Annotated in this window: 224 protein-coding genes, 1 tRNA gene and 2 pseudogenes (2 of these 227 only partly in view); 145 read left to right on the forward strand and 82 right to left on the reverse strand. The window is 68.0% G+C overall.

Features of this window, described 5'->3' with window-relative positions; all coding sequences use genetic code 11:
* From ACN0TP_RS01660 to ACN0TP_RS01695, 8 genes are all read left to right on the forward strand, one after another.
* A protein-coding gene (locus tag ACN0TP_RS01660; RefSeq protein ID WP_417215768.1) for a hypothetical protein crosses the window boundary here: on the forward strand, positions 1 to 150 show its end. 1,119 nt of this gene lie to the left of the window's left edge; only the last 150 of its 1,269 coding nucleotides appear in the window; its start codon lies off the left edge, out of view; its stop codon occupies positions 148 to 150.
* A gap of 271 nt (positions 151 to 421) precedes the next feature.
* Complete coding sequence (locus ACN0TP_RS01665) at positions 422 to 2,221, forward strand: alpha/beta hydrolase (protein ID WP_417215771.1); 1,800 nt, start codon at positions 422 to 424, stop codon at positions 2,219 to 2,221.
* 222 nt (positions 2,222 to 2,443) lie between these two features.
* A complete protein-coding gene (locus tag ACN0TP_RS01670; protein ID WP_417215773.1) occupies positions 2,444 to 2,785 on the forward strand; it encodes an ArsR/SmtB family transcription factor in 342 nt (113 codons plus the stop codon).
* A gap of 4 nt (positions 2,786 to 2,789) precedes the next feature.
* Complete coding sequence (locus ACN0TP_RS01675) at positions 2,790 to 3,287, forward strand: SRPBCC family protein (protein WP_417215776.1); 498 nt, start codon at positions 2,790 to 2,792, stop codon at positions 3,285 to 3,287.
* Positions 3,288 to 3,415: 128 nt separating this feature from the next.
* Positions 3,416 to 4,885, forward strand: a complete 1,470-nt coding sequence (locus tag ACN0TP_RS01680; protein WP_417215779.1) for an amidase — start codon at positions 3,416 to 3,418, stop codon at positions 4,883 to 4,885.
* A 48-nt stretch (positions 4,886 to 4,933) separates the two neighbouring features.
* A complete protein-coding gene (locus tag ACN0TP_RS01685) occupies positions 4,934 to 5,479 on the forward strand; it encodes an RNA polymerase sigma factor (protein WP_417215782.1) in 546 nt (181 codons plus the stop codon).
* Entirely contained in the window at positions 5,476 to 6,102 is a 627-nt protein-coding gene (locus ACN0TP_RS01690; RefSeq protein WP_417215785.1) for a methylated-DNA--[protein]-cysteine S-methyltransferase, read from the forward strand. The genes ACN0TP_RS01685 and ACN0TP_RS01690 overlap by 4 nt, the downstream gene beginning before the upstream one ends.
* A gap of 32 nt (positions 6,103 to 6,134) precedes the next feature.
* Positions 6,135 to 6,812: an alpha-ketoglutarate-dependent dioxygenase AlkB family protein gene (locus ACN0TP_RS01695; protein WP_417215788.1), complete on the forward strand. Its 678-nt coding sequence runs from the start codon at positions 6,135 to 6,137 to the stop codon at positions 6,810 to 6,812.
* A gap of 22 nt (positions 6,813 to 6,834) precedes the next feature.
* Here ACN0TP_RS01695 and ACN0TP_RS01700 read toward each other — a convergent pair whose 3' ends face one another.
* The 4 genes from ACN0TP_RS01700 to ACN0TP_RS01715 form a co-directional block, all read right to left on the reverse strand.
* Positions 6,835 to 8,214, reverse strand: coding sequence for a dihydrolipoyl dehydrogenase family protein (locus tag ACN0TP_RS01700; RefSeq protein WP_417215791.1), 1,380 nt, complete (start codon positions 8,212 to 8,214; stop codon positions 6,835 to 6,837).
* A complete protein-coding gene (locus ACN0TP_RS01705; RefSeq protein WP_417215793.1) occupies positions 8,193 to 8,666 on the reverse strand; it encodes a type II toxin-antitoxin system VapC family toxin in 474 nt (157 codons plus the stop codon). Before ACN0TP_RS01705 ends, ACN0TP_RS01700 begins: the two co-directional genes overlap by 22 nt.
* Entirely contained in the window at positions 8,666 to 8,920 is a 255-nt protein-coding gene (locus ACN0TP_RS01710) for a hypothetical protein (RefSeq protein WP_417215796.1), read from the reverse strand. Before ACN0TP_RS01710 ends, ACN0TP_RS01705 begins: the two co-directional genes overlap by 1 nt.
* Before the next feature lie 89 nt (positions 8,921 to 9,009).
* Positions 9,010 to 9,603 carry a helix-turn-helix domain-containing protein gene (locus ACN0TP_RS01715; protein ID WP_417215799.1) on the reverse strand — a complete coding sequence of 198 codons (594 nt, stop codon included), beginning with the start codon at positions 9,601 to 9,603 and terminating at the stop codon, positions 9,010 to 9,012.
* Positions 9,604 to 9,712: 109 nt separating this feature from the next.
* On the opposite strand from ACN0TP_RS01715, the gene ACN0TP_RS01720 reads away from it, so the two are divergent.
* Both ACN0TP_RS01720 and ACN0TP_RS01725 read left to right on the forward strand, forming a co-directional pair.
* On the forward strand, positions 9,713 to 10,912 hold the full coding sequence (locus tag ACN0TP_RS01720; protein ID WP_417215802.1) for an MFS transporter: 1,200 nt from the start codon (positions 9,713 to 9,715) through the stop codon (positions 10,910 to 10,912).
* 42 nt (positions 10,913 to 10,954) lie between these two features.
* Entirely contained in the window at positions 10,955 to 11,317 is a 363-nt protein-coding gene (locus ACN0TP_RS01725) for a VOC family protein (RefSeq protein ID WP_417215805.1), read from the forward strand.
* A 13-nt stretch (positions 11,318 to 11,330) separates the two neighbouring features.
* On the opposite strand, the gene ACN0TP_RS01730 is transcribed toward ACN0TP_RS01725, so the two are convergent.
* The 6 genes from ACN0TP_RS01730 to ACN0TP_RS01755 form a co-directional block, all read right to left on the reverse strand.
* Positions 11,331 to 11,567 carry a hypothetical protein gene (locus ACN0TP_RS01730; protein WP_417215808.1) on the reverse strand — a complete coding sequence of 79 codons (237 nt, stop codon included), beginning with the start codon at positions 11,565 to 11,567 and terminating at the stop codon, positions 11,331 to 11,333.
* Entirely contained in the window at positions 11,564 to 11,869 is a 306-nt protein-coding gene (locus tag ACN0TP_RS01735; RefSeq protein ID WP_417215810.1) for a hypothetical protein, read from the reverse strand. The genes ACN0TP_RS01730 and ACN0TP_RS01735 overlap by 4 nt, the downstream gene beginning before the upstream one ends.
* A 136-nt stretch (positions 11,870 to 12,005) precedes the next feature.
* A complete protein-coding gene (locus ACN0TP_RS01740; RefSeq protein WP_417215812.1) occupies positions 12,006 to 12,746 on the reverse strand; it encodes an ANTAR domain-containing protein in 741 nt (246 codons plus the stop codon).
* A 78-nt stretch (positions 12,747 to 12,824) separates the two neighbouring features.
* Positions 12,825 to 13,316, reverse strand: coding sequence for a GNAT family N-acetyltransferase (locus ACN0TP_RS01745; RefSeq protein WP_417215815.1), 492 nt, complete (start codon positions 13,314 to 13,316; stop codon positions 12,825 to 12,827).
* A 260-nt stretch (positions 13,317 to 13,576) separates the two neighbouring features.
* A complete protein-coding gene (locus tag ACN0TP_RS01750; protein ID WP_417215818.1) occupies positions 13,577 to 15,007 on the reverse strand; it encodes a phytoene desaturase family protein in 1,431 nt (476 codons plus the stop codon).
* A 247-nt stretch (positions 15,008 to 15,254) separates the two neighbouring features.
* Positions 15,255 to 15,512: a hypothetical protein gene (locus tag ACN0TP_RS01755; protein ID WP_417215821.1), complete on the reverse strand. Its 258-nt coding sequence runs from the start codon at positions 15,510 to 15,512 to the stop codon at positions 15,255 to 15,257.
* A gap of 525 nt (positions 15,513 to 16,037) precedes the next feature.
* Between ACN0TP_RS01755 and ACN0TP_RS01760 the strand changes: the two genes are divergently transcribed.
* Positions 16,038 to 18,137, forward strand: a complete 2,100-nt coding sequence (locus ACN0TP_RS01760) for a catalase (RefSeq protein ID WP_417215823.1) — start codon at positions 16,038 to 16,040, stop codon at positions 18,135 to 18,137.
* Between the two features lie 104 nt (positions 18,138 to 18,241).
* On the opposite strand, the gene ACN0TP_RS01765 is transcribed toward ACN0TP_RS01760, so the two are convergent.
* From ACN0TP_RS01765 to ACN0TP_RS01780, 4 genes are all read right to left on the reverse strand, one after another.
* Positions 18,242 to 19,030, reverse strand: coding sequence for a glycosyltransferase (locus tag ACN0TP_RS01765; RefSeq protein WP_417215825.1), 789 nt, complete (start codon positions 19,028 to 19,030; stop codon positions 18,242 to 18,244).
* Entirely contained in the window at positions 19,023 to 20,426 is a 1,404-nt protein-coding gene (locus ACN0TP_RS01770) for a PIG-L family deacetylase (RefSeq protein ID WP_417215827.1), read from the reverse strand. Before ACN0TP_RS01770 ends, ACN0TP_RS01765 begins: the two co-directional genes overlap by 8 nt.
* Positions 20,420 to 21,475, reverse strand: coding sequence for an acyl-CoA dehydrogenase (locus ACN0TP_RS01775; protein WP_417215830.1), 1,056 nt, complete (start codon positions 21,473 to 21,475; stop codon positions 20,420 to 20,422). The genes ACN0TP_RS01770 and ACN0TP_RS01775 overlap by 7 nt, the downstream gene beginning before the upstream one ends.
* A gap of 66 nt (positions 21,476 to 21,541) precedes the next feature.
* Positions 21,542 to 22,516, reverse strand: a complete 975-nt coding sequence (locus ACN0TP_RS01780; RefSeq protein ID WP_417215833.1) for a Ku protein — start codon at positions 22,514 to 22,516, stop codon at positions 21,542 to 21,544.
* A gap of 117 nt (positions 22,517 to 22,633) precedes the next feature.
* On the opposite strand from ACN0TP_RS01780, the gene ACN0TP_RS01785 reads away from it, so the two are divergent.
* Complete coding sequence (locus ACN0TP_RS01785) at positions 22,634 to 25,051, forward strand: ATP-dependent DNA ligase (RefSeq protein WP_417215836.1); 2,418 nt, start codon at positions 22,634 to 22,636, stop codon at positions 25,049 to 25,051.
* Between the two features lie 90 nt (positions 25,052 to 25,141).
* Positions 25,142 to 26,065, forward strand: a complete 924-nt coding sequence (locus ACN0TP_RS01790; protein ID WP_417215838.1) for an SDR family oxidoreductase — start codon at positions 25,142 to 25,144, stop codon at positions 26,063 to 26,065.
* A 48-nt stretch (positions 26,066 to 26,113) separates the two neighbouring features.
* Here the strand turns inward: ACN0TP_RS01790 and ACN0TP_RS01795 are convergent, their stop codons facing one another.
* Positions 26,114 to 28,534 carry a phosphoketolase gene (locus ACN0TP_RS01795; RefSeq protein WP_417215840.1) on the reverse strand — a complete coding sequence of 807 codons (2,421 nt, stop codon included), beginning with the start codon at positions 28,532 to 28,534 and terminating at the stop codon, positions 26,114 to 26,116.
* A 113-nt stretch (positions 28,535 to 28,647) separates the two neighbouring features.
* Here ACN0TP_RS01795 and ACN0TP_RS01800 point away from each other — a divergent pair, with 113 nt between their 5' ends.
* The 15 genes from ACN0TP_RS01800 to ACN0TP_RS01870 all read left to right on the forward strand — a co-directional run bounded on the left by ACN0TP_RS01800 (position 28,648) and on the right by ACN0TP_RS01870 (position 42,802).
* The gene (locus ACN0TP_RS01800; RefSeq protein WP_417215842.1) at positions 28,648 to 31,179 is read left to right on the forward strand and encodes a hypothetical protein; all 2,532 of its coding nucleotides are present in this window, start codon (positions 28,648 to 28,650) and stop codon (positions 31,177 to 31,179) included.
* 358 nt (positions 31,180 to 31,537) lie between these two features.
* Positions 31,538 to 32,236 carry a fasciclin domain-containing protein gene (locus tag ACN0TP_RS01805; RefSeq protein ID WP_417215845.1) on the forward strand — a complete coding sequence of 233 codons (699 nt, stop codon included), beginning with the start codon at positions 31,538 to 31,540 and terminating at the stop codon, positions 32,234 to 32,236.
* Between the two features lie 163 nt (positions 32,237 to 32,399).
* A complete protein-coding gene (gene sigK, locus ACN0TP_RS01810) occupies positions 32,400 to 32,981 on the forward strand; it encodes an ECF RNA polymerase sigma factor SigK (protein WP_417215846.1) in 582 nt (193 codons plus the stop codon).
* On the forward strand, positions 32,981 to 33,790 hold the full coding sequence (locus tag ACN0TP_RS01815) for an anti-sigma factor domain-containing protein (protein ID WP_417215849.1): 810 nt from the start codon (positions 32,981 to 32,983) through the stop codon (positions 33,788 to 33,790). Before sigK ends, ACN0TP_RS01815 begins: the two co-directional genes overlap by 1 nt.
* A 142-nt stretch (positions 33,791 to 33,932) precedes the next feature.
* On the forward strand, positions 33,933 to 34,370 hold the full coding sequence (locus ACN0TP_RS01820; RefSeq protein ID WP_417215852.1) for a DUF4383 domain-containing protein: 438 nt from the start codon (positions 33,933 to 33,935) through the stop codon (positions 34,368 to 34,370).
* A 123-nt stretch (positions 34,371 to 34,493) separates the two neighbouring features.
* On the forward strand, positions 34,494 to 36,125 hold the full coding sequence (locus ACN0TP_RS01825) for a molybdopterin-dependent oxidoreductase (RefSeq protein WP_417215855.1): 1,632 nt from the start codon (positions 34,494 to 34,496) through the stop codon (positions 36,123 to 36,125).
* A gap of 95 nt (positions 36,126 to 36,220) precedes the next feature.
* On the forward strand, positions 36,221 to 36,475 hold the full coding sequence (locus tag ACN0TP_RS01830; protein WP_417215857.1) for a Rho termination factor: 255 nt from the start codon (positions 36,221 to 36,223) through the stop codon (positions 36,473 to 36,475).
* A 29-nt stretch (positions 36,476 to 36,504) separates the two neighbouring features.
* Positions 36,505 to 36,774 (forward strand): hypothetical protein, encoded by a 270-nt coding sequence (locus ACN0TP_RS01835; RefSeq protein WP_417215860.1) that lies wholly within the window; start codon positions 36,505 to 36,507, stop codon positions 36,772 to 36,774.
* Positions 36,752 to 37,036 carry a hypothetical protein gene (locus ACN0TP_RS01840; RefSeq protein WP_417215863.1) on the forward strand — a complete coding sequence of 95 codons (285 nt, stop codon included), beginning with the start codon at positions 36,752 to 36,754 and terminating at the stop codon, positions 37,034 to 37,036. The genes ACN0TP_RS01835 and ACN0TP_RS01840 overlap by 23 nt, the downstream gene beginning before the upstream one ends.
* A gap of 200 nt (positions 37,037 to 37,236) precedes the next feature.
* A complete protein-coding gene (locus ACN0TP_RS01845; protein WP_417215866.1) occupies positions 37,237 to 38,550 on the forward strand; it encodes an extracellular solute-binding protein in 1,314 nt (437 codons plus the stop codon).
* Positions 38,551 to 38,596: 46 nt separating this feature from the next.
* Positions 38,597 to 39,553 carry a carbohydrate ABC transporter permease gene (locus ACN0TP_RS01850; protein ID WP_417215869.1) on the forward strand — a complete coding sequence of 319 codons (957 nt, stop codon included), beginning with the start codon at positions 38,597 to 38,599 and terminating at the stop codon, positions 39,551 to 39,553.
* A complete protein-coding gene (locus ACN0TP_RS01855; RefSeq protein ID WP_417215872.1) occupies positions 39,553 to 40,395 on the forward strand; it encodes a carbohydrate ABC transporter permease in 843 nt (280 codons plus the stop codon). Before ACN0TP_RS01850 ends, ACN0TP_RS01855 begins: the two co-directional genes overlap by 1 nt.
* 31 nt (positions 40,396 to 40,426) lie before the next feature.
* The gene (locus tag ACN0TP_RS01860) at positions 40,427 to 41,695 is read left to right on the forward strand and encodes an ABC transporter ATP-binding protein (protein ID WP_417215875.1); all 1,269 of its coding nucleotides are present in this window, start codon (positions 40,427 to 40,429) and stop codon (positions 41,693 to 41,695) included.
* A 111-nt stretch (positions 41,696 to 41,806) separates the two neighbouring features.
* Complete coding sequence (locus ACN0TP_RS01865) at positions 41,807 to 42,100, forward strand: hypothetical protein (protein WP_417215878.1); 294 nt, start codon at positions 41,807 to 41,809, stop codon at positions 42,098 to 42,100.
* A gap of 78 nt (positions 42,101 to 42,178) precedes the next feature.
* Positions 42,179 to 42,802 (forward strand): CE1759 family FMN reductase, encoded by a 624-nt coding sequence (locus ACN0TP_RS01870; protein WP_417215881.1) that lies wholly within the window; start codon positions 42,179 to 42,181, stop codon positions 42,800 to 42,802.
* Positions 42,803 to 42,945: 143 nt separating this feature from the next.
* Here ACN0TP_RS01870 and ACN0TP_RS01875 read toward each other — a convergent pair whose 3' ends face one another.
* Positions 42,946 to 43,143 carry a CsbD family protein gene (locus ACN0TP_RS01875; RefSeq protein ID WP_417215883.1) on the reverse strand — a complete coding sequence of 66 codons (198 nt, stop codon included), beginning with the start codon at positions 43,141 to 43,143 and terminating at the stop codon, positions 42,946 to 42,948.
* A 335-nt stretch (positions 43,144 to 43,478) separates the two neighbouring features.
* Here ACN0TP_RS01875 and hpaH point away from each other — a divergent pair, with 335 nt between their 5' ends.
* Together hpaH and ACN0TP_RS01885 are read left to right on the forward strand one after the other, a co-directional pair.
* Entirely contained in the window at positions 43,479 to 44,264 is a 786-nt protein-coding gene (gene hpaH / locus ACN0TP_RS01880; protein ID WP_417215884.1) for a 2-oxo-hept-4-ene-1,7-dioate hydratase, read from the forward strand.
* The gene (locus tag ACN0TP_RS01885; protein WP_417215886.1) at positions 44,249 to 45,070 is read left to right on the forward strand and encodes an aldolase/citrate lyase family protein; all 822 of its coding nucleotides are present in this window, start codon (positions 44,249 to 44,251) and stop codon (positions 45,068 to 45,070) included. Before hpaH ends, ACN0TP_RS01885 begins: the two co-directional genes overlap by 16 nt.
* Positions 45,071 to 45,093: 23 nt before the next feature.
* Here ACN0TP_RS01885 and ACN0TP_RS01890 read toward each other — a convergent pair whose 3' ends face one another.
* The 4 genes from ACN0TP_RS01890 to ACN0TP_RS01905 all read right to left on the reverse strand — a co-directional run bounded on the left by ACN0TP_RS01890 (position 45,094) and on the right by ACN0TP_RS01905 (position 49,977).
* Positions 45,094 to 45,876 (reverse strand): IclR family transcriptional regulator domain-containing protein, encoded by a 783-nt coding sequence (locus ACN0TP_RS01890; RefSeq protein ID WP_417215888.1) that lies wholly within the window; start codon positions 45,874 to 45,876, stop codon positions 45,094 to 45,096.
* A 30-nt stretch (positions 45,877 to 45,906) separates the two neighbouring features.
* Entirely contained in the window at positions 45,907 to 47,763 is a 1,857-nt protein-coding gene (locus ACN0TP_RS01895; protein WP_417215891.1) for a bifunctional sugar phosphate isomerase/epimerase/4-hydroxyphenylpyruvate dioxygenase family protein, read from the reverse strand.
* A gap of 3 nt (positions 47,764 to 47,766) precedes the next feature.
* Complete coding sequence (locus ACN0TP_RS01900) at positions 47,767 to 48,639, reverse strand: shikimate dehydrogenase (protein ID WP_417215894.1); 873 nt, start codon at positions 48,637 to 48,639, stop codon at positions 47,767 to 47,769.
* 147 nt (positions 48,640 to 48,786) lie between these two features.
* A complete protein-coding gene (locus ACN0TP_RS01905; RefSeq protein ID WP_417215897.1) occupies positions 48,787 to 49,977 on the reverse strand; it encodes a glycosyltransferase family 4 protein in 1,191 nt (396 codons plus the stop codon).
* 280 nt (positions 49,978 to 50,257) lie between these two features.
* Here ACN0TP_RS01905 and ACN0TP_RS01910 point away from each other — a divergent pair, with 280 nt between their 5' ends.
* Positions 50,258 to 51,505 carry a DUF6350 family protein gene (locus tag ACN0TP_RS01910; protein WP_417216486.1) on the forward strand — a complete coding sequence of 416 codons (1,248 nt, stop codon included), beginning with the start codon at positions 50,258 to 50,260 and terminating at the stop codon, positions 51,503 to 51,505.
* 11 nt (positions 51,506 to 51,516) lie between these two features.
* Here ACN0TP_RS01910 and ACN0TP_RS01915 read toward each other — a convergent pair whose 3' ends face one another.
* A complete protein-coding gene (locus tag ACN0TP_RS01915; protein WP_417215899.1) occupies positions 51,517 to 52,071 on the reverse strand; it encodes a DinB family protein in 555 nt (184 codons plus the stop codon).
* The gene (locus ACN0TP_RS01920) at positions 52,068 to 52,472 is read right to left on the reverse strand and encodes a hypothetical protein (protein ID WP_417215902.1); all 405 of its coding nucleotides are present in this window, start codon (positions 52,470 to 52,472) and stop codon (positions 52,068 to 52,070) included. The genes ACN0TP_RS01915 and ACN0TP_RS01920 overlap by 4 nt, the downstream gene beginning before the upstream one ends.
* A 44-nt stretch (positions 52,473 to 52,516) precedes the next feature.
* On the opposite strand from ACN0TP_RS01920, the gene purN reads away from it, so the two are divergent.
* The 5 genes and pseudogenes from purN to ACN0TP_RS01945 all read left to right on the forward strand — a co-directional run bounded on the left by purN (position 52,517) and on the right by ACN0TP_RS01945 (position 57,552).
* A complete protein-coding gene (gene purN / locus ACN0TP_RS01925) occupies positions 52,517 to 53,095 on the forward strand; it encodes a phosphoribosylglycinamide formyltransferase (RefSeq protein WP_417215904.1) in 579 nt (192 codons plus the stop codon).
* A 9-nt stretch (positions 53,096 to 53,104) separates the two neighbouring features.
* Positions 53,105 to 53,752, forward strand: a complete 648-nt coding sequence (locus ACN0TP_RS01930; RefSeq protein ID WP_417215905.1) for an IclR family transcriptional regulator — start codon at positions 53,105 to 53,107, stop codon at positions 53,750 to 53,752.
* Positions 53,753 to 53,959: 207 nt separating this feature from the next.
* Complete coding sequence (locus tag ACN0TP_RS01935) at positions 53,960 to 55,237, forward strand: CaiB/BaiF CoA transferase family protein (RefSeq protein ID WP_417215907.1); 1,278 nt, start codon at positions 53,960 to 53,962, stop codon at positions 55,235 to 55,237.
* Positions 55,227 to 56,126, forward strand: a complete 900-nt coding sequence (locus tag ACN0TP_RS01940; RefSeq protein ID WP_417215910.1) for a hydroxymethylglutaryl-CoA lyase — start codon at positions 55,227 to 55,229, stop codon at positions 56,124 to 56,126. Before ACN0TP_RS01935 ends, ACN0TP_RS01940 begins: the two co-directional genes overlap by 11 nt.
* Positions 56,127 to 56,283: 157 nt before the next feature.
* Positions 56,284 to 57,552 (forward strand): annotated as a pseudogene (locus ACN0TP_RS01945) (2-hydroxycarboxylate transporter family protein).
* A gap of 78 nt (positions 57,553 to 57,630) precedes the next feature.
* Here ACN0TP_RS01945 and ACN0TP_RS01950 read toward each other — a convergent pair.
* The 3 genes from ACN0TP_RS01950 to ACN0TP_RS01960 all read right to left on the reverse strand — a co-directional run bounded on the left by ACN0TP_RS01950 (position 57,631) and on the right by ACN0TP_RS01960 (position 60,590).
* Positions 57,631 to 57,849 (reverse strand): hypothetical protein, encoded by a 219-nt coding sequence (locus ACN0TP_RS01950; protein WP_417215913.1) that lies wholly within the window; start codon positions 57,847 to 57,849, stop codon positions 57,631 to 57,633.
* Between the two features lie 14 nt (positions 57,850 to 57,863).
* Complete coding sequence (locus ACN0TP_RS01955; RefSeq protein WP_417215915.1) at positions 57,864 to 59,147, reverse strand: S8 family serine peptidase; 1,284 nt, start codon at positions 59,145 to 59,147, stop codon at positions 57,864 to 57,866.
* 93 nt (positions 59,148 to 59,240) lie between these two features.
* Positions 59,241 to 60,590: an MFS transporter gene (locus ACN0TP_RS01960; protein WP_417215917.1), complete on the reverse strand. Its 1,350-nt coding sequence runs from the start codon at positions 60,588 to 60,590 to the stop codon at positions 59,241 to 59,243.
* A 202-nt stretch (positions 60,591 to 60,792) separates the two neighbouring features.
* Between ACN0TP_RS01960 and ACN0TP_RS01965 the strand changes: the two genes are divergently transcribed.
* From ACN0TP_RS01965 to ACN0TP_RS01980, 4 genes are all read left to right on the forward strand, one after another.
* A complete protein-coding gene (locus ACN0TP_RS01965) occupies positions 60,793 to 62,064 on the forward strand; it encodes an Nramp family divalent metal transporter (protein WP_417215918.1) in 1,272 nt (423 codons plus the stop codon).
* Positions 62,065 to 62,268: 204 nt separating this feature from the next.
* Positions 62,269 to 62,937, forward strand: coding sequence for a hypothetical protein (locus tag ACN0TP_RS01970; RefSeq protein WP_417215919.1), 669 nt, complete (start codon positions 62,269 to 62,271; stop codon positions 62,935 to 62,937).
* A gap of 62 nt (positions 62,938 to 62,999) precedes the next feature.
* Complete coding sequence (gene purH, locus ACN0TP_RS01975) at positions 63,000 to 64,664, forward strand: bifunctional phosphoribosylaminoimidazolecarboxamide formyltransferase/IMP cyclohydrolase (protein WP_417215921.1); 1,665 nt, start codon at positions 63,000 to 63,002, stop codon at positions 64,662 to 64,664.
* Positions 64,665 to 64,832: 168 nt separating this feature from the next.
* Positions 64,833 to 65,096, forward strand: coding sequence for a hypothetical protein (locus ACN0TP_RS01980; protein WP_417215924.1), 264 nt, complete (start codon positions 64,833 to 64,835; stop codon positions 65,094 to 65,096).
* A 14-nt stretch (positions 65,097 to 65,110) separates the two neighbouring features.
* Here the strand turns inward: ACN0TP_RS01980 and ACN0TP_RS01985 are convergent, their stop codons facing one another.
* Positions 65,111 to 66,046, reverse strand: coding sequence for an N-acetylglucosamine kinase (locus ACN0TP_RS01985; protein WP_417215926.1), 936 nt, complete (start codon positions 66,044 to 66,046; stop codon positions 65,111 to 65,113).
* Between the two features lie 223 nt (positions 66,047 to 66,269).
* On the opposite strand from ACN0TP_RS01985, the gene ACN0TP_RS01990 reads away from it, so the two are divergent.
* The 4 genes from ACN0TP_RS01990 (at position 66,270) to ACN0TP_RS02005 (ending at position 70,322) form a co-directional block, all read left to right on the forward strand.
* On the forward strand, positions 66,270 to 66,845 hold the full coding sequence (locus ACN0TP_RS01990) for a DUF6318 family protein (RefSeq protein ID WP_417215929.1): 576 nt from the start codon (positions 66,270 to 66,272) through the stop codon (positions 66,843 to 66,845).
* A gap of 175 nt (positions 66,846 to 67,020) precedes the next feature.
* Entirely contained in the window at positions 67,021 to 69,246 is a 2,226-nt protein-coding gene (locus tag ACN0TP_RS01995) for an NADP-dependent isocitrate dehydrogenase (RefSeq protein WP_417215932.1), read from the forward strand.
* A gap of 142 nt (positions 69,247 to 69,388) precedes the next feature.
* On the forward strand, positions 69,389 to 69,736 hold the full coding sequence (locus ACN0TP_RS02000; RefSeq protein WP_417215934.1) for a VOC family protein: 348 nt from the start codon (positions 69,389 to 69,391) through the stop codon (positions 69,734 to 69,736).
* 10 nt (positions 69,737 to 69,746) lie between these two features.
* Complete coding sequence (locus ACN0TP_RS02005) at positions 69,747 to 70,322, forward strand: GNAT family N-acetyltransferase (RefSeq protein WP_417215936.1); 576 nt, start codon at positions 69,747 to 69,749, stop codon at positions 70,320 to 70,322.
* A 27-nt stretch (positions 70,323 to 70,349) separates the two neighbouring features.
* On the opposite strand, the gene ACN0TP_RS02010 is transcribed toward ACN0TP_RS02005, so the two are convergent.
* The 4 genes from ACN0TP_RS02010 to ACN0TP_RS02025 are packed head-to-tail and all read right to left on the reverse strand — an operon-like array spanning position 70,350 to position 75,567.
* Positions 70,350 to 71,987, reverse strand: a complete 1,638-nt coding sequence (locus tag ACN0TP_RS02010) for a dipeptide ABC transporter ATP-binding protein (RefSeq protein WP_417215939.1) — start codon at positions 71,985 to 71,987, stop codon at positions 70,350 to 70,352.
* A complete protein-coding gene (locus ACN0TP_RS02015) occupies positions 71,984 to 72,856 on the reverse strand; it encodes an ABC transporter permease (protein WP_417215941.1) in 873 nt (290 codons plus the stop codon). The genes ACN0TP_RS02010 and ACN0TP_RS02015 overlap by 4 nt, the downstream gene beginning before the upstream one ends.
* Before the next feature lie 5 nt (positions 72,857 to 72,861).
* Positions 72,862 to 73,881 (reverse strand): ABC transporter permease, encoded by a 1,020-nt coding sequence (locus ACN0TP_RS02020; protein WP_417215943.1) that lies wholly within the window; start codon positions 73,879 to 73,881, stop codon positions 72,862 to 72,864.
* A 15-nt stretch (positions 73,882 to 73,896) separates the two neighbouring features.
* Complete coding sequence (locus tag ACN0TP_RS02025; RefSeq protein ID WP_417215946.1) at positions 73,897 to 75,567, reverse strand: ABC transporter substrate-binding protein; 1,671 nt, start codon at positions 75,565 to 75,567, stop codon at positions 73,897 to 73,899.
* Positions 75,568 to 75,765: 198 nt separating this feature from the next.
* On the opposite strand from ACN0TP_RS02025, the gene ACN0TP_RS02030 reads away from it, so the two are divergent.
* Positions 75,766 to 76,785 (forward strand): bile acid:sodium symporter family protein, encoded by a 1,020-nt coding sequence (locus ACN0TP_RS02030; protein ID WP_417215949.1) that lies wholly within the window; start codon positions 75,766 to 75,768, stop codon positions 76,783 to 76,785.
* A gap of 99 nt (positions 76,786 to 76,884) precedes the next feature.
* On the opposite strand, the gene ACN0TP_RS02035 is transcribed toward ACN0TP_RS02030, so the two are convergent.
* From ACN0TP_RS02035 to ACN0TP_RS02075, 9 genes are all read right to left on the reverse strand, one after another.
* On the reverse strand, positions 76,885 to 77,988 hold the full coding sequence (locus ACN0TP_RS02035; protein ID WP_417215951.1) for a substrate-binding domain-containing protein: 1,104 nt from the start codon (positions 77,986 to 77,988) through the stop codon (positions 76,885 to 76,887).
* Positions 77,989 to 78,031: 43 nt separating this feature from the next.
* Complete coding sequence (mmsB, locus tag ACN0TP_RS02040) at positions 78,032 to 79,300, reverse strand: multiple monosaccharide ABC transporter permease (RefSeq protein ID WP_417215954.1); 1,269 nt, start codon at positions 79,298 to 79,300, stop codon at positions 78,032 to 78,034.
* Positions 79,301 to 79,349: 49 nt separating this feature from the next.
* Positions 79,350 to 80,909 (reverse strand): multiple monosaccharide ABC transporter ATP-binding protein, encoded by a 1,560-nt coding sequence (mmsA, locus tag ACN0TP_RS02045; protein WP_417215957.1) that lies wholly within the window; start codon positions 80,907 to 80,909, stop codon positions 79,350 to 79,352.
* Between the two features lie 70 nt (positions 80,910 to 80,979).
* Positions 80,980 to 82,170 (reverse strand): ROK family transcriptional regulator, encoded by a 1,191-nt coding sequence (locus tag ACN0TP_RS02050; RefSeq protein WP_417215959.1) that lies wholly within the window; start codon positions 82,168 to 82,170, stop codon positions 80,980 to 80,982.
* 113 nt (positions 82,171 to 82,283) lie between these two features.
* Complete coding sequence (locus ACN0TP_RS02055) at positions 82,284 to 83,753, reverse strand: glutamate--cysteine ligase (RefSeq protein ID WP_417215962.1); 1,470 nt, start codon at positions 83,751 to 83,753, stop codon at positions 82,284 to 82,286.
* 80 nt (positions 83,754 to 83,833) lie between these two features.
* Complete coding sequence (locus tag ACN0TP_RS02060; RefSeq protein WP_417215964.1) at positions 83,834 to 84,907, reverse strand: Gfo/Idh/MocA family protein; 1,074 nt, start codon at positions 84,905 to 84,907, stop codon at positions 83,834 to 83,836.
* 51 nt (positions 84,908 to 84,958) lie between these two features.
* On the reverse strand, positions 84,959 to 85,480 hold the full coding sequence (locus tag ACN0TP_RS02065; RefSeq protein WP_417215967.1) for a gamma carbonic anhydrase family protein: 522 nt from the start codon (positions 85,478 to 85,480) through the stop codon (positions 84,959 to 84,961).
* A 34-nt stretch (positions 85,481 to 85,514) separates the two neighbouring features.
* A complete protein-coding gene (purU, locus tag ACN0TP_RS02070; protein ID WP_417215969.1) occupies positions 85,515 to 86,363 on the reverse strand; it encodes a formyltetrahydrofolate deformylase in 849 nt (282 codons plus the stop codon).
* Between the two features lie 5 nt (positions 86,364 to 86,368).
* Positions 86,369 to 87,439: an FAD-dependent oxidoreductase gene (locus tag ACN0TP_RS02075; protein ID WP_417215971.1), complete on the reverse strand. Its 1,071-nt coding sequence runs from the start codon at positions 87,437 to 87,439 to the stop codon at positions 86,369 to 86,371.
* Positions 87,440 to 87,754: 315 nt separating this feature from the next.
* Here ACN0TP_RS02075 and glyA point away from each other — a divergent pair, with 315 nt between their 5' ends.
* From glyA to ACN0TP_RS02160, 17 genes are all read left to right on the forward strand, one after another.
* Complete coding sequence (gene glyA / locus ACN0TP_RS02080; protein ID WP_417215973.1) at positions 87,755 to 89,044, forward strand: serine hydroxymethyltransferase; 1,290 nt, start codon at positions 87,755 to 87,757, stop codon at positions 89,042 to 89,044.
* 2 nt (positions 89,045 to 89,046) lie between these two features.
* Complete coding sequence (locus tag ACN0TP_RS02085; RefSeq protein ID WP_417215976.1) at positions 89,047 to 89,931, forward strand: bifunctional methylenetetrahydrofolate dehydrogenase/methenyltetrahydrofolate cyclohydrolase; 885 nt, start codon at positions 89,047 to 89,049, stop codon at positions 89,929 to 89,931.
* A 189-nt stretch (positions 89,932 to 90,120) separates the two neighbouring features.
* The gene (locus tag ACN0TP_RS02090; RefSeq protein ID WP_417215979.1) at positions 90,121 to 91,263 is read left to right on the forward strand and encodes a sensor histidine kinase; all 1,143 of its coding nucleotides are present in this window, start codon (positions 90,121 to 90,123) and stop codon (positions 91,261 to 91,263) included.
* The gene (locus ACN0TP_RS02095; RefSeq protein WP_417215982.1) at positions 91,260 to 91,946 is read left to right on the forward strand and encodes a response regulator transcription factor; all 687 of its coding nucleotides are present in this window, start codon (positions 91,260 to 91,262) and stop codon (positions 91,944 to 91,946) included. The genes ACN0TP_RS02090 and ACN0TP_RS02095 overlap by 4 nt, the downstream gene beginning before the upstream one ends.
* Positions 91,947 to 92,112: 166 nt before the next feature.
* Positions 92,113 to 92,388, forward strand: coding sequence for an SHOCT domain-containing protein (locus tag ACN0TP_RS02100; RefSeq protein ID WP_417215985.1), 276 nt, complete (start codon positions 92,113 to 92,115; stop codon positions 92,386 to 92,388).
* An 86-nt stretch (positions 92,389 to 92,474) separates the two neighbouring features.
* Complete coding sequence (locus ACN0TP_RS02105) at positions 92,475 to 93,626, forward strand: hypothetical protein (RefSeq protein ID WP_417215987.1); 1,152 nt, start codon at positions 92,475 to 92,477, stop codon at positions 93,624 to 93,626.
* Between the two features lie 220 nt (positions 93,627 to 93,846).
* Entirely contained in the window at positions 93,847 to 94,962 is a 1,116-nt protein-coding gene (locus ACN0TP_RS02110; RefSeq protein WP_417215989.1) for a fatty acid desaturase family protein, read from the forward strand.
* Between the two features lie 49 nt (positions 94,963 to 95,011).
* A complete protein-coding gene (locus ACN0TP_RS02115; RefSeq protein WP_417215992.1) occupies positions 95,012 to 95,953 on the forward strand; it encodes an ABC transporter ATP-binding protein in 942 nt (313 codons plus the stop codon).
* Between the two features lie 85 nt (positions 95,954 to 96,038).
* Positions 96,039 to 96,884, forward strand: coding sequence for an ABC transporter permease (locus tag ACN0TP_RS02120; RefSeq protein WP_417216487.1), 846 nt, complete (start codon positions 96,039 to 96,041; stop codon positions 96,882 to 96,884).
* A gap of 1 nt (position 96,885) precedes the next feature.
* Positions 96,886 to 97,716 (forward strand): ABC transporter permease, encoded by an 831-nt coding sequence (locus ACN0TP_RS02125; RefSeq protein ID WP_417215995.1) that lies wholly within the window; start codon positions 96,886 to 96,888, stop codon positions 97,714 to 97,716.
* A gap of 60 nt (positions 97,717 to 97,776) precedes the next feature.
* Positions 97,777 to 98,136, forward strand: a complete 360-nt coding sequence (locus ACN0TP_RS02130) for a VOC family protein (RefSeq protein WP_417215998.1) — start codon at positions 97,777 to 97,779, stop codon at positions 98,134 to 98,136.
* Complete coding sequence (locus ACN0TP_RS02135) at positions 98,133 to 99,176, forward strand: NAD-dependent epimerase/dehydratase family protein (RefSeq protein WP_417216001.1); 1,044 nt, start codon at positions 98,133 to 98,135, stop codon at positions 99,174 to 99,176. Before ACN0TP_RS02130 ends, ACN0TP_RS02135 begins: the two co-directional genes overlap by 4 nt.
* 114 nt (positions 99,177 to 99,290) lie before the next feature.
* Positions 99,291 to 99,812 carry a hypothetical protein gene (locus ACN0TP_RS02140; RefSeq protein ID WP_417216004.1) on the forward strand — a complete coding sequence of 174 codons (522 nt, stop codon included), beginning with the start codon at positions 99,291 to 99,293 and terminating at the stop codon, positions 99,810 to 99,812.
* Positions 99,813 to 99,827: 15 nt separating this feature from the next.
* Positions 99,828 to 100,673: an exodeoxyribonuclease III gene (locus tag ACN0TP_RS02145; RefSeq protein ID WP_417216490.1), complete on the forward strand. Its 846-nt coding sequence runs from the start codon at positions 99,828 to 99,830 to the stop codon at positions 100,671 to 100,673.
* A gap of 12 nt (positions 100,674 to 100,685) precedes the next feature.
* Positions 100,686 to 101,759, forward strand: coding sequence for a tryptophan--tRNA ligase (gene trpS / locus ACN0TP_RS02150; RefSeq protein ID WP_417216007.1), 1,074 nt, complete (start codon positions 100,686 to 100,688; stop codon positions 101,757 to 101,759).
* Between the two features lie 3 nt (positions 101,760 to 101,762).
* Entirely contained in the window at positions 101,763 to 102,344 is a 582-nt protein-coding gene (locus ACN0TP_RS02155) for a 2'-5' RNA ligase family protein (protein ID WP_417216009.1), read from the forward strand.
* Positions 102,316 to 103,506, forward strand: a complete 1,191-nt coding sequence (locus ACN0TP_RS02160; protein WP_417216011.1) for a YihY/virulence factor BrkB family protein — start codon at positions 102,316 to 102,318, stop codon at positions 103,504 to 103,506. The genes ACN0TP_RS02155 and ACN0TP_RS02160 overlap by 29 nt, the downstream gene beginning before the upstream one ends.
* Positions 103,507 to 103,639: 133 nt before the next feature.
* On the opposite strand, the gene ACN0TP_RS02165 is transcribed toward ACN0TP_RS02160, so the two are convergent.
* The 4 genes from ACN0TP_RS02165 to sdhC are packed head-to-tail and all read right to left on the reverse strand — an operon-like array spanning position 103,640 to position 107,109.
* The gene (locus ACN0TP_RS02165; RefSeq protein WP_417216014.1) at positions 103,640 to 104,422 is read right to left on the reverse strand and encodes a succinate dehydrogenase iron-sulfur subunit; all 783 of its coding nucleotides are present in this window, start codon (positions 104,420 to 104,422) and stop codon (positions 103,640 to 103,642) included.
* Positions 104,422 to 106,209, reverse strand: coding sequence for a succinate dehydrogenase flavoprotein subunit (gene sdhA, locus ACN0TP_RS02170; protein WP_417216017.1), 1,788 nt, complete (start codon positions 106,207 to 106,209; stop codon positions 104,422 to 104,424). The genes ACN0TP_RS02165 and sdhA overlap by 1 nt, the downstream gene beginning before the upstream one ends.
* Positions 106,210 to 106,260: 51 nt before the next feature.
* The gene (locus tag ACN0TP_RS02175) at positions 106,261 to 106,710 is read right to left on the reverse strand and encodes a succinate dehydrogenase hydrophobic membrane anchor subunit (RefSeq protein WP_417216020.1); all 450 of its coding nucleotides are present in this window, start codon (positions 106,708 to 106,710) and stop codon (positions 106,261 to 106,263) included.
* Between the two features lie 3 nt (positions 106,711 to 106,713).
* Entirely contained in the window at positions 106,714 to 107,109 is a 396-nt protein-coding gene (gene sdhC, locus ACN0TP_RS02180; RefSeq protein WP_417216023.1) for a succinate dehydrogenase, cytochrome b556 subunit, read from the reverse strand.
* 249 nt (positions 107,110 to 107,358) lie between these two features.
* Between sdhC and ACN0TP_RS02185 the strand changes: the two genes are divergently transcribed.
* The 9 genes from ACN0TP_RS02185 (at position 107,359) to ACN0TP_RS02225 (ending at position 118,110) form a co-directional block, all read left to right on the forward strand.
* Complete coding sequence (locus tag ACN0TP_RS02185; protein WP_417216025.1) at positions 107,359 to 108,471, forward strand: mannose-1-phosphate guanylyltransferase; 1,113 nt, start codon at positions 107,359 to 107,361, stop codon at positions 108,469 to 108,471.
* A 79-nt stretch (positions 108,472 to 108,550) separates the two neighbouring features.
* Positions 108,551 to 109,759: an amidohydrolase gene (locus ACN0TP_RS02190; protein WP_417216028.1), complete on the forward strand. Its 1,209-nt coding sequence runs from the start codon at positions 108,551 to 108,553 to the stop codon at positions 109,757 to 109,759.
* 206 nt (positions 109,760 to 109,965) lie between these two features.
* Positions 109,966 to 111,078, forward strand: a complete 1,113-nt coding sequence (locus ACN0TP_RS02195) for a BMP family lipoprotein (protein ID WP_417216031.1) — start codon at positions 109,966 to 109,968, stop codon at positions 111,076 to 111,078.
* Between the two features lie 216 nt (positions 111,079 to 111,294).
* Entirely contained in the window at positions 111,295 to 112,890 is a 1,596-nt protein-coding gene (locus ACN0TP_RS02200) for an ABC transporter ATP-binding protein (protein WP_417216033.1), read from the forward strand.
* Positions 112,883 to 114,217 (forward strand): ABC transporter permease, encoded by a 1,335-nt coding sequence (locus tag ACN0TP_RS02205; RefSeq protein WP_417216036.1) that lies wholly within the window; start codon positions 112,883 to 112,885, stop codon positions 114,215 to 114,217. The genes ACN0TP_RS02200 and ACN0TP_RS02205 overlap by 8 nt, the downstream gene beginning before the upstream one ends.
* The gene (locus ACN0TP_RS02210; RefSeq protein WP_417216039.1) at positions 114,214 to 115,503 is read left to right on the forward strand and encodes an ABC transporter permease; all 1,290 of its coding nucleotides are present in this window, start codon (positions 114,214 to 114,216) and stop codon (positions 115,501 to 115,503) included. Before ACN0TP_RS02205 ends, ACN0TP_RS02210 begins: the two co-directional genes overlap by 4 nt.
* A 5-nt stretch (positions 115,504 to 115,508) precedes the next feature.
* Positions 115,509 to 115,928, forward strand: a complete 420-nt coding sequence (locus tag ACN0TP_RS02215) for a cytidine deaminase (RefSeq protein WP_417216042.1) — start codon at positions 115,509 to 115,511, stop codon at positions 115,926 to 115,928.
* 40 nt (positions 115,929 to 115,968) lie between these two features.
* The gene (locus ACN0TP_RS02220; RefSeq protein WP_417216045.1) at positions 115,969 to 117,279 is read left to right on the forward strand and encodes a thymidine phosphorylase; all 1,311 of its coding nucleotides are present in this window, start codon (positions 115,969 to 115,971) and stop codon (positions 117,277 to 117,279) included.
* 174 nt (positions 117,280 to 117,453) lie between these two features.
* Complete coding sequence (locus ACN0TP_RS02225; protein WP_417216048.1) at positions 117,454 to 118,110, forward strand: DedA family protein; 657 nt, start codon at positions 117,454 to 117,456, stop codon at positions 118,108 to 118,110.
* A gap of 51 nt (positions 118,111 to 118,161) precedes the next feature.
* On the opposite strand, the gene ACN0TP_RS02230 is transcribed toward ACN0TP_RS02225, so the two are convergent.
* The gene (locus tag ACN0TP_RS02230) at positions 118,162 to 118,665 is read right to left on the reverse strand and encodes a hypothetical protein (protein WP_417216051.1); all 504 of its coding nucleotides are present in this window, start codon (positions 118,663 to 118,665) and stop codon (positions 118,162 to 118,164) included.
* A 264-nt stretch (positions 118,666 to 118,929) separates the two neighbouring features.
* Here ACN0TP_RS02230 and ACN0TP_RS02235 point away from each other — a divergent pair, with 264 nt between their 5' ends.
* The 9 genes from ACN0TP_RS02235 (at position 118,930) to ACN0TP_RS02275 (ending at position 128,093) form a co-directional block, all read left to right on the forward strand.
* Positions 118,930 to 120,117: an adenosine deaminase gene (locus ACN0TP_RS02235; protein WP_417216054.1), complete on the forward strand. Its 1,188-nt coding sequence runs from the start codon at positions 118,930 to 118,932 to the stop codon at positions 120,115 to 120,117.
* Between the two features lie 7 nt (positions 120,118 to 120,124).
* On the forward strand, positions 120,125 to 120,874 hold the full coding sequence (locus ACN0TP_RS02240; protein ID WP_417216057.1) for a MazG nucleotide pyrophosphohydrolase domain-containing protein: 750 nt from the start codon (positions 120,125 to 120,127) through the stop codon (positions 120,872 to 120,874).
* A 76-nt stretch (positions 120,875 to 120,950) separates the two neighbouring features.
* Positions 120,951 to 122,231, forward strand: coding sequence for a phosphopyruvate hydratase (eno, locus tag ACN0TP_RS02245; protein WP_417216060.1), 1,281 nt, complete (start codon positions 120,951 to 120,953; stop codon positions 122,229 to 122,231).
* Between the two features lie 128 nt (positions 122,232 to 122,359).
* Positions 122,360 to 123,208, forward strand: a complete 849-nt coding sequence (locus ACN0TP_RS02250) for an FtsB family cell division protein (RefSeq protein ID WP_417216061.1) — start codon at positions 122,360 to 122,362, stop codon at positions 123,206 to 123,208.
* Between the two features lie 24 nt (positions 123,209 to 123,232).
* On the forward strand, positions 123,233 to 123,976 hold the full coding sequence (locus ACN0TP_RS02255; protein WP_417216064.1) for a DUF501 domain-containing protein: 744 nt from the start codon (positions 123,233 to 123,235) through the stop codon (positions 123,974 to 123,976).
* Complete coding sequence (locus tag ACN0TP_RS02260; RefSeq protein WP_417216065.1) at positions 123,973 to 124,926, forward strand: exopolyphosphatase; 954 nt, start codon at positions 123,973 to 123,975, stop codon at positions 124,924 to 124,926. Before ACN0TP_RS02255 ends, ACN0TP_RS02260 begins: the two co-directional genes overlap by 4 nt.
* 115 nt (positions 124,927 to 125,041) lie before the next feature.
* On the forward strand, positions 125,042 to 126,463 hold the full coding sequence (locus tag ACN0TP_RS02265; RefSeq protein ID WP_417216493.1) for a S8 family serine peptidase: 1,422 nt from the start codon (positions 125,042 to 125,044) through the stop codon (positions 126,461 to 126,463).
* A gap of 43 nt (positions 126,464 to 126,506) precedes the next feature.
* Positions 126,507 to 127,925: an NAD(P)/FAD-dependent oxidoreductase gene (locus ACN0TP_RS02270; protein ID WP_417216068.1), complete on the forward strand. Its 1,419-nt coding sequence runs from the start codon at positions 126,507 to 126,509 to the stop codon at positions 127,923 to 127,925.
* Positions 127,926 to 128,019: 94 nt separating this feature from the next.
* Positions 128,020 to 128,093: transfer RNA gene (locus tag ACN0TP_RS02275), tRNA-Leu, on the forward strand.
* Between the two features lie 28 nt (positions 128,094 to 128,121).
* On the opposite strand, the gene sigJ is transcribed toward ACN0TP_RS02275, so the two are convergent.
* Complete coding sequence (gene sigJ / locus ACN0TP_RS02280) at positions 128,122 to 129,024, reverse strand: RNA polymerase sigma factor SigJ (RefSeq protein WP_417216069.1); 903 nt, start codon at positions 129,022 to 129,024, stop codon at positions 128,122 to 128,124.
* 159 nt (positions 129,025 to 129,183) lie between these two features.
* On the opposite strand from sigJ, the gene ACN0TP_RS02285 reads away from it, so the two are divergent.
* Both ACN0TP_RS02285 and ACN0TP_RS02290 read left to right on the forward strand, forming a co-directional pair.
* The gene (locus tag ACN0TP_RS02285) at positions 129,184 to 129,930 is read left to right on the forward strand and encodes an SDR family oxidoreductase (RefSeq protein WP_417216072.1); all 747 of its coding nucleotides are present in this window, start codon (positions 129,184 to 129,186) and stop codon (positions 129,928 to 129,930) included.
* 70 nt (positions 129,931 to 130,000) lie between these two features.
* Entirely contained in the window at positions 130,001 to 130,825 is an 825-nt protein-coding gene (locus ACN0TP_RS02290) for an NAD-dependent epimerase/dehydratase family protein (protein WP_417216076.1), read from the forward strand.
* 44 nt (positions 130,826 to 130,869) lie between these two features.
* Here the strand turns inward: ACN0TP_RS02290 and ACN0TP_RS02295 are convergent, their stop codons facing one another.
* A complete protein-coding gene (locus ACN0TP_RS02295; RefSeq protein WP_417216077.1) occupies positions 130,870 to 131,268 on the reverse strand; it encodes a cupin domain-containing protein in 399 nt (132 codons plus the stop codon).
* A 287-nt stretch (positions 131,269 to 131,555) separates the two neighbouring features.
* Between ACN0TP_RS02295 and ACN0TP_RS02300 the strand changes: the two genes are divergently transcribed.
* Complete coding sequence (locus ACN0TP_RS02300) at positions 131,556 to 131,993, forward strand: hypothetical protein (RefSeq protein ID WP_417216080.1); 438 nt, start codon at positions 131,556 to 131,558, stop codon at positions 131,991 to 131,993.
* 53 nt (positions 131,994 to 132,046) lie between these two features.
* Here the strand turns inward: ACN0TP_RS02300 and ACN0TP_RS02305 are convergent, their stop codons facing one another.
* Positions 132,047 to 133,660 (reverse strand): amino acid permease, encoded by a 1,614-nt coding sequence (locus ACN0TP_RS02305; RefSeq protein WP_417216081.1) that lies wholly within the window; start codon positions 133,658 to 133,660, stop codon positions 132,047 to 132,049.
* A 146-nt stretch (positions 133,661 to 133,806) separates the two neighbouring features.
* On the opposite strand from ACN0TP_RS02305, the gene ACN0TP_RS02310 reads away from it, so the two are divergent.
* From ACN0TP_RS02310 to ACN0TP_RS02320, 3 genes are read left to right on the forward strand one after another with little or no spacing between them, the layout of a single operon-like run.
* Complete coding sequence (locus ACN0TP_RS02310) at positions 133,807 to 134,970, forward strand: GuaB3 family IMP dehydrogenase-related protein (RefSeq protein WP_417216084.1); 1,164 nt, start codon at positions 133,807 to 133,809, stop codon at positions 134,968 to 134,970.
* A 1-nt stretch (position 134,971) separates the two neighbouring features.
* Positions 134,972 to 136,741, forward strand: coding sequence for a glycerol-3-phosphate dehydrogenase/oxidase (locus ACN0TP_RS02315; protein ID WP_417216086.1), 1,770 nt, complete (start codon positions 134,972 to 134,974; stop codon positions 136,739 to 136,741).
* Positions 136,710 to 137,210 carry a PTS sugar transporter subunit IIA gene (locus tag ACN0TP_RS02320; protein ID WP_417216089.1) on the forward strand — a complete coding sequence of 167 codons (501 nt, stop codon included), beginning with the start codon at positions 136,710 to 136,712 and terminating at the stop codon, positions 137,208 to 137,210. The genes ACN0TP_RS02315 and ACN0TP_RS02320 overlap by 32 nt, the downstream gene beginning before the upstream one ends.
* A gap of 32 nt (positions 137,211 to 137,242) precedes the next feature.
* On the opposite strand, the gene ACN0TP_RS02325 is transcribed toward ACN0TP_RS02320, so the two are convergent.
* The 3 genes from ACN0TP_RS02325 to ACN0TP_RS02335 are packed head-to-tail and all read right to left on the reverse strand — an operon-like array spanning position 137,243 to position 139,336.
* Entirely contained in the window at positions 137,243 to 137,863 is a 621-nt protein-coding gene (locus tag ACN0TP_RS02325) for a hypothetical protein (protein ID WP_417216092.1), read from the reverse strand.
* The gene (locus ACN0TP_RS02330) at positions 137,847 to 138,200 is read right to left on the reverse strand and encodes a hypothetical protein (protein ID WP_417216095.1); all 354 of its coding nucleotides are present in this window, start codon (positions 138,198 to 138,200) and stop codon (positions 137,847 to 137,849) included. The genes ACN0TP_RS02325 and ACN0TP_RS02330 overlap by 17 nt, the downstream gene beginning before the upstream one ends.
* The gene (locus ACN0TP_RS02335; protein ID WP_417216098.1) at positions 138,197 to 139,336 is read right to left on the reverse strand and encodes a serine hydrolase domain-containing protein; all 1,140 of its coding nucleotides are present in this window, start codon (positions 139,334 to 139,336) and stop codon (positions 138,197 to 138,199) included. The genes ACN0TP_RS02330 and ACN0TP_RS02335 overlap by 4 nt, the downstream gene beginning before the upstream one ends.
* Before the next feature lie 110 nt (positions 139,337 to 139,446).
* On the opposite strand from ACN0TP_RS02335, the gene ACN0TP_RS02340 reads away from it, so the two are divergent.
* From ACN0TP_RS02340 to ACN0TP_RS02355, 4 genes are all read left to right on the forward strand, one after another.
* Complete coding sequence (locus ACN0TP_RS02340) at positions 139,447 to 140,256, forward strand: SURF1 family protein (protein WP_417216100.1); 810 nt, start codon at positions 139,447 to 139,449, stop codon at positions 140,254 to 140,256.
* Entirely contained in the window at positions 140,253 to 140,657 is a 405-nt protein-coding gene (locus ACN0TP_RS02345; RefSeq protein WP_417216102.1) for a DUF3817 domain-containing protein, read from the forward strand. The genes ACN0TP_RS02340 and ACN0TP_RS02345 overlap by 4 nt, the downstream gene beginning before the upstream one ends.
* A gap of 61 nt (positions 140,658 to 140,718) precedes the next feature.
* A complete protein-coding gene (guaA, locus tag ACN0TP_RS02350; protein ID WP_417216104.1) occupies positions 140,719 to 142,305 on the forward strand; it encodes a glutamine-hydrolyzing GMP synthase in 1,587 nt (528 codons plus the stop codon).
* A 220-nt stretch (positions 142,306 to 142,525) separates the two neighbouring features.
* Positions 142,526 to 146,410, forward strand: coding sequence for a DNA helicase (locus ACN0TP_RS02355; protein WP_417216107.1), 3,885 nt, complete (start codon positions 142,526 to 142,528; stop codon positions 146,408 to 146,410).
* Between the two features lie 5 nt (positions 146,411 to 146,415).
* Here the strand turns inward: ACN0TP_RS02355 and cpaB are convergent, their stop codons facing one another.
* From cpaB to ACN0TP_RS02370, 3 genes are all read right to left on the reverse strand, one after another.
* The gene (gene cpaB, locus ACN0TP_RS02360; protein ID WP_417216108.1) at positions 146,416 to 147,099 is read right to left on the reverse strand and encodes a Flp pilus assembly protein CpaB; all 684 of its coding nucleotides are present in this window, start codon (positions 147,097 to 147,099) and stop codon (positions 146,416 to 146,418) included.
* A 102-nt stretch (positions 147,100 to 147,201) separates the two neighbouring features.
* Positions 147,202 to 147,516 carry an FmdB family zinc ribbon protein gene (locus tag ACN0TP_RS02365; RefSeq protein WP_417216110.1) on the reverse strand — a complete coding sequence of 105 codons (315 nt, stop codon included), beginning with the start codon at positions 147,514 to 147,516 and terminating at the stop codon, positions 147,202 to 147,204.
* Between the two features lie 92 nt (positions 147,517 to 147,608).
* Positions 147,609 to 148,211 (reverse strand): 5-formyltetrahydrofolate cyclo-ligase, encoded by a 603-nt coding sequence (locus ACN0TP_RS02370; protein ID WP_417216495.1) that lies wholly within the window; start codon positions 148,209 to 148,211, stop codon positions 147,609 to 147,611.
* Between the two features lie 66 nt (positions 148,212 to 148,277).
* Here ACN0TP_RS02370 and ACN0TP_RS02375 point away from each other — a divergent pair, with 66 nt between their 5' ends.
* The 3 genes from ACN0TP_RS02375 to ACN0TP_RS02385 all read left to right on the forward strand — a co-directional run bounded on the left by ACN0TP_RS02375 (position 148,278) and on the right by ACN0TP_RS02385 (position 151,195).
* A complete protein-coding gene (locus ACN0TP_RS02375; RefSeq protein ID WP_417216113.1) occupies positions 148,278 to 148,904 on the forward strand; it encodes a GNAT family N-acetyltransferase in 627 nt (208 codons plus the stop codon).
* Between the two features lie 95 nt (positions 148,905 to 148,999).
* The gene (locus tag ACN0TP_RS02380) at positions 149,000 to 149,923 is read left to right on the forward strand and encodes a hypothetical protein (RefSeq protein WP_417216116.1); all 924 of its coding nucleotides are present in this window, start codon (positions 149,000 to 149,002) and stop codon (positions 149,921 to 149,923) included.
* Positions 149,924 to 149,959: 36 nt separating this feature from the next.
* Positions 149,960 to 151,195: a phosphotransferase family protein gene (locus tag ACN0TP_RS02385; protein WP_417216118.1), complete on the forward strand. Its 1,236-nt coding sequence runs from the start codon at positions 149,960 to 149,962 to the stop codon at positions 151,193 to 151,195.
* On the opposite strand, the gene ACN0TP_RS02390 is transcribed toward ACN0TP_RS02385, so the two are convergent.
* Both ACN0TP_RS02390 and ACN0TP_RS02395 read right to left on the reverse strand, forming a co-directional pair.
* Positions 151,192 to 153,030: a hypothetical protein gene (locus ACN0TP_RS02390; RefSeq protein WP_417216120.1), complete on the reverse strand. Its 1,839-nt coding sequence runs from the start codon at positions 153,028 to 153,030 to the stop codon at positions 151,192 to 151,194. The two genes, ACN0TP_RS02385 and ACN0TP_RS02390, sit on opposite strands and share 4 nt — an antisense overlap.
* Before the next feature lie 61 nt (positions 153,031 to 153,091).
* Positions 153,092 to 153,571, reverse strand: a complete 480-nt coding sequence (locus ACN0TP_RS02395; protein ID WP_417216122.1) for an Lrp/AsnC family transcriptional regulator — start codon at positions 153,569 to 153,571, stop codon at positions 153,092 to 153,094.
* Positions 153,572 to 153,737: 166 nt separating this feature from the next.
* Between ACN0TP_RS02395 and ACN0TP_RS02400 the strand changes: the two genes are divergently transcribed.
* Positions 153,738 to 154,985 carry an MFS transporter gene (locus ACN0TP_RS02400; RefSeq protein ID WP_417216125.1) on the forward strand — a complete coding sequence of 416 codons (1,248 nt, stop codon included), beginning with the start codon at positions 153,738 to 153,740 and terminating at the stop codon, positions 154,983 to 154,985.
* A 21-nt stretch (positions 154,986 to 155,006) separates the two neighbouring features.
* Here ACN0TP_RS02400 and ACN0TP_RS02405 read toward each other — a convergent pair whose 3' ends face one another.
* Positions 155,007 to 155,492, reverse strand: coding sequence for an Lrp/AsnC family transcriptional regulator (locus ACN0TP_RS02405; protein ID WP_417216127.1), 486 nt, complete (start codon positions 155,490 to 155,492; stop codon positions 155,007 to 155,009).
* A gap of 68 nt (positions 155,493 to 155,560) precedes the next feature.
* On the opposite strand from ACN0TP_RS02405, the gene ACN0TP_RS02410 reads away from it, so the two are divergent.
* The 7 genes from ACN0TP_RS02410 to ACN0TP_RS02440 all read left to right on the forward strand — a co-directional run bounded on the left by ACN0TP_RS02410 (position 155,561) and on the right by ACN0TP_RS02440 (position 161,639).
* Entirely contained in the window at positions 155,561 to 156,046 is a 486-nt protein-coding gene (locus tag ACN0TP_RS02410) for an NUDIX hydrolase (protein WP_417216129.1), read from the forward strand.
* Positions 156,043 to 157,020, forward strand: coding sequence for an ABC transporter ATP-binding protein (locus ACN0TP_RS02415; RefSeq protein WP_417216132.1), 978 nt, complete (start codon positions 156,043 to 156,045; stop codon positions 157,018 to 157,020). Before ACN0TP_RS02410 ends, ACN0TP_RS02415 begins: the two co-directional genes overlap by 4 nt.
* Positions 157,007 to 157,690, forward strand: a complete 684-nt coding sequence (locus tag ACN0TP_RS02420; RefSeq protein WP_417216134.1) for an ABC transporter permease — start codon at positions 157,007 to 157,009, stop codon at positions 157,688 to 157,690. The genes ACN0TP_RS02415 and ACN0TP_RS02420 overlap by 14 nt, the downstream gene beginning before the upstream one ends.
* Positions 157,687 to 158,406: an ABC transporter permease gene (locus ACN0TP_RS02425; RefSeq protein ID WP_417216137.1), complete on the forward strand. Its 720-nt coding sequence runs from the start codon at positions 157,687 to 157,689 to the stop codon at positions 158,404 to 158,406. The genes ACN0TP_RS02420 and ACN0TP_RS02425 overlap by 4 nt, the downstream gene beginning before the upstream one ends.
* The gene (locus tag ACN0TP_RS02430) at positions 158,403 to 159,365 is read left to right on the forward strand and encodes an ABC transporter substrate-binding protein (protein WP_417216140.1); all 963 of its coding nucleotides are present in this window, start codon (positions 158,403 to 158,405) and stop codon (positions 159,363 to 159,365) included. Before ACN0TP_RS02425 ends, ACN0TP_RS02430 begins: the two co-directional genes overlap by 4 nt.
* An 83-nt stretch (positions 159,366 to 159,448) precedes the next feature.
* Complete coding sequence (locus ACN0TP_RS02435) at positions 159,449 to 160,663, forward strand: pyridoxal phosphate-dependent aminotransferase (RefSeq protein ID WP_417216142.1); 1,215 nt, start codon at positions 159,449 to 159,451, stop codon at positions 160,661 to 160,663.
* Positions 160,664 to 160,742: 79 nt separating this feature from the next.
* Entirely contained in the window at positions 160,743 to 161,639 is an 897-nt protein-coding gene (locus ACN0TP_RS02440) for a PPK2 family polyphosphate kinase (RefSeq protein ID WP_417216144.1), read from the forward strand.
* Positions 161,640 to 161,651: 12 nt separating this feature from the next.
* Here the strand turns inward: ACN0TP_RS02440 and ACN0TP_RS02445 are convergent, their stop codons facing one another.
* The 3 genes from ACN0TP_RS02445 to xseA form a co-directional block, all read right to left on the reverse strand.
* On the reverse strand, positions 161,652 to 162,296 hold the full coding sequence (locus tag ACN0TP_RS02445; RefSeq protein WP_417216147.1) for a dihydrofolate reductase family protein: 645 nt from the start codon (positions 162,294 to 162,296) through the stop codon (positions 161,652 to 161,654).
* A 66-nt stretch (positions 162,297 to 162,362) separates the two neighbouring features.
* A complete protein-coding gene (locus ACN0TP_RS02450; RefSeq protein WP_417216150.1) occupies positions 162,363 to 162,614 on the reverse strand; it encodes an exodeoxyribonuclease VII small subunit in 252 nt (83 codons plus the stop codon).
* The gene (gene xseA / locus ACN0TP_RS02455; RefSeq protein WP_417216498.1) at positions 162,611 to 163,861 is read right to left on the reverse strand and encodes an exodeoxyribonuclease VII large subunit; all 1,251 of its coding nucleotides are present in this window, start codon (positions 163,859 to 163,861) and stop codon (positions 162,611 to 162,613) included. The genes ACN0TP_RS02450 and xseA overlap by 4 nt, the downstream gene beginning before the upstream one ends.
* A gap of 200 nt (positions 163,862 to 164,061) precedes the next feature.
* Here xseA and ACN0TP_RS02460 point away from each other — a divergent pair, with 200 nt between their 5' ends.
* Together ACN0TP_RS02460 and ACN0TP_RS02465 are read left to right on the forward strand one after the other, a co-directional pair.
* Entirely contained in the window at positions 164,062 to 164,994 is a 933-nt protein-coding gene (locus ACN0TP_RS02460; protein ID WP_417216153.1) for a hypothetical protein, read from the forward strand.
* A gap of 10 nt (positions 164,995 to 165,004) precedes the next feature.
* Positions 165,005 to 166,093, forward strand: coding sequence for a 4-hydroxy-3-methylbut-2-enyl diphosphate reductase (locus tag ACN0TP_RS02465; RefSeq protein WP_417216156.1), 1,089 nt, complete (start codon positions 165,005 to 165,007; stop codon positions 166,091 to 166,093).
* Here the strand turns inward: ACN0TP_RS02465 and ACN0TP_RS02470 are convergent.
* Positions 166,090 to 167,343 (reverse strand): DNA recombination protein RmuC, encoded by a 1,254-nt coding sequence (locus ACN0TP_RS02470; RefSeq protein ID WP_417216158.1) that lies wholly within the window; start codon positions 167,341 to 167,343, stop codon positions 166,090 to 166,092. The genes ACN0TP_RS02465 and ACN0TP_RS02470 overlap by 4 nt on opposite strands.
* A gap of 54 nt (positions 167,344 to 167,397) precedes the next feature.
* On the opposite strand from ACN0TP_RS02470, the gene ychF reads away from it, so the two are divergent.
* Together ychF and ACN0TP_RS02480 are read left to right on the forward strand one after the other, a co-directional pair.
* Positions 167,398 to 168,483 carry a redox-regulated ATPase YchF gene (ychF, locus tag ACN0TP_RS02475; protein WP_417216161.1) on the forward strand — a complete coding sequence of 362 codons (1,086 nt, stop codon included), beginning with the start codon at positions 167,398 to 167,400 and terminating at the stop codon, positions 168,481 to 168,483.
* A gap of 688 nt (positions 168,484 to 169,171) precedes the next feature.
* Positions 169,172 to 169,666: a hypothetical protein gene (locus ACN0TP_RS02480; protein WP_417216164.1), complete on the forward strand. Its 495-nt coding sequence runs from the start codon at positions 169,172 to 169,174 to the stop codon at positions 169,664 to 169,666.
* Between the two features lie 300 nt (positions 169,667 to 169,966).
* Here ACN0TP_RS02480 and ACN0TP_RS02485 read toward each other — a convergent pair whose 3' ends face one another.
* A complete protein-coding gene (locus ACN0TP_RS02485; protein ID WP_417216167.1) occupies positions 169,967 to 170,308 on the reverse strand; it encodes a hypothetical protein in 342 nt (113 codons plus the stop codon).
* Positions 170,309 to 170,491: 183 nt separating this feature from the next.
* On the opposite strand from ACN0TP_RS02485, the gene ACN0TP_RS02490 reads away from it, so the two are divergent.
* From ACN0TP_RS02490 to ACN0TP_RS02505, 4 genes are all read left to right on the forward strand, one after another.
* The gene (locus ACN0TP_RS02490) at positions 170,492 to 171,052 is read left to right on the forward strand and encodes a hypothetical protein (protein WP_417216170.1); all 561 of its coding nucleotides are present in this window, start codon (positions 170,492 to 170,494) and stop codon (positions 171,050 to 171,052) included.
* A gap of 757 nt (positions 171,053 to 171,809) precedes the next feature.
* Positions 171,810 to 172,193: a hypothetical protein gene (locus ACN0TP_RS02495; protein ID WP_417216172.1), complete on the forward strand. Its 384-nt coding sequence runs from the start codon at positions 171,810 to 171,812 to the stop codon at positions 172,191 to 172,193.
* 231 nt (positions 172,194 to 172,424) lie between these two features.
* On the forward strand, positions 172,425 to 174,602 hold the full coding sequence (locus ACN0TP_RS02500) for a hypothetical protein (protein ID WP_417216175.1): 2,178 nt from the start codon (positions 172,425 to 172,427) through the stop codon (positions 174,600 to 174,602).
* Positions 174,603 to 174,809: 207 nt separating this feature from the next.
* The gene (locus ACN0TP_RS02505; RefSeq protein WP_417216177.1) at positions 174,810 to 175,412 is read left to right on the forward strand and encodes a hypothetical protein; all 603 of its coding nucleotides are present in this window, start codon (positions 174,810 to 174,812) and stop codon (positions 175,410 to 175,412) included.
* A 227-nt stretch (positions 175,413 to 175,639) separates the two neighbouring features.
* Here ACN0TP_RS02505 and ACN0TP_RS02510 read toward each other — a convergent pair whose 3' ends face one another.
* Entirely contained in the window at positions 175,640 to 176,443 is an 804-nt protein-coding gene (locus ACN0TP_RS02510; protein WP_417216179.1) for a hypothetical protein, read from the reverse strand.
* A gap of 1,358 nt (positions 176,444 to 177,801) precedes the next feature.
* On the opposite strand from ACN0TP_RS02510, the gene ACN0TP_RS02515 reads away from it, so the two are divergent.
* The 6 genes from ACN0TP_RS02515 (at position 177,802) to ACN0TP_RS02540 (ending at position 180,124) form a co-directional block, all read left to right on the forward strand.
* On the forward strand, positions 177,802 to 178,008 hold the full coding sequence (locus ACN0TP_RS02515) for a DUF4177 domain-containing protein (RefSeq protein ID WP_343900400.1): 207 nt from the start codon (positions 177,802 to 177,804) through the stop codon (positions 178,006 to 178,008).
* 151 nt (positions 178,009 to 178,159) lie between these two features.
* Complete coding sequence (locus ACN0TP_RS02520) at positions 178,160 to 178,603, forward strand: helix-turn-helix domain-containing protein (protein WP_343900401.1); 444 nt, start codon at positions 178,160 to 178,162, stop codon at positions 178,601 to 178,603.
* On the forward strand, positions 178,600 to 178,941 hold the full coding sequence (locus ACN0TP_RS02525; RefSeq protein WP_417216181.1) for a DUF86 domain-containing protein: 342 nt from the start codon (positions 178,600 to 178,602) through the stop codon (positions 178,939 to 178,941). The genes ACN0TP_RS02520 and ACN0TP_RS02525 overlap by 4 nt, the downstream gene beginning before the upstream one ends.
* 94 nt (positions 178,942 to 179,035) lie before the next feature.
* Positions 179,036 to 179,317, forward strand: a complete 282-nt coding sequence (locus ACN0TP_RS02530) for a type II toxin-antitoxin system RelE/ParE family toxin (protein WP_417216184.1) — start codon at positions 179,036 to 179,038, stop codon at positions 179,315 to 179,317.
* Positions 179,304 to 179,606, forward strand: coding sequence for a HigA family addiction module antitoxin (locus ACN0TP_RS02535; RefSeq protein WP_417216187.1), 303 nt, complete (start codon positions 179,304 to 179,306; stop codon positions 179,604 to 179,606). Before ACN0TP_RS02530 ends, ACN0TP_RS02535 begins: the two co-directional genes overlap by 14 nt.
* Positions 179,603 to 180,124, forward strand: a complete 522-nt coding sequence (locus tag ACN0TP_RS02540; protein ID WP_417216189.1) for an AAA family ATPase — start codon at positions 179,603 to 179,605, stop codon at positions 180,122 to 180,124. The genes ACN0TP_RS02535 and ACN0TP_RS02540 overlap by 4 nt, the downstream gene beginning before the upstream one ends.
* Positions 180,125 to 180,244: 120 nt before the next feature.
* Here the strand turns inward: ACN0TP_RS02540 and ACN0TP_RS02545 are convergent, their stop codons facing one another.
* Positions 180,245 to 181,096, reverse strand: a complete 852-nt coding sequence (locus ACN0TP_RS02545) for a class I SAM-dependent methyltransferase (RefSeq protein ID WP_417216191.1) — start codon at positions 181,094 to 181,096, stop codon at positions 180,245 to 180,247.
* Positions 181,097 to 181,169: 73 nt separating this feature from the next.
* On the opposite strand from ACN0TP_RS02545, the gene ACN0TP_RS02550 reads away from it, so the two are divergent.
* The 3 genes and pseudogenes from ACN0TP_RS02550 (at position 181,170) to ACN0TP_RS02560 (ending at position 182,288) form a co-directional block, all read left to right on the forward strand.
* Positions 181,170 to 181,430: a type II toxin-antitoxin system Phd/YefM family antitoxin gene (locus ACN0TP_RS02550; RefSeq protein ID WP_417216194.1), complete on the forward strand. Its 261-nt coding sequence runs from the start codon at positions 181,170 to 181,172 to the stop codon at positions 181,428 to 181,430.
* A pseudogene (locus ACN0TP_RS02555) lies at positions 181,431 to 181,685 on the forward strand (Txe/YoeB family addiction module toxin).
* A gap of 87 nt (positions 181,686 to 181,772) precedes the next feature.
* Positions 181,773 to 182,288: a peptide-methionine (S)-S-oxide reductase gene (locus tag ACN0TP_RS02560; RefSeq protein ID WP_417216196.1), complete on the forward strand. Its 516-nt coding sequence runs from the start codon at positions 181,773 to 181,775 to the stop codon at positions 182,286 to 182,288.
* A gap of 169 nt (positions 182,289 to 182,457) precedes the next feature.
* Here the strand turns inward: ACN0TP_RS02560 and ACN0TP_RS02565 are convergent, their stop codons facing one another.
* Genes ACN0TP_RS02565 through ACN0TP_RS02575 form a run of 3 tightly spaced genes read right to left on the reverse strand, consistent with a single transcriptional unit; the run spans position 182,458 to position 184,496 of the window.
* Entirely contained in the window at positions 182,458 to 183,225 is a 768-nt protein-coding gene (locus tag ACN0TP_RS02565; RefSeq protein WP_417216198.1) for an SCO1664 family protein, read from the reverse strand.
* Positions 183,225 to 183,779 carry a DUF3090 domain-containing protein gene (locus ACN0TP_RS02570; protein ID WP_417216201.1) on the reverse strand — a complete coding sequence of 185 codons (555 nt, stop codon included), beginning with the start codon at positions 183,777 to 183,779 and terminating at the stop codon, positions 183,225 to 183,227. The genes ACN0TP_RS02565 and ACN0TP_RS02570 overlap by 1 nt, the downstream gene beginning before the upstream one ends.
* Positions 183,780 to 183,788: 9 nt before the next feature.
* The gene (locus ACN0TP_RS02575; protein WP_417216203.1) at positions 183,789 to 184,496 is read right to left on the reverse strand and encodes an MSMEG_4193 family putative phosphomutase; all 708 of its coding nucleotides are present in this window, start codon (positions 184,494 to 184,496) and stop codon (positions 183,789 to 183,791) included.
* Positions 184,497 to 184,589: 93 nt separating this feature from the next.
* Between ACN0TP_RS02575 and ACN0TP_RS02580 the strand changes: the two genes are divergently transcribed.
* A complete protein-coding gene (locus tag ACN0TP_RS02580) occupies positions 184,590 to 185,243 on the forward strand; it encodes a hypothetical protein (protein WP_417216206.1) in 654 nt (217 codons plus the stop codon).
* Positions 185,244 to 185,292: 49 nt separating this feature from the next.
* Here the strand turns inward: ACN0TP_RS02580 and ACN0TP_RS02585 are convergent, their stop codons facing one another.
* Positions 185,293 to 185,892: a DUF998 domain-containing protein gene (locus ACN0TP_RS02585; RefSeq protein WP_417216208.1), complete on the reverse strand. Its 600-nt coding sequence runs from the start codon at positions 185,890 to 185,892 to the stop codon at positions 185,293 to 185,295.
* Positions 185,889 to 186,323 (reverse strand): MarR family winged helix-turn-helix transcriptional regulator, encoded by a 435-nt coding sequence (locus ACN0TP_RS02590; protein ID WP_417216209.1) that lies wholly within the window; start codon positions 186,321 to 186,323, stop codon positions 185,889 to 185,891. The genes ACN0TP_RS02585 and ACN0TP_RS02590 overlap by 4 nt, the downstream gene beginning before the upstream one ends.
* Positions 186,324 to 186,452: 129 nt before the next feature.
* Here ACN0TP_RS02590 and ACN0TP_RS02595 point away from each other — a divergent pair, with 129 nt between their 5' ends.
* Complete coding sequence (locus ACN0TP_RS02595; RefSeq protein WP_417216211.1) at positions 186,453 to 187,046, forward strand: N-acetyltransferase; 594 nt, start codon at positions 186,453 to 186,455, stop codon at positions 187,044 to 187,046.
* Here ACN0TP_RS02595 and ACN0TP_RS02600 read toward each other — a convergent pair.
* On the reverse strand, positions 187,037 to 187,624 hold the full coding sequence (locus ACN0TP_RS02600; protein WP_417216214.1) for a 1-acyl-sn-glycerol-3-phosphate acyltransferase: 588 nt from the start codon (positions 187,622 to 187,624) through the stop codon (positions 187,037 to 187,039). The two genes, ACN0TP_RS02595 and ACN0TP_RS02600, sit on opposite strands and share 10 nt — an antisense overlap.
* Before the next feature lie 100 nt (positions 187,625 to 187,724).
* Between ACN0TP_RS02600 and ACN0TP_RS02605 the strand changes: the two genes are divergently transcribed.
* The 9 genes from ACN0TP_RS02605 to ACN0TP_RS02645 all read left to right on the forward strand — a co-directional run bounded on the left by ACN0TP_RS02605 (position 187,725) and on the right by ACN0TP_RS02645 (position 196,823).
* A complete protein-coding gene (locus ACN0TP_RS02605; RefSeq protein ID WP_417216215.1) occupies positions 187,725 to 188,132 on the forward strand; it encodes a hypothetical protein in 408 nt (135 codons plus the stop codon).
* A complete protein-coding gene (locus ACN0TP_RS02610) occupies positions 188,129 to 189,019 on the forward strand; it encodes an arylamine N-acetyltransferase family protein (protein WP_417216216.1) in 891 nt (296 codons plus the stop codon). The genes ACN0TP_RS02605 and ACN0TP_RS02610 overlap by 4 nt, the downstream gene beginning before the upstream one ends.
* The gene (locus tag ACN0TP_RS02615) at positions 189,016 to 189,597 is read left to right on the forward strand and encodes a thymidine kinase (protein ID WP_417216219.1); all 582 of its coding nucleotides are present in this window, start codon (positions 189,016 to 189,018) and stop codon (positions 189,595 to 189,597) included. Before ACN0TP_RS02610 ends, ACN0TP_RS02615 begins: the two co-directional genes overlap by 4 nt.
* A 37-nt stretch (positions 189,598 to 189,634) precedes the next feature.
* Positions 189,635 to 190,549: an NADP-dependent oxidoreductase gene (locus tag ACN0TP_RS02620; RefSeq protein WP_417216221.1), complete on the forward strand. Its 915-nt coding sequence runs from the start codon at positions 189,635 to 189,637 to the stop codon at positions 190,547 to 190,549.
* 24 nt (positions 190,550 to 190,573) lie between these two features.
* Positions 190,574 to 190,942 carry an iron chaperone gene (locus tag ACN0TP_RS02625; RefSeq protein ID WP_417216223.1) on the forward strand — a complete coding sequence of 123 codons (369 nt, stop codon included), beginning with the start codon at positions 190,574 to 190,576 and terminating at the stop codon, positions 190,940 to 190,942.
* 27 nt (positions 190,943 to 190,969) lie between these two features.
* On the forward strand, positions 190,970 to 191,710 hold the full coding sequence (locus ACN0TP_RS02630; RefSeq protein ID WP_417216225.1) for a class I SAM-dependent methyltransferase: 741 nt from the start codon (positions 190,970 to 190,972) through the stop codon (positions 191,708 to 191,710).
* 388 nt (positions 191,711 to 192,098) lie between these two features.
* Positions 192,099 to 193,886, forward strand: coding sequence for an ABC transporter family substrate-binding protein (locus ACN0TP_RS02635; RefSeq protein ID WP_417216228.1), 1,788 nt, complete (start codon positions 192,099 to 192,101; stop codon positions 193,884 to 193,886).
* 262 nt (positions 193,887 to 194,148) lie between these two features.
* Positions 194,149 to 195,693: an ABC transporter permease gene (locus tag ACN0TP_RS02640; protein WP_417216230.1), complete on the forward strand. Its 1,545-nt coding sequence runs from the start codon at positions 194,149 to 194,151 to the stop codon at positions 195,691 to 195,693.
* Complete coding sequence (locus tag ACN0TP_RS02645) at positions 195,690 to 196,823, forward strand: ABC transporter permease (RefSeq protein WP_417216233.1); 1,134 nt, start codon at positions 195,690 to 195,692, stop codon at positions 196,821 to 196,823. Before ACN0TP_RS02640 ends, ACN0TP_RS02645 begins: the two co-directional genes overlap by 4 nt.
* 34 nt (positions 196,824 to 196,857) lie before the next feature.
* On the opposite strand, the gene ACN0TP_RS02650 is transcribed toward ACN0TP_RS02645, so the two are convergent.
* On the reverse strand, positions 196,858 to 197,493 hold the full coding sequence (locus ACN0TP_RS02650) for a PH domain-containing protein (protein ID WP_417216236.1): 636 nt from the start codon (positions 197,491 to 197,493) through the stop codon (positions 196,858 to 196,860).
* Positions 197,494 to 197,596: 103 nt separating this feature from the next.
* Here ACN0TP_RS02650 and ACN0TP_RS02655 point away from each other — a divergent pair, with 103 nt between their 5' ends.
* From ACN0TP_RS02655 to ACN0TP_RS02665, 3 genes are all read left to right on the forward strand, one after another.
* Positions 197,597 to 199,429 (forward strand): ABC transporter ATP-binding protein, encoded by a 1,833-nt coding sequence (locus tag ACN0TP_RS02655; RefSeq protein ID WP_417216239.1) that lies wholly within the window; start codon positions 197,597 to 197,599, stop codon positions 199,427 to 199,429.
* A gap of 312 nt (positions 199,430 to 199,741) precedes the next feature.
* Entirely contained in the window at positions 199,742 to 201,664 is a 1,923-nt protein-coding gene (typA, locus tag ACN0TP_RS02660; RefSeq protein WP_417216242.1) for a translational GTPase TypA, read from the forward strand.
* Positions 201,651 to 202,082 (forward strand): hypothetical protein, encoded by a 432-nt coding sequence (locus tag ACN0TP_RS02665; protein WP_417216245.1) that lies wholly within the window; start codon positions 201,651 to 201,653, stop codon positions 202,080 to 202,082. The genes typA and ACN0TP_RS02665 overlap by 14 nt, the downstream gene beginning before the upstream one ends.
* Positions 202,083 to 202,140: 58 nt before the next feature.
* On the opposite strand, the gene ACN0TP_RS02670 is transcribed toward ACN0TP_RS02665, so the two are convergent.
* On the reverse strand, positions 202,141 to 202,635 hold the full coding sequence (locus ACN0TP_RS02670; RefSeq protein WP_417216247.1) for an ArsR/SmtB family transcription factor: 495 nt from the start codon (positions 202,633 to 202,635) through the stop codon (positions 202,141 to 202,143).
* A 128-nt stretch (positions 202,636 to 202,763) separates the two neighbouring features.
* Here ACN0TP_RS02670 and ACN0TP_RS02675 point away from each other — a divergent pair, with 128 nt between their 5' ends.
* Positions 202,764 to 204,053: an MFS transporter gene (locus ACN0TP_RS02675; protein WP_417216250.1), complete on the forward strand. Its 1,290-nt coding sequence runs from the start codon at positions 202,764 to 202,766 to the stop codon at positions 204,051 to 204,053.
* Here ACN0TP_RS02675 and ACN0TP_RS02680 read toward each other — a convergent pair.
* Complete coding sequence (locus ACN0TP_RS02680) at positions 204,050 to 204,319, reverse strand: hypothetical protein (protein ID WP_417216253.1); 270 nt, start codon at positions 204,317 to 204,319, stop codon at positions 204,050 to 204,052. The two genes, ACN0TP_RS02675 and ACN0TP_RS02680, sit on opposite strands and share 4 nt — an antisense overlap.
* 131 nt (positions 204,320 to 204,450) lie before the next feature.
* On the opposite strand from ACN0TP_RS02680, the gene fdxA reads away from it, so the two are divergent.
* The 4 genes from fdxA (at position 204,451) to ACN0TP_RS02700 (ending at position 208,031) form a co-directional block, all read left to right on the forward strand.
* Positions 204,451 to 204,774, forward strand: coding sequence for a ferredoxin (fdxA, locus tag ACN0TP_RS02685; RefSeq protein WP_417216256.1), 324 nt, complete (start codon positions 204,451 to 204,453; stop codon positions 204,772 to 204,774).
* Positions 204,775 to 204,789: 15 nt separating this feature from the next.
* Positions 204,790 to 205,926, forward strand: a complete 1,137-nt coding sequence (gene dapC, locus ACN0TP_RS02690) for a succinyldiaminopimelate transaminase (protein ID WP_417216258.1) — start codon at positions 204,790 to 204,792, stop codon at positions 205,924 to 205,926.
* A gap of 80 nt (positions 205,927 to 206,006) precedes the next feature.
* Positions 206,007 to 207,290, forward strand: coding sequence for a citrate synthase (locus ACN0TP_RS02695; protein ID WP_417216260.1), 1,284 nt, complete (start codon positions 206,007 to 206,009; stop codon positions 207,288 to 207,290).
* Positions 207,291 to 207,425: 135 nt separating this feature from the next.
* Positions 207,426 to 208,031, forward strand: coding sequence for a hypothetical protein (locus ACN0TP_RS02700; RefSeq protein ID WP_417216263.1), 606 nt, complete (start codon positions 207,426 to 207,428; stop codon positions 208,029 to 208,031).
* An 18-nt stretch (positions 208,032 to 208,049) separates the two neighbouring features.
* Here the strand turns inward: ACN0TP_RS02700 and ACN0TP_RS02705 are convergent, their stop codons facing one another.
* Positions 208,050 to 208,865 (reverse strand): hypothetical protein, encoded by an 816-nt coding sequence (locus tag ACN0TP_RS02705; protein ID WP_417216501.1) that lies wholly within the window; start codon positions 208,863 to 208,865, stop codon positions 208,050 to 208,052.
* Between the two features lie 97 nt (positions 208,866 to 208,962).
* Complete coding sequence (gene dapD, locus ACN0TP_RS02710) at positions 208,963 to 209,934, reverse strand: 2,3,4,5-tetrahydropyridine-2,6-dicarboxylate N-succinyltransferase (RefSeq protein WP_417216265.1); 972 nt, start codon at positions 209,932 to 209,934, stop codon at positions 208,963 to 208,965.
* Positions 209,935 to 209,976: 42 nt separating this feature from the next.
* Between dapD and dapE the strand changes: the two genes are divergently transcribed.
* Positions 209,977 to 211,095, forward strand: coding sequence for a succinyl-diaminopimelate desuccinylase (dapE, locus tag ACN0TP_RS02715; protein ID WP_417216267.1), 1,119 nt, complete (start codon positions 209,977 to 209,979; stop codon positions 211,093 to 211,095).
* 123 nt (positions 211,096 to 211,218) lie between these two features.
* Here the strand turns inward: dapE and ACN0TP_RS02720 are convergent, their stop codons facing one another.
* The 4 genes from ACN0TP_RS02720 to ACN0TP_RS02735 form a co-directional block, all read right to left on the reverse strand.
* Positions 211,219 to 212,127, reverse strand: coding sequence for an amino acid ABC transporter permease (locus ACN0TP_RS02720; RefSeq protein ID WP_417216270.1), 909 nt, complete (start codon positions 212,125 to 212,127; stop codon positions 211,219 to 211,221).
* Positions 212,124 to 212,801, reverse strand: coding sequence for an amino acid ABC transporter permease (locus tag ACN0TP_RS02725; RefSeq protein ID WP_417216272.1), 678 nt, complete (start codon positions 212,799 to 212,801; stop codon positions 212,124 to 212,126). The genes ACN0TP_RS02720 and ACN0TP_RS02725 overlap by 4 nt, the downstream gene beginning before the upstream one ends.
* Positions 212,802 to 212,933: 132 nt before the next feature.
* Positions 212,934 to 213,755: a glutamate ABC transporter substrate-binding protein gene (locus ACN0TP_RS02730; RefSeq protein WP_417216275.1), complete on the reverse strand. Its 822-nt coding sequence runs from the start codon at positions 213,753 to 213,755 to the stop codon at positions 212,934 to 212,936.
* Between the two features lie 54 nt (positions 213,756 to 213,809).
* Positions 213,810 to 214,589 (reverse strand): amino acid ABC transporter ATP-binding protein, encoded by a 780-nt coding sequence (locus ACN0TP_RS02735; RefSeq protein ID WP_417216277.1) that lies wholly within the window; start codon positions 214,587 to 214,589, stop codon positions 213,810 to 213,812.
* 120 nt (positions 214,590 to 214,709) lie between these two features.
* Here ACN0TP_RS02735 and ACN0TP_RS02740 point away from each other — a divergent pair, with 120 nt between their 5' ends.
* From ACN0TP_RS02740 to ACN0TP_RS02750, 3 genes are all read left to right on the forward strand, one after another.
* Positions 214,710 to 215,495: a TIGR00730 family Rossman fold protein gene (locus ACN0TP_RS02740; protein WP_417216280.1), complete on the forward strand. Its 786-nt coding sequence runs from the start codon at positions 214,710 to 214,712 to the stop codon at positions 215,493 to 215,495.
* A gap of 2 nt (positions 215,496 to 215,497) precedes the next feature.
* Entirely contained in the window at positions 215,498 to 215,842 is a 345-nt protein-coding gene (locus ACN0TP_RS02745) for a DivIVA domain-containing protein (protein WP_417216282.1), read from the forward strand.
* Between the two features lie 105 nt (positions 215,843 to 215,947).
* On the forward strand, positions 215,948 to 216,115 hold the full coding sequence (locus ACN0TP_RS02750; protein WP_372697985.1) for a DUF3117 domain-containing protein: 168 nt from the start codon (positions 215,948 to 215,950) through the stop codon (positions 216,113 to 216,115).
* Positions 216,116 to 216,206: 91 nt separating this feature from the next.
* Here the strand turns inward: ACN0TP_RS02750 and ACN0TP_RS02755 are convergent, their stop codons facing one another.
* Positions 216,207 to 216,842, reverse strand: coding sequence for an O-methyltransferase (locus ACN0TP_RS02755; protein ID WP_417216284.1), 636 nt, complete (start codon positions 216,840 to 216,842; stop codon positions 216,207 to 216,209).
* Positions 216,843 to 217,010: 168 nt separating this feature from the next.
* Between ACN0TP_RS02755 and sigE the strand changes: the two genes are divergently transcribed.
* From sigE to ACN0TP_RS02770, 3 genes are all read left to right on the forward strand, one after another.
* The gene (gene sigE, locus ACN0TP_RS02760) at positions 217,011 to 217,628 is read left to right on the forward strand and encodes an RNA polymerase sigma factor SigE (protein ID WP_417216504.1); all 618 of its coding nucleotides are present in this window, start codon (positions 217,011 to 217,013) and stop codon (positions 217,626 to 217,628) included.
* Entirely contained in the window at positions 217,628 to 218,581 is a 954-nt protein-coding gene (locus ACN0TP_RS02765; protein ID WP_417216287.1) for a zf-HC2 domain-containing protein, read from the forward strand. Before sigE ends, ACN0TP_RS02765 begins: the two co-directional genes overlap by 1 nt.
* Before the next feature lie 92 nt (positions 218,582 to 218,673).
* Positions 218,674 to 219,066: a sec-independent translocase gene (locus tag ACN0TP_RS02770; protein ID WP_417216289.1), complete on the forward strand. Its 393-nt coding sequence runs from the start codon at positions 218,674 to 218,676 to the stop codon at positions 219,064 to 219,066.
* Between the two features lie 30 nt (positions 219,067 to 219,096).
* Here the strand turns inward: ACN0TP_RS02770 and ACN0TP_RS02775 are convergent, their stop codons facing one another.
* From ACN0TP_RS02775 to ACN0TP_RS02785, 3 genes are read right to left on the reverse strand one after another with little or no spacing between them, the layout of a single operon-like run.
* Positions 219,097 to 220,230, reverse strand: a complete 1,134-nt coding sequence (locus ACN0TP_RS02775) for an Mrp/NBP35 family ATP-binding protein (protein ID WP_417216292.1) — start codon at positions 220,228 to 220,230, stop codon at positions 219,097 to 219,099.
* 1 nt (position 220,231) lies between these two features.
* Positions 220,232 to 220,861 (reverse strand): DUF1003 domain-containing protein, encoded by a 630-nt coding sequence (locus tag ACN0TP_RS02780; RefSeq protein ID WP_417216295.1) that lies wholly within the window; start codon positions 220,859 to 220,861, stop codon positions 220,232 to 220,234.
* Positions 220,854 to 222,143 carry a magnesium transporter MgtE N-terminal domain-containing protein gene (locus ACN0TP_RS02785; RefSeq protein ID WP_417216298.1) on the reverse strand — a complete coding sequence of 430 codons (1,290 nt, stop codon included), beginning with the start codon at positions 222,141 to 222,143 and terminating at the stop codon, positions 220,854 to 220,856. Before ACN0TP_RS02785 ends, ACN0TP_RS02780 begins: the two co-directional genes overlap by 8 nt.
* Before the next feature lie 127 nt (positions 222,144 to 222,270).
* On the opposite strand from ACN0TP_RS02785, the gene ACN0TP_RS02790 reads away from it, so the two are divergent.
* On the forward strand, positions 222,271 to 222,278 hold the beginning of the coding sequence (locus ACN0TP_RS02790; protein ID WP_417216301.1) for a general stress protein. It continues 817 nt past the right edge of the window; the window shows 8 of its 825 coding nt (coding positions 1–8); its start codon is at positions 222,271 to 222,273; the stop codon falls past the right edge of the window.

Genomic DNA, 222,278 nt, shown 5'->3' on the forward strand with positions numbered 1-222,278 from the left:
TGTCCGGCCGGGTTCCCGATCAAGGGCAACGCCAGCTCGATGATCTACCACGTCCCCGGCGGCGCGTTCTACTCCCGCACCACACCTGAGGAGTGCTTCTCCAGTACTGCTGCGGCCCGATCCCACGGCTATCGCGCCTCCAGGCGATAGCCCCGCTGATAACAGGCCGGCCCGCGCGATGAAGTATCGCCGGGCCGGCCTGTTGCGGTGGTGCGACCGGCATCCAGGAGTAGTTGAACCTTCATCACAAATTTTGTCGATGGATTTTCCGTTTTCCCTTGCGATTCGTCACACTTCGTCCATACCCTGAACCAATGGACATCTCACGCACCCGTCAGAGGACCAGGCCAACCCACCCCAACACCCCGGGAAGTGCCCAGTGAGGGCCGGCCGCTGGACAGGCCCAGCAGCAGTCCTGGGGGTGGCCAGCCTGTTGATCGCCCCGGCCACGGCGGGAGCGGCAACTCCCACGACCCCCGTCCAGGCCCCGGCTGTCACGCTGCCGCAAGCCCCGTCGATGCACACCGAAGCCCGGAAGGTCGACGCGGTCCCGACCCCGAAGGCCGATTGGTTCGATTGTGATGAGTGGGCCGACGGTGCCGACTGTGCCATGGTCCCGCTTCCGCTGGACTACGACGAACCGAAGGGCCAGAAGACCGAGGTCGCCGTTCTGCGGTTGAGGGCCACCGATACGTCGAAGAAGAAGCTGGGAACCCTCTTCGTGAACCCCGGTGGACCCGGGGGCTCCGGCGTCCAGATGGCAGCAGCTGCCGAGCAGTTCGTCAGCCCGGCGGTCCGCCAGCGATTCGACATCGTCGGAATGGACCCCCGGGGAACCAACTTCAGCGACGGCGTCGCCTGTTGGAAGAACAACGGCGCCATGCAAAAGGACCTCGCCGGTTTCGCCGTCGCCTTCCCGTATACGAAGACCGAGACCAAGGCTTACGTCAAGTCATCGGAGGCCTTCGGCAAGGCCTGCGGGACCACAGGCAAACCCATGTCGGGCTCCATGTCCACCGCCGAGGTCGCCCGTGACATGGACATGCTGCGGCGTGTGGTGGGGGACAAGCAGCTCACCTACCTGGGCTTCTCCTACGGAACCTACCTGGGTAACGTCTACGCCAACATGTTCCCGGATCGGGTGCGTGCCGTCGTCATCGATGGCGTGCTGGATCCGCAGGGGTGGGCCGGGACGAAGTACAACAAGGCCCGCCCGCAGACCCAACGCATCAAGTCGGGTCAGGGAGCCGCCAAGGCGCTGCAGGAAATCCTCAAGCGATGCAAGGCGGCAGGGGAGAAGTACTGCCAGTTCGCCGCCGATGGCGACCCGGTGAAGAACTACCAGAAAATGATCGCGTCCCTGAAGAAGAAGCCGCTGGTGATCAAGGGGGAGGAAACCGGCGGCGAGCCCGTCGAGGTCAGCTACGCGACGCTGATCGGAACGCTCCTGAGCTCCATGTATTCTCCCGACGCCGGCACGTCGGTGGACTCGATCCTTTCCGAGGTCTCGGCGCTCCTGGCCCAGCCCGGTGCCCAGGGCAGCAAGCTGGCCCAGCGCCAGGCCGAGGCCCGCTCGGACATCGCGGCACGCATCAGTGCCGAGCAGCAGGCGCAGCAGTCCGCGGCGAACGAGAAAAAGCGGCTGGGCGCTGCCACCGGCTGGGGATTCCCCTACGACAATTCGGCCGAGGCTTTCCAATCCGTCCTGTGCACCGACGGGACGAACCCGTCCCGGGCGAAGAACTGGAGCCACTATGCCGACTACGCGCAGATCCTGGCTCCGGACTTCGGCCCGCTCTGGACCTGGGGTTCGGCTCCGTGCGCCAGCTCGACCTGGACGTCACAGGATGAGGATTCCTACCGCGGAACCTTCGATCACACCACCGCCCACCCGGTGTTGGTCGTCGGCAGCTACTGGGATCCGGCCACCAATTACGACGGCGCCGTGAAGGCTGCCTCGCTGTTGCCCAAGAGCCGGTTGCTCTCCAGCACCAACTGGGGCCACACCGCCTATGGCACCTCGAAATGCGCGACCGGTGCGATTGACGCCTACCTGCTCAGCGGCAAACTGCCCGCCAAGGGCACTGTCTGCGAGGGGGACGTGCAGCCGTTCACGACTCCGCTGGATGAACAGGGGGCGCAGAGCAAACTGCGCAAGGCGCAGGAAAGCCACCTGCCGCCCGTGGTCCCGCCGGTTCCCGGCGCGGTTCCGCGTCGCTGATCCAACCATCATGCAGCCCCCGGTTCCTTCCGTCGCGCGGGAGGGCCGGGGGCTGCGCCGTGTGCTGGGGCAGCGTGCCGCCGCCGGTGTGGGCGACCGGCTGCGCCTGCTCGGGGAGCTGGACGTGCTTCGGGGCACCCGTTTGCGGGGAGTCAGGGTGTGGGTGGAAAGGGATCGGTGAACTCTTGCACAACGCCGTCGCACCAACTAATGTACAACCAAATGGTTGCTTATGAAGTGAGTGACGCCGAGATCGACCGCATCTTCCAGGCCCTGGCGGATGCGACCCGGCGCGACATCATCCGGCAGGTCATGCTGGCCGAACAGTCGGTCACGTCCCTGGCCGGGAACTACCAGATGAGCTTCGCGGCGGTGCAAAAGCACATTGCGGTGCTCGAGCGGGCGTCGCTCGTGGGCAAGGAACGGCGCGGAAGGGAACAGATCGTGCACGGCAACCCGGAGGCGCTGCAACGGGCGGCAGGCCTGCTGGACGCCTACGGGGACATCTGGCGCCAACGCGCCGACCGCATCGGGGACATCCTCTCCGAACCGAGACAGGACTAGCACCATGACAGTCATCAGCCACACCGCAGACACCGAGAACCTGACCCTGACCTTCGTCGCCGAGTTCGACGCCGACGTGCAGCGCGTCTGGCAGATCTGGGAGGACCCGCGCCAACTCGAGCGCTGGTGGGGACCGCCCACCTACCCGGCGACGTTCGTCACGCACGAACTCGTGCCCGGCGGGGAGTCCCGCTACTACATGACCGGCCCCGACGGCGACAAATCCCGCGGGTGGTGGAAGACGGTGGAGACCAGCAAACCGGCCAGCTTCACCTTTGAGGACGGCTTCTCCGGCGACGACGGCGAACCCAGCGGTTGGCTGGGCAGCTCCTTTTGCACCGTGGAGCTCGAGGACCTCGGCGGGAGGACCCGCATGACGACGGTGACGACGTTCTCCAGCCTGGAACAGCTCCAGGAGATGCTCAAGATGGGCATGGAGGAGGGCATGGCACTGGCCATGGGACAGATCGACGCGATCCTCGCCGGGGACCCCGTCGGCTGACGCGGCTGCTGCACCGGGAGATGGCCGATCATCCGTCACACTTCCGGGGGCGCCGCCACCCCGGGCAGACTGGGATCCACGAGTCGCCGGGACGTCCCGGTGGCGGCGCGACGGCGAGGGAGCACCACATGAACGAGATCCAGCAGATGACCGTCACCGAGCTGGTGGGGGCGATTCGTCGTCGGGATCTCTCCTGCCGCGAGGCCGCCGAATCCCACTTGGCGCGGATCGACGCGATTAACTCGGTGATCAACGCCGTCGTGACGGTGGATGCCGACGGCGCTTTGGCCGCCGCCGACGCCGCCGACCGGATGACGGCCTCGGGGGCCGATCTGCCATTGCTCCACGGGTTGCCGATGACGCACAAGGACACGCATGACGTCGCCGGCATGCGCGGTACCCAGGGATCGCCGATCTTCGCCGACCACATACCAGTCGCCGATGCGCCGATCGTCGCCCGGCTGAAGGCTGCCGGAGTGGTCACCACGGGCAAGACGAACGTGCCGGAGTTCGCCGCCGGTTCCCACACCTTTAATCCCGTCTTCGGAACCACCACCAACCCGTATGACCCCACCCGCAGCGCCGGCGGCTCCTCGGGCGGGGTGGCGGCCGCCATCGCAGCGGGGATCCAACCGCTCGGCGACGGTTCGGACATGGGAGGATCGCTGCGGATCCCTGCCTCCTTCTGCAACGTCGTTGGCTTCCGCCCCTCCTACGGCGTGCTCCCGATGCCGGCGGCCACGAACGATTGGGCGTGGCTGGGCCGCACCGGCCCCATGGCCCGCGAGGTCGCCGACATCGCCTTGTTCATGCAGGCGGTGGCCGGGCCATCCGAGCGCGTGCTGCCGTCCGCCCCGCTGCGCGGCACCGATTTTTCCGGGATCCTCAACGACCGCGAGCCCGGTGATCTTCGCGGGGTACGCATCGGTTTCAGCCCCGACTTCGGGCTCGGCGTCCCGGTCGAGGCCGAGGTGCTTCAGGTCCTGCGTGAGCAGCTGCACCACTTCGAGGATGCCGGGGCGATGGTCGAGGAGGCCACCATCGACTTCACCGACGCGGACCTGGTCTTCCAGCGCACCCGGGCCACCGCCTTTGCGGCCAACCTCGGGCAACTGGTGCGCGATCACCGCGCGCTGATCAAACCCGAGGTCATCTGGAACGTCGAGCTCGGACAGTCGCTGACCGCCACCGAACTCATCGAAGCGACCGCGGCCCGCACCCGGCTGGCGGCAGCGGTTCGCGCGTTCTACTCCCGGTTCGACCTCTTCCTGGCCCCGGGAGCGCAGGTCCTGCCCTTCGATGCGACCCAGCGCTACCCCGGCGCAATCAACGGTGTCGAGTCGAGAACGTACCTGGACTGGATGCGCTCGGCCTGCCTGCTGTCGGCCACCGGATTGCCCGTGGTGGCGCTGCCGGCCGGCTTCACCGCCTCCGGACTGCCCGTCGGATTCCAACTGGCAGCGAACCACTACCGAGATGTCGAGCTGCTGCGCCATGCCCACGCCTTCGAGGCCCGCAGCCGGGTGGCCGACCGCCGCCCCGACCTGGTGCCCGGAAGCGGCCAGGCGACCCGGCCCATCGTCACGCTTGACGCCTAAACTGGCAGGCGATCTCACGATTTGCCCCTGCCACGCGTCTACAGGTTGATGAACACCACCCCAGCATTCGAAACCGTCGTGGAACGCCACGGCACCACGGTGCTGCGCGTCTGCCGCGCGGTGCTCGGCGCCGGAGCCGACGCCGACGACGCCTGGTCCGAGACATTCCTGGCAGCACTGCAAGCCTGGCCCGGACTCGACCCGGAGGCCAACCTGCAGGCCTGGCTGGTCACCATTGCCCACCGCAAGGCCATCGACGTCACGCGCGCCCGCGCCCGCCGCCCCGTCCCCGCGGGCCAGGCCGGCGACCCCGGGTGGCCACCGGGCACGACGGCGGAACGCACTCCGGGGATCACCCCACCACACGGGATCCCGGGGGAGGGCGAACCCGAACTCTGGGCCGCCGTCGGGCAGCTGCCCGAACGCCAACGCCTGGCCATCGCCTACCACTACCTCGGAGGACTCGCCCACACCGAGACCGCCCGGCTCATCGGCGGCACCCCCGCCGCCGTCCGCCGGGCTGCAGCCGACGGACTGAGGACCCTGCGCCGGGCCTACGGGGCCGACACCACCTGGGAAGGAAGAACCCCATGAACACCGCCACACCGGAGCCCACCACCGCAGCGCGCGCCGACAACGCACCGACCGGCGAGGAGGCGCGCCACCTCGATGACCTGCGCACGGCCCTGGCCGGCCGGGCCGAGGCCGCCGACCTGCTTGAGGTCTCCTACCGCACCGTGGACACCCCCGTGGGCCAGCTGCTGGTCGCCGCCACCGCAGCGGGCCTGGTCCGCGTCGCCTTCGCCCGCGAGGATTTCGACTCGGTCCTGGCCACCCTTGCAACCCACATCGGACCGCGGATCCTGCGCGGCGGCCACCGGCTGGACGAACCCGCCCGCCAACTCGACGAGTACTTCGCCCACCGGCGCACCGCGTTCGACCTGGTCCTGGACCACCGACTGTCCTCCGGCTTCCGGCAGGTGGTCCAGGCGTACCTGCCGAGCATCGGCTACGGACACACGGCAACCTACAAGGAGGTCGCCGGGCACGTCGGCAACCCGAAGGCCGTACGGGCCGTGGGCACCGCCTGCGCCACCAACCCGCTCCCCGTCGTCGTGCCCTGTCACCGGGTGCTGCGCTCCGACGGCGGATTGGGCGGCTACATCGGCGGGCTCCAGGCCAAGACAGCGCTGCTGCACCTCGAGCAGGCGGCCTGAGGACGGGGACCGCAGGAGGGAAGGGGAACCGCATGAACGAGGAGGCATTGTTCGGCAACGAACTGCTGCACCGCCCGCGCCGTGAACTGGCACCCGGGGCCACCTGGGTTCCCGGCTGGCTGGAAGCGCACCAGCAGCGCTGGCTGGTGGACCGGTTCCACGAATGGGCCAGCGGCCCGGTGCCGCTGCGCTCGGCCAGGGTCGGCGGGCACCGGATGAGCGTGAAGACCGTCTGCCTGGGCTGGCATTGGCGCCCCTACGCCTACACCCGCGACGCCGTGGACGTGAACGGCAACCGGGTGCTGGAGGTGCCCGACTGGATGGTGCGCCTGGGCCGCATGGCAGTCTCCGAGGCCACCGGGGATCCGGCAGCGGGAGCGGCCTACACCCCGGACACCGCCCTGGTGAACTACTACGACGACGCGGCCCACATGGGCATGCACCAGGACCGCGACGAACGCTCCCGCGCCCCGGTCGTCTCGCTGTCCATCGGGGACACCTGCAGGTTCCGCTTCGGGAACACGGAGCACCGCAACCGACCCTACGAGGACATCGAGTTGGCCTCCGGTGACCTGTTCGTCTTCGGCGGGGCGGCCCGGCTGGCCTACCACGGGGTCACCCAGGTGCTGCCCGGCACCGCCCCGGCCGGGTGCGGGCTCGGCTCGGGGCGCATCAACATCACGTTGCGGGAGACCGGGCTGTCCGGCTAGGCAGGGGCACCGGAGGGCAGGCTCAGGCGTCGAACCGGTCCAGCGCCGCGAGGTAGGCCTCGTGGAAGGTGGGGAACTGGGCGACCTGATCGCGCAGAACCTCCAGGCGGATGCCGGCCCGGATGGCCAGGGCCGCGTGGTGGATCCATTCTCCGGCCTCTGGGCCGATGGCCCACGCGCCGAGCAGCACCTTCCGGTCGGTGTCGGCCAGCAGGCCCAGGTGGCCCGCCGGCTCGCGTTCGAAGGTCCAGGGTTTGGCCAGTGCCGCCGCGAGGTCGAGCTCCACGGATTCCACCGCCAGGCCCTGGGTTCTCGCCTGGGCCTCGGTCAACCCCACACAGGCGATGTCCGGGACGCCGAAAACCACCCGGGGGATCCCGTCATAGTGCGCCGTCCGCACGGTGCCGAGGATCGCATCGGCGGCGATCCGCCCCTGGTACTTGGCCACATGGGTGAAGGGCATGATCCCGTTGACGTCCCCGACGGCCCACACATTCGCTGCAGCACGGCACTGGCCGTCCACCCGGATCGCCCCCCGGGCGTCGGGCTCGATGCCGAGCGTCTCCAATCCGAGGTCGCCGGTGCGCGGGGCGCGCCCGGTGGCGAAGACGACGACGTCGGAGCGCACCTCGGCCGTGCCCGTGCCCTCCAGCTCCAGCACGCTGTCATCGCCGTCGCGCCGCGCCCGGTCGGGGGAGGCCCCGAGCAGGACGGTGGCACCCGCGGCCTCCAGCCGTTCGCGGGCCAGTTCCCCGACGCGCGGTTCCTCGCGGGAGAGCAGCGCCGTCCCGCGGTGCACCAGCGTGGTCTTCACGCCGAAGCCTGCCAAAAACGTGGCGGTCTCCACCCCCACGGCGCTGCCGCCGACCACGGTGGCCCGGCGTGGCAGCTCACTCACCGTGTAGGTCTCGCGATTGGTCCACACCGTGATGTCCTCCAGCCCGGGCACCTTCGGGAGCACCGGCGTCGTCCCCGTGGCGATGACCAAGTGTTCTGCGGTGATCGAGTCGTCGCCGACCCGGACCCGGATCCGCCCTTCGGTGCCGCGCCCGTCCCGGCCGGTGATGCGCCCGGCACCCTGGAGGACGACTGCCCCGCGCCCGCGGTAGCCATGGACCTGGGCGGCGTCGTCGAGATGGCGGATCATCGTGTCCCGGTAGGTGGCGGCATCGGTCCAGTCCAGCGTCGTGCCGGTGACGCCTGCCGCCGCGCGGGCCTCGGCGGCCAGCTGGACGGGGCGCAGCAGCGTCTTGGACGGGATGCAGGCCCAGTAGCCGCATTCGCCGCCGATCAGCTCCCGCTCGATCACCGCCACCCGTCGTCCGGCATCGAGCAGCCGGCTCGCCGCGACTTCCCCGCCGGGGCCCATGCCCAGCACGATCACATCCACCTCGGTGTCCATGCCCCCACGATGCCACGGGGGACGACGGCGGAACAGGGGTGCTGCTTCTGGGCGGCGTGAACCTGGCGCACGTCGATGCGCACGTGGTGTCCGCTGGAGCGGCTGGGGCGGGCATCCCGGGTGAGCAGTGGGCAATCAAGTGCTTCGGCCAACGCCAGATAGGCCGCGTCGTACGCCGAGACGTTCTCCCGAAGCTGGAAGGACCGCCGCCGTAGCCCGTCGGACGACGGCCACCGGCGCAGGGGAAGGTCGTCCAGATCCGTGAGCAGATCCTGCGCCCGAGTTGCCGAGATGCGCCCACCCCGGGTGAGCCCACGGAGCGCCGAGACCACTTCGACGTCGATCAGTGTTGGCGCATGGAGTTCCTCAGTGGCCAGGAGGGTGCGCAGGGCCCCGGAACCGGGCACGGCGAGCAGCGCGTCGATCGCCGCCGAGCTGTCCACCACGATCATCAGCCTCTGCGTTGGGCCAGCTGTTCGTCCCGTTCCCTGCGGGCTTCCGCGAGTGAGTCGAGCGTTGACTGTGGGCCGTGCTCGGATCTGCGCGCCGCGCGTTGGAGCACCTCGCCGACTGTGGGACGGGCAACCTCGTTTGATATGAGATTCAGCAGGTAGGTGTTCAGGGATTCTCCCTGTTCGGCGGCACGCGCCTTCAACGCCCGGCGTTCGTCATCCGGGACATTGCTGATCTGCAAGGGCGAACCCATATATGCATTTTGCCTCCATATGGATACAAAGTGCATCCCCTGCGGAACAACCCCACCCGGGGCACGACGACGGAACAGGGGTGGCGGCGTTAGTGTCCGGGGGGCTCCAGGCCCGCGGCCGCCGGATAGTGGACCACCACTGAGAAGACGGCTGCCGAGCGGCCCTCGTTGGAGTAGCTGTGCTCGACGTCGCCGGCATGGGAGGCCGAGTCGCCGGCGGCCAGCACCACGGTGTTCTCCTGGACCCCGAGCGTCACCTTGCCCGAATGCACCGAGAGCAGTTCGCGGGTTCCCGGCGGATGGGGTGCGCTGTGGTGGACCTCCCCGGCGGACATCCGCCATTCCCAGAGCTCGGCCACATTGCTGCCGCCCAGGCTCCCGGCCAGGTGGGCCGTGCCGCCGTCGTCCCCCTCCCAGAGCAGCGGGCCCTCACCGGCGCGGCGGACCTGCAGCGCCTCGGTGTCCCCGGCGCCGACCAGCGAGGCGAAGGCGATCCCGAGGGCATCGGAGATGCTCGAGAGCACTGCAATGGAGGGGTTGGCCTGGCCCTGTTCGATGGCGACCAGCGTGCGCCGGCTGACACCCGAGCGGGTGGCGACCTCGTCGAGGGACCACTGGCGGGAGGTGCGGCGGGCGCGGATGCGCTGGCCGATCAGTGCCGCGATGTCCTGGTGTCCGGTCACGAGGGGTTCCTTCCGTTCGTCGAGGGCCATCCTACCCGGGGAACGGCGCCCGCCCCATGGTGATGCACTGCATAGTGCAGTATTGTGCACTATTCGTTACGATGGATCCATGACTTCCTACCGTGATCTCTTCCGTGCCCCCGGCGTGCTGCGCGTCGTGGTCTCGCAACTGGTCGCGCGCTTCCCCGCGGGGATGCTGTCGCTGGCCGCGTTGATCCACGTCGAGCGCGTCCACGACTCCTATACGGCTGCCGGCCTGGTGCTGGCTGCACTGGCCATCGGCCAGGCCATCGCCGGTCCACTGAGCAGCCGCATCTTCGGACGGTTCGGCATGCACCGCGTCCTGCTGGCCACCCTGGTGGTCTCCGGCGTCTCCATCCTCGCCCTGGCCCTGCCCGGGCTCTCGGTGGGTGCCTACGCGGCGATCGCCCTGGTCTGCGGACTGAGCACCCCGCCGGTGCAGCAGGCGGCCCGCTCGATCTACCCCTCCCTGGTCAACCCCGGGGCCCGCGGTGCCCTGTTCTCCTTCGACGCCTCCCTGCAGGAGGTCATCTGGATCCTGGGTCCGGTGCTGACCACGTTCGTCTCGCTGTCGATCAACTCCTCGCTGGGCATCGTCATGGCCGCAGTCTTCCTCATCGGCGGCGGCGTCTGGTTCATCACCACCGAGCAGATCTCCCGCGCCGTGGCGCTGCCGCCGACCGGCCGCTTCGGCTCGGTGCTGGTCTCGCCGGCACTGCGGCTGGCCGCGGTCATCGGTTTCCTCATCTGCGCCACGATCTCCATGGTCGAGGCCTCCATCGTCGCCACGTTCGGCCACGGGGGAGCCCAGGCCGGCATCATCCTGGGGATCTTCTGCGTCGGCTCCCTGGCCGCGGGCCTGTACCTGGGCCGCAAGCGGATCGGCCGCTGGAGCACAGCGCGGCGGATGTCCATCGTGTGCGTCGGCCTGGCGCTGGCCACCCTCGGCACCGGGTTCTGGTGGCTGACCGCCACCATCTTCCTCGCAGGACTCGGAGTCGCCCCGGTGATCGCCGCGCTGACCCAGATGACCTCCTCCGGGGTCCCCGCTGCCGACGTCGCCGAGGCCTTCGGCTGGACGACGACGGCGCAACTGATCGGGGTGGCCATGGGCTCCGCCGTGGCCGGCGCGCTCATCGACGGCCCGGGCACCCAGGCCGCAATGGCCGGGGCGACCGCCGTTGCAGTCATCACCTGCGTGGTCGCCCTGGCAGCCCGCCGCGGGCAGCCCGGGGCACCAACCACCGAGGAAGAGCTCGTCGCCGCCGGATACACCAAGGCCGCTTGAAGCGACCTTCCCTGAAGCCGGCGCGGGCGGTAGCGTGCGGTCATGGCCATCGCACGCTACCCCAGCTTCATCATCGACTGCCCTGACGCCGAGGCGCTCGCCTCCTTCTACTCCGGGCTGCTCGGCTGGCGCATCAGCCAGGAGGACGGCGGTTGGATCGACATCCGTCCCGACGACGGATCGAACTGCATCTCCTTCCAGCAGGTCACCGATTACCGCGCACCCGAATGGCCGGGACAGGGCGTGCCGCAACAGATGCACCTCGACGCGATCGTGGAGGACCTCGAGGAGGGCGAACGCGACGTGCTGCGCCTGGGCGGGACCGTGGCCGACACCCAGCCGGGGACGACGTTCCGCGTGTTCCTGGATCCCGCGGGCCACCCGTTCTGCCTCTGCCTGAACTGATCCCCGCGACCGCTCAATCGGTCGGTGACGGTTCCGGGGGACCGGCATCCCGGGACGGGGGAGGCCCGCCGTCGTCCTGGCCCGCGTCCACGGGGCGGCCGTCCCGCTCGCCCTCCAGATGCCGTTTGAGCTTTTCCTCGGCATCCTGGCGTCGGCGCAGGATGTTGCGGAATTCGTCGACTTCGTGCTCGGTTTCCCCGGTATGACGGGTACTGGCGCGCTGCAAAGGGGTCTTTCGTCGTGCGCTCATGGGGTGTGCATCGACGGCCTTGCGGGGGCCGAATCCTCACGAAGCGGGTCGGTCTCGGGTTCCGGCGGCACCTCGATCGGATCGATGGCCGGTTCCGGCCACGGTTCGGCGGGCGGTTCCGGTGAGGTCGGTGGATCCGTCGTCGGCACGGTGCTCGGACTCGGCTGCGGCTCGGTGGGCGGGGCCGTGGGCGGCTGCGTCGGATCGGCGGGCCGGCCCGGGCTCGGTTGTCCCGGTGGATCGATGCCCGGACCGGCGGGAATCGAGGAATCGTGGCCCGAGCGGGCCCTGTCGATGTTCATCGTCTACCTCCATTGGAGGGGCCTGTTGGGGCCGTGCGTGGTTCATCCCACGCTGCGGATGGGCCGACAATGCGGCAAGGCTCCCCTGCTTGGCAGTCAACACCGGCAGGCACCGCAGGTCAATGATGCGGGCGGGTCAACCGTCGAAGTGCGTCCCGACGTCGCCCGGTGCGACGTTCTCGACGATCCGCATGGCGACGTCGCGAAGTTTCATGTTGCGGGTGCTGGACGCCCGCTGGAGGATCGAGAACGCCTCCTCCTGGTTGCAGCGGTTCTGCCCCATGATGATTCCAACGGCTACGTCGATGACCGTCCGGGAGGCCAGGGCTGCCTTGAGGTCCTTCGTCGTGTCGAGCAACTGCGCGATCCGGACGGCCAGGCGGATGCTGGCACTGGCCTGCGCCGCATAGGCGAGCGCCAGGTCCTGCATGTCCTCGTCGAAGGCGGCCGCGCCCTCGGCATAGAGGTTCAAGGCCCCGAGCGCTTCGCCCAAGAGGTCAAAGGGTGCTGCCATGATGGACTCGACGCCGGTGCCGCGGATCTCCGCGATGTACTCGGGCCATCTTTTCTCCCGGGACAGATGGGGCGCATGGAACACCTCGCCGTTCCTGGCGGCGCTCAGGCAGGGGCCCTCGTCGTACTTGTACTGCAGCTCATCCATGAGGGCCGCCTCGGGGCCGCTGCTGGCGGCCATGTCGCCACGACGGTCCCGCAAGAGCGTCACCCCGCAATGAATGCGCGGACCTTGGCGGGACAGCGAATCCGACGCGTGGATGGCCAACTGCGTCAGGAACTCCTGGACCTGGGCGCTATCGAGGATGTGCCGTTGCAGCTCTTCGGCAACGTTCTGCGGGTCGAGCCGTTGGCTGTTCATCATGGTTTCCTCTCCAGAGAGGTGACGCGCCCCGAAGCCGGGTGCACGATGATCCCCTTCTGCAGTTCCACCCCGTCGGGCTCAGGCCAGCCCGGTGGGATGGGCAGCCAGATCGGTGGGGTGTTCATCGGGGTGAGGGGGCGTCGACACGTAGTCGGCGACGTCGGGTGACTCCAAGGTCGTCTCATGTACCCGGGACCTGCGTGAGCCCGTCATGCGGACGAAATCCAAGGTGGACTTGGTCTCCACACCCGCATGGTGGGCGAATGGTGCCGGAATCCGGTCCTGCCATTCCGCGGGAACAAGGGGCGCAAACTCGGTGTGCTCGGCGATGTAGGTCCGTAGGGCCGGGCAAAACGGCAAGACGGCGAGTCGACTGGCGTGGGCATCCATCATCACGTGCCGCATGAGGATGTCCACGAGGACTGCGGACTTGAAACAGCGCTTCATGGAGGTGTAGCGCAGCCATATTTCCTGGCCTGACATGCTGTATTGCACGAAGCCGGCCAGCTCCCCGGCCTTGAAGATCTGGTACTGGAGCTGCTCGCGGTTGTTCTCGACAACGATCGGCATGGGCTAGGGGGCCTGCGTCCGGAATGCTGCGGCAGGGGAAGGCGAAAATTGGGAAAACAGGGAACTCACGGCTGCTCCGATCAAGGATCCAGTGGCCCGCTGCTGAACCACTAGTCAGCCTACTACAGGCGCTCGGATTCCGGGGGCATGCCGGGGATCCATACGGGAGCACAAGACCCGCGGGATTGCAGGTCGCCGCGGCTCCGGAGGCTGCCGGCCCGACGTCGCCGCCGGGCGGCGTGGTTGCGGCGTCCCGCAGCCTACCGTCGGCCCCGGCCCCAGTCCCTGAAAACCGCGCGGGCCGCATTCCAGCCGGCCATCCCATGCACGCCGCCGCCGGGCGGGGTGGACGAGGAGCAGATGTACAGTCCGGCGTGGCTGGTGTTGTAGGGCCTAAGCGTGGGGGCCGGCCGCAGGAACTGTTGGGTTCCACGCAGCGACCCGCCTCCGATGTCGCCACCGACCAGGTTGGGATTCCAGGCCTCCAGGGCATCCGGCGGGGTTTCCACCCGTGCGATGATGCGGTCCCGGAACCCGGGGGCGAAGCGCTCGAACTGCGCGTCGATAAGCGGGCCGACGTCGGCGCGGGAACCGTTGGGGACGTGGGCGTAGCTCCAGAGGAGCTGCCGCCCCCCGGAAACCCGGGTGGGGTCGGCCATGGACTGCTGGGCGGCCAGGACAAAGGGACGGTCCGGGACCTGGCCGCGGTTGGTCAGGTGTTCGGCGTGCACGAGTTCCTCGAAGCTGCCCACCACGTGCACCGTGCCCGCATGTGCCGTCCGCTCGTCCGTCCAGGGGACGGGCCCGTCCAGGAGGTAGTCGACCTTGTGGGCGCCGGTACCGTACTTCCAGCGGCGCAGCCAGCCGCGGTAACGGGTCGAGAGCTGGGTGCCGGCCAGGTCCAGGACCTGGCGGGGCGTCAGGTCCAGCAGCACCGCGTCGGCTGCCGGGAGCTCGCGGAGGTCGGTGACGGGTGACCCCGTGTGGATTCGAACTCCGTGGAAGCGGAGCACCGCAAGCAGCGCCGTGACGATTTGTCCCGTACCGCCTCGGGCGACGGGCCATCCAGACGAATGTCCCAGGCCGCCGAAGACGACACCGAAGGCAGCGCTGAAGGGGTGGGTCAACGGCAGCATCGAATGCGCTGCCGACCCCCCGAAGAGGGCCCGGGCTTCGGGCGTCTTGAACACGCTGCGGGCCAGGGTGGTGGCCGGCCACGCGGCGCGGAGCCCGAAGGAGGCCATGGGCAGAAGGTGTGGGGGAAGGCGCAGCAAGGGCCCGGTGATGTTCTCCAACATGTCCATCGGATGCTCCGTGACCGGCGCATGCACGCGCAGCCACCAGGCGGCGTCGGGACCGAATTGCGCGGCGGTACTCGCCGCGTCGCGGTGGAGGATGGCCGACTCCTGCCCGGAGAGCGGATGCGCCATGGGGTAGCGGGGATGGACCCATTCCAGGCCGTGGCTTTCCAGATCCAGCGAGCGGAAGGCCGGACTGCCCACGGCGAAGGGATGCGCTGCGGCTCCCAGGTCGGAGACGAGCCCACTGCCCAGCAGCTCGCCGGAGCGTGCCCCTCCGCCGGGTTCGCCGGCCTGCTCGTAGACCGTGACCTCCACGCCGCGGCTGGCCAGCGCGGCGGCCGCCGTGAGCCCATTGGGGCCGGAACCGACGACGATGGCGGTGCGGTTCATCTCGTTGCCTTCCCTGGGCCCACGCGGTGGGGCATCGATGCTCTCGTGGAGTCCTGTGCGACCCGAAAAAATTCCCACACGGCCACTCTTGTCCTCGGCGGGCCGAGCGGGATGTCCGGTTCCACCTGTCTCATCCCCGGGTTTTCCTGATGCAGGAGGTTCACGGGAATGAGCCTACCGCCCCCCCGGGCCGGCCTGCAGGTGGTGGTCGCGGCACCTGGGGGTGTGGCGTGCCGCCGGCTGCATCCTATTCGCGATCGGATGTCCACGCGGCGGGGAGCTGTAGCGTGAAGTGCCCGTAATAGCGGTCACATTTGCTGCACCAGTAGCTGACGTCCCAGCCGCGTCGTTCACTGCGGTCCGGCGCCTGGTGGCCTTTGACGCTTTCGGGGACGAGGAATTCATCGGTTCCGCAGTGGCCACACTGGCACTGGAGGGATTCCTGCGCCGTGACCGGATCTTCGCTTGCTGCTGCGGCCGACAGGTGATGATGGCCAATGCCCACGGTTGCTCCTGGCAGTCTTCGTTGGCGGGCTGTGCCCGCTTCACCGCTGACGGTGTACCCCCGCTGCTTGAAGGCCGTGTTCGTTTTCCTACGCGATCTGGGCTCGTCGGCGTCCAGACGTATTCATGGTTGGCCGCCCCCGACGCGGATGTCAAGGACATGCGTCGGGCAACCAGGCCCTCGAGGCCGCTCCAGGTGGCGCCGCCAGGCAACGGCAGGTAGGGGCACCCGGAGTCTGGCATGAGGGGTCCCGGTCAGATGCACGTGCTCCAGCAGGGTTGTTGGGCCGTTTTGCCCTCCCACTGGATCGCCACGTCAGCACGCCAGGGAAGCGGCCGACCTGACAATGACAATGGCAGCTGCGTTGGGCTTGCTGCGCCGTCGATCCCGCCGGGCATCGACCCGAATCCTTGACGGCCGCGGGCGTGACGGGCCTACCGTGGCCATAACGGGCATCCGGCCATCCGACGGGATGGCGCATGAGCGGTGTTCGGCGAAAGTGCCCTTTCGATCGGAGGAAACAGCATGACCAACCCCAGCCCCGAACCCCACACCCACGCCAACCCCAACACGGAGCCGGATCATCCGCAGGGGGAGACCCTGACGACGAGCCAAGGCGCTCCCTTGCGCGATACGGACCACTCCCTGAAAGCCGGCCCCCGCGGGCCGGTGTTGTTGCAGGACCACCACCTCCGGGAGAAAATCACCCACTTCGACCACGAACGGATCCCCGAACGTGTCGTCCATGCCCGCGGCGCCGGGGCACATGGCCGGTTTGTCAGCTACGGCACCGGAGCCCATCTCACCCAGGCATCCTTCCTTGCCGAAGGCGTGGAGACGCCGGTCTTCGTTCGCTTTTCCACCGTCGCCGGGTCACGCGGATCGGCCGACACCGTGCGTGACACCCGCGGCTTTGCCACGAAGTTCTACACGCAAGACGGCGTCTACGATCTGGTCGGCAACAACATCCCGGTCTTTTTCATCCAAGATGCCATCAAATTCCCCGACGTCGTGCACTCCGTGAAGCCCCATCCGGACCTGGAGATCCCCCAAGCCCAATCCGCACATGACACCTTCTGGGACTTCGTTTCCCTGCACACGGAAGCGCAGAACCACACCATGTGGTTCATGGCCGACCGCGGCATCCCCCGGTCATTGCGGATGATGGAGGGCTTTGGTGTCCATACGTTCAAACTGATCGCCGCAGATGGCACGACGTCGCTGGTGAAGTTCCATTGGAAACCCAAGTTGGGCGTGCACTCGCTCGTGTGGGAAGAAGCGCTGCTCACCAATGGCAACGACCCGGATTTCCACCGTCGCGATCTGGCGACGGCGATCGACGGCGGGGCCTTCCCCGAGTGGGAACTCGGCGTCCAGGTGTTCCCGGACAACGAAGAGCAGATGTTCGAGGGCATCGACTTGCTGGACCCCACGAAATTCGTACCCGAGGAACTTGCACCGGTGCAGATGCTGGGCAAGATGACACTGGACCGCAACCCGTCGAACTACTTCGCGGAAACCGAACAGGTCGCCTTCCACCCGGGCCACCTGGTTCCGGGCATCGATGTCACCAACGACCCGTTGTTGCAGGGCCGTCTCTTTTCCTACATCGACACCCAGATCACCCGGCTCGGTGGACCGAACTTCTCGCAACTGCCCATCAACCTGCCGCATGCCGAAGTCAATGACATGCTGCGCGATGGCATGCACCAGACCTATATCCACGAGGGCGTTGCCCCGTACCACCCGAACTCCCTTGACGGCGGGTGCCCGTTCATGGCGGGGGAGGGCGATTCGAAAAGAATGCCTTTCATCGACGTACCGGAACACATTGCAGCGTCGGTGAAGGAACGCCGCAATCCCGCCACCTTCGAGGACCACTACAGCCAGGCACGGTTGTTCTACCGGAGCCTCTCGGCGCAGGAACAGCTGCACGTGCAGCAGGCCTACTCCTTCGAACTCGGGAAGTGCACCAGCGAGGGGGTGCGGTCCCGCCAAGTGCAGGCGCTGGCGAACATCGATGCCGACCTGTGCGCAGAGGTGGCCACCTCACTGGGCCTGCCCTCGCCCGTGGCGGACACCGAGGTCGAGGACCGGGACCTGAGTCCTGCGGTTTCACAGGTCGGCAAGACCTGGCCCGTCGATGGCCGCGTGGTCGGCATCGTGGCCGACCACGCCACGGACGCCGGGGTCATCGAGGCGCTGTTGGCGGCCACGCACGCAGCAGGAATGACACCGCTGCTCATCGCCCCCACCGGTGGGCGGCTCGCCGACGGATCGCCGGTCGACCGGACCTTCCTGACCGGCCGTTCCATGGAATACGATGCGCTGATCCTCGCTGCAGCACCAGCGGCTGGACCGGACGCGAAGCCGGACCTGGACGCTAAGGCCGGAGCCGTGGTTCCACCGCAGGGCGGTGACCTCGACCCACGGCTGGTGCTCCTGCTGCAGGAGGTCTTCCGGCAGGCCAAAGCCATCGTCCTGGCCGGCCCGGGGGCGGATGTCATGTCCGGTTCCGGACTTCCCACGGACTCCCCGGGGGTGCGGGAGGAATCCCCGGACGATGCGGTGCCAGCGATCGCGGAACTGCTGGCATCGCACAGGGTCTGGGAACGGTTTGCCTAGCCAGGAGCCCACCCTGCCTGACGCCTGAAACCCACGCTGAAGGCGCCTCTGCCCGCAACGGGGCGGGGGCGCCCGGTTGGTTCCGGTCGATAACCCGGCTGCCGTTAGGGAGCGTGGTCGCCGGCGTCCTCGAATGATGTCGATGCCGGCACCCTTGCCTCCGGAGCACCGTCGTCGACGGCAAGACCGGCCAGGAAATCGGCGAAACCGTGGCCGACTCGTCCGTGGAGCCTGCCCGACGTGATGACGTGGAGCTGGGCACTGGACCGTACATTCGCGCCATGGGCGCGAAGGGCATGGACCAAGCGCACGTCCTCGTCGCCGGGCACCTGCGGGAATCCACCGACCTCGCAGTAGGTCGAAGCGCGTACGCCCAGATTGGCGCCGTGGATGTGCGGGTGGCCGTCCTGACGGACATACAACGACTGCCAGGCCAGAAAGCGTTGCCGTCCGAGGTCGCCGGCATCGGGCTCGACAGTGCCGACCAGGGCGTCGGCACCGGCGTCTGCGGCGTCGGCGAAAACCTGGAGCCAGTCGGGCGGGACCCGGGTGTCCGCATCCGTGTTGGCGATCCAGTGCCGGCGCAGGGACATCGCTGGAAGGGCCGCCAGTGCGGTGCGCACCCCCAGATCGCGGGCGGCACCCACTGCGCGGACCGCAGTGTGGATGACCCGGACCCGGGGATCCACCCCGGCCAAGGCCTCGGCGATGCGCGCGGAGCTGTCGGTGCAGGCATCGAGGACGACGACCAGCCGCGCCTTTCGCCGCCCGTCGGTTTCCACGTGGTCCATGGCTGCGCGGAGATGGTCCAGGGCTGCGCCGAGCAGTTCCTCTTCATCGCGTACCGGAACGATCACGGTGATCTGTCCGATCCGTGGCACGGTTCTAGCCACCGCTACCTCCCGGGGCGCGGAGGACTTCGAGCAGGAAATCTTCTTCGCGGTGCTCGACCATCCGCTTCCACCCGAGGGATCGGGCGATGTCGTGTACTTGACTGCCGTCGAGCTCCCAGCCATCGATGGGGTGCAACCAGTGGCACAAGAGCAGATCTCCCCCCGGGCACAGCGTTCTGGACACCACGTCGAGCAGCGTCCTGCACTCGTCCCGGCTGAGGAAGTAACCGATTTCAGAGAGGACCACCAGGTCGACGGTGCCCGGGTCCTGCTGTGGCCATCCGGCGGGAAGATCGGCGCGGAGCAGTCCGACGTTCTCGGCCAGCCGGACGCGGTCGCTGGCCGCGTCAATTGCCACTTGGCTGGCATCGATCCCGAGGACGTGCGAGCAGCGTTCTGCCAAAGCGGAGGTGAGCACCCCGATCGAACAGCCCGCCTCGATGGCGAAGTCATAACGTGGCCGGGGCAGGGACGCCAGGGTCACGGCCCGCTTGCGGTGTTCGTAGGCACTTCCGAGGTAGTCCCACGGATCGGGCCGGCGGCGGTACAGGTCATCGAAGATCCGCGCCGCCGACGTGGAATCCCGCGGCGCCGGCGCGGTCCAGCGGAAGGTCTCGGTGGGGCGCAGGAAATGTCGTTGGAATGCACCGCTGAGGAGCACTTCGTCCCCGGGAGCAGAGGAGAGTGGCAGGATTTGCGAGCGGTGTGCTCCCAGCGCCGCCCGCTTGGCCTCGCGGGCCGATGCATCCAGCCGCAGTGTTTGCCACTCCCGCCATTCGGTGCGTTCCGGTGTTCCCCAGTGCCAGTACCAGATCGGAAACTCCAGCAATCCCAGCTGCTTCCGGGTTGCAAGCCGTGCCGCGGCGGAGCCGACGGCGTCGTGGTCCGCATGCGCGTCGAGGCGGTAGGGGGCGGCGATCACGGTCCGGCCGGTGGACGGCCGGGCCGACGGTCCGTCGGCGGGCCCGTCCACGACGGCGGCGAGTGCCTCGTCGAGGGCACCGGCGTTCGCGGCCAGGTCCCCATCGGGTAGGCCGAGGTGGCACCAGCTCAGCCGTCGGGGATCCGGGGCCCCCTCCCGCAGCCTGCCCAGCGCCGTATCTAGTTCGCCGCGACGCAACGCGGCCAGCTGGGTGGGCGTGTACGTGGGGGAGCGCGGATGCGAGGCCTCTCCGGCGCTGCAGATCACGACCTCCACGGTGGCCCCGCTGTGGAGCGCGCTGTGGATGAGTCCGGCTGCGCCCAGGGACTCGTCGTCGGGATGCGCGGCCAGCACGATGAGGCGTTCCCCGTCACCGGGGACGACTCCCGCTGCCAGCCCCGGTAGCTGCCCGATTCCGGCGTCGGCCCATGTGCTTTCCGGGGTGCCGGCGTCGTCATGGCTGAAGGTCACCATGGGCGGACTCCAGTGCCCTGCCCGGCTGTCGAATCCTCGAGCAGGAGGCGGCCCAAGGAGGCATCATCGCGGGCTGCGTGGTGTTGGCGCACGTAGACGGTCAGGTCGGCAACGCGGCGTGCATGGTCCGCATCGAAGGTCAGCGGTCCCGGGCCCAGGGACTGGCCGGTGAGGGAGAGCATGCGCCCGCACAGGCTGGCGATGTGGCCACGAACGCGGTGGGCAACACCCCACCCGACACGGCCGGCGTCCACCTGGTGGGCTGCATCGGCCAGCAAAGCGGCCCCCGAGGCCAGAAGCCGATCGGCCTCGCCCAGCCAGGCCAGGGCCAATTGGTCCGGCTCACGGCGCGTGGCCGACTGGATCAGGGTGCGGTACAGCCCGACGGCCCCGCCGAACCAGCAGGCGGCGACGGCCAGCCCGCCCCAGGCGAACCCGTCGCGTCGCAGGTACCAATCGGTGCCGCCCACTGGCCGGGCGGCAACGTCGTCGAGCCGGATCGGCCCGCTGGGGACGTTGGCCAGGCCGTGGCTGGCCCACGTCGAGGGCGCCGGCACGACGCCGGATTGGCGCAGATCAACGGTGAAGGCGCGGCGTCCGCCGGGTACGGCTGCCGTGATGAGCGCATGGTCCAGGCTTCCGGCGAGGGAGCACCAGGGCTTGTCGCCGCGTAATCGCCAGGTGCCGTCGTCGTCCTCGGCGCCGGCCTCCAGTTTCAGGCCGGGGCCCTCGGCGGCGAAGACACCCCACGTGGTGCCGGGAACCCAGGCGATGCCGGCTTGGTCGAGGATGGCGGCAGCGTCCAGATGGGGTTCCAGGGTGCGCGCTGCCGTCAGGTCCAGGGCGGCGACAGAGGCCAGCAGCTCCCACAGCGACAAGGTTGCACCGGTGCCGGGAACGGGCGGTGGCCCGGGGGTGTTCCGCAGTGCCGCGAGCATTGGCGAGGGGTCTCCCGCGCAGCGTGCCGCGGCGTGCAGCCAGGCCGCGGTGGCCCCGCCAGCGGCCGGTATCGGGGCCGCGGTGCTCAAGAGCACGGTGGGTGTTTCCATAGTTGCCTCCCTGGGCTCGTCGATCACGGGGTGCGGCTTTCGATCGGGCCTCGTCGGCGGCAAGACCTAGGCACCTTTTTTCGACGCGTCCTTCTTGCCGGTCGACTGCGCCTTCTTGTCCTTCGCCGCGCTGGCGGGCGCTGCCTTCTTTCCAGCGGGTTTCTTCCCGCTGGATTTCTTGCCGCTGGATTTCTTGCCGCCGGATTTCGTCTCGGACTTCGATGTGTTGCCGGCGCCGCCGGATCGTTTCTTCTCGACGCTGCGCTTCAGCGCCTCCATCAGGTCGATGACGTCCCCGGACCCGGACCCCGCATCGTCGCGGGCGGCCTCCTGGTCCCCGAAGGTGGCGTCCGTGTCCAGCGAGTCGCCCTGCTTGATCTTCTCGTCGATGAGGGTGCGCAGCTCGAGCTGGTACTCGTCCTCGAAGTCCCCGGGGGTGAAGTCGTTGCTGAACTGCTCCACCAAGGCCGCTGACATCTTCAGTTCCTTGTCGCTGATCTTCGTGGCCGACTGGGTGGCCGGGAAGTCGACTTCCCGCACCTCATCGGCCCAGAGCATCGACTGCAACACCAGGACCTTGCCCCGCACACGCAGCAGCCCGAGGCGCGTCTTCTGGCGTAATGCGAACCTCACGATCGCGATCCGTTCGGTGTCCTCCAAGGTCTGGCGCAAGAGCTTGTAGGCCTTCGGCGACTTCGAATCCGGCTCGAGGTAGTAGCTGCGTTCGAGCATCAGTGGATCGATCTGGTCGTGCGGGACGAACTGGACGACTTCGATCTCGCGGCTCTTCTCCGCGGGCAGCGCCTCCATGTCCTCGTCCGTGAGCACCACGGTGCGATCGCCGTCTTCATGGGCCTTGTCGATGTGCTCGTAGTCGATCTTCTTCCCACACACCTCGCACCGGCGCTGGTAGCGGATCCGCCCGCCATCAGCGTCGTGCACCTGATGCAGGTCGACGTCGTGGTCCTCGATGGCACCGTAGGCCTTGACCGGCACGTTGACCAGGCCGAAGGCGACAGCGCCCGTCCAGATTGCCCTCATGTGCCCAGTGAAACATCGGTTCCACCGTGGCGCCAGCATTCGCGGCGCGTCTCGGGCGCCCGCCATCGCCAAGACCGGCATTTCGCGGCACAGTGGAACGTGACGGAAGGAAAGGCCTTGTCACCACGGACGAATGAGCAAACGGTCGGGATTTCCGGTCGTCAGTTGAAGATCAGCAATCTCGACAAGGTGCTCTATCCGGAGACCGGCACTACCAAAGCCGACGTCCTGCGCTACCTGGCCGAGGTGGCGCCCGTGCTCATCCCGCAGGCGATCTGGCGTCCGGTGACCCGCAAACGCTGGGTCAATGGTGTCGGCACGCAGGAAAAACCCGGCCAGGTCTTCTTCCGCAAGGACCTGGAGGATTCGGCTCCGGACTGGATTCCGCGCAGGGAACTGGAGCACCGTGACCACGCCAACACCTACCCGTTGGCCAACGAGCCGGCCGTGCTGGCCTGGTTCGGGCAGTTGGCCGCGTTGGAACTGCACGTCCCGCAATGGCGGTTCACCCCCGAGGGCACTGCGGCCAACCCCGACCGGCTGGTGTTGGATCTGGACCCGGGGGAGGGAGCCGGCCTGCCGGAATGCGCCGAGACCGCGTTGCTGTGCCGTGCACTGCTCAAGGGGATGGGCATGGACAGCGTGCCCGTGACCTCGGGATCCAAGGGCATCCACCTGTATGCGCCCCTCGATGGCAGCTACACCTCCGACCAGGTTTCGGAGGTGGCCCACGAACTGGCCCGCTCGCTGGAGGCGGACCACCCGGATCTGGTGGTCTCGGACATGAAGAAGTCCCGGCGATCGGGCAAGGTGTTGGTCGACTGGAGCCAGAACAGCGCGGCCAAGACCACCATCTGCCCCTACTCGCTGCGCGGGAGGTCCCGCCCCTTGGTCGCCGCCCCGCGCACCTGGAAGGAAATCGAGGACCCGAAGCTGCGCCAGCTCGATTACACGGAGGTGCTCGAACGCGTCGCGGACGGTATCGACCCCCTGGCCGACCAAGGCTGGTCCGGCGCCACCGCCGAGGACCGGCTCGGGAAATTCCGCTCCATGCGCGATGCGTCCCAGACGCCCGAACCCGTGCCCGCCGAGCCGGCACGGCGGCGGGACGGCGCACCAACCTTCGTCATCCAGGAACACCGCGCCTCGAGCCTGCACTGGGACTTCCGGCTGGAGCACTCCGGGGTGCTCGTTTCCTGGGCCGTGCCCAAGGGCCCACCACTGGACACCGGGCAGAACCGGCTGGCTGTCATGACGGAGGACCACCCGCTGGACTACGGATCGTTCGAGGGGACCATCCCCAAGGGGCAATACGGGGCCGGGAAGGTCACGCTCTGGGACCACGGAACGTGTGAACTCGAGAAATGGCGGGAGTCCAAGGAGGTCATCGCCGTGCTGCACGGGCGCCCCGACGGCGGCCTCGGCGGGGTCCCGCGCCGCTACGCGCTGGTCAACGCCCCGGGCATGGGCGCGGAGAAGAACTGGCTCATCCACCTGATGGAGGACCAACCCGCCCCGGACGGCCCTCCGGACGGCCCCCTGGCGGACGCCCCCGACGCCGCCGGGCTTCCGGCCCCGATGCTCGCCACGAAGGGTTCGCCCGCAGACCTGGCGGAGGACGAGCAATGGGCCTTTGAGATGAAATGGGACGGCGTACGGGCCCTCGCCGCCGTCGCCGACGGTGCCGTGACGCTTCATAGCCGCAACGGCAAGGACATGACGGCCAGCTACCCCGAACTGCAGGAACTGGCAGGCCTGGTCGGCGACGGTGCGCTGCTCGACGGTGAGATCGTGGCCCTGGACTCCTCCGGCCGGCCCGATTTCTCTCGCCTCCAGCAGCGGATGAGTCCCGGCAAGAAGCGCGACGTCGAGGCGCTGGCCGGCAAGATCCCGGTGCATTTCATGGCCTTCGACGCGCTCCGTCTCCCGGGTGCAGCCACCGGGGACGGCATCCGGCACCTGATGCGTTCGCCGTACTCCGAACGCCGCACCGCCCTGTTCGACGCGGTCACCGAGGGCGAACACATCCACCTCCCCATCGCCCACACCGGCACCCTGCAGGACGCCATCGACACCAGCAGCGAACTGCGCCTGGAAGGACTCGTCGCCAAGCGGACCGATGGCCGCTACCTACCCGGCAAACGCAGCCACGGGTGGATCAAGATCAAGCACGAGAAACACCAAGAGGTGGTCGTCATCGGTTGGCGGGCCGGGGCCGGATCGCGCAGCGGCAGCATCGGCTCGCTGCTGGTGGCAGTGAACGACGGCGGTGCCCTGCACTATGTTGGGCGGGTGGGCACCGGCTTCTCCGCAGCGGAGCTGGAGGCGGCACGCACCCGGTTGGGGCGCATCACCCGCAAGACGCCGCCGGCCGACGACGTGCCGGCAGCTGATCGACGGGATGCCACCTGGGTCTCGCCGCAGCTGGTGGGCGAAGTCAGGTTCAGCGAGCTCACCGGTGAGGGCCGGTTGCGCCACCCCGTCTGGCGCGGTTGGCGGCCCGACAAGACCCCCGGGCAGGTCCGCTGGGAGTGAGGTGGGGCTGCACGAATCGTTGCCCGGCCCCACCGTGTCGCCTAGCGTGGTCGCAGGAAGCACCATCGAGGAACATCGGAGGCCACCGGCATGGAACAGCGCCCATCAAACCCGCAAGATGCCCAGGCCCAGCTGCGGCTGGACAACCCGGTGACGCGGTACCCGAAGATCTCGCCGCCGAAACAGGACCAGCCCGAACCCGGACTCGACGCCCAGCTGGAGCCGAAGGCCGACCACGGTGAGGATACCTACGTGGGCACGGGCCGGCTCACGGGGCGCAAGGCGCTGGTGACCGGTGGCGATTCGGGCATCGGAGCGGCAGTGGCCATCGCCTTCGCCCGCGAAGGTGCCGACGTCGCCATCGCCTATCTTCCGGCCGAGGAGGAGGACGCCCGGCACGTCATCTCCGTCATCGAGGCCGAGGGGCGTGTCGGCGTGGGCCTGGCGGGGGACCTGCTCGAGGCGGACTACCGCAACACGCTGGTGGACCGGGCGGCCGAGGGGCTGGGCGGCCTGGACATCCTGGTGAACAACGCCGGCAAGCAGATCGCCGTCGAGCAGCTCGAGGACCTCGACGACGAACAGGTGGCGCAGACCTTCCAGGTCAACATCCAGGCGATGTTCTCGCTGTGCCGTGCGGCGCTCAAACACCTCCCCGATGGGGCCAGCATCATCAACACCACCTCCGTGCAGGCGTACGAGCCCTCACCCCAGCTGCTGGACTACGCCTCCACCAAGGCGGCCATCAACGCGTTCACCAAGGGCCTGGCCACGCAGCTGGCGCCGCGCGGGATCCGTGTGAATGCCGTGGCTCCGGGGCCGATCTGGACGCCGTTGCAGGTCTCGGACGGCCAGCCCAAGGAGGCGCTGCCGGAGTTCGGCCACAACGTCCCGCTGGGTCGTGCCGGGCAGCCGGTGGAGTTGGCCCCGGCCTATGTGTTCCTCGCCTCGGCGGAGTCGAGCTACGTCGTGGGGGAGACCCTGAACGTCAACGGCGGCAAGTCCACCCCGTAACCCCCGCACGGGTGCACGGCGGGTTCCGAACCCCGCCGTGCCGGCGGGTCAGAGCGTCCAGCCGGTGATCTCCGGTGCGTCTTCGCCGTACATCCTCGTGTGGCCCCGTGCGTCGACCAGCGCCTGCTCGTAGCGTTGGCGCAGCCCCGGGTAGCGTTCGTCCATCCCGGGGACCCGGTCCAGCACGTCCAGGGCCAGGTGGAACCTGTCGATGCGGTTGAGCATCGCCATGTCGAACCCGGTCGTCGTCGTGCCCTCCTCGACATAGCCCCGCACGTGGATGTTGTGGTGGTTGGCCCGGCGGTAGGTGAGCCGGTGGATCAGCCACGGGTAGCCGTGGTAGGCGAAGATGACCGGCTTGTCCCGTGTGAAGAAGGCATCGAATTCGGCGTCGGGCAGTCCGTGGGGGTGTTCGCCGTCGTCCTGCAAACGCATCAGGTCGATCACGTTGACCACCCGGATGCGCAGCCCCGGCGCGTCCCGGCGCAACAGGTCGGCGGCGGCGACGGCCTCGGCGGTGGGGACATCCCCGGCACAGCCGAGCACCACATCGGGTTCGGCGGCGGCCTCGTCCCCGGAGCCGGCAAAACCCCACGTGCCGATGCCCGCGGCGCAGTGCTCGACCGCCTCGTCCAGGCCCAGCCACTGCAGGGCCGGCGCCTTCCCGGCGACGACGACGTTGACATAGTCGCGGGTGCGCATCACATGGTCCATGGTCACCAGCAGGGTATTGGCATCCACCGGCAGGTAGACGCGCACCACTTCGGGCTTCTTGTTGACCACGACGTCGATGAACCCCGGGTCCTGATGGGAGAACCCGTTGTGGTCCTGCTGCCAGACATGGGAGGAGAGCAGGTAGTTCAGGCTGGCCACGGGGGCACGCCAGGCGAGTTTGCGGTGGGATTCGAGCCATTTGGCGTGCTGGTTGAACATGGAGTCCACGATGTGCACGAACGCCTCGTAGCAGGTGAAGATCCCATGCCGGCCCGAGAGCAGGTACCCCTCCAGCCAGCCCTGGCAGAGGTGTTCGCTGAGCACCTCCATGACCCGTCCGGCGCGGGCCAGGTGCTCGTCGGTGTCTTCCAGGCGGGACTGCCAGACCTTTTCGGTGGCCTCGTAGACGGCAGAGAGCCGGTTGGAGGCCGTCTCGTCCGGGCCAAAGAGGCGGAAGGTGTGCGGGTTGGCGGTGATGAGATCGCGGATCCACCCGCCGAGGACGGTCATCGCACCGGCGCGTTCGGTGCCCGGCTCCGGGACCGCCAGTGCGTGGTCGGCGATGTCGGGGATCACGAGTTCGCTGAGCACCGTCCCGCCGTTGGATGCCGGGGCGGCGCCCATCCGCAGGGCGGGCGGTGGGGTGAGCCGCACGGTGTCGGGGCGGGGCGCGCCGTCGGCGTCGAAGAGCTCGTCGGGCCCGTAGGACCGCAGCCAGTCCTGCAGCTGCGCCAGATGGCCGGGATCCTCGCGGACGTGGGGAAGGGGGACCTGGTGGGCCCGCCAGGTCCCCTCGACCTGGTCCCCGTCGACCATGTCGGGGCCGGTCCAGCCTTTCGGGGAGCGGAAGACGATCATCGGCCAGGCCGGTTGCCCGGATGCGGCGTCGCGGCCCCCGTCCGTTGTGGCAGCGGTGCGGGCCCGGTGTTGGATGGAGGTGATGTCCTGTAGCGCCGCATCAAGTGCCGCCGCGAAGCCAAGGTGCGCCCGCTCATGGTCGGCGGGGTCGGCCACGGTGACGAACCGGGGGGCATAGCCCAGCCCCTCGAAGTACTTGCGCAGCCGTTCCTCGGGCATCCGGGCCAGGACCGTGGGGTTGGCGATCTTGTAGCCGTTCAGGTGCAGGATGGGCAGCACGGCGCCGTCGTGCACTGGGTCCAGGAACGCCACCGAGTGCCAGGCCCCGTTCAGCGGGCCGGTCTCCGCCTCGCCGTCGCCGATGACGCAGGCGCTGACCAGATCGGGGTTGTCGAACACCGTGCCGAACGCGTGGGCCAGCGAATAGCCGAGTTCGCCGCCCTCGTTGATGGATCCGGGGGTTTCCGGTGCGGCGTGGCTGGGGATGCCGCCAGGGTAGGAGAACTGGTGGAAGAGCTTGCGCAGGCCCTCCTCGTCGCGGGTGATCTCCGGGTAGATCCCGGTGTAGGTGCCCTCCAGGTAGGTGTTGGCCACGTTGGCCGGGCCTCCGTGGCCGGGGCCGGTGACGAAGAGCACCTGCTGGCCGCCGGAGATGATGGCCCGGTTCAGGTGCGCGTAGATGAAGTTCAGCCCTGGGGTGGTGCCCCAGTGGCCCAGCAGGCGGGTCTTGATGTCCGAGGGTTCCAGGTCACGGCGCAACAACGGGTTGTCGCGCAGGTAGATCTGGCCCGCGGAGAGGTAGTTGGCCGCGCGCCACCAGGCCTCGAGGTCCCGCACCCCGGCCTCGTCCACGACGGGGCCGTCCACGGTGGAATGCTGTGGTGTGTTTGCGTCCATGTCCGCACTCTACGGCCATCGTCGACGGCCTGTCAGCCGAGCGCGGTCCGGCGCCCACCCGACCCTCCGGCGTGGTTCACTGGCACCAGCGATGAATGCCGGAAGGGGTTGGGATGGGAATCGGGGACGAGGCCGCCACGGGCGGAGCCGAACTGCTGGAACTGCGCATCCACGGGGTCCTGAACACCCCGGCCTACGAGATGCTGGAGACCACTCCCGATCGGGTGGTGGCCACCCGGGGCGACCAGTTGGCCGGATTCTCCACCTACCGGACCCCGCTGCCACGCACCGCCCCCGAGGACCGGAGGGTGGAAGCCTATGCCTGGGGTCGGCTGGCCCGGTTCACCGGGTTGCCGGGCCTGGGGCGGATCGGCGACGCACTCGTCAAGGCCCTGTGGTTCGCGCTGGCCCCCTTCGGCCTGGCCAATACGGCGTACTGGTCCCGGACGCAGATCGGATCGGGGAGGGCACCTGGGCCCGGGAACACCACAGATGGGCAGCACCGCTGGATCGCCCACACCATCAGTACCGGTCGCGGTGCGGGGACCCTGAGGATGTACGGGCTGCTGCTGAGCCTGCTCTTCATCACGACGGCGGCCACCGTCGCCCTGGACATGATGGCCCGGCAATGCTTCGGTGCAGCGGGCGCGGGCACCAGCTGCCCCGCGGTGAAGACCTTCCTGGCCCCGCTGGCCGGGTGGGGCACCGGCGCCCGGGACTCCCTGTTGATGGTCCTGCCGCTGCTGGCCCTCGCCGTCGTGGTCCTTTTGCCGATGCTCGGGCGCACCCGCTATCTCACCGGCCCCTCCCGTCCCGGACGCGTCCCCCCGGACTCCGGGGACGCCGTGACCGAGGGCGCGCCGCTGCTGGCCCAACGCGACATCTGGCTGGTGGGCTCCGGCATGGGGCGGCTGCGGCGGATCCACTGCGGTGCTGCCTTGTCCTGGTTGGCGGCGATCCTGGCCTTCGACCATGTGGATGGCGTCGGTGGTTTCGGTGGCCCCGGTGACGGAGCCGGGGGACTTGGCTGGATGGCGGGCACCTGCGTGGCCGTGCTGCTCACCGTCGGCGGGGCCGTCTGGATCATCCACCCCCAGGCCCAGGTCTCGGGGGACCGGCCCCGACGCCACGTCGCCTACCTGGTGGCCGGGGCGGTGGTGTTGGCCGCGGTCATGGTCTTGGGATGGGTGGATCCGCAGGCGGGGCGGGGTGGCCGTGCCGGGGCGTTGGCGGCCACGGTGATCGTGCTGGCCATCGCGGGGACCCTGCTGGTGCTGCTCTTCCAGGCTTCGGCCATCGCCCGTCACCTGCCGGGCAACGAGGCACCCGGGGAACCCCGGACCGGACGCGACACGCTGGGGTGGAACGGCAGGGGCCCGTTCGTGCTGGGCTCCCTCGCAGCCGGGTTCGCCCTGGTGCTCTCCTTCGCCGTCGTCCTCGGTGCCGGCTGGGTGCTGGGCGGCCCGAAGCCTCCGCGGGTCTACGTGATGCAGGGTGCAGGATTCCTGGTGTTGCTGGTGGTGGCCGCGGGCTGGCTGGGTGTGCGCCAAGCCGGAATTCAGTGGCGTGGCCGCGGACTGCGGGCCGCGGAGGTGGCTGGCATCCGTGCGGAGCTGGTGCGCCAGGCCGGGAACTGGACGACGGGCCCGATGACCACCCATGCCGCCGAAGCAGTCCACCGGGCCCGACGGCGGGCCGCGCTGTTGCGGCGCATGGAGATCTTCATCGGCTGGCTCGGCTGGGCGGTGTTCGTGGGGATCTGCGTGGGCTGGTGCGCGCTGCTGCTGGCCCCGCGGGACGGGGCCCCGGGGGCCGAGGCGGTGTGGCCGGTGCTGCGCGGGCTCGGCGATGCCGGGCTGTGGGCCTCGATGGCCGCCGTCGTGCTCCTGTACCTGCTCTCGCGTCGCTCCGACGCCCGCCCGCTGGGGCTGTTGTGGGATCTGATGTGCTTTTTGCCCACGCAGGCCCACCCGTTCGGGCCCTCCTGCTACGCCGAACGCGTGGTCCCCGAGCTGGCCGATCGGATCGTGGACTGGTTTGCCGCCGGCGACCCGGAGCAACGCCACGAGCCGGGGTCCGCGGAACCGGCCGCCCCCGGAACCGGCACACGCCAATTGGTCCTCTCGGCGCATTCGATGGGCATCGTCCTCGCCGTGGCCGCCCTGTTCCAGCTGGGCTCACGGGGGCTGGGGGCGGCGGAGCGGGAGCGGGTGGGGCTGGTGAGCTACGGGTGCCAGCTGCGCCGCTACTTCTCCCGGTTCTTTCCTGCAGTCTGCGGACCCGACGTGCTCACGATCGTCCCGGCAGGACCGCCCTCGCCGACCGCGCACGACCCCTTCCCGCCCACGGTGGCCGGGGAACTGGAACTGTCGTGGGGTGGGGATGCCGACGGACCGGGCCCCGTCGTAGGGCTCCCCGGTTCACTGGGCAGCATCTTGGGGCAACGGTGGCTGAATCTGTACCGGGTGACGGATCCGCTGGGGTTTCCCGCGCGATATGCCCCCGCGGGAACCACGATGGACCGGGCCGCGGCGACGTATCGTGAGCACGCGTACCAGTTCGTCCCCGCCACCCACGGCCACTATCTGGAGTCCACGGCCTATGCCAGGGCCTTCTCCGATCTGCGCGCCCGACTGGAGGGGTGAGCTGCCCGGGGGATTAAAGCCCGGGGATTAAAAAACGTGGGGAGGCGGTCCGGTTCACGGGCCGCCTCCCCACGCGGAAGAGGTCTCGGCATCGGAGCAATCTTGGGGGGAAAACAGCTCCGATGCCGATGGGTTCTACCCTAGGGTAACCACCGGTGGCCCGCGATGGGGAGTTCTCCCCATGCCCGTGGCTGGACAAGGAGGGTCGCCATGGTGTATTGGCGGCACCGCGGCGAAAATACTTTTCGATCCGTCCAATCCGCCGGCCCGCCGGCTCCGAATGACTCCATGACAGCCCACCCCGTCAGGGGGAACGGGACGCACGGCGGCATCAGCCGCTCCAGCAAGGAGAAGTGTCATGAAGACCATGAACCGCAAGTACGCAGCACTGTTCGGCCTGCTCGCCATCGGCTCCCTGAGCCTGAGTGCCTGCGCCGAGGGCAGCGATTCCGGTTCGGGCGAGTCCTCGTCGATGTCGATGGAGTCCTCCTCGTCCGCACCCATGTCGGAGTCCTCGTCGGGCTCGTCCTCGTCGATGTCCTCTGACATGGACCCGGCCGCCAACCTGGTCGGCCCCGGCTGCGAGGCCTACGCCAAGGCCGTCCCGGACGGCAAGGGCTCGGTGGCCGGCATGGCCCAGGATCCGGTGGCCGTCGCCGCCTCGAACAACCCGATGCTCAAGACCCTAACGAAGGCCGTCTCGGGCGAGCTGAACCCCGACGTCGACCTGGTCGACACCCTCAACGGCGACGAGTTCACCGTCTTCGCCCCGGTCGACGACGCGTTCGCCGCCATCCCGAAGAAGGACCTCAACGCCGTGGTCGAGGATTCCGACATGCTCACCAAGGTCCTGACCTACCACGTGGTCCCCGGCCAGATCGCCCCCGATAAGATCGCCGGAACCCACAAGACCGTCGAAGGCGACACCCTCAAGGTCACCGGCAGCGGAGACGACCTGAAGGTCAACGACGCCTCCGTCATCTGCGGCGGCGTGAAGACCGCCAACGCCACCGTCTACCTCATCGACTCGGTGCTGATGCCGCCGGCCAAGAAGTAGCGCTGGATCAACGATGGACATCGGGCTCCGGCGGTTCCCACCGCCGGAGCCCGTCGTCTTCCACCCCCCGGGGCCCCGCAACGCACCACCGGACCACGGAAGGCCATCGCAGGAGGTCGCATCGTGTTTTCGACAGGACGCAAGGCATGTAAGACTTGATCCCATGAGAATGCCTTGGGCCCGGACTGCGGAGGAACCCGCACCCACCAACCACGAGGAACTCATCCAACGCATTGCCGGCGGCGACGAAACCGCCTTCGAGGCCTTGTACGACGACGTCTCGGCGCGGGTCTTCGGACTCATCCGCCGGGTACTGCGCGATGAGTCCCAGTGCGAGGAGGTCCTCCAGGAGGTCTTCGTGGAGGTCTGGCAGCAGGCCGCCCGGTACGACGCGGACCGAGGACGGGCCGTCTCCTGGATCATGGTCATGGCCCACCGCCGGGCCGTGGACCGGGTCCGGGCCAGCCAAAGCAGCCGGGACCGGGACCTGCGGCAGGGCGCCATGGAATTCGAGGAAAGCTACGACGACGTCCAGGACACCGTCGAGGCCCACCTCGAGGGAGAACGGGTGCAGTCGGCGTTGAAGAACCTCTCCGACGCCCAGCGCAAGGCCATCGAACTCGCCTACTACGGCGGTTACACCCACCAGGAGGTCGCCAAACTCCTCGAGGTCCCCGTGGGGACCGTCAAGACACGGATACGCGATGGCATGATCAGACTCAGAGACCAGTTAGGAGTGGCGTGATGGACCGGCAACTGCACCTGCTCACTGGTGCCTACGCGCTCAACGCCCTGGACCCTGCAGAGCGCGAGGAATTCGAATCCGCCGTCGTCGGCTCCGAGGACGCGCTCCACGAGGTCCGCTCGCTCAGCGAGACCGCGGCCCTGCTGGCCGGGCAGACCACCCCGGTGGCCCCTCCGGCGCACGTGAAGGCCAACATCATGGCGGCCATCCGGCAGACCCCCCAGCTGCCGGCCGACAATCCGTCGGGCACCCCAGACGTTGCCGCCCCCTTGGCCCCGGCCGCCGGTGTCCTCGACCTGGGCCGGGAGCGTGCACGCCGCGCCGACCGTGCCGGGCGGATGCCGCGCTCGACCAAGTTCCTGGCCGCTGCCGCCGCGACCTTCCTGCTGGCCGCCGGTGGCCTGACCGGTGTCGTCGTCAACCAGAACCACCAGCAGGAACAGCTCGAACAACATGTGGCCGCCCTGGGTGCCCACCAGCAGCAGCTGCAACAGCTCACCGCTGCGTCCGACATGAAAACCGCGACCCAGCAGATGGACGACGGCGCCGCGGTGACGATCGCGTATTCGGCATCGGCCGGCCTGGCCGCCTTGACGGCGCACGACCTGCCCGCCCTGCCCTCCGACAAGGGGTACGAGCTCTGGCTCATCGGCGACCAGGGTGCCACGCCCATGGGCATGCTGGACGGCACGGGAACGACGCTGTTCGAGGGCTCGGTGGCCTCGGCCACGCATCTGGGCATCACCGTCGAACCGGCGCAGGGCTCGAAGCAGCCCACCTCCGATCCGATCATGCTGCAGAAACTGTAGTCCTGCGGGACGGCCCGCCGGCATCCGGGTGCCACCGGCAAGAAATCGTCGCCGGGTCCAATCCGTGGTACCTCCGGCTCCGAAGTACAGGTGTCATACGCCCCGGGGCTCATCCGGGGCGGCGCACCCAAGGAGTACGACCATGGTTTCCACACACGCCACCACAACCCGCCGCACCCATGTCCAGCTGGCCGCCCTCGTGGTGGGCGCTGCCTTCCTGCTGGTCGGCGTGCTCGGCTTCGTCCCGGGCATCACCACCAACGTCGGTGAACTGACCTTCGCGGGCCACCATTCGGGGGCCATGCTGCTGGGCCTGTTCCAGGTGTCGATCCTGCACAACATCGTCCACCTGCTGTTCGGCGTCGCCGGACTCACCTTCGCCCGCGGACCGCTGTCGGCCAAGCGGTACCTGGTCATCGGCGGCATCATCTACCTGGTGCTGTGGATCTACGGCCTGCTGGTCGGCCACGGCTCGCCGGCGAACTTCGTGCCGCTGAACGACGCCGACAACTGGCTCCACCTCGTCCTGGGTGCCGCGATGGTCGCCCTCGGCAGCATCCTGGGCCGCAAGAAGGCCTGACCCCACAGCCGGGGATCGGGTCGTGCCGTCGAGAAGTCGGCGGCACGGCCCGCACGGGCGATCATAGAAGCAGGCCCACGCCGCGGCGCGGACGGGGCCACCGGAGACCGAGGAAGGTCAACCATGGAAACGCACAGCACGCCCCGCGAACGCACGACGCGGCCGGGCCGCATCCGGCAGCAGCTGCGGTGGTGGCGTTTTGCCCTCGCCGGGCTGGTGTCCGCTGCCCTGCTCTTCGGGGTCGCCGAACTCGTCGCGGCCTTCTTCTCCACGACCTCCTCGCCGCTGGTCGCGCTGGGCCAGACCTTCATCGACATCACCCCGGCGTGGCTCAAGGACTTCGCCATCGGTCTGTTCGGCACCAACGACAAGCTGGCGCTCTTCGTGTCCATGGGAATCGTCGCGGCGCTCGTCGCTGCGGGGACCGGGCTGTTGGCCCGGACGCGTCCGGCAGCGGCGAGCGGTGTCATCGTCCTCCTGGGCGTGGGCATGTCGGCCAGCGTGCTCTCGCGGCCGGCCTCCGGCGTCCTGGACATCGTCCCGACAGTTGTCGGCACGATTGCCGGGATCCTCGCCCTGCGGTACCTCGCACATCTCGCTGCCACCGCGACCGCCACCGCCACGGTGACCGGCGACGCCACGGTGACCGGCGGTCCGGTGGCCACCGGCCGGACCGTGGCACCCTCGTCCCGGCGTGGTTTCCTCCTCGGATCACTCGTCGGCGCCGTCGGTGCCGCCGCCTTGCTGGCCGGCGGGCGCGCGCTGTCCGCCATCCGCAATACCGCCGAGACCACCCGTGAGGCCCTGAAGCTGCCGAGCCCGGTCAAGCAGGCAAAGCCGCTGCCCCAGGGGGTCGCGTCCGACGTCAAGGGCATGCCGGCCTTCGTCACCCCGAACTCCCAGTTCTACCGGATCGACACCGCGTTGGCCGTTCCGCGGGTTGACCCGGCCAGCTGGAGCCTGCGGGTGCACGGCATGGTGGACGAGGAATTCACCATCGGCTTCGACGAGCTGCTGGGCATGGACCTCGAGGAAACGTGGCTGACGCTGACTTGTGTTTCCAACCCGGTCGGCGGGGATCTGGTCGGCAACGCCAAGTGGCTCGGCTACCCGCTGCGTAAGGTCCTCGAACGCGCCCGTCCACAGGCCGGTGCCGACATGGTCCTGTCCACCAGCATCGACGGATTCAGCGCCTCCACACCCCTGGAGGTGCTGACCGACGAGCGCAACGCCTTGCTCGCGGTCGGCATGAACGGCGAACCCCTCCCGCTCGAACACGGCTACCCCGTGCGCATGGTCGTCCCCGGCCTCTACGGCTACGTCTCGGCCACCAAGTGGGTCGTGGACCTGGAGGTCACGAGGTTCGCCGACAAGACCGGCTACTGGACCACCCGGGGATGGTCCGACCATGGGCCGATCAAGCTCTCCTCCCGCGTCGACGTCCCGCGGCCCTTCGCGACGGTCGCCCCGGGAACCGTCATGCTGGGCGGCACCGCCTGGGCCCAGACCACGGGCATCAAGGCCGTGGAGGTCAAGATCGACGACGGCGACTGGCAGGCCGCCGACTTGGCGGCCGAGGCCACCGTCGACACGTGGCGCCAGTGGTCGTACGCCTGGAAGAATGCGCAGCCCGGGACCCATTCCGCCACGGTCCGCGCCATTGACGCCGAGGGAACCGTCCAGACCGCCGAACGCGCGAATCCGGCACCCAACGGGTCCAGCGGGCTGCAGCGGTTGCAGTTCACGGTTGGCTGATCCGCGCCGGCGAGGTGCCATGGCGGGACGCTGGACGTTGACCTTCGCCGGACAGTGCATAGGCTTGGGGGACCAGCTGCCGAAAGGAGCACCAGATGGCTGACAGGATCAAAGACGAGCATCTCTACGAGGAACTGCGTGACGAGGGCAACTCGAAGCAGAAGTCTGCACGCATCGCCAACGCCGCCGCCCGTGACGGTCGCGACGAGGTCGGCGAACGCGGGGGCGAGTCCGGTAGCTACGAGGACTGGACGGTCGACGAACTGAAATCCCGCGCCAAGGAGATCGGCTTGTCGGGGTATTCCGACCAGAACAAGGACGAGTTGATCAAGTCCCTGCGAAATTCCTGAAGTCCGCACAGCGAGAGTTGGGAGAGGCCGTGTCAGACAACAAGAGTTCCCGCTGGCCGCGGAACATGCAACCGGCCGGGATGAAGCTGGCGCTGTCCGGCGCCATCGTCGTCATCGTTTTCGGTGCCTACATCCTGATCCAGGCCATGAATGGGGCCTCCATGGCCAGTCCGGTGTGGCTGGGCGTCATCCTCGGTCTCGTGATGGTGGCCTACGGCATCTACCGGCGCCTGCGGGGCCCCGGTGCACTGGATTTCCCCGAGGAAGGTGGCACGAATGTCCAACGACGAAAAGAATGACCCGACCCAGACCGGGAACGGCCCGGACGAGGACCAGACGGCTTCTTCGGATCCGTCGTTCCTCGGTGCGGATGGCCCCGGAAACGACGACGCCGAGCACCGGACCGTCGGGGGTGCCGAGGGGGAACTGGTGGATGTCCCCGGCGAGCCCGGCGAGACCATCCGCACGGTCGAACCGCGCGGCGTCCCGGACGGCAGCGGCAACGATGCCCGGGACCCGGACCGCCGCCCCGACGACGACGAACGGTACGACGCCGGCTGACCGGCTCCCAGGCCCGCCACCGCCTTCTGCGGTAGCGGGCTCTGTCGTGCCCGGGGCGGCGCCCGGCCTCATGCCGCGCGACACGCGCGACGGAATTCACCTGTGGCGTAAAGCACATTCAGGGCATAGTCTCAGCTTCAAGGCCCCACCGGACCGGATGGGTGTGGGCACCGCCGACATTGACGGGGAGGCTCTTGCTGATGCCAGGACATTCAAGGCGCGGCCGGCTGTCGCGCGGTACACGGTGGGCGGGGGTGGCTGCCGCCGCGTCGGCGCTGTTGCTCTCCGGCTGCGGACCGGCGGACTCGACACCGGTGCTGACCTGGTACATCAACCCCGATGATGGCGGCCAAGCCGCCATCGCCAAGAAGTGCACGGCAGCGGCCGATGGGAAGTACAGGATCGAGACCACGCTGCTGCCCTCCGACGCCGCGGCACAGCGCGAGCAACTCGCCCGCCGCCTGGCAGCCAGCGACACCTCGATGGACATCATGAGCCTGGACCCGCCGTTCATCCCGGAACTGGCCGAGCCCGGCTTCCTGGCCCCCGTTCCCGCGGACACCGCCGAGAAGACGACCCAACACACCCTGGACGGCGCGCTCGCCGGAGCCCGGTGGAAGGGCAGCCTGGTCACTGTGCCGTTCTGGGCCAACACCCAGATCCTCTGGTACCGCAAATCGGTGGCGAAGGCCGCAGGGCTGGACATGTCCAAGCCGGTCACCTGGGACCAGCTGATCTCGGCGGCAAAGGACGAGAAGAAATACCTCGGAGTCCAAGGTGCCCTGGCCGAATCCATGACGGTCTGGGTCAACGCGCTGGTGGAATCCGGCGGCGGCCACATCGTTCAGAACCCCGAAGCCTCGGCCGATGACATCCGCCTCGGACTCGAATCCGAGGCCGGCACCAAGGCGGCGCAGATCGTCTCGACCATCGGCAAGCAGGGGCTGGGCGGGCCGGGTCTGCCGACCCAGGCGGAAAACGAATCGATGCTCCAGTTCCAGGGCGACAAGGGCTCGTTCATGGTCAACTGGCCCTTCGTCTGGCCAGCAACCAACGCAAGCGTGGAGGCAGGCAGCCTGGACAAGTCGCTCATCGAGGACATCGGCTGGGCGCTGTACCCGCAAACGGAATCCGGCACGGAATCCCGGCCACCCCTGGGCGGGATCAACCTCGGCGTCGGGGCCGCCAGCACGCACGTGGACCTGTCCTACGATGCGATCGAATGCATCGTCAGCCCGGAGAACCAGGTCGAGTACTTCGTGACCAACGGCAACCCTCCCTCGGATTCCACCGCGTATGACGACCCCTCCATCAAGGAGAAGTTCCCGATGGCGGACACCATCCGCCAGTCGTTGCGGCAATCGGCCCCACGGCCCCAGACGCCGTACTACAACGAGGTCTCCACCGGCATCCAGCAGAACTGGGCCCCGCCGTCGGGCGTGGACCCGGCCACGACGCCGAAGAAGACCACCGACTTCATCATCGAGGTCCTGCGAGGGGAGAGGCTGCTATGAGGCGCATCAGCAACGCCCAACCGGTCCGGCCCGGGGAGGGGCGGCCATGAGCACCACGGCAGACACCCGCACCGGCCGGCGGCGTGCCCACACCGGCGTCGTCCTCTCGGAGAGACGTCGCGCCGAACGCAAACTCGGCTGGTGGCTGGCCGGTCCCGCGTTCGTGGTCATGCTGCTGGTCACGTTGTATCCGATCCTGCAGGCCGTCTGGGACTCGCTGTTCAACTTCCGGCTCACCGCACCGGGGGACAAGGCCTTCATCGGGCTGAAGAACTACGGGGTGATCCTCTCCGACTCGCTGTTCTGGCATGATCTGGGCGTCACCGCGCTGATCACCGTCATCACCGTGGTGGTCGAGCTCATCCTCGGCTTCGCGTTGGCGCTGGTGATGCACAAGGCACTGAAGTCGCTGCGCGGGTTCGTGCGCACCGCGATCCTGGTGCCCTACGGCATCATCACCGTGGTCTCGGCCTTCGCCTGGTTCTACGCCTTCGACATCAACTCCGGGTTCATCAACCACTGGTTCGACTGGGTTCCCGGCATCGGCACGGACACCAACTGGTTCGCCGGAACGTGGACGTCGCTGTTCGTGATCATGGCCTCGGAGATCTGGAAGACCACCCCGTTCATCTCGCTGCTGCTGCTGGCCGGGCTGGCGCAGGTCCCCGATGAGCTCACCGAGGCCGCCGAGGTCGACGGGGCGACCTGGTGGCAGCGCATGCAACGGGTCATCCTGCCGAACATGAAGGCGGCGATCATGGTCGCCGTGCTGTTCCGGGCCCTGGACGCCTTCAGGATCTTCGACAACGTGTTCATCATGACCAACGGCGCCTACGGCACCGAGGTGCTCTCGCTGCTGGCCTACCGGACCTCGATCGGCCGGTTGGAGATCGGACTGGGCTCGGCGGTGTCCGTGCTGCTGTTCATCTGCGTGCTGCTCATCTGCTTCGTGGCGATCAAGTTGTTCAAGGTCGACCTCGCCGGCGCCCAAGGAGGCAAGTGATGAAGAAGACCACCGCCAAGACGCGGATCATCTGGATCATCATCACCATCGTCGTCGCCGTCTACGCCCTGTTCCCGGTCTTCTCGATCCTGGCGACCTCGTTCAAGCAGCCCAGCGACCTGTCCAACGGCAAGCTGCTGCCCACGACCTGGTCGGGAGTGAACTACGAGCAGATCCTCGTCGGCGACGCCCAGGAACTGTTCCTGACCTCGCTGCGCAACTCGATCGGCATCACCCTCATCGCCACGGCAGTCGCCGTCGTGCTGGCCACGCTGTGCGCCTACGCGATCGCCCGGCTGGACTTCCCGGGCAAGAAGCTGGTGCTGACCACGGCCCTGGCCGTGTCCATCTTCCCGGTGATTTCCATCGTCACCCCGTTGTTCAACGTGTGGCGCACCATCGGGCTCTACGACACCTGGCTGGGGTTGATCATCCCGTACCTCTCGCTCACGCTGCCGATCTCCATCTGGACGCTGGCCGCCTTCTTCCGGCAGATCCCGTGGGAGCTGGAGCAGGCGGCGCAGGTGGACGGGGCCACCGCCTGGCAGGCGTTCCGCAAGGCGATCGTGCCATTGGCGGCGCCCGGGGTGTTCACCACGGCGATCATCGCGTTCTTCATCGCCTGGAACGACTTCGTCTACGGCATCTCGTTGACCTCCACCGAGGCGGCCCGGCCCGTTCCGGCGGCCCTGGCGTTCTTCACCGGCGCCTCACAGTTCGAATCACCCACCGGCGCGATTTCCGCAGCCGCCATCATCGTCACCATCCCGGTGGTGCTCCTGGTGCTGGGCTTCCAGCGCCAGATCGTCTCCGGGCTGACCCAGGGCGCCGTCAAGGGCTGAGGCCCTGACCCGAGAAAGCAGAGGACATCCCATGGCATCGATTTCGCTGAAGAACCTGGTCAAGAAGTACGACGACGGGTTCCCGGCCGTGAACGACGTGTCCATCGACATCGCCGATGGCGAATTCGTGATCCTGGTCGGGCCCTCGGGCTGCGGCAAGTCCACGTTGCTGCGCATGATCGTCGGGCTCGAGGACATCACCGAAGGCGACCTGTACATCAACGACCAGCGGGTCAACGACAAGGCCCCCCGCGACCGGAACCTGGCCATGGTCTTCCAGAACTATGCGCTGTACCCGCACCTGACGGTGTTCGAGAACATCGCCTTCCCGCTGCGACTGGCCAAGGGCAAGTTCAGCGAGGACGACGTCCAGGAGCGCGTGCGCACCGCAGCGAAGACGCTGGAGCTGACCGATCACCTGGACCGCAAACCCGGCAACCTCTCCGGAGGCCAGCGCCAACGCGTGGCCATGGGCCGGGCCATCGTGCGCCAGGCCGACGCGTTCCTGTTCGACGAGCCGCTGTCCAACCTGGACGCGAAGCTGCGCGGACAGATGCGCGCTGAGATCTCCCAGATGCAGCGCCGGCTGGCCACCACCAGTGTCTACGTCACCCACGACCAGACCGAGGCCATGACCCTGGGTGACCGGGTGGCGGTGCTCAAGAAGGGCGTGCTGCAGCAGATCGCCTCGCCCCGCGAGCTCTATGAGCAGCCGGTGAACCTCTTCGTCGCCGGCTTCATCGGCAGCCCGTCGATGAACTTCCTGCCGGCCACCGCCGAGGGGAACACGCTCAAGACCCCCATCGGGAACATGGCAGTGCCCGAGGCGCTGGCCGCGAAGGCGGCCGGCAAGGATGTGGTCCTGCTGGGGATCCGGCCCGAATACTTCGAGGACGCGGCCCTGGTCGAGGAGTCGAAGCTCGAGCACGGCACCGTGTTCAGCGCCGAACTCAGCCACACCGAATGGCTGGGCAACGAGCAGTACGGCTACATCCACTTCGAGCCCTCACCCGAGGTCAAGGACCTGCTCGATGGGTTGGCCCGGGACCTGGATGCCGACGAACTGCGCCCGCAGGTCGTCGTCACCCTCGATGCCGCCAGCCGGATCCGCGGCGGCCGGGCCGCCGAGCTGTGGCTGGACACCCGCCGCCTGCACGTCTTCGACCCGGCGACGGGGGAGAACCTCACCCGCGATGAGGCCGCCGGGGCCGCCCTGACCGAAGAGGCCAACCGGGAACGGGCCGAGGAAATCGACAGGGCCGGACGGGACGCCGAGTCGGCGGGGGAGCGCACCGCCTGACGGTGCGTGCCGCCGGGTCCTAGGTCCCTTGTATCCTGCGGGGGTCCGGCCTACGGTGGAAGTACCCATTCGGCTCGTCCGGGGCCGGATTGGCTTTCGAAGGAGAGGGTCATGGGCTACGGAAACACCATCCCCACAGACGGCCGCCCCCAGGGCGCCATGTCGGTCCACTCACGCATCCAAGGCGGTGCGATGGCTACGGGAGGACTGCTGGTCCTCGTCGCCTGCGCGCTGCTCAATGCGGCGGTGCTCGGCGATTCCGACACCTCGGGTTCGCTCTGGTTCGGCGTCCTGGTCGGGCTGTACATGCTCGCCTATGGCATCGTGAAGCGATTGAGCCTGACCATCCTTCCCCGGCCCGGAGCCGGAGCCGGCAGCTCCCGGGAGCATCACCCGGCGGACTAGCAGACAGTGCCGGGAATAGATCGGCCCACCACCCCGTTTTACATGCAAACGCATTTAAACACGTGGGAGGAAGCCATCATGGCCACAGAAATCGTCGTCATCTCCGGAGGACTGGGAACACCGTCGACATCGCGCATGCTCGGCGAACAGCTGGGGCAGGCGTCCGTCGCGGCCCTGGCCGCCGACGGCGTCGAGGCCCGGGTCTCGATCGTCGAACTGCGGGACGTCGCCGTGGACATCGCCACCACGATGGTCGCCGGCTACGCGCCGCCCCGGCTGGCCGAGATCATCGGCCAGGTGGAGCGGGCCGACGCCCTGATCGCCGTCAGCCCGGTCTTCACCGCGTCGGTGTCGGGACTGTTCAAGTCCTTCCTCGACGTGCTCGACCCGGCGGCCCTGGACGGCACGCCGGTCGTGCTGGCCGCCACCGGGGGATCGGCGCGCCACTCGATGGTGATCGACTACGTGATGCGCCCGATCTTCAGCTACCTGCGCGCCCAGGCCATGCCCACCGCGGTGTTCGCTGCTCCGGAGGATTGGGGCGGGGACACCGGCGGTGGCCAGCTGGCCGATCGCGCTGCCCGGGCCGGGGCAGAACTGGCCCGTGCCCTCGGTGGCGTCCGTGCGTCGGCGCAGCGCCCCGACCCGATGGAATCGCTGCCGTTCGAGCAGCTGCTGGCCAACGTCCAAGCCGGCGCCTGAGCGGGTCCGGACATGCGTGAGGGGCGGACCAACCGGTCCGCCCCTCACGTCTACTCAACGATCAAAGCCAGGCGCGCCCACGAGCCCACCACCCCTCGGGGGAGGTGCGGCACGCGAGCCAATCCAGCCTCGTCGTCGTGCCTTTACTTGCCGCCGAAGCCGTCCTTGACGTCCTGTGCGGCGTCCTTGACGTGCTCGCCGGCCTGCTTCGCGCCCGCGCTGGCCTGGTCGCCGGCACCCTCGGCCTGGAGGCTCTCATTGTCGGTGGCCTTGCCGAAGGCCTCCTTGGCCTTGCCCGACAGCTCTTCGGCCTTGTTCGAGATCTTGTCTCCGAGTCCCATTGCGCATTCCTTTCATCGGTACTGCTCAGATGGCGGTTCCGAGGAACCGTCGTGCCGGTGCGCCCGTTGGCGACCTGCACGGTGTCTTCCACGCTAATGGCGTGGGGCCGATCCGTCTAGCTCCGTCCAGCCGGGTCGGCTCCGCGCGAACATGGTGTCGGGGCCATGTCTGCCCCTCCGTGGGCGCGCCGCAGGGAGCGTGGAGGCCGGGGGAATCCGGACAGTGTGATGCCCATCACGCCACGGATCGTATACGATGTGGGTACGAGGGGTGCGACGGGTCCACGTTGACCTGAATACCGTCGAACCCCAGGAACAGGAAGGCCCAACTGGACATGCTCAACGACGAGACCATCACCTCCATCGCCGACGAACTGGTGGAAGCCGGCCGGACCCGCACCCCGGTGAAACGCCTGACGGCGCGCTATCCGGAGATGACCATCGAGGACTCCTACCGGGTCCAGGGGTTGTGGCGCGAGCGCAGCGAGGCCAACGGGCGCCGGCTGGCCGGACGCAAGATCGGCCTGACGTCCCGGGCCATGCAGATGGCCACCGGGATCACCGAACCGGACTACGGCATCATCTTCGATGACATGGTGCTGGAGAACGCCGCCACCATCGAGTGGAAGCAGTACACCCACCCGCGCGTGGAGGTCGAGCTGGCCTTCGTGCTCAAGGAGGACATCACCGGTCCCGGCGCGACGATCTTCGACGTGCTCCGTGCCACCGAATACGTCACCCCCGCCCTGGAGATCCTCGATTCGCGGATCGAGATGGAGGGCCGGACGATCGTGGATACGATCAGCGACAACGCAGCCATGGGTGCCATGGTCATCGGCGGCCGCCCCATCGCCCCGGATGCCGTGGACCTGCGGTGGGTCTCGGCGATCCTGTACAAGAACCAGACGGTCGAGGAGACAGGCGTCGCCGCCGGCGTGCTGAACCACCCGGCCGCCGGCGTGCACTGGCTGGCCAACAAGATCGCCCCGCACGGCGACGGGCTCAAGGCCGGGGAGATCATCCTCGCCGGGTCCTTCACCCGCCCCATGTGGGTCAACGAAGGCGACACCGTCTTTGCCGACTATGGAGAACTGGGAACCATCACATGCCATTTCGCGTAAACCCCGATCCGTCCTTCCGCGACGCACTCTCCGCAGCAGAGCGCCCCCTGGCGGGCATCTGGGTCTGCTCCGCCTCCCCGTTGGTCGCCGAGATCTGCGCCGGCGCCGGTTTCGACTGGCTCTTCATCGATGCCGAGCACTCCCCGAACTCCCCGGAATCGGTGCTTGCCCAGCTGCAGGCTGTGCGCGGCTACCCGGTGGTGCCCGTGGTGCGTCCGGCGGTCAACGACACAGTGCTGATCAAGCAGTACCTGGACATCGGGGCCCAGAGCCTCATCGTGCCGATGGTGCACACGGTGGCCGATGCCGAGGCAGCGGTGGCCGCCGTGAGGTACCCGCCGCTGGGCGTGCGCGGGGTCGGTTCGGCGCTGGCACGGTCGGCCCGCTGGAACCGGATCCCCGGGTACCTGGAGCGCGCCTCGGAGACGATCACGCTCATCGTCCAGGTCGAATCGGCAGAAGCAGTGGCCAACGCGGCGGACATCGCAGCGGTCGACGGTGTCGACGGGATCTTCATCGGCCCCTCCGACCTGGCGGCCTCGATGGGTGTCATCGGCCAGCAGGAGCACCCGGACGTTGTCGCCGGCGTCGAATCGACGATCGCCGCCGTGAAGGCCGCCGGCAAATTCGTCGGCGTCAACGCCTTCGGCGAAGCCACGGCGCGGCGGTACATGGACGCCGGGGTCGACTTCGTGGGGGTGGGCGCCGACGTGGCGCTGCTGGCCCGGGGGACCGAGGCCCTGGCAGCGACGTTCGTTCCGGCCGATGCCGAAGCCCAGCCCGGAGGGGCACCGGCCAGCTACTGAGCGCCGCCGGCCCGCGCGGAAAGCTAGACGCTGCGGCCGCCGAAGTCCTCGGCAATGCGTGCTGCGGCCTCCTGCAGCACGGGCACCAGGTCGGCCTCCACGTCGGGGGTGTCCTGGCGGCCCGATTGGATGGAGACGTTCAGTGCCGCGATGACGTCGTCTCCGCGACGCACCGGAACGGCCAGTCCCCGCAGCCCCACGTCGAGCTCCTGCGAGACGAGCGACCAGCCGCGCCGGCCCACCGTGTCGATCTCCTCGCGCAGCCGCTCCAGGTTGGTGATGGTGTTGGAGGTGTAGCCGACCAGTTCGGCACCGGCGAAGAAGCGCTCCCGGGTGGCAGTGGGCAGTGCAGCGACCAGCACCCGGCCCATGGAGGTGCCCCAGGCCGGCAGCCGGTTGCCCAGGTTCACCGTCACGCTGTGCAGGCGCGGGGCGGCGACCCGGGCGATGTAGATGACGTCCTGGCCATCCAGGGTGGACAGGGTCGCCGTCTCGTCCAGCCGGTGTGCCAGCTCGGTCAGGTGCGGCCGGGCAATGTCTGGCAGGCTCAACGATGACAGGTAGCTGGCGCCCAGATCCAGCACGCGCGGGGTCTGGGTGAACGTGGTGCCGTCGGTGGCCAGGTAGCCCAGATCGGTCAGCGTGAGCAGGAACCTGCGGGCCGCGGCCCGGGACATCGACGTTGCCGCCGCGGCCTGGGACACGGTCAGCGTCGGGTGCGCCGAGGTGAAGGCCAACAGGATCTGCAGCACCTTGTCGGCGGACTTGACGAAGTAGTCGGGGACTCCGTCTTCGGTGTCTGCCATCGGTGGATCCTCGTTCGTCGTCGGAGTGGGTCAGCGCGCCCGCAGCCGGTTGTGCTCGAACTGGGAGGCGAGGCGGACCGGCGCATTGGGGGCACCATAGCCATCGTACCCATCGAGGCGTTGCACGACCTCCAGGAACAGCCGGCCCACGGTCCGGGTGTAGAAGTGCAGGAACGCCCCGTTCCCATCGCGGTCATAGAGCAGCTGCAGCGAGCGCAGCGTCCCCAACAGGTCCTCGTCGAGCCCGAAGCGGGCGGCCAGGTCCTCGTAGTAGTTCTCCGGGATGGGCAGGAACTCCATGCCGGCTTCCAACGCCTGGCGTGCCAGGGTCACGATGTCGTTGCTGGTGAAGGCGACGTGCTCGGCATACGGGTGCCGCGCATCCCCGTGCCCGTTGGCATCGAGCACCTGCGGGACCAGGTTCAATGCCAGGCGCACCGCGCCGTCGTCGGTGCGCATCACCTGGCTGCGCACTAGGCCCAGTGGGCTGGGGACCTCGGTCGCCGGCGAGGTGGACAGCCGCAGTGCCGACTCGTAGAACAGCACTGCCTCGTCGAAGGCCTGCCACGGCTGGGCCAGGTTCACGTGGTCGATCCCGGTGACCAGGCACGACGCCGGTTCCCGGCCGGCGCCGGCACCGTCACCGAATTCCGCTGCCCAGGCCGGATCGGCGGTGGCATCGGCGAAGAACACCTCGGTGCCGTCGGGGGCGATGACCCCGCGCAGGACCGCCTCGTCGGCGGTGCTGTGCCGGGGGACCGGTGCGGCCCGCAGGCGACGGGACCGTTCGACGCTCGTGGCGGGGGATGCGACCTGGAAGCCCAGGGCCGAGATGGAGGCGGGGGTGCCGGTGGCCCGTTGCCCGTTGATGATGATGCGGGCCCCTCCCTGGGTCCACAGCTGGACCGGCTTGCGCCGGTGCTGGCCGACGAAGGTGAAGCCCAGCTGGGCCAGCAGGGCGGCTACTGATTCGCAGTCCTCGGTCAGGATCTCGGCGAAGTCCATGCCCGACGGCGCGCCGGCCGGAGGCAGCGAGGCCAGCTTCATCGGGTAGCGGCCGGCCGTGTCGCCGAGCCGTTCGGCGGTGCGGTCCTGCAGCCAGAGCAGCGAGCGCAGCGCATCGACCGCGGTGCGCTGGACGTTGGACTGGCGGAAGGTGTCGTTGAAGATCTCCAGCGAGACGGGGCCGTCGTACCCGCTGTGCACCAGGTGGGTCATGAAGCCGACCAGATCGAAACCGCCCTGTCCGGGGAAGACCCGGTAGTGACGGCTCCAGGAGAGGATGTCCAGCGCCAGGACGGGGGCGTCGGCGAGCTGGACGAAGAAGATCCGTGCGGGATCCAGGTCGGCGATCGCCGCCGGATCGTCGCCGCGGGAGAGGATGTGGAAGGAGTCCAGGCAGGTGCCCACCATCGGGTGGTCGGCCAGTTCAACGATCCGGTACGCGTGGCGGTAGGTGTTGACGTAGCGGCCCCATGCGAGGGCCTCGTAGGCGAGCTTGATGCCGAAGCGCTGGGCCGTCTCGCCCAGGCGGCGCAGTTGGGCCGCCGCGACCTCGTCGTCGTCGATGGTCGCGGTGCCGACGTTGCTGCACACCAGCATCGTGTCGATCCCCAGCCGGTTCATCAGCTCGAATTTGGCTTCGGCCCGGCGCAGGTTGGCGGCCAGGGTGTCCTCGTCGACGCCCTCGAAGTCCCGGAAGGGCTGGTAGAGGTCCAGCGTCAGGTGCAAGCGGTCCGCCAGCGCCCGGATCTCCTGCGGCGACATCGGGCTGACCATGAGGTCCTGTTCGAAGATCTCGATCCCGTCGAATCCCGCCCGGGCGCAGGCGAGCATCTTCTCCTCCAGCGTTCCGGAGAGGCAGACGGTGGCGATGGAGGTCCGCATGCCCTAGAGCCCCCGCTCGATCATGTCCAGGAAGTGGGCGCGCATCGCCGCCGCATCGGGTTCGATGCCGGTGATGAGGGTGAAGGCCCCCACCGCCTGCCCCACTGCCATGTGGCCGCCGTCCAGGGTGCGGCAGCCCAGGGCTGAGGCGGTCCGGATGAGCTCGGTGTCCACGGGGCGGTAGATGACATCGGCGACCCAGTGGCGCGGTTCCAGGGCCGCGGTGTCCAGCGGAAGCCCCGGGTGCTGGTGCATGCCCACGGGGGTGGCGTTGACCAGGCCGTCGGCTGCGGCCAGCAGGCCGGGGACCTCGGCGGGGGCGTGGGCGGTGACGGAGGCCTGCGGGAAGTGCCCCGCTAGCGCCGTGGCGCGGTCGGCGCACCGGTCCGGATCGGTGTCCACCAGCGCCAGGTGCCCGACCCCGGCGTCGAGCAGGGCATAGGCGACCGCCGATCCCGCGCCGCCGGCCCCGAGCTGCACGACGCTGCCCAGCGGGGCGTCGGGCAGGCCGGTGCGCAGGGCGAAGCCGAAGCCGAAGAAGTCGGTGTTCTCCCCGTGGAGCTTGCCGTCGCGGATGAGCACGGTGTTCACCGCACCCAGGCGCCGGGCATGCTCGGAGAGGGAATCGAGTTCGTCGATCGCCACCTGCTTGCAGGGGTGGGTGATGTTGAAGGCATTGAAGCCCAGGTCGCGCCCGGACCGCAACAGCGCGCCCACGGCACTGGCGTCGCGGCCCAGGGTCAGCAGGTCCACGGGGCGGTAGAGGTAGCGCAGGTGGTGTGCGTCGGCGGCCGCCTCATGCAGGGGCGGGCTGAGCGAGGGCTCGACGCCGTCGCCGATGAGGCCGACAAGATAGGACTGTTCGGGGGTGCTCACTGTGGTGACCTCGCTGGGGATGGGAAACAGCCACCGGCGGAGGTGACCTGCGTCCCATCCTAAACCCGTGTACGAATTACGTACAGTCGTGCGTAATGCGCACACTTGGTTGGGTGGATGACGCCTTGTGGGGCGGATGGCTGGGGGTCAGGCCATCCGGGCGTGACGGCTGCGGGTCTTGACGTTGATGGCCCGTTCGTAGTGCACCAGCAGCTCGTCGCAGACCGACGTCCACGACCGGGACTGCACCGAGGCCAGCGCCGCCTCGGCGAAGGCGCCGCGCTTGGCGTCGTCATGGGCCAGGTCGGCCACCCGCTCGCGCAACCCGGACAGGTCACCGGGCCGGTACAGCCAGCCGGTGCGGGAGGAATCGATGAGGTCCAATGGCCCGCCCCGGCCCACGGCGATCGCCGGAAGGCCGGAGGCCATGGCCTCCTGGATGGTCTGGCAAAAGGTCTCCGATTCCCCGGGGTGCACGAACAGGTCCAGGCTGGCCATCATGACGGCCAGCTCGTCGCCGTCGAGGAACCCGGTGAAATGCGCGCCCGGCAACTTCCGGCGCAGTGCCTCCTTCAGCGGGCCCGACCCGACGATGACCACCCGGATGCCCGGCAGATCGGCCAGGACGGCCAGGTCTTCGACCTGCTTCTCGGTGGCCAGCCGGCCCACATAGCCGACCAGGCGCTCGCCGGCCGGGGCGAGCCGGGCCCGCAGTGCGCCATCGCGCAGGGAGGGGCGGAAGCGCCGGGTATCGACCCCGCGGCGCCACATGCGCAGCCGCGGGACCCCTGCCTCCTGCAGTTCACGCAGGGAGTGGCTGCTGGGCACCAGGGTCACAGTCGACGCCTGGTGCATGGCGCGCACGTGGTTCCACAGCACCGGCTCCAGCCAGGGCACCCCATAGCGGCCCGCGTAGGCCGGCACCTGGGTCTGGTAGATCGACACGAGCGGCAAGCCCAGCTGGCCCGCGGCCTGGATGGCCCGCCAACCCAGGACGAACGGACTGGCCACATGCACCACATCGGGGCCGAACCCCGACATCAGCCGGCGCAGCCGCGCCACGGTTCCCGCGGCCACCCGGACCGAGGCATATCCGGTCAACGGAAGCGAGGGCAGGCGAACCACCTCGAAGCCCTCCACCCGTTCGACGCCGTCGCGTGGGATCTTCTGTGCGGGGGCCGTCTCCCCGGGCCGGGCCCCCTCGGGGGTTCCGCCGGAGGGGGCGATCACCAGTGCCTCGTGTCCTGAGCGGCGCAAATGCGCCAGGACCTGGAGCACCGAATGGGTGACCCCGTTGACGTGGGGAAGGAAGGACTCTGCGACCACCAGGACTCTCACACCCATGAGTCTGCGCGGCGCGGATGATGGGCGGTTGAAATCCCGGCGGCGCACAGGTGAACATCGTCCTGCGGGTCGCCGCCCGGCGGGGTGGTCGTCGTCGTGCCCCGGTCCCGGGTCGCGTCGCTCGCGCCGAACCAAGGCCCCAGGTGGCACGATTGAGACGATGAAAAAAGCGCAGCAGTCCGGTTCCGGCCGGCGGAAGACATCCGGGAACGCCAGCGGTCGCGGGAGTGCGGCCGTGGATTCCCTGCGAGAATCGTGGCGCGATGGCATCCCCATGCCGCTCTGGCTCCAGGGTGCGCTGGAGTTCATCCAGTGCGCGTTCTTCTCGGCAGTGCTCGTCGTGGTTCCGCTGATCGCCGTGTGGTTCGCCGACGGATTCGCCGAACGCAGCCTGGACTCGGTATTCCGGATGTGCGGTCAGGTCTGGCTGCTCATCCATGGCGTGCCCCTGGAACTGAACCTGGTCGCCCCCGGTTCCCCGGCAGTGGTGACCGGGGCGATGACGCTCATTCCCTTGGGTCTCACGCTCATCCCGTTCTTCCTGGCGTGGCGTTCCGGGCGGCGGATCGCCCGCGCCTCCTATGCCGACCAGCTCTGGCAGGGCATCGTCGGTGCCCTGGGCGCCTACCTGCTCGTCGGGCTGATCACCGGTTTCGCGGTGGCGACCGAGGAAGTGGGGGTGAACCTCGGTGCCGCGGCACTGATCCCCCTGATCCCCGCAGGGCTGGGCGTCATCACCGGAGCCCGCCGCGAGGCTGGCTCCTGGGGGCGGCTGATCGGCGTGGACTTCGCCGAATGGATCGCCACCACCAGCCAGCATTCCCGGTGGGCCGGCTCCTATGTGTGGTCGGTCATCCGTGCTGGAGTGCTCGGCTACGTGATGGCCTTCGGCCTCGCGGCGGTGGGCCTGACCGTGTCACTGGCCATACACTGGCTCGAGATCTCGAACATCTACCAGCAGCTCCAGCCCGGTCCGATCGGCGGGGCGGTGCTGACGATCGCCCAGCTCGGCGTGTTGCCCAACCTGGCGTTGTGGTCGCTGGCCTGGATCAGCGGCGGGGGCATCACCCTGGGCGTGGGCAGCACGCTGGGTCCGCTGGAAACCGCAGTGGGCCCGCTGCCCGCAGTGCCGGTGCTCGGTGCGCTGCCTGCCGGGGACCTGGGACCGTCGTGGGTCTACCTGCTGGTGCCGGTGCTCGCCGGCATCCTGGCCGGATGGTGGTTCCTGCGCGAGGGCGAAAACCACTTCGAGGACTGGCTGTCCATACGGCTCAAGGTGCGTTGGGCCTCACTCGCCCTATCCACCGTGCTGCTGGGCTTGTTCATTGGCGCCGTGGCCGGGCTGCTCTCGACGCTGGGCAGTTGGCTGGCCAGTGGGTCGCTGGGCATCGGCCGGCTCACCGAGCTGGGGCCGAACCTGTGGACGACGGCGCTGATGCTGACCGGGGAGGTCGGCCTGGGAGTCGTCATCGGCTACCTGGTGGCCCCGTTCCTCGAACGCGATCCGGTCCTGGAGGACTGAGCGGGCAGGCCTCAGGCGCCGACGTCGTGCAGATGATGGGCGACGTCGTGCCAGGCGTAGCGGACCAGCGTCTGGACCGTGAATTCGGAGCCGTTGCCACGTAGCCCGCGCCGGTGCAGATCGCGGTTCAGGACGGCGTCGAAGGCGTCGGCCAGCCCCCGGCCGGCTGCCGCCAGCTGCGTCGCGACGACCTGCGGGGATTGGCCCGCGTAGTTGTCCTCCAGGGCGGTGGCATCCTGGTCCCAGTCGGGAAAGGCAGGGTCCTCTTCCATGAGCATCAAGTCCAGGCGGTAGTGCATCACCTTGAAGACATCACGCACATGGGCCGCATACTCCAGGGCGCTCCATACAGTGGGCGCGGGGCGCACCGCCACCGCTTCACGACGCAGGACCTGGGCCCAGCGCGGGAGGCAGGCGCGCAGTTCCGCGGCGACATCCTGCGGGCTCATCGCCGAGACGTCGGTGCCGCATTCGGGGCACCGGCGTTCGATGGTCCAGGTCCAGTCCTTGGTGTCGGGCTCCGGTTGGCGGTTTGCGGGTTCCGGGGTGGATGCGTCGCTGCTCATGTTCCGATGACTCCTTGCAAGGTGGAGAGCTTCTGTTCGTAGTCGTGCTTGCATTGCGCCTGCGACCTGTCGGTCACGGTGGTGGCCATGCACTGTTCGTAGTCGGAGGTCGGCTGGTAGAACAGCACCTGGGTCGACGTGGAGACGGTGAACAGCAGGCAGGCGAGCGTGGCCAGCGGGACGGTGACCCGCAGGACCCCGGGCAGCTTGCGGCGCAGCACCTTCACCGACGCGACGACACCGCAGAGAACACCGGCCCACCCGAACGCGACGGAGGCGATCTTCCAGGGCAGGACGAGGGACGAGGTCAGGTAGGCCAGCAGGACCAGCAGCACGACGGCACGGACCCATCCGGTCACGGCGGCCAGACGCGCAACGGCGTCCTCATCGGGGGCAGGCATGACATCAGCCTAGTCGCGCCCCGACCAGCATCTAAACTGTCAGGATGCGCATCGTAGTCCTCGTCTCCGGTACCGGTTCCAATCTCCAGGCAGTCATCGACGCCGTCGCCTCCGGGGAGCTCGACGTCGAGATCGCCGCCGTCGGGGCCGACCGCCCCGGGACCGGGGGAGTGCAGCGTTCGGCCGCCGCGGGCCTGCAGACGTTCGAGGTGCCCTTCGGCGAGTACGCCGAGCGGTCCGAGTGGAATCATGCGCTCACGCAGAAGTGCCAGTCCTTCGCACCGGACTACGTGGTGTCCTCGGGCTTCATGCGGATCGTCGGCGAGGAGTTCATCTCCGCCTTCGACGGAACCTACATCAACACCCACCCCGCTCTGCTGCCCGCCTTCCCCGGGGCCCACGGCGTCCGCGATGCGTTGGCCTACGGGGTGAAGGTCACCGGCTGCACCGTCCACATCGCCGACGCCGGAGTGGACACCGGGCCCATCCTGGCCCAACGGGCCGTCGAGGTGCTCGACGACGACACCGAGGAGACCCTGCACGAGCGCATCAAGGTCGCCGAACGTGCCCTGCTCATCGAGACCCTGGCCTCCCTAGCCGCGGGGCGGCCGGTCCGTCGGTAGTCTGGTGGCATGACAGCACCGGATCCCGCATCGAACCGCATGCTCGAGCGCATCAGCGCCATCCTCGATGCCCTCGATGCCGGGCCCTGCACCGCCAGCGACCTGGCCCGCTCCACCGCCATGTCGGTGTCCACGGTGCACCGGCTGGCGGTCTCCATGGTGGCCCACGGGTTCCTGCGCCGGCACGACGACGGGAAGTTCGCGCTTGGGCACCGGTTCCTGCGCTCGGCCCTGGACAACATCGCCCTGCCTCATCTGGTCCGGCTGCGCGATGCCACCGGGGAATCGGCCCAGCTGTGGGTCCGCCGCGGGAGTGAAAGGATCTGCCGGCTCAGCGTGGACAGCCGCCACGAATTGCGCGCCACGTTGCCCGAGGGGGCACGGCTTCAGCTTCCGGCCGGGTCCGCGGGCCGGCTCTTGGCCAACGAACCCGAGGCCCTGGAATCGTGTGCCCGGGACGGGTGGCTGGAATCCTCGGGACGGCGGACCCCCGGGCTGGGGTCGGTCAGCGTCCCGATCGTCATCGACTCCCGCCTGATCACCGTCCTCTGCCTGGCCATGCCCCTGGCCCGCGTCAACCAGTCCCCGGGACGCGATTATGGTGCGGTGGTCGTGGACGCGGCCGCGGCCATCACCGCCGAACTCGAAGCCCGCTGACCGGGCCGCTCCGCCAGCCTTTTCCCGCGCAGCCCGCCGCCTGCTGATCCGGCAGGGCGTGCCCGCCGGCCCCCATGCCCGCACGGACCATCTGTCATCTGGGCCCTTTTCCCGTGCCGATCCCTTGTTGTGTTGCGCATCACCTGTTACTGTCCATGCACAAAACAGGAAGCTCTTCCCATCTAGTGGGAAATCATGGAGGTCAGCATGCCACACGAAACCACCCCGGACGCGCCGAACGTGGACATCCGGTTGTCCACCGGGCAGTCGGAGGATGTCCTGCCGTTGGAGGGCATCCGCGTCCTGGAACTGGGCAGTTTCATCGCCGCCCCGTTCGCTGCACGGATCTTTGGCGACTTCGGCGCCGAGGTCATCAAGGTCGAGAAGCCCGACGGCGGTGACGAGCTGCGCAATTGGCGCAAGCCGGTGGGGGAGACCTCGATGCTCTTCCGCACCCTGGGACGCAACAAGAAATCGGTGGTGCTGGACCTGCGGACCGACGCCGGACGCGAGGCGGTCAAACGCCTGGTGGCCAGCTGCGACGTCGTCATCGAAAACTTCCGCCCGGGCACCCTGGAGAAGTGGGGGCTCGGACCCGAGGTCATCGCCGCCATCGCCCCCGACGCCGTCATGGTGCGCATCTCCGGCTACGGCCAAACCGGGCCCTACCACGACCGGGCAGGGTTCGGCAGCGCCGCCGAATCCTTCGGCGGACTGCGGTTCCTCACCGGCGAACCCGACCTGCCGGCCTCCCGCGCCGCGGCCAGCCTGGGAGACACGGTGGCCGGACTGTACGGGGTCATCGGCGCCCTGATGCTCATGCTCCAACGCTCGCGCGGCCGCGACACCGGATCCCGGGTCGTGGACGTGGCGCTCTACGAGGGCATCTTCAGCCTGCTCGAATCCCTCGTCCCGGACTACGACGCCTACGGGATGGTCCGCCGCCGCAGCGGCGGCACGCTGCCCGGGGTCGTCCCGATGGGGGCCTACGCGTGCTCGGACGGGCTGGAGATCGTCATCGGCGGCAACTCGGCCTCCGTGTTCACCCGGCTCATGCAGGCCATCGGACGCCCCGACCTGGCAACCGACCCCAGCCTGCGCGAGGCCGAGGGACGCGAGGCACGCGAGGCCGAACTCAACGGCCTCATCGGCGATTGGACCGCCGGACACACCCTGGCGCAGGCACAGGAGCTCCTCGACGCGGCCGGCGTCCCCGCGGGCCCGGTCTACGACGCCCCCTCCATCGCCGAGGACCAGCACTACATCGCCCGCGACATGATCCAAACCCATGAGGTCGTCGTCGACGCCGAACCCCGCCTGGTGCGCTTCCCTGGCATCGTCCCGAAGATCCCCGGCGCCCAGGGCAGAACCCAGTGGATCGGTCCTGACCTCGGCGCCCACACCGACGAGGTCCTGCGCGAGGTCGCCGGCTTCACCGAGGCCGAGCTCGACGCGGTCCACGCGGGGAGCACCCATGCGCATTGAGATCACCGACGTGTTCCTGCGCGACGGACTCCAGGACGAACCAGTCATCGTGCCCACCGCCGCAAAAGTGGAGATCGGCGGCGCCCTGCTCGCCGCGGGGATCGGCACCCTGGAGACCGGATCCTTCGTCAACCCGGCCCGGGTGCCCCAGATGGCCGATGCCGCAGAGGTCCTCGCCGGCCTGGCCGGGGACGACGGCGGTGCCCGGTTGGCCGTGCTGGCCCTGAACGCGCGTGGCATCTCCCGCGCCGTCGAGGCCGGGGCCACCCGGATCCAGATCGTCGCATCCGCCAGCCCCGCGCACAGCGCAGCCAATGCCAGCAAATCCACGTTCGAGGCACTGGACGACCTGGCCGCGGAGGTCGCCCGACACCCGGAGGTGGACTTCATCGCCGGGGTCTCCACGGCCTTCATCTGCCCCTTCACCGGTGACGTCGACCCGCACCACCTGCTGCGGGTGGTGCAGCGGTTCGCGGCCATGGGTGTGCGGGGCATTGGCCTGGCCGACACCCTGGGGACCACCCCGACGGTCCAGCTCATGTCCTCCCTGGAGGTGGTCCGTTCCGCGGAACCGGCGCTGGAGTACAGCCTGCACCTGCACAACGCGAACGGCCAGGCGCTTCAGACCGTTGATGCCGCCATCGCCGCGGGCATCACCCGCTTCGACGCGGCCGCCGGAGGATTCGGCGGGTGCCCGTTCGCCCCCGGCGCTGCGGGGAACCTGGCCACCGGGGAACTCGTGGCCCACCTGCACGCCTCCGGCCACCAGAGCGGAATCGACGAGGCCAAACTCGCCATCGCCACCGCGCTGGCCCGGTCCGCCGTCGCGGCAGCACCACCCATCGAATCGGCGCACAGCATGCGCCAAGCCCAACGAAACCATGCCTAGGAAAGAGCAGGAGACAACGATGTCCACCACTTCAGTACGCCCCACCCCCTCCGAACAGCAACCACCAACCGGGTCGGGCCACCAGGCGCTCCTGGAAGCCCCGGCCTCCGGCGGGCCCCGGGTCAGGCTGCGCTACAACTTCAAGCGGCTGGCCGACATGCCCATCCTCTACTTCGCCGCCCTCCTGGCCACGGTCCTGCTGGCCGCGATCACCGGGACGCTACCGGACACCATGATCGTCGGCTTCGCCGTCACCCTGGTCTTCGGAGGCGTGTTCATCTGGATCGGCAACCTGGTCCCGGGCCTGCGCGACTTCGGGCTGCCGACCATCCTGTGCACTTTCATGCCGGCGACGCTGATCTTTTTCGGCATCCTCCCGCAAAACGCCATCGACGTGGTCACCACGTTCGTCACCGGTGCCGGATTCCTGGACTTCTTCGTCATTGCGGTCATCGCCGGAACCATCCTGGGCATGCCGCGGACGCTGCTGCTCAAGGCAGGACCCCGCTTTGCCGTGCCGCTGGTCGGCGCCCTGCTGGTCACCTTCCTGGTCATCGGCGCCATCGGCGGAGCCACGGGATTTGGGTTCCTGAACGCCATCCTCTTCATCGCGGCCCCCATCATGGCCGGCGGACTGGGGCTGGGGGCGGTGCCGATGTCGGAGATGTACGCAACGAAGACCGGAGGCACCTCCGAGCAGTTCATGGGGGACCTGATGTCAGCCGTCGTGTTCGCCAACATCATCTGCATCCTCATCGCCGGCTTCTACAACTTCCTGACCAAGAAGAACTACAAGGTCTTCGCCGGCTTCAACGGCCACGGGCAGCTGCTGCGTGTCGACCGGCGCGCCACGGACCTGGCGGTGCCGGACAAGCGCTCGGCCGCCTCGTTCCTCTCGCTGGGCAAGGGCCTGATGATCGCCGGTTGCCTGTTCGTGCTGGGCACGATGCTGAACGCCGTCATGCCGATCCTGCATCCATATGCCTGGACGATCATCGCGGCGGCATTGGTCAAGATCTTCAAGCTCTTCCCCGAGGAGCTGGAAACGGCGTCCGCCGAATGGGGCGACATGCTGATGACCTACTTCGTCCCCGCGCTGCTGGTGGGCGTGAGCATCTCCTACATCAAGATCGACGAGGTCCTGGCCTCGTTGTCCAATCCGGCCTTCGTCGGGTTGACCATTGCCACGGTGGTGGTCGCTGCGTTGAGTTCGGGGGTGATCGGCTAGTTGTGCAAGTTCTACTTCGTGGAGGCATCGCTCACCCCGGGACTGGTGATGGCCGATACCGGGGGCAGCGGCGACGTCTCGGTGCTCAGTGCCTCGGACCGCATGCACCTGATGCCTTTTGCCGCGCTGACCAACAGGATCGGCGGGGCGCTGGTCCTGTTCCTGACCTCGGTGCTCGCTTCGGCCTTCCTCGCCTGAGCCGGCGCCACCCCACGGATCGGCGCCCGGCGCGTGGGCCCGCCACCTTCCCCGGTGGCGGGACCACGCGCCGCACGGTTATTGGAGGTCGGATCCGGGGTCCGGCAACTGGATGGTCCGTTCGACGCTGACCGAGGCGACCCCGTCGAGGGCCTCCAGTCCGGCCCGGCGGTCCTCCGCCACGGTCCCGGTGACCATGCCCAGCGAGTCCAGGACCTGTTCGACCTCCAGGCCGGCGGCACTCAACCGGTCCGCCGCCTCCGTGACCCGGGCGGCCTGCGCATCGGTGAGTGTCACGGTCACCCGCGGGCTCACGGCGTCTCGTCGCCGTCGCCCGGGTCAGCGGGTTGCGGATCCGGCGGAGCCGCCTGCGGTGCGGTCACCAGGCCGGAGCCCACATCCACTGACGGGGCCTCCAGCCGTTCGGCGACCTGGACCAGTTCGGCCCAGAGCTCGCGGCCGCGCAGACCGGTGGATTCCGCCAGCAGTGCACTGACCCCCGCGGCGTGGGGCGTGGCCATGCTGGTGCCGCTGATCGTGTTGTACCGCTGGGGCATCGGCCACGAGGAGTACACGTTCACCCCGGGACCGGCCACGTCGACCTGCCCTCCTTGCAGGGTGGAGGACCGTGCCGAGAAGTCGGCGACGGCGAGGGCATCGTCCACGGCGGCAACGGCCAGGATGTAGGGGCTGTTGGCCGGGGTGCCGACGAAGCCGGGATTCCCAGCAGAGCGTTGTGCGTTGTTGCCCGCTGCGGCGACGATGAGCGTGCCCTGCGCGAGGGCCCGCTTGCCGGCTGCCACGTAGGGCGGGTGGATCTCGTTGACGTCGGCGCCCAAGGACATCGAGATCACGGCGCAGCCCTGGGAAATGGCCCAATCGATGCCGGCCAGGATGCCGGCGTCGGATCCGGAACCCTCATTGCTGAGCACCTTGCCCGCGTAGATGTCGGCCTCGAAGGCGATCCCGTAGCCGCGTCCGTCGGCGAGGGTGCGGGGTCCGCAGGAGGTCCCGATGCAGTGGGTGCCGTGTCCGTGCCCGTCGTGGGGTCCTTCGCCGTCGACGAAGGACTGGGTGACCACCGTGCGCCCGGCGAAATCCGGATGGGTTTCGTCGAAGCCGGTGTCCAGGACGGCGACCTTGATGCCGTGTCCCGAATAGGGGGACTGCGCAGCGTGGGTGGCGAGCAGCCCCCAGGTGAAGGCGTCGGTGTCGGCAAACGCTGTCTGGCCGTCGTCGTCGTCCGCCGAGCGGTGCCGGCCGGTGGCGGGGGACAGGACGTGGTGGATGAGTTCGGGATACATCCGCAGGCGCGGTGCCCCGCCGATGGCGCGGGTGCGCAGCCCGGCCAGTTCGTCATCGGCGGCGTCGACCACCGCCATGTTCAACTCGGCGAAGAAGGTCCCGGCGGTGCCGCCCATGGCGTCGGCGCGGGCCTGCGCGGTATCCAGCGCCCCCAGGTCCCGGGTGCTGGCGATCCGGGTCAGGCCACCACTGGCCAGCACGCCCAACGGATCCGGTTCATCATCGTCGAAGACCACGATGTAGCGGCCGGTGCGCTGACCGGAAGGGCCGGTGAAATCTGGATCCAACATGGCGCTGCCTCCACCCTCGTCACCGGGGAAAGGCCCCCGATAGGGCCAGTGTAGCTCCGTGGTCCGGCCGGGGGAATGGCAGGTGCCGCCCCGCTAACGCAGGGCCGCGCCGCGCGTTTCAGGTGCCCGCAGGGCCATCCACACCACGGCCGCCACCACCAGTGCCCCGGCGGCCAGGAAGGAGTTCGCCAGCCCGAACACCGGCCACAGCCAGGCGAAGATCAGGGGGCCGAATCCAGCACCGAGGCGGCTGAAGGTCGAGGCCCACCCGAAGCCGGATCCGCGCAGCTGGGTCGGGTACAGCTCCGAGACGTAGGTGTAGAGGACCGGGATCGCGATCTGGATGACGAACCCGAAGACCAGCAGCCAGGCCACCGCGAGCCGCGGTTGGGACAGCGACAGGGCCACCAGCACCAGGATGATGGCGGCCAGCGGGCCGGTCACCCCCAGCAGCCATTTGCGCCCCACCTTCTCCACCAGCAGTGCGGCCACCGCCACGCCGGCCAACCCCACTGCCGCCATGCCGGCAGTGCTGAACAAGGCGGCAGACTCGGCCATGCCGGCGTCGAGCAGGATGGAGGGCATCCAGGTCAGCGCCAGGTAGTAGACGAGCAGCACCGTCAGGAACAGGCTCCAGCTCACAGCCGTGATCTTCCAGTTGAACGCCCAGACACGGCGGAGCTGATCCCACCACGAACCGGCGGACAAGGTGGGGACGAGGGAGGCATCGGGCAACGTGTAGGGGGCGGCGACGGCTCCGGTGCGGCGGACCAGGTCATCGATGACTGCGGAGGCCTCCCGCCTTCGGCCGGCCCGGACCAGGAAGAGCGGGGACTCGGGGACCGAACGGCGGATCCAGAAGACCAGGAGGGCGGGCAGCACCATGACCAGCAGGATCAGCCTCCAGTTGCCCGTTTCCGCCTGGATGAGTGCCGAGATGAAGAACGCAGCTGCCGCGCCGATCGGCCACCAGCCGTCCATGGCCGTCAGGACCCTGCCGCGCTGCTTGGCCGGGGTGAACTCACCGACCAGCGCATAGTCCACCGGGATGCAGCCGCCCAGGCCGACGCCGGCCAGGAAACGGCAGGCGGCGAAGAAGATGAAATTCGGCGATACGGCACCGAGCACGGTGAAGATCGAGAAGATCAGCAGGGTCCAGGTGAAGGCCCGACGCCGGCCGATCCGGTCGGCGATGGTGCCCCACAGGAAGGCGCCCAGCGCCATGCCGATCAGGTTCGCGGTGCCCAGCCACGCCGCCGTCGTGCGCTCCAATCCCCATTCCTGCATGACCAGCGGGATCAGGGCGCCGTTGAGCGTGACGTCCCAGGCGTCGAACATGAACCCCAGCCCGCCGATGATGAAGATCCTGCCCTGGACGCCCCACTTCCACGGCAGATCCTGGACGATCGCGTCACCTGAGGGAAGGGTGCGGTATTCGTTCATGACGTGGTGGTCCCCTTGGATCCGGAAGCAGGTGAAGGATGGGCGCGGCGCAGGAGTCGATCCGCCCCGCTCAAGGGTAGCCGCTGGACCCCGCGCCCGGCCGACGACATGATCTGGGTCGGGGAGAGCGGGGGCACTACACTTGGTGGCGATCACCACACACCCGGCGCGCACTGCAGCACGCCTGAAGGGACCCACCACCATGTCAGAGGAAACCACCGAACGGGGCATCGAGCTCGAGCCCCCCAAGAAATGGAAGATCATTGGTCCCGGACTGGTCGTGGCGGCCACCGGCGTCGGCGCTGCCGACATGGTCTCCACCCTGGTCGCCGGCTCCAAATTCGGCTACGGCCTGCTCTGGGCGCTGGTCATCGGCGTCATCCTGAAGATCGTGCTCGTCGAGGGTGCCGGACGCTACTCGTTGGCCACCGGCAAGACGATCTTCGAGGGCTGGCGCACGCTGGGCCGCTGGCCCGTCTGGTACTTCGGGCCCTACATCATCATCTGGGGCTTCATCTACGGCGCCTCGGCCATGGCCTCCACCGCCCTGCCGCTGGCCGCACTGTTTCCCGGCGTCCCGCAAAACGTCTTCGCCATCGGCACCGGGCTGGCCGGCTGCCTGCTGGTCTGGTTCAACCGGTATTCGGTGTTCGAGAAGATCACAGCGGTGCTGGTGGGCCTGATGTTCATCACCATCGTCGGCCTGGCCATCATCGCCGTCCCCGACGTGCCCGCCATGCTCGCCGGGCTGATCCCGCGCCTGCCGACCGGCTCCGTCCTCTACACCCTGGCCCTGGCCGGCGGCGTCGGCGGCACGATCACCCTGGCCGCCTACGGCTACTGGCTGCGGGAGAAAGGCTGGGTCAAGCCCGGCTGGATGCGCGTGATGCGCATCGACAACACCATGGCCTACGTCATGACCGGCATCTTCGTCATCTCCATGATGGTCGTGGGCACCGAGGTCGTGGCCGCCGCTGGCGTCACGATCGACGCGGGCGACAAGGGCCTGATCGACCTGTCAGAGGTCCTGAACGAGAAGTACGGCACGTTCATCGGCAAGGCGTTCCTGGTGGGCTTCTTTGCCGCGGCGTTCTCCTCCGTCCTGGGTGTCTGGCATGGAGTGTCGCTGATGTTCGCCGACTTCTGGGGCAACACGCGCGGCAAGGGGTCCGAGCACAAGGACTCGCAGGCGCACGGAAAGTACTTCCGCTTCTACATCCTGTGGCTGACGTTCCCACCGATGCTGCTGCTGTTGCTCGGCAAGCCGATCGGCCTGGTGCTGGCCTATGGCGTGCTGGGATCGCTGTTCATGCCGTTCCTGGCGATCACCTTGCTGCCGCTGCTGAACACCCACCGGGTGCCCAAGGAATGGCGCAACCGCTGGCACACGAACACCGCATTGGTCATCACCGCGGTGCTGTTCATCTGGCTCGGCATCTACCAGCTGGTGACCACGATCCTGAAGTACGTGTAAGCGGCCGGCACGCCTTCGCTTCATTGGCGGGCGTCGGACGGATCCCTTCCGGGGGCCGTCCGGCGCCCGCCGTCATTGCTGGCACCACGCCGGGGAACGGCCCTTATCAGGGAACGCCGACGGGGGTAGGCTCTGGTCATGGGAGTGGATTGGACGGCTTTGGAAGAGGCAATCCGGCGATCGGCATTGCGACAGGCTCGGGACGTGATCGAGCATCACCCCGACCACGTGTTCTACGCGGTCGCGCTCGACGGGGTTTCCACCGAACCAAGCGGACGGGTCGAACTGCCCGTGTTGGCCCTGAACTCCGAACAGGCGTTGACCCGTGACCGGGGCCCGGTGGAGGAAGCCGACCTGATCGACGATGAACCCGAGGAAGTCGAAGAGGACGGCGAGGGACCCGATCCACTGAACCTGGGCACCGATGCGGACGCTGCAACCCCCGACGACGACTCCGACGATGATGAAGCCGCCGTCGACGATGACGAGGATGACGGTTTCGACATCGATGGGGAACTGACCCGCCTGGAACAGGAAGGCGAAGCCACCGAGGCGGACTCCAGCTACTATTCGGCCCGCTGGAATCCACCGGACTGGCACTGGTGCTCGATGGAGCTCTTCGATGAGTCGGCCGCCGAACTCTGGAGCGATGCCCTGACCCGGGTGGCCGAATCCGCCGGCTGGGAACCGACGATCCGCCGCTTCTACGAGGTGCTGCTCTCGGTGACCGCCAGCCTGCGCGGGGAACTGGCACAGGGCCCCAACGTGGACATCGTCGTGTATGTCTCCGACGACGACCACGCCGACGCCCTCCTGCGGCGGTGCCTGACGCCGGAACAGCTCTCGCGTCATTTCCCCGACCTCGTCTCCTGAACGCCACCCCGGGGCCGGTAGAGTTGGGGGCGACCCCACCCCGAGATTCCAGGGAGTTCCTTGTGAGCCAAACCGTCCTTGACCGTGTCCCCCTCCGCCGCGCACTCATCTCCGTCTACGACAAGACCGGTCTGGAGGACCTGGCTCGCGGCCTGCAGGCTGCCGGCGTCTCCATCGTCTCCACCGGCTCCACAGCAGCGAAGATCGCGGCGGCCGGCGTCCCGGTCACCGAGGTTTCCGAGGTCACCGGGTTCCAGGAATGCCTGGACGGCCGCGTGAAGACCCTGCACCCACGAGTGCACGCCGGGATCCTGGCCGACCGCCGCCTGCCCGAGCACGTCCAGCAGCTCACCGACCTGGGCATCGAACCCTTCGACCTCGTGGTGGTGAACCTGTATCCCTTCGTGGACACCGTGAAGTCCGGGGCCGGGCAGGACGCCGTCGTCGAACAGATCGACATCGGTGGACCCTCCATGGTCCGTGCTGCAGCGAAGAACCACCCCTCCGTCGCCGTCGTCGTGGATCCGGCCAGGTACGGGGACGTCGTCGCGGCCGCCCAGTCCGGCGGCTTCGATCTGAAGACCCGCCGCCGCCTGGCATCGCTGGCCTTCGCCCACACCGCCGCCTACGACACGGCAGTGGCCAGCTGGACCGCCGCCCAGTTCGGGGACGACGAGGCCCCGGCGAAGTTCCCGCCGTACGCCGGCGTCGCCCTGGAACGCTCCGAGACCCTGCGCTACGGGGAGAACCCGCACCAGGCGGCCGCCCTCTACGTCGACGGCTCGGCCCCCGCCGGCATCGCCCAGGCCGAACAGCTGCACGGCAAGGCCATGAGCTACAACAACTTCACCGACGCCGACGCCGCCCTGCGCGCCGCCTTCGACTTCGGCGAACCGGCAGTTGCCGTGGTCAAGCACGCCAACCCCTGCGGGGTCGCCGTGGCAACGCCGGGTGCCGATGACCCGATCGCCGACGCACACCGCAAGGCCCACGCCTGTGACCCGGTCTCCGCCTACGGTGGGGTGATCGCCGCGAACCGCACCGTCACTGCGGGGATGGCCGAGACCATCCGCTCCATCTTCACCGAGGTCGTCATCGCGCCCGGCTTCGAACCCGCAGCGCTGGAGATCCTCCAGGCCAAGAAGAACATCCGCCTGCTGCAGCTGCCGGCCGGCTATGAGCGCGACGGCGTCGAATACAAGCAGATCTCCGGCGGCATGCTCCTGCAGGCCTCCGACCGGATCGACGCCGACGGCGACGATCCGGCCAACTGGACCCTGGCCGCCGGGGAAGCCGCCGACGAACAGACGCTGGCCGATCTGGCCTTCGCCTGGCGGGCGATCCGGGCCGCCAAGTCCAACGCCATCCTGCTGGCGCGCAACGGGGCCACCGTGGGTGTGGGCATGGGCCAGGTCAACCGCGTGGATTCCTGCCAGCTGGCCGTCGAGCGGGCCAACACGCTGGGCGTCTCCGTCGAATCAGAGGTCGATGCCGCCGGCGGCGCGGCGGGTCCCGACGGTGCGGCCTCCGAGGAGCGGGCCCGCGGTGCAGTGGCCTCCTCCGACGCGTTCTTCCCGTTCGCCGATGGACTGCAGATCCTCCTCGACGCCGGGGTGAAGGCCGTGGTCCACCCGGGCGGTTCGATCCGGGACGAGGAAGTCATCGCCGCCGCCCAGGAAGCAGGCATCACGATGTACTTCACCGGAGCACGCCACTTCTTCCACTGACGTCCCGCGTCCCGGACGCGACGCACCGGTGCCATACGGTCGGTTCCCTGCCTGCGCGGGGGACCGGCCGTTGCACTTCCCGGGGCAGAACTCATCCTGCAGGGTGATGTCCTCGACCTGAAATGTCGATACATTGGATCTTCCGGTAAATAAGAGGGGGATCACAGGATGCGGACCATCGTGGGCCAGCTGATGATGGCGGCGCAGGCCGCCGGTGACGATTCGGGGAACCTGGCGGTGGGCCTGGTCATCGGCGCGTTCGCGCTGGTGGCCGGCATCTGGTGGTTCGTCCACCGCTTCCGAGTGGCACGGCGCCCCGCGGCCAGCCGTGCCGAACATGAAATGCTGCGCGAAATCCATGGCGAGCGTGCGGAGCAGAAGGCCGTGAACGACCAGACCTCCGTGAAGTACCTGCGCCGCGGGGGAATCTAGGGGCCGGGCGGTCGCTAGCGTCGGGCCGTGAGGACCTGGTGGGCCAACGCCGAGTCCGGGTCGAGGCCGGGCAACAAGGCCGCCCCGTCCAGCGAGGTGGCCAACGGTTCGCGCACCTCGAGGTGCGGCCACAACGCGGCCAGCCGGGCGGTCAGTTGGGAGCGCACCCGCTCCCCGCGCAGGACCCCACCCAGGAAGCAGGCGGCAGGGGAGTCGGACTGGTCTTCGCCCACACGCCGCAGCCCGGTGGCCACGGCCAGGGCGAGTTCCGCGGCGGCGGCGTCGCAGATTCCCCGGGCCACCTCGTCGGTGTCGGCCAGCCGTGCCACGTGGGCGGCGTAGGAGGCGGTGCGGCGGATGCGGTCGGGGTCCCGCTGCAGATCGACGTAGGCCTGGGCCAGGTCGGGGAAATCGGCCAGCATGACCTCGGTCAGCGCGGTGGCGGGGCCGCGGCCGTCGAAGGCCCGCATGACGGCCACGAAGGCCTCCCGGCCCAGCCAGTAGCCGCTGCCGGCATCGCCCATGATGTAGCCCCAACCGTCGATGCGCACCACCTCGGTGGCACCGACCGCCAGCGTCACCGCCCCGGTTCCCGCGGCGATCACTGCCCCGCGTGCATTGCCCAGTGCGCCCAGATAGGAGCTGACGGAGTCGTGGACGAGGTGGACCGTGGAGACACCGAATCCAGTGGTCGCGGCGAGCAGCGCGGGTGCCAGCGCCTCGCCGTCGGTCAAGCCCGAGAGGCCAGCGGACACGGTGGCGAAATCAAGGCCCGTCGCGGCCCGTGCCCGGCCCACCACGTCGGCGATCTGCGGTGCCAGCGGGCGGTCGGTCAGGATGCCGCGGAACTCCTGGATCGGCAGTCCGGCGCGTTCGGTTCCATCCATGGTGCGCACCTGGGCGCGGATTCCCGTCTGCCCGCCATCAATCGCCAGTGCTGCCTCGGGCATGCCCGCCGCCCTTCAGTCGGTCAGTGTTGTCCGCGCCGGTCCGGCGCCTGGAACATCATACCGGGACGCATCCGCGTTTGTGAGATGGCCCACGGCAAGACGCCGGAATCCGCTGGATGTGTGGCATCCCACAAAATGGTGGCCCGGGGCAACAGGTAGCGTGGTGGCGGCGGACGCCACGTCCGCCTCGAGAGAGAATCACGAACCACTGGAGCCACTCATCATGAAGTCCACCCGTACCCTGGGCGCCTGTGTTGCCATCGCCGGCGCCGCCCTGGCGCTGGCCGGTTGCGGCGCCGGGGAACCGGCCGCCACGCCGTCCGCCAGCTCGGATGCCGCCACCGTTCCCGCCCCCGAGACCAACGCGCAGATGAAGGCCGAGGGCGCCCCGGGCCTCTCCGCCACCACGTACTACTACTTCGAGGCCATGACGTACGCCCAGCAAACGGGTCAGACCGATGACATGCTGGCCGTCACCGATGACTGCGCGCAGTGCACGAAGACCGCCCAGGCCATCGCCAAGGTCTACGCGGACGGCGGCAAGATCGAGGGCGGCCAGCCCAAACCCCAGGATGTTGCCGCAGTCGGCGAGGTCAACAAAAAGGGTGAACTCAGCGCTATCGTCCCGTTCATGCAGGATGCCGAAAAGATCCTTGACAAGGACGGCAAGGTCGTCGACGAGACCGAGTGGGACAACGACGGAACCACGTACACGGTCACCGGACGCTATGCCGAGGGCAGCTGGAAGATCACTGCACTGAAGGAAACCCCCGCCGCACAGGTCCCCGAGGGCGAGTAGCAGCGCCGCAGGAGATCCAGGACGACGCCGGTTCACGCCTGTCGAGGGCGGGTGCCGGCGTCGTCTCATCCCGGTACGGAATATGGGCTGGAGGCCCCTCTCGGGTAAGTTGGAGACGTTGAGATCATCACGTTGATCTCCCCAAACCGTTGACCTTCAGGGAGATGCCTCACCCATGGCAAAGATTATCTATACCCACACCGACGAAGCGCCGATGCTGGCCACCTACTCCTTCCTGCCCGTGGTGGAGGCCTTCGCCTCGACCGCCGGCGTGGACGTTGAGACCCGCGACATCTCGCTCGCCGGCCGCATCATCGCCGTCTTCGGTGACTTCCTGACCGAGGAGCAGCGCCAGCCCGACGCCCTGGCCGAACTCGGTGCCCTCGCCCAGACGCCCGAGGCGAACATCATCAAGCTGCCCAACATCAGCGCCTCCATCCCGCAGCTCAAGGCGGCCATCGCCGAACTCCAGTCCCAGGGCTACGCCCTGCCGGACTACCCGGACAACCCCTCCTCCGATGAGGAAACCGACATCCGCTCCCGCTACGACCGGATCAAGGGCTCCGCAGTGAACCCGGTCCTGCGCGAGGGCAACTCCGACCGCCGCGCGCCCCTGTCGGTGAAGAACTACGCCCGCCAGAACCCCCACTCCATGGGTGCCTGGTCCGCCGAGTCCAAGACCAATGTCGCCACCATGGACGGCGGGGATTTCCGCGCCAACGAGAAGTCGGTCGTCATGGCAGACGACGACCAGCTCGAAATCCGCTTCACCGCCGAAGACGGCACCGTGAAGGTCCTGAAGAAGGCGTTCCCGGTCCTCAAGGGCGAGGTCATCGACGGCACGTTCATGTCGGCGAAGAAGCTCGACGAGTTCCTCGCCGCCCAGGTCGCCCGCGCCCAGGATGAGGGCGTGCTCTTCTCGGCCCACCTGAAGGCCACCATGATGAAGGTCTCGGACCCGATCATCTTCGGCCACGTCGTCAAGGCCTTCCTCCCCGACCTCTTCGCCACCTACGGCGACGACCTCGAGGCGGCCGGCCTCAGCGCCAACAACGGCCTGGCTGCGATCCTCGGCGGACTCGACGACGTCTCCGAGTCGGTGCGCGACGGCGTGAAGAAGGCCATCCAGGACGGGCTGGCCAACGGCCCGGCCATCGCCATGGTCGACTCGGACAAGGGCATCACCAACCTGCACGTCCCCTCCGACGTCATCGTGGACGCCTCGATGCCGGCCATGATCCGCACCTCGGGCCACATGTGGGGCGCCGACGGCGGCGAGCACGACACCCTCGCCGTGCTGCCGGACAGCTCCTACGCCGGCGTGTACCAGGCGGTCGTCGATGACTGCCGTGCCCACGGCGCCTACGATCCGACCACCATGGGCACCGTCCCCAACGTCGGCCTGATGGCCCAGGCCGCCGAGGAATACGGCAGCCACGACAAGACGTTCGAGATCGCCGCCGCGGGAACCGTCCAGGTCGTCAACGCAGCGGGCCACGTGCTCATCGAGCACAAGGTCGAGCAGGGCGACATCTGGCGTGCCTGCCAGACCAAGGACATTCCGATCCGCGACTGGGTCAAGCTGGCGGTCACCCGGGCCCGCGCCTCCGAGACCCCCGCGGTCTTCTGGCTCGACGAGACCCGCGCCCACGACCGCAACCTGATCGCCAAGGTCAACGAATACCTCACCGAGCACGACACCGCGGGCCTGACCCTGGAGATCATGTCCCCGGTCGACGCCACCGCGTTCACGCTCGAGCGCATCCGCCGCGGCGAGGACACGATCTCCGTCTCGGGCAACGTGCTGCGCGACTACCTCACCGACCTCTTCCCGATCCTGGAACTGGGCACCTCGGCGAAGATGCTCTCCGTGGTCCCGCTGATCAACGGCGGCGGCCTGTTCGAGACAGGTGCCGGCGGCTCGGCCCCCAAGCACGTCGCGCAGCTGCTGAAGGAAAACCACCTGCGCTGGGATTCGCTCGGCGAGTTCCTGGCCCTGGCCGTGAGCTTCGAGCACCTGGCCACCACCACGGACAACGCCCGCGCGCAGGTCCTGGCGGACACATTGGATGCCGCGACCGGCACGTTCCTGCTGGAGAACAAGTCGCCTAAGCGCAAGGTCGGCGAGCTCGACAACCGTGGCAGCCACTTCTACCTGGCCATGTACTGGGCCCAGGAGCTGGCCCAGCAGGACAAGGACGCCGAGCTGGCCGCTGCCTTCGCCGAGATCGCGCAGGACTTCGCCACGCACGAGGATGCCATCAACGCAGAACTGCTCGGCGTCCAGGGTGCCCCCGTGGACCTGGCCGGCTACTACCGTCCCTCCGACGAGGCGGCCACGCAGGCCATGCGCCCCTCGGCCACGCTGAACCGCGTCCTGGAAACCCTGTCCCGGAAGTAGGACGGGGCACCGGCACCGCCGGTATTCCAGAGCACGACGACGGCGCGTTGCCCGGTGACCACCGGGCGGCGCGCCGTTTTCATGGCAGGATCCCCTTCCGATCCCTTCCCTGCCCGCTGGCCGGGACGCTAGCATTCGTGCCATGACACTCACACTGGGCATGGTCACCATCGACACCACCGACGCCGAGACGCTGGCCCGCTGGTGGGCCGGGCAGACAGGAGCCGGGATCACGCAAACCAATGACGGGTGGTTCGTGGTCCTGGAGGGCGGCGGCCTGCCGGTGATGCTGGCCTTCCAGAAGGTCGATGAGCCGACACCCGGAAAAAACAAGATCCACCTGGACCTGGGGACCGCCGACCTGGACGCCGAGGTCGACCGCCTCGTGTCCGCCGGGGCGACGCTGGTCGAGCGTCGGGGTGATGAGAGCTTCCGCTGGGTCACGTTCGCCGACCCGCAGGGCAACGAATTCGATGTAGCCCAGCATTAGACTGCTGCGCATGACGTTGATCTGGAGCCCTGCGCAGCCGACCCTCAACGTGGCCACGGCCCAGGGAGACGAGCTGCTGATGCGCCCGTGGGCCCACCGGGACGCAGATGCCATCCACCGCGCCTGCCAGGACCCCGACATCGTCCGGTGGACGCGGGTGCCCCAGCCCTACACCCTCGAGCATGCACTGTCCTTCGCGGCATCATCGGAACCCGGTTGGCTGGGGCAGTCCTCGGTGGGCTATGCCGTGGTCGAGGCGGCGACGGATGGGGTCCTCGGGGCGTGCGGACTCGTGGACATCAATGAGGACGACGGCGTGGTCGAGGTGGGCTACTGGGTGGCACCCTGGGCCCGGGGCCGGGGCGTGGCCACGGCGGCCACCCGGACCCTGTCCCGCTGGGCCCTGGAGGAGCTGGGGGCGCACCGGGTCAGCCTGGAGGCGGCCACCGGGAATCTTGCATCGCAGCGGGTGGCCCTGGCTTCGGGTTTTACCCGCGAGGGGGTCCAACGCTCCAAGGCGCAACGTTTCGGTGAACGCCTGGACATGGTCCTGTTCTCCCTCTTGCCTGGGGAAGCCCGGCCGTAAGCCGGAGGGCTGTGGGCTGCGGCGGTTTCAGTCGTCCAGGGTGGGGGAGGCCGCCAGCAGGGCACGCGTGTAGTCGTGCTGCGGATGGGCGAAGACCTGCTCGGTGGGCCCACGCTCCACGATTTTCCCGGCCCGGAGGACGGCCACGTCGTCACTGACGTGGCGGACGACCGCGAGATCGTGGGAAATGAACAGGTAGCCCAGTCCCAGCCGGGCCTGCAGGTCATCGAGCAGGTCGAGGATCTGCGCCTGCACCGAGACATCCAGGGCGGAGACCGGTTCGTCGCAGATCAGCACCTGCGGCCCCGGGGCCAGGGCGCGGGCGATCGCCACCCGCTGGCGCTGCCCGCCGGAGAGCGTTGACGGGTGGCGTGAGGCCACTGCCGGATCCAGGCCGACCAGCCCCAGCAGGGCCTTCGGGCTGGCCGCCCCGGCTCCGGCGCCGGAACCGGTGGCCGTCGACAGCGCGTCGGCCAGGATCGCCCCCACCCTCCGACGCGGGTCGAACGAGGAGAGCGGGTCCTGGTAGATCGCGCCCAACTGCGTCCGGCGTGGCCGGCGCCCGGCTTCCGGCAGGGGAACCCACGGCTGGCCGAAGAGTTCCACCGTCCCGCTCTCCGGCGTCTCCAATCCCAGCAGGATCCTCGCCGTCGTGCTCTTGCCCGATCCGGAGGCGCCGACCAGGCCCAGGGTCCTGCCCGCCTCGACGCGCAAGCTGACCTGGTCGGCGGCGTGCAGTATGCCTCCGCCGGGGACGTCGAAGGTGCGCACGAGGTTCCTGGCCTCCAGGACCGGTCCGGCAGTGGCGGCCGTGGGTGCCGGCTGGAACGGGGCAGGGTCGTCCGGTCGGCTCGCTGTCCCACCGGCCGCTGCGGACAGGCGGGTGCCCCGGGGCCGCCCGGCGGGCACGGCACGCAGCAGCATCCGCGTGTACTCGTGTTCGGGGGCCGTGAGCACCAGGTGGGTGGGCCCCTGTTCGAGGATCCGGCCGTCGCGCATGATCGCCACCCGGTCGGCCACCGAGGAGACGACCGCCAGGTCATGGCTGATCAGCAACAGCGAGGACCCACCGGCGCGCAGCGAAGAGAGCAGGTCCAGCACCTGGGCCTGGGATTCGGCGTCCAGCGCGGTGGTGGGTTCGTCGGCGATCAGCAGGTCGGGATCCAGGGCCATGGCGGAGGCGATCAGCGCCCGCTGGCGCATGCCGCCGGAGAGTTCCCCGGCCCGCCGGCCGGCATCCGTGGCGGCCAGGCCCATCGACTCCAGCAGGCCGGCCACCCGGCGGGCCCGCTCGGCGGGGGACAACCGGGTGTGCAGGCGCAGCGCATCGTCGATCTCCCGGCCCACGGTCCGCAGCGGATCCAGCGAGACCAGCGCGTCCTGCAGGACCAGGCCGATCCGTGATCCGCGCAGCCGGCGCCACGCGCGGTGCCCGGCCCCGGAAAGATCGGTCCCGTCGACGTCCAGGGCGCGTGCGCTGACGTCGGCGCCGGGACCGGCCAAGCCCAGCAGGGACCGGGCGGTCACCGATTTGCCGGACCCGGATTCGCCCACCAGCGCCAGGCATTCGCCGCGGTCGATCCGCAGCGACACGTCCCGGACCACCGGGGTGCCGCCGAATCCGACGTCGAGCCCCTCGACGCGCAGCAGGGGACCGGGACTCATGCGCCTACCGCCCGGCGTTGCAGGGCCCGGCCCAACACGGTGCTCGCAGCAGCCGTGGCCACGATCGCCAGCCCGGGGAAGAACGTCATCCACCAGGCGAAGCCCAGGTAGGTGCGCCCGGCGGCGAGCATCGCCCCCCATTCGGGGGCCGGTGGCGCCTCGCCCAGGCCCAGGAAACTCAACGCCGACGCCCACACCACTGCCTGGCCGATGCCCAGGGTGGCCAGCACCAGCACCGGTCCCAGCGCGTTGGGCAGCAGGTGGCGGGTGAGGATGCGGGCGGGGGAGTGCCCGAGCACGCGGGCGGCCTCGATCATGGGCGAGGTCCGCAGGGCGCGCACCTGCGTGCGGATGATCCGGGCGTACCCCGGGGCCGTGGACAACCCGACGGCGACGATCGTGGTGGCCACGCCGGGGCCGGCCAGGGCGATGAAGACCAGGGCCAACAGCAGCCCGGGCAGCGCCAGCAGGACCTCCACGATGCGCCCGACGCCGGCGTCCAGCCAGCGCCCACCGAGCCCGGCGGCCAGGCCGAGCACCAGGGCCAACCCCAGCCCCAGGGCCGTGGCCGCTGCCCCGATGAGCAGCGAGGGCCTGGCACCGTGGACGATGCGCGAATAGATGTCACGGCCCGACTCGTCGGTGCCCAGCCAATGGCCGGCGGACGGGGCGCGGAAAGCTGCCGCCGGGTCGATGGCCAGCGGGTCGGTCGGTGCCAGCCACCCCGGCACCAGCGCGGCGAGCAGCAGGAACACGGCCACGGCCGCCGCGACGGCCGGCAGGGCATTGCCGGCCCGCAGCGACCCGGCCCGCGGACGGTGCCGCCGGGACCCGGGGCGCGGCGTGGGGGTGGACCGGGGGATGGACATCGGGCTCAGTGCTCCCGGATCCGGGGGTCGATGGCGCGTTCGGCCAGATCGGAGACGGCCATGACCAGCACGTAGGCCAACGCGGAGACCAGCGCCACGCCGGTGACCACGGGTACGTCACGCAGGGTGACCGCCTGCAGCAGGCTGCGGCCCAGTCCCGGGCGGGCGAAGATGGCTTCGACGACCACCGCCCCGGAGACCAGCGATCCCAGGGCCCACCCGGACAGGGCGACCCCGGGCAGTGCCGCATGGCGCAGGGCATGGCGGAGCACGACGCCGGTTTCGGACTCCCCGCGGGCCCGGGCCGAGAGCGCGAAGGGGGAATTCATGGCGGTCAGCATCGATTCGCGCATCACCTGGCCCAGGAACCCGGCCAGCGGCAGCGCCAGCGTGATGACCGGCATGACCAGTCCCGCCGTCGTGCCGTTGCTCACCGGTGGCAGCCACCCCCACGCGGTGGAGAAGAGCAGCACCAGCACCGAAGCGAGCCAGAAATGCGGTACCGAGGCGGCGGCGATTTCCAGCGCCGAACCGACCACCGCGGCGCCGCGCCCGCCGAGGCCCGACCAGAGCGCCAACCCCAGCGCCAGCACCCAGGCCAGGACCCACGCGCCGACTGCCAGGCCCAGCGTGCCCGGCAGCTGGTCCCCGAGCAGCTGCGCCACCGGGACCTTCAGCGCATAGGAGCTCCCCAGGTCCCCGGTCGCCAGCCGGCCCAGCTGTCCGAGGTACTGCACCCACAGCGGCTGATCCAGCCCGTATTCGGTCCGGGCGGCTTCCAGCGCGGCGGCGGACGCCTGCGATCCGGGGCCGCCCATGATGGCCTCCGCCGGGTCCCCAGGGATCAGCCGGATGGCCAGGAAGATCAGCGTCGCCACGGCCCACAGCACGAACACCGCCGAACCGATCCGGCGCGCCAGCCAGGCCCCGGCACCGACCCAGCGGCGGCTCCGGGGCACGACGGCGGTGCCTCCCGGGTGCGGAAGCCCGCCACCGGGGGAGCCGGGGAATGCCGTCTCGGCCATGCGCCGCCGTCGTGCCTAGTTCTTCAGCCAGGTGTCATGGAAGGTGGGGGAGGCCACCGCCGTGGTGGCCCCGACGCCCTGCAGCTTCGTCCCGTACAGGAAGTGGTTCTGCTGGTCGTACAGCGGCAGGATGTAGTAGCCGCCGAGCACGATCTGCTGGGCCTGCGTGTACTTGTCCTGGCGCTCCTGCTGGTCGGTGGTGGCATTGGCGGCGTCCAGCAGTGAGTCCAGCTTCTGGTCCTTCACCTGGGCGTGGTTGGAGAAGTAGCCCGAGGGCGCCGGAACGGTGTTGGAAGAGTGGAACAGGGTGCGCAGCACGTCCGGGCCGACCTTGGTGTAGGGGGCGGAGACCAGGTTGTACTGGTTCTCCCCGAGGACGCCGTACCAGCTGGAGAGGTCCAGCAGGTTGAGCTTGACCTCGAAACCGGCCTCCTTGGCGGTGGCCTGCAGCTGCTGGAAGAGCGACTGCTCGGCCGGCACCGACTGGTTGGTGCTCACCGGGAACGCCAGGGACAGGCGCTTGCCGTCCTTGACGCGGTACCCGTCGGCGTCGCGCTGTTGCCACCCGGCCTCGTCGAGCAGCCGGTTGGCGGCGTCCAGGTCGCGCCCGAAGAGCGAGGGGTCGGAGTAGCCCATCGGCTCGACGCTGGAGAGCGCCGAGTAGGAACGCTGCGCGGTGTCGAAGAACAGCGAGGAGATGCCGTCGTCGACGTTGACCGCGCGGATGAACGCCTCACGGACCTTGGCGTCGTTGAAGGGTGCCTTGGAGGAGTTCAGTTCGATCCGGTTCGAGGCCCCCGGGCGCGGGGCGTCGAGATGGCCGATGGCCCCTGAGGTCCCGGCGGCCTTGATGGTGTCCGGCTGCGCGTTGTCGATGATGTCCACCGTGCCGGATTGCAGGGCCGCGTACCGGGTGGCCGCCTCCGGGATGAACTTCCAGGTGATGCCCTCCAGGTAGGCGGGGCCGTCGTGGCCGACGCCCTGCACTGGAGGGGTGTAGTCCTCGTTGCGGGTGAGCTCCACGGAATCCTGCTTCGTCCACTTCGTCACCGTGAACGGCCCGGTGCCGACGGGGGACGCGCAGTTCTCGGCCTGGCTGCGCTTGAGCGCCTGCGCCGATTCGATGGCGACCCAGGGCATGGAGAACGATTCGAGCAGCGCCGAATCCGGGGACGAGAGGTTCAGCCGCAGCGTCGTGTCGTCCACGACGTCCATGGTCTTGATCTTCGCCACCGCCAGATAGCCGGTGGAGGAGGCGGTGTCGGGATCCTGCAGGTGCAAGATGTTCGCCTTCACCGTGGCGGCATCCAGTGCGCTCCCGTCGGTGAACGTGATCCCCTCGCGCAGCTTCAGCGTCCAGGTCAGCCCGTCCTCGGAGGGCTCGGCCCCGGAGGCCAGCCACGGGACGATCTTGCCGTCGTCGTCCTTGGTGTACAGGGTCTCGAGGTATTGGCCGGCCAGCAGTGCCTGCGGGTAGTTTCCGCCCACATGCGGGTCAAGGCACGTCGGCTCGGCATCGCCGGACGCGTAGACCATGGTGCCGCCGCTGACCGGTTCGCCCGCAGCCGACGGGTCACCGGCGCCGCCGGAACCTGCGGACCCGGCGCAACCGGCCAACAGGAGCGATGCGGCGAGCAGGCCGGCCACGGTGGTGGCCGGGCGTGCGGAACGGGGGACTACGGGCATGGCTGACTTCCTCGACAGATGCTGGTGGCCGCCCACCCGGGATGCGGGCCGGCGGTGCTGCGGTGCGGTGGTGCGCTTCAGCGCCCCACCATCCTAGTCCAGACACCTGAGCCGCGCCGTGGCACAGGTCATGCCGTCTCCCCGGGCGGGAGGGTCACAATTACCGGCGTCGTGCGGTGTTTTGGAATCATGTTGCCCATGTCAACCACACCAGAGAATCCAGATGGCCGCGATGGCCGGGCAACGGCGACGTCCGAGCGGGCGGCCGCCCCTGCAGCGCCGAACGCCGCCGAGGAGCGCAGCGCCCGCGTCGCCGTCACGCTGTTCCCGCTGCTGATCCTGGCCGGCGGGGCGATCGCCCTGTTCCTGCCGGCACCGTTCCTGGGCTGGGCGGCGTTCATCAACCCGGGCCTGATGCTCATCATGTTCGGCATGGGCCTGACCCTGACGCTGCCCGACTTCTCCCTGGTGATCCGCCAACCGCTGCCGGTGCTGCTGGGCGTGATCGCCCAATATGTGATCATGCCGCTGGCCGGGCTCGGCGTCTCGACCGTGCTGGGCCTGCCCCCGGCCCTGGCCGCCGGCGTCATCCTGGTCGGCTGCGCCCCCGGCGGGACGGCATCGAACGTGGTCACCTACCTGGCCAAGGGCGACGTCGCCCTGTCGGTCACCATGACCAGCGTCTCGACGCTGATCGCCCCGATCTTCACCCCGCTGCTCACCCTCTGGCTGGCCGGGCAGTACATGCCGGTCGACGCCGGATCGATGGCGCTGTCGATCGTGCAGATCGTGCTGGTCCCGGTCATCCTGGGCCTGGTCGTGCGGATGGCTGCCCCGAAGCTGGTATCAGCAGTGCTGCCGGCCCTGCCCTGGGTGTCGGTGCTGGCGATCACGTTCGTGGTCATTGCAGTCGTCGCCGGCAGTGCCGCGGCGATCTTCAGCGCCGGGCTGCTGATCCTGGCAGCCGTCATCCTGCACAACGGGCTGGGCTACCTGCTCGGCTACGGTGCCGCCAAGCTCTTCCGCCTGCCGATCCCCTCGCGCCGGACCATGGCCATCGAGGTCGGCATGCAGAACTCGGGGCTCGCCGCCGGGCTGGCCAAGACCTACTTCGCCCCCGAGGCTGCACTGCCCGGTGCCGTGTTCTCGGTCTGGCACAACGTCTCGGGTGCGATCCTGGCAGCCATCTGGCGTCGCAGCAGCTCCACGACCCGGTAGCCGCCAGACCCGGAACCACCGGCGGGCATGGACCAGGAGGGCGGACGCCGGCGCATGATCCGCCGTCGTCCGCCCTCCTGTGTGGGTGGTGCTTGGGTGCTACTTGGTGATCGGGCCGAGCACCGGGTCGTTCACGTAGGCTTCCTTCACGTTGGCCTTGGTGACGATCTGGGGCTTGAGCAGGTAGGCCGGAACGGTCTTGACGCCGTTGTCGTAGGACTCGGTGTCGTTGACCTCGAGCTCCTTGCCCTGCTGCAGGTCCTTGACCATGGTCACCGTGTGCTCGACGAGGGCCCGGGTGTCCTTGTTGATGGTGGAGTACTGCACGCCCTTCATGATCGACTTCACCGATTCGACCTCGGAGTCCTGGCCGGTGACGATCGGGGTTTCCTTGCCGGCTGCCTTGACGGAGGTCAGGACGGCCCGGGCGAGCGTGTCGTTCGGCGACAACACGCCGTCGACCTTCTTCGAGCCCGGGTAGGTACCGGTCAGCAGGGTGTCCATGCGCTTCTGGGCGTTCTCGGCCTTCCAGCCCTGGGTGACCGCCTGGTCGAACTTCTTCTGGCCCGAGGCGACCTTGAGCGTGCCGTCGTCGATCTTCGGCTTCAGCACGTCCATGGCGCCGTCGAAGAACACCTTGGCGTTGGCGTCATCGGGGGAGCCGGCGAAGAGCTCGATGTTGTACGGCGCCTTGCCCTTCTTTTCCTTCAGCCCGTCCAGCAGGGCCTGGCCCTGCAGCTGGCCGACCTTGAAGTTGTCGTACGCCACGTAGTAGTCGACGTCCGGGGTGTTCAGCAGCAGGCGGTCGTAGGCGATGATGGTGGCCCCGGCCTCCTTGGCGGCCTTGAGCTGGTTGCCCAGCTGCTTGCCGTCGATGGCACCGACGACGATGACCTTCGCGCCCTTGGTGATCATGGCGTTGATCTGGTTCTGCTGTTCGGCGACGCCGCCGTTGGCGAACTGGACGTCGGGCTTGAACCCGGCCTCCTTCAGGTCCTTGTTGAACAGGTTCTCCGCCAGGACCCAGTTTTCGCTGGTCTTCTGCGGCAGGGCGACGCCGATGGTGGCGCCCTCGTCGAATCCGGCGGCGGAGGAGTCCGCCGCGGCATCGGTGTTGGCGTCCTGTCGGCCACAGCCGGTCAGCGCCAGCGCGGCGATCGCGGTGACCGCCGCGAACTTGGTTGCCTTGCCCATGATTTTCATTGGTTTCCCTTTTCTGGTGTGAGAGAGGTGGAGCTGGTGGGTTTCAGGCCCCGGTGGGGATCTTTTCCTCGGCGGCCTCGACGGCCTCCGGTTCGGGTTTGTTCTTGGTGAGCAGTCCGCGGGAGAGCATCCCGGTGATGGACGGCTTGCCCTGGGATTTGTTGTAGACGTCGAAGGCGACGGCGGCGAGCAGTACCAGGCCCTTGATGATCTGGGTGGCGTCGGCGCCGACGCCGAGCAGCTGCAGTCCGTTGTTCAGCACTGCCATGACCAGGCCGCCGATGATCGATCCGACGACGGTGCCGACACCGCCGGTGACCGCCGCGCCGCCGATAAAGACGGCGGCGATCGCATCGAGTTCCCACATCATGCCGTCCGAGGGGCCGGAGGCGGTGGAACGGCCGACGAAGATCATGCCGGCCAGGCCGGCGAGGATGGCCATGTTCATCATGACCAGGAAGTTGACCTTCTTGGAGCGCACGCCCGAGAGTTCTGCAGCGTGGCGGTTGCCGCCGACGGCGTAGATGTGGCGGCCGATGACGGTGCGCGAGGAGACGAAGCCGTAGATGATGACCAGTCCGATGAGGATGATGCCCGGAATCGGCAGCGAGGTTCCGGGGCGTCCGGTGGCGAAGAGGTACGTGGCGTAGAGGATGACGGCGCTGATCAGGGCCAGCTTGGTGATCTGCACCCACATCGGCGCGACGACGGCGCCCAGGCGGGCTGCCTTGGTCCGGGCCCGCAGCCCCAGGGTGACGACCAGGGCGACAGTGGCCAGGCCCAGGAGCACCGTGAGGTTGTTGTATCCGGTGTTGGGGCCGATCTCCGGCAGGTACCCGGCGCCGATGTACTGGAAGTCCTCCGGGACGGGGACGGTGTTGGACTTGCCGACGAACTGGTTGAGCCCGCGGAAGAGCATCATGCCCGCCAGGGTCACGATGAACGCCGGGATGCCGACGTAGGCCACCCAGAACCCCTGCCAGGCGCCGATGACGGCGCCGAGGGCGAGGCCGAGCAGGACGCCGGCCCACCAGGGCAGGCTCCAATCGCGGATGGCGATGGCGACCGTGATGCCCACGAAGGCGGCGATGGAGCCGACGGAGAGGTCGATGTGCCCGGCAATGATGACCAGCACCATGCCGATGGCCAGGATGAGGATGTAGGCGTTGCCGTTGAGCAGGTTCATCAGGTTGCCGGAGGTGAGGGTCACGCCTTCGGTCATGATCTGGAAGAAGACCACCAGGGCCACCAGGGCGAAGATCATGCCGAATTGGCGGGTGTTGCCGCCAAAGAGCTGCTTGATCGCGTTCATTGTTTGTTCCTTGGTTCGCGGGGTTTGCGGGGGAGGCCGGCCGGCTGGCCTAGGCGGGGACGCGGCTTGAGGTCATGAGCCGCATGAGATGTTCGGGGGTTGCCTCGGATTTGTCGACGACGCCGGTGACGGCGCCTTCGAAGATGGTGTAGATCCTGTCGGAGAGTCCAAGGAGCTCGGGCAGCTCGGAGGAGATGACGATAACCCCCTTGCCCTGGTTGGCCAGTTCCTGGATGATCCCGTAGATCTCGAACTTCGCCCCGACGTCGATGCCGCGGGTGGGCTCGTCCAGGATCAGCAGGTCGGGTTGGGTGAACATCCACTTGGCCAGCACCACCTTCTGCTGGTTGCCGCCTGAGAGCTTGTCCACGCCTTCCTCCACGGAGGGGGTCTTGGTGCGCAGCGTCTTGCGGTAGTGTTCGGCGACCTCGAATTCACGGTTCCGGTCCACGATGGAGCGGGGGGAGATCTCCTTCAGGTTTGCCGAGACGGTGGTGGACTTGATGTCGTCCAGCAGGTTCAGCCCCAGGGTCTTGCGGTCCTCGGTGACGTAGCCCAGGCCGGCATCGATGGCCTGGGCGACGTTGCGCAGCACGACCTCCTGGCCGTTCAGGGTGAGGGTGCCGGAGAGGTACTTGCCGTAGGAGCGTCCGAAGACCGAGCGGGCGAGTTCGGTGCGGCCGGCGCCCATGAGGCCGGCGAAACCGACGATCTCACCGCGGCGGACGAAGAAGCTGGAGTCCTTGCAGACCATCCGGTCCGCGATCTGCGGGTGGGCGACGTTCCAGTGGCTGACCTCGAAGAACTTCTCGCCGATCCGGGGCGAGTGCTCCGGGAAGCGGGACTCGAGCGTGCGGCCCACCATGCCCTTGATGATGCGGTCCTCGTTGACCCCGTCGTCGGCGACATGCAGGGTCTCGATGGATTCGCCGTCGCGCAGGATGGTGATGGAGTCGGCGACCTGTTCGATCTCGTTGAGCTTGTGGGAGATCATGATCGAGGTGATGCCCTTGCCCTTCAGGCCCCGGATCAGATCCAGCAGGTGCTGGGAGTCCGATTCGTTCAGCGCCGCGGTGGGCTCGTCGAGGATGAGCAGCTTCACCGACTTGTTCAGGGCCTTGGCGATCTCCACGAGTTGCTGCTTGCCGACGCCGATTTCCTTGATCGGGGTGTCGGGTGAATCCGAGAGGCCGACGCGGGCGAGCAGTTCCATGGCGCGCACCCGGGCACCGGCCCAGTCGATGATGCCGAACCGGGTCGGCTCGTTGCCCAGGAAGATGTTCTCCAGGATGCTCAACTCCGGGATCAGCGCCAGTTCCTGGTGGATGATCACGATGCCGGCTTCCTCGCTGGCGTTGATGCCGCGGAAGGACTGCACGGCGCCCTGGAAGTAGATGTCCCCGGTGTAGGTCCCATGGGGGTAGACGCCGGAGAGGACCTTCATCAGGGTGGACTTCCCGGCACCGTTTTCGCCGCAGATGGCGTGGATCTCCCCGGCGCGGACGGCCAGGTTGACGTCGGAGAGGGCCTTGACGCCCGGGAACTCCTTGGTGATGGAGCGCATCTCCAGGATGTTGGGCGTCTGGTGCCCGGTGGGTGCTGTCTGCATGGTGCCCTGCGGCCTTCCGGTGGGTGCGTTGTGGGGGAGTGGGTTCGTGTCCTGGTGTTCGCGTGCGGGATCAGGGGGCACGGATGCCCACATGCTGGAAGGCCAGCGCCGCGGCACCGAGCGCCTCGGCCCGGTCGCCCAACGAGGACATGACCAGGGTCGTGCTTTCGCCGACGACGGGGACCGCGTGGCGCAGCAGGCCGCGCCGGATGGGATCGAGCAGCAGGTCTCCGAGACCTGCCAGCGGACCGCCGACGACGATGACCTCGGGGTTGAGCAGGTTGGCGATGTTGCCCAGTTCCTGGCCGACGGCCATCCCGGCGTCGTCCACCACGCGCAGGACGGCCGAGCTGCCCTCGAGGCCCTGTCCGACGATGTCCTCAGCTGTTTCCGGGGGTTGTCCCGAGCGGGAGAGCAGGTTGGTCATCACGGTGGTGGAGGCGACGGTTTCCAGGCAGCCGCGGTTGCCGCACCGGCAGACCGAGCCGTGCTCCTGGACCGTGGCGTGGCCGATCTCCCCGGTGATGCCGACGTTGCCGTAGTAGGGGATGCCGCTGATGATCAGGCCCGCGCCGATGCCGGAGCCGATCTTGATGAAGATCAGGTTCTCCAGCCCGTTGTGCGGGCCCCAGGTGACCTCGGCCAGGGCGCCGAGGTTCGCGTCGTTGTCCACGATGACCGGCAGGTCCAGGGTCTCCTCCAGGCGTTCCTGGATGTTGATGCCGACCCATTCGGGCAGGATGGCCCCCTGGGCGACGGTGCCGGTGCGGCGGTCGATCGGTCCGGGGATGCCCACGCCGGCGCCGATGAGGGCGCTGGGGGCCAGGCCCTTGGAGGCCAGCAGTTCGGTGATCAGGCCCGCTGCGGCGGCGATGCCCTCCTCGGCGTGGTGGCCCAGGGGCAGGATGATGGTCTTCTCGGCGACGACCTGGTAGTTCAGCGAGGAGAACACCACGCGCAGGTGGCGGCGTCCGAAGTCGATGCCCACGGCGATCGCCCCATCGCTGATGAGCTTGACGTTCAACGCACGGCGGCCGGAGCTGGTGGTGGGTTCGGTGCTGACCAGGCCCGCAGTCTGCATGAACTTCACGATGTTGGACACGGTGGCGGTGGACAGCCCGGTCTGCCGGGCCAGTTCGGCCTGGGTGGAGGGGCCGGAGAGCAGGCAATCGATGATGCGCTGCTGGTTCAGGTGGCGCAGCGCCGATTGGGAGCCTGGGCTCTTGCGCGTCGGTCGTGACGCGGCTCTCGTTTCCAGCATGAGAAGTAGTCTGCATCACATTTGACTTGGCGTCAAGAAGTGAACGCATGAATTGGGAAAAGCCGGTATTGGGTTTTTGAAATTACTTCAAGGGCGGTGTGCCGCGGCACCGATCAGGGCAGCGGCCACTCGTGCACCGGCCCCGAATGGTGCATGTGCTCCCAGTACAGCCGCGTCATCTCCTGCAGCGCCCGGCGGCGGTCCAGACCGTGCTTTTCCAGTCGCTCCAACGCCTGGATCTGCCACTGCGCGCCATTCTGCTCGGTGCTGGCCCGCTCACGCAGCACATCGAGGTAGCGGGCAGCGACGGCGTCGTCGACCCCGAGGTCGGACAGGCCCTCCGCGGCGAGCGGCAGCAGATGCCGCACGATGAGCTCGGACACGGGAATCTCCCCGACGCCGGGCCAGTAGACCGTGGCGTGCAGGCCGTCGCGGGCACAGGCCAGGAAGTTCTCCGAGGCGGTTCCGAAGGCCATCCGCGACCACAGCGGCCGTTGGGCGGTGCGCAGGCGCCGGACGAGCCCGAAGAAGAAGGCGGCATTGGCCACGGTGTCCAGGACGCTGGGACCGGCGGGCAACAGGCGGTTCTCCAGGCGCAGGTTCGGCAGGGCCGACCCCGGGTCGTAGATGGGCCGGTTCCAGCGGTAGACCGTCCCGTTGTGCAGCAACAGCTCATGCAGCCGCGGGGCACCGGCCCGGGTCTTTTCCGCCCGCCGGCCGGAGAGCTCGGGCAGCAGCGCCGGGAAATACCGGACGTTCTCCTCGAACAGGTCGAAGAAGGAGGTGATCCAGCGTTCGCCGAACCAGACCCGTGGCCGCACCCCCTGGGCACGCATCTCCGGGGCCCTGGTATCGATCGACTGCTTGAACAATTCGATGCGCGTTTCATGCCAGAGCACCTTCTCCAGGAACACCGGGGAATTGGCGGCCAGCGCGATCTGCGGTCCGGCGATGATCTGGGCGGCGTTCCAGGCCGAGGCGAATTCCCCGGGGGCCAGCTGCACATGCAGCTGGACGGAGGTGCAGGCGGCCTCCGGGGCGATGGTCTGGGCGTAGAAGCGCAGGTGTTCGGCCCCGTTGATGTCGATCAGCACGTCCTCGCCGCGGGCCTGCAGCACCGAGGTGTTCAGGGCTGCGTAGCGCTTGCCGGAGCTCATCCAGTCCTTGTCCTGCAGCTGCTCGGCGCGCAGCGTGGGCAGGATGCCCGTCATCAGCAAGTCGGCGCCCGCGGCGTCTGCCCGGGCGTCGGCCCGGTTGAGTTGTTCGCGCAGGCTCTCCTCGAGATCGCGCAGCCCGCGCCCGGACACCTCCAGGGCCGGGTGGTTCAGCTCGATGTTGAACGCACCGATCTCCGTCTGGAAGGCCTCGTCGGCGATCGATTCGAGCACCTCGGCATTGCGCATCGCCGGGGTGAAGTCCTCGTTGGCCAGGTTCAGCTCGAGTTCCAGGCCGATGGTTCCCGACGCGGCGAAGTGCCCGTCGGCGAGGAAGGCCTCGAAGGTCTCGAGGTTCTGGATCAGGCGCTCACGGTACGTGGTCCGCTGTGCCCGCGTGAAGGTCTTCTTGCTGACTTCGGCTCCCATGCACTGAGAGTACTGGCGAGTGGCCGTGCTGTATACGGCAACCGCCCGCGCCGGCAGCCCCCTCGGCGGGGACCGCCCGCTCAGCGGGCTGCGTCGTTGGGGTAGCTGATCCCGAGCTGCTTGCGTACCCCGTCGAGCAGGTGCATGGTGTCCACCGAATCGGACCAGCTCATCGTCGGGCTTTCGAGCAGGCCCTGCTGGATGCAGCGGGTGGCCTCCCTCAGCTCATACACGTAGTTGCGCCCCACCGGCTCAAAGTGCTCGGTGCGCGGCTCGCCCTCCAACGGGTGGACGGTGAAGGACGAGGGGTTGTTCAACGGGCCGGCGGTGCGCAGCCAGCCGGTGCTGCCGGCGATGACCGCCTCACGTGGCCCGGCACCGGTGAGCGAGCAGAGCAGCTGGGCCTGCACTCCCGAACCGTAGCCCAGGGTGAGGGACTCCTGGGTGTCCACACCGTCGTCGTTCAGGTGCCCGGCGGCCTGCACCGAGTGGGGGAAGCCCAGGGTGCCCAGCGCCCAGGTGAGCGGGTAGACGGCCAGGTCCAGCAGGGCTCCACCGCCGGCGGCGGGGTCCCAGAGCCGCCAGGTGCGGTCGTAGGGGGCGGGGAATCCGAGGTCGGCCCGGACCCAGGAGATGTCGCCGAGCCCACCGGAATCGATCAGTTCCAGGGCGCGGTGCACCGCCGGCAGGAACCGGGTCCACACCGCCTCCATGAGGAAGAGCCCCCGGGTGCGGGCCAGCTCCACGAGCTCGATCGCCTCGGCGGCGTTGATGGTCAGCGACTTCTCGCACAACACGTGCTTGCCCGCGGCCAGGGCCTGGCGGGCGGCCTCGAAGTGCTGGCCGTGCGGGGTGGCGATGTAGACGGCTTCAACGTCCGGATCCGCGAGCAACGCCGCCAGGCCCGTCCGTTCGGCGTCGTCCCCATGGGATGAGGCGAAACCGTGCTCGGAGGCGAACGCCGCGGCCCGCCGGGCGTCCCGGGAGGACACGGCATGCAGGACGGAGTCCTCCAGCAGGGCCAGGTCGGAGGTGACCGTGTGGGCGATGCGTCCGGTGGAGACCACGCCCCAGCGCACCGGGCGGCCCGTCGCGGACAGCGGGGAGGGGGCGTTCGGTGCCGCACAGGGTGGGGTGGGGAAGCGCAGGCTCATGCCCCCAGCTTCGCACGGGGTACCCGGGGCGGCAACGCGCCGCCGCGCAGCTCAGCCGGCGTTGGCCGCGCGGTGCTTCTCGGCCAACACCAGGTAGTGCTCGGTGTTGGTGCGCAGCCCGTCGACCTCCTCGTCGGTCAGTTCGCGGCGGACCTTGGCCGGGACTCCGGCGACCAACGAGCGCGGCGGCACCACGGTGCCCTCCAGCACCAGGGCGCCCGCGGCGACGAGGGACTGCTCGCCGATCCGGGCACCGTTCATCACGGTGGCGCTCATGCCGATCAGGCAGCCGTCGCCGATGGTGCAGCCGTGGATCACCGCCGCGTGGCCGACGGAAACGCCGGTGCCCACCGTGGCCGGGTAGCCGGAATCGGCATGCACGACGACGTTGTCCTGCAGGTTGGTCATGGCGCCGATGCGGATGGGGGCCGAATCCCCGCGCACCGAGACACCGTAGAAAGCGCTGGCGCGCTCGCCGATCTCGACGTCGCCGGACAGGGTGGCGGTCGGGGCGATGAAGGAGGGCTGGGCGACCTTGGGAGTCTTCGAATCGATGGTGATGATGTGGGTCATGACCCGAGTCTACAAAGACCGCCGGGGCGGGGTCCTAGTTGAAGACGACGGTGCGGCGCCCGTCGAGCAGGACGCGGCGCTGGGCGGCCCACTGCACTGCCTGGGCCAGGGTGCGGCCCTCCACGTCGCGGCCCATGGCCACGAACTGCTCAGGGGTCTTGGCGTGGTCGACCCGGATGACCTGCTGTTCGATGATCGGGCCCTCGTCCAGGTCGGCCGTCACGTAGTGGGCCGTGGCCCCGATCATCTTCACGCCGCGGGCGTGGGCCTGGTGGTACGGCCTGGCTCCCTTGAAGGAGGGCAGGAAGGAGTGGTGGATGTTGATGGCCCGGCCGTTGAGCTCGCGGCAGAGCCCGTCGGAGAGGATCTGCATGTAGCGGGCCAGGACCACCAGTTCGATGTCGTGTTCGCGCACCAGTTCCAGCAGGCGTGCCTCGGCGTCGGCCTTGGTGCCGGGGGTGACGGGCAGGTGCAGGAAGTCCACCCCGTAGAACCTGGCCATCGGCTCCAGGTCCCGGTGGTTGGAGACGATGAGCGGGACCTCGATCGGCAGAGATCCGGCACGTTGCTGGAAGAGCAGGTCGTTCAGGGCGTGCCCGGCGGTGGAGCACATGATCAGCGTGCGCAGCGGCTGGGCCTCGGGGTGCACGGCCAACGTCATGGCGAAGCGGGTGGACACCTCATCGAGCGGGGCGCGCACGGCGTCGATCCCTGATTCGGTGGACACGGCGACGCGCATGAAGAACAGTCCGGACTCGGGGCTTTCGAACTGCTGGGACTCCGTGATGTTGCATCCCGCCTTCAGCAGGGCACCGGAAACGGCGTGCACGATGCCGGGCTGGTCGGCGCAGGAGAGGGTCACGATGAATTGCTGGCTGGTCACCTTCCCTAGCCTACCGGCACCGGTTGGAGTGAGCGCAGGGCGGCCAGGGCCGCTGCCCGGCCGGCCCGGGTGGCGCCCAGCGTGGAGGCGGAGGCGCCGTAGCCGACCATGAACAGCCGCGGCTCGCGCACCACGGAGACCGCGTCGGCCGCCATGCGGATCCCGCCGCCGGGTTCACGCAGCCGCAACGGGGCCAGATGCTCCACCGCCGCCCGGAAGCCGGTGGCCCACAGCACCGAGTCCAGTTCCGTCGTCGTGCCGTCGGAGAAGAGCGCACCGTGCGGGAGCAGGCGGGCCAGCGGCCCCCGGGAGACCAGGACGCCGGAGGCGATGCCGGCCCGGTAGGGCCCGGTGAGCGGGAGCCCGGTTTCGGAGACCACGCTGCGCGGGGGCAGGCCCGCAGTGGTGCGGGCGTTGACCCGTTCCTGGACCCCGCGGCCCCACTCGACGTCGAAGGCCTCCGCCGTCCAATCCGGGGGACGCCGGGTCGACCAGGTGGTCCGGGCACCGGCGGCGTCGAGCTGGAGCAGGAACTGCGCCGCCGACGTCCCGCCGCCGACCACCAGCACGCGCTCGCCGGCGAAATCTGTGGCGTCGGTGAAGTCGTGGGTGTGCAGTTGCCGGCCGGTGAAGTCGGCGCGCCCGGGGTAGTACGGCCAATACGGCCGGTCCCAGGTGCCGGTGGCATTGATGAGGGCACCGGCTCTCCAGCTCCTCCCATCGGCTGCGGTGACCACCAGCGGGCCGGTGGGGTCGGCGCCGCGGGACACGGAGGCGACCGTGACGGGGCGGATGACGCGCAGGTCGAAATGCCGTTCGTAGGCGCCGTAGTACCGGGCGACGACGGCGGAGGCCGGCTCGTGTGGATTCGGGGAGCCCAGGGGCAGGCCGGGCAGGTCGTGCAGAGCGTGGGCCGCATCGAAGGTCAACGAGTCCCAGCGGTGCCGCCACGCCCCACCGGGTCCGGCGTTGGCATCGAGCACCACGAAGTCCACCCCTGGCCGCAGGCCGCGCCGATTCAGGTGGTAGGCCGCGCTGAGCCCCGCCTGTCCGGCGCCGATGATGACGACCTGCACGCTTCACTCCTTTGCTTGAATACTCAACTACTGGGGGAACGGAGGCGCTGCCGCGGGTATTCCCCGCGGGCCGTGGCACCCGCGGGCGGGGCGGCCGTCTTCATGGTGCGCAACGCTGGCGTAAACCTTGGGACGGCCGTGGTCCGCTCGGTTAGCATGGGAGCGTCGTGACTGGCGTATTTGTGGAGGACCACGGGGGAGCGACGACAGGACCAGAACACCGGATCGCGCGCCTGGACCCGGTGTCAGCGAGACGGCTTGCGCCGTCGTCGTGCTCCAGACCGCACATTGTCCCCGTCAGCAGGAGAACCACCCGTGAGCCAAGACACCACCGTCACCAACCAGCCCCTGTCCGAGGTGGACCCGGAGATCGCAGCGGTCCTGGCCGCCGAACTCGGCCGGCAGCGCAACACCCTGGAAATGATCGCCTCGGAGAACTTCGCCCCGCGCGCCGTCCTGCAGGCCCAGGGTTCGGTGCTGACCAACAAGTACGCCGAAGGCTACCCGGGGCGCCGCTACTACGGTGGCTGCGAGCACGTGGACGTCGCCGAGAACCTCGCCCGTGACCGGGTGAAGTCCCTCTTCGGTGCGAAGTACGCCAACGTCCAGCCGCACTCCGGCGCCTCCGCCAACGCTGCGGCCCTGGCCGCGATGATCGAACCCGGCGACAAGATCCTGGGCCTCTCGCTGGCCCACGGCGGACACCTCACCCACGGGATGAAGCTGAACTTCTCCGGCAAGCTCTACCAGGTCGCCGCCTACGAGGTGGAACCCGACACGTTCACCGTGGACATGGACAAGCTGCGCGCCCAGGCCATCGCCGAAAAGCCCCAGGTCATCATCGCCGGCTGGTCCGCCTACCCGCGCCAGCTCGACTTCGCGGCCTTCCGCTCCATCGCCGACGAGGTCGGGGCGCTGCTCTGGGTCGACATGGCCCACTTCGCCGGACTCGTCGCCGCCGGACTGCACCCGAACCCGGTGCCGTACGCCGACGTCGTGACCTCCACCGTGCACAAGACGCTGGCGGGACCGCGTTCGGGCCTGATCCTGACCAACGACCTGGAGCTGTACAAGAAGATCAACTCCAACGTCTTCCCCGGCCAGCAGGGCGGACCGCTGATGCACGCCATCGCCGGCAAGGCGGTCGCCTTCAAGATCGCCGCGTCCGAGGAGTTCCGCGAACGCCAGGAACGCACCCTGGCCGGATCCCGCATCCTCGCCGAGCGCCTCGGCGCCGAGGATGTCACGGCGAAGGGCGTCTCCGTGCTTACCGGCGGCACCGACGTGCACCTGGTCCTGGTGGACCTGCGCGACTCCGAGCTGGACGGCAAGCAGGCGGAGGACCTGCTGCATTCCATCGGCATCACGGTCAACCGCAACGCCGTCCCGTTCGACCCGCGCCCCCCGATGGTGACCTCCGGGCTGCGCATCGGCACCCCGGCGCTGGCCACCCGCGGCTTCGGTGCCGCCGAATTCACCGAGGTCGCCGACATCATCGCCACCGCCCTGCGCGACGGCGCCGGCGCGGACACCGCGGCCCTGAACGCCCGGGTGGAAAAACTCGCGGCCGACTTCCCCCTCTACGCGGAACTGGAGCAGTGGTGACCATGGCAGAACGCGCACAAATCCTCGACGGCAAGGCCACCGCGGCGGCCATCAAGGCGGAGCTGGCCGAACGCGTGTCCGCCCTGGCCCAACGCGGTGTGACCCCCGGGCTGGGCACCATCCTGGTCGGGGATGACCCGGGATCGAAGTGGTACGTCGGCGGCAAGCACAAGGACTGCGCCGAGGTCGGCATCACCTCGATCCGCATCGACCTGCCCGAGGACACCACCGAGGACGAGCTGCTGGCCAAGGTCCGCGAACTCAACGAGAACCCGGAGTGCACCGGCTACATCGTGCAGCTGCCGTTGCCGGCACACATCGACCAGGACACCGTGTTGGAGGCGATGGACCCGTCCAAGGACGCCGACGGGCTGCACCCGATGAACCTGGGCCGGCTCGTGGCCAACGTCAACCGCCCCATGGAATCCCCGCTGCCCTGCACGCCGAAGGGCTGCGTGGAGCTGCTGGCCCGCCACGACCTCGACCTCAAGGGCAAGAACGTCCTGGTGGTCGGGCGCGGGGTGACCATCGGCCGGCCCATCGGCCTGCTGCTCACCCGCAAGGAGATCAACGCGACGGTCACCCTGGCCCACACCGGGACCACCGACCTGGCCGCCCACCTGGCGCGCGCCGACGTGGTCATCGCCGCCGCCGGATCCCCGCACATGATCAAGGCGGGCGACCTCAAGCCCGGGGCGATCGTCCTGGACGTCGGCGTCAGCCGGGTCGACGACGGCTCCGGCAAGGCCAAGGTCACCGGGGACGTGGATCCCGCGGCGTACGACGTCGCCTCCTGGATCTCCCCGAACCCCGGGGGCGTGGGCCCGATGACCCGCGCCATGCTGCTCTCCAACGTGGTGGAGTCCGCCGAACGCCAGGCCGGCTGAGCCACACCCCTGGCCGAGGACACCACACCGCGCACCGATCCAACGGGGCCCGGGAACCAGCTGGTTCCCGGGCCCCGTTGGCTCTGCCGGCGTGCTCCGGGTGCCTACACCCCACGGAGTACGACGGCGGTACCCCGGCTACCGCTGGGGGCGGATGATCCACTCCCCGGGCGCGGGTACCCTCAAGGCATGGGAAGACGCCGAGCGCCGCTGGCCGTGCTGCCGGTGGTCGTGGCAGTCATCGAACTCGTCGGCTCCACCGTCGCCGCCCGCCACCAGGGCGTTGGCCTTCCGGCCGGTGCCATCGTGCTGCTCCTGGCCGGCCCGGCGCTGCTGTTCCTGCGCCGCAGGGCTCCTGGCCCCGCCGTCGCGGCGATCACCCTGGTCGACGGCGCCTATCTGCTCGCCGGCTACCCGTGGGGTCCGGCGCTGCTCTCGCTGGCCCTGGGCCTGGTGTTCTCGGTGCTGGGCCGCGCCCGTTGGTGGGGGTGGGCGTCGGTGGCCGTGCTGGCGGCCGGGTTCGCCGTCGCCGGCCTGGTTCCGGGCTGGGCCCCGGGTACCGGACAGGCGGCCGGCCAGGGACGGTGGCTGGCGATGCCCGCCTGGTTCGCCGTCATCCTGCTGGTCACCGAACTGGTCCGTTCACGACGGGACCGCGCCAGCGAACAACGCAGGATCGCCCGCGAACAGATCGCTCACCGCCGCGACGAGGAACGCCTGGTGCTGGCCCGGGACATCCACGACGTCGTCGCGCATTCGCTGTCGATGATCAACGTGCAGTCCTCCGTGGCCCTGCACCTGGGCCGCCGCAACCCCGACCCGGAGGCCCTGCTTCAGGCACTGGCCACCATCAAGGCCGGGTCCGCTTCCGCGCTGGCCGAGGTGCGGGAGGTCCTCGCCGTGCTGCGCCAGGACGCGCCCCGGGTCCCCGGCCAGCGGCTCGACGCGCTGGCCGAGCTCATCGACCGGGTCCGCTCCGCGGGACTGGAGGTCGGCTACACCGCCCCGGCCCGGCCGTGGCCCGCCTGGGTCGGCGAGCGGACCGAGAACGTGCTGTACCGCGCCGTCCAGGAGTCGCTGACCAACGTGGTCCGCCACGCGCAGGCGACGTCGGTGGACATCGAGGTGTCCCTCCAGGAGGCGGGTGCCCGGCTGCGCGTGGCCGACGACGGTCGCGGCCGTGGCGAGAACGGGGAGGGCAACGGCCTGCGCGGCCTGCGCGAACGCGTGGCAGCGCTGGGTGGAACCGTCAGCATCGAGGACGCCGACGCCGACGCCGACGGCACCGGCACCATCATCACCGTCACCCTTCCGGCCCAGGAGGCCCCATGACCACCGTGCTGCTGGCCGACGACCAGGCCCTCATCCGTGCAGGATTCCGTGCCCTGCTCGACGCCGAAGAGGACCTCGAGGTCGTGGGCGAGGCCTCCACCGGGCAAACGGCCCTGGCCCAGGCACGGGCCCTGCGCCCCGACGTCGTGCTCATGGACATCCGCATGCCAGACGGCGACGGAATCGAGGCGGCCACCGCACTGCTGGCCGACCCCGGCCTCACCGCCACCAAGGTCATCATGCTCACCACGTTCGAGCTCGACGACTACATCCTGGACTCCGTGCGGGCCGGGGCCAGCGGATTCCTGGTCAAGGACACCGAACCCGAGGAGCTGCTGCGCGCGGTGCGTGCCGTGGCCCGCGGCGATGCGCTGCTCTCGCCCTCGGTCACCCGCCGGCTGCTCGCCCGCCTCGCCGCCGCCCGCCGGGCAGCCCCCCGCCCGGCGGCCGACATCCAGGCGCTGACCGGGCGCGAGCGCGAGGTCCTGGCCCTGGTGGGCCGCGGCCTGAACAACGCGGGCATTGCCGCCCGGCTGTTCATCACCCCGTTGACGGCCAAGACCCACGTGTCGCGGATCATGGGCAAGCTCGACGCCCGGGACCGCTCCCAGCTGGTGGTCCTGGCCTACGAGAGCGGGATCGTCACCGCGGGGACTGCGGAGGACGAGGGGCCCGGGCGCTAGGGTCCGCCATGGACGACGGCGGTACTCCCGCCGCCCGCCGGCACTGCTCCCGCCGGGGTAGCCGCAGCCATCCAGGTGCCTCCCCGGGGCGGATGCCCGGTCCGGGCGAGCGCGGCAAGGTGGGTGATGTGGCCAGATCGGCCACCAGTTACCCCAGGAGAAAACCATGCTCACGACCTCAGCCCTGCTCGCCGCCACCACCGCCCACACCGTTGCCCATGCCGGGCACTGGGGACACGGTGGATTCGGGTGGTGGTTCATCTTCCCGCTGTTCTGGATCGCTTTGATCGTCCTGTTCATCGTGGGGCGCCGGCGCGGTCAGCGGACCGAACACCGGCAGGCCGCCGAGGGGGTCCTGCGCGAACGCTATGCCCGCGGGGAAATCGACGAAACGGAGTTCCGGCAGCGCCTTGAAGTCCTGCACGCAGCGCAGCGCCGATGACCGCAGGTCTGTCGTCATCCGTGCAGGGATGGTAGACAAGGGCATGTAGGTCCCGATATTCCCACCCACTTAGGGGGTTCGATCTCATGGACACAGCTCAGATCATCTGGATCGTTGTCGCGGTCATCGTGGTGCTGGTCATCATCGGCATCATTGCCCGCTTCGCCGGCCGCAAGAAGGCAGAACGCCAGCGTGAAGAGGCGGGCAGGATCCGCCAAGAGGCGCAGGAAACCCAATTGCAGGCCAGGGAACGCGACAACGAGGCACGTCGCGCGGCGGCCGACGCCGACGCGGCCGAACTCAAGGCCAAGGAACGCGACGTCGAGGCCCAGCGCCTCCAGACGGAAGCCAATGACGCCGAAATCGCCGCCGAGCGCAAGCGGATGGAAGCCGAGAAATTGGGCACCGATGCCGTCGAACGCCAACGCGAAACCGATGAGCGGCTGGCCGCCGCCGACAAGTTGGACCCTGATGCCGGGAAGCGCCGGTCTGCGGACACCGACGAGAAGGCGCCGCGTCGAAAGGATGCCGATGCGGGTCGGGACACCGACGCCCGTGTTGACGGCGCCGATCGTGCGGATCGTGGCGATCGTGCCGCGGGTGCCGGTGCCGGTGCCGGTGTCGGTGCAGGCGCCGCTGCTGGTGCTGACGCAGGTCGTCGGCCCGTCGGAGAGCCGCGTGCTGGCGAGCCGCGTGCTGGCGAACCGCATCCTGCCGAGCCGCGTGCTGGCGAACCGCATCCTGCCGAGCCGCGTGCTGGCGAACCGCGTGTGGACGAAAGTGCGCCGCGTCGCCAGGATGCCGCTGCGGGTCGGGAAACCGACGCCCGTGTTGACGGCGCCGATCGTACCGCCCGTGCCGCCGAGCCACGTGCCGCCGAGCCTCGCGCAGCAGAACCGCGCGTGGACGCAACGGAGCCGCGTCGAGACGATGCCGGGTTCGCTGCGCAGGATGCCCCGCGGGCCGAATCAGCGGGTGCACCGGTCGCGGAGCACCACACCGATGCCTATGGAGGCAGGACGCGTCAGGAAGGTGAACAGCCTCGTCGTCAGGAGGCCGCCCCGGCATCCGGTGACCCCTTGGCCATGGACAGCCCGGACGCGTACGGTGCGGCTGCCGGCCAACGGACGGAGCGCCACGCTCCGCGCCCTGACGGGGAAGAGGACACGATCGACCCGCGGGGTGAAGAATCCCTGGGGCGTCACGGTGAGCTTCCCAAGCACCGCGATGGGGCCTGAGTAGGCTGTAGCGCAGGCCATTGGCGGGCCGTCCCGGTGTTCATCGCCGGGGCGGCCCGCCGTCGGTTCCGGGGCGCGGAGGACCAGGGGGCGAATCACCGGTTCCCGTCATCTGACAGGTCACGCACAGCAAGTGTGCGTAGTGTGGGGAACCAGGGAACCGGACCACTTCGGTTTCCGCGGCGTCACCGCCGAGAACTTCGCTCAGAGGGAGTTGCCGATGAGCACTCACGACCTTTCCACGACAGCCCGCCCGCCGACTCCTGGCGCACCCTTGCGCCGCAATGCCGGAGCCCGCAACTTCAGCCTTCTCAAAACCCGTGTCCTCGATGCCGGCCTCTTGCGTCGCCGCCGCGGATACTACCTGGGCGTCGTGATGCTCTTGACACTCCTCCTGGCCGCAGCGGTCACCGGATTCACGTTGCTGGGCGATAGCTGGTTCCAGTTGTTCGTCGCCGCCGCCCTGGGCATCATCCTGACCCAGTTCGCCTTCCTGGCCCACGAGGCCTCGCACCGCCAGGTCATGGAATCAGGCCCAGCCAACGACCGAGCGGGCCGGATCCTGGCCAACGCGGTGGTGGGCATCAGCTACCAGTGGTGGATGAACAAGCACACCCGGCACCACGCCAAACCGAACACCGTCGGCAAGGACCCGGACATCGAGCAGGACACGATCTCCTTCCAGCCCGAGGACGCCGCAGCGCGCACGGGGCTCATGGCCTGGTTGACCCGCCGCCAGGGGTACCTCTTCTTCCCGCTGCTCACGATGGAGGGCCTCAACCTCCACATGCAGTCGATCAAGTACCTCTTCTCCGGCAACAAGGTCAAGGCACGCAAACGCGAATTGACGACGATCGGGCTGCGTCTGGCCATCTACCTCGCCGCGATCTACATCTTCCTGCCCTGGGGGATCGCCAGCGCGTTCGTCGGCGTGCAGCTGGCCGTCTTCGGCATCTACATGGGTGCATCGTTCGCCCCCAACCACAAGGGCATGCCGCTGATCCCCAAGACGTCGACCATCGACTTCTTCAGCCGTCAGGTCCTGACCAGCCGGAACATCGTGGGCAAGACCTCCTTCGGGACCCGCATGCTCACCGGCGTCTTCGGCGGGCTGAACTACCAGGTCGAGCACCACCTGTTCCCGAGCATGCCGCGGCCGCACCTCCGCGAGGTCAGCGTCATGGTCCGCGAGTACTGCCAGGAACTGAAGGTGCCGTACACCGTCGCCTCGGTCGGCGCCTCCTACGCCCAGGTCATCAGGTACCTGAACACCGTCGGGCTCTCGGCCCGGGACCCCTTCGACTGCCCGATGGTGACGGAGTACCGACCCCACTGACGATGGTGATTGAGTTGTGCCAACCAGTGTGGGGCAGTAGAGTGCGGTTGTGCCACAGACCACATCCCGTCCGACAGTCATCGTCGCCGACCAGCTCACCAAGCGGTACGGGGACTTCACAGCAGTAGACTCCATCTCCTTCGAGGTCCCCGCGGGGGAGTCCTTCGGTTTGCTGGGCCCCAACGGGGCCGGCAAGTCCACCACGATGCGCATGATCGGCGGCGTGTCGCAACGCAGCTCCGGCACCCTGCGGATCATGGGCCTGGACCCCGAGGAACAGGGGCCCGAGGTCAGGGCCCACCTGGGAGTGGTCCCGCAGGAGGACAACCTCGACCAGGAACTGAAGGTCAGGGACAACCTGATCGTCTACGGGCGCTATTTCGGCCTGCCGCTGTCCTATCTGCGGCCCAAGGCCGACGAGCTGCTCGAATTCGCCCAGCTCACCGACAAGGCGGGCGCCCGGGTCGAGGACCTCTCCGGGGGCATGAAGCGGCGGCTGACGATCGCCCGGTCGCTGATCAACGACCCGCGCGTGCTGCTGCTGGACGAACCGACCACCGGCCTGGACCCGCAGGCCCGCCACATCCTGTGGGACCGGCTGTTCCGGCTGAAGGAACGCGGTGTCACCCTCATCCTCACCACGCACTACATGGACGAGGCGGAACAACTCTGCGACCGCCTCATCGTCGTGGACCGCGGCCGCATCATGGCCGAGGGTTCGCCGTCATCGCTGATCCGCCAATACTCCACCCGCGAAGTCCTCGAACTGCGTTTCGGCGCCGACCGCAATGCCGGTGCCGCGGCCGCCGTCGAGGGGATCGGCGAACGCGTGGAGGTCCTGCCCGATCGCCTGCTCGTCTACGCGCACGACGGCGAAGCCGCCCTGGAAGCCATCGGTGCCCGCGGGCTGTCCCCGCTGACGACGCTGGTGCGCCGTTCCTCGCTGGAGGATGTCTTCCTGCGGCTGACCGGCAGGAGCCTCATTGAGTAGCCAGGAGCGCGGGCCCGCCACCGGGGCCCGGGATGAGCCCCCCACGACGGCGCCGGTGCCGCCGTCGTCCTCCGGGACCGGCGAGCTGCCCGCCTACCTGTCCTCCACCCTCGTCCCGCACCCGCCGCTGACCAGCGCCGCCAGGGCGCGTCGCTTCGGGACCTGGTACCTGGCCGAGCAGCACCTGCGCGGGATGAAGGGCTACCTGGACATCGTCATTGCCTATTCGGTGGGCAACCCGCTGGTGTACCTGTTCGCCATGGGGATCGGGCTCGCGTCACTGGTCGACGGCAACGGGGGCGACGCGGCCTTCGGCGGGGTCAGCTACCTGCAGTTCATTGCCCCGGCGCTGCTGGCCTCGGCGGCCATGATGACGGCGGCCGGGGAATTCAGCTACGCGGTGATGTCGGGTTTCAAGTGGTGGAGGACCTACTACGGTCCGCTGGCCACCCCGTTGACGCCGCAGCAGATCTGCCAGGGCCACGCGCTGGCCGTGACGATCCGCATCGTGGCCCAGAGCGTGGTCTACCTGGTGATCGTGCTGTTCTTCGGGGCGGCCACCAGCGGTTGGGCCTGGGTCTCGATCATCACCGCCTCCCTGGCCGGGGTGGCCTTCGGGCTGCCGCTGATGGCCTTCTCCGCGTCCATCACCGAGGAAAAGGGCCAGTTCGCCCTGGTCCAGCGGTTCATCGTCATGCCGTTGTTCCTGTTCTCCGGAACGCTGTTCCCGTTGTCCACGTTGCCGTGGTTCCTGCAGTGGATCGGCTGGATCTCCCCGGTCTGGCATGCCACGGAACTCGGCCGCGTGCTCTCCTACGGCTATGCCGAACCCGGCTGGCTCTCGGTGCTCCACGTGCTCTACCTGCTGGCCCTGGCCGCCGGGGGACTGGTGCTGGCCCGACGCGTCTACGCCCGACGGCTGGAGGGTTGAGATGAGCCTGGTCAAGGATGCCGACCTGCAACTGACGGCCGACCGGCGGCCGCTGGCCGCCCTCTATTCGCGCAACATTCGTGCCGTGATCGTCCGCGGGCTGGTGGCCACCAAGACCTCCAACGCCGCGATCATGATCTCCGGCTTCGTCGAACCGGTGCTCTACCTGCTCTCCATGGGGATCGGGCTCGGCGCCCTGATCGGCACTGTGGAAGGACCCGGAGGCACGCCGATCAGCTATGCCGCCTACATCGCCCCGGCCCTGCTGACTGTCTCGGCCATGAACGGTGCCCTGTACGACTCCACCATCAACGTGTTCTTCAAGATGAACTACGCGAAGCTGTACCAGAACATGCTCTACACCTCGCTGGGCCCGCTGGATGTGGCGCTGGGGGAGATCTTCCTGGCGCTGCTGCGCGGATTCCTCTACGCCACCGGCTTCACGATCGTGATGGCGGCCATGGGACTGATCACCACCTGGTGGGCGCTGCTGATGGTTCCCGCAGCGGTGCTCATCGCCTTCGGCTTCGCGTCCATCGGCATGGGCATCACCTCCTACATCCGCACGTTCCAGCAGCTGGACTGGGTGACGTTCATCATGCTTCCGATGTTCCTGTTCTCCGCCACGTTCTACCCGCTGAGCGTCTACCCGGAACCCATCCAATGGGTGATCCAGGCGCTGCCGCTCTGGCACGGAGTCGAGTTGTTGCGCCAGCTCTCGGTGGGTTCGCTGGGCGTGATGACCGCCGTCCACCTGCTCTACTACGTGCTCATGGTGATCGTCGGAATGACGCTGACCACGCACCGGTTGCGGTCGCTGTTCCTGAAGTGAGCTGGGACGCCGGCCCGCTCGACAGGTAGTCTGTTCCACACCAGAACCCAAGGAGGAGCCGTGATCGGCAGTTGGCATGCGGTCGTCATCGACTGCGAGGACACGGAAATCATGGCCGATTTCTACGAGCAGATGCTCGGCATGGTGCGTGTGCAGCACGACGACGACGGATGGATCACCATCGGCGACGCCCCGGACCGGCCGGCGATCGCGTTCCAGCGCGTGGAGAACTACCAGCCGCCGGAATGGCCCGGGCAAGCCCACCCCCAGCAGGCGCACCTGGATGTCAGGGTCGATGACCTGGACATCGCCGAGGAGGCAGTGCTCAAGCTCGGGGCCACGTCGATGAACACCGGCGGACAGAACTACCGGGTCTACCTGGACCCCCAGCGCCACCCCTTCTGCCTCGTCACCTGGTGAGCCCCGGCTCCCAGACGGCGCGGCGTGCCGTCATCCTCGGCGGCACCGGGATGCTCGGGCGCGCCGCCGCCGAACGGCTGGCCCGTGCCGGCTGGTCGGTGGATGTCACCGGCCGCACCCGGGGGAACCTTCCCCCGGCCCTCGCCGACCTCGGAGTGCGCTTCCACCCGGTGGAACGGCGCGACGGCGAGGCCCTGGCAGCCCTTCTGGGCAGCGGGACCGACCTGCTCGTCGACGCCCTGGCCTACACCGCAGCCGATGCCCGGTTGCTGCTGCTGCTGCTCGGCGACGTCGGGACCACGGTGATGCTCTCGAGCAAGGCCGTCTACGTGGACGCGGCCGGTCGGCATGTGAACACGGCCGAGGGCCCCTCCTTCGACGGGCCGATCAGCGAAGACCATCCCACGCTGGCGCCGGGGGACATGCCCCATGATTCCCCGGAGGGCTACGGGCCCAACAAGGTGGCAGCGGAGCACGTGCTGCTCGATGCCGGGACACCAGCCACCGTCATCCGCGCCTCCAAGGTCCACGGCCCCGGCGCCACCCGCCTGCGCGAATGGGTGTTCGCCCGACGGGTCCTGGATCGCCGGCCCGCCGTCCTGCTCGCCGGAGGCGGGACGGGAATCGACCACCCGACCGCTGCGGTGAACACCGCCGCGCTGATCCACTGCGTCGCGGATGCCCCGCCCGGCACCCGGATCCTGAACAGTGCCGACCCCGACGTCCCGACCGGGGCGCAGATCGCCCGGATCGTGGCCGGTCATTTCGGGCACGAGTGGCGCGAGGTCCTGCTGGCCGACGACGCGCCGGCCGGGCTGGGGGACCACCCCTGGGATGCCCGCCCCGGCATCGTGCTGGACACCGCGGCAGCCAGCGCCCTGGGCTACACGCCGGTGGGCACCTACGCCCAGACCATCGCCCCGTCCCTGGACTGGCTCACAACCCAGCCGAGGAGCCGTTTCGACGCCGACCCCTACTTCGAGGGGTTCTTCGACTACGCCGCCGAGGACCGCTACCTGCGGGCGCACCCCGTCTCCTAAGCCAATGGCGGGGCGGACACGGCAGGCCGGAGACCGCCGTCGTGCACCGGTGCCGGTGTTCGCCCACGGGAAACCCGTGACGAAACGGCCCCACGGTTTGGGATACTGGGGGACATGGAACCCCTCGGCACGGCCCGGACCGCCCCGGACAAGAAGCTCACCCTCAAGGCCAGCACCCTGTCGCTGGCGGTGATGGTCACCGTCTTCCTGGTAGCGGTGGTCTTTGCCGCGAACCAGAACGACGTGATCGGCTGGATCGTTGCCGTCATCTCCTTCGCCTGGCTGCTGCTGGCCGCCTTCCTGGTGTTCGGACTGCGTCGCGGGGCCCGCAAGGTCAGCAGCCACCTGCAAAACGCCTCGGCGAACATGGCGGCCCGGGCCCGGCAGCCCAACGCCTCCGAGACCGTGGTGATCGACGAGGGCTCCCGCACCCGGGACCTGAAGCTGGACCACTCCTTCAAGATCGTCCAGGTCCAGGCCGGCGTCATCAAGGAGCACCTGGACACCCCAGGGGCCGAGGCCCGCGGCATGGTCGACCGTGCGCTGGAGACCATCGAGATCACCGCACACAACGCCCGCGACATGATGAAACCCTCCGATGGCAGCGCCCCGCTCTCCGGTGAGGTCATCGACTGACCGATCTTCGGTAAGCTGGATCGGGTGAGCACAGCAGCGGAACAGAAACCCAGCAAGAACGCCGGCGCAGTGCGCGTCGCCTCCGTCAACCTCAACGGCATCCGGGCTGCCTACAAGCGCGGCATGGCCGACTGGCTGGCCGAACGCGATGTCGACATCCTGACCCTGCAGGAAGTCCGCGCACCCGACGCGATCGTGCGCGAACTGCTGGGCGATGACTGGCATATCCTGCACGCCGAGGCAGAGGCCAAGGGACGCGCGGGGGTCGCCATCGCCTCCCGCCAGGCACCCACCGCGACCCGCGAACACATCGGCGAGGACTACTTCGCCACCTCGGGCCGCTGGGTCGAGGCCGACTTCGACATCGCCGGGAAGACCCTGACAGTGGTCAGCGCCTACGTGCACTCCGGTGAGGTCGACACCCCCAAGCAGGACGACAAGTACCGGTTCCTCGACGTCATGACCTCCCGGCTGCCCGTCCTGAAGGCGACGTCGGACCACGTCCTGGTGACCGGGGACCTCAACGTCGGGCACACCGAACGGGACATCAAGAACTGGAAGGGCAACGTGAAGCGTTCGGGCTTCCTGCCGGCCGAGCGCGCCTACTTCGACAGGTTCTTCGGCGAGGAGATCGGCTACCGCGACGTCGCCCGCCAGCTGGCAGGGGACGTTGACGGCCCCTACACCTGGTGGTCCTGGCGCGGCCAGGCCTTCGACAACGACACCGGGTGGCGCATCGACTACCACATGGCCACCCCCGACCTTGCCGCGATCGCCGGCAACGCCGTCGTCGACCGTGCCCCGACCTACGCGTCCCGCTTCTCCGACCACGCACCACTGGTCATCGACTACCAGTTCTAGGAACACGCACCCATGACTGAAATCCAGACCCCTGCGGCCCAGCGGCCCCGTGTCCTGTCCGGCATGCAGCCCTCTGCCGATTCGCTGCATCTGGGCAACTACCTCGGTGCCCTGGTCAACTGGGTGAAGTCGCTGGACGACTTCGACGCATTCTTCTTCGTCCCCGACATGCACGCCATCACCACCGGGCACGACCCCGCAGCGCTGCGCGAACGCACGCGGCGTACCGCAGCCCAGTACATTGCCGGGGGCATCGACCAGGATGCCGCCACGTTGTTCGTGCAGTCCCACGTCCCCGAGCACGCCCAGCTGGCCTGGGTGCTGAACTGCATCACCGGGTTCGGTGAGGCCTCGCGGATGACCCAGTTCAAGGACAAGTCCTCCAAGGGCGGCCAGGAATCGGCCAGCCTGGGGCTGTTCACCTACCCGGTGCTCATGGCGGCCGACATCCTGCTGTACCAGCCGCATGCCGTGCCCGTCGGTGATGACCAGCGACAGCACGTGGAACTGGCCCGCGACCTGGCCCAGCGGTTCAACCACCGCTTCGGCGAGACCTTCAGGGTCCCCGAGCCGCTGATCCAGAAGGAGGGGGCACGCATCTACGACCTGCAGGACCCCCGCTCGAAGATGTCCAAGTCGGCCGCCAGTCCCAACGGGCTGATCAACATCCTCGATGACCCGAAACTCATCACCAAGCGGATCAAATCCGCAGTGACCGATGCCGATGCCGTCATCGCGTATGACCGTGAGGCCAAACCCGGGGTGACGAACCTGCTGGAGATCCTCTCGACGATCACCGGGAAGCCCGTCGCGGCACTCGTGGAGGAGTACGAGGGGAAGTTGTACGGGCACCTGAAGGTCGATGTGGCCGACGCCGTCGTCTCGCGGGTCGAGCCGATTCGGCGCCGGACGTTCGAGCTGCTCGACGACTCCGCCGAACTCGACCGGCAGCTGGCCGTCGGCGCCGCCCGCGCACGGGAGATCGCCGCGGCAACGCTGGAGTCGGTCTACGCAAACGTCGGCTTCCTGCCAGCCGTCAACGCGGCCATGCCCGGGAACCCGGCGATGGGCGAAGGCGCGCGCTAGCGCATGGTCCTTCCCGAGCCGCTCACCGACATCCCCGGGGCACCAGACCCCGGGGACGAGGGCGTCAGCGTGGGGGTGGTGATCCCCCTGCCCGAGCCGCTGCGCTCGGACCTGCGCGCGGTACGGGCCTCGCTGGGGGATCCCGTGGCACGGACCATACCGCCGCATATCACGCTCGTGACCGGTGCGGTGGCCGTGGATTGGGTGGCGGCCCGCGAACATGTGCGCCGGGTGGCCATCGGCGCCAGTCCGTTTCGGATCACCCTGCACGGCACCGCGACCTTCCGCCCCGTCACCAACGTCGTGTTCCTGAAGATCACGCAGGGGTTCGACGAATGCGTGGAACTGCACCGGGCCCTGCAATCCGGGCCGATGAGTTCCACCGTCGAATTCGACTTCCATCCGCACCTGACGATGGCGCACGACCTTCCCGAACGGCAGCTGGATCGTGCGGTGGAGGACCTGAGTGGATACACCGCGGAATTCCCTGTGGATAGAATCGGGTTGTTTGAACACGATGCCGACGGCCTCTGGGCCCTGCAGGAGGAACTGACTCTTGGCCAAGCCGGACAAGCGCCTAGCTAGCCGCACCATCGCCCAACGTGGCGCGCCGCCGGCAGCCGACGGCGGTCTCGATTCGCCGTCGGACCCGGATCTGATCGCCGACACGATCTCACCGCTGGACCATGCCGGCCTGCGGGCGGAGGCCCTGCACCAGCGGGCCGCCTTCGGACGGGCCCGGCGGGAAAAACAGGGGACCGGGAAGGTCGCCCTGCGGGGTCTGGGGGCCTTCCTGGGGTGGTTGAAGGCCACGAAGCCGATGCGTGCCTTCACGCTGTACAGCCAGCGGCATGGGCCGCTCATGGCGGCCGGCAGTGCCTACAACATGTTCTTCTCCATTGCCGCCCTGCTGGTGGCGGGGTTCTCGATCTTCGGCATCGTCGCCAGCGGCAACCAGGGCCTCCAGGACATGGTCGTTGACACCGTGGCGCAAAGCACTCCCGGGCTCATCGACACCGGGAACGGGGGACTGGCCACACCGGACGTCCTGTTCCAGTCGAAGGGCTTCGGGTGGGCACTGGTCATTTCCACTGCCACGATGCTGCTGACCTCGCTGGGCTGGATCGCCGGTCTCCGTGAGGGGATGCGCGGGGTCTACGGACTGATCCCGCTGCCGTTGAATGCGGCGTTGGTGAAACTGCGCGACCTCGGGGTCCTGCTGGTGCTGGGCATCTGCCTGGTTGTCACCACCGTCGTCGGATTCCTGGCCGGCGGCTTCATCGACGTCGTCATCGACTTCCTGCACCTTGAATCCGGTTTCGCGATCTTCGCGACGCAGGCCGGCAGCCTGGTGGTCATGTTGCTGTTGGATGCCCTGGTGGCGACCATCCTGTTCCGGCTGGCCTCCGGGATCACCATGCCGCGCGGGGCGGTCCTGCAGGCGGCGCTGCTGGCCGGTGCCGGCTCCACGATCCTGCGCTACTTCTCCTCCGAACTGCTCGGAGGCGTCACCAAGAACCCGTTGCTGGCGCCCTTTGCGGTGATCCTGGGGCTGTTCGTCTGGTTCTACCTGCTCAGCCAGGTGTACCTGATCTCCACCGCCTGGGGCGCCGTGGCCACCGCGGACATCGAGGCGGCCGCCCGTCACGACAAGAAGCCCAGCCTGCGGGCCCAGTCGGCGCGGCTGCGCAGCCAGCGGTCGCAGGCCAACGAGGCCAGGGCCGGCTGGCCCCAGACCAGGCCCTGAGACCGTCCGGCCCGCTCCTTCTCGCAGGAGGCCAGGGCCGGGGGAGCGGGGCGAAGGGACGACAGGCATGCGAAAGGCGCCGCCCTCCGGAGGAATCCGGTGGGCGGCGCCTTGCGTGGTACCGGCTGTTTTCCTAGACGGAGCGGGCCAGGATGGCCTGCTTCACCTCGGCGATGGCCTTGGTGACCTGGATGCCGCGCGGGCAGGCGTCGGTGCAGTTGAAGGTGGTGCGGCAACGCCACACGCCTTCCTTGTCGTTGAGGATCTCCAGGCGCATGTCGCCGCCCTCATCACGGGAGTCGAAGATGAACCGGTGGGCGTTCACGATCGCTGCCGGGCCGAAGTACTGGCCGTCGGTCCAGAACACCGGGCAGGACGACGTGCACGCGGCGCACAGGATGCACTTGGTGGTGTCGTCGTAGCGCTCCCGGTCCTCGGGGGACTGGTAGTGCTCGGCCGTCGGCGCGTGGCCCTTGGTGATCATGAACGGCATGATCTCGCGGTAGGACTGGAAGAACGGCTCCATGTCCACGATCAGGTCCTTCTCGACCGGAAGGCCCTTGATGGCCTCGACCGTGATGGGCTTGGAGGTGTCCAGGTCCTTCAGCAGGGTCTTGCAGGCGAGCCGGTTGCGGCCGTTGATGCGCATGGCATCGGAGCCGCAGACACCGTGGGCGCAGGAGCGGCGGAACGAGAGCGAGCCGTCGATTTCCCACTTGACCTTGTGCAGGGCATCGAGGACGCGGTCCGTGCCGTACATGGTCAGCACGTAGTCCTTCCAGGTGGCCTCCTCGGAGAACTCCGGGTCGTACCGGCGTACGCGCAGGGTGATGTCGAACTGCGGGATCTCTCCGCCGCCACCGATACCGGGGGCCAGATCGACCTTGGATGCTGGTTCGGGAACTTCGCTGCTCATTAGTACTTACGCTCCATTGGCTGGTAACGGGTGAAGATCACGGGCTTGGTGTCGAACCGGATGCCGTGGATGCCCTCCATTTCCGCGGACTCGTCCTTGTAGACCATCGAGTGCTTCATGAAGTTCTCGTCGTCACGGTCCGGGAAGTCCTCGCGGAAGTGGCCGCCGCGGGATTCGTGGCGGTGCAGGGCGGAGACGGACATGACCTCGGCCAAGTCCAGCAGGAAGCCGAGTTCAACGGCCTCGAGCAGATCCAGGTTGAAGCGCTTGCCCTTGTCCTGGATGCTGATGTTCTTGTAGCGCTCGCGGAAGCCCTTGACGTCGGCCAGGGCCTTCATGATGGTGTCCTTGGTGCGGAACACCTGCATGTTGGCGTCCATGGTGTCCTGGAGCTCCTTGCGGATCGCAGCGACCCGTTCGGTTCCGGAACCCTTCCGGACGACGTCGAGCAGTGCCTCCGTGTCGGCGACCGGGTTCTCCGGCAGGTCGACCCAATCGGCGGTCTTGGAGTATTCGGCGGCGGCAATGCCCGAGCGCTTGCCGAACACGTTGATGTCCAGCAGCGAGTTGGTGCCCAGGCGGTTGGAACCGTGGACCGACACGCAGGCGACCTCGCCGGCGGCGTACAGGCCCGGGATGGTGAACTCGTTGTCCTGGAAGACCTCGCCCTTGATGTTGGTCGGCACACCGCCCATGACGTAGTGGGCGGTCGGGAAGACCGGCACCGGCTCCGTGTACGGCTCGACACCGAGGTAGGTGCGGGCGAACTCGGTGATGTCCGGGAGCTTGGCGTCGATGTGGGCCGGCTCCAGGTGGGTGAGGTCCAGCAGCACGTAGTCCTTGTTCGGGCCGCAACCGCGGCCTTCACGAACCTCGTTGGCCATCGAGCGGGCCACGATGTCACGCGGCGCCAGGTCCTTGATGGTCGGGGCATAGCGTTCCATGAAGCGCTCGCCCTCGGAGTTGCGCAGGATCGCACCCTCGCCGCGGGCTGCCTCGGAAAGCAGGATGCCCAGGCCGGCCAGGCCGGTCGGGTGGAACTGGACGAACTCCATGTCCTCCAGCGGGATGCCCTTGCGGAACGCGATGCCCATGCCGTCGCCGGTGAGGGTGTGGGCGTTGGAGGTGGTCTTGAAAACCTTGCCGGCACCGCCGGTGGCCAGGATGACCGACTTGGCCTGGAAGACGTGGATCTCGCCGGTGGCCAGGTCGTAGGAGACGACGCCGGCGATGCGCTTCTGCAGGTAGGTGGTGCCGTCCTCGCGGGTGGCTTCCTCCTCGACCGTCAAAAGGTCCAGCACGTAGTACTCGTTGTAGAACTCGACGTTGTGCTTGACGCAGTTCTGGTAGAGGGTCTGGAGGATCATGTGGCCGGTGCGGTCGGCTGCGTAGCAGGAACGGCGGACCGGGGCCTTGCCGTGGTCGCGCGTGTGGCCACCGAAACGGCGCTGGTCGATCTTGCCTTCGGGCGTGCGGTTGAACGGCAGGCCCATCTTCTCCAGGTCCAGGACGGCCTCGATGGCTTCCTTGGCCATGACCTCGGCCGCGTCCTGGTCAACCAGGTAGTCGCCACCCTTGACGGTGTCGAACGTGTGCCACTCCCAGTTGTCTTCCTCGACGTTCGCCAGGGCCGCGCACATGCCGCCCTGGGCGGCTCCCGTGTGTGAACGGGTGGGGTAAAGCTTGGTCAACACGGCCGTGTGGGCCTGCTGGCCGGACTCGATGGCAGCTCGCATGCCCGCGCCACCGGCGCCGACTATGACGACGTCGTACTTATGTACCTGCATACCGGATGCTCTCTCTTCTTTGAATCTTGGTTTCGGCGAAGCTTGCCGGGGCTACTGGCACACCGCGAGGGTGGAGCCCGGGATGCACGGGTCAAACGTGAAGATCACGAGCGTGCCGAGGATGATGATGGCCGCGGAGCACAGCATCAGGACCAGGGTCAGCCAGAACCGGGGACGGTCCTTTTCGACGTAGTCGCTGATGATCGTGCGCACGCCGTTGGTTCCGTGCAGCATCGCCAGCCACAGCATGGCCAGATCCCAGAACTGCCAGAGCGGGTTGGCCCACTTGCCGGCCACGAAGCCGAAGTCGATGGCGTGCACGCCCTCGCCGACCATGAGGTTCACGAAAAGGTGCCCGAAGATCAGGATGATCAGCAGGACGCCGGAGATGCGCATGAACAGCCATGCCAGCATCTCGAAATTGCCGCCCTTGGACTTGGCGCGGTTGTACTTCGGGTCGATGCGGCCCGAGCGCGGTGCAACAAATTCTGTGGTTGCCATGGCTTAAAGACCTCCGAAGGCGAGGGAAAGGTGACGGATCGCGAAGCCGATCATGACCACGGCCCAGACGATGAGCACGCCCCACAGCAGCTGACGCTGGTACTTCGGCCCGGACTTCCAGAAGTCAACGAGGATGAGGCGCAGGCCGTTGAAGGCGTGGAACATGATCGCGGCGACGAGACCAAGTTCCCCAAGGGCCATCAGCGGGTTCTTGTACGTGCCGATCACGGCGTCGTAGGCACCGGGGGACACCCGGACCAGGGCCGTATCAAGCACGTGCACCAAAAGAAACAAGAAAATAACGACACCGGTGACCCGATGCCCTACCCAGGACCACATGCCTTCGCGGCCGCGGTAGAGGGTGCCTGACGATGTCTTCGACACTGAATTAACCTCCATGCATCGCAAGGGCGTTCGTGTGGCGTGCACACAAAAGATTGGCGCCGGTGCGTAAGCGTTCCTAGCCTGATCCTAGACCACAGGGGACTCTCAGGCTTCTTCTTTACCCTACCCCTGTGGTGAGCCTCACTCCGTCCGGGTCGACACGGCGTAACGCCCGGAATTCCGCGGAAAATACGTGACGTTTCCATGCCGTAAATCGTGGGGCGCCTCCCGCCGATTGGGGTGTTGATCCCTTACTGTTGACCCATGAATGCTGACCTCCTGGCCCGTTTCCACGGCGTCATCCCCGCCGGTGGTGTCGGGACCCGATTGTGGCCCCTCTCGCGTGCCGCTGCGCCGAAGTTCCTCCATGACCTCACCGGGTCGGGGACCACCTTGATCCGGGCGACCTACGAGCGGCTCGTACCGATGGCCGATGACCGCATCATGGTCGTCACCGGGCAGGCACACCGTGAGGCCGTCCAGGCCCAGCTGCCCGAACTGGAGGAGAAGAACCTCGTGCTCGAGTCCGAGCCGAAGGATTCGGCGGCCGCCATCGGCCTGGCAGCGGCCATCCTGCACCGGCGCGATCCGGAGATCATCATGGGCTCCTTCGCGGCCGACCAGGTCATCGGCCCGGTCGACGTCTTCCAGGAGACGGTGCGTGAGGCCATCCACACGGCGGCGACCGGAAAGATCGTGACCATCGGGATCAAGCCCGTCTCGCCGTCGACCGCCTTCGGCTACATCCGCGCCGGCGACGCCCTCGCCGTGGACGGGGCACCCAGCGCCACCTCGGTCCTCGAATTCGTCGAGAAGCCCGACGAGCAGGTGGCCCAAGGGTATGTCGCCAGCGGCGACTACCTCTGGAACGCCGGGATGTTCGTGGCCCCCGTCGCCCTGATGCTCGATCACCTGAAGCGCAACGAACCGGAACTGCATGCCGGGCTGATGGAAATCGCCGAGGCCTGGGACACCGGCGAACGCGATGCGGTCAAGAAGCGCATCTGGCCGGGGCTGCCCAAGATCGCCATCGACTACGCGGTCGCCGAACCGGCCGCGGCGGTGGGCGATGTGGCCATGATCCCCGGGGAATTCACCTGGGACGACGTGGGGGATTTCGCGGCCATCGGCCGGCTGAACCCGGCCAGCGAGGCCACGAACCTCACGGTCCTGGGAGACGGGGCGCGGGTCTACGCCGACCAGGCCTCCGGCGTTGTCGTGTCCGACACCAAGCGCATGATTGCGCTGATCGGGATCGAAAACGTGGTCGTGGTGGACACCGGCGATGCCCTGCTGGTCACCACCAGCGACCACGCCCAGTCGGTGAAGAAGGCGGTGGAGGCGCTGAAGGCCTCCGGGGACGTCGACGTGCTCTAAAGGCCCGCCAGCGGCCGGGGTCGGAAATCTTGTGTTGCAAAGTCAATCTTTGCCCGGCGTTCGTCGTAGGGTCGTGGATGTGACTTACGATCCAGCACCGCAGCAGTCCCATCCCAGCATCGGGCCCTGGTTGGCGCCCCTGCTGCCGCAGTTGATCGAGTTCCGGCGCGATGTCCACGCCAACCCGGAGTTGTCCTACGAGGAGCACCGGACCACCGAGCGGATCACCGCCACCCTGGAAGCCGCGGGCCTGTCGCCCCGGCGACTGGAGGGAACGGGCCTGTTCGTCGACATCGGCGAGGGCAACATCGCCCTGGGCCTGCGCGCGGACATCGACGCCCTGCCGATCCTGGAGGAGACGGGCCTTTCCTACGCCTCGTTGCGCAATGGCGTCTGCCACGCCTGCGGCCACGACATCCACGCCACCGTGATGCTGGGTGTCGCCCTGACGCTGGGGCGCATGCACGACGCCGGTGATCTCGCCGGCAAGGTCCGGGTCATCTTCCAGCCGGCCGAGGAAACCATGCCCGGAGGCGCCCTGGCCGTCATCGAACAGGGGGTCCTCGACGGGGTGCCGCGCATCCTGGCCCTGCACTGCGAACCGCGCGTCGACGCAGGGATGATCGGCACCCGCATCGGGGCGATCACCAGTGCCAGCGACACCATCAAGATCGAACTGACGGGCCGTGGCGGGCATACCTCCCGCCCGCACCTGACCGAGGACCTGGTCTTCGCCCTGGCCGAGATCGCCGTGAACGTCCCGGCGGTGCTCAACCGCAGGATCGACGTCCGCAGCGCGGTATCGGTCGTCTGGGGACAGATCCACGCCGGGTCGGCCCCCAACGCCATCCCCGCCGCAGGATACATGGCAGGGACCATGCGCTGCCTGGACGGCGAGGCGTGGGAGTCGGCGGGGGTGCTGCTGGACGAGGTGGTGCGCCAGGTCGCAGTGCCCTACGGCGTGGACGTCAAGCTCGAGCACATCCGCGGCGTCCCCCCGGTGGTCAACGCGGAAGCGGAAACCGACCTCATCGAACGCGCCGCGCGCTCGGAAATCGGCTCGACCTCCATCGTCCTGACCCCCCAGTCCATGGGCGGGGAGGACTTCGCGTGGATGACGCACAAGATTCCCGGTGCCATGCTGCGCCTGGGGACCAGGACGCCCGGCGGCGAGACCTACGACCTGCATCGCGGTGACTACATACCCGACGAGAAGGCCATCGAAACCGGTATCCGGGTGATGGCCGCTGCAGCTTTGCGCGCGGTGGCCGATGGACAAGTCGCCTGATTTGCCTACCTGTTGGTAACAAATAGTCAACAATATTGACCTGTCAACGCCTGATGGTGGCCCGCTGGCCGTGACGGCCGCTACTGTATTCTCCGTCACGTCTTCCTGCCTTGGGAGGGCGGACGCGGTTGGCTCCCTCTTGTGGCAGGTGCATTGCCCGATTCCCGGAGGGACGGACCCATGCATCATTCGTCACTGGAGGAAACTTGAAGAAGTCACCGCGCACCCTGAAGCGCTCCACCGGGCAGCTTGCTGCCGTCCTGGGCGTTTCCGCCCTCGTCCTCACCGCCTGCGGTACCGCCCCCGAATCCAGCCCGAGTGAGGCAGCGTCCAGCCACCCGGGTGCCGCCGACTACACCGGCTGCATCGTTTCGGACTCCGGCGGCTTCGAGGACCGCTCCTTCAACCAGTCCTCCTACGAGGGACTGATGAAGGCCAAGAAGGAACTGGGCATCAAGACCAAGCAGGCCGAGTCCCAGGCAGCCACCGACTTCGAGCCGAACCTGAACTCCATGGTCAAGGGCGGCTGCGACCTGACGGTCACCGTCGGATTCCTGCTCGCCGACGCCACCAAGAAGCTGGCCAAGGCGAACCCGGACCAGCACTTCGCCATCATCGATGACAACTCGATCAAGGCCAAGAACGTCAAGCCGATCATCTACGACACGGCCCAGGCAGCCTTCCTGGCCGGGTACGTCGCCGCCGGCACGTCGGAGACCGGGAAGGTCGCCACCTACGGCGGCATGAACATCCCGACCGTCTCCATCTTCATGGACGGCTTCTACGACGGTGTGCAGTACTACAACGAGCAGAAGGGCAAGGACGTCAAGGTCCTGGGCTGGAACGAGAAGACCCAGAACGGCACGTTCACCGGTGACTTCGAGAACCAGGGCAAGGGCAAGACCAACACGACGAACTTCATCAACGAAGGCGCAGACGTCATCATGCCCGTCGCCGGCCCCGTCGGCCTGGGCACCATCGACGCCGTGAAGGAAGCCAACGCCAACGGCAAGGACGCGAAGATCGTCTGGGTTGACTCCGATGGCTACAACACCGTGCCCTCCGGCAAGGAATTCATCCTCACCTCCGTCGTGAAGCTGATGGGCGAAGCAGTGGACAAGGTCGTCACCGAGGACCTGGACAACAAGTGGGACAACTCCCCGTACGTGGGCACCCTGGAGAACGAGGGCGTGGCACTGGCTCCGTTCCACGATTTCGATTCCAAGGTCTCCGATGAGATGAAGAGTGAACTCGACCAGATCAAGGCGGACATCATCTCCGGCAAGATCAAGGTCGCGTCCCCGTCCAGCCCCAAGTAGCCGGACGGATGCCGGCTTCCGGAGGGTCATCGACCGCCGGGCTCCGCATCCGCTGACCGCACGCCGTCCACCACCCGCGCCCCGGCCGGGAGGTGGACGGCGTGCGCTTGCCCACCACCTGGCGTTCGCGACTACGCTGGGCACGACGGTCTCGACGGCCGGTGCGACATCCGCGGCCACGGCGTGCCGCGGAAAAGAAGGGAATAGGTAAACAGCGTGAAATTGGAACTTCGCGGAATTACCAAGAAATTCGGGTCCTTCACGGCCAACGACGACATCACCGTCGTCGTAGAGTCCGGACAGGTCCACTCCCTGCTGGGGGAGAACGGTGCCGGGAAGTCGACGCTGATGAACGTTCTCTTCGGCCTCTACGAGGCCACGGCCGGCCAGGTCCTCATCGACGAGAAGCCAGTGAGCTTCCAGGGCCCCGGCGATGCCATGGCCGCAGGGATCGGCATGGTCCACCAGCACTTCATGCTGGTGCCGGTGTTCACCGTCGCCGAAAATGTAGCCCTCGGCGACGAGACGACCCGGGTCGGTGGGATCCTCGACCTGGAGGCAACGCGCCGCAAGATCCGCGAGATCTCCGACCGGTTCGGCTTCCACGTGGACCCCGACGCCGTCGTCGAGGACCTGCCGGTGGGCGTGCAGCAGCGGGTCGAGATCATCAAGGCCCTCGTCCGCGACGCCAAGGTCCTGATCCTGGACGAACCCACCGCCGTGTTGACGCCCCAGGAAACCGATGAGCTGCTGAACATCATCCGCCAGCTCCGTGACGCCGGCACCTCGATCGTCTTCATCTCCCACAAGCTGCGTGAGGTCAAGGAGATCTCCGATGTCATCACCGTGATCCGTCGCGGCAAGGTCGTCGGCAACGCCGAGCCCTCGGCGTCCGCCACCGAACTGGCTTCCCTGATGGTCGGACGCTCGGTGAGCCTGTCCCTGGAGAAGGAACCGGCCAAGCCCGGCCGGGAGACCTTCAGCGTGCAGAACCTCACCGTTCTGGCCGACAACGGGCAGGTGCTGCTGGACGATGTCAGCTTCGGCATCCAGGAGGGGGAGATCCTGGCCGTCGCGGGTGTCCAGGGCAACGGGCAGACCGAACTGACGGAGGCCATCATGGGCCTGCTGGACCATGCCTCCGGGAAGATCGTCCTGCAGGGACAGAACCTGCTCGGACGCAGCGTCAAATCGATCATCAACTCCGGTGTCGGCTTCGTGCCCGAGGACCGGAGCACCGACGGACTCGTCGGCACCTTCAGCGTTGCCGAAAACCTCATCCTGAACCAGTACGACCGCGAGCCCTTCGCCCACGGAATGAACATGCGCGGAGCAGTCATCGCGGAAAACGCCGAGGCGAAAATCGCCGAATTCGACATCCGCGCGCAGGGCGGGCAGGCCGACGCCGGAACGCTCTCCGGCGGCAACCAGCAAAAGGTCGTCATGGCCCGCGAGCTCTCGCGGCCCCTCAAGCTGTTCATCGCCTCCCAGCCGACGCGTGGCGTCGACGTCGGATCCATCGAATTCCTCCACCGCAGGATCATCGCCGAACGGGACGGCGGCACCCCGGTGCTCATCGTCTCCACCGAACTCGACGAGGTCGTCGAACTCGCCGACCGCATCGCGGTGCTCTACAAGGGCAAGCTGGTCGGCATCGTCCCCGGGGACACACCCCGCGACACGCTGGGACTGATGATGGCCGGCGCCTCGGCCGACGAGGCAGGAGCCCCCGGCACCGACCCGACCCCGCCCGCCGCAACTTCCGCCGACACCCCGGTGGCCAACCCAGAAGAGGAGCACGGGAATGACTGATCCCGCGAACCTGCCGGACCGGGACCCCGCGTCCGCACAGACCCCGCCACCGGCGCCGACCGGTGAGACCCCGGGCGGGGCCGCGGCCGGCAACACCCCGGCCCAGCTGGCCGAGGCCACAACCGTTGACCCGCAGGCATCGCTGATGCGGCGCATCACCACCGGCAATGGCCTCGTCTCGGTGCTGGCCATCGTGTTGTCACTGCTGGTCGGGGCCATCCTGATCGCCGCCACCGATGACCGGGTGACCGGCGCCGCCAGCTACTTCTTCGCCCGGCCCACCGACATGCTCGCCGCCGTGTGGGCCTCCGTTTCGGAGGCCTATGGGGCGCTCTTCCGCAGCGCGATCTTCAACACCCAGGCCGACGGCTTCGCCAACGCGATCTACCCGTTGACCGAAACCCTCACGGTGGCCACCCCGCTGATCCTGGCCGGTCTGGGCGTGGCCCTGGCCTTCCGGGTGGGACTGTTCAACATCGGCGGCCAGGGGCAGATCATCCTCGGCGCCATGCTGGCCGGCTGGGTCGGCTTCACCCTGGATTTGCCCGCCGGCCTGCACCTGCTGCTCGCCGTCGTCGCGGGCATCGTCGGCGGGGCCATCTGGGGCGGCATCGCCGGCGTCCTGAAGGCCAAACGCGGTGCACATGAAGTCATCGTGACGATCATGCTCAACTACATCGCCGTGTACCTGCTGCTGTACCTGCTCACCACACCGGGCTTCCAGCGGCCCGGCTCCAACAACCCCATCAGCCCCGAAATCCATGAATCGGCGGCCTACCCGCTGATCTTCGGTTCCGGCTTCCGGCTGCACCTGGGATTCGTGGTGGCCCTGCTGGCCGTTGCGTTCGTCTGGTGGCTGCTGAACCGCTCCACCACCGGCTTCGAACTGCGGGCCGTCGGCGCCAACCCGCAGGCCGCCCGCACCGCGGGCATCAACGTCTCCCGCGCCTACATCACGGCGATGGTCGTCGCCGGCGCCCTCGCCGGGCTGGCCGGCACCGCGCAGATCTCCGGCACCGAGCGTTCCCTGTCGGGCGACATCGCCGCCAGCTTCGGTTTCGACGCGATCACCGTCGCCCTGCTGGGCCGCTCCAACCCGATCGGGACGCTCTTCGCCGGGCTGCTGTTCGGTGCCCTGCGCGCCGGCGGCGTCGGCATGCAGTCCAACACGGGCATCCCCATCGACATCGTGTTGGTGGTGCAGTCCTTCATCGTGCTGTTCATCGCGGCACCGCCGCTGGTTCGTTCGATCTTCCGCATCCCCACGGGCCAGAAGAAATCCAAGAAGACCACGGCGCGTACCGCCAAGGCCGGAGGAGCAGCGTGAGCACCGCAACCACCACCCCCTCGCCGCGCACGGCGTCCATCGCCCCGGCGATCCGCAACTGGGGCGCCCCGGTGACGCTGGCCGTCCTGGCGCTCGTGGCACTGTTCGGCTTCGCCCTGGGCAGCCCGCACGCGACCGCCAGGTTCAGGATCTCGGCCGACGCCGACGCCATCAAGGTGCCCGACGTCCTGCTGGGGACCACCGTGGTGGGCTGGATCACCGCCGTCGTGCTCCTGGCCCTGGCTGCCTACGCCTTCGTGCTGACCAGCCGGGCGAAGCCCAACCCGCGCTGGCTGGTGCCCGCCTTCGCCGCCGTCTGGGTGATCGCCTTCCTGGTCTGGGTCATCGGCAGCGCCAACAACCCCAACGTCTACTTCTCCGGCCTCGTCGCCGGGTCCTTCACGTTGGCCATTCCGCTGATCTTCGGTTCCCTCTCCGGCGTGCTGTGCGAACGCTCCGGCGTCATCAACATCGCCATCGAGGGCCAGCTGCTGGCCGGCGCCTTCGGCGCGGCGATCGTCGGCTCGATCACCCAGAGCCTGCTCGCGGGCGTGCTGGCCGCCGTGCTCGCCAGCGTGGTGGTCTCCATGGTGCTGGCCGTCTTCAGCATCAAGTACCTGGTCAACCAGGTCATCGTCGGCGTGGTGCTCAACGTCCTGGTCGCCGGGCTGACCAGCTTCCTGTTCTCCACCGTGATGAAGGACAACTCGGCGCTGTTCAACTCCCCGCCGAGCTTCCACAACATCCGCATCCCGGGACTGGCCGACATCCCCGTGTTCGGGCCGATCCTCTTCGACCAGACGATCCTGGGCTACGGCATGTACCTGGCCGTGTTCCTCGTGTGGTTCGGGCTGTTCAAGACCCGCTGGGGCCTGCGCGTGCGCGCCGTCGGCGAACACCCCAAGGCGGCCGACACCGTGGGCATCAAGGTCAACACCATGCGGTTCTGGAACGTGACCCTGGCCGGCGTCGTCGCCGGCGTCGGCGGAGCGTTCTTCACGCTGGTGACCTCCTCCTCCTTCAACAAGGAGATGACCGCCGGGCAGGGCTTCATCGCCCTCGCGGCGCTGATCTTCGGCCGCTGGAACCCGATCGGGGCGTTCTTCGCCGCACTGCTGTTCGGCTTCTCGTTGAACCTGTCCTTCGTGCTCACCATCCTGGGGACCCCGGTGCCCAGCCAGTTCATGCAGATGCTGCCCTACGTCGTCACCGTCTTCGCGGTGGCGGGGCTGGCCGGCAAATCCCGGCCGCCGGCCTCCAACGGCATCCCGTACGTGAAGGAGTAGGGCCCATGCCAGAGCAGCTGCCGGCGACACCACTATCCGACGCCGACTGGGAGAGGCTGCGCAGCGCCGCCACCGAGGCGATGACCCACGCCTACGCCCCGTATTCGAAGTACCCGGTGGGGGCTGCCGCGCTGACCGAGGACGGCCGGCTGGTCAGCGGCTGCAACGTGGAGAACGCCGCCTACGGGGTGGTCCTCTGCGCCGAATGCACGCTGATCGGCGAGCTGCACATGGGCGGTGGTGGACGGCTGCGGGCGTTCTACTGCGTGGACGGCAGCGGGAACATCCTCATGCCCTGCGGGCGCTGTCGGCAGCTGCTGCACGAACACCGCGGCCCCGACCTGGAACTGATGACCACCAGCGGGATCAAGACCATGGAACAGGTCCTGCCCGACGCCTTCGGCCCGGACAACCTGCTCCGCTAACGCCCACCGAAGCACCGCAGCACCCGAGGAAAGGCCCAGCATGAGCACCGAGAACTTCGACGCCGTCGACATCATCCGCATCAAGCGCGACCGCGGAACGCTCACGCCCGAGCAAATCGACTGGACCATCGACGCCTACACCCGCGGGGTCATCGCCGAGGAGCAGATGGCCGCGCTGAACATGGCGATCCTGCTCAACGGGATGGACCGGGCGGAGATCTCCCGGTGGACGACGGCGATGATCAACTCGGGCGAACGCATGGACTTCTCCTCGCTGCGCACCGCGGCCGGCGCGGTGAAGCCGACGGCCGACAAGCACTCGACCGGGGGAGTGGGAGACAAGATCACGCTCCCGCTGGCACCGCTGGTCGCCGTGTTCGGGGTGGCGGTACCCCAGCTCTCCGGCCGCGGGCTCGGGCACACCGGCGGGACCCTGGACAAGCTCGAGGCCATCCCCGGCTGGCAGGCCTCGCTGTCCAACGCAGCGATGATGGAACAGCTCGCCGACTGCGGCGCCGTCATCTGCGCCGCAGGATCCGGGCTGGCCCCGGCGGACAAGAAGCTCTACGCACTGCGCGATGTCACCGGGACCGTGGAGGCCATCCCGCTGATCGCCTCCTCGATCATGTCCAAGAAGATCGCCGAGGGAACCGGCGCCCTGGTCCTGGACGTCAAGGTCGGCTCCGGGGCCTTCATGAAGGACGAGGCCAACGCCCGCGAACTCGCCAGCACCATGGTCGGGCTCGGCACCGACGCCGGGGTCAAGACCGTCGCCCTGCTGACCAACATGCAGACCCCCCTGGGGCTGACCGCCGGCAACGCGATCGAGGTCGAGGAATCGGTGGAGGTCCTCGCCGGTGGCGGCCCGGCCGACGTCGTGGAACTGACCGTCCAGCTGGCGGAGGAGATGCTCGCCGGGGCCGGCATCCACGATGCCGACCCGGCAGCTGCCCTGGCCGATGGCCGCGCCATGGACGTGTGGAACCGCATGATCTACGCCCAGGGTGGCGACCCGCACGCCGCGCTGCCGGTGGCCCGCGAAGCCGAAACCGTCTACGCCCAGGCCGACGGGGTGCTCACCGAACTCGACGCACTGTCCGTGGGCGTCGCCGCGTGGCGGCTCGGAGCCGGACGGGCCCGGCGTGGGGACCAGGTCCAGGCCGGCGCCGGGGTGCGCCTGCACGCCAAGCCGGGTGACGTGGTGCGCCGTGGACAGCCGCTGATGACCCTGCTGACCGACACCCCCGACCGGTTCGCCCGTGCCCTGGAGGCCCTGGAGGGGGCGACGACCATCTCCGCCGAGGGCAGCCGCAGCGGCCAGCGGCTGGTCCTGGACCGGATCGCCGAGTAGCCGTGCACGGGGGTTGCCCTCAGGGATGACCCCCACCCGTCCCGGAATCATCCCTGGGTGGGACGGCAAAACCGTCCCCGAGGGGCGAGAATAAAACCATCGCCCCGTTGCCACCGGGCGGGACCACGTCGGCTACCGCCGGCGGGGTGTCAACAAGGCCGAGGAACCTACCCCATGGAGTTCATCAACGAGGTCATCCTCCACGCTTCCACTGCGTGGTGGGTCCTGCCGTTGCTCTTCCTGTTCTGCACCATCGACGGCTTGGTCCCGCTGCTGCCCAGCGAGACGTTGATCGTCGCCCTGGCCAGCGTCGCCGTGGCCTCGGGGATCCCGAACATCTTCCTGCTGGGCCTGGTGGGGGCCGCCGGTGCCGTCCTGGGCGACCAGATCGCCTACCGGTTCGGCCGACGGATCGGCATGGACCGGTACCGGTGGATGCGTGGACGGCGCGCCCGCAAGTCCTTTGCCTTCGCCCGGCGCGAACTGGAGCGGCGCGGGGCCCTGCTGATCTTCACGGCACGCTACATCCCCGTCGGCCGCGTCGCCGTGAACTTCACCGCCGGTGCCACGCACTTCTCCCCGCGCCGCTTCACCGTGCTGGACATCATGGGCTGCCTGACCTGGGGCGCCTACTCGGCGACGATCGGTGCCGTGGGTGGCCACTGGATGAGCGACAACCCGCTGTTGGGCATTGGGCTGTCCATCGGCATCGCCATCGTCCTGGGGTTCATCGTGGACCGCGTCGTCAACGTGATGCTGAGCCGGCTGGGCCGGGACGAACCGGCCCCCGAACCGGATCTGGTGCCCGCCGGGGCAGACACGGAATCCTAGCCGGGCCGGCTGATTGCCGGGCCAGGGGACCGCGTGGTGCGCGGTGTCCCGTCACTTCCCCCGAGGATCGGCGGCCAACAGGCCCCAACGCGTATCGCGGGGTGCGTCCACTGACACCCGTCCATGCATGGCCCCCACCTGTTGGCTGCGTGTCACCACGCCGTCGCACACGATTGCGACGTCGATGCCGGAGTCATCGGAGACCGTGATGTGCGGGGCCGCATCTGCCGTGCCGTCCCCGGGCCAGCACACACCGTAGATGTTGATGTGCCGGGCATGGCCGATGTCCATGACGTGGCCGGCGGCTCCCTGGCCGGAGGTCCTGGCCAGCTCGAGGTCCTTCGGCAGGGGAGCCAGCACCGCATCCACCTCCGCCGAAACCGTGGGTGTGCTTTCCGCGCCGTCGGCAGCCACAGCTGACATCGACGGTGAAGCGGCGATGCTCACGCCACCGGCCGCGGAATCCCCTGCGGAGGGGCCCGCCGTCGCCGAACAGCCGCTGAGCAGCAGGGCTGCCACGGCGACGATCCCCAGCTGGGCCGCCGGGTGCCTCATCGTCGCCCCCGAGCGTTGCCGACTTGGAGTGGACTGGACATGGTTCCCCCTCGGTCTGCGACGAACCGTCCCGTGGTCCATCGGCTGATGCACAATATAGCCGCTGTCGAGGATGGATTCGTTTGCCGTGCAGGGTATTTCCCGGCGGCGCGCCGCGCACCGGTTCCCCGGGCACATCCGTGATCCGTGCCGTGTGCGGGGCGTCCGGGGCGGACGTCCGCCGGCTGGTTCCGCTGCGCCCGGGCGCCCAGTACGCTGGGGTACGTGACTGAAGAGCTGATCCACACCGCATATGACCCCGACTTCGACTTCCGCAACCTGCCCAAGGTGTCGCTGCACGACCACCTCGACGGCGGGCTGCGCCCCGCCACCATCATCGAACTAGCCGCCGCTGCCGGGCATGAACTGCCGGCCACCGACCCCGTGGCGCTGGGGGAGTGGTTCCGCGAATCCGCCGACTCCGGTTCGCTGCCGCGCTACCTCGAGACCTTTGACCACACCATCGCCGTCATGCAGACCCACGACAACCTGGTCCGGGTGGCCCGCGAATTCGTCGAGGACCTCGCCGACGACGGCGTCGTCTACGGCGAAGTCCGCTGGGCACCCGAACAGCACCTCGCCGGTGGACTGACCCTGGACGAGGCGGTCGAGGCAGTGCAGGAGGGCCTGGACGCCGGCGTCGACGCCGTGGAGGCCAGCGGCCGGCCCATCCAGGTGGGCCAGCTGATCACCGCCATGCGCCACGCCGACCGCGGCGTGGAAATCGCAGAACTCGCCCTGCGCCACCGCGACCGCGGGGCCGTCGGCTTCGACATCGCAGGAGCCGAGGACGGGTTCCCGGCCTCCCGCATGGCGGACGCCTTCACCCTGCTGGCCGAGAACTTCTTCCCGGCCACCGTCCACGCCGGCGAGGCGGCCGGGGTCGACTCCATCGCCGACGCCCTGCTCACCGGACGCGCCCAGCGCCTGGGACACGGCGTGCGCATCGCCGAGGACATCGAGGTCGAATTCGGTGGCACCGACGACGACGGCTCCGAGGTCGGGGAGGACACCGGCCTGGTGACCCTGGGGCCGGTGGCCAACTGGGTCCGCGACCGGGGCATCGCCCTGGAGATCTGCCCGTCCTCGAACCTGCAGACCGGGGCCACCGAGGCCTTCGGCGAGGGCATCGAATCGCACCCGATCGACCTGCTCTACCAGACGGGCTTCACCGTCACCATCAGCCCGGACAACCGGCTGATGAGCGGCACCAGCCTCTCGGACGAGTTCGAGCTGCTGGTCGAGGCCTTCGACTACGACCTCGATGACCTGCTCGAGCTCACGCTCAACGCCGCCGAGGCGGCCTTCCTGCCGCTGGAGGAGCGCGAGGCGCTGGTGGAATACATCAACGCCGCCTACGCGGGCCTGTCCGACGAGTCCACCGACGAGGACCCGGACGACGACGAGGCCTGATCCACCCATGGACCCACGCCGCGACACACCGTCCACCGGCACCCCCGGGGAACCGCAACGCCTGCTGGGGCTCATTGCGGACCTGAGGGAGCACTGCCGGTGGACGGCGGCGTTGACCCATGCCTCGCTGGTGAGATACCTGGTCGAGGAATCCTACGAACTGCTCGAGGCCATCGAGACCGGGCAGGACGAGGACGAACTGCGCGGGGAACTGGCCGACGTGCTGTACCAGCTGGTGCTCCACGCCCAGATCGCCTCCGAACGCGGCGCCTTCGACTTCACCGACATCGCCGGGCACCTCAGCGAGAAGATGATCCGGCGCAACACGCACATCTTCCACCCGGACGGCAGCCTGCGCGGGGAATTCCCCGACTCCATCGAGGAGATCATCGCGTCCTGGGACGCGGCCAAACGCGCCGAGAACCCCGGGCGCACCGACCCGTTTTCCTCGCTGCCGCGTCACCTGCCGGCCCTCGCGCTGGCCGACAAGGTCCTCGAACGGGCCGAACGCTGGAGGGCCGGGAACGACGACGGTGCACGCCCGGCGGTGCCGGACGCCCCTGCGCCGACACCGGCGCCGGAGCCCCCGGCCATGCGCATCCCCGGGACCGAGGCCGAACTCGGGGAACTGCTCTTCGGGATCGTCGCGGCGGCCCGGGAGCGCGGACTCGACGCCGAGCGCTCCCTGCGCACCGCCGTCGTGCACTACATGACGGGCGCGCAACCAACTTCACCGCAGGCCCCCGGCACGCGCTAGGCTGGGTCGCGAGGCAACGTGCCCGCGTATCCACTGACGTGTACGGCCCCCACCCACCGACGAAGGAGTACCTTCCATGGCCCTGATCGACGCCATCCACGCCCGCGAAATCCTCGACTCGCGCGGCAACCCCACCGTTGAAGTCGAAGTCCTGCTCTCCGACGGCTCGCTCGGCCGCGCCGCAGTGCCCTCCGGCGCCTCCACCGGTGCCTTCGAGGCAGTCGAACTGCGCGACGGCGACACCTCCCGCTACCTGGGCAAGGGCGTCACGAAGGCCATCGACGCGGTCATCGACACGATCCAGCCGGCCCTCATCGGCCAGGACGCCACCGACCAGCGGGCCATCGACCAGATCATGACCGATCTGGACGGCACCCCGAACAAGGGGACCCTGGGCGCCAACGCCATCCTGGGCGTCTCCCTCGCCGTGGCCTCCGCCGCCGCCGAGTCCTCCAACCTGCCGCTCTACCGCTACCTGGGCGGGCCCAACGCCCACGTGCTGCCGGTGCCGCTGATGAACATCCTCAACGGCGGCTCGCACGCCGACTCCGACGTGGACATCCAGGAGTTCATGGTCGTGCCCGTCGGCGCGTCCACCTTCTCCGAGGGCCTGCGCATGGGCGTGGAGGTCTACCACGCACTGAAGTCCGTGCTCAAGGAGCAGGGCCTGTCCACCGGCCTGGGCGACGAGGGCGGCTTCGCCCCGAACCTGCCCAGCAACCGGGCGGCACTGGAACTGATCACCGAGGCCATCAAGAAGGCCGGCTACACCCCGGGCGCCGACGTGGCACTGGCCCTGGACGTCGCCTCCTCCGAGTTCTTCGAGAACGGCACCTATGCCTTCGAGGGCGAGCAGCGCACCGCGGCCCAGATGAGCGACTACTACGCGGGCCTGGTCGCCGACTTCCCGCTGGTCTCCATCGAGGACCCGCTGGACGAGGACGACTGGGACGGCTGGAAGACCCTCACCGACGCCATCGGCGACAAGGTCCAGCTGGTCGGCGATGACCTCTTCGTCACCAACCCCGAGCGCCTGCAGCGTGGCATCGATGCCGGCACCGCGAACTCGCTGCTGGTCAAGGTCAACCAGATCGGTTCGCTGACCGAGACCCTCGACGCCGTCTCGCTGGCCCAGCGCAGCGGCTACACCACGATCACCTCGCACCGCTCCGGCGAAACCGAGGACACCACGATCGCCGACATCGCCGTCGCCACCAACGCCGGCCAGATCAAGACCGGTGCCCCGGCCCGCTCCGAGCGGGTGGCGAAGTACAACCAGCTGCTGCGCATCGAGGAGGAGCTCGGCGACGCCGCGGTCTACGCCGGAAAGTCGACCTTCCCGCGTTTCACCGCGTAACGCCGCACCACACCGCGTAAGGTCTTGAGGGGAACAGCCGGGCACCGGTTGTTCCCCTCAGGCCGTTAGCGGCCTCCGGGCCCCGGCCCGGCCCCACCGTCCACCCCGAGCTGACCGGCAGGAGATTCATGGCCACCCGACGCCCCAACATGCCACGGGTCCGCCCCGCCGGGAATGGCTCCGCGGAGCAGGACAACGCCACCGGCGGATCCGCAGACACCTCCGGCCGCGACGCCAACCGCTCCACCCCGGCAGCGGTGAACCGCAGCAAGGTCGTCCCGCTCGGCGCCGCCCCCGGACACCAGGACGATACCCCCGCGGCCCCCACGGCACGGCGGGCCCCCCGCCAGCCGGACGGCGGCACGCCGGCTGCTACCAAACCGGCGGCGCCCAAGCCGGCAGCCAAGAAACCGGCAGCCAAGAAGCCGGCCGCTGGCGCACGCCGACCGGTCGCACGACCCGGCAAGCGACCCAGCACCCCCCACGAAAAGCGCCTGCGCGAGCGGGCGGAACTCTCCGGCGCGATCCGCTCCGGCAGCGGATCCGGTGCCCGGCCTCCCGCAGCGGGCCAGGGTCCGGCGGGGGATGCTGCCCCGGTTCCCGCCCGTGCCTTTTCCGGACGCATGCTGGCCCTGGCCGTCATCCTCGCCGTGGTGACCGTCCTGTTGCTGCCCAGCGTGGGGACCTACATGAACCAGCGGGCCGAAATCGCCCAGCTGCAATCTTCGATCGCCGAAAAGCAGCAGGAACAGGACAACCTCAAGACCCAGATCAAGCGGTGGGACGACCCTGCCTACGTCAAGGCCCAGGCGCGCAACCGCATCAACCTGGTGATGCCGGGCGAGAAGAAGTACATGGTGGTCGGCGCCACCGGAGACGACAGCGCCGTCGGGCCCCGCAGCGTGGGCGATGTCCGCACCGACCTGCCGTGGGTCGACTCCCTGTGGGACACCGTTGTACGCTCGGCCACCGACTGACCATGTTTTTTCGAAGGAGCATCCGTGGAGCATCCTGCCCCCGCCCCGCGTCATGAGGCGCTGGACGCCGAACAGCGGATCCCCACCCCCGCGGACCTGGAGACGCTGAGCCGCCAGCTCGGCCGTCCCGCCCGTGACGTGGTGGAGATCGGTGCCCGCTGCGTCTGCGGCAACCCGCTGGTGGCCACCACCGCCCCGCGGCTGGCCTCCGGCATTCCGTTTCCCACCACGTTCTACCTGACGCACCCGGTGATCACCTCGGCCGTCTCCCGCCTCGAGGCGGCCGGCACCATGGCCGAGATGACCGAGCGCCTGGGCCGCGACGGCGAACTGGCCTCCGCCTATGCCGCGGCCCACCACGACTACCTGGCCGCCCGCGACGCCATCGGCGCCCGGACCGGCGTGGGACCCGTGCCGGAAATCGACGGCGTGTCGGCGGGGGGCATGCCCACCCGCGTGAAGTGCCTGCACGTGCTGGTCGGCCACTCGCTGGCCGCCGGGCCCGGGGTCAACCCGCTCGGAGACGAGGCCCTCGCCGGGATCGCCGCCTGGTGGACCGCCGACCGGTGCCATTGCGCCGGCGCCTGGGATGTCGACGCACCCGTGCCGGACCGCGACCGCAGCCGCCACGTGAAGACCCAGGCGGAGGACCCGGCGGCCAAGAAGGCCCGCCGCGCTGCAGCCCGGCAGGCGCGGGCGGAACGCGAACAGGCGGGGGAGCCGGACGCCGGTGGACCCGGCACGACGACGTCGGGGGAGCCGGCATGAGGGTTGCGGGAATCGACTGCGGAACCAACTCCATCCGCCTGCTGATCGCCGACGTCATCGAGGACGAGGACGGGGACGTCAGGCTGTTGGACATCGCCCGGGAGATGCGCATCGTCCGGCTGGGCCAGGGCGTCGACGCCACCGGAAACCTCGCGCCCGAGGCCCTGGAACGCACCTTTGCCGCGGTGGACGAATACGCTGCGCTGATTGGTGCCCACGGCGCCCAGCACGTGCGGTTCGTCGCCACCTCGGCCACCCGCGATGCCGGCAACCGTGCCGAGTTCATGGACGGTGTCCGCGACCGCCTGGGCGTTGAACCCGAGGTCATCGAGGGCTCCGAGGAAGCCGAACTGAGCTTTGCCGGTGCCGTCTCCGTCCGCCCCCCGGCCGACGGGGAGGACATCCTGGTCGTCGACCTCGGGGGCGGCTCCACCGAATTCGTCGTGGGCAACGCCCAGGGGGTCCGCGGTGCCATCAGCATCAACATGGGGTGCGTGCGCTACAGCGAACGCTTCCTCACCGATGACCCGCCCACCGCCGAGCAGGTCGCCGCCGCGGAAGCCGAGGCCAACCACCAGCTCGACACGGTGTTCGCCGCGCTCCCGATCCAGGACGTGGACCGCGTCGTCGGGGTTGCCGGCACCATCACCACGGTGACGGCCCATGTGCTGGACCTGCACAGCTACCAGCCCGAGGCCATCGATGGTTCCGAGCTGCCGGTCGGGGTCATCGAGGCAGCGGCCAGCGAATTCCTGTCCTTCTCCCGGCGACGCCGGGAACAACTGCCCTACATGCACCCCGGCCGGGTCGACGTGATCGCCGCCGGATCGCTGATCTACCGGACCATCCTGTTGCGGGTCGCCGAGGCCACCGGGAACCGGGTGCGCACTGCGGTGGCCAGCGAACACGATATTCTGGACGGCATTGCCCTTGGCCTGGCCGGGCACTGAACGGCCCCGCCGAACCAGCCAACCGTCGTCGTACCCCCGGAAGGAACCGCCCGTGAGGCCCCGTCCCCCTCGTGTTGCCGCAGCCTTCCTGGCCGTCCTGCTCGCCGCAGGATCGATGCTGGCTGCCGCGTCCGCGGCGCAAGCGGACCACATCCGCGACAGCGAATACTGGTTGGACGACTACGGGATCAAGCAGGCGTGGAAGGTGTCCCAGGGCGAGGGCGTCAAGGTGGCCGTCATCGACACCGGCACCGACGGGTCCCACCCCGACCTGCGCGGACAGGTGGTCGGCGGCCAGGACTTCTCCGGCGCGGGCAACGCCAACGGGACCGAACCCATTGGCGCACTGCCCGAACACGGGACACTGGTGGGGACCCTGCTGGCCGGACACGGCAACAACGCGGAGGCCATCGCCAAGGCGAAGGCAGAAGCCGAACAACAGGACATCGCCTGGAAACGCGCCGTCAAGGACGCGAAGAAGGCCGACGAGGATCCACCCGAGAAGCCCGAAGCGGTCAAGATCCCCAAACCCGGACCAGGGCGCGACGGCGTCATCGGCGTTGCGCCCAAGGCCAAGCTGATCTCCGGCTCGCTGTGGCTGGGGTCCGAGAACCCGGGAGGTGTTCCGGTCAGCGAACAGGTGCCACGGGCCGTTAAATGGGCGGTCGACCAGGGCGCCCAGGTGATCAACATGTCGCTGGGTTCGACCACTCCGAGCTGGCCGACCAGCTGGGACGAGGCCTTCCAATACGCCGAGTCCCATGACGTGGTCATCGTCGCGGCCGCCGGGAACCGGGCCGGGGGCATGCAACAGGTCGGAGCCCCGGCGACCATCCCGGGCGTGCTGACGGTGGCCGGCGTCGACAAGAAGGGCAAGGCCAGCTGGGACTCCTCCACGCAGGGGATCAGCATCGGGGTCGCCGCCCCGGCGGACCCGCTGGTCGGGGGACTGCCCGACGGCGGCTACGCCGACTGGTCGGGGACCTCCGGGGCCGCGCCCCTGGTCTCCGGGGTCGTGGCGCTCATCCGCTCGAAGTACCCGGACCTGAAGGCCGCCGACGTCATCGAACGCATCCTCGCCACGGCGAAGGATGCCGGCAAACCGGGAGTCGACAACCTCTACGGGTATGGACTGCTGGACGCCGAGGCGGCGCTGACCGCCGATGTCCCCACGGTGGAGGACAACCCGTTGGGAACCATCAGCGAGTGGATCCACGTCCACCGCAGGGGCCAGCCGGCCACGCCGACGGCCACGCCGCCCCCGGCCAAACCCGAGGCGAAGTCCACGGTCCCGCCGGTGGCCGCCCCCCGGCCCCAGGCTCCGGCCGAACCCGGAGGAGCCCTCCCGGCGGTGCTGGTGGTCGGCTTCGGCACCCTGGCGTTGCTCGTGGTCATCGCGGGCGCCGTGCAGGTGGGCCTGGCGCGACGGCGTCGGCGGGCCGTCGAGGCCGCCTCCGCCGGGACCATTGCCGAGGGAGAGTGGCCGGACGCCCACGAGGGCCACGACCCCTTTGACGACCTGCCCGAAAGTAGATAGTGAAGACTTTCACATAAGGTGGATCCGCGTTAGGATGGGAGGCATGGCTAACACTCCTGAACTTTCCGATCGCCCACGTATCCTCGTCGTCGGCGGTGGCTACGTCGGTTTGTACGTCGCAATGAAACTGCAGAACAAGGTCAAGGCCCACGGCGGCATCGTCACCGTGGTGGACCCGCTGCCGTACATGACCTACCAGCCCTTCCTCCCCGAGGTCGCGGCGGGACAGATCGAACCGCGTCACGCGATCGTCTCCCACCGCACCCACCTCGACAATGCGGAACTGATCACCGGCCGCGTCACGGCCGTTGACCATGCCAACCGCAAGGCAGTGATCGTGCCCACCAACGGTGAGCCCTTCGAACTCGGCTACCGTGACGTCGTCATGGCCGCCGGTGCCATCACCAAGACGTTCCCGATCCCGGGCCTGGCCGAAAGCGGCATCGGCCTGAAGTCCATCGAGGAAGCAGTGACCCTGCGCAACAAGGTCCTGGAGCGCATCGAAAGCGCCTCCATGATGAGCGACCCGGCGGCCCGCCGTCGTGCGCTGACCTTCGTCGTGGTTGGCGGCGGATTCGCCGGCATCGAGACCATCACCGAGCTCGAGGACATGGCCCGTGCCGCAGTGGCCAAGACCAGCCGGGTCGAGCAGGACGAGGTCCGCTTCGTGATGGTCGAGGCGATGGGCCGCATCATGCCCGAGGTCACCGAAGAGCAGGCCGTCTGGGTCGTGGGGCACATGCGCTCGCGCGGCATCGAGGTCATGCTGAACACGTCGCTGGGCAAGGTCGACGGCACCAGGCTGGAACTGACCAACATGTTGGACAAGACCCCCGGCGAGACGTTCGAGGCCGATACCCTCATCTGGACCGCCGGCGTCCAGGCCAACCCGATGGTCCGCTCCACCGACTTCCCGATCGAGCAGCGAGGACGCGTGCGCACCGGCACCGACCTGCGCATCACCGGCGACGACGGCCCCATCGAGGGAGCCTGGGCCGCAGGCGACGTCGCGGCAGTCCCCGACGTCACCGGTGGCCTGCCCGACGGCACCTGCGTCCCCAACGCGCAGCACGCCGTCCGCCAGGCCAAGCTGCTGGCCGCGAACATCTACGCCACCCGCTACGGCGTGGGCCAGGTGCGCGAGTACGAGCACAAGAACCTGGGCGCGGTCGCCGGCTTCGGTACCGGCAAGGGCGTCGCCAAGATCATGGGCCTGCAGCTCAAGGGCCTCCCGGCCTGGGCCGCGCACCGCGGCTACCACGGCATGGCCATGCCGACGTTCGAGCGCAAGTTCCGCGTGGTCGGCGACTGGTTCTCCAGCCTGCTGTTCAAGCGCGACATCACCCAGATCGCCGACCTGCAGACCCCGCGCCGCCAGTTCGTCGAGGCAGCGACCCCGAAGCCGAAGGCGGCCGAGAAGCCTGCCGCCACCGGCGAGAAGCAGGAAGCCGCAGCCAAGTAGCACCCCTCACGGCGCCGTATCGGCCAGGATCCTGGTGGGTACGGCGCCGTGTTGCGTCCGGGGCATGTGCTGCTCTTGTAGGATTTACCCTCGGGCCCCCATAGCCCAATTGGCAGAGGCAGGAGACTTAAAATCTCTGTGTTGTCGGTTCGAGTCCGACTGGGGGTACTACACGCTCCTGGCCCGGACTGGCCGGTCAGTTCCAGAGCGTTAGCTTGTCGGGGTTCATCATCAGGCGCACGTCCGCCACCCGCCCTGCCACGACGTCCAGGGTGGCGACCCCGTGGATCCGCCCGCCGTCCCAGATGGCGAACCCGAGCCCATCGGGGGTCTGCTGGTCCAGGACCAGCGCTTCGGGATTCTTGTGCAGTGCCCCGAACAGGAACCGGGCCACCTTGTCGGCTCCGATGACCGGGTTGCGTGCCGCCGTGACGCGGCCGCCGCCGTCGGAGCGCAGCACCACCTGCGGGTCCAGGACCGGGATGAGGTTGGCGATGTCCCCGGACCGTGCCGCCGCGGCAAAGGCCCTGACCACCTCGTCATGCTCGGCCCGCGAGGCGCGGCGGCTGCGGTTCTGCTGCACATGACGACGGGCCGAGGTGGCTAGTTGCCGGCAGGCAGCCGGAGTGCGTCCGACGACCTGGGCAATGTCGTTGAAGGGCATCGCGAAGACATCATGCAGGACGAAGGAGACCCGTTCCGCCGGTGTCATGGCCTCCAGCACCACCAGCAGGGCGGAGCTGATCGACTCGTCAAGGGTCACGCGTTCGAGCGGGTCCTCCTGCGGATCCCGCGCCGTGGCAAACGCGAAGGCCGGGACCGGTTCGGGAAGCCACGGCCCGACGTAGCGCTCGCGTCGGTGCCGCGCCGAATCCAGGACGTTCAGGCAGACCCGGCTGGCAACGCGGGTCAGCCAGGCCCGTGGCACCTCGATCGCCTCGCGTTCATCCTGGCTGAGCCGGTACCAGCGGATGTAGGTCTCCTGCACGGCGTCCTCAGCTTCGGCGACGGTGCCGAGCATGCGGAACGCCAGGGACATCAGATGTCGTCGCTCACCGAGCACCTCGGCCTGGAGCGCCTCGTCGTCTTGCGGGTCCATCGCGCCCTCCTTTCGGCTCTTTGACCGGGTCGCTGGCCGATCTGTGAGGTTGGAGCCTCACATCCGGGCGGCCCATCCGGTCCAAGAGGACATGAACGCCCTACAACACCTCCATCATCTCCCGATCCCGCCACACGCCGAAGCCGTGGCGGTGACACGATGAGGCTCGTCGTCGCCGGAGCGAGCGGCACCCTCGGAACCCACGTTGTCCAGGCGGTTCGCGCCGCGGGCCACGAACCGGTGTCCATCAGCCGGCAGGAGGGCATCGACCTGCTCAGCGGCTCCGGCCTCTCCGAGGCGCTGCGGGGAGCCTCGGCGGTGATCGATGCATCGGCCACAAGCAGCACCTCGACCAAGGCGTCCATCGGATTCTTCACGACCGTGACGCGCAACCTGCTGGCCGCCGAGCGGGCCGCCGGCGTGGGGCATCACGTCGCCATCTCCATCATCGGAGCGGCGCGGGTCAACGCCAACTACTACGCGGGCAAGGCCGCCCAGGAGGCGATGCTGGAAGCCGAACCGGGCGGCTGGTCGCTGCTGCGCACGACGCAATTCCATGAGTTCGCCCGCCAACTCGTCGACCATGGCAGACTGGGGCCGGTCCAGATGGTGCCCCGGATGCGATCGCAACCGATCTCGGCCGCCGAAGTCGCCGCCAAACTCGTGGCCATCGCCACCGGCCAGCCGCGCGGAGCGCTTCCCGCGCTGGCCGGACCGCAGGAGGAGAACATGGCCGACCTGGTCCGGAGCTACCTGGCCGCCACGGCCCACCGCCGCCCCGTCATCGAGGTCCCGCTACCCGGCGCCTGGGGACGTGGCATGCGGGACGGTTCCCTGCTGCCGCCGGCCGGGACGCGTTGCGGGCGCCAGACCTTCGCCGCATGGCTCGCCGGGCAGACCCTCTGATACCCCTGGTCGCCGGACGGGACCCCGGCCGACGACCACCAGATGAGCACGAAACACAGAGCGGACACCCATGCATATCTTCCTCGCCGGCGGCTCCGGAGTCATCGGACGCCGACTGATCCCGGAACTGCTGGCCGACGGACACGACATCACGGCGACCACGCGGCGTCGGGAGAACCTGGGCCCGCTCCGCGACCTGGGGGCACGGCCCGTGGTGGTCGACGTCTTCGACGGCGCGCACCTGGCAGACGTCGTGGCAGGAGCCGCGCCGGACCTCGTCCTGCATGAACTGACAGATCTCGGCGACTTCGACACCCAGGCGAACGCCCGTCTGCGACGCGAAGGAACGGCCAACCTCGTCGCCGCCGCACGCTCCGCCCACGTGGACCGCATGATCGTCCAGAGCATCGCCTGGGCCTACGCCGCCGGCGGCGCTACGGCCGTCGAGGACGACCCCCTCCAGGCCGGGTCGCCGATCGAGTTCATGGAGGAGCTGGTGCGCAGCATGCCCCATGCCACGATCCTGCGGTACGGGATGCTCTACGGGCCCGGCACCTGGTACGCGCCGGGCGCGCGTCTGGCCGCCGAGGTGATGGCGGGTCGGGTTCCCGCGACGCAGGCCATCACCTCGTTCGTCCATCTCGACGATGTGGTGGCCGCGACCGTCCAGGCCCTCACCTGGCCCCACGCGGCCTACAACATCGTCGACGACGCCCCGGCACCCGCCACCGAGTGGCTGCCAGCCTATGCCGCTGGCATCGGAGCGCCCGTGCCACCGCAGGCCGACCTGCCGGACGGCGTACCGCGGGGGAGAGGGGCCTCCAACGCCAAGGCACGCGCCGCAGGGTGGCGCCCCGCGCACCCCACCTGGCGCGGGGGCTTCCCCCGGGCCTGACCCGGCGTCGGGCGGGGACGGCACCGCCGCCCCCGCCCGCGTGCTCACCCGGCCGGACGTGGATGGCGCAGATGGGCCCGCGCCGCCAATTCCCCGGCGGCCACGGGGACGGTCATCTCCTGCCCCGGAGCACGGACCATCACCGCGACGAGCACCGTCCGCCGGTCGGACAGGTGGTTGGCCGCCTGGTAGTGGATCACCTCGCCGCCCGGCTCCCAGAACGCTTCCCCCGCACGAATGACCTGCTCCGGCTTGCCCTCGAGCTCGTACAGGAGTTCACCCTCGAGGAGGTAGGCGAACACCGGGCCCGGACGGCGATGCGGCGCTGAACCGGGCGAACCGGGTTCCAGTTCGATCTCCACGGTCACGACGTCCGAGGGACCGGACCAGTGCTCCACGGCTGCCTGGCCCAACAGGCGGATGGCGGGGGTGGGATCTGACATCGTGATGCTCCGTTCCTGGCGAACTGGATTCGTCTTCTGGCGAGTGCGACGAGCCGTCGCAGAGGGGCCGGTGGACGCTTCGGGCACGGGGCGCTCCGCCCCGCCAGGTCCCGGGGCTGTCGGCCGGCCTTCCCCCGCCAAGACCGGACAGCGACCTCCGATGTGAGGTGCGGCCATCGCGCCCCCTCATGAAAGGGCGGGCTGTCCGGTCATATCCCCGAGGCATTCGTGGGCGTTCCCGACCACGGGGCCCGGGCCGTGGGGCCATGAGTGAAGGAGTACCAACCATGACCGTCTTCATCCGCTGTGGACTCGCCATCCTGTTCCTCGACGAACTGGTGGTCGGCGCCTGGAATGCGATCTCGCCTGCGACGTTCTACCGCTATTTCCCGACAGTGGACCTGACCCCGCCGTTCAGCGAGCACTACGCCCGCGACTTCGGTGGCGCGACCCTGGGCATTGCGCTGCTGCTCGGCATCGCCCTCGTGCGTCCCCGGACCCATTTCGTCATCCCTGCGGCCCTGGCCTATTCGGTCTTCGCGGTGCCGCACTTCTTCTACCACGCCGCCCACCTCGAAGGTTCGACCCACGGCGACGCCATGGCGCTGACGACCGCGAACGCTGCGGTTGCCCTGCTGGGCCTCGCCGTCGTCGTGGTGGCGATGGTGCACCGCCGCCGCCCCGCCCCGCGGCGGCCGGAGGGCACGCTGCGCCCCTCGCCCTGACGTGGGCACCGGGCGTGGGGCGGGACCGGTTCCGTTCCGGCGGCGCGGAAGTCCTAACCCTGCCGGGGCACCGGATTGCCGAGGTCATCCGGGCCGGACAGGTCGATCTCGCGCAGCGGCACGACCCGGGACCGGGTCACCAGCCGGTGGGCCAGCCAGAGCCCCAGGAAGATCGGCACGCCGATGTAGGAGGAGAGCACCTCCATGCCGCGTCCGGCCAGCACGGCCTGGTAGTTCTGCCCGGCGATCACCAGGATGAGCACCGCAAAGGCCACCAGCGGGCCGACCGGGAAGAACGCCGCCCGGTAGGGCAGTTCGGCGACGGTGTGCCCCTGGGCCAGGAACCCGCGCCGGAACCTGTAGTGCGAGATCGCGATGCCCGCCCAGACGATGAATCCGCACAATCCCGAGACGTTCAGCAGCCAGGCGTAGGCGGAGCCCTGGCCGACGATGGCGCTCAGGAACCCGAACAGCCCCACCCCGGCGGTGGCCAGCAGGGCGGGGATCGGCACCCCGCGCCGGTTGGTCCGCCCGAAGATGGCCGGGGCCTTGCGGTCGTGCGCCATCGCGTAGAGCATGCGTGTGGAGGCGTAGAGCCCCGAGTTCCCCGCGGAGAGGATCGCGGTGAGGATGACGGCGTTCATCAGCGCCGCGGCGAACGCGATGCCCGCGTGCTCGAAGACCAGAGTGAACGGGGACGCCGCGACGTCGGCCTCGCCGGAGGCCAGCAGGCTGGGGTCGGTGAACGGAATCAGGCAGCCGATGATGAAGATCGCGCCGATGTAGAAGAGCATGATGCGCCAGAAGACCGAGCGGATCGCCCGCGGGACCTCCCGGCGCGGGTTCTTCGCCTCGCCCGCCGCCACCCCGACCAGCTCGGTGCCCTGGAAGGAGAACCCGGCGATCATGAACACCGAGATGATGGAGACGAACCCGCCGTGGAAGACGTCGTCTGGACTCTTCCAGTTGCCGAACCCGGGGGAGTTGCCGCCCAGGATGCCGAAGATCATCAGCGAACCGGCAAGGAGGAAGACGACGACGGCGATCACCTTGATCAGCGCCAACCAGAACTCGCCCTCGCCGAATGCCTTCGCCGAGAGGGCGTTCAGCCCGGTCAGCAGCACCAGGAACGTCCCGGCCCACACCCAGCCGGGGACCCCGGGCAACCAGAAGTCCATGATGATCCCGGCGGCGACCAGCTCCGCTGCGACGGTGATGGCCCAGTTGAACCAGTAGTTCCAGCCGATCGCGAACCCGAAGGACGGGGAGACGAACCGGGTGGCATAGGTCTGGAACGACCCGGCGACCGGGATCTTGGCCGACATTTCGCCGAGGGACTGCATGAGCAGGAACACCATCAGCCCCACCGCGGCATAGGCGACCAGGGCACCGCCGGGCCCGGCCTGGGCAATGGTGCCACCGGAGGCGACGAACAATCCGGTGCCGATGGAACCGCCGATGGCGATCATCTGGAGGTGGCGGCTGCTCAGCCCACGTTGGAGCCCGTTGCCCGCGGTGTCCGCATCGGGGCGGTCCACGACACGCTGGTTCTGGTCCAAGGGAGCCCCTTCGGCTGGTGGGTGGTCCGGAGGGCGACCGCCCTGCTGACGGTGTTCCGGGTCGGGTTCTCCAGCGCACAGTGGCCAACCCACCGTGCGTGGGCCCATGACGGTGCTGGGGACACCGTCAAGTATGACGCCCCGGCACCCGAGCCGGGGAATCGGCGCCACGGTGGCCGCCGGGCAGGCGCGGTGGGGGAGCGCGGAGCCTGACCGGACGGGGGCGTGGTGGCCCGCGCTGATAGGCTGGCCGGGTGACTTACGAGATTGAGATCGGCCGCGCCAAGCGCGGCGTGCGGGCCTATTCGCTGGACGACGTCGCCATCGTCCCCCACCGCCGCACGCGGGACCCGCAGGACGTATCCGTCAACTGGCAGATCGACGCCTACCAGTTCTCCAGCCCCATCATCGGTGCCCCCATGGATTCGGTGATGAGCCCCGCGATGGCCATCGCCCTGGGGAAGCTCGGCAGCTTGGGGGTCCTGAATCTCGAAGGGCTCTGGACCCGCTATGAGGATCCCGAACCGGTCCTGGAGGAGATCAGGTCACTCGAGGCAGACCGGTCCTCCGACCAGGCGCTGGGGGCCCATGTCAGCCCGGCGGTGACCGCGCGGCTCCAGGAGCTCTACCAGGCGCCGATCCAGCCGGAGCTGATCACCTCCCGTCTGGCGGAGATCCGCGAGGCAGGCGTGACGGTCGCCGGTTCGCTGACGCCACAGCGCACGCAGGAGTACTACAAGACGGTCGTCGCCGCCGGAGTGGACATCTTCGTCATCCGCGGCACCACCGTCTCCGCGGAACACGTTTCGCAGAACCAGGAACCGCTGAACCTCAAGCAGTTCATCTACGAACTCGACGTGCCGGTCATCGTCGGCGGGGCCGCCGGCTACACCCCGGCCCTGCACCTGATGCGCACCGGGGCCGCCGGGGTCCTGGTCGGCTTCGGGGGAGGCGCAACGGCCACCACGCGTCGTGCCCTGGGCATCCACGCCCCCATGGCCACCGCCATTTCCGACGTGGCCGCCGCCCGCCGGGACTACCTGGATGAGTCAGGCGGACGCTACGTCCACGTCATCGCCGACGGCGGACTGGGCACCAGCGGGGACATCGTGAAGGCCATCGCCATGGGAGCGGACGCCGTGATGCTGGGCAGCGCGCTCGCCCGGGCCGAGGAGGCCCCCGGCCGCGGCTGGCATTGGGGTGTCGAGGCACACCACGGCAACAGCCCCCGGGGTGACCGGGTGCGCGTCGGCACCGTTGGCCCCCTCGAGGAGGTCCTCTACGGGCCATCGCGGCACACCAACGGAACATCGAACCTGGTCGGTGCGTTGCGCCGGGCCATGGCCACCACCGGTTATTCCGAGCTCAAGGAGTTCCAGCGCGTTGACGTCGTCGTCTCGCCATACGAGGCTGGATAGCATGACACCACGCGAGCGCCCGAACCTGCCAGATGCCTCCACCGCGCGGGGGGTCCTGGACCCCGGCTTCCGGGAATCCTCGCTGGAGGCACTGCGGCTCTCGGGGACCGACCCCGACGGCGAACTGGACCTGCTCATCATCGGCGGGGGAGTCGTCGGGGCCGGGGCCGCACTGGACGCCGCCACCCGGGGCCTGAAGGTCGGGATCGTGGAGGCCCGGGACTGGGCCGCCGGCACCTCCTCGCGCTCGTCCAAACTGATCCACGGCGGGTTGCGCTACCTGGAAATGCTCGACTTCGCGCTGGTGCGGGAGGCCCTGCAGGAGCGTGGCCTGCTCATCGACCGGATCGCCCCGCACCTGGTCCGCCCCGTGCCCTTCCTGTATCCGCTGACCAAACGCTTCGTCGAGCGCCCCTACGTCGGGGCCGGCATCGCCCTCTACGACGGGATGTCCATGGCCTCGGGCCACAGCCGCGGCGTGCCCTTCCACCGCCACCTGAGCCGCAAGGGGACCCTGCGCAGCGCACCCAGCCTGAAGGACGACGCCTTCGTCGGATCCATCAGGTACTACGACGCCCAGGTCGACGACGCCCGGCTGGTCCTGGACCTGGTCCGCACCGCTGCGAACTACGGGGCCCTGGCCGCCAACCGGGTCAAGGTCGTCGACTTCCTGCGCGAGGGCGAACGCGTGGTCGGCGCCCGGCTCGAGGACCAGGAAAGCGGTGAGGCGTTCGAGGTCAAGGCCAAGCAGATCGTCAACGCGACGGGCGTCTGGACCGACGAGACCCAGGACCTGGTGACCGATCGTGGTCAGCTGCGCGTCAAGGCGTCCAAGGGCGTGCACCTGGTCGTCCCGCGCGACCGCTTCCAATCCACCGTCGGGCTGATCCTGCGCACCGAGAAGTCGGTCCTGTTCGTTATCCCCTGGGGCAGGCACTGGATCATCGGCACCACGGACACCGAGTGGAAACTCGACAAGGCGCATCCTGCAGCCTCCAGCCAGGACATCGACTACATCCTCGACCACGTCAACCAGGTCCTGAAACGCCCGTTGACGCGCGAAGATGTCGAAGGCGTCTACGCCGGGCTGCGGCCCCTGCTCGCCGGGGAAAGCGATTCGACGGCCAAACTCTCCCGCGAACACGTCGTCGCCCATCCGGTTCCCGGCCTTGTGGTCGTCGCCGGTGGAAAATACACGACCTACCGGGTGATGGCCAAGGACGCCATCGACGAAGCGGTGCGCTCGATGGACCAGAACGCCCCGGCCTCCTGCACCGAGATCATTCCGCTGCTGGGAGCCGAGGGATACCGCGCCACGTTCAACAGCAGGCACCGCCTGGCCAAGGCCGCGGGGATCCACGTCTCCCGGGTCGAGCACCTCCTGGGCCGCTACGGCTCGCTGGCCCGTGATGTGCTCGCACTGCTCACCGCCGACCCGGAGCTGGCCCGGCCGCTCCCCGGCGCCGATGACTACCTGGCCGCCGAAGTCGTCTATGCCACCACCCACGAGGGGGCACGCCACGTCGAGGACGTGCTCACCCGCCGAACGCGGATCTCCATCGAATCCTGGGACCGCGGCGTCGCCGCCGCCCCGGTCGTCGCCGGGCTGATGGCACCGCTGCTGGGGTGGAGCGAGGCGCAAACCGAGCGGGAGGTCACGTCCTACCATGCCCGGGTCGCCGCGGAGCGGGCCAGCCAGGAACAGCCCGACGACGTCTCCGCCGATGAGACACGACTGAATGTGGAAGACATTGTCCCCGTACGCGACTGACCACGACGCAGAACTGACAACCCCCGCGCTGGTGGTCCTGGAGATGCAGGCGGCCGACCGTTCCGAGGCCGTCCGGCTTCTGGCAGGTCGACTGTACGACGCCGGCAGGATCGATGATCTCGAGGGTTTCGTCGGCGAGGTGGAGGCCCGCGAGCACCAGCTGGCCACCGGCCTGCCCGGGGGCATCGGCATGCCGCATGCCCGCACCACCCACGCCGATGTCGTCTCCATCGCCGTGGGGATCACCGCCTTCGGGCACTCCCTGGACTTCGGCTCCGCCGACGGGCCGGCGACGGTGGTCCTGCTGCTGGCCACACCGGCGGGCAGCTATTCGCTGCATCTGCAGGTCCTGGCCACCCTCGCCCGGAGCCTGTCCAAGCAGGCGTTCCGTGAGTCGCTGCGCCGCGCCTACGACGCCGAGGTCATTGCCGACCTGGTCAATTCCACTGTCGACTTCACCGACGTCTAGGCCGCCGGGAGCCGGCGGCGTAGCCGGGTCGATCAGTCCAGTGAGGCCGCGAACCCCGGCTCGGTGATCAGCAGGCCGGCGACCTTCCCCGACCGGTCCACTGCCACCTTGGCGTCCATGATCCCGTCGGAGAACACCAGCGAACAGTGCACAAAGCGCGTGGATCCGTTGCGCCGGACCGTGGCGGCTGTCAACCGGTCAAAGGCACCGAGGGCCTCGCGGCAATCGGCCCAGAGCGACGTGACGGTGGCCGGTGGGACCTGCGCCAGCATGCGGGCGGTGAACTCGGCGCCGATGCCCTCGTGGTCGCCTGCGTCGATGGACGCAAACAGCCGGTGGACCTGTTCCAGGAGCTCGGCATCCCCGGACCGGCGCCCGTCCCGGGTCGAAATGCCTGCCGCGAAGCGCTGGTAGGCGGCCTGGCGGGAGATGCCCAACTGGTGGCCGATGTCCTGCCAGCTCAGGCCCGCGGCGTGGGCGTGTGAGGCGGTTGCCACCAGCAGGTCGTCGGCGAGGTTCTTCAACTCCTCGGCCCTGCGGAGGGCGGCCACGGCCCCGGAGGCGTCGACGGGGGTGGCGAGGCCGGCGGCCAGTTCGGCGGCCCGCCGGGCCCGGGCACTGTGGCCGTCGGCAGCGTCAGTGGAGGAATCCATACATCACCAGTACCAGAAGCGCGCCCTCGATCATGAGCGACACGACAGTGCGGATCCTGCGCTCGGCGGGACCGGGGCGCACCAGGGTCGGCCAGCGGACGCCCAGGGCCGTCGCGCCGACTGCCACGGCCGCTGCCGTGGGATACCAGGACCACATGGGTACGGCGCCCGTACCCATGACCACCACACCCAGCACTGCAAGGGCCGTCACGGCCACCAGCGAGCCGATCCGGTTCAGTGCGGGTTCTGCCGTCGTGGAGCGCACCATCCGCAGGCACCAGGGGCCGGTCAGGGCCAGCAGGATGAGGGGAACCGCCACGGCGACATAGGTGCTCATCGGCTGCCTTCGTCCAGGAGGGCGAGTCCTGCCTCGTCCACACTTCGGGCAGCGCCGGAGAGCACGACCACTGCACGGTGTTCGTTCGGTTGCAGACCCAGGTAGGTGGCGAAGCCGGCGGTCATCCCGTTGTGCCAGATGACCTCCTCTGAACTGCCTCCACCGGTGCCTGCGGGAGTGATCATCCAGGCCAGCCCCACCTGGCCGCCTTGTCCGTCCCCGGTGACCGGGTCCAGGCTGCCGGTTCCCGGGGCACTGCCATCCATCACGGCCCGGGCCAGCAGGGCCAGGTCCGCCGCGGTGGATCGGATCCCACCGGCCGGGGCGAAACCCTCCATGGGCCACTCGGCGGCCACGTGCCCGGATTTCAGATGCCCGGTGGCCATCGGCGTGGCCAGACGGGGCGCGGTGCCGTCAGCGGGGGAAGCGGATTCGGCGTCCAGCGGCTGGACCCAGGTATGGTCCATCGACAGCGGGCCGGTGATCCGCTGGGCCACCAGCTCGGGGTAGCTGGTCCCGGTGACCCGGGCCAGTGCCTGTCCCAGCAGGGCGGCCCCGAAATTCGAATACCGGAAGCCATGAGCAGGATCCGGGTGTGCCGTGCGCCCCAGCTCGATCACGTCCTGAACGGACTGGGTATACGGATTCGTGTTGGCAAATTGCGAGAGCACGGAGCCCGCGATGAATCCCGCGGTGGCCGGCAGCCGGGGCAATCCGGAGGTGTGGGTGGCGAGCTGGCCCAGCGTGATGCCCCCCGGGCCATCGGCGGGGTAGCCGAAGATCGCGGCCAGTGTCGTCTTGGCGGTGACCTCTCCGCGGTCGATGGCATCGGCCAACAGCAGACCACCGAAGACCTTGCTGATGGACCCGAGTTCGAAGGCCGTGTTCTCATCCGCTCCACGGCCCGCGAACTGGACCTCGCCCTGCTCCAGGCTCGCGACGGCGAAATCCCCCGCCGGTGCCCCGGGACCGTCGATGATCCGGCTGGCCAGATCCCGGTCCCCGGTCGGTGCCGCAGCGGGAAGGGCACGCGGCGCGGCGACGAGGAGGATGGCGATGGCGGCCGCGGCGATGACCCAGGGGATCCGGCGACGCCTCGTCCGGTGCGCACCGTTGGTCCGTGTGGAAAAGCCCATGCCGTCAATATCACATTGACATGCGACGCCTGTCAATAACTTCTTGACGATCATGGCGACGACGGGACGGCATTCGCTCTTCTACAGGGCATCGAAGTAGGCTGGAGCCTGTGTTCAAGACTGCCCTGAAGCCCAAATGGATCCTCGCGCTGGTTGGCGCACTCCTGGCGGCGAGCGGCTTCGTCCTCTTGAGCCAATGGCAGTTTTCCCGCTCGCAGGACGCGCCACCGCCGCCGGTGTCCACCACCGAATCCGCGGTCCCGCTGACCAGCCACTTCAAGCCGGCCACCGTGATGTTCGAATCCGCCGCCGACCAGGTCGTCAGCGCCAGCGGCCATTTCGTCGACGGCAAGCAGGTACTCGTCAGGAACCGCCTCCAGGACGGGGACAAGGGCTACTGGGTGGTCGCCGCCTTCGAGGTCGACGGTGCGCCCAAACACAACACCATTCCCGTCGTCCGGGGATGGCAGCCCGAGCCCACACCGCCGCCTGCAGTTCCGGAGGGCCAGCTTGACCTCACCGGACGGCTCCTGCCCACCGAGGCACCCATCGACGGCAAACCCGACGGGCATCCGGGACTGAGATCCCTCTCCGTCGCCCAGCTGATCAATATCTGGGACGTGCCCTCCTACAGCGGCTTCATCGTCGCCTTCGACCTCGCCACCCCGGCAGGAGCCGATGCGGGGGCATCGGCTGCGGGGCTCGAGCAGGTCAATGTCGGACCCCAGCCGCAGGACCAGGAACTGAACTGGCTGAACATCTTCTATGGCATCGAATGGTTCGTCTTCGCCGGATTCGCCGTCTTCCTGTGGTGGCGCCTGGTGGTCGACGACTACCGCCGCGAACAGGAAGACCTCGAGGACGACCTGGCGGCAGCCCACGCAACATCCACCCCCACCAACCCCGAGGACCAGCAGTGACCAACCAGCCCACCCCGGCCCCCCGCAAGCGTCGTTTCGCAGGAACGCCGGCACAGATCCGCAGCGCCGCCACCTTCTACAAGGTGCTCGCATACGCCACCGGCGTGATGCTGCTGCTGTTGTGCATCGAGATGATCGCCAAGTACGCGTTCAGCTTCGAGGCCTACATCGGATCGCTGAACCTCTCGACCACCGTGCTGATCGTGCACGGCTGGATGTATGTGGTCTATCTCGCAGCGGACTTCAACCTCTGGTCCAAGATGCGGTGGCCTTTCAGCCGTTTCATCACCATCGCCCTGGGTGGCGTGGTGCCGTTGCTCTCGTTCATCATGGAAAAGAAGGTCCACGGGGAGGTCGAGCGCGAACTGCGCGAGCACCCCGAGGCCGCCAAGCGCTACTGAGCCGCAGGCGTCACATCCTCCAAGGTGCATCCCGGGCCCGCTGGCGACTAAGCTGGAGTGCGTGACCAACCCAGCCCCCACCCCAGAGCACCAGCCGGTTCTGGTCGTCGACTACGGAGCCCAGTACGCGCAGCTGATTGCACGCCGCGTCCGCGAGGCCAACGTTTACTCGGAGATCGTCCCGCACACCTTCACCACCGAACAGATCCTGGCCAAGAACCCCTCGGCCATCATCCTTTCCGGCGGCCCCTCGAGCGTCTACGCGGACGGGGCACCGCACGTCGGCGCCGACCTCTTCGAGGCGGGTGTTCCCGTCTTGGGCATCTGCTACGGCTTCCAGGCGATGGCCAATGCCCTCGGCGGCACGGTCGCCGAGACCGGTCTGCGCGAATACGGCTCCACCGACGCGACCGCGACGGGCGTCTCGCGCTCCCTGCTGGCCGGGCTGCCCGAGGAGCAGAAGGTCTGGATGAGCCACGGCGACTCCGTCCAGGAGGCCCCGGCCGGCTTCGAGGTGCTCGCCTCCACTCAGGGGGCACCCGTGGCGGCCTTCGCCCACGCGGACAAGCGCCTCTTCGGCGTCCAATGGCACCCGGAGGTCAAGCACTCGGTGTACGGCCAGCGGGTGCTGGAGAACTTCCTGTTCGACGGCGCCGGACTCGAGCCGTCCTGGACCACCGGCAACATCGTCGAGGAACAGGTCGAGAAGATCCGTGCACAGGTCGGCACCGGCCGTGCCATCTGCGGGCTGTCCGGGGGAGTGGACTCCGCGGTCGCCGCCGCACTGGTGCAGGAGGCCATCGGCGACCAGCTCACTTGCGTTTTCGTGAACCACGGCCTGCTGCGTGAAGGCGAAGCCGAGCAGGTCGAACGCGACTTCGTGGCAGCCACCGGCGCCAAGCTCTACATCGCCGACGAGCGCGAGCGGTTCCTGACAGCCCTGGAGGGCGTCACCGACCCCGAGACCAAGCGCAAGATCATCGGCCGCGAATTCATCCGTGCGTTCGAGGCCTCAGAGGCCGCCATCATGGCGGAGGCGGCGGACAGCGGGGAACCGGTCCGCTTCCTGGTCCAGGGCACGTTGTACCCCGACGTCGTCGAATCAGGCGGTGGCGAGGGTGCCGCCAACATCAAGAGCCACCACAACGTGGGCGGGCTGCCGGAGGATCTGCAGTTCGAACTCGTGGAACCGCTGCGCGCACTGTTCAAGGACGAGGTCCGGGCCGTGGGATCCCAGCTGGGCCTGCCGGACGAGATCGTCCAGCGCCAGCCCTTCCCCGGGCCCGGCCTGGGCATCCGCATCATCGGGTCGGTCAACGAGGAGCGCCTGGAGCTGTTGCGCAAGGCCGACGCCATTGCCCGCGCCGAACTGACCCGCGCCGGGCTGGACCAGGAAGTCTGGCAGATGCCGGTTGTCCTGCTGGCCGACGTCGGTTCGGTCGGCGTCCAGGGGGACGGGCGGACCTATGGCCATCCCATCGTGCTGCGACCTGTCTCATCGGAGGATGCGATGACCGCCGACTGGTCGCGCCTGCCCTACGACCTGCTGGCACGCATCTCCAACCGCATCACCAACGAGGTCGACGGGGTCAACCGGGTCGTCCTGGACGTCACCAGCAAACCGCCGGGAACCATCGAATGGGAATAGGCGCACCGTCCCCGACGGGGCGCGCCTGACGCGGAGGGAAGGCCCCGACCTTCCCTCCGCGTGCTTTAACCCCGTGCTGATGGTGTTTTGATCGGACAACCGCGGCCCCGTGTCGCGTAACTTAGGTAATGGCGTGCGCCGTGAACCGCGCACCGGCTGGCCCCCTCCACCCCGGGCGGGTGGGGACGCAGGGCCCCAACGTGAGGAAGGTGGTGTTCCGGTGGTAGGGACGCAACAAGGCGAGGCGGCACTGACCGATTGGCTGGAGAAGCTCGGTCCCGGAGCGGGAACCGACACCCTGCTGCGCTTCGCCGGGTCGACGTCCAACTGCATCGACATCACCCACACCCACCCGTCGGGCCTGGCCCAGTTCCTGGCCGGCCGACGCACCCGCTTGTCGATGCTGCTGCGCGACGTCGACACCTACAACCAGGCACGCCGCACCGCACGGGCCCTGCGCGCAAAGATCCGCGAACTCTCCGAGGACCGTGGCATCGACGTCGGATACCTGGCCTCCGGCGTGGCCACCTGGCGAGCCGTGCAGGACGGCCGCTCCGAACAATTAAGTGCCCCCATTATGCTGGGGCGGATCTCCCTGACGCTGCGCGAGGGACAGGACGACGACGAGATCCAACTGGCCGGACGGGCCCAGGTCAATCCCGCACTCGTGCGGTACCTCCGGGAACAGCAAGGCCTGTCCATCGACGTGGAGGCCCTCGAGCAGGCCGCCTACATGACGGCACGCTTCGATCCGCGCCGGGCTCTGGACAGCCTGCGCGAACAGGTCTCGTCCCTGCCCGGCACCGTGATCGAGCACCGCCTGCTGGTCTCCACGTTCGCCGACCTGGCCGATCCGGCCGATCCGTCGCGCATCGATACCACGCACCCGGTGGTCTCTCGGCTGCTGTCCGACGACGCGGGCCAGGACGTGGTGGTCCCCGAGCCCGAGATCACGGTCCGGAGCAGCGATGAACGCGACCCGGCCGACGAGTCCCTGGTCCTCGACGCCGATGAGAGCCAACAGGAGGTCCTGGACCTGGTCGGTGCGGGGGAGTCCGTCGTCGTCTCCAGTCCTCCCGGCACCGGGCAGACCCAGACCGCCGTTAATGCCGCTGCCATCCTGGCCGGTCAGGGCAAACGCGTCCTCGTCGTCGCCGAGCGCCGCGCTACCGCCCGCAGCCTCAACGAGAAGCTCGCCGAACTGGACCTGGCCTCGATGGCCCTGCGGCTCTCCCCGGAAGTTGGCCCGGAGGAACTCCGCGCCCAGCTCACCCAGGCCATCCTGCGCAACGAGCGGGCCACCGAACCCCAGCTGGGCAAGCTGCACCAGCGGCTCACCGAACACCGCCACGCCCTGTTGGACCACGTCAACTCCCTGCACAACGTCCGCAGCCGCTGGAACTGCTCCCCGTACCAGGCGATGCAGGAGCTGGCCCGGCTCACGGCTATGGATCCGGCACCATCGACGTCGGTGCGGCTGAAGCGCTCGGTGCTCGATAGCATCAGCGACCGCGGGGAAACCGCGGTCCGGTTGCGTCGTGCCGCCGAAGTCGGCAGCTTCACCCGGGCGACCACGCTCAGCCCCTGGTACGGTGCCCGGCTGCGCAACCGCCGTGAAACCGACGATGCGCTCGCCATCGCGACCAGCCTCGCCGAGGACCTGCCGGACCTGCACCAGCGCATGCTCACCGTCGCCGACCACTCCGAGATCACCCTGGGCACCACCTTCGCCGAATGGGGTGCCCAGCTCGACCTGCTCGTGGCAGTGCGCGGCAGCCTGGACAAGTTCGAACCCGACATCTTCGACCGCTCCGTCGAGGACCTCATCAGCGCCACGGCCAGCACGTCCTGGCGTCGCGAACGCGGGATCGAGATGAGTTCGATCACCCGGTCCCGGCTGCGCCGCGTGGCCAAGGAATACGTGCGCCCCGGCGTGCACATCTCCGACCTGCACGCCTCCATCGTCGAGGTGCAGCAGCAGCGCGAAATGTGGAACCGCTACGCGACCAGCCAGCGCCACCCCAAGGTCCCCACCGGACTGCTCGAGCTCGACAAGTCCTACCGCGATGCCGGGGACCGGCTGGAACGCCTGGTCCAGGCGCTGGCTCCTGCCGGTGACCGTGGCGCCCTGCAGGACCTGCCCGTCGAGGACCTCGTGGCCCGGCTCCAGGCGCTGGTGGACAGCGAGGAAGCCCTCCACGTGCTGCCCGAAAGGACCCTGGTCCTGGAACAACTGCGTGAACAGGGCCTCGGCGAATTGCTCGATGACCTCGAAGCACGCGAGGTCGGCGTCGAGGAGGTCGCTGCCGAACTGGATCTTGCCTGGTGGCAGTCCGCCCTCGAGGCCATGATCAGCGGCGACGAATACCTGGCGATGTCGGACGGTGAATCACTGCGCCGGCTCGAGGCCGAATACCGGCTGGCCGACAACGCGCATATCGCCTCCGGGGCCTCGCGGTTGCGGTGGCAGCTGGCCCAGCGCTGGAAGGCCGCCCTGGCCGACCACCGCGCTGCCTCGCGTGAATTGCGCATGATGCTCAAGGACGGCGAACCCAGCCTGGCGGACCTGGCCGGCCTCGGCGTGGGACTGGTCAATGCCCTGGTTCCCGTCTGGGTGGGATCGCCGCTGCTGATCCCCGCCGTCGTCCCGCAGGACGTCGAATTCGACGCGGTGATCCTGTTGGATGCCGATGCGCTGTCGCTGCGCTCGGCGATCGGCTCGATCAGCCGCTCCGGGCAGGTCATCGCCTTCGGCGACGGGATGCTGGGCAAACCGCGTGGCTTCCACGTCTCGGTGGACCCCACCGCATCGGCCCGGGAGCCGCGCGAACCGGTCAGCACCTTCGAGGCACTGTCGACAGTGCTGCCGTTGCGCCGGCTGCGCACCGTCTACCGCGGTGTGGACGAGGGCCTGACCGAGATGCTGGGACGCGCCTACTATTCCGGCTCGCTCCACCGCCTGCCGGCAGCCCGCGCCATGTCCGATGGCACCCCTTCGTTGTCCGCGGACTATGTTCCCGACGGCACCGGGATGCCGGGGGCCGGTGCCGAGGGCGTGGAGACCACCGTCGCCGAGGTCAACCGGGTCGTGGACCTGGTCTTCGGACACATCCGCCGCCGCCCGCACCGGTCACTGGCCGTCATCGCGGCGAACCAGCGCCACGCGGCGCGCATTGCGGAGGCCATCTCCCTGCAATTGCCCAACTACCCGTGGGCCCAGGAATTCTTCAAGGGCACCGTCGAGCCGTTCCAGGTCTCCTCCGTTGAACGGGCCCATGGGCTGGTCCGCGATGCAGTGATCTTCTCGCTGGGGTTCGGGCGGACCCCGCATGGCAAGAGCCTGCACGAATTCGGTGCCCTGTCCTCCGCACGGGGCGATGAGCTCTTCGTCACCGGGGTCACCCGCTCGCGTGACCTGTTGCATCTGGTCAGCGCCGTCGCGCCCGAGGACCTGGATCTTGACCGCGTGGGCAGCGGCGCCCGTCAATTCATCGAACTCGTGGGCCGTGTCAGGTCCGGGGAATCCGGTGTCACCGGCGATGGACATCCGCTGGAGGACCCGCTGGTGGCCGACCTGAAGGCGCGGCTGGAGGCGGCCGGCGCCACCGTCAAGCAGCGCTACCGCGGCGTCCTGGACCTGGCGGCGCAGGCCTCCGACTCCTCGCCGGCGGGCGCCGAGCCGCCCCTGGCCGTCGTCTCCGACGGAACCGACGCGTACCGGCAGATGACGGTGCGTGAACGCAGCCGGCTGCGCCCCCAGCTGCTCGAATCCATGGGGTGGCGGTACATCCCCCTGTGGACCATCGACGTGTTCTCCGACCCGGCGAGCATCGCCACGCAGATGGCCCGTTTCCTGGGATTGGAAGACGAAGCCGATACCACCACCGACCGGGAGGCCGACATGGAACCAGGACAGCCGGGCCGCCGGCAAGCAGCCGACGCACCACAGTCCACCGACCCCCGGGCCGCCGAGCCGGCCGGCCGTCATGCAGCCGACCCGGTGTTGCCCAGCCGCGCTGCAGATGATGACCCGAAGCGCTGGGGTGACCGCGAGGGCGATCACGACCAGTGGCTGCGGGAGCAGCGCCCGCCCCACTGGGGCTGATCCGCCTACCCGGGGCCGACGAGGACGAGGAAGATCTTTCCGCGCGCGGCGGCCCCGGCCAAGGCAGCGGAATCCCGTTGGGAGGCGGCCACTACCACCATCCCGGCGGTATCGCCGGCCTCCAGCCATGAACCGCTGCTCCCGGACGGGACCCACAGCACCGGAACACGGTGGGCGATGACCGTGGAGTCCACGGACCGTTCGTAGCCATTGCCTTCGCTGAGGACGACGTCGACGAGCTGGCCCGGGGCCAGCAGGCCGATCGTTTCGGTGTCGCTGGGACGCACGGGGACCGCCACCGTGCCCGGCGCAGTTCCCGTGAGCAATCCGGGGCCCACCAGCATGGCAGAGCCCAGCGGCGAACCGGCGGCCACCGGAAGGGCGAGCTGCTGGCCGGTGACCGACTCCGTCGAGGCGAACACGTCGGGCGGCAACGCCTGGCTGGCCAGATGGGAAATGCGCAGCGACGAGGCCTGAAGTACGGCGCCGGCGGGCAGGTCGCGGGCGGCGACGACGACGGGAACCGTTGCCGTGTGCTCGGGAGCCAGGGCCGACAACGATGCGGCCACCGCCAGGGCGGCCAGGGCGGCGGCCAGGGGGCGGCGGTAGACCGCCAGCACCTCACGCCAGGAACGGCGGTACCGGGCGGGACGCCCGGGTGGGCGCGGGGAACGGCGGTGGGATCTCATCCACCCAGTGGGCCACGATCGTGCCGGCAGCCGGGCCCGCGGAGCACCCGCTGGGGATCCGGCCCCACCGTCCGCCGGTGGGCGGACGCGGTGAGGGGGACGTCAGGAGCCGGTGGAGACCTTCTGGCCGGAGGAGGCCGGGGACGTCGTCGCGGGGGTGGCGCCGGTGGCACCGGAGGAGGATCCGTCGCCGGAGGCCGCCTTGGCCGACGCAGCGGCCGGGGCCGAGGCGTTGGAGCTGTTGCGCGAATCGGTGCGGTAGAAGCCCGAGCCCTTGAAGACCACGCCCACGCTGTTGAACTTCTTGCGCAGGGTCCCGTGGCAGACCGGGCATTCGGTCAGCGAATCCTCACTGAAGGACTGGACGGTTTCGAATGCGTGGTTGCAGTCCTTGCAGGCGTAGGCGTAAGTGGGCATCGTGTTCCTTCGTTGCACTGGTCTCGGTGGGGGACCCGGCAGGTCCCGCGGGGTCGTCTTGGCACTCGCATCCACCGAGTGCCAATTCTACCTCATGGCACCAGCGGTTCGCCGACCCAGGTGATCCCCGCTGCCGTGAGCACCCCATCGACCGGCTGGTCCCCGGAGTCCACCTCGAAGGTTCCGGCGGGCACCAGCTCGTGCTCGTACACCATGGCCAGCAGCACCGGTGGGTGCTCCAGGGTGCGCAGTGCTGCGATGAAACGGTCGTAGTAGCCCCCGCCCTGCCCGAGCCGGCCGCCGGCGGGATCCACCACCTGGGCCGGGACCAGGACCACCCCGACGTCCTCCATGACGGCCAGCGGGTGGCGTTCACCCACCGGTTCGTCGATGGGGGCCACCGTGGCCCGCGCCATCGGCACCCCCGGGTACCAGTCGGCCCAGGACAGGCGGCGTTCCGGTTCGCAGATCGGCACCAGGATCCGATGCCCCCGGCGGTGCAGGTCCTGGAGCAGGGCACCGGTGGGCGGCTCCGCCCCGTAGGAGAGGACCGAGGCCAGGGCGCAGGCACCGCCGTCGTCCCCGAGCCAGTCGAGCAGGTGCGCCTGGATGCCAGCGGCCTCGAGCCGGCGTCGTCCAGGGTCCATTTCGCGGCGCAGGGTTCGGAAATGCGTACGGGCCGCCGCCTTTGACATGGTCTCCACCCCTTGATCGTAGGCCAGGGTGCCCGGCGGCGGGTGGGCGGCGGATAAGCTGACGGCATGGAATTCGGAACCGGTTCGTGGCCGGTGACACTGGAGAGCGGTGATCTGCTGCTCCGGCCGTTGCGGTACCGGGACAAGGCCGAATGGATGGCACTCAAGCGCCGCAACGCCGACTGGCTGCAGCCCTGGGAGGCGTCGGCTCCCGTCGCCGGGGGAGCGCTGCCGACCTATCGGGAGATGGTCGCCTCGCTCAACCGGCAGGCCCGGGCGGGACTGACCCTGCCGTGGGTGATCGCCCTGCGCCAGGAACCGCGCCGCGCCCCGGTCATGGTCGGGCAGCTCACCGTCTCGGGCATCATGTGGGGATCGGCGCTGAACGCGTCGCTGGGGTACTGGATCGACGTCGCCCACGCCGGCGCCGGGATCACCCCGCACGCCGTGGCCCTGGCCACCGACTACTGCTTCGGCACGTTGGGGCTGCACCGCATGGAGATCAACATCCGCCCCGAAAACGCCTCCAGCCTGCGGGTGGTCTCCAAGCTCGGCTTCCGCGACGAGGGGCTCAGGGAACGGTTCCTGCACATCAACGGGGACTGGAGCGACCACCGGACCTTCGCGCTGACGTCCGAGGAGGTCCCCGGCGGGCTGCTGCAACGGTGGCTCGCCAACGACGCCACCCGCTGACACGCACGTCAACCCGGGGAATGTGAGGCACGACAGCGCGGACACACCGGTGTCAATGCGGCCCATGGTGGGGTGGGCCACGTAACGTCGGTGGGGTGGACATCCAAGTCGAAAGCTCAGTGGTCCTGGCGGCCATGATCGCCGTGCTGCTCGCCTTCATCGTCCCCTCGGTCATCCGCCGCGGGCAGAAGTCCACCGAGCCGTCCCTGGCGCTGGCCGAAGCGCCGATGGCGGCCACCGAACACCCCGCCGCTGCCGACACCACCGCGGCACGCGGCACGGCAACGAACGAGACCTCACGTCCCCGGAGGAACACCATGGCAACGCCCGCACGGTCACGGACCGCCGCACCCCAGCAGGCACCGTTCCGGATCAGGTACGACCGCCTCGGCGTCGCCGCTGCAGGTGCCCTGGCCGCCGTCGTGCTCGTGGCCGGCGCGATCCTGGCGCCCTTCGGCGTGGTCTCCGGACTGGTTCCCCTGTTGGCCGCGATCGTCCTGGTGGCCTCCTTCATCGGACTGCGCGCCTTGGCGGTGCGCGACCGCCGCCGCAAGGTCCTGGCCCGCATGGAAGCGGTCTTCCACGAGGCCATGCACACAGCCCCCGCCGAACCGGTGCTCCGGCGCCGCACCACCACCGTCTTCGACGCCCGCGACACCGGCACCCCCGCGGCCGAACAGCCCGGGACCACGCACGAACGAACGTCTGCACCCGCCGCGGCACCCGCCCCCCGGACCTGGGAGCCGGTGGCCGTGCCGAAGCCGACCTACGTCGGGGCGGCCAAGGCCGAGCGCCCGGCGCCCGAGCCGCTGCCGGCCCCCGAGGCGAAGAAGCCGCAGAAGGTCACCAGCATCCTGGCCGAGACCCGGCTGGCCGAACAGGGCGCCGCCCTGGCGGACCAGGCCGAACGCGGCGAGGCCGCCGGGCAGCCGAGGCGGCTGCCGGAGACCGCGCGCCGCCAGGCACCGCAGACCGGCGGGATCAACCTCGACGCCGTCCTGCAGCGCCGCCGGGCCTGATCCGGCCCGGACGCGCCGCCGCGCGGCAGGAACCCGATGCAGGACGGCTTCAGTGACGCGGACCAGGCCCAGGCGCTGGCCGCCCACGGCCCGGAACTGATCGCCCGCGCCTGGGCCGGACACCTCGGCGACCACGACCCGGCCACCGCCCGCCAGGTCCAGTTCCAACAACGCCCCGGGGCCGGAACCAGCATCGTCTACTCGCTGCGGCACGGCACCACCGAACTCTTCGTCGGCCTGACCACCGAGGTGCTCGACGACGCCGACGGCCCCCACCTGCGACGCGTGCAGCTGGCATCCCCCCGGGGCCGCCCCGGCGCCGGGACACTGGCCGTCGCCAGCTGGCTGCATCCCCACGACCCCCGCCTGCCGGGCCTCGCCCACGCCGGCGTCGCCTCCGAGGCCGAACGGCTCTGGGGCGACGGTGACCGGCTGACCCGGCTGCACACCGTCACCTACCGGCCCCTGCGCCGGGCCGTGCTGCGCGCCGACTTTGCCACACCCGGCCCCCTGGTGTCCACCCGGCGCGTGTACCTGAAGGCACTGCGCCCGGCACCGGCAGCGGATCTGGCCCTGCGCCACCGGATGCTCGCCGCCGCCCACCTGCCGGTGGCACCGCTGGCCGGGGAGGTGCTCCACGGCGTGGTGGCCACCGCCGCCATGCCCGGCGAGTCGCTCTCCACCACCCTGCTGCACGACGGCGGTGCCCGGCTGGATCCGCTGGCCCTGGTGGAGCTGCTGGACCGGCTGCCCGACACCGTGCTGTCCCTGAACCGGAAACCGTCCTGGGCCGACCGGCTGGCACGCTACGCCGGGGCCGCCGCCACCGCCCTGCCCGAGCGCACCGGGGACATCGAGGCGCTCTGCTCCCGGTTGCGCGGGATCATCGCCGCCCGCGATCCCGGTCCGGTGGTTCCGGTCCACGGGGACTTCTACGAGGCCAACGTGTTGATGACCGGCACCAGGATCAGCGGATTGCTGGACCTGGACTCCGTGGGGCCCGGGCACCGGGTCGATGACCTGGCCTGCCTGCTGGGGCACCTGGCGGTGCTGCCCGCGGTCAACACCCGCTACCGCGACATCTGGCCGGTCATCGAGCGGTGGGGCACTGCCTTCGCCCGCGGCGTCGACGGAGCGAACCTGCACGCACGGGCCGCTGCAGTGGCCATCTCGCTGGTGGCCGGGGCACGCCGCCCGGGCATGACGTCCTGGTCGCGGGCGGCACAGGCGAGGCTGGACGGTGCCCTGCGGTTGGCCGAGCTGGCCGGTTAGCCGGCCGTCTCCGCGGACCCCGGCGGCGGGTTGTCGTCGCCGTCGTCGTCGTCGGTGGAGTCGGTGGCGTCCTGCCCGTCGGCCTGCCCGTCGGCCTCCTGGGCCTCGACGAGCGAGCGGTTGGCCAGATCGGCTGCCTCCTTGGCCTGCACCGGCAACCCCAGCGAGAGAAGCACCTCGGCGAGCCCGCGCTGTGCTGCGTAGAAGTGGGCGACGCTGCCACGGTGTTCGGCGGCGATCAGCCGGTACATGCGCGCCGCCTCGTCCCCGCGTTCGGTCTGGGACAGGACATGGGCGGCGAACAGCTCGGCGTTGCCTGCCCCGTCAGTGTCCTCGGCGACCTTGAACCGGTCGGCGGCCTCCAGGGCAGCGGCGACGGCCTCGGTGGCATACCCCAGCGCCCAGAGCGAGCGGGCGCGGGTGTCGCGGAAATCGGCCTGGTGCCAGTCGGCACCGTCCTCGTCGGCCAGCTCGATCGCCTCGCCCAACACGGTCAGGCCGGTGGGGTCCCCGCTTTCGGCCAGCGCGTGGCCGTAGGCGTGCAGGGCGACGGGCAGCACGCTCGGATCGTCCTCCGCGGCGCGCGCCAGCTCGGTGGCCCGGGAGAAGTGGCGCAGGCAGGCCGCGGGATCCTCGGCGTCGGAGAGCAACGTCCCGGCGCTGAGGTGTGCGCGGGCGGCATCGCCGGCCAGCCCGGAGCGTTCGAACCCCGCGGCGGCCCGTTCCCACGCCAGCAGCGCATCCTCTTCGCGTTCCTGATGGCGCAGGCAGTGGCCCAGGGACATCAGGGCCCGGGCCGCGTCGTCGTGCCGGCCCCGGGCCTCCAACAGGGCGCAGAGCGATTCGAGCACCTCCTCGGCCAACAGGAACTCCTCGGCCTCCAGCAACTGGTTCCCCAGGGCCAGCCGGACGGCCCAGGTCTCCTCGAACTCGCCGCGTTCTGCCTGTTCGACGGCGATGCGCCAGGCGGTGATCGCCGCCTCCTGGTCCAGGTCGGCCGAGGCGATGTTGGCCACCAGTGCGGCGGCCGAGACGGCACCGCGGCGCACTCCGGTGGCCGAGTAGAGGGCCAGCGCCTCCACGGCACAGCCCTGGGCCTCCACCGGGTGGCCGAGCTCGTGGTGGCAGGAGGCCTTGACCATCCAGACGGCTGCACGCATGGCCCGGTTCACGTCCAGCGCCAGCAGCCGATCGGCAGCCTCGAGGGCCAGCTGCTGCCGGCCACCCTTGGCATGGCCGTGCGCCAGGTACAACAGGGCCCCGGATTCGCTTTCGGGCCGGCTCCCGTCCCGGTAGGCGTCGGCGCAGCCCTGCAGCTCCTCGAGGGCCTGCTCGTCGCCCTCCTCGAACCGCATCACGGCCAGGGGCAGCCGGGCGTCGGCCAGCACGTGTGCCGGTGCGCCGGCTGCGGCATGGGTGGCCAGGGCGGCCTGCAGGACGGCCGTTTCCCCGGGGCGCGGCTCGCGGAAGAGCAGGCCGCCCAGGTGTTCCTCCAGGTCGGCCTGGTGGGTCCGGCCCAGGGTGCGCAACCAGGAGATCCGCCGGGCCGCCGCGGCGTCGGCACCTGCCGTGTTGCCGTCGAGCTGCTGGACGGAGGCGAGGACCCCCAGCAGGGACAGGCCCACCTCGCTGGCGGACGGGTCGGCGTCGGGGCCGGTCGGTTCCGGCGTGAGCTCCAGTCCGGCTTGTGCCGCCCGGGCGGCGCCCTCGTGGTCCTCGGAGTAGGCCCGTTCGTAGGCCAGCTCCAGCCACCCCCGGGCATCGGCGGGCGCGGCCAGCGGGTCCGGCTGCGGTGTGCCCGAGATCCCGTGCAACCGCTGCGTCAGTGCTGACAAATGCCTGATCCTCCCAAGCTCGGGGTTCCGGTCGTCCCCGGTGGCCGGTTGTGCCTCCAGCCTAGTGCCTGGCCGCCGCGGCGAGGTGGCGCAACAAGGGCTCGGCCCGGTATCCGATGTGCTCGCTGAGCGCCAGCGACGTCTCGGTGCGGATGACCCCGCGCATGCGCAGGATCGAGCGCAGCACGCCCTGCAGGTGGTGGGTGTCCAGTGCGACGACCCGGCACCAGATGTCGCCACGGCCGGAGATCTCGTGGACCTCCAAGACCTGTTCCTGTTGGCGCAAGGCGGCGATGACGGCGTCGAGTTCGCGGTGGGAGACCTCGATGGTGATGAACGCCAGCACGTCGTAGCCCAGGGCGGCCAGGTCGACCTCCCGGCCCCCGGTGCGCAGCACGCCGGCGCGGTCCAGCCGCTTCAGGCGCGACTGCACGGTGTTGCGTGCCACGTCCAACGTGGCGGCGAGCTCGCCGATCTGTGCCCGCGGGTGCTCCAGCAGTGCCAGCACCAGGCGTAGTTCCAGCGCGTCAAAGGTTGCCATGATGCCTCCCAGTAGATCACATTAACCGCCGATTCTGATCAAAATCGTCAAACAAGGTGCGCTTGGGCGTTCATGGAGATCACCAGAACGCAGAATGGTGATTGAAAGGCCAGCGTCGGGACACCCACCGGCCGGCCGCCGAGCCCGCACCACCCCATGAGGCACCGTGACCGTCATCAGTGAACTGCGCATGCGCGCCCAACCGACCACCAGCGCCCGCACGGGCTGGGACGCGTCGGTCAACATCCGGCTGGTGCTGACGTTCTCCGCCACGGTGCTGCTGCTCATCGGAGCCAACCTGGCCACCCCGCTGTATCCGCTGCTCCAGGAGCAACTGGACCTGGGTCCCTTCGCCGTGACGCTGGCCTTCAGCTCCTATGTGCTGGCGCTGATGGCAGGACTGGTGCTCTATGGCCACTGGTCCGATCACATCGGCCGACGCGCCGCCCTGGTGCTGGCCGTCCTGGGTGGAACGGCGGGCGTCGTCGTCTTCGGCACGGCCGACAGCCTGTCGGGGCTGATCCTGGGCCGTGTCCTGCAGGGGGCCGCCGTCGCCCTGTGCACCGGTGCCAGCAGCGCCGCCCTGCGCGAACTGCTGCCCCGCAACCCGGAATGGGCCAGCCGGCTGACCCTGCTGGCCTCCTCTTCCGGGGTGGCCGCCGGCCCGGTGCTCGGGGGACTGATGGGGGCCCTGCCGCAGCCGACCCGCACGCCCTTCCTCCTGCTCGGTGCAGTGCTGTTGCTGGTCCTGGTCCCGCTCTGGGCGCTGAAGGCCAGGCCGGCGCTCTCGCCGGCTCCGGGGCACCGCGCCGCCCAGGTCCTGCGCCCCCGCCGGATCGGAGTGGTCACCGATGCCCGGGGGCCGTTCCGCCGGGCGGCATCCATCGGGTTCCTCAGCTTCGCGCTCTTCGGATTTGGGCTGTCGCTGGCCCCGCGCTACTTTTCCGACCTGTTCGGGATCGACACGCTCGTGGGCATCGGCGTGCTGGCGGCGCTGACCCTGGCCGCCTCCTCGGCGGCCCAGCTGCTGGGCCGCTCCCACCGACGGCTGCTGCCCTGGGCGCTGGGCGCCATGGCCTGCGGGATCGTGCTGATCGCCGTGGCCGGATCGGTGCGCAGCCTGCCGCTGCTGGTGGCCGCCAGCCTGCTCGCCGGTGCCGGCCAGGGCACCGCCTTCCGGACGGCCTTCAACGAGGTGGCACTCGCCGTCGAACCGTCCAGGCATGCGCAGGTCATCAGCTCCGTCTACGTCGTGACGTATCTGGGCAGTGCGGTGCCCGTGCTTGGCCTGGGTCTGGTCGCCGGTCTGATCGGGCTGCCGGCCGCCGTGGCCTGGTTCGCTGCGGTCATCGCCGCCGGCTGCCTGCTGGTCGCCGTCGCCGCAGTGCGCGATGCGCGGCGCCAGCGGGCCTGAAACCTGAAACGCCGGTCCGCCTCAGAGCGGTCCGGCCTGGCCCTGCACATGGTCGAACACCAGCGTCGTCTCCGTATGCCCCACCGACTCGTCGGTCGCCAGGTGGTCCAGCACCCAGTCGCGCAGCGCCTCCGTCGACGGCACCGCCACATGCAGCAGGTAGTCCGTCCCGCCGGAGACATGGAAGAAGGACAGGACCTCGGGCAGCTGCGGCACCCGGCCGGTGAACCTGTCGATCTGGACGCGGTCGTGCACCCGCAGCTTCACCGAGATCAGCGCCTGCACGCTGCGGCCCACCGCCGGCAGGTTCAGCCGGGCGTGGTATCCCTCGATGATCCCGCGCTCCACCAGCTGGCGGGTGCGCAGCAGGGCCGTGGACGGGGCGACTCCCGCCCGCTGGGCCAGTGCCGCATTGCTGATCCGTGCATCGGCCAGCAGTTCGGAGATCAGGACGCGGTCGACCTCATCCAGGGGGGCGTTCAGCGGGGGTTTCTGGGCCGGTGACATGAGGATATTCCACCACATGCCGGTGCCGCGGCGGACACGACGGGCATCGTGCACAGTACGCTGGTCGAATGACTACTGCGCCCGGGAACCCCGGTACCCGTTTCGATACGCGGCTGGCCGCCTACTGTGTCATCGTGCGTGAGGGCAGGATCCTGCTGGCCCTGTGGGACATGCGCCCCACCCTCCCCGGATTCAGCCCCCGGTGGACCCTGCCCGGCGGCGGGGTCGAACTCGGCGAATCCATCGAGGACGGGGCCATCCGCGAGGTCGCCGAGGAAACCGGGTACACCGTCCGCCTGACCGGCCTGCTGGATGTGGACGCCGGGCACATCCCCGCCGAGGCCCGGCTGCACCGCACCGAACGGCCGCTGCAAACCGTCGCGGTTCTCTACGGTGCCGAGGTCACCGGGGGCGAGCTGGCCTTCGAACGCGATGGCACCACCTCCCAGGCCGGCTGGTTCGACCTCGATGACCTGGCCCGCCTGGAGCGCACCTCACGCGTCGACTGGGCCGTCAAGGCCCACCACGACCGCCTGGAAAGGGGCATCGCATGATCCGCTTCGAGAACGTCTTCAAGAGGTACGACGGCGGTGCCCCCGCCGTCACGGACCTCACCCTGGACATCCCCGAGGCCAGCATCACCGTCTTCGTCGGCCCCTCCGGCTGTGGGAAGACCACCTCACTGCGCATGGTCAACCGCATGGTCGACGCCACCTCCGGCACCATCGAGGTCGACGGCCGGGACATCTCGGCCGTCCCCCCGCACCAGCTGCGCCGTTCCATGGGGTACGTCATGCAGGCCGGGGGGCTGATGCCGCACCGCACCATCGCCGAGAACATCGCCACCGTCCCCCGGTTGCTGGGCACGTCCAGGGCCCGGTCCCGCGGCCGCGCCCTGGAACTGCTGGAGACCGTCGGGTTGGACCGCGACCTGGCGGGGCGCTATCCCGCCCAGCTCTCCGGCGGACAACAGCAGCGCGTCGGGGTCGCGCGCGCCCTGGCCGCCGACCCGCCGATCCTGCTGATGGACGAGCCCTTCAGCGCCGTGGACCCGGTGGTGCGCACCGAATTGCAGAACGAGCTGCTGCGCCTGCAATCCCAGCTGTCCAAGACCATCGTGTTCGTCACCCATGACATCGACGAGGCCATCCTGCTCGGTGACCACGTCGCGGTCATGGGCAACGGGGGAGTGCTGCAGCAGTTCAGCCCCCCGGCCGAACTCCTGCATGCCCCGGCCAACGACTTCGTCGCCCGGTTCATCGGCCGTGACCGCGGCTTCAGGGCCCTGTCCTTCCGGCCCGCCAGCGAGCTTGACTGGAGCCCGGCCGCCGGCTACTCCGAGACCGACCTGGCGGCAGCGGTGGCCATCCCACGCACGGCCAGCGTCCGCGCCGCCCTCGACGCCGCCCTGACCTCGCTGTCGGGATTGGTCGTGGCCCAGGACCAGGACGGGGCCGTCGCCGGTGTCCTGGATGCCGCAGGCATCGGCCGCCAGATCGGGGGGAGGGACAGCGATGTTGTGGCTTGAGGGGCACCTGGACGAGATCGTCCAGCTGGCCGGTAGCCACCTGCTGCAGTCGATCCTGCCGCTGCTGCTCGCCGCAGTCATCTCCATCCCCGTGGCCCGGCTTATTCGTTCCAACGGGACCGGCCGCCGTCGTGCCCTGCGGGTCGGGGTCATCCAGCTCAGCGCGCTGCTCTACACCATCCCCTCGTTGGCGTTGTTCGTCGTGCTGCCCTCGATCCTGGGCACCCGGATCCTGGATCCCGCCAACGTCATCATCGCGCTGACCCTCTACGCGATAGCGCTGCTGGTGCGCAGCGCCGCCGACGCCCTGGAATCGGTGGACCCCGCAGTGCTGCGCGCCGCCGATGCCATGGGCTACCGTCCAGTGCGCCGGTTCCTGACAGTGGACCTGCCGCTGTCGCTGCCCGTGCTCTTCCCCGCCCTGCGCGTGGTGTCGGTGAGCAACATCTCGCTGGTCAGCGTCGGTGCACTGATCGGCATCGAGAACCTGGGAACCCTGTTCATGGACGGGCTGCGCCGCAACTTCCCGTTCGAGATCGGCGTGGGGATCGTGGCCACGCTCGTGCTGGCCCTGGTGATGGACCTGCTCCTGGTGCTCCTCCAACGGATCCTGACCCCCTGGGAGCGGGCCCGCCGCGGCCCGCGCCGGCCCCGGTGGGTGGCCGCATGAGCGCCGCGGCGATCGCCGCCGTCCTGCCCGCGGCCGGCGGCTTCGGCGGGCTGGGGGACTGGCTGGCCAGGCCCGGGACGCTCTCCGGGCCCGGCAGCATCGGGACCCGGTTGGCCGAACACCTCGAATACACCGGCATCACCTTGGCCATCGCGTTGGCGATCGCCGTCCCCGTCGGGCTCCTCGTCGGCCACACGGGCCGGGGCCGGGTCGCTGTCATCGCCGGATCCGGGATGCTGCGGGCCCTGCCCACCCTGGGCATGGTCACCCTGTTCATCCTGCTCTCCGGCACCCTGGGCATCATGCCGCCGATCTGGGCGCTGGTGCTCCTGGCGGTACCCCCGCTGCTGGCCGGCATCGCCGCCGGCATCTCGGCGGTGGACCCGCAGGTCGTCGACGGGGCCAGGGCCATGGGGTTGACCGGCACCCAGATCCTGTTCCGGGTCGAGGTGCCCAATGCGCTCCCGGTGTTGATGGGCGCCCTGCGCCTGGCCGTGCTGCAGGTCATTGCCACCGTCGCCGTCGTCTCCGTCATCAACCTCGGCGGCCTGGGCCGGTTCCTCATCGACGGGATCGCCGTGCGCGACTACCCACAGGTCTTCGGGGGTGCCGTGGTCATCGCTGCATTGGCTATTGTGGTGGATGCGGTGCTGGCGCTGGTCCAACGGATTGCCGTCTCGCCCGGATTGAGAACCCCAACAGGAGGCACCCCATGATCCGCATCACCCCCCGTCGTCGCCCGACCCGCCGGATGGCCCTCGGAGCCGCCCTGGGCCTGGTCGCCGCCCTGGGCCTGTCGGCCTGCAGCGGCTCCGACCCGCTCGCCACCGACAGCCCCCAGGCCACCGGTTCGGCAGTGGACCGGCCGCTGGTCGTCGGCTCGGCCGACTTCCCCGAAAGCAAGATCATCGCCGAGATCTACGCCGGCGCGCTGAAGGGCGCCGGCATCGAAGCCACCACCAAACCGGGCATCGGTGCCCGAGAGGCCTACGTCGGGGCCGTCAAGGACGGTTCGGCGGACATCGTGCCCGACTATTCCGGGAACCTGCTGACCTACTTCGACAAGAACGCCACCGAAGCCTCCGCCGGGGACATCATCAACGCGCTGAAGAAGGCAGTGCCGAAGGGCCTGGGCGTGCTGAAGGCCTCGAAGGCAGAGGACAAGGACTCGCTCGTGGTCACCGCGGCGACCGCCGAGAAATACGATCTGAAGTCCATCGCCGACCTGGCCAAGGTCTGCGACCAGATCGTGCTGGGTGCCCCGCCGGAATTCAAGGAACGTGCCTACGGGCTGCCCGGCCTGAAGTCCACGTACGACTGCACCCCCAAGTCCTTCGAACCGATTTCCGATGGCGGCGGACCCGTGACCGTCAAGGCGCTGATCACCAACCAGATCCAGGTGGCCGACATCTTCACCACCAGCCCGGCCATCAAGGACAACGGCCTCGTCGTGCTGCAGGACCCGAAGGACAACTTCATCGCCAACCAGGTGCTGCCCCTGGTCAAGACCGACGTCGTGAGCCAGCAGGCGGCCGACGCGCTCAACAAGGTCTCCGCCGAGCTGACCACCGAGGACCTGATCGAACTCAACGGGTACGTCTCGGGTGACGCCAAGCTCGACCCGGTCGAAGCCGCCGCCGAATGGCTGCAGGAAAAGGGCCTGGCCGGCAAATAGCCGCACGCAAATGCGACAGATCATGTCGCGGCACCGCACCGTCGATTCCCGGCCGTGCGGTGCCGTTGTCATATGCTGGGCCAATGCCCGAGTTCACACAGTCCACCAAGCTCCACAACGTCCTCTACGACATCCGGGGCCCACTGCTTGAACACGCCCAGCGCATGGAGGCCGAAGGCCACCGCATCCTGAAACTGAACATCGGCAACCCCGGGCTCTTCGGCTACGAGGCGCCCGACGCGATCCTGGTGGACATCATCCGCAACCTGCCCCAGGCCCAGGGCTATTCGGATTCGCGCGGCATCTTCTCGGCCCGCACCGCAGTCTCGCAGTACTACCAGACCCGGGGTATCCAGACGATCGGCGTCGACGACGTCTACCTCGGCAACGGCGTGTCCGAGCTGATCACCCTGAGCCTGAACGCGCTGTTGAACAACGGCGACGAAATCCTCATCCCCGCCCCCGACTACCCGCTGTGGACGGCGTCGGTCTCGCTGGCCGGCGGCACCCCCGTGCACTACCGCAACGTCGAGGAGGAGGGCTGGCTGCCGGACCTGGAGGACCTCGAGGCGAAGATCACGCCGCGGACCAAGGGCATGGTCATCATCAACCCGAACAACCCCACCGGCGCCGTCTACCCCCGGCCCGTCATCGAGGGAATGCTGGAGATCGCCCGCAAACACGGGTTGATCGTCTTCTCCGACGAGATCTACGAAAAGATCCTGTACGACGACGCGGTGCACTACAACACGGCGGCGCTGGCCGACGACGTGCTCATCCTGACCTTCTCCGGCCTGTCCAAGGCCTACCGGGTGTGCGGTTTCCGTGCCGGGTGGATGGCCATCTCCGGCCCGCGCCACCTGGCCGCCGACTACATCGAGGGCATCAACCTCCTGACCAACATGCGCCTGTGCGCCAACGTCCCGGCCCAGCACGCCATCCAGACGGCGTTGGGCGGCTACCAGTCCATCAACGACCTGATCCTTCCCGGCGGGCGGCTCAAGGAACAGCGCGACATCGCCTACCGCATGCTCAACGACATCGACGGCGTTTCCGTGCAGCAGGCCAAGGGCGCCATGTACCTTTTCCCGAAGCTGGACCGCGAGGTCTTCAAATTCGACGACGATGAACAGTTCGCCCTGGACCTGCTCAAGCAGCAGAAGATCCTCATTTCGCACGGCCGGGCCTTCAACCTGGCCACCCCGGACCACTTCCGCCTGGTCACGCTGCCCTCGGTGCGTGACCTGGAAGAGGCCCTCGGACGCATCGCCGAATTCCTGGACGACATCCGCCGCTGACCCCGTTAACCCCTGGATGGCATAGTGGTGCCCACCGGCGGGCAAACCGCCGGTTGGTGCAACCGCAAAGGGGCCACAGGTGGGCAAGAAGAAGACCGAAGATTTTCCAGGGGCGGCCTACGGATTCACCCACCCGGTGTCCTCGGTGCTGCGCGCCGGCCGGGGCTTCTCGCTGCAGGACGCCGACCCCGGCGCGAAGCCGGGGTTCCCGGGGTCAAAATCCGACGGGCGCAAGGCCCTCGCCGCAGCGGATGGACGGCTGGACGAGCTCCAGGAACGCCTCTACGCCCAAGCCCGGGGCGGGGACGATCCGACGCGGGTCCTGCTGGTGCTCCAGGCCATGGACACCGCGGGCAAGGGCGGAATCGTCCGCCATGTCATCGGCTCGGTGGATCCACAGGGCGTCCAGCTCCACGCGTTCAAGGCCCCGACCCCGGCGGAGAAGCGCCACGACTTCCTGTGGCGGATCGAACGGCGCCTGCCCGGCGCCGGCATGATCGGAGTCTTCGACAGGTCCCACTACGAGGACGTGCTCATCGGCTCGGTCCGCTCCCTGGCGAGGCCGGAGGAGATCGAACGCCGGCTCGAGGCGATCCGCGGGTTCGAGCAGCGACTGGCCGACGAGGGAACCCACATCATCAAGGTCATGCTCAACATCTCGCCGGAGGAGCAGTACCAACGCCTGGCCGAGCGGCTGGACCGTGCCGACAAGCACTGGAAATTCAACCCGGGCGACATCGACGAGCGCGAGCTGTGGGACGACTACATGCAGGCCTACCAGCGCGCCATCCGCGCCACGGATGCCGACCATGCCCCCTGGTACGTGGTGCCGGCCAACCGGAAGTGGTACGCCCGGTTGGCGGTGCAGCATCTGCTGCTGGAGACACTGGCCGGCATCGACCCGCAGTGGCCCGCCGCGGACTTCGACGTCGAGGCCCAACGTGAACGCCTGAAAAAAGCCCGCGACATCGGCTGATGCCGCCCCGGGTCAGGTAGCCCGGACGCGGTTCCACAACTGATGCGTCAGGCCGCTGGGGGAGGGGAGCGACTCGACGGTGAAGCGGTCCTCGACGCCAACGAGCCCCTCCCACAGGGAAACCCCGGCCCCCAGGACGACGGGAACCACCGCGAGGTGCAGGAAGTCCACCAGGTCCGCCTCCAGGAACTGGCGGATCGTGGAGGGGCCGCCGCCGAGGCGGACGTCGCCGTCGGCTGCTGCCTCACGTGCCAACGCCAGCACCTCGGCGGGGGTGCCGTCCACGAAGTGGAAGCTGGTCCCGTTGGCGAAGTCCATCGGCGGGCGCGGGTGGTGGGTCATGACGAACACCGGGGTGTGGAACGGCGGATCCTCACCCCACCAGCCCCGCCACCCGTCGTCGGGCCATTGCCCGGACTGCGGACCGAATTTGCGCCGCCCCATGATCTCGGCGCCGATGCCCTGGCCCCACAGGCTCGTCAGGGCCCGATCCAGCGTGATCGGTGCATCGGCCCGGTGGATCCCCTCGATCACCCGTCCGTCGAAGCGGGAGAAGAGGGCGCCGGCCTTCCCGATGGGTTCCTCGAGGCTCACGTGCTCGCCGGCGGCGTAGCCGTCCAGCGAGATGGCCAGGCTGTGCACCCGCGTGCGGAACATGACGACTCCTCGGTTCGTGGCTGGGCCAAGGCTACCGCCGGGAACCGGAACGCAACAGGGCGGGCCTCAGTCGCCGGCGGCCCCCTCGGGTGCCTCGCCGCGGCCGGCCCGGTTGCGGGCCGCGTCGAGCCGTTCGCGTGCCCCTTCGAGCCACGCCTCGCACCGGGCGGCCAGGGCCTCGCCGCGCTCCCACAATGCCAGCGACTGTTCCAGGCTGGCCCCGCCCGCTTCCAGCTGGGCGACGACGGCCACCAGTTCCTCGCGTGCCTGTTCGTAGCTGAGCCCCGCGATGTCGGCGTTCGTGTCGGTATCGGTCATCCTGCTGCCTTCCTGTTGGCCGCCTCTTCGTCGGGATCGTCCTCGGTCGAGAGGACGACGGCGGTGAGATTTCCGCGGGCCAGCCGGATGGCCAACCCGGTGTCTGTGGGTGCATCCGCGGGGGAGCGGACCACGGCTCCGTCGGTTCTCTGCACGACGGCGTAGCCCCGGTCCAGTGTCTGCTGGGGGGAGAGCGCCCTGACCTGGGCGCGCAGGTGGGCGACGGCGTCGAAACCACGCCTTACCAAGGTGTCGATGGACCGGTGTGAGCGCTCGCGCAGGCGTTCCAGGTCCTCGTCGCGGACCTGGACCATGCCCTCCGGGTGGGCCAGGACCGGGCGGGTGCGCAGTGCCTCGAGCTGCTGGCCGGCCCGGTCGATGAACAGGGCCACCGCCCGGTCCATCCGGGTCCTGGCCTGGTCGATGCCGGACCGTTCCTCGGCCAGGTCCGGGACGATCCGCTTGGCGGCGTCGGTGGGGGTGGAGGCGCGCAGGTCGGCGACGTCGTCGAGGATGGGCCGGTCGGCCTCGTGTCCGATGGCGCTGACCACGGGAGTGGTGGCGTCGGCGACCGCGCGGACGAGTTCCTCCGCGCTGAAGGGCAACAGGTCCTCCAGCGCGCCGCCGCCGCGGGCAATGACGATCAGGTCCACCGACGGGTCGGCGTCGAGCTCGCGCAGCGCGGCGATCACCTCCGGAACCGCGTTGACGCCCTGGACCGCTGTGTTGCGCACCAGGAACTCCACTGCCGGCCAGCGCAGGGTGGAGTTGCGGATGACGTCCTTCTCGGCGTCGGAATTCCTGCCGGTGACCAGCCCGATCCGCTGGGGCAGCAGCGGGATCCGGCGCTTGCGGGACGGGTCGAAGAGCCCCTCCTCCGCCAGGGCATGCCTCAGTCGTTCCAGCCGGGCCAGCAGGTCGCCCAGCCCGACGGGGCGGACGTCGGAGGCGACCATGGAGAGCCGCCCGGTCTTCAGGTACAGGTTCGGGGCCAGCCGCGCGACCACCCGCGAGCCGACCTCGGGCTTGGTTTCCAGGCGCCGCATGACCGAGGACCAGACGTTCACCGAGAGCGAGTACTCCACGTCCACGTCGCGCATGGTCAGGTACGCGTGCCCGTTGCGGACGTTGGCCTCCAGCAGCTGGCCCTCGATCCAGGCGGCGGGGGCCCGTTCGATGTGCTGTTTGAGCTTCTCGGAGAAGACCCGCAGCGGCCAGGGGGACTCGGGGGTCGTGTCGCCGGCCATGCGCGGCAAGGTGCTCCCACCCTCGGTCCGTTCGCCGTCCGTTGCCGGCGGGTTCGGGTTCTCCACTGCTCTTGCTCCCCGGTCTCGGTGCGTCCCGGCGGTCGTCCGGTTCCATGTACATGCATACCAGTAGGCTGGGATAAATGGGCGTGACCTTCAGGGCGCGCCGGAGGGAAACGGAACAGACCCGAGGGGGCAGAGTGCGCACCGCGGTCTCCACGTTGCTGATGATCCTGGCGTCCCTGCTGGTCCTGGGAGCCGTCACCGGATCACTGGTGGACCGGTTGGCGCACACGGAGGGGCCCACCCGGGACATCGCGGCCAGCCTGCCCCACGACGACGCAGTCCGGGCGGCGCTGCCGCCACTGGTCCTGCACAGGATCCTCGACCAGCTGCCGGAGGGCATGCCGGTGCCGGTTGCCCTGGATGGGGTGCTGGAACGCGCCAGCGACACCGCGGTCACGGCGGTTCTGGACAGCGCCCGCTTCCAACCTGCGTGGATCGCCAGCGTCGAGGAGTCCCGCCGGGCCTATGTGGACCGGCTGGAGGACGTCAGGGCAGGACGCGCCGAGACGGCTCCTGCGGTCCTGGAGCTGGGACCGCTGGCCACGCAGGGGGTCACGCGCCTGAAGGATGGCGCCGACGCCCTGGGGCTGGGAATGTTTGCCGGCGTGCTGCCAGCTGACGTCGAGGCCTCCGTCCAACTGGACCTGCAGGGAACGGACCAGGCCGGCTCACAGCGCATCGCCACCGTGGTGTGGGCCGCCGGATTCTGGGGATGGGCCCTGGTCCTGGCAGTGGTGGCTGCCCTCGCGGCGCTCTGGTGCGCCCGGCCCCGTGCGCGTGGACCGGTCCTGGCCGTCGGTGGGCTCCTGACGTGCATCTGGGCGATCGTCCTGCTCACCCACCCGTGGTCGGCCGGCCCTGGGGACCTGACGGTGGCGCAGCCCGGGGCCGGTCCGAGCGTGTCCGAAGCCGCTCAGCTGCTCGGCGATGCCGTGCGGGCGAACGTCATACGGGTCGTGAACGACCAGCTGGAATCGGCGGCTGTCCCGTGCCTGATCGGTGGGGGGATCGTGGTGGTCGCCGGGGTTGTGATTCGACTCATCGAGGACCGTCGACGGAACGGATAGCATGGATGGCATGTCCATCAGCCCTGCCGTCCCGGTTTCCGTTCCCATGCCCCGGGTGCCCCGTCGTCGTCGTTCCCCCGAGGAAATCGCCGCGGCCGCACCCGTCGAGGGTCCCAAGCGCGTCCTGCTGGCCGCTCCGCGCGGCTATTGCGCCGGCGTGGACCGTGCGGTGATCGCGGTGGAGAAGGCGCTGGAGCACTACGGAGCACCGGTGTACGTGCGCAAGCAGATCGTGCACAACATCCACGTCGTCTCCACCTTGGAGGAGCGCGGTGCGATCTTCGTCGAGGAGACGGAAGAGGTCCCCGAGGGGGCCCTGGTGGTCTTCTCGGCGCATGGCGTGAGTCCCGCCGTCGTGCAATCGGCGGCCGATCGCCACCTGCGCACCATCGACGCCACCTGCCCCCTGGTTACCAAGGTGCACCGCGAAGCAGTGCGTTTCGCCAAGGCCGAGAACCACATCCTGCTCATCGGCCACGAGGGCCACGAGGAGGTCGAGGGGACCTTTGGCGAAGCTCCCGAGAGCACGACGATCGTCAACAACCCGGCGGAGGCCCGGACCGTCGAGGTCGAGGACCCCGACCACCTGATCTGGCTCTCGCAGACCACGCTCTCGGTCGACGAGACGATGGAGATCGTGAACATCCTGCGCGAGCGCTTCCCGAACCTGCAGGATCCGCCCAGCGACGACATCTGCTATGCGACCTCCAACCGCCAGGCGGCCATCAAGAAGATCGCCCCGGAAGCGGAACTGGTGATCGTCGTCGGGTCGGCGAACTCCTCCAACTCGGTGCGCCTGGTCGAGGTCGCCCTTGAATACGGGGCCAAGGACGCCCACCGGGTGGACTTCGCCAACGAGATCGACGAGGGCTGGTTCGAAGGCATCTCCAGCGTCGGCGTCACGTCCGGCGCCTCGGTGCCGGAGGTGCTGGTCCGCGAAGTGCTTGACCTGTTGACCGAATACGGCTTCGGGCCCGCCGAGGAAGTCGTCACCGCCGAGGAGGACATCTTGTTCTCCTTGCCGAAGGAACTGCGCTCCAAGCTCAAGGAAGCCGGGGACTCCTCACGCGGTCTCGGCGGCCACGGCGGCGGCCGCTAGGCGCTTTCGCTGTTTTGCTCGTCGCTGCCGCGCTCCGGTAGCGGGTCGGCGGAGAGCAGTTCGCTGGCGCTGAGGACCCGCGGCGTGGCCTCAAGTGGAGCGACCGACAGGCTGGCCTTGTCGACCGCATTGGTTCCATGACCGGGATTGAGGTCCTGGATGCGGCGCACCGAGGGCAGCACTCGCGCTTCCAGCGTCCCCACGAACGAGTTGTACTTCTCCACGCTCGACTTCAGCGAGGAGCCGAGCTTGGTGACGTGGGACCCCAGGGTCCCCAAACGGGCATACAGCTCCTGGGACTCGTCGAACAGTGCCCGGGCGTTCTCCGTCAGCAGCTCCTGCCGCCAGGCAAACGAGAGCCCCTTGAGGATGGAGAGCAGCGTCGCCGGGGCCGCGAGGGCCACGTTGCGGGAGAACGCATGGTCCAGCAGGCCCGGGTCGCTGGTGACCGCTGCGGCCAGGAATGATTCGGCCGGCAGGAAACAGACCACCAGTTCCGGGCTGCCCGGAATGGATTCCCAATAGGACTTCGAGGCCAGGTCGTCGACATGGGAGCGCAGCGCCTTGGCATGGGCCTCCAAGAGGGAGCGGCGCTCGGTCTCCCGCGCCGGTTCGGCCAGCAGGTCGATTTCCTGGGCCAGCAGGTAGGAGTTCAGCGGGACCTTCGAGTCCACGGCGACTGATTTGCCGCCCGGCAGGGTGATGACCATGTCGGGTCGCTTGCCGGCGGAGGTGGTGACCTGTTCGTTGAAGTCCACGCGTGAGAGCATTCCGGCGGCCTCGACCACGCGGCGCAACTGCACTTCGCCCCAGGTACCCCGCGCCGAGGTGTTGCGTAGCGCGCCGGCGAGCGACGACGTCGTCCTCAGGATGGCCGCATCCTGTTCGGCGGCCATGCTCAATTGTTGGCTGAGTTGGCCGTATTGCTCGACGCGGTCGCGTTCCAGGACGGTGACCTGCTGCTGGACCTGGTGGAGCTTTTCGGCAACGGGTGCCAACACCTGCAGGACCTGTCGATCAGCCCCGTCCCGGGCACGGTCTGCGTCGGCGCGCGACTGCAACGATTCCACCTGGCCCCGGGCGGTGGCCAGTGATGACTGGGCCACAGCCAACTCGTGGGTGGCCCGCTGGTTCTGCTCCGTGAGCACGGCAAAGCGGTCCCGCAACCCGAGCAACCAGAGGCCCGCGGCCCCGATGACCAGTCCCAAAAGCAGCGTGAGAGTCGACACAACCCATGCAAAAGCGTCCATGCCCCCACTCTGCCAGCCTGCGCCGACAGTTTGGGGCAGGTAGAGTTGTCTCCCGTGGCTCTTACTATCGGAATCGTCGGACTGCCCAACGTCGGCAAGTCAACCATGTTCAATGCCCTCACCCGCGCGCAGGTTCTCGCGGCGAACTACCCGTTCGCCACGATCGAGCCGAACGTGGGCGTGGTTCCCCTGCCCGATGAGCGCCTGAAGGTGCTCGCCGGGATCTTCGGTTCCGAGCGGATCCTGCCGGCGACGGTGTCCTTCGTCGACATTGCCGGCATCGTGAAGGGCGCCTCGGAGGGGGAGGGGCTGGGCAACAAGTTCCTGGCCAACATCCGCGAAGCCGACGCGATCTGCCAGGTCACCCGCGCCTTCTCCGATCCCGATGTGGTGCACGTCAACGGGGAGATCGACCCGGCGGGAGACATCGAGACGATCGCCACCGAGTTGATCCTCGCTGACCTGCAGACGATCGAAAACCAGCTGCCGCGCCTGGAAAAGGAAGTGAAGGCCAAGAAGGCCGATGCCTCCCTGCTGGCCGCCATCAAGACCGCCCAGGAAGTCCTCGAGTCCGGGACGACCTTGTTTGCCGGTGCCGCTGCCGCGAAGCTGGACCTGGCGGAGATCGCCTCCCTGCAGCTGATGACCACCAAGCCGTTCATCTACGTCTTCAACATGGACGAGGATGGGCTGGCCGACGAGGCCCTGCGGGCTCGTCTCTCAGACCTGGTGGCTCCCGCAGAGGCCATCTTCCTGGATGCCCAGTTCGAGTCCGACCTCGTGGAACTGGACGAGGACGAAGCCGCCGAGATGCTCGAGGAAGCCGGCTACGCCGAGTCCGGTCTGGACAAGCTGGCCCGCGTCGGATTCAGCACCTTGGGCCTGCAGACCTATCTGACCGCAGGTCCGAAGGAATCACGCGCCTGGACCATCCACCAGGGTGACACGGCTCCGCAGGCTGCAGGAGTCATCCATACGGACTTCCAGCGGGGGTTCATCAAGGCGGAGGTCATTGGTTTCGACGACCTGGTTGCCGCAGGGTCGACCGCAGCCGCCAAGGCCGCCGGCAAGGCGCGGATCGAGGGCAAGGAATACGTCATGAAGGACGGCGACGTGGTGGAATTTCGGTTTGCGCTCTAACCTCTGGACCGCGCTGCCGCGATGCTAGTGGCCTCGCGCCTCCGCTGGCGGACCGTTCCGAAACGGCCGCCGCCGGAGGAGACGATCATCCCGAGTCGATGACTTCGGCTGCTGCCCGATGAGACCACGGCTAGGATTCCCCTAGTTCCATTAGCGGTCGGATCGATGGGGATGTAGGCATGGCAGGCATCGAGTTGCCGCACCAACCGGGGTCGTTGGTGGAATACAAGTTGGGCTACCTGGAGTGCCCCGTCGTCCTCGTGCCGGCGACTTGGGATCCCCGGGCCCGATCCTTCAGCGGGGCCCGTTGGTGCTGGCTGGTGTACGACCTCGACAACAATGGGCACTTTCTGGAGGTCCTGGATGCTGGCAGGGTTTCACGCAAGGGTGTTTCGGTCATGTGGTTGGCGCCCGCGCCGATCGCCGGGAGGCAATCTCGTGCGCTGTGTAGGCCTGGTGCGGTCGCCACGCTGGACGGAGAGGTATATGCATACTGTCCGAGCTATCGAAATCGTGAAGACGAGGGTGCGTGGGTGAATCCCGTGCTCGGTATTGGTCCACGGGAGATTGAACATCGCGGTATCGAAATCGTGCCAGGGCAACCCTGAGCGCAGCTGCATGCTAGAGAGTTGTGGCGAATGCGTCTCCTTTGAGGATCAGGCGGAGTCTCGTCCGCTAGGGTTCGACTGTGGAAGATCGGAAACTCCCCCAAGAGCGGCGTGTCGCTTTCTGGATTACGATGCTTGCTCCCGTGGCCATGGGCTTGGTGGCGGGGGTGATGCGGCTTGCCTTTCCGGGATTGTCGTCGGACGGTGCGGAAGTGCCGCCAGGGGAGCGCATGTGGAGCCCGGTACTTGCCGGTTTGGTCGTGGCCATGCTCCTGCAAGTCGGTCGATGGTGGCTCCAACGGCGGTCCTTGGAGCGGGCGGGCGAGGGGGTCAAGACCCTTGGCGCCGTGTCGCTGCTTGTTGTGTTATGTGCCGCCGGCCTGGCAGCCCTCATGGATCCGGGTGCGCTATGGATTTTGCTTCCGCTACTTTTCTTTGTTGGATTTCTCTGGTGGTGGCCACGCAAGAAGATCGCGGATCCGCGCCAGAGGCTTCTGGGCATCTACTGCGTCTGCGATCTGTGTTTTCTGGATTCGGCCATTTTGATTTCAATGGCACTGTCACCGATATCCTGAATGGAGGGCCGTCAGACCTACGGCATGCCATTCTCTATGGCGCTTAGGCGGACGATTTGCCGACCCTGCGGGGTTTTGCGTTCCTGCCACCCTGATCGGGCACTTCTGAGTGCGGGTCTTACGGGGAAATTCCTGTTGCGGAATTTCGGCGAAACCAGGGCCGGGGTTTTCCGGCGTCGTGTTCCGGTAATGGACCGGCTTACGGGCGTTCGATTGCGGACAACGGCACCTGAGCCCAAGGTCAGGAGCCGGCCAGTTCTGGGAGGCCGCAAAGGGTAGCTGGCACCAGGCTCGACGTTTTCATTGCTCGGACTTGCTGACCCTGACTGAATGTATTTCAATCCCCTCTCTGTCGGTGGGGTTCTCTCCGTATATGCGAACAGCGCTCTTTTGCATGTGCATCCCATCGGGGCTTTGAGTGACTAGGGCTGGCCCTTCTGCGAATACCTCGAATTCCCTGCCATTGCATTTTTCCTTCGCCCATTCAAGAACTTCATGAATTCCCTTCGACTCAGTTAGGCACGCTGATTCTGACCGGAAACCGGCGTTCTTCCCGGACGGCGCATCCCAAAAACGAACGAAATACGTCTTTGCGGAAATTCGAACTTCCAGCGCAAGCAGGTCCGATGGAGTCACCTTCATGCTGCCCCAGCTCCTTGGTAGTAGTGGTTTTCGCGGCTCATCTGATTGTGGAGGATCTTCTCAGTTCAAACTAGTCGTCGGCGGGTGCCATTCGAAAACCGCGAGGAATCTTCAATCCACCTATTGTGCAAAAACCCTTGGAAGACTAAGTTCGGCCTACCATCGAAAATCTCAGGGGGGGAAATGGGTAAGAAACTACTGTCTGCCGCACTGATCGGCAGCTTAGCCGGGATCGGCTTGGTCGCAGGATCTGTGGGGGCGGCGGCACCAGCTTCAGCCGCAGTGATTGTGTCAGTTTGCACAGTCAAAACGAACTACGCGCACGGGTCTACGCATGTTAGCGGCACGATTAATGTCGAAGGCAACATCAATTGCACCGATGTCATGCCAGAGATCTATTTGCGCACGACCCTAAGGAAGACCAGCAACAACAAGAGCTGGCAGGGAACGCCAAAGGACTATTTCAACGCTACGACGTTTTCTACGTTTGCCAGCACCAGTTGCAACCAAGCGCCTGGAAGCTTCCGTGGCGAAACCTACTATTCACTACGTTTCCCGCCGGGTTACACGCCAGCGACGGCAAAAGGGACGGTTAGCGGGGCGACAACTTCCGTGAACTGCAATGGGGCGAATTTGCTACCCGAGCAACCAGGAGAAGCCGAGACCGTGGTCGTCCGCTCGACCATCACGGCCCCAGGATCGCAGGTGCCCAGCCCGGGAAGTGTTCAGCCGGAGCTGTTCTAGCGCGAAAATTTTCCGGGATAAGTGACGGGGTAATAAGTGCCCGGCACCTTTTCCTGCGGGACAGCAATGGGCCGAGTTCGACGCTTAGCTGGCAGAGCCAGGAGTTCCGCTCTGCTTGCTGATCAAGAAACGTAGGCCACGTTGAACGCCGTAAATTTGTCGTAGTCCACCACTGGGACGCAGAGCCCAGGCCCGTGCCGATCCTGACTCCCTGCCCGCCGCAAAACTGCCCGGTGAGGGTTCCTCTAGTGGAACAGTCCCCACTTGGAATTGCTCGTAGAGCGCGGGCCGAAAATCGGTTCACCATTGGCGACGCGAAGCCCAGGAGATGTGACGCGCGGGTCGGGCTTGCCGAGAGCTTTTGGCGGGCCCTACGTCCTTTGGCTTACATAGGTTATTCGGCTACGGAACGTGGTTGAATTTAGATTCCATGTGCAATAGACAGCCTTTTACCTGGGGTTTTTTGCTTCCCCTCGCGATTTGAGGCGTGTAGCAGCCCGAAGGACATACTTTCTGCACGACCAAACGCGCTGTCCAGTGAGCTTAACGCACACTAAAGACCACGAGCATTTTCCCTCCTGACAGCACTAGGCGCGCCTTGAGTTGACCATGAGGGAGGCTGGTTTCACTTTGCAGCTTGCCCGCTGGCATGATCGGGGTCATGGCCTCGGAAGACGAACCCGACCTCATCGATGGGCTCCTTGAGTGGCTAGTGCCGCCAGATCTTTAGGGGCGACCCAAGGCCGAGCAGCTTGCCGTGAGCGCTGCGCTGCTCCACCGGCTGAAGGAAGCGCTCGCCAACGAGCCAGAGTCACTCAGCCGTCAGATGTCCAGGCGGCAGGTCAGCCCGGAGCTCCCACAGCTCATCGGTGAGGTTGTCATCGCCGCGGCTTGGGCCGAGGACGCCGGTGGCACTTTCCTACAGGCGACCTCTGGTGACTGGGACACTCGGGCAAGAGGTTACGACGACACCAGCTCACGCCTCGTCAAGGCGCTCCGCGACACGGCGCCGAAGGCGGTTGTCGACCGCTTGGAGGCAGCGCTTGAGCTCCGCCACTTCATCGTTCACGACGTCTGGGGCAACGGCTCGTACGTCAAGCACCCGGACACTGGCGAGCCGTTCGACTTTGTCTCCATGTAGCGCCGGTACCGGACAGAAGCCCCGGAGAAGGACACCAAGGCCTTCATGAAGTCGGCTCTGAAGTGGCTCGCCCGCGAGTTCTGGGAGATCGAGGACGAGCTGGAGAAGCTCCACTCCGATGTGCTCTTAGGCAAGGGCAAGGCTGAGTAGACGGCCCCCAGAGTGCCGACACCGGCAGCGGCTCATCCTGTTCTTGCCGGCCGGGGCCTGTTGGCACCATATTCTGTTGGCATGAAGACGCTTAAAGTTGAACTGACCAACTGCCACGGCATCCGATCGCTTGACGCGAAGCTGGACTTCGGTGGCCGCAACGCAGTGGCCATCTACGCGCCCAACGGCACGATGAAGACCTCTTTCGCCCGGACCTTCAGGGACCTGGCCACGGGCAAGGAGACCACCGACCGAGTCTTCCCCGGCCGCGAGTCCTCGCGCTTAATCACCGACGAGAACGGCCAGTCGCCAGACCCCGGGAACGTCGCCGTTGTCCTGTCCTACGACGAGGAGCTCGGCCCGACGGAGTCGACCTCGACCCTGCTCGTCAACCCTGAGCTTCGGAAGGAGTACGAAGGGCTCCAGGTTGATCTCGTCGATGCCCGCGACGCCTTGATCAGAGAATTAACGGCTCAGGCAGGCACGAAGCAGGACGTGATCTCGACGATCTCGAAGGTCTTCACCCAGAGCGATGATCGGTTCTACGACGCCCTAGTGCGCATAGCCTACGAGGTCGAACAACTCGAGGACGCTCGATTTGCCGACCTGCCCCACGACCTGCTCTTCAACGAGAAAGTAGCCACCGCGCTCAAGGGCGCTGACGTCCAGGCCCAACTGACTGCGTACGTGACCCGACTCAATCAACTTCTCGACGAGTCCACGTTCTTCAACAGGAGTTCGTTCACGTACTACAATGCCACGAACGTTACGAAGAGCCTCGGTGCCAACGGCTTCTTTACCGCTCAGCATTCGCTCCTACTGCACGGCGAGGATGAGCCGCGCCAAATTAAAAGCGACGCTGATCTGCAGGCGTTGATCACCGAGGAGAAGCAGCGCATCAGCGACGATGACGCGCTGCGCAAAAAGTTGGACGGTGTCGAGCGTGCTGTCCAGCGCAATGAGGACACACGAAAGTTCTTTGAGTTCATCGCGAACCGGGAAGATCTCCTCCCGGAGTTTGCCAACGTCCAAACTTTCCATCAGGACGTCTGGAAGTCCTACCTTAAGGCGAACGAGGAGGCTTTCCTACGCGTTGTGACGTGCTATAAAGATACCGAGAAGCGACGCAAGGCTATCGAGCAGCAGGCGGCTGCCGAAAGCACGCAGTGGGATAAGGTCATCAAGATCTTCAACGAGCGATTCTTCGTGCCGTTCACTCTCCGCGCGGAGAACAAGCACCAAGTGGCTCTCGGCCAGGACTCCATGCTTAAGCTGGTCTTCGAGTTTAGTGACGGCCAGGATTCCGCGAGTGTCGAACGGGATGACCTGCTGTCAGTGCTCAGCAACGGTGAAAAGAAAGCGCTCTACATCCTCAACGTCCTCTTCGAGATGGAGGCGCGCAAGGCTACGGATCAGGAGACTATCTTTGTCATCGATGACCTCGCCGACTCCTTCGATTACAAGAACAAGTACGCCATCATCCAATACCTTAAGGAGATGGCGGATCACGCGAGCTTTAAGCTGATCCTCCTCACGCACAACTTCGATTTCTTCCGCACGCTTCTCAGCCGAAGTGTCGTCGGCTACAACAAATGCTTCATGGCCCAGAAGGGCGAGGGGAAGGTCTCTCTGAGCCAGGCCAGCCACGTGAAGAACCCTTTCATCTACGCCTTCAAAACAAACTTCTTTGGCAACGGCATGCAGCGCATTGCCTCGGTGCCGTTCGTGCGTAACATCCTCGAGTACACCAAGGGCGAGGACGACTCTGATTACTTGAAGTTGACCTCGCTGTTGCATTGGAAGGCCGACTCGGCGAGCATCGATAACGCCGAACTCGACCGGATCTTCAACGAGACTTTCAAGCCGGGTAAGAAAAAGAAGTCGTGGAGTGCCGGCACGGAGCCGGTCATTGATTTGCTGTTCGAGCAGGCAGAAGTGGCGCTCACCGCGGACGAGGGCATCAACTTTGAGAATAAGATCGTGCTGTCCATTGCCACTCGCATCGTCGCCGAGCAGCACATGGTGGCCTTTCTTGCCGACCCGACGTTCACGGATGGGATCACTGGCAACCAGACCCAGGTGCTCTTCCAGGCTTACAAGAACCGAGGCCACGGGTCCGACGAGTCACGCCGCACACTCGACGACGTCGTGCTCATGACTCCGGAGAACATCCACGTGAACTCATTCATGTATGAGCCGATAATCGACCTCTCCGATGCTGCTTTGCGCGAGCTCTACACGCGGGTGAAGAGCCTCTAGGTTGGCCAGCCCGGGCATGCGCGATGACTGAGCCATAGGTTTGTATGCTACGGAACGTGGTGGAATTTAGATTCAATGTCTAAGAACCGGCTCCGACCACCAAATTTACTCTTCTGTCGTCCCGTGATTGGGAGCTCTGGTATTCCCGTCTAATGTCTGGGCCTGCCAAGGTTCTCAGTACTTCAGCCGAAAAGGCATACTTCAATCATGGCAACGAAATTTCCCCGGAATGTCGACAAAGACATGGTCAGGTGGGCTCACGCGTGGGCGGCTGCGGCTTCACAGACCTACGAGACCATAGAGTCCATTTCGATCCCGGAGTCGCCGGCAACGGAGGCAGGCCGTCGGGACGCGATGACCATGGTGCTCGTGGACGCTGTGCGCAACGTTGCCAGGGGAGCCGAATCGTCCTTTGGGCAAGGTAGCGAGCTGATCCGTCGCTTTAATGAAGCGCACCCCCAACTCAAGAACCTTCGCGACAGGTTCGAGCATTATGAGGACTACGTCAGAGGCACCGGTGTTGCACAGCGTGAAGGCCGGGAACGGGGCGGAACGCCTCTAGAGCTGGACACGGCAGGAATCGAGATATCGGCATCCAGCGGCGGTGGTCTGGAGGGCCATCTGGTGTGCATCGCCGTGATCGAGCGAGACAGCAATGGACAACCGACGAAAGTGACGTACGAAGCACCATCCAAAACGATCACTGCAGCAGCACGTCAGCTTGCTCGTGACCTAGTCGAGGCAGCAGGCATGCTCGACGAGCACCACCTCGACAGGTGCGAGATTTGCGCCGACCCGCGCAATCTCTGAAGCGACCCGGCAGGCTCGCTACCCTGCCAGCTGCTTGGAGTCATGACGTTCGGAGCCGTGTCTTCGCTTCTATCAGCGCTGTGGGCGCGTGTCGACGTAGTGCCGCTTCCGTGGCATGAATACCAGCTACCAGAGCCGACCTGGGCGTTTGTGTCAGCTTCGGCTTCCCACGACTCGTTGACAGCCTCTCGCGTTGGAAGGGCCTTCGCAAGTGGTTGGAGCAGGAGTCAGCTGAAAATAGCGAGGTAGTCGAGAACGAGAGCTGGCCCACTGACGAACTGATCTTTCTCGCTTTCATCGTTCGGGCCGTGTCGCTCCAACCGGCGTCGTTCGTCCCGATTTACGAGATTCATGCCGGGAAGTGAAACCATTGGATACCAACGATCGGCGGCGATCTTCTTCTTAACTTTTCCGATGACGCGTACTCGTCCATCGAAAGATGCTTCGCCTGCTATCCATCGCTTGTCGAGAGAACCGACGATTTTCCAGTCTGTATCACTGTCGTCGCCGACGACAACCAGCGCAACATCAAGTTGATCTAGGAAGGATGCCATTGCGTCCATCTCCTGAACGGTGGGTACTCCCTCTATGTCAAGGCCGAGGGCTTCTGCTGACGGTTGCAACCCCTTCATAGCCTGTAGTGCGCTACTCAGGCCCTCGTGGTTCGCCATGGCTGCAATTGACTCGGGAACGAAAACATCACATTCCCATTCGATAATCGCACCGGTTCCAATCTCGGCGAAGTCAGCGTCTGGTTGAAGGACCTCGAACCATCCCGTTTGCTCAGGGTTCTTGTGCCCAGCTTCAATGAGTCGTCTTAGCCTAGAAGCCTTGTGGTCGACTAAGTTCAGGGTGCTTTCGGTCTCAGCGTCCTTCGACCCCTCAAATTTGGTCGAGTTCCAGCCGATTGAACCCCCGAACCCGTGGCTACCTGTAGTACGCGATGTGCCGGTGTCACGTAGCCCGCCTTCAAGGGCGGCGATGTAGTTCGCGAGGGCATCTTCGTCCAGGTACTGTGCGCTGTACAACATTTACACAGTATGCCAGTTGTCTCAGGGCACGCTCCTCTTGCTTATGATCCGTTGAGGTAGTCATCCCGCGCTGGATCCCGCGGACGTCGTCCCTCAGCGGAGACAACCAAAGGTTATTCGGCTACGGAACGTGGTGGAGTTCCGCTTCAATGTATAGGCCTCGACCAATTGCTTGAGAAAGGTTCGGGATGCTGATCGCATCTCGGGCCTTTCTTCCTTCGCTTCCTGGACCGACGGGAACGTCAAGTACTTCGGGAACGGTGGCTGTTCCCGATTCGGCGGGGGGCTCGAAGCTGGCTAGCCTGAACTTCATGGACCGTAGAGACAAGGAGGACGCCGCGACGCTTATGACCCTGCTCCGTCGAGGGAAGCACCCCTCATCGGTACGCGGGTTGCTGTCAGGATGGGACATGCTGCAGGCCGACGTGCCTTCAAGGACACAGATTGAGACGGCAATATCTATCCTGGTGGGTTCCGGCCTTGCTGAGGTCGATCCATCCTGGAGGATGAGGCTCACTGAGCAGGGCGGACAGCTCATGCGGTCCGTGAAAGGTTCTGGCGGGATGCGGCTGATGCCGAGGGCAATTAGCCATCTGCTGGCAGAAAGTGAGTTGAATCGTGCGCCGCTGAGATTGCCTGAGTCGGTCTTTGTCCCAGCGCGTGACGATTATCTGGACACTGCTCGACGCAGGGCTGAGCGCCGATCGCAACATCGGTGGTGGTGGCCCTACCCATTTCGGCGCCCCCGTTAGTGACGCCGCCACGCGAGGGCCGCCGGCCGCGGAGCCTGAGGACGTAGCTGGGATCGCAGGCGCCGGTGATGTTGATCGGTTACGAAACGTGGTGGAATTCCCGTTTCAACGTGTAGTCAGCTTCCCCACGATTCTGCCGAATCTGCTATTCGATCGGCTTACAAGCTGGAGGCCAGGAATTGCGTTGTCTAGAACGCCCATCATGAGCTAACTGGGGTCACGCCATGATTGACAGCGAGTTTCGTCGGGTTGAGTGTCTGGATTAATCCCCTGTCGAATTCCGGGCTAAGGCAGAACAGCCGGGCTCTGTGGGCAGGTCGCCGCAAACATCGCAGGGGTACATTGGCGGCGGCAGCCGCGACGTCTCGCCGAGGCGACGGCGCCCTGAGAATTCCACCTGGCGTCTTGGCGGCATTCATTCGGAACGCGGGCAAGGTTCGGCAAGTCGAAGTGCGGATCACGCAGAAGGCTGCGGAGCCGTGCGCTCGGCGCTTCGGCTGGCAGGGCTTACTTCCTTCAGGACCTTTGGGATGCACGCTTATGCCCGGACCTCGCAGCATCGAGTAGCATGACTCCAAATTGACCAGCAACGGAAGAAGTCACGTCATGCACTATGTCGTCGTACAGGTAATCCTCAAAGAGAAACTCTGGGGAACCGGTTCAGGCAACCTGTCCTCCCTTGAGCAGGCCATCAACGAGCAGGCCGCGAAGGGCTATCGACTCCACACCATTACCACTGCGAGTAGCGGGAGCAAGGGAATCGGTGGCGGTGACCGCATCCAGGCAACGATGGTTTTCGAGAGCCTCGGTTAATCGCACATCGCGAAACGCGCCGGGGAGTCTGGATAGCCCGAAGTGCCGGCGCGTCGACAGGGTCTCAGCATTGCAAAGCGGTGGAGTCCGATTGAACGTGTTAGGGGTCTCGAGCCCCGCGGGTCTATATATCACGCGATATGATAGTTGCATGGTGAACACCGTACGACAACTGCGTGAGGAGGCCGGTCTCAGCCAAGCTGAGCTGGCCGACCGGTCAGGAGTGGCACAACCCAACATCGCGGCGTACGAGGCCGGCAGACGCAGGGCTTCGGCGGTTATGTTGGAGCGCCTGCGACGCGCCGCCCGCCCGCTGCCTCATCAGGCGCTGGCTGAGCACCGGCACGAGCTTGTGACGTTGGCCGGGAACTACGGCCTCACGAACCTTCGCGTCTTCGGGTCGGTCGTGCGCGGGGCAGACGAACCGGGCAGTGACCTCGACATCCTGGTGACACGCTCGCCCGGCGTCGGATTGATGGCGCTGGCCGCGTTCACTGAGCGGGCGACGGAACTGCTCGGAGTCGAGGTCGACGTGGTGACTGATGGCGGCCTGCGAGCTGATCATGAGGTGCTGACCACGGCCGTTGCCGTATGACGGGGCGGGATGCAGCTGCGCTGCGGGAGATCGTGCGCCTGTGTGACGTCGGCGCGGTTTTGGTTGCCCGTGGACACGCCTGGTTCGTCGACGACCCGCAGAACGTCCCTGGCCTGGCAGCGGAGTCCCTGATCATCAAGATCGGGGAAAACGTTGCGCGACTGAGCACGGAGACGACAGCTCTGCATCCCGATGTGCCCTGGTCGCTCATCAAGCGTATGCGTGACCGTCTGGCCCATCACTATGAAGGAACGGACTACGGGGCTGTCTGGGACACTCTCGTGGTCGACCTGCCGGCGATCCATGGCTATTTGGCTCGGTTGGACGAGGGCGCATGACGGGTCCGAGGCAGAGGTTGTTCGGCTACGGAACGTGGTTGAATTCCGGTTTAACGTGTAGCGTTATTGACGCTTCGCGTTATACACTGGTCGTATGATCAGATCGTTCGGGAGCAAGGACACCGAACGGCTGTGGCGTCGTGCCCGTGTGCCTTCGATCGATCCTCGGATACTTTCGGCGGCGTTGAGGAAACTGCGTCAGGTGGGATCCGCTGAGTCGTTGGATGACCTCAGACTCCCACCGGGAAACCGGCTCGAGGCGTTGAAAGGTGATCGTGCCGGACAGCACAGCATCAGGATCAATGACCAGTGGCGTGTCTGTTTCGTGTGGACCGACGCTGGACCAGAGGAGGTGGAGATCGTTGACTATCACTGACAAGATTGCCCCGATTCACCCGGGTGAGGTCCTCATGGAGGACTTCATCAAGGAGTTTGGGATCACGCAGAACAGGCTCGCTGTCGCCATAGGCGTGCCGCCGCGGCGGATCAACGAGATTGTGCACGGCAAACGTGGTGTCTCGGCCGATACGGCACTGCGCCTTGAGCGTTACTTCGGTGTGTCTGCCCAGTTCTGGCTCAACCTGCAGACAAGGTATGAACTGGATCACGCTGAGGATCGTGCCGCCGAGCAGATCGCCGCGATCACTCCGCTGAAGGTCGCGTGACCGGTCACCTCGTCGTGGTCTCCGGCCTGCCCGGCGTTGGTAAGACGAGCATCGCCGAGATCGTCGCTGCGCGCACGAGGTCGGTCCGAGTGTCCATCGATGCGGTCGAGGAATCGATCCTTGCCTGCGGTCTGCCGTCGGGGTGGCAGGTCGGCGTCGCTGCGTACGAGGCGGCGCGTGCGATGGCGGAGCAGAATCTGCGACTCGGCCACGATGTCGTCGTCGATGCGGTCAACGACAGCGAACCGGCTCGGCAGACCTGGCTTACTGCAGCGTCGCAAACAGGTGCACACCTCGAGTTCGTGTATCTCGTGATCTCCGACGTGCAAGAGCATGAGCGGAGGCTCAGCGGCAGGGATCGCGGTCTCGCCTACGTCGGCGAGCCGTCCTGGTCGGACGTTCAGCGCCGTCGCATCGACTACGCCGCATGGTCCGACGAGGTTTCTGAGTTCGACACGGCGGCACGGGCTGCGGACGAGGTCGCTGACGTACTCATCGCTCGCTTGCGCACGAAATGAGACAACAGCATCGCTGATGGTTCTCTGTGCCGGAACTCGGTGGAATTCCGCTTCAACGTCTGATTTCGATGGCTCCTGCCGCTCTGAGGTTAAGAACCAACATCCGGCTGACCGTCGAATTCACGCACGGTGAGCGATGAAGACGAGCGCCCCGATGCCTTGTGCGACCGGTTCCCCCTCGAACCCACCGAACACGGCGTCGACGATGAAGCCGGCGTCAGTGAGCAAAGAGCGCAGGTGCTCCTCGCTGCGGAAGCGGATGCGATCGCACGCCTTCCGCTCCCGACCTTCGGCGTCCACCTCGTGAGCGCAGAAGTCGACCATCCCGGTGGACTCGTCGACATGGGTCGTCTGGTACCAGTGATGGCTCGGACCTTCGGGAAGCTCAAGCGTCTTGAGACTGCGATCCTTCGTCCAGCGTTCCCATCCGCGCGCACGCGGATCGCGTGAATCGAACGCCAGCCGCCCGCCAGATGGCATGTGGGCGGCGATATCTCGAAAGGTGCGGCTGAGGTCCTCGTCTTCGAGGATGGCCTGAGCAACGTTTGAAGACATGATGGTGACCCCGAACTCGCGACTGGCCGGGATTGTGCGGGAATCGCCGATGACCCATTTCACCCGGTCGGCGTTGGGTTTCTGCTGAGCGGCGGCCACTGATGGTTGATGGGGATCGATGCCTGTGCCGGCGACGTCGGCCTGGACGATCTCGATCGTGATGCGACCCGTGCCGCAGCCGAGATCCAGAACGCGGGTGCTGTGGCCCGATGTCGCGACGTTGAGGAAGAACGCGTCATCCGCACCCCACTGACTCACCGCGTCGTACAGGTGCGCCGCATGATCGTCGCTGATCGTTGCCTCCTGATACTCAACGGCCCAGAGGACCTCCTCGCGGTACGAGTCTACTTGGGCCCGTCCCTCGTAGTCAGCGCTTCCCTCAGCGGGACGGCGCACACAGCGGTCGCCGATCGCCACGCGCGAGATGACTCGACGGCGACGAGTCGTACCATGAATATGTAGCACTCGTCCGAATGGGGAGGCTCTCATCATGTCCATCAGCGCAAGCGAGGCGCGCAAAACCTTGTTCCCTCTCATTGAGCGAGTGAATGAGGACCGTGATGCCGTCGAGATCGTCTCTCGTAGGGGCAATGCTGTTCTGATGCCGGCTGTCGAGTACGCCGCGTGGCAGAAGACCGCCTACCTGTTCCGCTCGCCGGCCAACGTCCGTCGCCTGCTCGACGCCTACGACCGTGCCCGCGCCGGAAAGGTCAAGGCCCGCGACCTCGATCGCGCAGACGAGGAAGCCTGAGTGCGTCTTGTCTGGGGCGATTCGGTTCGGGAGGACTGCAGGTACTGGCAGAGCAACGACCGGAAGATCCTGAAGCGCATCAACACGCTCATCGATGCCTGCCTGCGTGATCCGTTCTCCGGGATCGGCAGGCCCGAGAGCGTGAAGTAAGAGGGGCAGGGGTCGTGGTCGCGGCGCATCGCCGATGAGCACCGGCTGGTCTACCTCGTGGACGATGGGGACCTCGTGATTATTCAGGCCCGTTACCACTACTGAGTCGCATACCCCCACCGGTGGACCGAGTTCTGGCGCACCGGCAGGAGTGCGATGCGATCACCGCGTGGTCGGCAGTAGGATCGGAGTGTGGATGGGAAGTGCGGTGCAGAGGAGCTCTATCTTGCGGGCGGCTGCCTCTGGGGTGTGCAGGCCTTCATCGCGACGCTGCCCGGAGTGGCATTCACAGAGGCTGGACGGGCCAACGGCACCAGTCAGCGCCTCGACGGCGACTATGACGGGTATGCGGAATGCGTACGCACGCGATTCGATCCGACGGTTCTTGGTGTCGAGCAGTTGATGGCGTACTTTTTTGAGATCATCGATCCCTACAGCGTGGACCAACAGGGCCCCGACGTCGGCCGAAAATATCGCACCGGCGTGTATTCCAAGGACCCGAACCACCTCGAGAGGGCCCGGGCATTTATCTCGGCGAGGCATGACGCCGAGCGCATTGCCGTCGAGGTCCTGCCACTGGCCAACTACGTGCGAAGCGCCGAAGAACACCAGGGACGGCTCGCACGTTTCCCTGCGGATTCCTGCCACCTGCCTGCGGAATTGTTGACCAAGTACCAGCATGAGGCGAGACCCAGGGCACGCGCCTAGGTTCCCGGTGAAGCCCCGATCTTGGATCGCGGCTTCCTTCTGGCCCCTGCGCAGGAGGCAGGGTGCCAGCTCGCTGTGGCCCATGGGGCGGGAGCGTGGACTGTCGTGGGTTCACGACAGCTGGATGGTGTCAGGTGCCAAGCCACTGACCCCAAGAGCCGCTCTGCGCTCAGAACAGCGGCCAGGGAACCGCCGGCATTTCGCCGCTCGGTGCCGGAAGCCGTCCTGCCCGACGCAATTGCGCGCAGCGCGCGGCGATTGCGGTGATTTCTTCGGCGCTGAGCAATTCGGCCAGCTCACTGCCCAGCCGTCCGTCTAGTTCCCCGCCCAGGCGTTCTACGCCCTCGAGCTCGTCGTCGGTCAGCGCATCACCCATCCACCCCCACAACACGGTGCGCAGTTTGTGCTCGTGGTGGAAGGTGACTCCATGGTCCACCCCGAAACGATGCCCATCGGGCATGGCCAGGACATGGTCACCTTTGCGGTCGGCGTTGTTGACGATCACGTCGAAGACCGCCATGCGCCGCAGTGCCGGTGAGTCCTCATGGATGAGGGCGACCGTTCGTCCGGTCTCGTCATGTCCCTCAAGAACGCGTTTCCAGCCTGCCTCCGGTACCTGGTCCGCAGCGACCAGGTCCACTGCACTCTGGGTGGGGTCCTGCTCCTGCCAGAGTTGCACCATGCCATCACCGAGCGGGCCCTGGCGCATCCACGTCCGTGGCACGATGCCCCAGCCCAGGGCCTGGGAAACCAGGTAGGCGGCGACTTCGCGGTGGGCCAGATGGCCGTCGGGAAAGTCCCAGAGCGGACTTTCCCCGGCCATTGGCTTGTAGACGACCTGGATGCCGCCGATGCTGCCCAGGAAGGTGGCATTTGACGCGGTGGTGATGCGGCCGATGAGTTCGAGTTCATCGTCCTCGAGATCCGGTTCCGGCATCAGGGCCCGGGAGGCGTGCAGATGTGCCCGTCGGGGTCCATGGGATGACCGCAGAGCGGACAGATGGGACGCCCGGCTCCGACGATCTCGCGCGTGCGCTGGGTGAACGCGCGGGCCGCACCGACCGGCATGCGCACCAGCAGCTTTTCCGCCGCTTCCGTGCTGTCCACCTCGGGGGAAGCAACATCGTCTCCGGCCTCGACGTCGGTGAGCGGGTAGGCCTCAATGACGATCTGGGATGTGGTGGGATCCCAGCCCAGCCCGATGGTTCCCGTGCGGAACTGCTCCTGGACGGGTTCCAGCTGGTCATTGTCGACCAATTCAACCGGAGTACCGGAGGGAACGCTGAACGGGTTGCCGTCGACCGCCGTCAGCTGGTCGAGGATCTCATCGATCTTCTCAGCGAGCAGCGCCGACTGCTGTTTCTCCAGGGCGATGCTGACGACCTGGGATCCGGTGCGCACCTGGAGATAGAAAGTTCGCGAACCGGGAAGGCCAATGGTTCCGATGACGACGCGATCGGGCCAGTCGAACTCGTGGACACGTGTAGCCATGTCTTTAGTCTAGGCGCTGCCGGTTCCCGGTTCCCCCGGCCCTGCGCCGCCGCCCACCGGCGCGTCGCCGGGTTGGATGCCCTGGGAGAGCCAGGACAGGTCACCGGCGTCCGTGTTGGTCGCGAAGACACCCGGCCGGCCCGGGCCGTAGCGCACGATCGAGACCGAGGCGGGACCGACGTTGAGGCGCTGGAACAAGTCCAGGTGCATGCCGAGCGCGTCGGCCAGGACGGATTTGATGATGTCGCCGTGGCTCACCGCCACCCAGACGGCCCCGGCGCCGTGCCCGGCTTCAAAGGCGGCGTCGTGGCGCCGGATCGCGGCGACGGCACGGGCCTGCATCGCGGCCATGGCCTCACCACCGGGGAAGACGACGGCGGAGGGCTGGGACTGCACCATCGGCCACAATGCCTCGGTCGCCAGATCCGCCAGTTTGCGGCCCTGCCACTGTCCGTAATCGCATTCGGTGAGGTCGGGATCGAGGGGCACCTCAGATGGTGTCGCCTGCCGCTCGAGGATGTACCGGGCGGTCTGCTGGCAGCGTTCGAGGGGACTCGACACCACCCCTGCCAGGGAAACTGCAGCCAATCGTTCCCCAACCCGTACCGCTTGCCTTCGCCCTGTCTCGTCCAGGTCGACGCCGGCCGCACGACCGGCCAACAGGCCCGTCGCATTCGCTGTGGTGCGGCCGTGCCGCACGAGGATCACCGTCGCCATGGACCAAGCCTAGCCACCCGGGGAGCGGGGGCGGGATCCGTCGTCGTGCCCTTCCGGAGCTGCCAATTGTTCCAAGTGATAGCGTAAGAGCCCATGGAGACCCACAACAGCTTTGACGGCGCCATGGGGACCCTGCAGTCGACGGGCGCGGTGAGGATGCCGGGGCGCAAGGCGGCGTGGTCACGTGCTACACGGTGGCTGTTGCTGGTGCTGATCTGTTTCGTGTGCCTGTTGCCGGTGGTGCTCGTGGTGGTTTTGGTCGCCACCTGGGGGCAGTTCCAGATTGGTGTGGGAACCATCATGGGCTTCCTCGGTTTCCTGGTGATGCTGGCCGGGGCGTTGACGCTGGTGGTGTGGGGTTATCGCCGACACACCACATCCAGCGCGCAGGAACTCCAGGATGTCACCCTCGACGCCAGCGGCCTGACCCTCCGCGGCATCGGGCCCATCCCGTGGCAGGATTTCGGGCCGGCGGACTACCGGATGGTCCGCTCCGAACATGGCAGCGCCTTCACGCGGCGCGCGGTCATGCCGTTGACGCCCTCGGGATTGGTGATGGTCAATGAGCGTACTCCGCTGGCCTTGCGCAGCCGTATCTCGCCGGCCACCGGAGCCTTCTGGAAGGCCCGGCACCTGAACATCTACGTGCCCGGCGTGGAGGGGATGACCGAGGGCGAGGTCATGCAGCTCATCAACACGGCGCACTGGATGTTCGTGGGCCAATCCGCCTCCGGGGGAGTGGCCTGACGCAGCAGTGCCGTCACGGCAGCGGCCCTCACGTCAACGGCCCCGTCGATCACCGCAGGATGATGGCGACCGAGGCCACCAGGTAGAACAGGCTGATCGCCACCAGGAAGACCCGCTCGGCCAGGCCGAAGACATGGCGCCTTGCCCGCTTGACCAGCAGGGCGGCGATCAGGACGACCAGGGCCACCAGTGCCACGACGTGGAGTACCTGCAGCGGCGCGGCCAGCGCACTGGAATCGCCGATCGCGCGCACCAGGTTCCCGGTCAGGCTGTAGGCGAGGGCAAACCATGCGATGGCCGCCACGTAGTGCAGTGCCCCGACGAGGTCCAGCTTCTGCCCTTCCAGGGTGGTCGGGAGGAAGGGCAGGACGATGAAGATGACCACGAGCCCTGCCAGCTGGACCAGGATCGGCATGCGTTCGCCCTCCGGGCCGAACCCGGTGAGGAAGCAGACGGCCAACGTCGCCCAGGAGGCAGCGGTCAGCCAGGTCATCACCACCGCCAGCCGCCTCGTTGGGCCCACGTGGTAGTCGCTGACAGCATGTTCGACGGCGTTGTAGCCGCTGGGAACCAGGTGCAGGGCGAGAAGGATCGCCAGCCGGGCCAGGATCAGCACTGCGGTGGCCGTGGCGGCAAGGGTCGTGATCATGGGGTGTCCTCTCGGGGGGTGGGGGAGTCGCGGAGTGCCTGGTGGAGCCGGTGGATGGTGGCGGCCAGCTCCCCGGTGTCGATGTCGAGCCGCCGGGCCGTCTCGGTGAGCGAGTCGCCCAGCGTGCCGCGGGCCTCGCCCAGGCGTTGGGCGCCGGCGAGGGTGACCCGGATCCGGCGGACGTTGCCTGCTCCGTCCCCGGCCCCGTCGTCCACGAGCCCGGCACCGAGCAGGTGCCGGACGATCGCGCTCATGGCAGGTTCGCTGATGCCCACGGCCCGGGCGAGCTGGCGTCCGGTCAGCCCCGGGTGTTCGGCGGCGATCACCAGGGTGACAAAGCGGTTGTACGTCAGTCCGTGGGGCCGCAGCATCGCGTCGGCGTGCCGATCCAGCGTCCGCACCAGATCGTGGAGTTCGTAGGCCAGGTCCATACGAGTAACTTAAGCACTTAATTTACTAGGTGGCAAGACCCTGCACCGGGACGGGCGACAGCGGCGCGCGGGAACAGTAGGCTCGGTGGTCGACGAGCGATTGCCCACCAGGGGAAACGGAAGGCCGACGTGGACATCACCGACCCGCAGCTGCAAATCCCGGCGGGGCTGCGGACCGCCGAGTTCGTCCTGCGCCCGATCACGGCCGACGACGCGGCGCTGGACCACGCGGCGGTGATGGAATCCCGCAGTTACCTGCGGCTCTGGGAGCAGTCGTCCTGGCCGGAAGACGACTTCACCGTGGAGGCCAACCGTGAGGACCTGGTGGATCTCGAACAGCGGCACGCGGCCCGCCGTGCCTATACCTACACCCTGCTTGACCCCGGTGAAAGCCGCTGCCTGGGGTGCGTGTACCTGTTCCCGCCGACCGCCACGTTCCTGGCGCGGTCCACGGTCAGCCCGCTCGCCAGGTCCACCTGGGCCGAGCAGGAAGCCGTCGTCTACTTCTGGACCCGCAGCTCGGCCATGGACTCCGGCCTGGACGCACGTTTGCTGGAGCGCCTGCGCGGGTGGCTCGCCGGGGATTGGGGGCTCACCCGCACGGTGTTCGTCACCCACGAGCAGTTCACCCAGCAGGTCGGACTGCTCGAGGCCACCGATCTGGCCCCGGCGTTCGAGCTGGTCGAACCCGGCAAACCCGGGAAGTACCTGGTCTACGGCTGAGGCGTGCCGCCGTCGTCCTCTTCCCGCAGGCGCGGTTCGACCCGCTGGGACGGGGTGAAGCCCGACTTGTCGGCGTAGAACCCGCGGATCCGCTCCATGTCGCTTGCCACGTCGCCGGTCACCTCGATCGTCGGGCCCAGCCCGGTTGTCATCGTCGTGCGGTCCACATATCCCAGGGTCACCGGCAATCCGGTGGCCCGGGCGATGCGGTGGAAACCCGACTTCCAATGCGTATGGGCGCCCCGGGTGCCGTCGGGGGTGATGACCAGCCCGAAGACCTCGCCCGAGTGCACCCGGTGAACCACCTCGGTGACGATGTTCCGCGGATCGGTCCGATCCACGGGGATGCCCCCGAGCCCGCGCATGATCGGACCGCTCCAGCCGGCGAACAGGGAGTCCTTGCCCAGCCAGTGCACCCGGATCCCCAGCCGCCAGGCGATGGCCAGCATCAGCACGAAGTCCCAATTCGAGGTGTGCGGCGCACCGACGAGCAGGGTGGGCCGTCGTGGTGCCGGTTCTGTGACCAGGTTCCAGCGGCTGACGGAGAAAAAGGCACGGGCGGCGAGGCGTCGAAGCATGGGATCCACGCTAGGGCACTCCCACTCGGGTACCGGGCATCCGCCATGCGGTCCGCGCCGGGGCTTGACGGCCAGCCGGCGACCGGGTGGAGTGGGAGCCATGGCAGAGAACCACGCCCAGGCATCGGGCCAGCCCGTGGACATCACCCTCCCGCAGGACTGCGGCAACTCGCCGCGCCTGCTGCTGGTCGGCGACCTCATCGTGGCCTGGGCCCGCGGGGATCGGGCAGCCGTGGAACCGTGGCTCGCCGACGATTTCAGCTGGAGCGTCGTGGGAGCAGCCGCCGACTCCGGCCCGCACCAACCCGGCATCCCCTGGCCCGGGCTGGAACCGGAACGGATCGAGATCCTCTCCACCATCACCCACGGCCGGCTCGCGGCCTGCGACGGCTTCCTCGCCGACGGGCCCCGACGCGTGGACTTCTGCCACGTGCTGCACTTCACCGGGGCCTCCAAGACCGCCCGGATCGCGGCGGTCCGCACCTACCTGCAGCCCTCGGCAGCATGAGCGGCGGGGGAGGAGAAGCCCCGGAGGCCAGGGCGTTGGGCGGGTCGGACTGGCAGCGGGAGGAGTACGACGTCGATGCCTACCTCGCGCTGATCGGCGTCGGCCGGGAGCGCCCCGGGCTGGAACTGCTCGGGGCCCTGCACCGCCGGCACGTGGGCACCCTGGTCTTCGCGAACGTCGACGTCCTGCTGGGCGCCCACCCCGGGGTGGCCCCGGCAACTGTCCAGCGCCAGCTCGTCGAACGCGGGCGGGGCGGATACTGCTTCGAACACGCCCAGCTCTTCGCCGCCGCGCTCGAGGACCTGGGCTTCACCGTCAGGCGCCATCTGGGCCGCGTGCATTCCCCGCACAACACCCGCACCCACATGACCGTCGCGGTCCAGCTGGACGGGCGCTGGTTCCTCACCGACCCCGGCTTCGGGTTCAGCCTCACCGGGCCGATCGAGCTGCGTGACGGGGCCCGGCGCAACGAGGGACGGCGGAACTTCGTGATCGGCCACAGCCTGGAGGACGGGGGCGACCGGTGGACGTTGTCCCGCGACGGACAGCTCCAGCACATCACCGATACGCTCACCGTGCAGCCAATCGACGTGCGCACCGGCCACGTGCTGACCTCCACCAATGCCGGCTCCGGACGATTCACCGGATCCCTGGTCGCGGCCCGCCACACCGACGTCGGCCACGTGACCATCACCGAATCCACCCGCACCGTGCGCGCGCCCGGCCGCCGGACCGTCCACGAGCAGATCACCCCGGCCCAGGCGGTGGACGCCGTCCAAGGGCTCGGGGTCCGGCTGGTCGACGATGAACCGGCCCGGCTGCTGCGGATCCTCGAATCGTGGCGCACCGCCGCCCAGCCGGTGCGCCCGGATGGAGGCCGGGCATGACGCGGCAGGCGGCGCCCGGCCGGCTGCAGGTGGTGACCGGGCCGATGTTCGCCGGCAAATCGGAGGAACTGCTGCGCCGCGTGCGCCGGGCCCGGCTGGCAGGGCTCACGGTGGAAATCATCAACCACGCACTGGACGAACGCCACGGCACCCGGACCGTCGCCTCGCACGCGGGGATGAGCCTCCCCGCCCGCGCCGCAGGAGACGTCGACGCCCTCCGCGCGCTCGCCGGACGGCGTCCCCTGGACCTGCTGGCCATCGATGAGGCACAGCTCTTCGGCCCCGGCCTGGTCCCCGTCGTCAACGAGCTGGCGGCGGCGGGAACCACTGTGGTGGTGGCAGGGCTCTGCATCATGCTGGACGGGCACCCCTTCGAGCCGCTCCCGGAACTCATGGCGCTCGCCGAGGACGTCACCAAGCTCACCGCGGTGTGCACCGTGTGCGGCGCCGACGCCGCCTTCCACCAGCGAACCGTCACCGGGCCGCATGCCGACGCCAACCAGGCGGCCGCAGGGCTCGTCGGCGGTGCCGAGGCCTACCAGGCCAGGTGCCGCCGCCATTTCCGCCCCGGGGAATAACGCCCCACCGGCGCCCGTTGTCGACACCATGCGAGCGATGACCTACAGCAAGTACGGATCCAACGACGTCCTGGAACTGACCGAGCAGCCCTTGCCCAAGGTCGGGCCGGGGGAGGTGCGCATCCGCGTCACCCATGCCTCCGTCAATCCCGTGGACTGGAAGGTGATGTCGGGTGGGCTCGATCAGCTCATGGACGCCAGCTTCCCGGTGGTCCCCGGATGGGATGCCGCCGGCCTCGTGGACGCAGTGGGCCCCGACGTCCCCGAGTTCGGCACCGGGGACCGCGTGGCCACCTACGCGCGCAAACAGGTGGTCTCCGGCGGGACCTTCGCCGAATACGTAACCGTTTTCGCCACCGACGTGGCCGCCATCCCCGCGGGCGTGGACGACGACGTCGCCGCTTCCCTCCCGCTGACCGGGTTGACAGCACTGCGCAGCGTCGAGGCGTTGGACCTGGCCGCCGGTGACCGGTTGCTGGTCCACGGTGCCTCCGGGGGAGTGGGATCGCTCGCGGTGCAGCTGGCCGTGGCCGCCGGCGCCGAGGTCGTGGGCACCGCGTCGGAGCGCAACCACTCCAAGCTGGCCGCCCTGGGCGCCACCCCGGTGGCCTACGGCCAGGGGCTCGAGGACCGCCTGCGGGCCGTCGTCCCGGGCGGCTTCGACGCCGTCGCAGACTTTGCCGGTGGCGTCCTGGACACCACCCTCGCGGTGCTCAAGGACGGTGGACGGCACGTATCCATCGCCGATCCCGCGGTGACCGAACACGCCGGCCGGTGGCTGTGGGTCCGCCCCGACGGACCGCGGCTGACCCGACTGCTCCACCTGGTCGCCGAGGGCAGGCTCACGGTGGACATCGACCGCACCTTCGACCTTGCCGACCTCGCCGAGGCCTTTGCCCTGAGCCAACAGGGGGCGGCCCGCGGCAAGCTGGTACTGCGCATCGCCGGTTGAGGGGCTTCGTGGCACACTGTGGCCATGAGAAGGAAACCGGAAACCGTCGAGGAGTACATCGCCTCCTTCCCCGCACCGGCCCGCCAGCGGCTGGTGGAGTTGCGCCAGCTGGCCCGCGCCCAGGCCCCCGACGCCTCGGAGGGCCTGAAGTGGGGCCAGCCGGCCTACTGGGATGACGTCATCCTCTTCATGTTCAGCGGCCACCGGGACCATGCCAACATCGTGTTCACCCCGAGCACCCTGCAGGCCTATCTGCCCGAACTGGATGGCTATGCCACCGGCAAGGGATCGGTGCAGCTTCCCTACGACGTACCGGTGCCCTCCGGGCTGCTGGCCCGGATGATCGCCTACCGGATCCGTGAACTGCACGACGACGGCGTGAAGTGGCGCTGACGGCTCACCGGCGCCGGGCGGGCACCCATGGCCGATGAGATCTTCACATCGCCCCGTCTGGCCGTCCTCTACGACGCGCTGGATCCCGACCGGGACGATCTGGACGCCTACCTGGACATGGTCGGGGAGTTCGGCGCCCGCAGCGTCCTTGACGTCGGCTGCGGAACGGGGACCCTGGCCTGCCTGCTGGCCGACCGGGGCCTCGAGGTCGTCGGCGTCGACCCGGCCGGCGCGTCGCTTGCGGTGGCCCGGGGCAAACCGGGGGCCGAACGGGTGCGGTGGATCCACGGCACCGCCGAGTCGCTGCCCGTGCTGTCGGTCGAGCTGGCGGTCATGACGGCCAATGTCGCCCAGGTCTTCCTGACCGACGAGGACTTCGTCAGCACCCTGCGGGCCATACGGCGGGCACTGGCGCCGCATGGGCTCCTCGTTTTCGAGGTCCGTGATCCGTCACGTCGGGCCTGGCTCGGGTGGAACCGGGAGGAAACTTTCTCGAGCACCAGCATCGACGGAGTGGGCGACGTGGAGGCATGGTGTGATCTGCTCGACGTCCAGGGCGAACTCGTCAGCTTCCGCTGGACCCACCACTTCACGGGCCGCGGCGAGAGCGCCACGTCGGACTCGACCCTGAGGTTCCGCAGCCGGGAGTCCGTCGCCGCGTGTGTTGGAACCGCGGGATTCGCCCTGCAGGAGGTGCGCGGCGCCCCGGATCGGCCCGGTCGGGAAATGGTCTTCATCGTTTCGGCCGGTACCGGCCGCGTACCTTAACACCCGTGTCCGGCGGACGGCGGCACGCCCCGTAGCCGACCGGCGCCGGCTATCCGGGACCGGGACACGCCGAGAGTGGTTGAGAAAATTTACAACGCTCCCGAAGATCCGCATGTCGGCGGGGATGAGTAGTTGACAAACACCAATGTGAAGCAAATCCTTGAGTTTTCGCGGCTGGATGGGCCCCGGTGATGACGATCCGGCAAATGTGACCGATGTCTCCCAAAGTTGCGACTCCATAACGACGGATTCTGAAGCGAGATTTTTATATCCAAGACGCCTATGCGCGGTCTATGGTTTCCCTATGTGAGGCGGGCCACGAAGGGTGGCAACGTCACAGTCAAGTGCAGAGCTGGGCTGGAGAACACACCTAACACAAGGAGGCGGAATGCGTTTCAAGCGTATTTCCAAGGCAGTCGCGATCGGCGCGACCGCCGCCCTGGCGCTGAGCGCATGCGCAGCCAGCACGGGCACCACTGATTCATCGTCCGGCAACGCCGAAGGTGGCGGCAACGGTGGCGAGATCCGCGTCGTCGAGGTGAACGCATTCAGTTCGTTCAACGACAACACGGCCAAGGGCAACGTGGACATCAACTCCAAGATTGCCTACACGACCCAGTCGCAGTTCAACTACATCGACAACGACCTGAAGATCCAGAAGAACGAGAAGTTCGGCAAGTACGAAACCCTCTCCGAGGATCCGCTGACGGTGAAGTACACCATCAACGAGGGCGTCAAGTGGTCCGACGGCGAGCCCGTCAACGCCGACGACATGCTCCTGGCATGGGCCATCCAGTCGGGGCACTTCGATGACGCCACCCTCGATCCGGACACCGGCGAGGTCAAGAGCGGCACCACGTACTTCGACTACGCAGGCGATACCTCGGGCCTCGGCCTGACCGATGTCCCGGAGGTCGGCGACGACAACCGGTCGATCACCCTGAAGTACTCCAAGCCGTACGCCGACTGGGAAACGGCCTTTGGCATGATGGGCGCTGCTCACGTCGTGGCCAAGAAGTCGGGCCTGACCACCGAGGAGCTCTCCAAGCTCATCACGTCTACACCCAAGGGCGATCCGGAGAACCCGGCCAAGCCCAACGCGAAGCTCAAGAAGGTGGCCGATTTCTGGAACACCGGCTTCGACACGAAGTCGCTGCCCAGCGACAAGTCGCTCTACCTCTCCGATGGCCCGTTCATCGTCGACAAGATCGTTCCGAACCAGTCGATGACGCTGGTCCGCAACAAGGACTACAACTGGGGACCGGAGCCGAAGGTCGACTCCATCGTCGTGCGCTACATCGGCGAGGCACCGGCCCAGGTGCAGGCCCTGAAGAACGGTGAAGTGGACATCATCGCCCCGCAGGCGTCCGCCGACACGCTCGAGCAGCTCGACGCGCTCGGTGACCAGGTCGTCGTGGAGAAGGGCGACCAGCTCTCCTACGACCACCTCGACCTGAACTACACGGGCGTCTTCAAGGACAAGAACGTCCGCGAGGCGTTCATGAAGACGGTGCCGCGCCAGCAGATCGTGGACACCATCATCAAGAAGCTCAAGCCCGACGCAAAGCCGCTGGACTCGCAGCTCTTCGTTCCGGCCAACGACGGCTACGCGGAATCGGCGAAGAACAACGGATCGGCCAACTACCAGGAAGCCGACATCCCCGCCGCCAAGAAGTTGCTCGACGGCAAGACCCCGACGGTTCGCCTGATGTACAACAAGGACAACCCGAACCGTTCGGACGCCTACTCGCTGATCGCCGCTTCGGCGAAGAAGGCCGGCTTCAAGGTCGTCGACGGCGGCCTCGGTGCCTCCGAATGGGGCGGTGCCCTCGGTACCGGTACCTACGACGCGACCATCTTCGGCTGGATCTCCTCGGGCGTCGGCGTGACCGGTGTCCCGCAGATCTTCGGCACGGGTTCCGCGTCGAACTTCAACAAGTTCTCCAGCAAGGAAGCCGATTCCCTGATGGACGAGCTCATCGTCACCACCGACCCGGCCAAGCAGACCGAACTCCAGATCAAGATCGACAAGCTGATCTGGGACTCGGACTACGGTCTGCCGCTGTTCCAGTCGGTCGGCGTGGACGCCTACTCCTCCGACGTCGAGGGCGTGAAGTACATGTCCAACCAGACCGGTGTCTGGTGGAACTTCTGGGACTGGAACCTGAAGAAGTAGCACCGTCAGGTAACCGGACGTAAGTGCCCATGAGGCGCCGGGACCATGCTCCGCGGTCCCGGCGCTTCATTGCGCCAGCGAAAACTGCAGTGGAAAGGTTTCCACTGATTGGTCCGGGCCAGCCCGTTCCACATAGTTCCTTGACCGGGCCAGGGGAAGTGATTGGGATTTCCCTCCTTCCCGGGTGCTGTGAGGTGAACTACACTTCAGCGAAAGTACTACCGGGTGATCCCCGGGATCTTCTACCAAGAGGCTAATTTCCATGGTGACCTACATCATCCGGCGGCTTGTCACCGCCGTGCTCATCCTCCTGGGCGCGTCGTTCGTCGTCTACCAGCTCACGGCCGCCGCTGGCGACCCGCTACTAGACCTCCGCGAGAGCAACGCGCCGAACAAGAGCCAACTGATTGCCCAGCGCGTTGCGTTGCTGGACCTGGGGACCCCGCCCCCGTTGCGCTACTTCAAGTGGCTCGGCGGCGCCGCCCAGTGCGTGGTGCCCTTCGTCGGCAAATGCGACCTGGGTTCTGCCATCAACGGTGAACCGGTGGCCAGCGCCCTCGGCCGGGCGATGGGGCAGACGATTCTGCTGATCACCGCGGCCACCATCCTGGCCATCGTCATCGGCATCGCGCTGGGCATCATCACCGCCCTGCGCCAGTACAGCACCCTGGACTACTCGGTCACCTTCATGGCCTTCCTGTTCTTCTCGCTGCCGATCTTCTGGATCGCCGTCCTGCTCAAGGAATTCGGGGCCATCGGGTTCAATGACTTCCTCAGAGATCCGGTGTTCAGTCCAACGAGTGTGATCATCACCGCGATCTGCATGGGCATCGTCGTCGTGCTCTTCATGAGCGGGACCATCGTGCGGCGCCTCATCGGCTTCGCCATCGGTGCCGCGGTCACCGCAGGCCTCATGGTGGCCCTGTCGGCCACCGGCTGGTTCAGGTCCCCGGGCCTGGGCCCGATCCTGATCCTGCTCTTCGGACTCGGCGTCGCCTACCTCGTGACACAGCTGACGGCGGGCATCAAGAACCGCAAGGCGCTCTACTCATCGCTGATCATGGTCCCGGTCGGGCTCATCGCGTACTACGTGCTGAACCCGCTGTTCTCCAACATCACCGGCTGGGGCATCCTCGGACTCGCAGTGGTGACGATCCTGGTCGGCTGCGCCGTGGGCTACTTCATGGGCGGCTTCGACCGGGGCCAGTCCATGCGTGCCGCCTCGCTCTCAGCGTTCTTCGTGGCGGGGCTCGTGATGCTCGACCGGTTCATGGTCGAATGGCCGAACTACTTCAGCAACGGGCGCATCCGTGGCCGTCCGATCGCGACGATCGGCTCCTCGACGCCGAACCTCGAGGGCAACTGGTGGATCCACAACCTGGACAACTTCACCCACCTGCTGCTGCCGACGATCGCCCTGCTCCTGGTCTCCCTGGCCAGCTACTCGCGCTATTCGCGGGCCTCCATGTTGGAGATCATGCAGATGGACTACATCCGCACCGCCCGGGCCAAGGGCCTGCCGGAGCGGACCGTGGTCATGCGCCATGCGTTCCGCAACGCGTTGATCCCGCTGGCCACCCTCGTGGCGTTCGACATCGGCGGTCTCATCGGCGGTGCGGTGATCACGGAGCGCGTGTTCGCCTTCACCGGCATGGGCAACCTCTTCGTTGCGTCGCTGCTCCCGATTCCCGATCCGAACCCGGTGATGGGCGTTTTCCTGATCACCGGCCTGCTGGCCCTGGTCTTCAACCTCATCGCCGACCTGGCCTATTCCGTACTCGATCCACGCGTAAGGGTTAAAGCATGACCACGCCCAGTCCAGTCACACCCTCCGGGCAGCTTCCCGAAGACCTCGAGGCAGAAGCACTGCCCGAGGAAGTCAAGGGGCTGTCGCAGAACGCGATCGTCCGCAAGCGCTTCATCGGCAACACCCCAGCCGTGGTCTCGATCGTGGTCTTCGTCCTGATTGCCTTGATGGCCTTCACCTCCATCGGTTTCCTCGGGATTCCCGGCTGGTGGCACTACGGCTACGAGGACTTCAGCACCCAGGTCGACGGGGGACGCCCCACGTTCATGAACCTGTTCAACTGGGGCGACCACCCCTTCGGGCAGGACCGCATCGGCCGCGACTATTTCGCCATGACGATGCGCGGCACCCAGCAGTCGATCATCATCATGTTCGTCATCGGTGCCGTCGGCGGGTTCATCGGTGTTGTGGTCGGTGCCCTGTCCGGCTACTTCCGTGGCTGGATCGAAGCCGTCCTGATGCGCATCGTGGACATCATCATCATCATCCCGCTGCTCATCCTCGCCGCCGTGCTCGGCCGCATCGCCGGAACCCACGTCACTGGCAACATGGCCACCATCACCCTGGGTGCCTTCATCGGCGTGATCATCTGGACGGGGCTCTCCCGTCTGGTCCGCGGCGAGTTCCTCAGCCTGCGTGAACGCGAGTTCGTCGACGCCGCCCACATCGCCGGCGCCTCGAACACCCGCATCATGTTCAAGCACATCCTGCCCAACGCCGTTGGGGTCATCATCGTCAACGTGACGCTGCTGATGTCCTCGGCCATCCTGCTCGAAACCGCGCTTTCCTTCCTCGGCCTCGGTGTCCGACCACCGGACGTCTCCCTGGGCTCGCTGATCTCCGACAACCAGGAGGCCTTCAGCACCCGACCGTGGCTGTTCTGGTTCCCGGGTCTGTTCATCGTCGCCATCTGCCTGTCGATCAACTTCATCGGCGATGGACTGCGCGACGCCTTCGACCCACGCCAGAAGAAGTTCAACTCCAAAAAGGCCAAGGACCGTGGCATCCACGGTTCTGCCGTGAAGGAATCGGCCTCGGCGGCTGCCATCGCCGAGCGCACCGCCGCAGATCCAGATCAACCCGGCGGGGCAGAAGAGGATCCGGGCAGCGGACCGAGCCACCGGGCCTGATCGGGTCCGGTCCCGGGATGCACCCGGGACCGGATCAAATCAGGACAGCAGGAATCGTCAGGCTGAGCACCACGAGGACAAGGAGGACACCGAGATGGAACCAGTGAATGCTGCGCACGGCTTTCGCGTTCTCCGTTGCCTCGATGTCCAGGGCCCCGGCCTCGGCCAGGTGCTCGAGCCGCGTGCGGACGACGGAGGCCACCACCCCCGAATCGCTGCTGCGCTGGTCTCCGGGCCGGACGCTCGCATAGCGGGCGCCGGAATTGTCCCGCCGTTCGGATTTCGCCGAGCTGCGGGCATCACGCAGCGCGGAGATCACACCGGGCGCGGGAGCAGCCCAGGCGGAATACCGGCGATGGGGTGTCACCAACGTCATGGCGTACTTGGTGTCGACCATGATGATGCTCGACCAGGAGACCAGCAGGGTCTGCAGCGGGTTGACCAGGGTCACGCCCGCCTCGTGGACGTCAACGCGCGGCATCCAGAACATCAGCCAGGCGGCATATCCCACCAGGATCATCGGCAGGCACGCCGGCCAGGAATGCAGGCTGCTGGTGGCCAGGATCGACACCACGCCCACCCCGGCCAGGATCATCAGGACCACCGCCAGGATCCGCGGTCCGCGGGGCCTGAAGGTGAAGTCACTGGATGCATGAGAAGCAGTAGTCATACCCCACATAGTTTCAGGATTATCGGCAGCCATGTAATCGGCGCCACACGTACCCACGGCCGAGCTCGTGCCGAGCACACCGCCGGAAGGAAATGAGAACCAGATGAGCAAGAAGAACCTCCCCGAAACGGAAGCCACTCAGTCAGGCAACCAGCCGGTGCTGGAAGTGCGGAACCTCTCCGTCGACTTCGGCGTGGACAAGGAATGGGTGCCCGCCGCCATCGACCTGAACTACCACGTGAACGCCGGCGAGGTGCTGGCGATCGTGGGCGAATCCGGATCGGGCAAATCGGCCAGCTCCATGGCCCTGCTGGGCCTGCTGCCGTCGAACAGCCGCGTTCGGGGCGAGGTCAAGCTCAATGGACGATCCCTGATCGGCCTGTCCGGATCGAAATTGCGCGAGGTCCGCGGCAATGACGTGGCGGTGATCTTCCAGGAGCCGATGACCGCCCTGAACCCGGTCTACACCGTGGGCTTCCAGATCATCGAGACGCTGCGGCTGCACAACCCGATTTCGCCGGCCCAAGCCGAGAAGCGGGCCCTGGAAATGCTGGAGCTGGTCGAGCTCCCGGATCCGGCGAAGGCGTTCAAGTCCTACCCCCACCAGCTCTCCGGCGGGCAACGCCAGCGTGCCATGATCGCCCAGTCACTCTCCTGTGACCCCAAGCTCCTGATCGCCGACGAGCCGACCACCGCGCTGGACGTGACCGTCCAGGCCGAGATCCTGGACCTGATGCGCAACCTGCGCAACAAACTCAATTCCGCCATCGTGCTCATCACCCACGACATGGGCGTCGTCGCCGACCTCTCCGATCGCATTGCCGTCATGCGGCAGGGACGCATCGTCGAGCACGGCACCGCGCACGAGATCTTCAACGCACCGCAGCACCCCTACACCCAGGCGTTGCTGGCAGCGGTGCCCAAACTGGGCATCGGCAACGACTCGTCGTCCGCTGTCGACATCTCCGCGGCGGTCGCCGCGGCGACCGGTACCGAACTGGACTCGGTCGACCACGAGACGCTGGAGATCCGCGAACGGGAACTCGAGGTGGAAGCCGAGGAAGCCCGCGCCCGCGCCGCAGTCAAGGACGAGCGCCGGGTCGTGCTCGAGCTCAAGGACGTGGCCATCGAATACCCCAAGCAGGGACGGGTCCCCGCATTCCGTGCCGTTGAAGGTGCGAACCTCACGGTGCACCAGGGCCAGGTCGTCGGCCTGGTCGGGGAGTCCGGCTCGGGCAAGACCACCATTGGCCGGGCGGCCGTCGGCCTGCTCCCCGTGGCCGAGGGGTCCCTGAAGGTCAACGGCACCGAGCTCTTCGGGCTCAAGCCGACGTCCAAGGAACTCTTCGAGGTCAGGCGCCAGATCGGAATGGTCTTCCAGGACCCCTCGAGCTCGCTGAACCCGCGCCTGCCGATTGGTGAATCCATCGGCGAACCGATGTTCCTGGCCAAGGTGGCCAAGGGTGCCGAACTGCAGAAGAAGATCGAGGTCCTGCTCGACCAGGTCGAACTGCCGCGCAACTACCGCAACCGCTACCCCCACGAACTATCCGGCGGCCAAAAGCAGCGTGTCGGCATTGCCCGGGCCCTGTCGCTGGAACCCCAGCTCATGGTCGCCGACGAACCGACCTCGGCGTTGGACGTCTCGGTGCAGGCCAAGGTCCTGGACCTGTTCCAGAACCTGCAGGCGGAAATGGGCTTCGCCTGCCTCTTCGTCACCCACGACCTGGGCGTCATAGACGTCCTCTCCGACCACATCGTGGTGATGCGCCACGGTGGAATCGTCGAACAGGGCAGCCGTGACGACATCCTGCGACGCCCGAAGGACCTCTACACGCAGCGCCTGATGGCCGCCGTCCCGGTTCCCGACCCCGACGCCCAGCGCGAGCGTCGCGAACTGCGGGCGCGGTTGCTGGCCGACAGCGAAGCCTCCTAAAAGCACCCGGCCCCTGGGGCCGGCCACGACTCGGACGCTGCACCTCGGGGGGAGGTGTGGCGTCCGCTTGTTTGCCGGCCCGACGTCGGCCGGCACGACGGGGGAACCCTCTCCGTGTGATTTGCGTCTCCCGGCGGGTCGCCGGCATGGCCGGGATATACGGAACAACCACGCCGGATCGACCCCGCTGGCCCTCCGGGGGATCCGCAAGTTTGGGTCAATTTTTCATCACGGTCTAGACTGGACTCTTGGGTCAGCCGTGGCCCCACGTCACCGACCCCAAAAAATACAACTTGAAGCGAGCCTTAACGCATGTCAGATCTTTCCCCGGAAACCACTAGCGCAACGCGCAAAGATCTTCGCAACGTCGCCATCGTCGCCCACGTCGACCACGGAAAGACGACGCTGGTCGACGCCATGCTGTCGCAGACCGGTGCCTTCTCGGCGCACGGCGACACCGAAGAGCGCGTCATGGACTCCGGCGAACTCGAACGCGAAAAAGGCATCACCATCCTGGCCAAGAACACCACCGTGTTCTACTCGGGCCCCGCGGCCAACGGCCACGACGTCACGATCAACGTCATCGACACCCCCGGCCACGCCGACTTCGGTGGCGAGGTCGAGCGTGGGCTGTCCATGGTCGACGGTGTCGTCCTGCTCGTCGACGCGTCCGAGGGCCCGCTGCCCCAGACCCGTTTCGTGCTGCGCAAGGCCCTGACCGCGAAGCTGCCGGTCATCCTCGTGGTCAACAAGACCGACCGCCCGGATGCACGCATCGACGGCGTCGTCTCCGACTCGATGGACCTGCTGCTGGGCCTGGCCTCCGACCTGGCCGATGAGGTTCCGGACCTGGACCTTGACTCGGTGCTGAACGTGCCGGTCGTCTACGCCTCCGGCAAGGCCGGCCGCGCCTCGATGAACCAGCCCGGTGACGGTGAACTCCCGGACAGCGAGGATCTCGAGCCGCTGTTCGCGACCATCATGACGCACGTCCCGGCTCCGGCCTACACCCCGGACGAGGTCCTGCAGGCGCACGTGACCAACCTCGACGCCTCGCCGTTCCTGGGTCGCCTGGCCCTGCTGCGCATCGTCAACGGCACCCTGCGCAAGGGCCAGCAGGTTGCCTGGGCGCGCCAGGACGGCGAGCTGAAGACCGTGAAGATCACCGAGCTGCTCGCCACCAAGGGCCTCAGCCGTGTTCCCGCCGAAGAGGCAGGCCCCGGTGAGATCGTTGCCGTCGCCGGCATCGAGGACATCATGATCGGCGAGACGCTCACCGATCTGGAAAACCCGAAGCCGCTGCCGCTGATCACCGTGGACGATCCCGCGATCTCCATGACCATCGGCATCAACACCTCCCCGCTGGCCGGCAAGGTCAAGGGAGCCAAGGTCACCGCCCGCCAGGTCAAGGACCGCCTCGACCGCGAGCTCGTCGGCAACGTCTCGCTCAAGGTCCTGCCGACCGAGCGTCCCGACGCCTGGGAGGTCCAGGGCCGTGGCGAACTGGCACTGGCCATTCTCGTCGAGCAGATGCGCCGCGAGGGCTTCGAACTGACAGTGGGCAAGCCGCAGGTGGTCACGCGCCTTGTCGACGGCAAGGTCCACGAGCCGATGGAACTGATGACCATCGACGTCCCCGACGAATACCTGGGCAACGTCACCCAGCTGCTGGCCGCCCGCAAGGGGCGCATGGTCAACATGGCCAACCACGGCACCGGCTGGGTCCGCATGGAATTCACCGTCCCGGCCCGCGGCCTGATCGGTTTCCGCACGCGCTTCCTCACCGACACCCGGGGCGCCGGCATCGCCGCCTCGATCGCCGACGGCTACGAGCCCTGGACCGGTGACATCGAGTACCGCACCAACGGCTCCATGATCGCTGACCGTGCCGGCGTCGTGACCCCGTTCGCGATGATCAACCTGCAGGAACGTGGCAGCTTCTTCGTCCAGCCGACCTCCGAGGTCTACGAGGGCATGATCGTGGGCGAGAACTCCCGCGCCGATGACATGGACGTGAACATCACGAAGGAAAAGAAGCTCACCAACATGCGTGCCGCTTCCTCGGACTCCTTCGAGAACCTCACCCCGCCCCGCCAGCTGACCCTGGAGGAATCGCTCGAATTCGCCCGCGAGGACGAATGCGTCGAGGTGACCCCGGAGGCCATCCGCATCCGCAAGGTGATCCTCAACGCCAGCGAGCGTGGTAAGGCCGCCCGCTCCCGTGCCCGCGCCTAACACCTCCGGCAAGCGGGTCGCCCCGCTGCTGGTCGGCACCCTCGTCGCCATCGTGACGGGGGTGCTGGCCGCTGTCTTCGGGACGATCCTGCAGGCGCAGATCTCCTATGCGGGGGACACCCCGCTGCCCTGGGGCGCAGTCCTGGCCCTGGTGCTGGCCGGGAGCCTCGCGGTCGTGGCCGGGCTGTACTCCGAGCGGGTCTGGGCCACTGCCGCCTGCGGTGTTCTCACCTACGGGCTGGTCGCCTGGACCGGACTGGACGTGCACAACCACCTGCTGATCGGCTGGTCGAACCACGAAACCCTCCCCGGGCCGGCTCTGGCGGGGGCGATGTGGACCTACGGCATCGCCGTATCCACCATCGTCGCGCTCTTCATCACGGCCGGCGGCCTGCGCTCGCGCGCACGTCGCGCCTGACCCCGGCGGGCATCCGCCCTCGAACGGCTCGGTCAGTACCGGGTTGCGCCCCGGTCGATCAGTTGGCTGTCTGGTCCAGGTGGTGGGCGACGAACAGCGAGGTGGCGACGCCGTCCTCGTCGGCCGGGCGCAACGCGTAATCGGAGATGACATCCTTGATGCGCGAGAGCAGCTCGCGCTGGTCCGACTCCGTCAGCTTCAGCCCCACGCGCATCACCTGGATCTCGTCCGGGGCCAGGCCGTTGATCTCCTGCAGGAACGTCTCCAACAGGACCGGCGCGGCGTCGGGCAGCTTCGTCCCCCACGACATGCGCGTGCTGCGGTAGGGGACCTCCTTGGCCCCGCGCTTGCCCCGGCGTGGCTCTTCGGCCTCGAGGAAACCGGTGCCCAGCAGCGTGCGGACATGATGCAACGAAGTAGCGGGATTGATGTCCAGAAGGTCCGCGATTTCCTTGTTGGTGCGTGACTTGTGGAGGCATAGGCGCAGGATCCGGAGACGGATGGGCGAACTCAGCGCCCGCGCACGTGCTTGCAGCTCGTCATCTGATGCCATATGTTCAGCATACGATAAATTTCGTTACTGATTGACATCATCAAATCACATAGCAGGGTTTCATGACCTCTTCTGGGCCACAGTCTCAATCGGCTCCAGACGGTACGCAATGGGTCACTGGGGGGACCATGCCGTCGCACCAACCTCCGTCACCACCTACCACGCCCCTGCGCCGGGACCTGAATTTCCTGGTCTTCTGGTTGGGCCAGACGCTCAGCCAATTCGGGGCGCAGCTGGGTGCCGTCGCCATGCCCGTCCTGGCCGTCTCGCTGCTTCAGGCCACCGAATGGGAAGTCGGCGTCCTGAACGCCGCCAACACGGTGGCGTTCCTGGTGGTCGGGCTGCCCGTGGGCGCCTGGGTGGACCGCTTCATCAAGCGCCGCATCATGATCCGGGCGGATCTGGTCCGCATGCTGGCCATGCTGGTCATCCCGCTGTTGTGGTACCAGGACCTGCTGCAGATCTGGCACCTGTGGATCATCGCGGCGGTCATCGGCATCGCCAACGTCTTCTTCGATGTCTCCTACCAGTCCTACATCCCGGCACTGGTCGAGCGCGAACAGATTTCCGAGGCCAACGCCAAACTCGAAACCACGGGCCAGGTCTCCCGCCTGGCCGGACCGGCGCTCGGCGGTGGCCTGCTGGTCGTGCTGGCTGCCCCGTTGCTGTTCATCGGCCAGGCCATCGGCTACCTCGTCTCGGCACTGTGCCTGACCCGGGTCCGTGACGACGAAATCCCGGCCACCCGCGTCGCCGGGACCGGCCTCGTCGCGGAGATCCGCGAGGGCATGGCCTATGTGGTGAGGCACCCGTTGATCGGGCCCATCGCGGCCACCACCGGAACCATCAACTTCTTCAGCACCATCATCTTCACGTTGCTGCCCATCCTGGCGTTGCGCACCCTGAGCCTGAACACCGTGGAACTGGGCCTGGTCTATTCGGCCGGTGCGGTCGGCGGGCTGATCGCCGCGTCGCTGACACCGTGGGTCTCCGGCAAGATGGGGGAGGGACCCTCGCTGGTGCTGGGAACGCTGCTGACCGCCGGCGGCATGGCGGGGTTCCCGCTGTCGATCCTGGCCGGCGGGCTGCGCCCCTCGTTCGCGATCCTGGCCGCTTCGATGTTCGTGATGACCGTGGGGGTGCTGATCTACAACATCATCCAGGTCAGCATGCGCCAGACGATCTGCCCGCCCCGGCTGCTGGGCCGCATGAACGCGTCCATCCGCTTCATCGTCTGGGGCGTCATGCCGGTGGCCTCGCTGCTGGCCGGGTTCCTCGGAACGGCCCTGGGCATCTCCGCGGCCCTGTGGATCGGCGTGGCCGGCAGCCTGGCCGGTGTGCTCCCGCTGCTGCTCTCCCCGGTGGCCCGCATGCGCTCGCTGCCCTCCACGCAGGAGCACGACGGCGGGGCCACCTAGCGCCGGCGGGACGCCCTGCGCTGCGGGGCCGGGGGAACACGTTTGGCATGGGTGATCCCGGCGCGTTCAACCGAGACGGGCCCGGAGGCGGTCTCCACCGTGAGCACCCCGTCCTCGAGCGAGGCGAAGAACCCGATCACGTCGCTGAAGAGCGGGCCCCTCGCCGCCGGGGCATCGTCGTCGTTCCCGGGGGAGCTGCCCGCCAGCCGAAAACGGACCACGATGCGCTCCCCGGGCTCCAGTGTGTCGAAGAAGTCTGCCGGCATGAGGCCATCGTAACGCCGCTCACGGGGCGGCCCTTCGGTTCCGGGGCGGCATCGGGACTAAGCTGGAAGCTGGCGGCGCCGATGGGTGCCGCGAGATTTGAGGCGAACAGCAAAGGAAGGCCCCGGGTACCGTGACGTACATCATCGCGCAGCCGTGCGTGGACGTGAAGGACAAAGCCTGCGTCGAGGAATGCCCCGTCGACTGCATCTACGAGGGGGAACGCTCCCTCTACATCCACCCGGATGAATGCGTGGATTGTGGCGCCTGCGAGCCGGTCTGCCCGGTGGAGGCGATCTACTACGAGGACGACACCCCCGAGGAATGGGCCGAGTACTACAAGGCCAACGTCGAGTTCTTCGACGTCCTGGGTTCCCCCGGCGGCGCCGCCAAGATCGGCAACACCCACACCGACCACCCGATCATCGCCGCCCTGCCCCCGCAGGCCGGTGCCTGAGCGCCGGACGGCAGCATGCTGATCCTGCCCGACTACCCGTGGGACGCACTCGCCCCGTACCAGCAACGTGCGGCCCGGCACCCCGACGGCGTGGTGAACCTCTCCATCGGCACCCCCGTGGACCCGACGCCGGTGCTGGTGCGCGAGGCGCTGGCCGCCGCGTCCGACGCCCCCGGATACCCGACTACCCACGGCACCCCGGCGCTGCGCCAGGCGATCGCCGACTGGTATGCCCGCCGGCGCAACACCACCGGGCTGGACCCGGAACACGTGATGCCCACCGTCGGCTCCAAGGAACTGGTCGCCTGGCTGCCCCTGCTGCTGGGCCTGGGCGCCGGCGACGTCGTCGTCCGCCCGCTGGTGGCCTACCCGACGTACGACATCGGCGCCCGGCTGGCCGGTGCCGAGGCCGTCGCCGCCGATGACCTGTCCACCCTGGACCCCGCGGTGCGCGCGCGCGTGAAGCTCATCTGGGTCAACTCCCCGGGCAATCCCACCGGCATCGTCCGTGATGTCGACTCGCTGGCCGTCCTGGTGGCCGACGCCCGCACCCTCGGCGCCGTCGTCGCCTCCGACGAGTGCTACGCCGAACTGGGCTGGGGCGACTGGGACGGGACGGTGCTCCCCGGCATCCTGGATGACCGCGTCTGCGGTGGGGACCACACCGGCCTGCTGTCGGTCTACTCGCTGTCCAAGCAGTCGAACCTGGCCGGCTACCGGGCGGCCTTCGTCGCCGGTGCCCCGGACCTGATGCCGCATCTGGTCAATTCGCGCAAGCACGCCGGAATGATCGTGCCCCAACCGGTCCAGGAGGCCATGCGGGTCGCCCTGGGCGACGATGGGCACGTGGCCGAACAGAAAGACCGCTACCGGGCCCGCCGGGCCCTGCTGGTCCCCGCTCTGGAGGCCTTCGGGCTGCGGATCGACCACTCCGAGGCGGGCCTCTACCTGTGGGCGAGCGCCGGCGAGGACACCTGGACCACCATTTCGCGGCTCGCCGACCTGGGCATCGTCGCCGGCCCGGGCACGTTCTACGGGGACGCCGGCCACGGTTACGTGCGCATCGCACTGACCGCCACCGACGAACGGATCGCCGCCGCGGCCGGGCGATTGACAGGTGCGGCGCAGGTCGCGAAACGTCTCGCCAATTAGTGCAGCGGGGCCCCGTGGCGGTAGCGTGGGGCCTGATTACTGCTTGTTTGTACAACTATGTACTCCGGTAAGGAGAAACCATGACGGATAATGATTCCGCCCGCCTGGCGTATGCGGGAAACGAGCTCGAGCTCCCGGTCGTTGCGGCCTCGGAAGGCAACGACGGCTTCGACGTCGCCTCCCTGCTCAAGGGCACCGGCAACGTCACCTACGACCCCGGTTTCATGAACACGGCCGCCACCAAGTCGGCCATCACCTACATCGACGGCGACGCCGGCATCCTGCGCTACCGTGGCTACCCGATCGAGCAGCTGGCCCAGAAGTCCAGCTTCCTCGAGACCTCGTACCTGCTGATCTACGGAAACCTCCCCTCGGCCACCGAGCTGGAGGAGTTCGACCAGAAGATCCGCCGCCACACCCTGCTGCACGAGGAGCTCAAGGGCTTCTTCGGCGGCTTCCCGCGCGAGGCGCACCCCATGCCGGTGCTCTCCTCCGCCGTGTCGGCCCTGTCGACCTGGTACCAGGACTCGCTGGATCCCTTCGACGACGAACAGGTCGAGCTCTCCACCATCCGCCTGCTGGCTAAGGTCCCGGTCATCGCCGCCTACGCCCACAAGAAGTCGGTCGGCCAGGCGCTGCTCTACCCGGACAACTCGATGAATCTGGTGGAGAACTTCATGCGGCTGAACTTCGGCATCGCCGCCGAGCCGTACGATCTGGACCCGGACCTGGTCAAGGCACTGGACCAGCTGCTGATCCTGCACGCCGACCACGAGCAGAACTGCTCGACCTCCACGGTCCGCCTGGTCGGCTCCTCGAACGCCAACATGTTCGCCTCCATCTCGGCGGGCATCAGCGCGCTCTTCGGCCCCGCCCACGGCGGCGCCAACGAGGCGGTGCTGAAGATGCTGCGCGGCATCCAGGCCGACGGCATCAAGCCCGAGGACTTCATGGAGAAGGTCAAGAACAAGGAAGACGGCGTCCGCCTCATGGGCTTCGGGCACCGGGTCTACAAGAACTACGACCCGCGCGCGAAGATCATCAAGGCCACAGCGCACGACATCCTGGCCAAGCTCGGCGGCAACGACGAGCTGCTGGACATCGCCATGCGCCTGGAAGAGCGCGCCCTCGCCGACGACTACTTCATCGAGCGCAAGCTCTACCCGAACGTGGACTTCTACACCGGCCTGATCTACAAGGCCATGGGCTTCCCGGAGAAGATGTTCACCGTCCTGTTCGCCATCGGACGCCTGCCCGGCTGGATTGCCCAGTGGCGCGAAATGGCCCGGGACCCCGCCCTGAAGATCGGGCGCCCGCGCCAGCTCTACGTGGGCGAAGGCGAACGCACCTACCCGGGCCTCTGAGCCCGGCGCCTGCCACTGCACGACGGCGGCCGTCCTCCCTTCACGGGGTGGGCGGCCGCCGTTCGTGCACGGTGCTACCCGGAACCGGCGCACGGGCCTATTCTGAAAGGGGTTCGACGGACAAAGGAAGACCACATGTACGAATTCCGTGGTGAGGGATGGCAGGTTTCGGCGCAAAGCCACGGTCCGATGCTGCTCGCGCTGTACGTCCGCGACCTGGCGGGCATCGAACACCGGGGGGCACCGGAGATCGCCCCGTTGGCCCCCCTGGTCAAGCCCCGTGCCGCGGCGGAGGTCCCGGAGTGCCGCACCGCCGAGTTGCGGCAGGAGTGGCAGGACTGGTGGCACCGCATCCTGCACGGGGGTCCGGAGGTCGAGGCGATGTTCGCCCCACCGGGATTCCCCTACTTCGCCGATTCACCCACCCTGCAGCGCCTGCTGCGGGCCCACTACGGCTCGGCCCTGAGCTGGAGCCGCGACAGGTTGGCCGAATACAACCAGATCAGCTCCGAGCACCACGCCAGCGGGCGCCGGCGGTTGCTGGAGGAGATGATCGCCGAACGTGCCCTGGAACTGGAGCGGGATCCGCGTTCGATGCACCTGAAGCTGCTGGAACTGCCCCTGGCCGAGCGCCGTGCCTGGTTCGTTGACCCCGACACGGTGATCCTCAGCCAGGACCTCTCCCGCGACGCCGGCCTGTACCGAAGCTTCCTGGAACCGGTCATCCGCTTCCTGCTCTGAAGGGCCCGGCGGTCGGGGCTAGGACGCGGCGTCGGCGAACGTGATGACCACGCGCGAGGATTTGGTGGACGCGGGAACCCATTGGTGTTCGGCACGGTTCCACAACAACCCCGAATGGCTGACCGAGACGATCTGCTGGTCCGCGGCGTTGGCCACGGCCCACTGGGCCACCGACCAGCCCTTCGTGCCGGATGCGGTGACGGTCAGGCTGTGGGCGCCCGTGGTCACGGGCAGGGTGCCGTAGGCTGCGGTGAGCCGTGCGGCACTGGCCGCGGGGTCCCCGGCGGCGGTGGGCCGGCGCAGGATGCAGTTCAGCGCGGCGGGGGAGTAGCCGGTCAGGGCGGAGGCATACGCCCGGCCCTCCGGCTCATGGTCGGCGTACGCCTCGGGAAAGGCGCTGCGCTGGACCTTTTGGGCGGCCTCGGTGATCGGCATCGTCCGGTAGTCGAAGCTTTCCAGCTCCTGGTAGAACCGGTTCGCCGCATACAGCGGATCCATGATCTGCGCCTGCGTGCCCCAACCTTGCGAGGGCCGCTGCTGGAACAGGCCACGCGAGTCGGGGCCGGCCTGGTCGCCGTAGTCGATGTTGCGCAGCTTCGATTCCTGCACCGCCGTGGCGATCCCGATCGTCGCGGCCCGGGCCGGCATCCCGCGTTTCACCGCGACGGCGGCGATCAGCGCCGCGTTGGCCGCCTGGTCGGGGTCGAGTTGATGCTGGTCAGGTCCCACGACGGCGGTGCAGCGCTCCCGGACCAGCGTCTGTTCCTGGTTCAGGAAACGGGAGGCCGCGTAGACGCCACCGGTCACGACGCCGGCCCCGAGGACGATGGCCATGAAGGCGCGCAGCCCACGGTGGCGCCGGTGCAGCGGTCCGGCCGGTGGGTGGCCACCGGTGGAGTGGGTGGAGAGCGAGAAAACGCTGTCCCGCAGGTCAGTTGGCATGCAACGCAGAGTTCAGTTCCACGGTTTGCCCCTCACGCGCCAGGGCCTCGACCGCACCAGTGGTGGAATTGCGGCGGAAGAGCAGGTTCGGGACGCCCGACAGTTCCAGTGCCTTGACCGTCCTGCCCTCCAGCTGCACGCGGGTGCCGGCCGTGACATAGAGTCCCGCCTCGACCACCGAATCGTCGCCGATGGAGATCCCCACACCGGAATTGGCGCCCAGCAACACGCGCTCCCCGATGGTGATCTTCTCCTTGCCGCCCCCCGACAGGGTCCCCATGATGGAGGCGCCACCGCCGACGTCGGAGCCGTTGCCGACCACGACGGAGGCCGAAACACGGCCCTCGACCATCGAGGAACCCAGGGTGCCGGCGTTGAAGTTCACGAAACCCTCATGCATGACGGTGGTGCCCTCGGCCAGGTGGGCACCCAGGCGGACGCGTCCGGCGTCGGCAATGCGCACACCCTGCGGCAGCACGTAGTCGACCATCCGCGGGAACTTGTCCACCCCGTAGACGGTGACCTGGCCGCGGGAGCGCAGGCGCAGGCGGATGCGCTCGAAGTCCTCCACGGGGCAGGGGCCGTAGTTGGTCCAGACGACGTTGGCCAGGAAGCCGAAGATCCCGTCGAGGTTGATGGTGTTCGGTGCGGCCAGCCGGTGCGAGAGCAGATGCAGGCGCAGCCACACATCGGCAGTGTCGGCCGGGGCGACGTCGAGGTTGATTTCGAGTTCGACGACCTTCTGCGTGGTTCCACGGTCCGGATCGTCGGTGGCGGCGGCAGCCAGCTCCCCGGAGAGCTGGGGTGCCTCGTCCAGCGGGGCGAGCACGGGAGCCGGGAACCAGACATCCAGAACGGTGCCATCGGCTGCGATGGTGGCGAGGCCGGAAGCCGAGGCGATGCGTACCGGTGCGGCGGAGTCGGTCGTGGCAGGACTGGGCTGGGCCGAGGTGGAAGTCATGCATCCCATGGTAGCCGTGACGGCACGGGATAGTCTGGATCCGTGACTGAACAACATGCCGTGCCCACCCCGGAAACCGCCCGCCCCCGCCTGCCCGAGACCACCGATGTGGTCCTGCTCACGCAGTCGTTGATGGACATCGAGTCCGTCTCCGGAAACGAGGGGGCCATCGCCGATGCCGTGGAGTCGTATCTGCTGGCACGGGACCACCTGGAGGTCCATCGCGATGGTGACACCGTGGTGGCCCGCACCCGCTGCGGCCGCGCCGAACGCATCGTGCTGGCAGGGCATCTGGACACCGTGCCGTTGCCGACCACCGAAGGATCGCGCGGAACCGTTCCCTCGTCGTGGGAGGGGGAGGTCCTGTACGGGCGGGGAGCCACCGACATGAAGGGCGGGGTCGCGGTCCAACTGGCCATTGCCGCCGAGCTGGTCGAACCTAACCGCGACATCACCTTCATCTTCTACGACCATGAGGAAGTCGAGGCCTCCAAATCCGGTCTCGGACGCCTGCTGCGCAACTCCCCGGAGCTGCTCGAAGCCGATTTCGCCATCCTGCTCGAACCGACCAACGGAACGGTCGAGGGCGGCTGCAACGGCACCACCAGGTTCCTGCTGCGCACCAGCGGCACGGCAGCCCATTCGGCACGCGCCTGGATGGGGCACAACGCCATCCACGATCTCGCCGACGTCCTCTCCCGGCTGCAGGCCCACCAGCCGGCCACCGTCGATGTCGATGGGCTGGCGTTCCGGGAGTCCCTCAACGCGGTGCGGATCGGTGGTGGCACCGCAGGCAACGTCATTCCGGATGCCGCCGAGGTCGAGATCAACTACCGCTTCGCGCCCAGCAAGACCGTCGAGCAGGCCGACGCATATGTCCGCGGGCTGCTCCCGGGCCACGACATCGAGCGCACCGACGGCGCGCCAGGGGCCCGACCCGGGCTGAACCATCCGGCGGCAGCGGCCTTCGTCGCAGCAGTGGGTGCGGAACCAAAACCCAAATACGGGTGGACCGATGTGGCCCGGTTCTCCGAACTGGGGGTCCCCGCCGTCAATTTCGGTCCGGGTGACGCACTGTTGGCGCACAGCGACAACGAACACGTCAGTGCCCAGGCACTCCGGGAGTGCCACGCTGCACTGAACCGGTGGTTGGCGCCCTGAAATAGAAGTATCCAGGTGCCCCGAGGCGCCTCCCTGCGGGAAACGACGAGGCCCCGATCCCGGGTGGTTCCGGGATCGGGGCCTGGTCTGTTCTGGCCGACGACGGTGTCTTGGGGAAACCGCCTAGGACTTCGTCGGTGCGGTGTTGCCTCCGCCCGGTTCTACATCTTCCAACCCGGCCGGGCCTCCCACGAGGGCTGCAGCTCCCGGCTTCGTCTTGCTGACCCCGCGGCTTGAGAGCCGGCGGGAGAGGATCGTGGCGATCTTCGACAGGGTGAAGTTGATGATGATGAACACCGCGGCGACCACAATCAGCGCCTGCAGCACGTTCCCGTTGGGGGATGAGTAGGTGCGGCCGTAGAACAACAGCTCGTTGAAGCTGATGATGTAGCCGAGCGCCGAGTCCTTCAGGATGACCACGAACTGCCCGATCAATGCCGGCAACATGGCCACCAGGGCCTGGGGGATCTCCACGATGCGCAGCGACTGGCCGCGGGTCAGGCCGATGGCAATGCCCGCCTCACGCTGTCCCTTGGGCAGGTTGTGCACACCGGAGCGGATGAGCTCGGCAACCACCGACCCGTTGTAGAACACCAGGGCCGCGACAACGGCCCACATGGCGCTGTTGGTGCTGATCTCGAGGGTCCGCGACAGGAAGATGTTGAAGAAGACGATCATCAGCAGGACCGGGACCGCCCGGAAGAATTCCACGATCACCGAACAGATGGCATTGATGAGCCAGTTCGTGGACAGCCGCCCGATGCCGAAGATCAGGCCGAACAGGATGGAACCGACGATCGCCAGGCCCGCGGCCTTCAACGTGTTGGCCAGCCCGGGGAGCAGGTAGTCGGTCCAGGTGTGGAGCTGGATGAAGTCGTCCCACTGGGACGCCTGCATCTGGCCCTTCGAGGCGAGGCCGCCGATGATCCACCACAGGATGCCCACGATGGCCAGGGCGCCGATGATGTTGATGATCAGGGTGTTGCGCCGTGACTTCGGACCGGGTGTGTCGAACAGGATCGAAGCGCTCATCGGGACACCGCCAGTTTCTTGGAGAGCCAGGTGGTCAACAGGCCAACGGGGATCACGATGATGACGAATCCGGCGGCGAAGGTCAGGAAGATGGGGATGACGATGTCGGCGCGGACGTCGAGCATCGCGCTCATCGTGGCCGACGCCTCAATGGACACCGAGCCGACGGCGGCGACCGTCGAGTTCTTGATCAAGGCGATGAGCACGTTTCCCAACGGAACGATGGCACCGCGGAATGCCTGGGGCAGGATCACCATGCGGGCAGCCGGCAGGAATCCCAGCCCGATGGCGCGGGCCGCCTCGGCCTGGCCCAGGGGAACGGTGTTGACGCCGGAGCGGATGGCCTCGCAGACGAAGGCCGCGTGGTAGATCGCCAACCCCATGATCGCCAGGCGGAAGAAATTCTGCTGGAATCCACCGCCGAGGTTCAAACCGAGCTGGCCATTGAGGGCCAGGACGCCGAACAGGATGATGATCGTCAGCGGCGTGTTGCGGATGATGTTGACGTAGGAGGTCCCGATGGCCGCGAAGCTTGCGACGGGGGAGATGCGCAACATGGCGAGGATCGTGCCGAGGACCAACGCGCCGATGGCCGCGAAGAAGGTCAACTCGATGTTGACCCACAGGGCCCCGGGGATGTTGTATTCGGTGAAGATTGAAAGATAGTTATCCACTGTCTGCCTCTATCTGGGTGGCCGTGGGTCTGGCGGCACCGTGGGGAGGTTGATGCGGGTCGATCCCACAGGTTGGGATCCACCCGGTGCCGGTGATGTCCCCGGCGGTGCCGGGGACATCACGGAAGGTCCCTAGGCGCAGGCCTCGGGCTTTGGCGGGTTCAGCTTGGCGTTCGGGGTGTAGCCGGTTCCCTCGGTGTTGGCATCCAGTGCCTTCTTCCATTCACCGGAGTCGATCATCTTGGTGATGGCCTTGTTGATGTCCTCGCACTTGTCGGATCCCTTGGGGATGCCCACACCGTACTTCTCCTCGGTGAACGGCTTGCCGACGATCTTGAACTTGCCCTGGTAGGCAGGCTGGGCGGCCAGGCCGGCCAGGATGATGTCATCGGTGGTCACGGCGTCAATGGTGCCGCCGGCCATCTGGGTCACGCACTCGGCATAGCCCGGCAGTTCCTGCAGGTTGACCTTCGAGGCGTACTTGTCCTTGACCTTGCGCGCCGACGTCGAGCCGGTGACCGAGCAGAGGTTCTTGCCGTTCAGGTCCTCCGGCGAGGTGATGTCGCTGTCCTTCTTCACCAGCAGGTCCTGGCCTGCAATGAAGTAGGGGCCGGCGAAGTCGACGACCTTCTTGCGCTCGTCGGTGATGGAGTAGGTGGCGAAGATCATGTCGACCTGGTTGTTCTGCAACATGGTCTCGCGGTTGGCCGAGGGAGCCGAGACGAACTCGATCTTGTCCTCCGGGTAGCCGAGCTCGTTGGCGACGTACTTGGCGACGTCGACGTCGAACCCCTTGTACGTGTTGCCGTCCTTGAAACCGAGTCCGGGCTGGTCGAACTTGATGCCGATCTTGACCTTGTCGCCGCCGTCGTCACCCGAGCCTCCGCCGCAGGCGGTCAGGGTCAGGGCCGCTGCCGCCGCCATGGCGGCGAATGCATAACCGGTCTTTCGCATGTGCTTCTCCTTGTGTTGTGTTCCGGGGAGTGGGACCCGGACTTTGGTGCGTGGTTAGTGGTTGGTGATGAGCTTGCCCAGGAAGTCCTTCGCCCGGTCGCTTTGCGGGTTGGTGAAGAACTCGGTGGGGGTGGCCTGTTCAACGATCTGGCCGTCGGCCATGAAGACCACACGGTCCGCGGCCTTGCGGGCGAAGCCCATCTCGTGGGTCACCACGATCATGGTCATGCCCTCCTTGGCCAACCCGACCATGGTGTCCAGGACTTCCTGGATCATTTCCGGGTCCAGCGCCGAGGTCGGCTCGTCGAACAACATCACCTTCGGCCGCATGGCCAGGGCGCGGGCAATCGCCACGCGCTGCTGCTGGCCACCGGAGAGCTGCGCGGGCAGCTTGTCCTTCTGGTTCGCGACCCCGACGCGTTCGAGCAGTTCCATGGCCAGCTTCTCGGCCTCTGCCTTCTTGACGCCCTTGACCTTGATCGGCCCCAGCGTGACGTTCTCGAGGATGGATTTGTGCGCGAAGAGGTTGAAGGACTGGAAGACCATGCCGACGTCGGCACGGAGCTTGGCCAGTGCCTTGCCTTCCTCCGGCAGCTTCTCGCCGTCGATGTGGATGGACCCGTCGTCGATCGTCTCCAACCGGTTGATGGCCCGGCACAGCGTGGACTTGCCGGAACCGGAGGGCCCCAGCACGACCACCACCTCGCCACGGGCGACTTCCAGGTCGATGTCCTGCAGCACGTGAAGGGCGCCGTAGTGCTTGTTGACCTTCTTCAGCTGGACGACGGGGGCCCCTGCCGTCGCCTCGGTGCCGGTGCGTGATGAATTGCTCATGGGTTGAACAGTAGTCGATGTAACACGCGACACAACTGAGCCGGACGGTGTTAGTGACCGAATCTTTACAAAATTCTTGCCGGTCCACGTGAAAGGGACCCGCAGCGCTAGGCTGAAACCATGCCAGACTCCCCAGACCCACGTCAGACGACGGAAGCGCTCCAGGAAAAGGCCCGACGCAAGGGGGCGGTGATCCTGCGCCGGGACCAGGCGAAGGTCGCCCAGTCCGACCAGCAGCTCCTTGAGTCGGGGCCCGACGGTGAGGACTTCACCCATACGGATCCCTGGCGGGTGCTGCGCATCCAGAGCGAATTCGTCGAGGGGTTCGGCACCCTGGCGGACCTGGGACCGGCGATCTCCGTCTTCGGCTCCGCCCGCACCGAGCGCGGATCGGCGCGCTACGAGCAGGCCCGGAGGGTCGGCGAGCTCCTGGGCGCTGCCGGCTATGCGGTCATCACCGGCGGCGGGCCGGGGGCCATGGAGGCGGCCAACCACGGAGCCTGCACCGCCGGTGCGGTCTCCGTCGGGCTGGGGATCGAGCTGCCGTTCGAAACGGGCATGAACGAATGGGTCGATCTCGGCGTCAACTTCCGCTACTTCTTTGCCCGCAAGACGATGTTCGTGAAGTACTCCCAGGGTTTCGTGGTCCTGCCCGGCGGCTTCGGGACCCTCGACGAGCTCTTCGAGGCCCTCACCCTGGTCCAGACACAGAAGGTCACCAGTTTCCCGATCGTCCTGTTGGGCGTCGGCTACTGGAGCCCGCTGATCGACTGGCTGCGCGACACCGTGCTGGAGGAAGGGGCCGTCTCGGCCCCGGACCTGGACCTCCTGCGGTTGACCGACAACCCGGCCGAGGCAGTTCGCTGGGCCACCGGCGGCAACGGCGCGTCGACGGAGCAGGTCTAGCCGTGCAGTACCTGCTGGTGTTCATCGGCGTCGTGCTGGTCGGGATCGTGGTCTTCCTGGCGGTGGGCCGGCGGCGGCCGGAGGCCGGGCCGGCGCTTCCGGCGTCCGGGCCGATCCTGGGCCTGGCCGAGTCCGTCCCGTCGCTTCCGCCGGTCCTGCTCCCCGAACATCCCACGGCCCAGGACGTGGCGAACATGCGCCTGGGCGTTGGCCTGCGCGGCTACCGCTGCGACCAGGTCGACGAGGTGCTGGCCGTGCTGGCGGGGGAGATCGACCGGCTTCAGGAGGAGCTCGATGCGACACGGCGGGGACCTGTGATTAGCGCCACGAACCAATCTCCGGAATAATATGAAGTGCAGGTTGAAAAAATGGGGGCGGCGAACTTCCCCCTCGTCAGAGACGAACCGCGGGCCCGGGTGGGACCGTGACATCCAGGAAGGAAGTCAGCATTAATGGCTGCGATGAAACCGCGTACCGGGGATGGCCCCATGGAGGTTACCAAGGAAGGCCGTAGCCTCATCATGCGGGTTCCGATTGATGGCGGAGGCCGTCTGGTCGTTGAATTGAACGCGGACGAGGCAGCGGAGCTGAAGGCGTGCCTGGTGGGCGTCACCGACTGATTGACCTCCGCACGATGATGCTGGACAACGTGGAAGGCAGGAACGTCGGCGCGGGCCGTGTTCCTGCCTTTTGCCTGTGGGGCGGGCCGGCTCAGGCGGTGCGTACCGCCAGGAGCAGCCCGGTGCCGGTGGGCACCGTGGTGACCGTCAGGTCCTCGTTCTCGCGCAGCATCCTTCCGACCTGGCGTGCCGCCACGGTGCTGCGCTCGCGCACTGCCGGCTGCGGGACCCGGTCGCCGTCCAACGCGTCGTTGATGATGAGCATGCCCCCGGCGCGCAGCAGCCGCACGCCGTGTTCGGCATACTCCACCAGGTTCGGCTTGTCGGCGTCGATGAAGACCAGGTCGTAGGCCCCGTCGGTCAGCCGGGGGAGGACATCGCGGGCCCGCCCGCCGATGGTGCGGGTGCGGTTGGCCGGGATGCCGGCATCCAGGTAGGCCTGGCGTGCGGCATTGAGATGGTCGACGTCGATGTCGATGGTGGTGAACACCGCTTGCGGTGACAGGCCGCGCAACAGGCTGACACCCGAGACGCCGACCCCGGACCCGACCTCGACCACGGTGCGCGCCTTGGAAGTGGCGGCCAGGACCTGCAGCAGCGAGGCGATGCCCGGACCGACCGGGGCAACACCGAGTTCGTAGGCGCGTTCGCGGGCCCGGGTGATCACGTCGTCCTCGACGGGCAATGCCTCGGTGTAGGACCAGCTGCTGTGCTTGTCGGAGCTCATGGGGTGGGATGTTTCCTCGGGATCGGGGGGGTGCCTTGCTGGGGACCGGAGGGTCCCGAACCATCTTAGCGCCGTAGCTGGTGGCCCACGGGCGCGCCCAGGATGGGGGCGTCTGTCCAGTGGTTCTACAGCATCTTCACAGGATGATCGGGAAGAATCGACAACGTGATTGTCAAACGGAACCCCGAAGTCGGTGACTCTGTCGAGAGCGCCGGGCAAGACGCCGTCGTGCCCTCCTGGGACGAGATCGTGAAAAACCATTCAGCGAAGGTCTTCCGGCTGGCCTACCGCCTGACCGGGAACCGCTTCGACGCCGAGGACCTGACCCAGGAAACCTTCGTCCGCGTGTTCCGTTCCCTGCACAACTTCACCCCGGGCACCATCGACGGCTGGCTGCACCGCATCACCACCAACCTCTTCCTCGACCAGGCCCGGCGCCGGAACCGGATCCGCTTCGATGCCTTCGCCGAGGACGCCGAAACGCGCCTGCCCGGCAAGGACCCGGGGCCGGAACGCACCTTCGAATTCAACAACCTGGACATCGACATCCAGAGTGCCCTGGACGAGCTGGCCCCGGAGTTCCGTGCCGCCGTCGTGCTATGTGACCTGGAAGGGCTCTCCTACGAGGAGGTCGCCGAGACGCTGGGCGTCAAGCTCGGCACCGTCCGTTCCAGGATCCACCGGGGCCGCGCGCAGCTGCGCGTCAAGCTCTCCCACCGTGCACCGCAACCAGCAGCCAACCGCAACCGATCCAAGGTGGGACCCGCGGTTTCCGAGGTGGGCTGATGTTCCACCGACATGCGCGGCGGATCGAGGACTACCTCGACGGGGAGCTGGACGCCCGACACAGCAGGGCGCTGGAACGCCACGTCGGCGACTGCGCCGACTGCCGGCTGAGGCTGGAGGACCGGCGGCGCCTGAAGCAGCGGCTGCGGTCCTTCAACGCGTCGGCGCAGGACGGGGACCTACCCGATGACGCCCTGCTCGGCCGGCTCCGCGAGAGCCCCTGGGCCCCCTCTTCACCGACCGTGTTCGCCACGGCGGCCCTGGACGACCAGGGGCATGCCTCGCGGCTGCGCAACCTGGCACCGACGCTGGCATCGGCGGCAGTCGTCGCCATGCTCGCCGCGGTGCTCTGCGCCGCCTGGATGCTGGGAGGCTCCGTCTCCGGGACGGGGACCGAGAACGGGCCGCTGGCGGAGTCCTGGTCCGAATCGGCCACCGAACTCACCGCGGCGGACCTCGACGCCCTGCGCGCCGCCGGCTGGAACTGCCCCACCCTGCGAGCGACGGGACTGGAACTGGTCCGCGCCACGGGAAGCCGGTCCCACGGCGCCGACCGCGTCACGCTGGAGTACTCCGGACCAAAGGGCCAGCTGTCCCTGACCGAGACGAGAACCCCCGGTGTGGCGTTGTTGCGTGCGCCCCTGTCACGCTCCGTGGGCGATGTGCAGCAGACGGCCACGCACGTCGTGGGCACCTCGAAGCCCCACCTGCGGGACATCGACGGGGAAACCGTGGGCATCGCCCCGCTCGAGGACGGAACCCAGCTGGACATGCAGACGGCCACCTACTCCCTGCGCACCTCGATGCACACCGACACCACGAACGCCGTGCTCAACCGTGTCGTTGCCACCGAACACGCCCGGCTCGCCCCGCAATCGGGCAGCAGTGGCGGGTTGATGAACCGGCTGGGCCGCGGCATGTCCCGGCTGCTGGTCCTGGATACGGACCACTAGATGCGCCACCAGCCCCGGATGAGGCGACACGGCCAGGGCGGAGCCGGCCGACGCGGTTCGGGAGAGCCCCGCAGAACAGGTAATCTCTAAGCGTGTTCGGTATTAACGGTGGCGAGTTCCTGATTCTCCTGGTGTTGGCTGTCTTCGTGCTGGGCCCGGACAAGCTCCCGGTCTATGCGCAGCAATTGGCGCGCCTGGTGAAGGAAGTACGCCGCATGGCCACCGGCGCCAAGGAACAATTGCGCGAAGAAGTCGGCGACGAGATCGCCGACATGGACTGGCGCAAACTGGACCCGCGTCAGTACGACCCCCGCAAGATCATCAAGGATGCCCTGCTGGAGGACGACGACGACGACGTCACGTCCGGCGCCGGGCAGCGGACCACCGGGCAGCCCCGGGCCCTGCCCTCACCGGCACCGGTGCGTTCCGGTGGGGCGGCACTGCAGTCCAACGAACGCGCCCCGTTCGACCTCGAGGCCACCTGATCCGTCGGATCCCAGTGCCCCGGCGCGGGGTCAACGGGTTGGTGTCACGCCCAGGTTCAGCCCGGCCAGGCCACGTGGACGGTGCGACAGGGCCCGCGCAATGGCAGTGATCTGCCGGGCGGAGGCTGTCTCGGGTGCGGCCACGACCACTGGTGTTCCGGCATCGGCCGATTCCCGCAACACAGGGTCCAGGGGCACCTCGCCCAACAGCGGGACCTCGGTGTCCAGCGACGTGGCCAGGCGCTCCGCGAGCAGTGCCCCACCGCCGGAACCAAACGGGTACATCCGCCCGCCGTCGGGCAGTTCAAGCCAGGACATGTTCTCCACCACGCCGATGACCTGCTGACCGGTCTGTGACGCCAGCGCCCCGGCCCGTTCGGCGATCGCCGCGGCCGAGGCCTGCGGGGTGGTCGCCACCAGGATCGAGGAACCCGGCAGGAGCTGTCCGACGGAGATCGCCACATCCCCGGTCCCGGGGGGAAGATCCAACAGCAGGACGTCCAGGTCCCCGAAGTGCACGTCGGTGAGGAACTGCTCCAGTGCGCGGTGCAGCATCGGCCCGCGCCAGATCACCGGTTGGTTCCCCTCGACGAACATGCCGATGGAGATGACCTTCACGCCGTGGGCGACCGGGGGAAGGATCATCTCATCCACCCGGGTCGGTGCCTGGGTGATGCCCATCAGCCCCGGGACGGAGAACCCGTGGACATCGGCGTCGATGATGCCCACCCGCAAGCCGTCGGCTGCCATGGCGCAGGCCAGGTTGACCGTCAGGCTCGACTTGCCCACGCCGCCCTTGCCGCTGGCGACGGCGATGACGCGGGTCAACGAACCCGGCTCGGTGAAGGGGATGGTGGTGCGCTTGAGCCCCTCCTTCAAGGTGGCGCGCTGCTGCGGCGTCATCACGCCCAGTTCCACCTGGACCGCGGTGATGCCGTCGATCGCGCCGACGGCGGCCGCGGTGTCCGCCTCGATCGTGCTGCGCAGCGGGCACCCGGAAATGGTGAGCAGCACGCGCACGTGGGCCGTGCCGTCGGCGGTGACGTGGACGTCGTCGACCATGCCGAGTTCGGTGATGGGACGGCGGAGTTCGGGATCCTGCACGGAGGACAGCGCGTCGTGGACTGCGGCGTCGAGGGATCCGTGGGTACTGCTGGGGGCCAAGCTACTCGTTGCCCCCTTCGGTGCCGTCACCGGCCGGGCGCCGGCGCTCCTGCTGCACGCGCGGCAGGGTGGTGGTGGCGTCGGAGACCTTTTCCCGGCGCTTGGGTGCCTTGCCACGCAGCCTGATGTCCTCGCCGTCGTTCGATTCCACGAGCTCCTCCAGCGCCGAGCGCAGTTCGCTGCGCACATAGTCGCGGGTGGCGACATCGCGCAGGACGATGCGCAGGGCGGCCAGTTCGCGGGTGAGGTATTCGGTGTCGTACAGGTTCCGCTCGGCCCGGTTGCGGTCCTCCGTCAGGGAGACCTTGTCCCGGTCGTCCTGGCGGTTCTGGGCCAGCAGCAGCAGCGGCGCCGCGTAGGAGGCCTGCAGCGAGAGCATCAGCGTCAGCGCGGTGAACCCCAAGGCGGCGGAGTCGAACCGCAGCGATTGCGGCCCCCACGTGTTCCAGGCCAGCCAGAACACGCAGAAGACCGACATGTAGACCAGGAACGCCGGGGTGCCCATGAAACGGGCGAAGCCCTCGGTGGCCTTGCCGAAGGCGTCGGGGTTGGGGGAGACCCGCGGCCACAACCGGGCGCGGGCGCCCAGCGGGGTGTCCAGGCCGGATCCCGTGTTCTTCTGCTCAGCCATGGCTCGTAGCCCCCTTCACTTCCGTCTCGTCGTCGTGTGTTCGCCAGTCCTCGGGCAGGATGTGGTCCAGGACGTCATCGACGGTGACCGCCCCGACCAGCCGGCCGTCGCGGTTCACCACCGGCAACGAGGTCAGGTTGTAGGCGGCCAGCATGCGCGAGACCTCGGAAATATCGGCCACGTCGAGCACCGGTTCCAGATCGGTATCCAGGATGTTGCCGACCTGTTCGGGCGGCGGATAGCGCAGCAGCGCCTGGATGTGGACCATGCCCAGGTACTTCCCGGTCGGCGTTTCCAGCGGCGGCCGGCACACGTACACGCTGGAGGCCAGTGCGGGGCTGATCTCCTCCTGGCGGACATTGGCCAGCGCCTCGGCCACAGTTGTCTCGGGGGCCAGGACGATCGGCACCGGGGTCATCATCGAACCCGCCGTGTTCTCCTCGTATTCGAGCAGGCGGCGGACGTCCTTGGCTTCCTCGGGTTCCATGAGCTGCAACAGGGCCTCCTGCTGGCCCTCGTCGAGCTCGTTGAGCAGGTCGGCCGCGTCGTCGGGGTCCATCTCCTCCAGCACGACGGCGGCGCGTTCCATGTCCAGGGACGAGAGGATCTGCACCTGTTCGTCGTCGGGCAGTTCCTGGAGCACGTCGGCCAGCCGGTCATCCTGCAGTTCGGTGGCGACCTCGACGCGGCGCTTGTCGCTCATCTCATGCAGCGCCTCGGCGAAGTCGGCCGGCTTGAGTTCATCGTGGGCCGCGACGAACTGGGTGGCTGCCTGCGGGGCGTCGCGGTTGCCGTGCTGGATCTCGTCCCAGGCGACCAGCACCCGGTGCCCGCGGGCCAGCCGGCGCAGCGCCCGGAACCCGCCGGCGGGTTCGCCACGGCGGATGTAGTAGTCCGACAGGGCCCAGTCGCCATTGCGCAGCTGCTGCAGGCCGATGTCCTCCACGACCCCGGAGCCGGAACCGTCGGTGAACGCCACGGCACGGTCGAAGAGCTCGGCCACGACCAGCGTCTCGGCGCCGCGTTGCTGGAAACGGCGCAGGTTCACCAGGCCGGAGCAGATGATCTGGCTGGACTCCATGGCCTGGACGCGCGTCATGGGAACGAACACGCGTTTCTTCCCGGGCACCTCGACGACCAGGCCGACGCCCAGTGCCTGTTTCTGCGGTCCGCGGTCGAACACGACGACATCCCGCAGCCGGCCCAGACGGTCGCCGAGGGGGTCGAAGACATCGAGGCCGAGCAGGCGGGCAATGAATACCTTGTTGGATGAGCTGCTCACCCTCCTAGGCTACTGCCTACGGGCCCCCGTGGACGGGCCGACGCGGGGGCGGCAAGGGGCGTGGTGGCGCGGTTCACCCGCAGCGATATGCACCACCGGTGGGGCCTCGACAAGGCAGAATGGTGCCATGAGCTC

This window comes from Arthrobacter sp. (assembly GCF_048266065.1).
In the GTDB taxonomy this organism is placed as follows: domain Bacteria; phylum Actinomycetota; class Actinomycetes; order Actinomycetales; family Micrococcaceae; genus Arthrobacter_H.

Excerpts from the sequence above, each read along its gene's own strand:
- ACN0TP_RS01670 (WP_417215773.1), top strand. The coding sequence starts at position 2,444 with ATGGTTGCTTATGAAGTGAGTGACGCCGAGATCGACCGCATCTTCCAG.
- ACN0TP_RS01675 (WP_417215776.1), top strand. The coding sequence starts at position 2,790 with ATGACAGTCATCAGCCACACCGCAGACACCGAGAACCTGACCCTGACC.
- ACN0TP_RS01680 (WP_417215779.1), top strand. The coding sequence starts at position 3,416 with ATGAACGAGATCCAGCAGATGACCGTCACCGAGCTGGTGGGGGCGATT.
- ACN0TP_RS01685 (WP_417215782.1), top strand. The coding sequence starts at position 4,934 with ATGAACACCACCCCAGCATTCGAAACCGTCGTGGAACGCCACGGCACC.
- ACN0TP_RS01690 (WP_417215785.1), top strand. The coding sequence starts at position 5,476 with ATGAACACCGCCACACCGGAGCCCACCACCGCAGCGCGCGCCGACAAC.
- ACN0TP_RS01695 (WP_417215788.1), top strand. The coding sequence starts at position 6,135 with ATGAACGAGGAGGCATTGTTCGGCAACGAACTGCTGCACCGCCCGCGC.
- ACN0TP_RS01700 (WP_417215791.1), bottom strand. The coding sequence starts at position 8,214 with ATGGACACCGAGGTGGATGTGATCGTGCTGGGCATGGGCCCCGGCGGG.
- ACN0TP_RS01705 (WP_417215793.1), bottom strand. The coding sequence starts at position 8,666 with ATGATCGTGGTGGACAGCTCGGCGGCGATCGACGCGCTGCTCGCCGTG.
- ACN0TP_RS01710 (WP_417215796.1), bottom strand. The coding sequence starts at position 8,920 with ATGGGTTCGCCCTTGCAGATCAGCAATGTCCCGGATGACGAACGCCGG.
- ACN0TP_RS01720 (WP_417215802.1), top strand. The coding sequence starts at position 9,713 with ATGACTTCCTACCGTGATCTCTTCCGTGCCCCCGGCGTGCTGCGCGTC.
- ACN0TP_RS01725 (WP_417215805.1), top strand. The coding sequence starts at position 10,955 with ATGGCCATCGCACGCTACCCCAGCTTCATCATCGACTGCCCTGACGCC.
- ACN0TP_RS01730 (WP_417215808.1), bottom strand. The coding sequence starts at position 11,567 with ATGAGCGCACGACGAAAGACCCCTTTGCAGCGCGCCAGTACCCGTCAT.
- ACN0TP_RS01735 (WP_417215810.1), bottom strand. The coding sequence starts at position 11,869 with ATGAACATCGACAGGGCCCGCTCGGGCCACGATTCCTCGATTCCCGCC.
- ACN0TP_RS01740 (WP_417215812.1), bottom strand. The coding sequence starts at position 12,746 with ATGATGAACAGCCAACGGCTCGACCCGCAGAACGTTGCCGAAGAGCTG.
- ACN0TP_RS01745 (WP_417215815.1), bottom strand. The coding sequence starts at position 13,316 with ATGCCGATCGTTGTCGAGAACAACCGCGAGCAGCTCCAGTACCAGATC.
- ACN0TP_RS01750 (WP_417215818.1), bottom strand. The coding sequence starts at position 15,007 with ATGAACCGCACCGCCATCGTCGTCGGTTCCGGCCCCAATGGGCTCACG.
- ACN0TP_RS01760 (WP_417215823.1), top strand. The coding sequence starts at position 16,038 with ATGACCAACCCCAGCCCCGAACCCCACACCCACGCCAACCCCAACACG.
- ACN0TP_RS01770 (WP_417215827.1), bottom strand. The coding sequence starts at position 20,426 with ATGGTGACCTTCAGCCATGACGACGCCGGCACCCCGGAAAGCACATGG.
- ACN0TP_RS01775 (WP_417215830.1), bottom strand. The coding sequence starts at position 21,475 with ATGGAAACACCCACCGTGCTCTTGAGCACCGCGGCCCCGATACCGGCC.
- ACN0TP_RS01780 (WP_417215833.1), bottom strand. The coding sequence starts at position 22,516 with ATGAGGGCAATCTGGACGGGCGCTGTCGCCTTCGGCCTGGTCAACGTG.
- ACN0TP_RS01790 (WP_417215838.1), top strand. The coding sequence starts at position 25,142 with ATGGAACAGCGCCCATCAAACCCGCAAGATGCCCAGGCCCAGCTGCGG.
- ACN0TP_RS01795 (WP_417215840.1), bottom strand. The coding sequence starts at position 28,534 with ATGGACGCAAACACACCACAGCATTCCACCGTGGACGGCCCCGTCGTG.
- ACN0TP_RS01800 (WP_417215842.1), top strand. The coding sequence starts at position 28,648 with ATGGGAATCGGGGACGAGGCCGCCACGGGCGGAGCCGAACTGCTGGAA.
- ACN0TP_RS01805 (WP_417215845.1), top strand. The coding sequence starts at position 31,538 with ATGAAGACCATGAACCGCAAGTACGCAGCACTGTTCGGCCTGCTCGCC.
- sigK (WP_417215846.1), top strand. The coding sequence starts at position 32,400 with ATGAGAATGCCTTGGGCCCGGACTGCGGAGGAACCCGCACCCACCAAC.
- ACN0TP_RS01815 (WP_417215849.1), top strand. The coding sequence starts at position 32,981 with ATGGACCGGCAACTGCACCTGCTCACTGGTGCCTACGCGCTCAACGCC.
- ACN0TP_RS01820 (WP_417215852.1), top strand. The coding sequence starts at position 33,933 with ATGGTTTCCACACACGCCACCACAACCCGCCGCACCCATGTCCAGCTG.
- ACN0TP_RS01825 (WP_417215855.1), top strand. The coding sequence starts at position 34,494 with ATGGAAACGCACAGCACGCCCCGCGAACGCACGACGCGGCCGGGCCGC.
- ACN0TP_RS01830 (WP_417215857.1), top strand. The coding sequence starts at position 36,221 with ATGGCTGACAGGATCAAAGACGAGCATCTCTACGAGGAACTGCGTGAC.
- ACN0TP_RS01840 (WP_417215863.1), top strand. The coding sequence starts at position 36,752 with ATGTCCAACGACGAAAAGAATGACCCGACCCAGACCGGGAACGGCCCG.
- ACN0TP_RS01845 (WP_417215866.1), top strand. The coding sequence starts at position 37,237 with ATGCCAGGACATTCAAGGCGCGGCCGGCTGTCGCGCGGTACACGGTGG.
- ACN0TP_RS01850 (WP_417215869.1), top strand. The coding sequence starts at position 38,597 with ATGAGCACCACGGCAGACACCCGCACCGGCCGGCGGCGTGCCCACACC.
- ACN0TP_RS01855 (WP_417215872.1), top strand. The coding sequence starts at position 39,553 with ATGAAGAAGACCACCGCCAAGACGCGGATCATCTGGATCATCATCACC.
- ACN0TP_RS01860 (WP_417215875.1), top strand. The coding sequence starts at position 40,427 with ATGGCATCGATTTCGCTGAAGAACCTGGTCAAGAAGTACGACGACGGG.
- ACN0TP_RS01865 (WP_417215878.1), top strand. The coding sequence starts at position 41,807 with ATGGGCTACGGAAACACCATCCCCACAGACGGCCGCCCCCAGGGCGCC.
- ACN0TP_RS01870 (WP_417215881.1), top strand. The coding sequence starts at position 42,179 with ATGGCCACAGAAATCGTCGTCATCTCCGGAGGACTGGGAACACCGTCG.
- ACN0TP_RS01875 (WP_417215883.1), bottom strand. The coding sequence starts at position 43,143 with ATGGGACTCGGAGACAAGATCTCGAACAAGGCCGAAGAGCTGTCGGGC.
- hpaH (WP_417215884.1), top strand. The coding sequence starts at position 43,479 with ATGCTCAACGACGAGACCATCACCTCCATCGCCGACGAACTGGTGGAA.
- ACN0TP_RS01885 (WP_417215886.1), top strand. The coding sequence starts at position 44,249 with ATGCCATTTCGCGTAAACCCCGATCCGTCCTTCCGCGACGCACTCTCC.
- ACN0TP_RS01890 (WP_417215888.1), bottom strand. The coding sequence starts at position 45,876 with ATGGCAGACACCGAAGACGGAGTCCCCGACTACTTCGTCAAGTCCGCC.
- ACN0TP_RS01895 (WP_417215891.1), bottom strand. The coding sequence starts at position 47,763 with ATGCGGACCTCCATCGCCACCGTCTGCCTCTCCGGAACGCTGGAGGAG.
- ACN0TP_RS01910 (WP_417216486.1), top strand. The coding sequence starts at position 50,258 with ATGCCGCTCTGGCTCCAGGGTGCGCTGGAGTTCATCCAGTGCGCGTTC.
- ACN0TP_RS01915 (WP_417215899.1), bottom strand. The coding sequence starts at position 52,071 with ATGAGCAGCGACGCATCCACCCCGGAACCCGCAAACCGCCAACCGGAG.
- ACN0TP_RS01920 (WP_417215902.1), bottom strand. The coding sequence starts at position 52,472 with ATGCCTGCCCCCGATGAGGACGCCGTTGCGCGTCTGGCCGCCGTGACC.
- purN (WP_417215904.1), top strand. The coding sequence starts at position 52,517 with ATGCGCATCGTAGTCCTCGTCTCCGGTACCGGTTCCAATCTCCAGGCA.
- ACN0TP_RS01930 (WP_417215905.1), top strand. The coding sequence starts at position 53,105 with ATGACAGCACCGGATCCCGCATCGAACCGCATGCTCGAGCGCATCAGC.
- ACN0TP_RS01935 (WP_417215907.1), top strand. The coding sequence starts at position 53,960 with ATGCCACACGAAACCACCCCGGACGCGCCGAACGTGGACATCCGGTTG.
- ACN0TP_RS01940 (WP_417215910.1), top strand. The coding sequence starts at position 55,227 with ATGCGCATTGAGATCACCGACGTGTTCCTGCGCGACGGACTCCAGGAC.
- ACN0TP_RS01955 (WP_417215915.1), bottom strand. The coding sequence starts at position 59,147 with ATGTTGGATCCAGATTTCACCGGCCCTTCCGGTCAGCGCACCGGCCGC.
- ACN0TP_RS01960 (WP_417215917.1), bottom strand. The coding sequence starts at position 60,590 with ATGAACGAATACCGCACCCTTCCCTCAGGTGACGCGATCGTCCAGGAT.
- ACN0TP_RS01965 (WP_417215918.1), top strand. The coding sequence starts at position 60,793 with ATGTCAGAGGAAACCACCGAACGGGGCATCGAGCTCGAGCCCCCCAAG.
- ACN0TP_RS01980 (WP_417215924.1), top strand. The coding sequence starts at position 64,833 with ATGCGGACCATCGTGGGCCAGCTGATGATGGCGGCGCAGGCCGCCGGT.
- ACN0TP_RS01985 (WP_417215926.1), bottom strand. The coding sequence starts at position 66,046 with ATGCCCGAGGCAGCACTGGCGATTGATGGCGGGCAGACGGGAATCCGC.
- ACN0TP_RS01990 (WP_417215929.1), top strand. The coding sequence starts at position 66,270 with ATGAAGTCCACCCGTACCCTGGGCGCCTGTGTTGCCATCGCCGGCGCC.
- ACN0TP_RS01995 (WP_417215932.1), top strand. The coding sequence starts at position 67,021 with ATGGCAAAGATTATCTATACCCACACCGACGAAGCGCCGATGCTGGCC.
- ACN0TP_RS02000 (WP_417215934.1), top strand. The coding sequence starts at position 69,389 with ATGACACTCACACTGGGCATGGTCACCATCGACACCACCGACGCCGAG.
- ACN0TP_RS02005 (WP_417215936.1), top strand. The coding sequence starts at position 69,747 with ATGACGTTGATCTGGAGCCCTGCGCAGCCGACCCTCAACGTGGCCACG.
- ACN0TP_RS02010 (WP_417215939.1), bottom strand. The coding sequence starts at position 71,987 with ATGAGTCCCGGTCCCCTGCTGCGCGTCGAGGGGCTCGACGTCGGATTC.
- ACN0TP_RS02015 (WP_417215941.1), bottom strand. The coding sequence starts at position 72,856 with ATGTCCATCCCCCGGTCCACCCCCACGCCGCGCCCCGGGTCCCGGCGG.
- ACN0TP_RS02020 (WP_417215943.1), bottom strand. The coding sequence starts at position 73,881 with ATGGCCGAGACGGCATTCCCCGGCTCCCCCGGTGGCGGGCTTCCGCAC.
- ACN0TP_RS02025 (WP_417215946.1), bottom strand. The coding sequence starts at position 75,567 with ATGCCCGTAGTCCCCCGTTCCGCACGCCCGGCCACCACCGTGGCCGGC.
- ACN0TP_RS02030 (WP_417215949.1), top strand. The coding sequence starts at position 75,766 with ATGTCAACCACACCAGAGAATCCAGATGGCCGCGATGGCCGGGCAACG.
- ACN0TP_RS02035 (WP_417215951.1), bottom strand. The coding sequence starts at position 77,988 with ATGAAAATCATGGGCAAGGCAACCAAGTTCGCGGCGGTCACCGCGATC.
- mmsB (WP_417215954.1), bottom strand. The coding sequence starts at position 79,300 with ATGAACGCGATCAAGCAGCTCTTTGGCGGCAACACCCGCCAATTCGGC.
- mmsA (WP_417215957.1), bottom strand. The coding sequence starts at position 80,909 with ATGCAGACAGCACCCACCGGGCACCAGACGCCCAACATCCTGGAGATG.
- ACN0TP_RS02050 (WP_417215959.1), bottom strand. The coding sequence starts at position 82,170 with ATGCTGGAAACGAGAGCCGCGTCACGACCGACGCGCAAGAGCCCAGGC.
- ACN0TP_RS02055 (WP_417215962.1), bottom strand. The coding sequence starts at position 83,753 with ATGGGAGCCGAAGTCAGCAAGAAGACCTTCACGCGGGCACAGCGGACC.
- ACN0TP_RS02060 (WP_417215964.1), bottom strand. The coding sequence starts at position 84,907 with ATGAGCCTGCGCTTCCCCACCCCACCCTGTGCGGCACCGAACGCCCCC.
- ACN0TP_RS02065 (WP_417215967.1), bottom strand. The coding sequence starts at position 85,480 with ATGACCCACATCATCACCATCGATTCGAAGACTCCCAAGGTCGCCCAG.
- ACN0TP_RS02085 (WP_417215976.1), top strand. The coding sequence starts at position 89,047 with ATGGCAGAACGCGCACAAATCCTCGACGGCAAGGCCACCGCGGCGGCC.
- ACN0TP_RS02090 (WP_417215979.1), top strand. The coding sequence starts at position 90,121 with ATGGGAAGACGCCGAGCGCCGCTGGCCGTGCTGCCGGTGGTCGTGGCA.
- ACN0TP_RS02095 (WP_417215982.1), top strand. The coding sequence starts at position 91,260 with ATGACCACCGTGCTGCTGGCCGACGACCAGGCCCTCATCCGTGCAGGA.
- ACN0TP_RS02100 (WP_417215985.1), top strand. The coding sequence starts at position 92,113 with ATGCTCACGACCTCAGCCCTGCTCGCCGCCACCACCGCCCACACCGTT.
- ACN0TP_RS02105 (WP_417215987.1), top strand. The coding sequence starts at position 92,475 with ATGGACACAGCTCAGATCATCTGGATCGTTGTCGCGGTCATCGTGGTG.
- ACN0TP_RS02110 (WP_417215989.1), top strand. The coding sequence starts at position 93,847 with ATGAGCACTCACGACCTTTCCACGACAGCCCGCCCGCCGACTCCTGGC.
- ACN0TP_RS02125 (WP_417215995.1), top strand. The coding sequence starts at position 96,886 with ATGAGCCTGGTCAAGGATGCCGACCTGCAACTGACGGCCGACCGGCGG.
- ACN0TP_RS02140 (WP_417216004.1), top strand. The coding sequence starts at position 99,291 with ATGGAACCCCTCGGCACGGCCCGGACCGCCCCGGACAAGAAGCTCACC.
- trpS (WP_417216007.1), top strand. The coding sequence starts at position 100,686 with ATGACTGAAATCCAGACCCCTGCGGCCCAGCGGCCCCGTGTCCTGTCC.
- ACN0TP_RS02155 (WP_417216009.1), top strand. The coding sequence starts at position 101,763 with ATGGTCCTTCCCGAGCCGCTCACCGACATCCCCGGGGCACCAGACCCC.
- ACN0TP_RS02165 (WP_417216014.1), bottom strand. The coding sequence starts at position 104,422 with ATGAGCAGCGAAGTTCCCGAACCAGCATCCAAGGTCGATCTGGCCCCC.
- sdhA (WP_417216017.1), bottom strand. The coding sequence starts at position 106,209 with ATGCAGGTACATAAGTACGACGTCGTCATAGTCGGCGCCGGTGGCGCG.
- ACN0TP_RS02175 (WP_417216020.1), bottom strand. The coding sequence starts at position 106,710 with ATGGCAACCACAGAATTTGTTGCACCGCGCTCGGGCCGCATCGACCCG.
- sdhC (WP_417216023.1), bottom strand. The coding sequence starts at position 107,109 with ATGGAGGTTAATTCAGTGTCGAAGACATCGTCAGGCACCCTCTACCGC.
- ACN0TP_RS02185 (WP_417216025.1), top strand. The coding sequence starts at position 107,359 with ATGAATGCTGACCTCCTGGCCCGTTTCCACGGCGTCATCCCCGCCGGT.
- ACN0TP_RS02205 (WP_417216036.1), top strand. The coding sequence starts at position 112,883 with ATGACTGATCCCGCGAACCTGCCGGACCGGGACCCCGCGTCCGCACAG.
- ACN0TP_RS02215 (WP_417216042.1), top strand. The coding sequence starts at position 115,509 with ATGCCAGAGCAGCTGCCGGCGACACCACTATCCGACGCCGACTGGGAG.
- ACN0TP_RS02220 (WP_417216045.1), top strand. The coding sequence starts at position 115,969 with ATGAGCACCGAGAACTTCGACGCCGTCGACATCATCCGCATCAAGCGC.
- ACN0TP_RS02225 (WP_417216048.1), top strand. The coding sequence starts at position 117,454 with ATGGAGTTCATCAACGAGGTCATCCTCCACGCTTCCACTGCGTGGTGG.
- ACN0TP_RS02230 (WP_417216051.1), bottom strand. The coding sequence starts at position 118,665 with ATGAGGCACCCGGCGGCCCAGCTGGGGATCGTCGCCGTGGCAGCCCTG.
- ACN0TP_RS02240 (WP_417216057.1), top strand. The coding sequence starts at position 120,125 with ATGGACCCACGCCGCGACACACCGTCCACCGGCACCCCCGGGGAACCG.
- eno (WP_417216060.1), top strand. The coding sequence starts at position 120,951 with ATGGCCCTGATCGACGCCATCCACGCCCGCGAAATCCTCGACTCGCGC.
- ACN0TP_RS02250 (WP_417216061.1), top strand. The coding sequence starts at position 122,360 with ATGGCCACCCGACGCCCCAACATGCCACGGGTCCGCCCCGCCGGGAAT.
- ACN0TP_RS02260 (WP_417216065.1), top strand. The coding sequence starts at position 123,973 with ATGAGGGTTGCGGGAATCGACTGCGGAACCAACTCCATCCGCCTGCTG.
- ACN0TP_RS02265 (WP_417216493.1), top strand. The coding sequence starts at position 125,042 with ATGCTGGCTGCCGCGTCCGCGGCGCAAGCGGACCACATCCGCGACAGC.
- ACN0TP_RS02270 (WP_417216068.1), top strand. The coding sequence starts at position 126,507 with ATGGCTAACACTCCTGAACTTTCCGATCGCCCACGTATCCTCGTCGTC.
- sigJ (WP_417216069.1), bottom strand. The coding sequence starts at position 129,024 with ATGGACCCGCAAGACGACGAGGCGCTCCAGGCCGAGGTGCTCGGTGAG.
- ACN0TP_RS02285 (WP_417216072.1), top strand. The coding sequence starts at position 129,184 with ATGAGGCTCGTCGTCGCCGGAGCGAGCGGCACCCTCGGAACCCACGTT.
- ACN0TP_RS02290 (WP_417216076.1), top strand. The coding sequence starts at position 130,001 with ATGCATATCTTCCTCGCCGGCGGCTCCGGAGTCATCGGACGCCGACTG.
- ACN0TP_RS02295 (WP_417216077.1), bottom strand. The coding sequence starts at position 131,268 with ATGTCAGATCCCACCCCCGCCATCCGCCTGTTGGGCCAGGCAGCCGTG.
- ACN0TP_RS02300 (WP_417216080.1), top strand. The coding sequence starts at position 131,556 with ATGACCGTCTTCATCCGCTGTGGACTCGCCATCCTGTTCCTCGACGAA.
- ACN0TP_RS02305 (WP_417216081.1), bottom strand. The coding sequence starts at position 133,660 with ATGGGCCCACGCACGGTGGGTTGGCCACTGTGCGCTGGAGAACCCGAC.
- ACN0TP_RS02315 (WP_417216086.1), top strand. The coding sequence starts at position 134,972 with ATGACACCACGCGAGCGCCCGAACCTGCCAGATGCCTCCACCGCGCGG.
- ACN0TP_RS02320 (WP_417216089.1), top strand. The coding sequence starts at position 136,710 with ATGTGGAAGACATTGTCCCCGTACGCGACTGACCACGACGCAGAACTG.
- ACN0TP_RS02325 (WP_417216092.1), bottom strand. The coding sequence starts at position 137,863 with ATGGATTCCTCCACTGACGCTGCCGACGGCCACAGTGCCCGGGCCCGG.
- ACN0TP_RS02330 (WP_417216095.1), bottom strand. The coding sequence starts at position 138,200 with ATGAGCACCTATGTCGCCGTGGCGGTTCCCCTCATCCTGCTGGCCCTG.
- ACN0TP_RS02335 (WP_417216098.1), bottom strand. The coding sequence starts at position 139,336 with ATGGGCTTTTCCACACGGACCAACGGTGCGCACCGGACGAGGCGTCGC.
- cpaB (WP_417216108.1), bottom strand. The coding sequence starts at position 147,099 with ATGAGATCCCACCGCCGTTCCCCGCGCCCACCCGGGCGTCCCGCCCGG.
- ACN0TP_RS02365 (WP_417216110.1), bottom strand. The coding sequence starts at position 147,516 with ATGCCCACTTACGCCTACGCCTGCAAGGACTGCAACCACGCATTCGAA.
- ACN0TP_RS02370 (WP_417216495.1), bottom strand. The coding sequence starts at position 148,211 with ATGTCAAAGGCGGCGGCCCGTACGCATTTCCGAACCCTGCGCCGCGAA.
- ACN0TP_RS02375 (WP_417216113.1), top strand. The coding sequence starts at position 148,278 with ATGGAATTCGGAACCGGTTCGTGGCCGGTGACACTGGAGAGCGGTGAT.
- ACN0TP_RS02385 (WP_417216118.1), top strand. The coding sequence starts at position 149,960 with ATGCAGGACGGCTTCAGTGACGCGGACCAGGCCCAGGCGCTGGCCGCC.
- ACN0TP_RS02395 (WP_417216122.1), bottom strand. The coding sequence starts at position 153,571 with ATGGCAACCTTTGACGCGCTGGAACTACGCCTGGTGCTGGCACTGCTG.
- ACN0TP_RS02405 (WP_417216127.1), bottom strand. The coding sequence starts at position 155,492 with ATGTCACCGGCCCAGAAACCCCCGCTGAACGCCCCCCTGGATGAGGTC.
- ACN0TP_RS02410 (WP_417216129.1), top strand. The coding sequence starts at position 155,561 with ATGACTACTGCGCCCGGGAACCCCGGTACCCGTTTCGATACGCGGCTG.
- ACN0TP_RS02415 (WP_417216132.1), top strand. The coding sequence starts at position 156,043 with ATGATCCGCTTCGAGAACGTCTTCAAGAGGTACGACGGCGGTGCCCCC.
- ACN0TP_RS02420 (WP_417216134.1), top strand. The coding sequence starts at position 157,007 with ATGTTGTGGCTTGAGGGGCACCTGGACGAGATCGTCCAGCTGGCCGGT.
- ACN0TP_RS02425 (WP_417216137.1), top strand. The coding sequence starts at position 157,687 with ATGAGCGCCGCGGCGATCGCCGCCGTCCTGCCCGCGGCCGGCGGCTTC.
- ACN0TP_RS02430 (WP_417216140.1), top strand. The coding sequence starts at position 158,403 with ATGATCCGCATCACCCCCCGTCGTCGCCCGACCCGCCGGATGGCCCTC.
- ACN0TP_RS02435 (WP_417216142.1), top strand. The coding sequence starts at position 159,449 with ATGCCCGAGTTCACACAGTCCACCAAGCTCCACAACGTCCTCTACGAC.
- ACN0TP_RS02445 (WP_417216147.1), bottom strand. The coding sequence starts at position 162,296 with ATGTTCCGCACGCGGGTGCACAGCCTGGCCATCTCGCTGGACGGCTAC.
- ACN0TP_RS02450 (WP_417216150.1), bottom strand. The coding sequence starts at position 162,614 with ATGACCGATACCGACACGAACGCCGACATCGCGGGGCTCAGCTACGAA.
- xseA (WP_417216498.1), bottom strand. The coding sequence starts at position 163,861 with ATGGCCGGCGACACGACCCCCGAGTCCCCCTGGCCGCTGCGGGTCTTC.
- ACN0TP_RS02465 (WP_417216156.1), top strand. The coding sequence starts at position 165,005 with ATGTCCATCAGCCCTGCCGTCCCGGTTTCCGTTCCCATGCCCCGGGTG.
- ACN0TP_RS02470 (WP_417216158.1), bottom strand. The coding sequence starts at position 167,343 with ATGGACGCTTTTGCATGGGTTGTGTCGACTCTCACGCTGCTTTTGGGA.
- ACN0TP_RS02485 (WP_417216167.1), bottom strand. The coding sequence starts at position 170,308 with ATGAAGGTGACTCCATCGGACCTGCTTGCGCTGGAAGTTCGAATTTCC.
- ACN0TP_RS02490 (WP_417216170.1), top strand. The coding sequence starts at position 170,492 with ATGGGTAAGAAACTACTGTCTGCCGCACTGATCGGCAGCTTAGCCGGG.
- ACN0TP_RS02500 (WP_417216175.1), top strand. The coding sequence starts at position 172,425 with ATGAAGACGCTTAAAGTTGAACTGACCAACTGCCACGGCATCCGATCG.
- ACN0TP_RS02505 (WP_417216177.1), top strand. The coding sequence starts at position 174,810 with ATGGCAACGAAATTTCCCCGGAATGTCGACAAAGACATGGTCAGGTGG.
- ACN0TP_RS02510 (WP_417216179.1), bottom strand. The coding sequence starts at position 176,443 with ATGTTGTACAGCGCACAGTACCTGGACGAAGATGCCCTCGCGAACTAC.
- ACN0TP_RS02515 (WP_343900400.1), top strand. The coding sequence starts at position 177,802 with ATGCACTATGTCGTCGTACAGGTAATCCTCAAAGAGAAACTCTGGGGA.
- ACN0TP_RS02520 (WP_343900401.1), top strand. The coding sequence starts at position 178,160 with ATGGTGAACACCGTACGACAACTGCGTGAGGAGGCCGGTCTCAGCCAA.
- ACN0TP_RS02525 (WP_417216181.1), top strand. The coding sequence starts at position 178,600 with ATGACGGGGCGGGATGCAGCTGCGCTGCGGGAGATCGTGCGCCTGTGT.
- ACN0TP_RS02530 (WP_417216184.1), top strand. The coding sequence starts at position 179,036 with ATGATCAGATCGTTCGGGAGCAAGGACACCGAACGGCTGTGGCGTCGT.
- ACN0TP_RS02550 (WP_417216194.1), top strand. The coding sequence starts at position 181,170 with ATGTCCATCAGCGCAAGCGAGGCGCGCAAAACCTTGTTCCCTCTCATT.
- ACN0TP_RS02565 (WP_417216198.1), bottom strand. The coding sequence starts at position 183,225 with ATGCCGGAACCGGATCTCGAGGACGATGAACTCGAACTCATCGGCCGC.
- ACN0TP_RS02570 (WP_417216201.1), bottom strand. The coding sequence starts at position 183,779 with ATGGCTACACGTGTCCACGAGTTCGACTGGCCCGATCGCGTCGTCATC.
- ACN0TP_RS02575 (WP_417216203.1), bottom strand. The coding sequence starts at position 184,496 with ATGGCGACGGTGATCCTCGTGCGGCACGGCCGCACCACAGCGAATGCG.
- ACN0TP_RS02580 (WP_417216206.1), top strand. The coding sequence starts at position 184,590 with ATGGAGACCCACAACAGCTTTGACGGCGCCATGGGGACCCTGCAGTCG.
- ACN0TP_RS02585 (WP_417216208.1), bottom strand. The coding sequence starts at position 185,892 with ATGATCACGACCCTTGCCGCCACGGCCACCGCAGTGCTGATCCTGGCC.
- ACN0TP_RS02590 (WP_417216209.1), bottom strand. The coding sequence starts at position 186,323 with ATGGACCTGGCCTACGAACTCCACGATCTGGTGCGGACGCTGGATCGG.
- ACN0TP_RS02600 (WP_417216214.1), bottom strand. The coding sequence starts at position 187,624 with ATGCTTCGACGCCTCGCCGCCCGTGCCTTTTTCTCCGTCAGCCGCTGG.
- ACN0TP_RS02605 (WP_417216215.1), top strand. The coding sequence starts at position 187,725 with ATGGCAGAGAACCACGCCCAGGCATCGGGCCAGCCCGTGGACATCACC.
- ACN0TP_RS02610 (WP_417216216.1), top strand. The coding sequence starts at position 188,129 with ATGAGCGGCGGGGGAGGAGAAGCCCCGGAGGCCAGGGCGTTGGGCGGG.
- ACN0TP_RS02615 (WP_417216219.1), top strand. The coding sequence starts at position 189,016 with ATGACGCGGCAGGCGGCGCCCGGCCGGCTGCAGGTGGTGACCGGGCCG.
- ACN0TP_RS02620 (WP_417216221.1), top strand. The coding sequence starts at position 189,635 with ATGACCTACAGCAAGTACGGATCCAACGACGTCCTGGAACTGACCGAG.
- ACN0TP_RS02625 (WP_417216223.1), top strand. The coding sequence starts at position 190,574 with ATGAGAAGGAAACCGGAAACCGTCGAGGAGTACATCGCCTCCTTCCCC.
- ACN0TP_RS02630 (WP_417216225.1), top strand. The coding sequence starts at position 190,970 with ATGGCCGATGAGATCTTCACATCGCCCCGTCTGGCCGTCCTCTACGAC.
- ACN0TP_RS02635 (WP_417216228.1), top strand. The coding sequence starts at position 192,099 with ATGCGTTTCAAGCGTATTTCCAAGGCAGTCGCGATCGGCGCGACCGCC.
- ACN0TP_RS02640 (WP_417216230.1), top strand. The coding sequence starts at position 194,149 with ATGGTGACCTACATCATCCGGCGGCTTGTCACCGCCGTGCTCATCCTC.
- ACN0TP_RS02645 (WP_417216233.1), top strand. The coding sequence starts at position 195,690 with ATGACCACGCCCAGTCCAGTCACACCCTCCGGGCAGCTTCCCGAAGAC.
- ACN0TP_RS02650 (WP_417216236.1), bottom strand. The coding sequence starts at position 197,493 with ATGACTACTGCTTCTCATGCATCCAGTGACTTCACCTTCAGGCCCCGC.
- ACN0TP_RS02655 (WP_417216239.1), top strand. The coding sequence starts at position 197,597 with ATGAGCAAGAAGAACCTCCCCGAAACGGAAGCCACTCAGTCAGGCAAC.
- typA (WP_417216242.1), top strand. The coding sequence starts at position 199,742 with ATGTCAGATCTTTCCCCGGAAACCACTAGCGCAACGCGCAAAGATCTT.
- ACN0TP_RS02670 (WP_417216247.1), bottom strand. The coding sequence starts at position 202,635 with ATGGCATCAGATGACGAGCTGCAAGCACGTGCGCGGGCGCTGAGTTCG.
- ACN0TP_RS02675 (WP_417216250.1), top strand. The coding sequence starts at position 202,764 with ATGCCGTCGCACCAACCTCCGTCACCACCTACCACGCCCCTGCGCCGG.
- ACN0TP_RS02680 (WP_417216253.1), bottom strand. The coding sequence starts at position 204,319 with ATGCCGGCAGACTTCTTCGACACACTGGAGCCCGGGGAGCGCATCGTG.
- dapC (WP_417216258.1), top strand. The coding sequence starts at position 204,790 with ATGCTGATCCTGCCCGACTACCCGTGGGACGCACTCGCCCCGTACCAG.
- ACN0TP_RS02695 (WP_417216260.1), top strand. The coding sequence starts at position 206,007 with ATGACGGATAATGATTCCGCCCGCCTGGCGTATGCGGGAAACGAGCTC.
- ACN0TP_RS02700 (WP_417216263.1), top strand. The coding sequence starts at position 207,426 with ATGTACGAATTCCGTGGTGAGGGATGGCAGGTTTCGGCGCAAAGCCAC.
- ACN0TP_RS02705 (WP_417216501.1), bottom strand. The coding sequence starts at position 208,865 with ATGGCCATCGTCCTCGGGGCCGGCGTCGTGACCGGTGGCGTCTACGCG.
- dapD (WP_417216265.1), bottom strand. The coding sequence starts at position 209,934 with ATGACTTCCACCTCGGCCCAGCCCAGTCCTGCCACGACCGACTCCGCC.
- ACN0TP_RS02720 (WP_417216270.1), bottom strand. The coding sequence starts at position 212,127 with ATGAGCGCTTCGATCCTGTTCGACACACCCGGTCCGAAGTCACGGCGC.
- ACN0TP_RS02730 (WP_417216275.1), bottom strand. The coding sequence starts at position 213,755 with ATGCGAAAGACCGGTTATGCATTCGCCGCCATGGCGGCGGCAGCGGCC.
- ACN0TP_RS02735 (WP_417216277.1), bottom strand. The coding sequence starts at position 214,589 with ATGAGCAATTCATCACGCACCGGCACCGAGGCGACGGCAGGGGCCCCC.
- ACN0TP_RS02740 (WP_417216280.1), top strand. The coding sequence starts at position 214,710 with ATGCCAGACTCCCCAGACCCACGTCAGACGACGGAAGCGCTCCAGGAA.
- ACN0TP_RS02750 (WP_372697985.1), top strand. The coding sequence starts at position 215,948 with ATGGCTGCGATGAAACCGCGTACCGGGGATGGCCCCATGGAGGTTACC.
- ACN0TP_RS02755 (WP_417216284.1), bottom strand. The coding sequence starts at position 216,842 with ATGAGCTCCGACAAGCACAGCAGCTGGTCCTACACCGAGGCATTGCCC.
- ACN0TP_RS02765 (WP_417216287.1), top strand. The coding sequence starts at position 217,628 with ATGTTCCACCGACATGCGCGGCGGATCGAGGACTACCTCGACGGGGAG.
- ACN0TP_RS02780 (WP_417216295.1), bottom strand. The coding sequence starts at position 220,861 with ATGGCTGAGCAGAAGAACACGGGATCCGGCCTGGACACCCCGCTGGGC.